At 64.0% G+C, this 228,472-nt stretch carries 197 protein-coding genes and 2 pseudogenes (2 of these 199 cut by a window edge); 128 read left to right on the forward strand and 71 right to left on the reverse strand.

The annotated features are described in order from the left end of the window. From BRSPCE3_RS19230 to BRSPCE3_RS19390, 33 genes are all read left to right on the forward strand, one after another. Nucleotides 1–528: the 3' portion of a methyltransferase domain-containing protein gene (locus BRSPCE3_RS19230; protein WP_244067640.1), read on the forward strand. The gene continues 297 nt to the left of window position 1, outside the view; the window shows 528 of its 825 coding nt (coding positions 298–825); its start codon lies off the left edge, out of view; its stop codon occupies nt 526–528. After that, nucleotides 525–1,094, forward strand: coding sequence for a DapH/DapD/GlmU-related protein (locus BRSPCE3_RS19235; protein WP_244067641.1), 570 nt, complete (start codon nt 525–527; stop codon nt 1,092–1,094). Before BRSPCE3_RS19230 ends, BRSPCE3_RS19235 begins: the two co-directional genes overlap by 4 nt. Next, the gene (locus BRSPCE3_RS19240) at nt 1,084–1,935 is read left to right on the forward strand and encodes a class I SAM-dependent methyltransferase (protein WP_244067643.1); all 852 of its coding nucleotides are present in this window, start codon (nt 1,084–1,086) and stop codon (nt 1,933–1,935) included. Before BRSPCE3_RS19235 ends, BRSPCE3_RS19240 begins: the two co-directional genes overlap by 11 nt. Nucleotides 1,936–1,938: 3 nt before the next feature. After that, the gene (locus BRSPCE3_RS19245; RefSeq protein ID WP_244067644.1) at nt 1,939–2,868 is read left to right on the forward strand and encodes an NAD(P)-dependent oxidoreductase; all 930 of its coding nucleotides are present in this window, start codon (nt 1,939–1,941) and stop codon (nt 2,866–2,868) included. Then, the gene (locus BRSPCE3_RS19250; protein ID WP_244067645.1) at nt 2,865–4,061 is read left to right on the forward strand and encodes a glycosyltransferase family 1 protein; all 1,197 of its coding nucleotides are present in this window, start codon (nt 2,865–2,867) and stop codon (nt 4,059–4,061) included. Before BRSPCE3_RS19245 ends, BRSPCE3_RS19250 begins: the two co-directional genes overlap by 4 nt. Nucleotides 4,062–4,224: 163 nt before the next feature. After that, a complete protein-coding gene (gene asnB / locus BRSPCE3_RS19255; protein WP_244067646.1) occupies nt 4,225–6,039 on the forward strand; it encodes an asparagine synthase (glutamine-hydrolyzing) in 1,815 nt (604 codons plus the stop codon). Further along, on the forward strand, nt 6,036–7,139 hold the full coding sequence (locus BRSPCE3_RS19260; RefSeq protein ID WP_244067647.1) for a glycosyltransferase family 4 protein: 1,104 nt from the start codon (nt 6,036–6,038) through the stop codon (nt 7,137–7,139). The genes asnB (BRSPCE3_RS19255) and BRSPCE3_RS19260 overlap by 4 nt, the downstream gene beginning before the upstream one ends. Next, the gene (locus BRSPCE3_RS19265) at nt 7,136–8,353 is read left to right on the forward strand and encodes a glycosyltransferase family 4 protein (RefSeq protein WP_244067648.1); all 1,218 of its coding nucleotides are present in this window, start codon (nt 7,136–7,138) and stop codon (nt 8,351–8,353) included. Before BRSPCE3_RS19260 ends, BRSPCE3_RS19265 begins: the two co-directional genes overlap by 4 nt. Nucleotides 8,354–8,490: 137 nt before the next feature. Beyond that, on the forward strand, nt 8,491–9,129 hold the full coding sequence (locus tag BRSPCE3_RS19270; RefSeq protein ID WP_244067649.1) for a winged helix-turn-helix transcriptional regulator: 639 nt from the start codon (nt 8,491–8,493) through the stop codon (nt 9,127–9,129). Then, nucleotides 9,129–9,644, forward strand: a complete 516-nt coding sequence (locus BRSPCE3_RS19275; protein WP_244067651.1) for a transcription termination/antitermination protein NusG — start codon at nt 9,129–9,131, stop codon at nt 9,642–9,644. Before BRSPCE3_RS19270 ends, BRSPCE3_RS19275 begins: the two co-directional genes overlap by 1 nt. Nucleotides 9,645–9,778: 134 nt before the next feature. After that, nucleotides 9,779–10,717 (forward strand): Gfo/Idh/MocA family protein, encoded by a 939-nt coding sequence (locus tag BRSPCE3_RS19280; protein ID WP_244067654.1) that lies wholly within the window; start codon nt 9,779–9,781, stop codon nt 10,715–10,717. Next, complete coding sequence (locus tag BRSPCE3_RS19285; RefSeq protein ID WP_244067656.1) at nt 10,714–11,310, forward strand: acyltransferase; 597 nt, start codon at nt 10,714–10,716, stop codon at nt 11,308–11,310. Before BRSPCE3_RS19280 ends, BRSPCE3_RS19285 begins: the two co-directional genes overlap by 4 nt. A 39-nt stretch (nt 11,311–11,349) precedes the next feature. Continuing rightward, nucleotides 11,350–12,795, forward strand: a complete 1,446-nt coding sequence (locus BRSPCE3_RS19290) for a hypothetical protein (protein ID WP_244067657.1) — start codon at nt 11,350–11,352, stop codon at nt 12,793–12,795. 44 nt (nt 12,796–12,839) lie between these two features. Further along, nucleotides 12,840–14,168, forward strand: coding sequence for a hypothetical protein (locus BRSPCE3_RS19295; RefSeq protein ID WP_244067659.1), 1,329 nt, complete (start codon nt 12,840–12,842; stop codon nt 14,166–14,168). 47 nt (nt 14,169–14,215) lie between these two features. Further along, entirely contained in the window at nt 14,216–16,132 is a 1,917-nt protein-coding gene (asnB, locus tag BRSPCE3_RS19300) for an asparagine synthase (glutamine-hydrolyzing) (RefSeq protein ID WP_244067661.1), read from the forward strand. Nucleotides 16,133–16,155: 23 nt separating this feature from the next. Then, entirely contained in the window at nt 16,156–17,103 is a 948-nt protein-coding gene (locus BRSPCE3_RS19305) for an NAD-dependent epimerase/dehydratase family protein (RefSeq protein ID WP_244067662.1), read from the forward strand. 13 nt (nt 17,104–17,116) lie between these two features. Then, complete coding sequence (locus BRSPCE3_RS19310) at nt 17,117–18,049, forward strand: NAD-dependent epimerase/dehydratase family protein (protein ID WP_244067664.1); 933 nt, start codon at nt 17,117–17,119, stop codon at nt 18,047–18,049. Nucleotides 18,050–18,051: 2 nt separating this feature from the next. After that, nucleotides 18,052–19,110, forward strand: coding sequence for an NAD-dependent epimerase/dehydratase family protein (locus BRSPCE3_RS19315; protein ID WP_244067666.1), 1,059 nt, complete (start codon nt 18,052–18,054; stop codon nt 19,108–19,110). Continuing rightward, nucleotides 19,110–20,171 (forward strand): non-hydrolyzing UDP-N-acetylglucosamine 2-epimerase, encoded by a 1,062-nt coding sequence (gene wecB, locus BRSPCE3_RS19320; RefSeq protein WP_283843142.1) that lies wholly within the window; start codon nt 19,110–19,112, stop codon nt 20,169–20,171. The genes BRSPCE3_RS19315 and wecB overlap by 1 nt, the downstream gene beginning before the upstream one ends. 134 nt (nt 20,172–20,305) lie before the next feature. Then, nucleotides 20,306–21,304, forward strand: a complete 999-nt coding sequence (locus BRSPCE3_RS19325) for an NAD-dependent epimerase/dehydratase family protein (protein ID WP_244067667.1) — start codon at nt 20,306–20,308, stop codon at nt 21,302–21,304. Nucleotides 21,305–21,337: 33 nt separating this feature from the next. Further along, complete coding sequence (gene asnB / locus BRSPCE3_RS19330) at nt 21,338–23,230, forward strand: asparagine synthase (glutamine-hydrolyzing) (protein ID WP_244067668.1); 1,893 nt, start codon at nt 21,338–21,340, stop codon at nt 23,228–23,230. Nucleotides 23,231–23,503: 273 nt separating this feature from the next. Further along, a complete protein-coding gene (locus BRSPCE3_RS19335; RefSeq protein ID WP_244067670.1) occupies nt 23,504–25,414 on the forward strand; it encodes a hypothetical protein in 1,911 nt (636 codons plus the stop codon). Nucleotides 25,415–25,420: 6 nt separating this feature from the next. After that, nucleotides 25,421–26,350 (forward strand): NAD(P)-dependent oxidoreductase, encoded by a 930-nt coding sequence (locus BRSPCE3_RS19340; protein WP_244067671.1) that lies wholly within the window; start codon nt 25,421–25,423, stop codon nt 26,348–26,350. Nucleotides 26,351–26,356: 6 nt separating this feature from the next. Next, a complete protein-coding gene (locus tag BRSPCE3_RS19345) occupies nt 26,357–27,220 on the forward strand; it encodes a class I SAM-dependent methyltransferase (protein ID WP_244067673.1) in 864 nt (287 codons plus the stop codon). A gap of 45 nt (nt 27,221–27,265) precedes the next feature. Continuing rightward, nucleotides 27,266–28,018 carry a hypothetical protein gene (locus BRSPCE3_RS19350; protein WP_244067674.1) on the forward strand — a complete coding sequence of 251 codons (753 nt, stop codon included), beginning with the start codon at nt 27,266–27,268 and terminating at the stop codon, nt 28,016–28,018. Then, on the forward strand, nt 28,015–28,959 hold the full coding sequence (locus tag BRSPCE3_RS19355; protein ID WP_244067675.1) for a methionyl-tRNA formyltransferase: 945 nt from the start codon (nt 28,015–28,017) through the stop codon (nt 28,957–28,959). Before BRSPCE3_RS19350 ends, BRSPCE3_RS19355 begins: the two co-directional genes overlap by 4 nt. A gap of 21 nt (nt 28,960–28,980) precedes the next feature. Then, the gene (locus BRSPCE3_RS19360) at nt 28,981–29,736 is read left to right on the forward strand and encodes a hypothetical protein (protein ID WP_244067677.1); all 756 of its coding nucleotides are present in this window, start codon (nt 28,981–28,983) and stop codon (nt 29,734–29,736) included. Nucleotides 29,737–29,776: 40 nt separating this feature from the next. Next, nucleotides 29,777–30,466, forward strand: a complete 690-nt coding sequence (locus BRSPCE3_RS19365) for a formyltransferase family protein (RefSeq protein ID WP_244067678.1) — start codon at nt 29,777–29,779, stop codon at nt 30,464–30,466. 242 nt (nt 30,467–30,708) lie between these two features. After that, a complete protein-coding gene (locus BRSPCE3_RS19370; RefSeq protein ID WP_244067680.1) occupies nt 30,709–31,869 on the forward strand; it encodes an ABC transporter ATP-binding protein in 1,161 nt (386 codons plus the stop codon). Then, entirely contained in the window at nt 31,869–33,086 is a 1,218-nt protein-coding gene (locus tag BRSPCE3_RS19375) for an ABC transporter ATP-binding protein (RefSeq protein WP_244067682.1), read from the forward strand. Before BRSPCE3_RS19370 ends, BRSPCE3_RS19375 begins: the two co-directional genes overlap by 1 nt. Then, the gene (locus BRSPCE3_RS19380) at nt 33,083–33,874 is read left to right on the forward strand and encodes an ABC transporter permease (RefSeq protein ID WP_244067683.1); all 792 of its coding nucleotides are present in this window, start codon (nt 33,083–33,085) and stop codon (nt 33,872–33,874) included. The genes BRSPCE3_RS19375 and BRSPCE3_RS19380 overlap by 4 nt, the downstream gene beginning before the upstream one ends. 13 nt (nt 33,875–33,887) lie before the next feature. Beyond that, the gene (locus tag BRSPCE3_RS19385) at nt 33,888–34,586 is read left to right on the forward strand and encodes a WbqC family protein (RefSeq protein ID WP_244067684.1); all 699 of its coding nucleotides are present in this window, start codon (nt 33,888–33,890) and stop codon (nt 34,584–34,586) included. Between the two features lie 157 nt (nt 34,587–34,743). Further along, nucleotides 34,744–36,048, forward strand: coding sequence for a nucleotide sugar dehydrogenase (locus BRSPCE3_RS19390; RefSeq protein WP_244067686.1), 1,305 nt, complete (start codon nt 34,744–34,746; stop codon nt 36,046–36,048). Nucleotides 36,049–36,126: 78 nt separating this feature from the next. Here BRSPCE3_RS19390 and BRSPCE3_RS19395 read toward each other — a convergent pair whose 3' ends face one another. Continuing rightward, nucleotides 36,127–37,488 (reverse strand): hypothetical protein, encoded by a 1,362-nt coding sequence (locus BRSPCE3_RS19395; RefSeq protein ID WP_244067687.1) that lies wholly within the window; start codon nt 37,486–37,488, stop codon nt 36,127–36,129. A 291-nt stretch (nt 37,489–37,779) separates the two neighbouring features. Here BRSPCE3_RS19395 and rfbA point away from each other — a divergent pair, with 291 nt between their 5' ends. The 6 genes from rfbA to BRSPCE3_RS19425 all read left to right on the forward strand — a co-directional run bounded on the left by rfbA (nt 37,780) and on the right by BRSPCE3_RS19425 (nt 43,542). Then, a complete protein-coding gene (gene rfbA, locus BRSPCE3_RS19400) occupies nt 37,780–38,670 on the forward strand; it encodes a glucose-1-phosphate thymidylyltransferase RfbA (protein WP_244067688.1) in 891 nt (296 codons plus the stop codon). Nucleotides 38,671–38,681: 11 nt separating this feature from the next. Then, a complete protein-coding gene (gene rfbB / locus BRSPCE3_RS19405) occupies nt 38,682–39,740 on the forward strand; it encodes a dTDP-glucose 4,6-dehydratase (protein ID WP_375709929.1) in 1,059 nt (352 codons plus the stop codon). Nucleotides 39,741–39,767: 27 nt separating this feature from the next. Then, the gene (locus BRSPCE3_RS19410; protein ID WP_244067690.1) at nt 39,768–40,685 is read left to right on the forward strand and encodes a class I SAM-dependent methyltransferase; all 918 of its coding nucleotides are present in this window, start codon (nt 39,768–39,770) and stop codon (nt 40,683–40,685) included. A gap of 223 nt (nt 40,686–40,908) precedes the next feature. Further along, the gene (locus BRSPCE3_RS19415) at nt 40,909–41,970 is read left to right on the forward strand and encodes a Gfo/Idh/MocA family protein (RefSeq protein WP_244067691.1); all 1,062 of its coding nucleotides are present in this window, start codon (nt 40,909–40,911) and stop codon (nt 41,968–41,970) included. After that, nucleotides 41,967–42,434: an acyltransferase gene (locus BRSPCE3_RS19420; protein ID WP_244067692.1), complete on the forward strand. Its 468-nt coding sequence runs from the start codon at nt 41,967–41,969 to the stop codon at nt 42,432–42,434. Before BRSPCE3_RS19415 ends, BRSPCE3_RS19420 begins: the two co-directional genes overlap by 4 nt. Before the next feature lie 10 nt (nt 42,435–42,444). Beyond that, nucleotides 42,445–43,542 carry a DegT/DnrJ/EryC1/StrS aminotransferase family protein gene (locus BRSPCE3_RS19425; protein WP_244067693.1) on the forward strand — a complete coding sequence of 366 codons (1,098 nt, stop codon included), beginning with the start codon at nt 42,445–42,447 and terminating at the stop codon, nt 43,540–43,542. A 32-nt stretch (nt 43,543–43,574) separates the two neighbouring features. On the opposite strand, the gene BRSPCE3_RS19430 is transcribed toward BRSPCE3_RS19425, so the two are convergent. Together BRSPCE3_RS19430 and BRSPCE3_RS19435 are read right to left on the reverse strand one after the other, a co-directional pair. Next, entirely contained in the window at nt 43,575–44,147 is a 573-nt protein-coding gene (locus BRSPCE3_RS19430) for an HAD family hydrolase (RefSeq protein ID WP_375709936.1), read from the reverse strand. Between the two features lie 53 nt (nt 44,148–44,200). Beyond that, nucleotides 44,201–45,424, reverse strand: coding sequence for a phenylacetate--CoA ligase family protein (locus BRSPCE3_RS19435; protein ID WP_244067695.1), 1,224 nt, complete (start codon nt 45,422–45,424; stop codon nt 44,201–44,203). A gap of 106 nt (nt 45,425–45,530) precedes the next feature. Between BRSPCE3_RS19435 and BRSPCE3_RS19440 the strand changes: the two genes are divergently transcribed. Continuing rightward, nucleotides 45,531–46,682: an AGE family epimerase/isomerase gene (locus BRSPCE3_RS19440; protein WP_244067700.1), complete on the forward strand. Its 1,152-nt coding sequence runs from the start codon at nt 45,531–45,533 to the stop codon at nt 46,680–46,682. Between the two features lie 64 nt (nt 46,683–46,746). On the opposite strand, the gene BRSPCE3_RS19445 is transcribed toward BRSPCE3_RS19440, so the two are convergent. The 6 genes from BRSPCE3_RS19445 to BRSPCE3_RS19470 all read right to left on the reverse strand — a co-directional run bounded on the left by BRSPCE3_RS19445 (nt 46,747) and on the right by BRSPCE3_RS19470 (nt 54,005). Beyond that, a complete protein-coding gene (locus BRSPCE3_RS19445) occupies nt 46,747–47,586 on the reverse strand; it encodes an ABC transporter ATP-binding protein (protein WP_244067701.1) in 840 nt (279 codons plus the stop codon). A 161-nt stretch (nt 47,587–47,747) separates the two neighbouring features. After that, nucleotides 47,748–49,031, reverse strand: coding sequence for an ABC transporter substrate-binding protein (locus tag BRSPCE3_RS19450; protein ID WP_244067702.1), 1,284 nt, complete (start codon nt 49,029–49,031; stop codon nt 47,748–47,750). A gap of 51 nt (nt 49,032–49,082) precedes the next feature. Further along, the gene (locus BRSPCE3_RS19455; RefSeq protein WP_244067703.1) at nt 49,083–50,156 is read right to left on the reverse strand and encodes a branched-chain amino acid ABC transporter permease; all 1,074 of its coding nucleotides are present in this window, start codon (nt 50,154–50,156) and stop codon (nt 49,083–49,085) included. A gap of 3 nt (nt 50,157–50,159) precedes the next feature. After that, a complete protein-coding gene (locus tag BRSPCE3_RS19460) occupies nt 50,160–51,053 on the reverse strand; it encodes a branched-chain amino acid ABC transporter permease (RefSeq protein WP_244067704.1) in 894 nt (297 codons plus the stop codon). A gap of 205 nt (nt 51,054–51,258) precedes the next feature. Continuing rightward, nucleotides 51,259–53,187 (reverse strand): long-chain fatty acid--CoA ligase, encoded by a 1,929-nt coding sequence (locus BRSPCE3_RS19465; RefSeq protein WP_244067705.1) that lies wholly within the window; start codon nt 53,185–53,187, stop codon nt 51,259–51,261. Continuing rightward, complete coding sequence (locus BRSPCE3_RS19470; protein ID WP_244067706.1) at nt 53,184–54,005, reverse strand: ABC transporter ATP-binding protein; 822 nt, start codon at nt 54,003–54,005, stop codon at nt 53,184–53,186. The genes BRSPCE3_RS19465 and BRSPCE3_RS19470 overlap by 4 nt, the downstream gene beginning before the upstream one ends. 405 nt (nt 54,006–54,410) lie before the next feature. On the opposite strand from BRSPCE3_RS19470, the gene BRSPCE3_RS19475 reads away from it, so the two are divergent. From BRSPCE3_RS19475 to BRSPCE3_RS19485, 3 genes are all read left to right on the forward strand, one after another. Next, nucleotides 54,411–55,085, forward strand: a complete 675-nt coding sequence (locus BRSPCE3_RS19475; protein WP_021080507.1) for a Crp/Fnr family transcriptional regulator — start codon at nt 54,411–54,413, stop codon at nt 55,083–55,085. Between the two features lie 142 nt (nt 55,086–55,227). Next, the gene (gmd, locus tag BRSPCE3_RS19480) at nt 55,228–56,328 is read left to right on the forward strand and encodes a GDP-mannose 4,6-dehydratase (protein ID WP_244067707.1); all 1,101 of its coding nucleotides are present in this window, start codon (nt 55,228–55,230) and stop codon (nt 56,326–56,328) included. After that, on the forward strand, nt 56,309–57,265 hold the full coding sequence (locus BRSPCE3_RS19485) for a GDP-L-fucose synthase (protein WP_283843143.1): 957 nt from the start codon (nt 56,309–56,311) through the stop codon (nt 57,263–57,265). Before gmd ends, BRSPCE3_RS19485 begins: the two co-directional genes overlap by 20 nt. A 10-nt stretch (nt 57,266–57,275) precedes the next feature. On the opposite strand, the gene BRSPCE3_RS19490 is transcribed toward BRSPCE3_RS19485, so the two are convergent. Further along, a complete protein-coding gene (locus BRSPCE3_RS19490; RefSeq protein ID WP_244067708.1) occupies nt 57,276–58,118 on the reverse strand; it encodes a uroporphyrinogen-III synthase in 843 nt (280 codons plus the stop codon). Between the two features lie 135 nt (nt 58,119–58,253). On the opposite strand from BRSPCE3_RS19490, the gene purU reads away from it, so the two are divergent. Together purU and BRSPCE3_RS19500 are read left to right on the forward strand one after the other, a co-directional pair. After that, nucleotides 58,254–59,117 (forward strand): formyltetrahydrofolate deformylase, encoded by an 864-nt coding sequence (gene purU / locus BRSPCE3_RS19495; protein ID WP_244067709.1) that lies wholly within the window; start codon nt 58,254–58,256, stop codon nt 59,115–59,117. A 449-nt stretch (nt 59,118–59,566) separates the two neighbouring features. Next, nucleotides 59,567–60,688 (forward strand): calcium-binding protein, encoded by a 1,122-nt coding sequence (locus tag BRSPCE3_RS19500; RefSeq protein WP_244067710.1) that lies wholly within the window; start codon nt 59,567–59,569, stop codon nt 60,686–60,688. Between the two features lie 267 nt (nt 60,689–60,955). Here BRSPCE3_RS19500 and BRSPCE3_RS19505 read toward each other — a convergent pair whose 3' ends face one another. Then, nucleotides 60,956–61,246 (reverse strand): hypothetical protein, encoded by a 291-nt coding sequence (locus tag BRSPCE3_RS19505; protein ID WP_244067711.1) that lies wholly within the window; start codon nt 61,244–61,246, stop codon nt 60,956–60,958. Nucleotides 61,247–61,621: 375 nt separating this feature from the next. Here BRSPCE3_RS19505 and BRSPCE3_RS19510 point away from each other — a divergent pair, with 375 nt between their 5' ends. The 7 genes from BRSPCE3_RS19510 (at nt 61,622) to BRSPCE3_RS19540 (ending at nt 69,407) form a co-directional block, all read left to right on the forward strand. Continuing rightward, nucleotides 61,622–62,803 (forward strand): ABC transporter substrate-binding protein, encoded by a 1,182-nt coding sequence (locus BRSPCE3_RS19510; protein WP_244067712.1) that lies wholly within the window; start codon nt 61,622–61,624, stop codon nt 62,801–62,803. A gap of 103 nt (nt 62,804–62,906) precedes the next feature. Next, nucleotides 62,907–63,776, forward strand: a complete 870-nt coding sequence (locus BRSPCE3_RS19515) for a branched-chain amino acid ABC transporter permease (RefSeq protein ID WP_244067713.1) — start codon at nt 62,907–62,909, stop codon at nt 63,774–63,776. A gap of 7 nt (nt 63,777–63,783) precedes the next feature. Beyond that, nucleotides 63,784–64,815 carry a branched-chain amino acid ABC transporter permease gene (locus tag BRSPCE3_RS19520; protein WP_244067714.1) on the forward strand — a complete coding sequence of 344 codons (1,032 nt, stop codon included), beginning with the start codon at nt 63,784–63,786 and terminating at the stop codon, nt 64,813–64,815. Continuing rightward, nucleotides 64,812–65,564 (forward strand): ABC transporter ATP-binding protein, encoded by a 753-nt coding sequence (locus BRSPCE3_RS19525; protein WP_244067715.1) that lies wholly within the window; start codon nt 64,812–64,814, stop codon nt 65,562–65,564. The genes BRSPCE3_RS19520 and BRSPCE3_RS19525 overlap by 4 nt, the downstream gene beginning before the upstream one ends. Then, nucleotides 65,557–66,273 (forward strand): ABC transporter ATP-binding protein, encoded by a 717-nt coding sequence (locus tag BRSPCE3_RS19530; RefSeq protein WP_244067716.1) that lies wholly within the window; start codon nt 65,557–65,559, stop codon nt 66,271–66,273. The genes BRSPCE3_RS19525 and BRSPCE3_RS19530 overlap by 8 nt, the downstream gene beginning before the upstream one ends. 19 nt (nt 66,274–66,292) lie before the next feature. Beyond that, the gene (locus BRSPCE3_RS19535) at nt 66,293–67,411 is read left to right on the forward strand and encodes a cobalamin-independent methionine synthase II family protein (RefSeq protein WP_244067717.1); all 1,119 of its coding nucleotides are present in this window, start codon (nt 66,293–66,295) and stop codon (nt 67,409–67,411) included. Between the two features lie 259 nt (nt 67,412–67,670). After that, a complete protein-coding gene (locus BRSPCE3_RS19540; protein ID WP_244067718.1) occupies nt 67,671–69,407 on the forward strand; it encodes a serine hydrolase in 1,737 nt (578 codons plus the stop codon). A 51-nt stretch (nt 69,408–69,458) separates the two neighbouring features. On the opposite strand, the gene BRSPCE3_RS19545 is transcribed toward BRSPCE3_RS19540, so the two are convergent. After that, entirely contained in the window at nt 69,459–71,186 is a 1,728-nt protein-coding gene (locus tag BRSPCE3_RS19545; RefSeq protein ID WP_244067719.1) for a caspase family protein, read from the reverse strand. Between the two features lie 200 nt (nt 71,187–71,386). Between BRSPCE3_RS19545 and BRSPCE3_RS19550 the strand changes: the two genes are divergently transcribed. From BRSPCE3_RS19550 to ahcY, 3 genes are all read left to right on the forward strand, one after another. After that, entirely contained in the window at nt 71,387–72,742 is a 1,356-nt protein-coding gene (locus BRSPCE3_RS19550) for a hypothetical protein (RefSeq protein WP_244067720.1), read from the forward strand. Between the two features lie 60 nt (nt 72,743–72,802). Continuing rightward, nucleotides 72,803–73,999, forward strand: coding sequence for a methionine adenosyltransferase (gene metK / locus BRSPCE3_RS19555; RefSeq protein WP_244067721.1), 1,197 nt, complete (start codon nt 72,803–72,805; stop codon nt 73,997–73,999). A gap of 201 nt (nt 74,000–74,200) precedes the next feature. Beyond that, complete coding sequence (gene ahcY, locus BRSPCE3_RS19560; protein ID WP_244067722.1) at nt 74,201–75,628, forward strand: adenosylhomocysteinase; 1,428 nt, start codon at nt 74,201–74,203, stop codon at nt 75,626–75,628. Between the two features lie 99 nt (nt 75,629–75,727). Here the strand turns inward: ahcY and BRSPCE3_RS36065 are convergent, their stop codons facing one another. From BRSPCE3_RS36065 to BRSPCE3_RS19590, 3 genes are all read right to left on the reverse strand, one after another. Continuing rightward, nucleotides 75,728–77,365 (reverse strand): calcium-binding protein, encoded by a 1,638-nt coding sequence (locus BRSPCE3_RS36065; protein ID WP_283843144.1) that lies wholly within the window; start codon nt 77,363–77,365, stop codon nt 75,728–75,730. 164 nt (nt 77,366–77,529) lie between these two features. Beyond that, entirely contained in the window at nt 77,530–78,843 is a 1,314-nt protein-coding gene (locus BRSPCE3_RS36070; RefSeq protein WP_283843145.1) for a calcium-binding protein, read from the reverse strand. A 422-nt stretch (nt 78,844–79,265) separates the two neighbouring features. Then, on the reverse strand, nt 79,266–81,302 hold the full coding sequence (locus BRSPCE3_RS19590) for a calcium-binding protein (protein ID WP_244067723.1): 2,037 nt from the start codon (nt 81,300–81,302) through the stop codon (nt 79,266–79,268). A gap of 175 nt (nt 81,303–81,477) precedes the next feature. Between BRSPCE3_RS19590 and BRSPCE3_RS19595 the strand changes: the two genes are divergently transcribed. The 4 genes from BRSPCE3_RS19595 to BRSPCE3_RS19615 all read left to right on the forward strand — a co-directional run bounded on the left by BRSPCE3_RS19595 (nt 81,478) and on the right by BRSPCE3_RS19615 (nt 89,350). Further along, nucleotides 81,478–81,633, forward strand: a complete 156-nt coding sequence (locus BRSPCE3_RS19595) for a hypothetical protein (protein ID WP_244067724.1) — start codon at nt 81,478–81,480, stop codon at nt 81,631–81,633. A 431-nt stretch (nt 81,634–82,064) separates the two neighbouring features. Further along, nucleotides 82,065–84,956, forward strand: coding sequence for a calcium-binding protein (locus BRSPCE3_RS19600; RefSeq protein ID WP_244067725.1), 2,892 nt, complete (start codon nt 82,065–82,067; stop codon nt 84,954–84,956). A 338-nt stretch (nt 84,957–85,294) separates the two neighbouring features. Beyond that, entirely contained in the window at nt 85,295–86,434 is a 1,140-nt protein-coding gene (locus BRSPCE3_RS19605; RefSeq protein WP_244067726.1) for a calcium-binding protein, read from the forward strand. Between the two features lie 342 nt (nt 86,435–86,776). Next, on the forward strand, nt 86,777–89,350 hold the full coding sequence (locus tag BRSPCE3_RS19615) for a calcium-binding protein (RefSeq protein ID WP_283843146.1): 2,574 nt from the start codon (nt 86,777–86,779) through the stop codon (nt 89,348–89,350). Nucleotides 89,351–89,610: 260 nt separating this feature from the next. Here the strand turns inward: BRSPCE3_RS19615 and BRSPCE3_RS19620 are convergent, their stop codons facing one another. After that, the gene (locus BRSPCE3_RS19620) at nt 89,611–89,988 is read right to left on the reverse strand and encodes a hypothetical protein (protein WP_244067727.1); all 378 of its coding nucleotides are present in this window, start codon (nt 89,986–89,988) and stop codon (nt 89,611–89,613) included. 320 nt (nt 89,989–90,308) lie between these two features. Between BRSPCE3_RS19620 and rfbC the strand changes: the two genes are divergently transcribed. After that, nucleotides 90,309–90,863 carry a dTDP-4-dehydrorhamnose 3,5-epimerase gene (rfbC, locus tag BRSPCE3_RS19625; RefSeq protein WP_244067728.1) on the forward strand — a complete coding sequence of 185 codons (555 nt, stop codon included), beginning with the start codon at nt 90,309–90,311 and terminating at the stop codon, nt 90,861–90,863. After that, nucleotides 90,863–91,813 (forward strand): dTDP-4-dehydrorhamnose reductase, encoded by a 951-nt coding sequence (gene rfbD, locus BRSPCE3_RS19630; RefSeq protein WP_244067729.1) that lies wholly within the window; start codon nt 90,863–90,865, stop codon nt 91,811–91,813. Before rfbC ends, rfbD begins: the two co-directional genes overlap by 1 nt. A gap of 91 nt (nt 91,814–91,904) precedes the next feature. Here rfbD and BRSPCE3_RS19635 read toward each other — a convergent pair whose 3' ends face one another. Then, on the reverse strand, nt 91,905–93,590 hold the full coding sequence (locus tag BRSPCE3_RS19635; protein WP_244067730.1) for a glycosyltransferase family 4 protein: 1,686 nt from the start codon (nt 93,588–93,590) through the stop codon (nt 91,905–91,907). Nucleotides 93,591–94,251: 661 nt separating this feature from the next. On the opposite strand from BRSPCE3_RS19635, the gene BRSPCE3_RS19640 reads away from it, so the two are divergent. From BRSPCE3_RS19640 to BRSPCE3_RS19660, 5 genes are all read left to right on the forward strand, one after another. After that, complete coding sequence (locus tag BRSPCE3_RS19640) at nt 94,252–95,376, forward strand: calcium-binding protein (protein WP_244067731.1); 1,125 nt, start codon at nt 94,252–94,254, stop codon at nt 95,374–95,376. 220 nt (nt 95,377–95,596) lie between these two features. Beyond that, the gene (locus BRSPCE3_RS19645) at nt 95,597–96,358 is read left to right on the forward strand and encodes a hypothetical protein (RefSeq protein WP_244067732.1); all 762 of its coding nucleotides are present in this window, start codon (nt 95,597–95,599) and stop codon (nt 96,356–96,358) included. Nucleotides 96,359–96,388: 30 nt separating this feature from the next. Continuing rightward, entirely contained in the window at nt 96,389–97,720 is a 1,332-nt protein-coding gene (locus BRSPCE3_RS19650; RefSeq protein ID WP_244067733.1) for a glycosyltransferase, read from the forward strand. Further along, a complete protein-coding gene (locus BRSPCE3_RS19655) occupies nt 97,692–99,866 on the forward strand; it encodes a type I secretion system permease/ATPase (protein WP_244067734.1) in 2,175 nt (724 codons plus the stop codon). Before BRSPCE3_RS19650 ends, BRSPCE3_RS19655 begins: the two co-directional genes overlap by 29 nt. After that, nucleotides 99,866–101,335 (forward strand): HlyD family type I secretion periplasmic adaptor subunit, encoded by a 1,470-nt coding sequence (locus BRSPCE3_RS19660; protein ID WP_244067735.1) that lies wholly within the window; start codon nt 99,866–99,868, stop codon nt 101,333–101,335. Before BRSPCE3_RS19655 ends, BRSPCE3_RS19660 begins: the two co-directional genes overlap by 1 nt. A 21-nt stretch (nt 101,336–101,356) precedes the next feature. Here BRSPCE3_RS19660 and BRSPCE3_RS19665 read toward each other — a convergent pair whose 3' ends face one another. From BRSPCE3_RS19665 to BRSPCE3_RS19675, 3 genes are all read right to left on the reverse strand, one after another. Continuing rightward, nucleotides 101,357–102,184, reverse strand: a complete 828-nt coding sequence (locus tag BRSPCE3_RS19665) for an IclR family transcriptional regulator (RefSeq protein ID WP_244067736.1) — start codon at nt 102,182–102,184, stop codon at nt 101,357–101,359. Nucleotides 102,185–102,398: 214 nt separating this feature from the next. Further along, nucleotides 102,399–104,117 (reverse strand): FAD-dependent oxidoreductase, encoded by a 1,719-nt coding sequence (locus BRSPCE3_RS19670; RefSeq protein WP_244067737.1) that lies wholly within the window; start codon nt 104,115–104,117, stop codon nt 102,399–102,401. A 10-nt stretch (nt 104,118–104,127) separates the two neighbouring features. Beyond that, nucleotides 104,128–105,330, reverse strand: a complete 1,203-nt coding sequence (locus BRSPCE3_RS19675) for an ABC transporter substrate-binding protein (protein ID WP_375709930.1) — start codon at nt 105,328–105,330, stop codon at nt 104,128–104,130. Nucleotides 105,331–105,683: 353 nt separating this feature from the next. Between BRSPCE3_RS19675 and BRSPCE3_RS19680 the strand changes: the two genes are divergently transcribed. Further along, the gene (locus BRSPCE3_RS19680) at nt 105,684–106,613 is read left to right on the forward strand and encodes an aspartyl/asparaginyl beta-hydroxylase domain-containing protein (protein ID WP_244067739.1); all 930 of its coding nucleotides are present in this window, start codon (nt 105,684–105,686) and stop codon (nt 106,611–106,613) included. Nucleotides 106,614–106,701: 88 nt separating this feature from the next. Here the strand turns inward: BRSPCE3_RS19680 and BRSPCE3_RS19685 are convergent, their stop codons facing one another. Next, the gene (locus BRSPCE3_RS19685; RefSeq protein ID WP_167350189.1) at nt 106,702–106,857 is read right to left on the reverse strand and encodes a hypothetical protein; all 156 of its coding nucleotides are present in this window, start codon (nt 106,855–106,857) and stop codon (nt 106,702–106,704) included. 253 nt (nt 106,858–107,110) lie between these two features. After that, complete coding sequence (locus BRSPCE3_RS19690; protein WP_244067740.1) at nt 107,111–108,448, reverse strand: MFS transporter; 1,338 nt, start codon at nt 108,446–108,448, stop codon at nt 107,111–107,113. Nucleotides 108,449–108,876: 428 nt separating this feature from the next. Between BRSPCE3_RS19690 and BRSPCE3_RS19695 the strand changes: the two genes are divergently transcribed. Continuing rightward, nucleotides 108,877–110,637 carry an NAD-dependent malic enzyme gene (locus tag BRSPCE3_RS19695; RefSeq protein WP_244067741.1) on the forward strand — a complete coding sequence of 587 codons (1,761 nt, stop codon included), beginning with the start codon at nt 108,877–108,879 and terminating at the stop codon, nt 110,635–110,637. Here BRSPCE3_RS19695 and BRSPCE3_RS19700 read toward each other — a convergent pair. Next, on the reverse strand, nt 110,612–110,884 hold the full coding sequence (locus BRSPCE3_RS19700; RefSeq protein ID WP_244067742.1) for a hypothetical protein: 273 nt from the start codon (nt 110,882–110,884) through the stop codon (nt 110,612–110,614). The genes BRSPCE3_RS19695 and BRSPCE3_RS19700 overlap by 26 nt on opposite strands. Before the next feature lie 207 nt (nt 110,885–111,091). Between BRSPCE3_RS19700 and BRSPCE3_RS19705 the strand changes: the two genes are divergently transcribed. After that, a complete protein-coding gene (locus BRSPCE3_RS19705; RefSeq protein ID WP_244067743.1) occupies nt 111,092–111,325 on the forward strand; it encodes a hypothetical protein in 234 nt (77 codons plus the stop codon). Between the two features lie 180 nt (nt 111,326–111,505). Further along, nucleotides 111,506–111,772 carry a hypothetical protein gene (locus BRSPCE3_RS19710; protein WP_244067744.1) on the forward strand — a complete coding sequence of 89 codons (267 nt, stop codon included), beginning with the start codon at nt 111,506–111,508 and terminating at the stop codon, nt 111,770–111,772. A gap of 60 nt (nt 111,773–111,832) precedes the next feature. Here BRSPCE3_RS19710 and BRSPCE3_RS19715 read toward each other — a convergent pair whose 3' ends face one another. Further along, entirely contained in the window at nt 111,833–112,534 is a 702-nt protein-coding gene (locus BRSPCE3_RS19715; protein WP_244067745.1) for a fumarylacetoacetate hydrolase family protein, read from the reverse strand. A gap of 153 nt (nt 112,535–112,687) precedes the next feature. Here BRSPCE3_RS19715 and BRSPCE3_RS19720 point away from each other — a divergent pair, with 153 nt between their 5' ends. Further along, the gene (locus tag BRSPCE3_RS19720; protein WP_244067746.1) at nt 112,688–113,866 is read left to right on the forward strand and encodes a dipeptidase; all 1,179 of its coding nucleotides are present in this window, start codon (nt 112,688–112,690) and stop codon (nt 113,864–113,866) included. 28 nt (nt 113,867–113,894) lie between these two features. Here BRSPCE3_RS19720 and BRSPCE3_RS19725 read toward each other — a convergent pair whose 3' ends face one another. Both BRSPCE3_RS19725 and galE read right to left on the reverse strand, forming a co-directional pair. Beyond that, the gene (locus BRSPCE3_RS19725) at nt 113,895–115,703 is read right to left on the reverse strand and encodes an ABC transporter ATP-binding protein (protein ID WP_244067747.1); all 1,809 of its coding nucleotides are present in this window, start codon (nt 115,701–115,703) and stop codon (nt 113,895–113,897) included. Between the two features lie 108 nt (nt 115,704–115,811). Then, a complete protein-coding gene (gene galE / locus BRSPCE3_RS19730; RefSeq protein ID WP_244067748.1) occupies nt 115,812–116,825 on the reverse strand; it encodes a UDP-glucose 4-epimerase GalE in 1,014 nt (337 codons plus the stop codon). 137 nt (nt 116,826–116,962) lie between these two features. Here galE and BRSPCE3_RS19735 point away from each other — a divergent pair, with 137 nt between their 5' ends. After that, entirely contained in the window at nt 116,963–118,003 is a 1,041-nt protein-coding gene (locus BRSPCE3_RS19735; protein WP_244067944.1) for a glycosyltransferase family 4 protein, read from the forward strand. Here the strand turns inward: BRSPCE3_RS19735 and waaF are convergent. Beyond that, complete coding sequence (waaF, locus tag BRSPCE3_RS19740) at nt 117,985–119,049, reverse strand: lipopolysaccharide heptosyltransferase II (protein ID WP_244067749.1); 1,065 nt, start codon at nt 119,047–119,049, stop codon at nt 117,985–117,987. The genes BRSPCE3_RS19735 and waaF overlap by 19 nt on opposite strands. A gap of 136 nt (nt 119,050–119,185) precedes the next feature. Here waaF and rfaD point away from each other — a divergent pair, with 136 nt between their 5' ends. The 6 genes from rfaD to BRSPCE3_RS19770 all read left to right on the forward strand — a co-directional run bounded on the left by rfaD (nt 119,186) and on the right by BRSPCE3_RS19770 (nt 127,161). Continuing rightward, complete coding sequence (gene rfaD, locus BRSPCE3_RS19745) at nt 119,186–120,166, forward strand: ADP-glyceromanno-heptose 6-epimerase (RefSeq protein ID WP_244067750.1); 981 nt, start codon at nt 119,186–119,188, stop codon at nt 120,164–120,166. A gap of 18 nt (nt 120,167–120,184) precedes the next feature. Continuing rightward, nucleotides 120,185–121,657: a D-glycero-beta-D-manno-heptose-7-phosphate kinase gene (gene rfaE1 / locus BRSPCE3_RS19750; RefSeq protein ID WP_244067751.1), complete on the forward strand. Its 1,473-nt coding sequence runs from the start codon at nt 120,185–120,187 to the stop codon at nt 121,655–121,657. Between the two features lie 8 nt (nt 121,658–121,665). After that, entirely contained in the window at nt 121,666–122,946 is a 1,281-nt protein-coding gene (locus BRSPCE3_RS19755) for an O-antigen ligase (RefSeq protein WP_244067752.1), read from the forward strand. A gap of 99 nt (nt 122,947–123,045) precedes the next feature. Beyond that, nucleotides 123,046–124,959 (forward strand): nucleoside-diphosphate sugar epimerase/dehydratase, encoded by a 1,914-nt coding sequence (locus BRSPCE3_RS19760; protein ID WP_244067753.1) that lies wholly within the window; start codon nt 123,046–123,048, stop codon nt 124,957–124,959. A 49-nt stretch (nt 124,960–125,008) separates the two neighbouring features. Further along, nucleotides 125,009–126,223 carry a glycosyltransferase family 4 protein gene (locus tag BRSPCE3_RS19765; RefSeq protein ID WP_244067754.1) on the forward strand — a complete coding sequence of 405 codons (1,215 nt, stop codon included), beginning with the start codon at nt 125,009–125,011 and terminating at the stop codon, nt 126,221–126,223. After that, nucleotides 126,220–127,161: an NAD-dependent epimerase/dehydratase family protein gene (locus BRSPCE3_RS19770; RefSeq protein ID WP_244067755.1), complete on the forward strand. Its 942-nt coding sequence runs from the start codon at nt 126,220–126,222 to the stop codon at nt 127,159–127,161. Before BRSPCE3_RS19765 ends, BRSPCE3_RS19770 begins: the two co-directional genes overlap by 4 nt. 10 nt (nt 127,162–127,171) lie before the next feature. Here BRSPCE3_RS19770 and BRSPCE3_RS19775 read toward each other — a convergent pair whose 3' ends face one another. Next, complete coding sequence (locus BRSPCE3_RS19775) at nt 127,172–128,182, reverse strand: glycosyl transferase (RefSeq protein WP_244067756.1); 1,011 nt, start codon at nt 128,180–128,182, stop codon at nt 127,172–127,174. A 28-nt stretch (nt 128,183–128,210) separates the two neighbouring features. Continuing rightward, nucleotides 128,211–129,179 carry a lysylphosphatidylglycerol synthase transmembrane domain-containing protein gene (locus BRSPCE3_RS19780; RefSeq protein WP_244067757.1) on the reverse strand — a complete coding sequence of 323 codons (969 nt, stop codon included), beginning with the start codon at nt 129,177–129,179 and terminating at the stop codon, nt 128,211–128,213. Nucleotides 129,180–129,523: 344 nt separating this feature from the next. On the opposite strand from BRSPCE3_RS19780, the gene BRSPCE3_RS19785 reads away from it, so the two are divergent. From BRSPCE3_RS19785 to BRSPCE3_RS19810, 6 genes are all read left to right on the forward strand, one after another. Continuing rightward, nucleotides 129,524–130,936 carry a mannose-1-phosphate guanylyltransferase/mannose-6-phosphate isomerase gene (locus BRSPCE3_RS19785; protein ID WP_244067758.1) on the forward strand — a complete coding sequence of 471 codons (1,413 nt, stop codon included), beginning with the start codon at nt 129,524–129,526 and terminating at the stop codon, nt 130,934–130,936. Nucleotides 130,937–131,184: 248 nt separating this feature from the next. Further along, on the forward strand, nt 131,185–132,201 hold the full coding sequence (locus BRSPCE3_RS19790) for a Gfo/Idh/MocA family protein (RefSeq protein WP_244067759.1): 1,017 nt from the start codon (nt 131,185–131,187) through the stop codon (nt 132,199–132,201). 51 nt (nt 132,202–132,252) lie between these two features. Continuing rightward, nucleotides 132,253–133,404, forward strand: a complete 1,152-nt coding sequence (locus tag BRSPCE3_RS19795) for a DegT/DnrJ/EryC1/StrS aminotransferase family protein (RefSeq protein WP_244067760.1) — start codon at nt 132,253–132,255, stop codon at nt 133,402–133,404. A 42-nt stretch (nt 133,405–133,446) separates the two neighbouring features. Further along, on the forward strand, nt 133,447–134,976 hold the full coding sequence (gene murJ / locus BRSPCE3_RS19800) for a murein biosynthesis integral membrane protein MurJ (RefSeq protein WP_244067761.1): 1,530 nt from the start codon (nt 133,447–133,449) through the stop codon (nt 134,974–134,976). Nucleotides 134,977–135,104: 128 nt separating this feature from the next. Next, nucleotides 135,105–137,414 carry a xanthine dehydrogenase family protein molybdopterin-binding subunit gene (locus BRSPCE3_RS19805; RefSeq protein ID WP_244067762.1) on the forward strand — a complete coding sequence of 770 codons (2,310 nt, stop codon included), beginning with the start codon at nt 135,105–135,107 and terminating at the stop codon, nt 137,412–137,414. 103 nt (nt 137,415–137,517) lie between these two features. Continuing rightward, on the forward strand, nt 137,518–137,964 hold the full coding sequence (locus tag BRSPCE3_RS19810) for a cytochrome c (RefSeq protein WP_244067763.1): 447 nt from the start codon (nt 137,518–137,520) through the stop codon (nt 137,962–137,964). A gap of 83 nt (nt 137,965–138,047) precedes the next feature. Here the strand turns inward: BRSPCE3_RS19810 and BRSPCE3_RS19815 are convergent, their stop codons facing one another. Then, entirely contained in the window at nt 138,048–138,470 is a 423-nt protein-coding gene (locus BRSPCE3_RS19815; protein ID WP_244067764.1) for a CHRD domain-containing protein, read from the reverse strand. 165 nt (nt 138,471–138,635) lie between these two features. Between BRSPCE3_RS19815 and BRSPCE3_RS19820 the strand changes: the two genes are divergently transcribed. Continuing rightward, the gene (locus BRSPCE3_RS19820; protein ID WP_244067765.1) at nt 138,636–139,568 is read left to right on the forward strand and encodes a cytochrome c; all 933 of its coding nucleotides are present in this window, start codon (nt 138,636–138,638) and stop codon (nt 139,566–139,568) included. Between the two features lie 83 nt (nt 139,569–139,651). Here the strand turns inward: BRSPCE3_RS19820 and BRSPCE3_RS19825 are convergent, their stop codons facing one another. Beyond that, a complete protein-coding gene (locus BRSPCE3_RS19825; protein WP_016845986.1) occupies nt 139,652–139,897 on the reverse strand; it encodes an Lrp/AsnC ligand binding domain-containing protein in 246 nt (81 codons plus the stop codon). Nucleotides 139,898–140,090: 193 nt separating this feature from the next. On the opposite strand from BRSPCE3_RS19825, the gene thiD reads away from it, so the two are divergent. From thiD to BRSPCE3_RS19845, 4 genes are all read left to right on the forward strand, one after another. Beyond that, on the forward strand, nt 140,091–140,888 hold the full coding sequence (gene thiD, locus BRSPCE3_RS19830; protein ID WP_244067766.1) for a bifunctional hydroxymethylpyrimidine kinase/phosphomethylpyrimidine kinase: 798 nt from the start codon (nt 140,091–140,093) through the stop codon (nt 140,886–140,888). Between the two features lie 319 nt (nt 140,889–141,207). Continuing rightward, nucleotides 141,208–142,020, forward strand: a complete 813-nt coding sequence (locus BRSPCE3_RS19835; protein ID WP_021078021.1) for a UDP-2,3-diacylglucosamine diphosphatase — start codon at nt 141,208–141,210, stop codon at nt 142,018–142,020. Continuing rightward, nucleotides 142,017–143,108: a glycosyltransferase family 1 protein gene (locus tag BRSPCE3_RS19840; protein WP_244067767.1), complete on the forward strand. Its 1,092-nt coding sequence runs from the start codon at nt 142,017–142,019 to the stop codon at nt 143,106–143,108. The genes BRSPCE3_RS19835 and BRSPCE3_RS19840 overlap by 4 nt, the downstream gene beginning before the upstream one ends. A 41-nt stretch (nt 143,109–143,149) precedes the next feature. Then, entirely contained in the window at nt 143,150–144,139 is a 990-nt protein-coding gene (locus BRSPCE3_RS19845; protein ID WP_244067768.1) for a threonine/serine dehydratase, read from the forward strand. 73 nt (nt 144,140–144,212) lie between these two features. On the opposite strand, the gene BRSPCE3_RS19850 is transcribed toward BRSPCE3_RS19845, so the two are convergent. Beyond that, complete coding sequence (locus BRSPCE3_RS19850; protein WP_244067769.1) at nt 144,213–145,772, reverse strand: caspase family protein; 1,560 nt, start codon at nt 145,770–145,772, stop codon at nt 144,213–144,215. Nucleotides 145,773–145,911: 139 nt separating this feature from the next. Continuing rightward, nucleotides 145,912–147,201, reverse strand: a complete 1,290-nt coding sequence (locus BRSPCE3_RS19855; RefSeq protein WP_244067770.1) for a hypothetical protein — start codon at nt 147,199–147,201, stop codon at nt 145,912–145,914. Between the two features lie 75 nt (nt 147,202–147,276). Here BRSPCE3_RS19855 and BRSPCE3_RS19860 point away from each other — a divergent pair, with 75 nt between their 5' ends. Further along, a complete protein-coding gene (locus BRSPCE3_RS19860; protein ID WP_244067771.1) occupies nt 147,277–148,476 on the forward strand; it encodes an MFS transporter in 1,200 nt (399 codons plus the stop codon). On the opposite strand, the gene dgcA is transcribed toward BRSPCE3_RS19860, so the two are convergent. Then, entirely contained in the window at nt 148,446–149,447 is a 1,002-nt protein-coding gene (gene dgcA, locus BRSPCE3_RS19865) for an N-acetyl-D-Glu racemase DgcA (protein ID WP_244067772.1), read from the reverse strand. The two genes, BRSPCE3_RS19860 and dgcA, sit on opposite strands and share 31 nt — an antisense overlap. A 143-nt stretch (nt 149,448–149,590) precedes the next feature. Here dgcA and BRSPCE3_RS19870 point away from each other — a divergent pair, with 143 nt between their 5' ends. From BRSPCE3_RS19870 to BRSPCE3_RS19880, 3 genes are all read left to right on the forward strand, one after another. After that, entirely contained in the window at nt 149,591–150,724 is a 1,134-nt protein-coding gene (locus BRSPCE3_RS19870) for an ABC transporter permease (protein WP_244067773.1), read from the forward strand. A gap of 2 nt (nt 150,725–150,726) precedes the next feature. Further along, on the forward strand, nt 150,727–151,494 hold the full coding sequence (locus tag BRSPCE3_RS19875; protein ID WP_244067774.1) for an ABC transporter ATP-binding protein: 768 nt from the start codon (nt 150,727–150,729) through the stop codon (nt 151,492–151,494). A 119-nt stretch (nt 151,495–151,613) separates the two neighbouring features. Beyond that, entirely contained in the window at nt 151,614–152,486 is an 873-nt protein-coding gene (locus BRSPCE3_RS19880) for an MlaD family protein (protein WP_244067775.1), read from the forward strand. A 238-nt stretch (nt 152,487–152,724) separates the two neighbouring features. Here the strand turns inward: BRSPCE3_RS19880 and BRSPCE3_RS19885 are convergent, their stop codons facing one another. Then, nucleotides 152,725–158,655 carry a negative regulator of septation ring formation gene (locus BRSPCE3_RS19885; protein ID WP_244067776.1) on the reverse strand — a complete coding sequence of 1,977 codons (5,931 nt, stop codon included), beginning with the start codon at nt 158,653–158,655 and terminating at the stop codon, nt 152,725–152,727. A 378-nt stretch (nt 158,656–159,033) separates the two neighbouring features. Here BRSPCE3_RS19885 and BRSPCE3_RS19890 point away from each other — a divergent pair, with 378 nt between their 5' ends. Continuing rightward, the gene (locus BRSPCE3_RS19890) at nt 159,034–159,411 is read left to right on the forward strand and encodes an Hpt domain-containing protein (RefSeq protein WP_244067777.1); all 378 of its coding nucleotides are present in this window, start codon (nt 159,034–159,036) and stop codon (nt 159,409–159,411) included. Between the two features lie 174 nt (nt 159,412–159,585). Beyond that, on the forward strand, nt 159,586–159,906 hold the full coding sequence (locus BRSPCE3_RS19895; RefSeq protein ID WP_029085343.1) for a 2Fe-2S iron-sulfur cluster-binding protein: 321 nt from the start codon (nt 159,586–159,588) through the stop codon (nt 159,904–159,906). Nucleotides 159,907–159,999: 93 nt separating this feature from the next. Here BRSPCE3_RS19895 and BRSPCE3_RS19900 read toward each other — a convergent pair whose 3' ends face one another. After that, nucleotides 160,000–160,461 carry a thioesterase family protein gene (locus tag BRSPCE3_RS19900; protein WP_244067778.1) on the reverse strand — a complete coding sequence of 154 codons (462 nt, stop codon included), beginning with the start codon at nt 160,459–160,461 and terminating at the stop codon, nt 160,000–160,002. A gap of 159 nt (nt 160,462–160,620) precedes the next feature. Here BRSPCE3_RS19900 and BRSPCE3_RS19905 point away from each other — a divergent pair, with 159 nt between their 5' ends. Both BRSPCE3_RS19905 and BRSPCE3_RS19910 read left to right on the forward strand, forming a co-directional pair. Beyond that, nucleotides 160,621–161,649: an NAD(P)/FAD-dependent oxidoreductase gene (locus tag BRSPCE3_RS19905; protein WP_244067779.1), complete on the forward strand. Its 1,029-nt coding sequence runs from the start codon at nt 160,621–160,623 to the stop codon at nt 161,647–161,649. A 138-nt stretch (nt 161,650–161,787) separates the two neighbouring features. Next, nucleotides 161,788–162,369, forward strand: coding sequence for a DUF2147 domain-containing protein (locus BRSPCE3_RS19910; RefSeq protein WP_244067780.1), 582 nt, complete (start codon nt 161,788–161,790; stop codon nt 162,367–162,369). 154 nt (nt 162,370–162,523) lie between these two features. On the opposite strand, the gene BRSPCE3_RS19915 is transcribed toward BRSPCE3_RS19910, so the two are convergent. Together BRSPCE3_RS19915 and BRSPCE3_RS19920 are read right to left on the reverse strand one after the other, a co-directional pair. After that, nucleotides 162,524–164,371, reverse strand: a complete 1,848-nt coding sequence (locus BRSPCE3_RS19915; protein ID WP_244067945.1) for a hypothetical protein — start codon at nt 164,369–164,371, stop codon at nt 162,524–162,526. Between the two features lie 229 nt (nt 164,372–164,600). Next, the gene (locus tag BRSPCE3_RS19920; protein ID WP_244067781.1) at nt 164,601–165,677 is read right to left on the reverse strand and encodes a YbhN family protein; all 1,077 of its coding nucleotides are present in this window, start codon (nt 165,675–165,677) and stop codon (nt 164,601–164,603) included. A 629-nt stretch (nt 165,678–166,306) separates the two neighbouring features. Between BRSPCE3_RS19920 and BRSPCE3_RS19925 the strand changes: the two are divergent. The 3 genes and pseudogenes from BRSPCE3_RS19925 (at nt 166,307) to BRSPCE3_RS19935 (ending at nt 172,323) form a co-directional block, all read left to right on the forward strand. After that, nucleotides 166,307–167,687 (forward strand): annotated as a pseudogene (locus BRSPCE3_RS19925) (MFS transporter). Between the two features lie 79 nt (nt 167,688–167,766). Continuing rightward, the gene (locus BRSPCE3_RS19930) at nt 167,767–169,773 is read left to right on the forward strand and encodes a S9 family peptidase (RefSeq protein ID WP_244067782.1); all 2,007 of its coding nucleotides are present in this window, start codon (nt 167,767–167,769) and stop codon (nt 169,771–169,773) included. 147 nt (nt 169,774–169,920) lie between these two features. Beyond that, complete coding sequence (locus tag BRSPCE3_RS19935; RefSeq protein ID WP_244067783.1) at nt 169,921–172,323, forward strand: EAL domain-containing protein; 2,403 nt, start codon at nt 169,921–169,923, stop codon at nt 172,321–172,323. Between the two features lies 1 nt (nt 172,324). Here the strand turns inward: BRSPCE3_RS19935 and BRSPCE3_RS19940 are convergent, their stop codons facing one another. Further along, complete coding sequence (locus tag BRSPCE3_RS19940) at nt 172,325–172,759, reverse strand: hypothetical protein (protein WP_244067784.1); 435 nt, start codon at nt 172,757–172,759, stop codon at nt 172,325–172,327. 71 nt (nt 172,760–172,830) lie between these two features. On the opposite strand from BRSPCE3_RS19940, the gene BRSPCE3_RS19945 reads away from it, so the two are divergent. Beyond that, nucleotides 172,831–173,451: a hypothetical protein gene (locus BRSPCE3_RS19945; protein ID WP_244067785.1), complete on the forward strand. Its 621-nt coding sequence runs from the start codon at nt 172,831–172,833 to the stop codon at nt 173,449–173,451. Between the two features lie 78 nt (nt 173,452–173,529). Next, on the forward strand, nt 173,530–173,886 hold the full coding sequence (locus BRSPCE3_RS19950) for a hypothetical protein (protein ID WP_244067786.1): 357 nt from the start codon (nt 173,530–173,532) through the stop codon (nt 173,884–173,886). A gap of 23 nt (nt 173,887–173,909) precedes the next feature. Here the strand turns inward: BRSPCE3_RS19950 and BRSPCE3_RS19955 are convergent, their stop codons facing one another. Further along, the gene (locus BRSPCE3_RS19955) at nt 173,910–175,253 is read right to left on the reverse strand and encodes a PLP-dependent aminotransferase family protein (protein WP_244067787.1); all 1,344 of its coding nucleotides are present in this window, start codon (nt 175,251–175,253) and stop codon (nt 173,910–173,912) included. A 182-nt stretch (nt 175,254–175,435) separates the two neighbouring features. Between BRSPCE3_RS19955 and BRSPCE3_RS19960 the strand changes: the two genes are divergently transcribed. The 6 genes from BRSPCE3_RS19960 to BRSPCE3_RS19985 all read left to right on the forward strand — a co-directional run bounded on the left by BRSPCE3_RS19960 (nt 175,436) and on the right by BRSPCE3_RS19985 (nt 182,741). Beyond that, complete coding sequence (locus tag BRSPCE3_RS19960; RefSeq protein ID WP_244067788.1) at nt 175,436–175,672, forward strand: DUF1127 domain-containing protein; 237 nt, start codon at nt 175,436–175,438, stop codon at nt 175,670–175,672. A 338-nt stretch (nt 175,673–176,010) separates the two neighbouring features. Further along, a complete protein-coding gene (locus tag BRSPCE3_RS19965; RefSeq protein ID WP_244067789.1) occupies nt 176,011–178,452 on the forward strand; it encodes a bifunctional diguanylate cyclase/phosphodiesterase in 2,442 nt (813 codons plus the stop codon). Nucleotides 178,453–178,490: 38 nt separating this feature from the next. Further along, nucleotides 178,491–178,760 (forward strand): hypothetical protein, encoded by a 270-nt coding sequence (locus BRSPCE3_RS19970; protein WP_244067790.1) that lies wholly within the window; start codon nt 178,491–178,493, stop codon nt 178,758–178,760. Nucleotides 178,761–179,092: 332 nt separating this feature from the next. Then, complete coding sequence (locus tag BRSPCE3_RS19975) at nt 179,093–180,013, forward strand: hypothetical protein (RefSeq protein WP_244067791.1); 921 nt, start codon at nt 179,093–179,095, stop codon at nt 180,011–180,013. A 456-nt stretch (nt 180,014–180,469) separates the two neighbouring features. Next, the gene (locus BRSPCE3_RS19980) at nt 180,470–181,561 is read left to right on the forward strand and encodes an AraC family transcriptional regulator (protein ID WP_244067792.1); all 1,092 of its coding nucleotides are present in this window, start codon (nt 180,470–180,472) and stop codon (nt 181,559–181,561) included. A gap of 34 nt (nt 181,562–181,595) precedes the next feature. Further along, the gene (locus BRSPCE3_RS19985; protein WP_244067793.1) at nt 181,596–182,741 is read left to right on the forward strand and encodes an acyltransferase; all 1,146 of its coding nucleotides are present in this window, start codon (nt 181,596–181,598) and stop codon (nt 182,739–182,741) included. Nucleotides 182,742–182,851: 110 nt separating this feature from the next. Here the strand turns inward: BRSPCE3_RS19985 and BRSPCE3_RS19990 are convergent, their stop codons facing one another. The 4 genes and pseudogenes from BRSPCE3_RS19990 to BRSPCE3_RS20000 all read right to left on the reverse strand — a co-directional run bounded on the left by BRSPCE3_RS19990 (nt 182,852) and on the right by BRSPCE3_RS20000 (nt 185,024). After that, entirely contained in the window at nt 182,852–183,484 is a 633-nt protein-coding gene (locus BRSPCE3_RS19990) for a glutathione S-transferase family protein (protein ID WP_244067794.1), read from the reverse strand. A gap of 16 nt (nt 183,485–183,500) precedes the next feature. Further along, complete coding sequence (locus BRSPCE3_RS19995; RefSeq protein ID WP_283843149.1) at nt 183,501–184,115, reverse strand: SDR family NAD(P)-dependent oxidoreductase; 615 nt, start codon at nt 184,113–184,115, stop codon at nt 183,501–183,503. A 37-nt stretch (nt 184,116–184,152) separates the two neighbouring features. After that, nucleotides 184,153–184,242 (reverse strand): annotated as a pseudogene (locus tag BRSPCE3_RS36075) (oxidoreductase); the annotation flags it as partial. 35 nt (nt 184,243–184,277) lie between these two features. Further along, nucleotides 184,278–185,024, reverse strand: a complete 747-nt coding sequence (locus BRSPCE3_RS20000; RefSeq protein ID WP_244067795.1) for an SDR family NAD(P)-dependent oxidoreductase — start codon at nt 185,022–185,024, stop codon at nt 184,278–184,280. 176 nt (nt 185,025–185,200) lie between these two features. On the opposite strand from BRSPCE3_RS20000, the gene BRSPCE3_RS20005 reads away from it, so the two are divergent. Next, nucleotides 185,201–186,106: a LysR family transcriptional regulator gene (locus tag BRSPCE3_RS20005; RefSeq protein ID WP_244067796.1), complete on the forward strand. Its 906-nt coding sequence runs from the start codon at nt 185,201–185,203 to the stop codon at nt 186,104–186,106. Between the two features lie 827 nt (nt 186,107–186,933). Here BRSPCE3_RS20005 and BRSPCE3_RS20010 read toward each other — a convergent pair. The 12 genes from BRSPCE3_RS20010 to BRSPCE3_RS20065 all read right to left on the reverse strand — a co-directional run bounded on the left by BRSPCE3_RS20010 (nt 186,934) and on the right by BRSPCE3_RS20065 (nt 199,610). Beyond that, nucleotides 186,934–187,539: a CarD family transcriptional regulator gene (locus tag BRSPCE3_RS20010; protein ID WP_309296319.1), complete on the reverse strand. Its 606-nt coding sequence runs from the start codon at nt 187,537–187,539 to the stop codon at nt 186,934–186,936. A gap of 1,096 nt (nt 187,540–188,635) precedes the next feature. Further along, entirely contained in the window at nt 188,636–189,064 is a 429-nt protein-coding gene (locus BRSPCE3_RS20015) for a VOC family protein (protein ID WP_244067797.1), read from the reverse strand. A 113-nt stretch (nt 189,065–189,177) separates the two neighbouring features. Beyond that, a complete protein-coding gene (locus BRSPCE3_RS20020; RefSeq protein WP_244067798.1) occupies nt 189,178–189,504 on the reverse strand; it encodes a hypothetical protein in 327 nt (108 codons plus the stop codon). Further along, nucleotides 189,494–189,691 carry a hypothetical protein gene (locus BRSPCE3_RS20025; protein ID WP_244067799.1) on the reverse strand — a complete coding sequence of 66 codons (198 nt, stop codon included), beginning with the start codon at nt 189,689–189,691 and terminating at the stop codon, nt 189,494–189,496. Before BRSPCE3_RS20025 ends, BRSPCE3_RS20020 begins: the two co-directional genes overlap by 11 nt. Continuing rightward, nucleotides 189,688–191,478 (reverse strand): alpha-keto acid decarboxylase family protein, encoded by a 1,791-nt coding sequence (locus tag BRSPCE3_RS20030; RefSeq protein ID WP_244067800.1) that lies wholly within the window; start codon nt 191,476–191,478, stop codon nt 189,688–189,690. Before BRSPCE3_RS20030 ends, BRSPCE3_RS20025 begins: the two co-directional genes overlap by 4 nt. A 35-nt stretch (nt 191,479–191,513) precedes the next feature. After that, complete coding sequence (locus BRSPCE3_RS20035; protein WP_375709931.1) at nt 191,514–192,689, reverse strand: HlyD family secretion protein; 1,176 nt, start codon at nt 192,687–192,689, stop codon at nt 191,514–191,516. Nucleotides 192,690–192,700: 11 nt separating this feature from the next. Beyond that, entirely contained in the window at nt 192,701–192,904 is a 204-nt protein-coding gene (locus BRSPCE3_RS20040; RefSeq protein WP_223975764.1) for a DUF1656 domain-containing protein, read from the reverse strand. Then, nucleotides 192,904–194,724: an FUSC family protein gene (locus BRSPCE3_RS20045; protein WP_244067801.1), complete on the reverse strand. Its 1,821-nt coding sequence runs from the start codon at nt 194,722–194,724 to the stop codon at nt 192,904–192,906. Before BRSPCE3_RS20045 ends, BRSPCE3_RS20040 begins: the two co-directional genes overlap by 1 nt. Before the next feature lie 149 nt (nt 194,725–194,873). Then, nucleotides 194,874–195,107, reverse strand: coding sequence for a DUF6894 family protein (locus BRSPCE3_RS20050; protein WP_244067802.1), 234 nt, complete (start codon nt 195,105–195,107; stop codon nt 194,874–194,876). Between the two features lie 228 nt (nt 195,108–195,335). Continuing rightward, complete coding sequence (locus tag BRSPCE3_RS20055) at nt 195,336–198,137, reverse strand: LuxR family transcriptional regulator (protein ID WP_244067803.1); 2,802 nt, start codon at nt 198,135–198,137, stop codon at nt 195,336–195,338. Between the two features lie 346 nt (nt 198,138–198,483). After that, nucleotides 198,484–198,909, reverse strand: coding sequence for a universal stress protein (locus tag BRSPCE3_RS20060; RefSeq protein ID WP_244067804.1), 426 nt, complete (start codon nt 198,907–198,909; stop codon nt 198,484–198,486). Between the two features lie 158 nt (nt 198,910–199,067). After that, nucleotides 199,068–199,610: a histidine phosphatase family protein gene (locus BRSPCE3_RS20065; protein ID WP_244067805.1), complete on the reverse strand. Its 543-nt coding sequence runs from the start codon at nt 199,608–199,610 to the stop codon at nt 199,068–199,070. Nucleotides 199,611–199,704: 94 nt separating this feature from the next. Between BRSPCE3_RS20065 and BRSPCE3_RS20070 the strand changes: the two genes are divergently transcribed. The 5 genes from BRSPCE3_RS20070 to BRSPCE3_RS20090 all read left to right on the forward strand — a co-directional run bounded on the left by BRSPCE3_RS20070 (nt 199,705) and on the right by BRSPCE3_RS20090 (nt 207,605). Further along, the gene (locus BRSPCE3_RS20070) at nt 199,705–201,189 is read left to right on the forward strand and encodes an FAD-binding oxidoreductase (protein WP_244067806.1); all 1,485 of its coding nucleotides are present in this window, start codon (nt 199,705–199,707) and stop codon (nt 201,187–201,189) included. A 74-nt stretch (nt 201,190–201,263) separates the two neighbouring features. Continuing rightward, nucleotides 201,264–201,779: a peptide-methionine (R)-S-oxide reductase MsrB gene (gene msrB, locus BRSPCE3_RS20075; protein ID WP_244067807.1), complete on the forward strand. Its 516-nt coding sequence runs from the start codon at nt 201,264–201,266 to the stop codon at nt 201,777–201,779. A gap of 182 nt (nt 201,780–201,961) precedes the next feature. Further along, on the forward strand, nt 201,962–203,797 hold the full coding sequence (locus BRSPCE3_RS20080; RefSeq protein ID WP_244067808.1) for a flagellar hook-basal body complex protein: 1,836 nt from the start codon (nt 201,962–201,964) through the stop codon (nt 203,795–203,797). Between the two features lie 42 nt (nt 203,798–203,839). Continuing rightward, complete coding sequence (gene flgK / locus BRSPCE3_RS20085; protein ID WP_244067809.1) at nt 203,840–205,717, forward strand: flagellar hook-associated protein FlgK; 1,878 nt, start codon at nt 203,840–203,842, stop codon at nt 205,715–205,717. A 7-nt stretch (nt 205,718–205,724) separates the two neighbouring features. Continuing rightward, nucleotides 205,725–207,605, forward strand: coding sequence for a flagellar protein (locus BRSPCE3_RS20090; RefSeq protein WP_244067810.1), 1,881 nt, complete (start codon nt 205,725–205,727; stop codon nt 207,603–207,605). 97 nt (nt 207,606–207,702) lie between these two features. Here the strand turns inward: BRSPCE3_RS20090 and flbT are convergent, their stop codons facing one another. Next, nucleotides 207,703–208,134 carry a flagellar biosynthesis repressor FlbT gene (gene flbT, locus BRSPCE3_RS20095; RefSeq protein WP_244067811.1) on the reverse strand — a complete coding sequence of 144 codons (432 nt, stop codon included), beginning with the start codon at nt 208,132–208,134 and terminating at the stop codon, nt 207,703–207,705. A 364-nt stretch (nt 208,135–208,498) separates the two neighbouring features. On the opposite strand from flbT, the gene BRSPCE3_RS20100 reads away from it, so the two are divergent. The 3 genes from BRSPCE3_RS20100 (at nt 208,499) to BRSPCE3_RS20110 (ending at nt 210,631) form a co-directional block, all read left to right on the forward strand. After that, on the forward strand, nt 208,499–209,668 hold the full coding sequence (locus tag BRSPCE3_RS20100) for a flagellin (RefSeq protein WP_244067812.1): 1,170 nt from the start codon (nt 208,499–208,501) through the stop codon (nt 209,666–209,668). 206 nt (nt 209,669–209,874) lie between these two features. Next, nucleotides 209,875–210,240: a flagellar biosynthesis regulator FlaF gene (flaF, locus tag BRSPCE3_RS20105; protein WP_244067813.1), complete on the forward strand. Its 366-nt coding sequence runs from the start codon at nt 209,875–209,877 to the stop codon at nt 210,238–210,240. A 28-nt stretch (nt 210,241–210,268) separates the two neighbouring features. Next, entirely contained in the window at nt 210,269–210,631 is a 363-nt protein-coding gene (locus tag BRSPCE3_RS20110; protein ID WP_244067814.1) for a hypothetical protein, read from the forward strand. Between the two features lie 17 nt (nt 210,632–210,648). Here the strand turns inward: BRSPCE3_RS20110 and BRSPCE3_RS20115 are convergent, their stop codons facing one another. From BRSPCE3_RS20115 to BRSPCE3_RS20130, 4 genes are all read right to left on the reverse strand, one after another. Continuing rightward, nucleotides 210,649–211,026, reverse strand: a complete 378-nt coding sequence (locus tag BRSPCE3_RS20115) for a hypothetical protein (RefSeq protein WP_244067815.1) — start codon at nt 211,024–211,026, stop codon at nt 210,649–210,651. A 162-nt stretch (nt 211,027–211,188) separates the two neighbouring features. Next, entirely contained in the window at nt 211,189–211,686 is a 498-nt protein-coding gene (locus BRSPCE3_RS20120) for a hypothetical protein (RefSeq protein WP_244067816.1), read from the reverse strand. 22 nt (nt 211,687–211,708) lie between these two features. Beyond that, nucleotides 211,709–212,065, reverse strand: a complete 357-nt coding sequence (gene flgJ / locus BRSPCE3_RS20125; protein WP_375709932.1) for a flagellar assembly peptidoglycan hydrolase FlgJ — start codon at nt 212,063–212,065, stop codon at nt 211,709–211,711. After that, on the reverse strand, nt 212,065–213,189 hold the full coding sequence (locus BRSPCE3_RS20130; protein ID WP_244067817.1) for a flagellar basal body P-ring protein FlgI: 1,125 nt from the start codon (nt 213,187–213,189) through the stop codon (nt 212,065–212,067). Before BRSPCE3_RS20130 ends, flgJ begins: the two co-directional genes overlap by 1 nt. A gap of 264 nt (nt 213,190–213,453) precedes the next feature. On the opposite strand from BRSPCE3_RS20130, the gene BRSPCE3_RS20135 reads away from it, so the two are divergent. Next, nucleotides 213,454–213,867, forward strand: a complete 414-nt coding sequence (locus BRSPCE3_RS20135) for a flagellar assembly protein FliX (protein WP_028337694.1) — start codon at nt 213,454–213,456, stop codon at nt 213,865–213,867. A gap of 41 nt (nt 213,868–213,908) precedes the next feature. Here BRSPCE3_RS20135 and BRSPCE3_RS20140 read toward each other — a convergent pair whose 3' ends face one another. After that, a complete protein-coding gene (locus BRSPCE3_RS20140) occupies nt 213,909–214,295 on the reverse strand; it encodes a helix-turn-helix domain-containing protein (protein ID WP_244067818.1) in 387 nt (128 codons plus the stop codon). Nucleotides 214,296–214,398: 103 nt separating this feature from the next. On the opposite strand from BRSPCE3_RS20140, the gene BRSPCE3_RS20145 reads away from it, so the two are divergent. Both BRSPCE3_RS20145 and dksA read left to right on the forward strand, forming a co-directional pair. Then, nucleotides 214,399–215,010, forward strand: coding sequence for an NAD(P)-dependent oxidoreductase (locus BRSPCE3_RS20145; RefSeq protein WP_244067819.1), 612 nt, complete (start codon nt 214,399–214,401; stop codon nt 215,008–215,010). A gap of 222 nt (nt 215,011–215,232) precedes the next feature. After that, the gene (dksA, locus tag BRSPCE3_RS20150; RefSeq protein WP_021077973.1) at nt 215,233–215,598 is read left to right on the forward strand and encodes an RNA polymerase-binding protein DksA; all 366 of its coding nucleotides are present in this window, start codon (nt 215,233–215,235) and stop codon (nt 215,596–215,598) included. 263 nt (nt 215,599–215,861) lie between these two features. Here the strand turns inward: dksA and BRSPCE3_RS20155 are convergent, their stop codons facing one another. Next, nucleotides 215,862–216,272 carry a helix-turn-helix domain-containing protein gene (locus tag BRSPCE3_RS20155; protein WP_244067820.1) on the reverse strand — a complete coding sequence of 137 codons (411 nt, stop codon included), beginning with the start codon at nt 216,270–216,272 and terminating at the stop codon, nt 215,862–215,864. A gap of 113 nt (nt 216,273–216,385) precedes the next feature. Here BRSPCE3_RS20155 and BRSPCE3_RS20160 point away from each other — a divergent pair, with 113 nt between their 5' ends. Then, nucleotides 216,386–217,414, forward strand: coding sequence for an aldehyde reductase (locus BRSPCE3_RS20160; protein WP_244067821.1), 1,029 nt, complete (start codon nt 216,386–216,388; stop codon nt 217,412–217,414). A 108-nt stretch (nt 217,415–217,522) separates the two neighbouring features. After that, a complete protein-coding gene (locus BRSPCE3_RS20165; RefSeq protein WP_244067822.1) occupies nt 217,523–218,308 on the forward strand; it encodes a 2-keto-4-pentenoate hydratase in 786 nt (261 codons plus the stop codon). Nucleotides 218,309–218,491: 183 nt separating this feature from the next. Here BRSPCE3_RS20165 and BRSPCE3_RS20170 read toward each other — a convergent pair whose 3' ends face one another. After that, nucleotides 218,492–219,244, reverse strand: a complete 753-nt coding sequence (locus BRSPCE3_RS20170) for a carbonic anhydrase (RefSeq protein ID WP_244067823.1) — start codon at nt 219,242–219,244, stop codon at nt 218,492–218,494. A gap of 495 nt (nt 219,245–219,739) precedes the next feature. On the opposite strand from BRSPCE3_RS20170, the gene BRSPCE3_RS20175 reads away from it, so the two are divergent. The 6 genes from BRSPCE3_RS20175 (at nt 219,740) to BRSPCE3_RS20200 (ending at nt 223,286) form a co-directional block, all read left to right on the forward strand. Beyond that, nucleotides 219,740–220,063, forward strand: a complete 324-nt coding sequence (locus BRSPCE3_RS20175; protein ID WP_244067824.1) for a helix-turn-helix transcriptional regulator — start codon at nt 219,740–219,742, stop codon at nt 220,061–220,063. Further along, entirely contained in the window at nt 220,060–220,491 is a 432-nt protein-coding gene (locus BRSPCE3_RS20180; protein WP_244067825.1) for an SRPBCC domain-containing protein, read from the forward strand. Before BRSPCE3_RS20175 ends, BRSPCE3_RS20180 begins: the two co-directional genes overlap by 4 nt. 173 nt (nt 220,492–220,664) lie before the next feature. Further along, nucleotides 220,665–220,892, forward strand: a complete 228-nt coding sequence (locus tag BRSPCE3_RS20185) for a hypothetical protein (protein WP_244067826.1) — start codon at nt 220,665–220,667, stop codon at nt 220,890–220,892. A gap of 36 nt (nt 220,893–220,928) precedes the next feature. Then, the gene (locus tag BRSPCE3_RS20190) at nt 220,929–221,423 is read left to right on the forward strand and encodes a DUF1801 domain-containing protein (RefSeq protein ID WP_244067827.1); all 495 of its coding nucleotides are present in this window, start codon (nt 220,929–220,931) and stop codon (nt 221,421–221,423) included. A 28-nt stretch (nt 221,424–221,451) separates the two neighbouring features. Continuing rightward, on the forward strand, nt 221,452–221,955 hold the full coding sequence (locus BRSPCE3_RS20195) for a GNAT family N-acetyltransferase (protein WP_244067828.1): 504 nt from the start codon (nt 221,452–221,454) through the stop codon (nt 221,953–221,955). A 416-nt stretch (nt 221,956–222,371) separates the two neighbouring features. Further along, entirely contained in the window at nt 222,372–223,286 is a 915-nt protein-coding gene (locus BRSPCE3_RS20200; RefSeq protein ID WP_244067829.1) for a phosphatase PAP2 family protein, read from the forward strand. Nucleotides 223,287–223,359: 73 nt separating this feature from the next. On the opposite strand, the gene BRSPCE3_RS20205 is transcribed toward BRSPCE3_RS20200, so the two are convergent. From BRSPCE3_RS20205 to flgF, 7 genes are all read right to left on the reverse strand, one after another. Next, nucleotides 223,360–223,698, reverse strand: a complete 339-nt coding sequence (locus BRSPCE3_RS20205; RefSeq protein WP_244067830.1) for a hypothetical protein — start codon at nt 223,696–223,698, stop codon at nt 223,360–223,362. 249 nt (nt 223,699–223,947) lie between these two features. Next, complete coding sequence (locus BRSPCE3_RS20210) at nt 223,948–224,241, reverse strand: antibiotic biosynthesis monooxygenase (protein WP_244067831.1); 294 nt, start codon at nt 224,239–224,241, stop codon at nt 223,948–223,950. Between the two features lie 96 nt (nt 224,242–224,337). Continuing rightward, nucleotides 224,338–224,772 carry a hypothetical protein gene (locus BRSPCE3_RS20215; protein ID WP_244067832.1) on the reverse strand — a complete coding sequence of 145 codons (435 nt, stop codon included), beginning with the start codon at nt 224,770–224,772 and terminating at the stop codon, nt 224,338–224,340. 335 nt (nt 224,773–225,107) lie between these two features. Next, nucleotides 225,108–225,860: a flagellar basal body L-ring protein FlgH gene (gene flgH, locus BRSPCE3_RS20220; RefSeq protein WP_244067833.1), complete on the reverse strand. Its 753-nt coding sequence runs from the start codon at nt 225,858–225,860 to the stop codon at nt 225,108–225,110. 5 nt (nt 225,861–225,865) lie between these two features. After that, nucleotides 225,866–226,921 carry a flagellar basal body P-ring formation chaperone FlgA gene (gene flgA, locus BRSPCE3_RS20225; protein ID WP_375709933.1) on the reverse strand — a complete coding sequence of 352 codons (1,056 nt, stop codon included), beginning with the start codon at nt 226,919–226,921 and terminating at the stop codon, nt 225,866–225,868. A gap of 2 nt (nt 226,922–226,923) precedes the next feature. Next, on the reverse strand, nt 226,924–227,712 hold the full coding sequence (gene flgG / locus BRSPCE3_RS20230) for a flagellar basal-body rod protein FlgG (RefSeq protein WP_244067835.1): 789 nt from the start codon (nt 227,710–227,712) through the stop codon (nt 226,924–226,926). 16 nt (nt 227,713–227,728) lie between these two features. Further along, nucleotides 227,729–228,472, reverse strand: the 3' portion of a protein-coding gene (gene flgF / locus BRSPCE3_RS20235) for a flagellar basal-body rod protein FlgF (RefSeq protein ID WP_244067836.1). Its footprint extends 21 nt past the window's final position; 744 of the gene's 765 nt are visible here — the last part of the coding sequence; its start codon lies beyond the right edge, outside the window; its stop codon occupies nt 227,729–227,731.

A 228,472-nucleotide genomic window follows, 5' to 3' on the forward strand; every position in this document is an offset into this window, starting at 1 on the left:
GCCGATCTCACCATCATGACGCTGGCGCCGGAGAAGCGGTGCTATTGGCACGATGGCTACTCCTACGTGTTCGGCGACCTCCGCAAGACGATGTTCGGCGATCAGGTGTTCGACACCGTCGCCAGCATTTCGACGATCGAGCATATCGGCCTCGACAATCAGTTGCTGTACACGGGCGATCCGCGCGACGCCGAGACCGATCGGGACGGCTTCGTTCCGGCGGTGAAGGAATTCAAGCGCATCCTCAAGCCGGGCGGGACCTGCCTGATCTCCGTGCCGTTCGGCAAGCGCGACAATCTCGGCTGGTATCAGGTGTTCGACCTCGCCATGATCGAGCGGATCATCGAGGCATTCGGCGCGGTATCCCACCAGGTCGACTATTTCGGCTATTCGCGGCAGGGCTGGTCGCGCCAGAGCGCCGAAGCGCTCGCCGACGCCACCGTCTTCGACGTTCACACCGGCAAGGGGCAGGGCGATGATCTTGCGGCGTCGTCGCGCGCCGTGGCTTGCCTGCAGTTGACCGCATGAATGTCGATTACCTGATCCAGCGCCTGATCGGCCGCGCGACGTGCCGCTTGCAGCCGGACGCGGCGCTCGGCCGCGCTGCCAGGATCAGAAACATTCGCGGCGATTCCGACAAGATCGTCGTCGGCCGTAACAGCCGCATCCTGGGCGAGCTCCTGACCTTCGCGCATGGTGGCGAGATCAAAATCGGCGAGTGGTGCTACATCGGAGAGGGAACCAGGATCTGGTCGGCGACCTCGATCGAGATCGGCAATCGCGTGCTGATCTCGCATTCGGCGAATGTCTTCGACAATCTGACGCACCCGCTGCGGGCGGCGGAGCGCCACCGTCAGGTCCAGCAGATCTTCACGCGCGGACATCCGAAAGATATCTCGCTCGACGAGAGCCCGGTCAGGATCTGCGATGACGCCTGGGTCGGTGCGGGCGCAATGGTCTTGCGCGGCGTGACTGTCGGGCAGGGCGCCATCGTCGCGGCCGGCGCGGTCGTGACCAAGGATGTTGCGCCGTTTTCGATCGTGGCGGGCAATCCGGCCGTGATGGTGAGGGAGCTTGGCCCCGATGAGCGGTGAGCGCAAGTTTACCACCTGGGAGGATGCGGTGGTCTGGCTGCGCAACCAGCCCGACCAGCACCAGCTCGTGCTCGACGCATTCTACGACGATCCCCTCGCGGACGCTGCCGAGCGCTATTTCCAGAGCTCGGAGTGGCAGGCCGTCGCCTCGCTGCTGGCGGGCCGATCCGGCACCGCGCTCGATGTCGGCGCCGGTCGTGGAATTGCGAGCTATGCGCTCGCCCGAAGCGGCTTCGAGGTGACGGCGCTCGAGCCGGATCCCAGCGCGATCGTGGGCGCGGCGGCGATCCGGGGGCTGGCGCAGCAGGCGCAATTGCCGATCCAGGTGGTCGAGGAGTTTTCCGAGCGGCTGCCGTTCGCCGATGCGACATTCGCTGTCGTCTTTGCCCGCGCCGTGCTGCACCACACGCGCGATCTCGAGGGGGCATGCCGGGAGATGTTCCGCGTGCTGCGGCCCGGTGGCATGCTGATCGCGGCGCGCGAGCATGTCATCAGCAAGGAGGCGGATCTTCCGCAGTTCCTCGCGCAGCACCCGTTGCACCATCTTTACGGGGGCGAGCATGCCTTCCTGCTCGATCGTTACACCGGCGCGTTGACCAGCGCGGGGTTTTCGAAGATCGACACGCTGGCGCCGCTGCAAAGCCCGATCAACCTGTTTCCCTACACGCAGGAAACCCTGAAGGCTGCGATCGTGACCAAGTTGGCGCAAAAGATTCCGGTGGCGCCGCTGTGGCGAACCGCGCTCGGATCGCGCCGCCTGTTCGTCTCGCTGCTGTCGATGGCCGAACGTTTCGACAATCGGCCGGGCCGGCTCTACTCCTTCGTCTGTCACAAGGCCTGAGCGATGATCGTCTGGGTTACAGGCGCGAACGGGTTCATCGGACGCCATCTCGTGCACGAGCTGGCGGGCGCGGGCCATGCGGTGCACGGCGTCGGACACGGGGCGCTTGACGCAACGGAAACCCGGCGGCTTGGTCTGCAGAGCTGGATCAACGGCGAGATCGAGCCGGCCAATCTCGATGCGCTCGCGGCTGCGCAGGGGCTGCCGACGCATCTGTTTCATCTGGCCGGTGGATCGTCCGTCGGCGTCTCGATCGAGCGGCCGTTCGAGGATTTCTCGCGGACCGTCGCGAGCACCGCGCGGCTGCTCGAATGGCTGCGCGGATCGGCGCCGGACTGTGCAGTGATCGCGGCGTCGAGCGCGGCCGTTTACGGGGCCGATCACCTCGGCCCGATCGCTGAAACTGCCGTCGCAACGCCGATGTCGCCCTATGGGCAGCACAAGCTGATGATGGAGCAATTGTGCCGGAGCTACGCGCAGTCGTTCGGCATCCGTTGCACGATCGTTCGGCTGTTCTCGGTCTACGGCCCGAATTTGCGCAAGCAACTGCTCTGGGACATCTGCTCGCGGCTGCAGGCCAGGGAGCAGGTGCTCACGCTTGGCGGGACTGGCAACGAAATCCGCGACTGGACCGACGTTCGCGATGTCGCAAGGCTGCTTGCGGGTGTCGCGGAACCGGCGCCGCAGGAGACCTTCCGGGTCATCAATGGCGGTTCGGGCCGAGGCACGAGCGTTGGCGATATTGCAGCCGGCCTGATCCGGCAGTGGGGCAGCAACACGGCGGTACGACACTCCGGAGTAAGCCGGCCCGGCGATCCCGTCAGCCTGTTGGCCGACGATGCCATGCTGCGCCGGATCGGGTTCGATTGGCGCATTCCGCTCGATCCGGGCCTTGCCGACTATGTGGCCTGGTTCAAGGGGCAGGCTTCGTGACGTCCCGCCCATTGCGGTTCGCGTTCAGTCACATCTCGCGACGGCTTTGGGCCGGCGGCTACAATTATCAGCGCAACCTGTTCGCGGCGCTCGACCGGTTTTTGCCCGGCGAACTAACTCCGGTCATCTTTGCGGGGACGGGAGCTGACGAGAATGAACTCGCGGTGCTTGCCTCAGTACCCGGCGTCGAGGTCGTCAGGTCCGAAGCATTCGACGGACAGCCGGGTCTCGCTGCCGCGCTCGGGCTTGGTCTGGACAGCGGAGCTGCGGCGGCGTTTCGCTCCGCGCGCGTCGATGTCGTCGTTGAGGCCGCGCGCTTCTTCGGCTGGCGGCTGGCGATCCCGACGGTGGCGTGGATTCCCGATCTGCAGCACCGCTCGCTGCCTCAGCTGTTTCCGAGAACGGCACGCTGGCGTCGCGAGATCGGCTTTCGCGTCCAGATCGCATCAGGGCGGACCATCATGCTGAGCAGCGAGAGCGCGTTCCGCGATTTCAGGGCTTGCTATCCGCGCGCCACAAATCGGGTCAGCGTCGTTCGCTTTGCGACCCAGCCGCCGGACGCGTTCCTGAATACGGACCCGTCGGAAGTCATCGCGTCCTATCACCTGCCGCAGAACTATTTCTACCTGCCCAATCAGTTCTATCGCCACAAGAACCATCAGCTCGTCGTCGACGCCTTGACGATCCTGAAGCGACGTGGGGTCGACGTGGTTGTCTGTGCGTCCGGCAGTACGGAAGATCGACGCGAGCCGGGCTATTATGATCTGGTCAATTCCGAGATCAAAAGCCGCGGGCTCGAAGCGAACTTTCGGCACCTCGGCGTGATTCCGTTGCCGCATGTCTACGCGCTGCTGCGGGCGTCGACGGCGCTGCTCAATCCATCGCGCTTCGAGGGATGGAGCACGACCGTCGAGGAGGCGAAATCGTTCGGCGTTCCGATGATCCTGTCCGACATCGACGTGCACCGGGAGCAGACTGCGGGTGCCGCCCGCTATTTCGGCGTCGATGATCCGGCCGCGCTGGCGGACCAGCTGATGCGGGCCTCACAGCAGGCGCGCGGGCTCGTCGTGCGAAATGTCGTGCCGCACCAGGATGACAATGTCAGGGCATTCGCGGCAACCTTCGCGGCGACGATGCGCCAGGCGGCCGGTCAGGATGCCGGCGAACCCGCCGACGTTGGAAGCCGGCGTTGAGCACAGCAGATCACGCCGCCGCTCATCCCACCCGGCGTGGTTGACGTTCATCGCGTGAACGGGGTACAGGAGAGCTCAGGCGCCGGGCCGGATGTGCCGCAGCCGCCAGACCCTGCATGCCGTCGAATTGTCCACGAAACCCAGACGAACAGGTTAGTCCCACGTGTGCGGCATATTCGGCCTCATCGCCAAGAACGGGCTCGTTGATGCTGATCAAGTCGATCGCCTGACCGATCTGGTCGCGCACCGTGGGCCGGATGGGCGCGGGGTGAGGGTCAATGGCAATGTCGGGTTGGGACACCGGCGCCTCGCCATCATCGATCTGACCGACGACGGTGCCCAGCCGATGCGCGACAGGCTGCTTCCGATCTGGATCACCTACAACGGTGAAATCTACAACTACCTCGAGCTCCGCGCGGAACTCGAGGCGCTCGGGCATGTCTTCCACACCGCTTCGGACACCGAGGTCCTGCTGGCCGCCTATGTCCACTGGGGCGAAAGTTGCCTCGATCGCTTCAACGGCATGTGGGCGTTCGCAATCCATGACGAACGCGACAATACGCTGTTCTGCGCGCGCGACCGCTTCGGTGTGAAGCCATTCTACTATGCCGACACGGCGACGCAGTTCGCATTCGGTTCAGAGATTCGCCAGTTGTTGCCGTTGATCGGGCGCTCCGTCGCCGACGACGAACTTGTCAGGGATTTTCTGGTCTGCGGCCTGAGCGACCATACCAATCGCACTTTCTTCAAGGGCATCGACAAGCTCGCCCCCGGACACAAGATGCGCGTCGACGTGGCGACCGGCCGGATCAAGACGGAGCGCTATTATGCGCTGGCGCCTCGTCCGGACGTGGCTGACGGGCAGGATGCAGCCAAATTGCTGCGCGAGCTGCTCGACGACGCGACGCGTCTGCGCCTGCGCTCGGACGTTCGCGTCGGAACCTGCCTGTCGGGAGGGTTGGACAGTTCGAGCGTCGCGACGCTGGCTGCAAGGCGCTATGCGACGACCTCCAACGATCGCTTCTTTGCCATCACCGCGGTCAGCGAGCAGAAAACCAACAATGAGGAAGCCTACGCGGCCGAAATCGTGGCAAGCGCCGAGCTGAACTGGTTGCGCACCAAGCCGGGCTATGAGGAATTCGCGTCGACGGCGGAGACCCTGCTCGAGGTTCAGGAAGAGCCATTCGGAGGCCCCTCGATCATGATGCAATATGAGGTGATGAAGACGGCGCGCGCGAACGGTGTGATTGTGCTGCTCGACGGTCAGGGCGGCGATGAAACGCTGCTGGGCTATCATCGCTATTATGCGGCCTGGCTCCGCGACCACTTTCATCGCTCGGGTGTGCGCGGATTTTTCTCCGCCTTCGGCGCGGCGAGGAAGGCAGGCGTTTCGGCCAGTCGCCTGCTGATGTATCTGTTCGGGGCCAGCGTGGCGGGATTGCGAGCAGCCGTCTATCGTTGGCGCTATGCATTCCTGAAGGATCCTGCGCTGCCGGAATCGCTTCGCCGCTTTGCGCGAAACACCAACGATGCACGGGAGATGCAGGTTCTGGAGATCACCGAAACCAACCTGCCGATGCTGCTGCGTTTCGAGGACAAGAATTCGATGCGGTTCGGCATCGAAACACGATTGCCGTTTCTAGACTACCGCTTTGTCGAATTCTCCCTGGGCTTGCCGACCCGGATCAAGGTCAATCACGGCTGGACGAAATGGCCGCTTCGCGCTGCCATGCAGGATGTCCTTCCGGCGAACATCTGCTGGCGCACGGACAAGATCGGCTTTGCCGCTCCCGATCAGCTCTGGCTCAACCGACACTCGCCGGCGATGTATGACAAGGTGATCGGCAGCGCGCTGCTTGCCCGCTACGTCGACATGGCTGCAGTGAAGAGGAAATTCCACCGGCTCGACCTCGGAATGCGCTGGCGGCTCTATTGCGTGGCGCTGTGGGGCGAACGCTTCCGGGTTGGAGCCCCATGAAGATCTGCATGCTGTCGAGTGTCCATTCGGCCAACGACATCAGAATTGTTGAGAAGGAAGCGCGAAGCCTGTCCGAGGCAGGTCACGAGGTGACCGTCGTGGCGCGGCCGCCGCGCCCAGGCGACAGCGGGCGCATCGCGTTCAAGCTGATCGAGCAGCCTTCGGTCGCCCGATGGAAGCGTCCGTGGGTTGCGGGGAGGGCGGCGATCGCGCTTGCCCGCGCATCCGGCGCCGATGTGGTGCAATTCCACGATCCCGAGCTGATCCCGTTTGCGCTCTTGCTTAGGCGCCAGCGTTGCAAGGTGGTCTATGACGTGCACGAGGACGTGCCGTCGGACATTCATTCCAAGCGCTGGATCTGGCCGTGGATGCGGCCTTTTGTGGCGCGCGCGATGGAGCTGGTGGAGCGGAGCGCCGCGCGGCGCTTTGATGCAGTCGTGGCGGCGACTCCGGCGATCGCGGATCGCTTTCAAGGCTATGGCGCCGACGTCACGCTGGTCAGGAACACCGTACGGCTCGACGAATTCATCGCGCCGACGCCGATCACGAAGCGGCTCCGCCAGGCGGTGTATGTTGGCCGCACCAGCTTCGATCGCGGGCTGGTCGAAATGGTGGAAGCCTGCGCCGCGGTGGGCCTGCCGCTCGTGCTGGCCGGGACCATTGGCCGCGAAGAACAGGCCTGGCTTGAGAAATCATCCGCCGACGTGTCATACAGGGGCACGCTGGGACGCAGTGAGATCGCGACGCTGCTGAATGAAAGTCTCATCGGACTCAATTTGCTGTTGCCCGAACCGAATTACTTGCTGTCACTTCCAACCAAGCTTTTTGAATACATGGCTGCTGGGCTACCCGTCATTTCGAGTGATTTGCCGAAATCCAAGGAGATCGTCGAGGCCGCCGGCTGCGGCATCGTCGTGTCGCTCAGAGATCGCACGGCGCTTCTGGAGGGCCTGTCCAGGCTCGCGGACGACCCTCAACTGGCGATCGGATTGGGGCTGGCGGGGCGGGCGGCGGTTGCCCGGAACTTTAATTGGCAGCACGATGCCGCGGAACTCGACAGCCTCTACCGGCGATTTGCCTCGTCTGAGGCTGCGGCATGAACATCTGGCTGGTGCATCCCTTTGCCGGCGGACCCGGCCTGGGGCGTCACTATCGTCCGTTCTGGCTGGCGGACGCCTGGGGCAAGATGGGGCACCGGGTGGTGGTGGTCAGTGCCGCCTTCCATCATCTGCACAGGCAGCCGCGCGTTCCCGGGCCGCAGCGGATCAACGACATCGACTTCTGGTTTCTCGATACACCGCGCTATGGCAGCGGCAGCCTGGGGCGGCTCCGCAACAATTTGAGCTTCGGGCCGGCCTTCGGCTCGGCGGCGGCTGCAATTGCCGCAGAGTTCGGCAAACCGGATCTGATGATCGCGTCGAGCCCGCATCTGTTCTTCGTCTCAGCATCGCATCAGGTCGCGCGGCGTTTCGATGCGAGGTTCTGGCTGGAGGTCCGCGACCTCTGGCCGGAGAGCATCATCGCGCTCGGAATGACCCCGGCATGGCATCCGTTGATGAAGGTGCTCGGCTGGAAGGAGCGCTCCGCGTATCGTGCGGCAGACCGCGTGATCTGTCTGCTGGCCGGAGCAGAACCCCATATGCGGGCGCGCGGCTTGCCGGCCGGCAGGTTTCAGTGGATTCCGAATGGGGTTTCCGACGGCGAGATCCAGAGCGCGCTGACGATCGAGGGGCTTCGCCACCCCCTGATCGATCGCATCAATCTGCTGAGGCAGCAGGGTAGGCGGGTGGTGCTCTATGCCGGCGGCATGGGTCCTCCGAACGCCGTGGAGGCGATTCTCGATGCGGCTGCCATCCTCGGCACGTCGAATCCCGAGATTCGTTTCGTGATGATCGGTTCAGGCACCTCGCGGGGCGCGCTCGAACAGCGGGCGGCGGCGCTTGGCAATGCGGAGTTTCACAACGAGGTCGATCGGTCGGTCGTGCACGGCATGCTGCACGCCTCCGATTGCGCGGTGGTTGCCTTCCACAAGAACGCGCTCTATCACCATGGCATCAGCCCCAACAAGCTGTTCGACTACTGCCTGTTCGCGCCGCGCAGCGTCATTGCCTGCGAGGAGCGGGCGCTGGCCGGTCTCGCGGATCTGGTGACCGCGCGATGCGCTCCTGACGATGCCGATGCGCTTGCGGCATCCCTGCGCGCCGCTCTCGACGGTCCGGCGCGTCCGCGAAGCGATCGTGTCGCCGCCGCGCAGCGCTACAGCTATTCGACGCTTGCTGCGCAGTATCTGGCCAAACCCGGTGATCCGGCCTGAAGTGTGGCCGTTGCAACACAGCTCTTCGAGGGAATTTCTTTTATAATCAAATAGTTGACGTGTTCATGGTGTGAACGAATTTGCTTGACGTTCATCGTGTGAACGAGGTATCAGCCTGCCCAGTGGGGATAGGCGTGATGGCAGGCACTCTACCGACGGATGAGAATGACAGCGACCGGCTCGTGCTCGGGCTGCTCACCTCTCTTGAGGCGGATGGCGCGCAATCGCAGCGGCGGATCGCGGCCGAACTGGGCGTCGCGCTCGGCCTGGTCAACGCCTACCTGAAGCGGACGATCAAGAAGGGCTTCGTCAAGGTCGGGTCGGCGCCGGCACGGCGATATGCCTACTACCTGACGCCGCAGGGCTTCTCCGAGAAATCGCGGCTCACCGTCCAGTTCCTGTCCGACTCCTTTTCGCTCTTCCGCAAGGCGAAAGAGGAATATGGCAAGCTGTTCGAACGCGCGCAGGCGCGTGGCTTCCGGCGGGTGGTGCTTGCCGGGCAGTCGGACCTTTGCGAAATCGCGATCCTGTGCGCGGTCGACGGGCCGATCTCGGTCCTAGCGATCGTTGATCCCGATGCAACCGTGACCCGGTTTATCGGCGTCAAGGTGGTTTCCTCCTACGCGTTGGTGGACGAACCGTTTGATGCTGTCGTCGTGACCCATTTGACCGGCGCGCGAAATGTATTCGACCAGGCGGTCAGCGAGTTCGGGGCGGAGAAGGTGCTCGCTCCGGACCTGCTGGGCTTGCGTCCAAAGCAGCCGCAGGGGGCGTGATGGCGATGCAGCCCGGTTCGCGCTGGTACGTTGTGCAGACGCAGGTCAATGCCGAAGCGAAGGCGGCGGCAGGCCTCGTGCGACAGGGATTTGCCACCTACCTTCCGCGCTATCAGCGCCGCCGCAGTCATGCGCGGAAGGTGGAATTGGTGCCGCGGCCGCTGTTCCCGCGCTACCTCTTCGTCGCCATCGACGTTGCGGCCCAGCGCTGGCGCGCCATTCAATCGACGCTTGGCGTTTCGCACCTCGTGTGCGTGGGAGACCGGCCGGCTGAGGTGGAAAGTGGTGTCATCGACACGCTGAAATCGCGCGAGGACGAAGCCGGATTCATCCAGCTCGTGCGCCGGCCGGCTTTCTCGCCCGGTGACACCGTGCGAATTGTCCAGGGTGCATTCGTCGACAGTCTTGCGCTTGTCGAAGATGCCAGCGATCACCATCGCGTGGCGGTTCTCTTGAACCTGCTGGGCCGCAAGGTTCGCGTTCTTGTCGGGGCGGATCTGATCGCCGCGGCTTGAGTGCGTCTGCCGCCTGGCGGGCGTGATGGATATTTTTTGGCTTGGGTGTGAGCTCGATTCACCCTGAGTGCGGTAGCTTGCCTGAAGCAAACAGCTTGCCTAAACAAAATAGAGAGTTCGAAGAGAGGAAATTCATGACGATCTACGCGCTGATCGGTGCCGCCGGCTACATTGCGCCACGGCACATGCGGGCGATGGCCGATACCGGCGGGAAGCTCGCGGTGGCCTACGATCCCAACGATTCCGTGGGAATCATGGACAGCCATTTTCCCGACGCCGAGTTCTTCACCGAATTCGAGTTGTTTGATCGGCACGTCGGGGCGTTGCAGCGCGACGGCAAGAAGCTCGACTACATGACGATCTGCTCGCCGAACTACCTTCACGACGCGCACTGTCGGTTTGCGCTTCGCTCCGGGGTCGATGCGATCTGCGAAAAGCCGCTGGTGCTCAATCCCGGCGACATCGACGGTCTGGCGGCCATTGAGCGCGACACCGGCCGGCGGATCTCCACCATCCTGCAATTGCGCCTGCATCCGGCGATCATCGCGCTTCGGGATCGTTTCGCGAATTCGAACAAGCGCCACAAGGTCGAGCTCACCTACATCACGTCGCGCGGGCGCTGGTATCACACCTCCTGGAAAGGCGCAGAAGACCGGTCCGGTGGCGTCGCGACCAATATCGGGGTGCACTTCTTCGACATGCTGAGCTTCGTGTTCGGACCCGCCAGCCGCAATGAGGCGCATCTGCGCGAGCCGGAGCGGGCTGCGGGCTCGCTGGAATGCGAGCGCGCCGACGTGAGCTGGTTCCTGTCGCTGGACCGCAACGATCTCCCGGACGGCGTGAAGGGCAAGAAGACGACCTTTCGCTCCATCACCGTCGACGGCGAAGAGGTCGAGTTCTCCGAAGGATTCACCGATCTCCACACCAGGAGTTATGAGGAGATCGTCGCCGGCCGCGGCTTCCGCCTTGACGAAGTCCGCCCCTCGATCGATATCGTCTCCACGTTCCGCACGGCGCCGATCGTTCGCAGCAATGGCGTTCACGCCTTTGCCCAGAAGGCGATGCACAAATGAGCGAGATGCGCGAGGATCCGCGCTTCCCGGGCGTCCTGATCCATCAGTCGAGTTACGTCGACGACGGTGCGGTGCTCGGGCGCGGCACCAAGGTCTGGCACTTTTGCCATATCCTGTCGCGCACGGTGATCGGCGAGAATTGCTCGATCGGCCAGAACGTGATGATCGGTCCCAATGTCAGGATCGGAAACGGCTGCAAGATCCAGAACAACGTCTCGATCTACGACGGCGTCGAGCTTGCGGACGACGTGTTTTGCGGTCCGAGCTGTGTCTTCACCAATGTCAATAACCCGCGCGCCGATGTTTCGCGGAAAGACGAGTTTCGCAAGACCCCGATCGGACGCGGTGTGAGCATCGGTGCCAATGCGACCATCGTCTGCGGGCATTCGCTGGGCGAATATTGCTTCATCGGGGCCGGTTCGGTGATTACGAAGGACGTTCCTGCGTTTGCATTGATGGCAGGAAATCCCGCAAGACGGATCGGCTGGATGAGCCGGGCCGGCGAGCGGCTCGGCGCCGACCTGAAGTGTCCGCGGTCCGGCGAAGCTTACGTTGAAATTGATGGCCGCTGCCTTCTCAAAGAGAAGCACTAGACCAGCGTTTTTTTTCAAACCAACCTTCAGTTAACCCAGATGATTCCAGTCACCCATCCGGTCTCTCCGCTCACTGCGGTCAACGCGCCCAATATTCGGCGTCTGAATTTTCTGCTGCTCTGCGATTTCATGCCGGGCAGCGCCTCCACGATCATCGACCACGTCATGGGCCTGAAGGAGTTCTCCAGGCACTCGATCCAGATCTTCAACTCGAGGGGGGACGTCTCCGATGTGCTTGAGCTCGAGCGGTTTGACGGTGTCATCATCCACTATTCCCTCGTCGCCTGCATGGACACCTATATTGGCCCCAATCTGCGGGCCGCCATCTGCAGGTTCAGGGGGCTGAAGGCGGCCTTCATCCAGGACGAGTATCGCTGGATCAACGACACGATGGCCGCGTTCCGGCAGCTCGGCGTCCACATCCTGTTCAGCGTCGTCCCGCAGGAGATCATGGACGACTACTATCCGCAGGATCGGCTGCCGAATGTGGTCCGGGAAACCGTGCTCACCGGCTACGTTCCGGGCGATTTGCTCGATCGGAAGGTGCCGCGTCTCGAGGATCGATCCATCGATGTCGGTTACCGCGCGAGAAAGGTTCCTGACTGGCTCGGAAGCTTTGCCCAGGAGAAGTGGCTGATTGCCGGTCGGTTCGAAGCGGATGCCGCCCCGTACGGACTGACCTGCGACATGTCCACGCGCGAGGAAGACCGCATCTACGGCGAGAACTGGATCAAGTTCCTTGCCAACTGCAAGGCCGTGCTCGGCACCGAGAGTGGTGCCAGCGTTTGCGATTTCACCGGCGAGATTCAGCGCAACGTGGATCAGCATCTGGCGCGCGACCCGTCGGCGAGCTTCGAAACGCTGCGCGATCTTTATTTCAAGGATGAGGACAATCGGGTCATCCTTGCCGTCATCTCGCCGCGATGCTTCGAGGCGGCCGCGCTGCGAACATTGATGATCCTGTACGAGGGCACCTATTCCGGAAGGCTTGAGCCCTGGCAGCATTATGTGCCGCTGAAAAAGGATCATTCCAACATGGCCGAGGTCATGGAGGTGCTGCACGATCCGGTGCGGGCGCAGGAGATCGTCGATCGGGCCTATCGTGAGGTTGCGCTCAATCCCGACAACAGCTTCGAGGCAATGGTCCGGCAGGTCGACCTCGCCATCGACCGTCGATATCAGCCTGACATGGCGGCAACGAAACGGTGTTATGCCGAAGGCGAGATCGTCGCGTTGCTCGAGCGCGAAAAGCGCCGCATGCGGCGGCGGGAGCTGGTCCAGAAGGTGATACGGAAGGCGAAGCAGAAGGCGAAGCAGATGGCGAACCAGACGGTGCGCCGCCGTCTGGTCGTCATCGTGAAGATCGTTGCAGCGAAGAGCGTCGTCCATGTGGCGCGCCTGACGCCGGGTCCGCTTCGTCGTTGGGCGAAACGGATCGTTTTGCGGCACACGAGGATTCGTCGCCTGATCGGGATCGATGCGTGACTTTTGCCGTCCCACGCTGCCGGATGCAGGGTTAATCTTCGATCGTGCGCATCCTGATCCTGCACGAACTCGACGATCTTGGCTCGGCGCGGCGTACGTCGATCAATCACGCGTTCGCACTCGTCAAATATGCGCCTCAGCACGAATATACGCTGCACAGCGCGCGCCAACCCGTCACTGCGCGCCTCCGTGAACAGGTCTTCGACGCGATCATTCTCGACACCACGTTTCTGTGCTGGAGATGGGCGAGGCCGAAATCGCTGTGGCTGGATCGGATCCTCGATGCCTACGACTTCGTCGCGAAATCGGATGCGGTCAAGGTGGCGCTGCCGCAGGACGAATACGACCATGCCGAAATACTCGACGACTGGCTGTCGGGCTGGAACGTCGATCTCATCTATTCCGTCTGCTACGATCAGCATGCGGAGTTCTATCCTCGCGCGCGGAAGCATGCCCGGGTACTCGAGGCGCTTACCGGATACGTTGACGACGCCGACGTCGGCCTGATGCAGCGCTTTGCCGTCCCGTTCAAGAACCGGGAGATCGACGTCGGTTACAGGGCCAGGGCGCTGCCGGCGTATTATGGCAGGATTGGTCAGTTGAAGACCGAGTTGGGCGATCGCTTCCGCTCCAGCATGGCCGATCGCCAGCTGAAGCTGGATATCTCAACGCAGGCGCGCGACGCCCTCGTTGGCGACGCCTGGCTCCAGTTTCTCGGCAACAGCAAGTTCACCCTGGGCTGCGAGAGCGGAAGTTCGCTGCTGGACGCCAGAGGGGAAATCCGGGAATGCGTCGAGCGGCGGCTGCAGCGCAACCCGGCGGCCAGCTTCGAGGAATTGGAGCAGGCCTGCTTTGCCGGTCAGGATATGAGGAGCGCCTACACTGCAGCGGGTCCGCGTCTGTTCGAAGCGGCGATCGCGCGGTCCTGTCAGATCCTGACGCCCGGCAAATACGCCGGAGCCCTGCAGGCGGGTGAGCACTACATCGCGCTCGCGCCGGATTGCTCGAATGCCGAAGATGTCTACGAGCAGATGCAGGACGAGGACGCCAACCAGGCGCGGATCGAGGCCTGTTACCGTGCCTTGGTCGAGGATCCGAAGTTCCGCTATAGGAATTTCGTGGCAGGTCTGCTAGCGGAAGTTCGTGATGCCGCGGTCAGGAAGGGCCGGCGACTCCCTGATTGCGATAGCTCAACCGGTACGGTAACAGACGAGCTTGCCTTACGGGAATCGTTTACCCGCGCCGTTCTTCGGGCGCATCAGCATCACATCGAGGATGTGAAGGAAATCAGGTTGCTACCCAATTTCCTTCACACAATTATCGTTACGCTTGTCCGCCAGATGCTGTCACTCGCGCGCAGAATTCGCGGATAGCTTTAGTGTCTTTGCAGCGATCTTGAATATCGAGGTTCTCTGAATTCATGTGTGGCATTGCAGGATTTGCATCTCTGTCCGGTCATCCCGTCGCAAGGCGCGTCGCGTCGCTCAACGCGATGAGCAGCCTGATTGCGCATCGCGGGCCCGATGGCTCGGGGCAATGGAGCGATGACGCCGGAAGCGTCGGGCTGGTCCACCGCCGGCTTGCGATCATCGATTTGTCGCCTGCCGGCGCCCAGCCGATGAAGGGTGCCAACGGCACCGTGATTTCCTACAACGGAGAAATCTACAACTTCATCGAGCTTCGCGAGCAGCTCGCGGACAGCTGGACGTTCCAGTCCCATTCGGACACCGAGGTGATCCTCGCCGCCTACGCCAAATGGGGCGAGCGCTGCGTCGATCATCTGCGCGGGATGTTCGCCTTTGCGATCTGGGACGAGCGAAACAAGAAGCTGTTTGCCGCTCGAGATCGCTTCGGGATCAAGCCGTTCTACTACACGGTGCAACAGGGGGTGTTCTACTTCGCCTCCGAGGCCAAGGCGCTGCTGCCGTTCCTGAGCGACATCGAAACCGACGCCGATGCGCTGAGCGAGTATCTCACGTTTCAGTACACGATCGGCAAGAAGACCCTGTTCAAGGGGATTTCGGCCCTGCTGCCCGGCCATCTGCTTCGGCTCGCGGGCGGCGACGTCATGACATCCCGGTACTGGGACGTGCAATACGATGTCGATTTCGATCGCAGTCCCGCCTATTTCGAGCGGCGCTTCACCGAGCTGCTGTCCGACTCGATGCAGGTGCATTTGCGCTCCGACGTCCCGGTCGGCGGTTACGTGTCGGGTGGCCTCGACTCCAGCCTTGTCGCGCTGATGGCTTCCAAGCTGGATCACCGCAGCCGCGACGCTTTCCATGGCCGCTTCCTCGAATTTCCCGGCTATGACGAGAGCGGCTACGCCAAGACCGTGACGGATCTGGCTGACATGTCGCTTCACATGGTCGACATCACTGCCGCCGATTTCCGCAACAGCATCGGCGACGTGATCTACCATCTGGACTTCCCGGTCGCCGGTCCCGGATCGTTTCCGCAATACATGGTGTCCGCGCTCGCGGCGAAGAACGTCAAGGTCGTGCTCGGCGGGCAGGGCGGCGACGAACTGCTCGGCGGCTATGCGCGCTACCTGGTCGCCTATTTCGAGCAATGCATCAAGGCGGCGGTCGACGGCACCTACCAGAGCGGACACTATGTGGTCACGATCGAGTCCATCGTGCCCAATCTCGGTCTGCTGCGTGAATACAAGCCGATGATCAAGGAGTTCTGGCGCGACGGCCTGTTCGAGGATCTCGATCGCAGGTACTTCCGCCTGGTCGATCGTTCGACCGACATGGTCGGTGAGGTCGATTGGAGCGCGCTGAACAAGGAGGCTGTGTTCGATTCTTTCCGCGCCATTTTCAACAACCAGGACAATGTGCGGAAGGAAGCCTATTTCGACAAGATGACGCACTTCGACTTCAAGTGCCTGTTGCCGGCGCTGCTTCAGGTCGAGGACCGCATGAGCATGGCGCACGGCCTGGAGAGCCGCGTGCCGTTGCTGGATCATCCGCTGGTGGAGTTTCTCGCCACCGTGCCGGCCGACGTCAAGTTCATGGGCGGGCAGATGAAGCAGCTCATGAAGACGGCGTATCGCGACACCTTGCCGAAAGCGCTGTTGCAGCGGCGCGACAAGATGGGCTTCCCGGTGCCGCTGAAGGAATGGTTCGATGGCGAGCTGAAGGACTTTGTGCTCGACATCTTCGGCGAACAGCGCTCGAAGCATCGCCCGTTCTTCAACAGCGATGTCGTGCTTTCCAGCTTCGGCGGGCAATCCCGCTTCTCTCGAAAGACCTGGGGTCTTCTCAGTCTGGAACTCTGGCACCAACGGTTTCATGACCGGGCGGCCGAGTTCCGCGCGATGGTCAGTGCTTAAACTTCTCAATCTGGATGGTGGCTATGAAAGTATTTGTAACCGGCGGAGCCGGGCAGGTCGGATCGACTGTCATTGACATGCTGCTGTCGCGCGGCGACACGGTGGTTGCGATCGACAATTACGCGACCGGCCGGGCCGACAACCTCACCAAGCATGCAAATCTGACCCTGGTCGAGGACACGATCGCGAATGCGGCCGTGGTCGATCAGCTGTTCTCCGACTTCCGGCCGGAAGTCGTGATCCATACCGCGGCGTCCTACAAGGATCCGGAGGACTGGAGCAGCGATGCGTTGGTGAACGCGGTCGGCACCGCCAACATCGCGAAGGCGTGCAAGACCTTCGGCGTGTCCCGCCTGATCTACTTCCAGACCGCGCTCTGCTACGGCACCAAGCCGCTGCAGTCGCCGATCCCGCTCGACCATCCGATCAACCCGGTCAATTCCAGCTACGCGATCTCGAAGACCGCCGGCGAGCACTACGTGCAGTTCTCCGGGGTTGAATGGGTGACGTTCCGCCTCGCCAACGTGATCGGGCCGCGCAACGTGTCGGGGCCGCTGCCGATCTTCTACGGTCGGCTGGCCAAGGGACAGAAGTGCTTCGTCACCCCGGCGCGTCGCGACTTCTGCTACGCCGGTGATCTTGCCCGCGTCGTCGTCAAGGCCGCCGACGGTGTCGGCCGCGGCACCTATCACTTCTCTTCGGGCAAGGACGTCGCGATCAAGGAGCTGTACGACTCCGTGGTGCGCGCGATGAAGATCAACGACTATCCGGAGCCGGAAGTGAAGCCGCTCGGGCCGGACGATGCGCCTTCGATCCTGCTCGACCCGTCGCGGACGTTCAAGGATTTCGGCGCCGTCGAGTTCACCTCGCTCGACGAGATCGCCCGCCTGTCGGTCGAACGCTGGGAAAAGGAAGGCGTCGTCGGCGGCTATACGCACCTGAAGGAAGCGCGTGCGGAAATCCGCACCTGATCGGAACCACGAGATGCGCATCATCATCACCGGCGGCGCAGGCTGCCTCGGCTCGAACCTGATCGAGCACTGGCTGCCGCAGGGCCACGAGATCCTCGTGATCGACAATTTCGCCACCGGCAAGCGTGAGGTTGTGCCGGCGCTTCCCGGCCTGAGCTTGATTGAAGGTTCGATCGCCGACCGGAATCTCGTTGCCTCGGCATTCGAGAAATTCCGGCCGACACATGTCGTGCATTCGGCGGCGTCCTACAAGGATCCGGCTAATTGGCGGGAAGACGTCGTCACCAACGTCGATGGCACCGTGAACGTGATCGATGCGGCACGTGCCGCCGGCGCGCGCCGGATCCTGAACTTCCAGACCGTGCTGTGCTATGGCCGGCCGGAAACCACACCGATACCGGTCGAGCACCCGCTGCGGCCGTTCACCAGCTACGGAATCTCGAAGGTTGCCGGCGAGCAATATCTGGCGATGAGCGGCCTGCCCTACATGTCGCTGCGACTCGCCAATGTGACCGGTCCCCGTCTGGCGATCGGTCCGATCCCGACCTTCTACAAGCGCCTGAAGGCCGGGCAGGGGTGCTTCTGCAGCGACGCGCAGCGCGACTTCCTCGATATGTCCGACTTCCTGGCGGCGGTCGATCTTGCGATGGCCGAGCAGGCGCCGACCGGCGTCTTCAACGTGTCGAGCGGGATCGGTCACTCGATCAAGGAGATTTACGACCTCGTGCGTGCCCACCTTGGACTGCCGGCCGATCCCGACGTGAAGGTGGTGCCGGTTGGCGACGACGACGTGCCGTCCGTCGTTCCGGATCCAAGCCGGACCCGCGAACGCCTCGGATGGCAGGCCAAAGTGCCGTTCGATGAAACCATTCGACGTCTGCTTGCGTGGTACGACGCCCACGGCGTGAGCGACGTTTACAGTCACCTCGCGGCACCCAAGAGCTGATCATGACGTCATTTAACGGATCGACCATTCTCGTCGTCGGCGGAGCCGGATTCGTCGGCTCAAACCTGGTGCGGCTGTTGCTCGAGCAAGCACCGGCCAAGGTCATTGTCGTCGACAATCTGCTGTCGGCCGACGCCTCGAACGTGCCGGATGATCCCCGGATCCAGTTCGTATCGCGTCCGATCACCGATGATGCCGTGCTCGCCGCACTGCCCGATGACCTCGACTTCGCCTTTCATCTGGCGTGCTTCCACGGCAACCAGTCGTCGATCGCTGATCCGATGGCGGATCACGACAACAACACGCTGACCAGCCTGAAGCTGTTCGAACGGCTCAAGGGCATCCGCTCGCTGCAGAAGGTGGTGTATGCCGCGGCGGGTTGCGCGGTGGCCGAGAAGACCTTCGACGGCGCTTCGGCGACGAAGGAAGACGCTGCGGTTTCGCTGTACCACGACAGTCCCTATTCGATCTCCAAGCTGATCGGGGAGATGTACGGCAACTACTATTTCACCCGGTACAAGCTGCCGTTCGTGAAGGCGCGGTTCCAGAATGTCTACGGGCCGGGCGAAATCCTGGGGGCCGGCCGCTGGCGCGGCACCGTTCACACGGTTTGGCGCAATGTCACCCCGACCTTCATCTGGAAGGCGCTCCATGGCGAAGCCCTTCCGGTCGAGAACGGCGGCATCGCGTCGCGCGACTTCATCTTCGTAGAAGACATGGCACGGGGATTGATGGCCTGTGCGCTCGGCGGTGATCCCGGCGAAATCTACAATCTCGCCTCGGGCGTCGAGACCAGCATCCTCGATCTTGCGACGCGGGTGAATGCGATCGCCGGCAACCAGACCCCGATCGCCCTCACGCCAGCGCGTGACTGGGACCGGTCGGGTCAGCGCTTCGGCGATCCGGCGAAGGCGCGCGAAAAGCTCGGCTTCGTTGCCAGCGTCGCCCATGAGGATGGCCTCAGGCGCACCATCGCCTGGACGAAGGAAAACCGCGGCCGCATTCTTGGCTGCATGCGCAATCACATTGCGCATGTGCCCGACGTCGCGAAGTATTCCTGATGTCGATCAAGATCCTCACTGTGGTCGGCGCGCGACCGCAGTTCATCAAGGCCGCAGCGGTCAGCCGGGCCATCCGCGAAACGGATGGACTGACGGAAGTGATGATTCACACCGGTCAGCATTTCGACGCCAACATGTCCGACCTGTTCTTCGAGGAATTGGCGATCCCGAAGCCGAAGCATCATCTGGACATCAATGGCGGCGGTCACGGCGACATGACCGGGCGGATGTTGATGGAAATCGAGCCGATCCTGCTTGCCGAAAAGCCGGATTGGGTCGTGGTCTACGGCGACACCAACTCGACGCTGGCCGGTTCGCTCGCCGCGGCCAAGATCCACATTCCCGTTGCCCATGTCGAAGCCGGGCTGCGTTCCTTCAACCGGCGGATGCCGGAAGAGCTGAACCGGATCGTGACGGATCATCTCTCGACGCTTCACCTCTGTCCCACCGCAACCGCGATCGCGAACCTTGCGGCGGAGGGCGTGGTCAAGGGCGTGCATCACGTCGGCGACGTGATGTACGACGCCACGCTGTTCGCGCTGGAGAAGGCCGAGGCCGGCTCCGCGATCCTGACCGAGTTGCAGCTGCAACCCAAGCAGTATGCGCTCGCAACCGTGCACCGCGCCGAGAATACCGACGATCCGGAGCGGCTCCGTGAGGTCGTTCAGTTCCTGCTGGAGCAGTCGCGCGGACGCACCGTGGTGCTGCCGCTGCACCCCCGCACCAGGGGCGCCGCCTCGCGGCTGGGCGTCAGCCTGGAAGGACTGCGGATCATCGACCCGGTCGGCTATCTCGATATGGCCAAGCTGCTGCACCACGCCACTGACGTGTATACGGACTCCGGAGGCCTGCAGAAGGAAGCCTATTTTCATCGCGTGCCGTGCGTGACGCTGCGTGACGAAACCGAGTGGACCGAGACGGTCGAGAACGGCTGGAACCGGCTCTGGAAAGGTCCGGCGCATCTGGCGCGGAACGACATCACCGACTACGGGCAGGGACGGGCAGCGTTCGAGATCGCGGAACTGCTGCGGGCCCAGGCCCCGTTGCGTGCAGCAGGCTGAGGCTACAACCGACGGGATTTGCACCCGTTGGCCCCACGACATTCGTCCGGCGTCCCAACAATCACCGTAACCCTGCCGCGAGCTCGATGTAGTCCGCTCGCGGTAAAGCGTAAACTCAATCCAAGAGGTCAGCCTTGGAAGTCAACGGCAAGAAGTTCCTCGTCATCGGCGGAGCTGGATTGATCGGCTCGCATGCGGTCGAGCAGCTCGCGAAGCACGACGTCGGCGAGATCGTGATCTTCGACAATTTCGCACGCGGTTCCCTCGAGAACCTCGATCGGATCCTCAGCGACCCACGAGTCAAGATATTCGAGGCGGGCGGCGATGTCTGCCAACCCGACATCCTTGACGCAGCGATGAAGGGCAAGGATGGCGTGTTCCACTTTGCCGCGCTGTGGCTGCTGCAATGTCATGAATTTCCGCGAGCGGCCTTCGACACCAACATCCGCGGCACGTTCAACGTGCTCGAAGCCTGCGTCGCGAACCGGATCAAGCGTCTCGTCTATTCGTCGTCGGCTTCGGTGTACGGCGATGCCGTGGAAGAGCCGATGACCGAGGATCATCCGTTCAACAACAAGAATTTCTACGGGGCGACCAAGATCGCCGGCGAGGCGATGGCGACGGCATTCTGTCACCGCTACGGCCTGCCAGCGGTCGGCCTGCGCTACATGAACGTCTACGGGCCGCGTCAGGACTATCAGGGCGCCTACATCGCGGTGATCATGAAGATGCTCGATGCGATCGACCGCGGCGAAGGGCCGACCATCCTGGGAGATGGCTCGGAAGCGTTCGACTTCGTGTCGGTGCTTGATTGCGCGCGTGCAAACATCTGCGCGATGTCGGCTGATACGGTCGCCCGCTATTACAATGTCGGAACGGGCGAGCGCACGTCGCTCAAGGAACTCGCGGAAATGCTGCTGCAGCTGACCGGGTCGAACCAGCCGATCCAGTATGCGCCGCGGAGCAATGCGACGTTCGTGCGCAATCGGGTCGGCTCCACCAGGCGTGCGGCCGAAGAAATCGGCTTCACCGCCGAGGTCGATTTGCGCGAAGGCCTGCAGATGCTGATCGAATGGCGGTCGAAGCATCGCGCCGGCGTCGAGCGGCGTCGCGCCAAGGCCGGCATTGAGTAAGTCCCTGCGGTCCGGGATCGAGCGGATTTAGACATGTGCGGCGTCGCGGGCATTCTTAACCTCGATGGGCGGCCGGTGGCCGCGGATGTGCTGCGTGCGATGACGCAGGCGATCGCGCATCGAGGTCCTGACGGCGAAGGCCATTGGATCGATGGTTCGATCGGTCTCGGGCATCGCCGGCTGGCGATCATCGATCTGAGCCCGACCGGCGCGCAGCCGATGCAAACCGCCGACGGCCGGTTTGTGATTTCGTACAATGGCGAGATCTACAATTATCGGGAGTTGCGCGCCGAGCTCGAAGCGCAGGGGCATGTCTTCAGGTCGACCAGCGATACTGAAGTCCTGCTGCAGGCGATCGCGACGTGGGGGCTTGGTGCCCTGCAGCGCTTCAACGGCATGTTCGCCTTTGCGCTGTGGGACCGGAAGGAACGAAGGCTTACGCTCGCGCGGGATCGCTACGGGATCAAGCCGCTGTATTATTGGTTCGGCGGCAACCAGTTGCTGTTTGCGTCGGAATCGAAGGCGTTTCGTGCCGCTCCAAACTTCGACGCGCGGCTCGATTCCGAGGGCTTGCTCGAATACTTCACGTTCCAGAATTTCTTCACGGATCGCACCCTGCTCAAGGGTGTCCGCATCCTTCCGGCCGGCTGCTATCTGAGCATGTCGCCCGAGGATGCGTCCGGAACGCAGCCGCGACTGACGCGATATTGGGATTACAACTTTCAGGAGCCGGAAACCGCCCGGTCGGAGGCGGACTATCAGGACGAGCTCGACCATCTGATTCAACAGGCGGTGAAACGCCAGCTCGTGTCGGACGTGGATATCGGCGCCTATCTGTCGGGCGGAATGGACTCCGGCACGATTACCGCGATCGCGGCGCAGTCGCTGAACTACATGCGCACGTTCACCTGCGGCTTCGACCTGAGCTCGGTATCAGGCATCGAACTTTACTACGACGAGCGCGCCGCGTCGGAGCGGATGTCGTATCTGTTTCGAACCGAGCACTACGAAATGGTGCTCAAATCGGGAGACATGGAGCGCGTTCTGCCCAAGCTGGCGTGGCATCTGGAAGAGCCGCGCGTCGGGCAGAGCTATCCGAATTATTACGTCGCCCAACTCGCAAGCAAGTTCAACAAGGTCGTCCTTGCGGGAACCGGCGGCGACGAGATCTTCGGCGGCTACCCCTGGCGCTACTACCGCGCGGTCGTGAACCAGAGCTTCGAGGAGTATATCGACAAGTACTACGAGTACTGGCAACGGCTGATGCCCAATAACGTGCTGAAGCGCGTCTTCGCTCCGGTCTGGAGCGACGTGCAGGGCGTGTCGACCCGCGATATCTTCAGGGACATGTTCAATCAGCACGCCGAGCGGCTGACCCGCCCGGAGGATTACGTCAATCATTCGCTCTATCTGGAAGCCAAGACGTTTCTCCATGGCTTGTTGACAATGGAAGACAAGCTGTCGATGGCGCATTCGCTCGAGACACGTGTCCCGTTTCTCGATAACGATCTGGTCGACTTTGCCATGAAGCTGCCGGTCCGAATGAAGCTCGGCAAGCTCGATGAAGTCGTGGCCCTGGACGAAAACGAACTGGGCAGGAAAACGGCCCGGTACTTCCAGAAGGCCCGTGATGGCAAGATGCTGCTGCGAAACGTGATGCAGCAACACATCCCCCAGGAAGTCGTGGAACGCGAAAAGCAGGGCTTCTCCGGTCCTGACGCAAGCTGGTTCAAGGGTCAAAGCATCGACTTCGTCCGTAACGTCCTGTTCGATGATCAGGCGAAGATCTATCGCTATCTCGATCCCAAGCCGATCAGGGAGCTGGTCGACGATCATCTCAAGGGTCGGGAAAATCGCAGGCTGCTGATATGGTCGCTGATCAACGTCGAATACGCGTTGCGTGCGCATGTTGAGGACTGCGGATGATATCCCGGCGGGGCAGCCGGCAATTTCCTGCGCGATCTCAACAAAGACAAAGTGTTGGCCCGATGTGTGCAGAGTTGAGTCGCCGCCAACGCCCGGATGCTGTACGCCGATGCCGAGTTGATCTTCCGATGTTGGAGCCGGGCAACTTGTCTCACTTAAAGTACCGGCCGAGCACATCAGCTACTTGATCCGGAGTAGCTGGCTGACCAGCTGTAATCCAAACGTTCGCGCGGTCGCTCGACCCCACGAAAGGTCGCCAGTTTGAAGTCGTTGATGACTACCATTCCGTACAACGTGGTACGCCGCGCGAAGAAGTGGAAGGATGCCCTACGGACCGGGCTTTCGCAGCCGAAGGTGGAGGCTGACGCATCGCGCGTCTTTCGCGCCAAAGAGCCAGTGATCGCGAGTATGAAGCCGTTCGGTCGGACCTACGCTTCCGTCTTATTCCGAATGGTGGGCACCAGGTCTCGACGCTTGCGTCTATTGCCGATCCGCGCGGCGGCGTCGGTTACTCTGCTTCAGGTTAGAGCGGATCTTCCGGCAGATCTGGTCGCACTCCTACCGAGCAAGACTGAATTGCGGGCGTGGGCCCGTGATCCGGCCGTCGAGTGGAAACTGGCCGAGTGCTTATCCGCCGATCCCCAGTCTCCCGACGATTGTTGGTCGGAGAAGAGTTGCTCCGCTGTGCGCACGTTGATCGCATCGTCGACACGCGACAACGAGCTGGTGTGGAGGACCTTGATCACGTCGGATCAAGCGACTGGCGGTGCACAGCGGGGAACGACCTGGCCTCTCGGATTCCGGCCGGAACGGGCCGATCCTGACGTTCGCCGCCGTCGGCTGATGATCGCGCTTGGTCTTGCTTTCCCTAAAAGCTTGATGACGCTGCATCATATCGAAGCCGCGGAGCAGCCGCCTACGCTCAATCCGCCTTATGGCGAGGAGCCGATTCGAGACGTTCCCCGGCCTGAAAGGGATCCTGCCGTGCCCCGCCGCCGGTCGGTTCTTTTCGTCAATCCGAGCTATTACAATTTTCATTTTCTGGCCGGCTCGTTGCGCAAGCGCGGCTGGGATGCGGTGTCGATGGCAATCGTTGACCCGAACTCCGATTACGCCCAGCATTTCCACGGGCATGATTGGAACCTGTTCGAAGCGGACGCCAATAAGCAGCAACAGATCTTGCGTGAGCGCTTCCAGGAAGCGGCCGAGCGATTTGACATGTTTCATTTCGCCGGCGTGGGAACCCTTTCGTTCTTTCCCTACAACTACGACGACATCTCGAAAAATCACGATAGCATCCCTTGGGATGTGCTGGAACTGAAGCGGCGCGGTGCGAAGATCGGCTACAGCATCACCGGATGCCATGACTTGATCACCCAAACGGGCTTCGAGGCATGGAGCCCCGGAATGTGCCCAAAATGCGCCTGGCGCGAGCGGCCCGAGATCTGTTCCGATCATCGCATGTCTGCCTGGGGCTGGAAGGTCCGGCAATTGGCCGATCTGATCTGCATCGAGACCGATCCTCCGCTCGATTTTCGGGATGCGGCCACGGTTTTCCGAGAGCCGCTCACCTTTGCTATCGATCCCGAGTTCTGGCGTCCGGAACTGGGGCGGACAATTCCGGTGCCGGAGTCGTTGCGTGAGGCCAAGGTTGACGGTGAAATCCTGATCTATCACTCGGTCGGCAATTATGAGATGCGCACCCGCCAGGGCGTCAACGTCAAGGGGACCGGCGCGGTCATTGCTGCGATCGATCGGCTGAAGGCAGAGGGGCATGCGGTCCGGTTGCTATTCCGCAAGGACGTTCCGAGCGTCGACAATCGCTGGATGCTCGCGCAAGCCGACATCATCGTCGATCAGCTCAACTATGGCCGCTATGGCGCCACCGCGCGGGAGGGCATGATGCTCGGGCGTCCCGTCGTTGGTCGGGTCAACAAGGTCGAGGCTCGCGGTCTGCCCGCCGTCCAGGCCATTGCCGAGTGTCCGATCGTCGACGCATCGGAGGAAACCGTCTACGAGGTGCTGCGGGATTTGGTGACCGATCCGGACGAACGCGCCCGCATCGGCGACACGAGCCGCGCGCACGCGGAGCGCTGGTGGTCCAGGGATGTGTTGGCCGAACGTTATGAACGAGTCTACGACCACCTGCATCGGCACGGCCGGCCGCCCGCGACACTTGAGTAAGAGCGAATGTCTTCGCAGAACATTGGGCGTTCCGGATTGGATCTGGCAGATCGGCACGTTTTGCTGACGGGCGCGACCGGCTTCCTTGGCTCACGCCTGCTGAGCCTGCTGCAAAGCAGGGGTGCGTCTGTAACGGCGTTGATCCGGCCGGGAACGCAGATAGCGGGTTTCAGCAATGTGCGCACTGTGGAAGCAGATCTGTCGGGTAATTTTTCATCGGACCTGCAACACGTCGGCCGTATCGATGCAATCATTCACCTCGCGCAAGCAGGCGGCTGGAAGGAGTTTCCCCGACAGTCCGGTGCGATAGCAGCAGTCTCGATCGCCGCTGCGGCACGTTTGGCGGAATACGGGGTCGGCCACGGCGCGCGCCAATTCGTCCTGGCCTCGTCCGGTGGAATATATGGACCTTCCGCGCAGCCATTGGACGAGGATGCGCCCATTCGGCCGAGCACTGAGCTAGGCTTCTACCTTCAGGCGAAGGTGTCCGCTGAAATACTGCTGCAGTGTTTCGAGCCGCATCTTGTGGTCTCGCGCCTCAGATATTTCTTTGTCTACGGGCCTGGGCAGAGTGGGGAATTTCTCATCGCGCGGATTAGGGGCGCCATTGCGCGCGGAGAGCCGATTCGCCTTGCCGAGTCTTGCGGCCCACGCCTCAACCCGATCTTTCTCGACGATGCCGCACAGGCGACGATCGCGGCGTTGGAACTCAAGCAGTCTCATGCCATCAATGTCGCCGGGCCCGAGGTCGCGTCTCTTCAGGAAATTGCAGAGATGATCGCGAGCGCATCGAATCATCGTCTCACGATCGAAACCGTCGACAAACAGCCCGAACATTATGTCGGCGCGATCGACCGAATGGTGCAATTGCTGGGGCCGCCAGCGACTGGACTCAGAGACGGGTTATCGCGCGCGGGCCATTTCGAGAAAGCTTGAACACTCATGGATTGGCTGAGAACGCCTTGGCGCGATATCGACATCGACGAAAATGAAGATGTTTTCGATCCCGCATTTGATTACCCCGAGGGGCACGCCACTGCCGTCGAATTCGGTCGAATCAACGGAATGCTTGTTTCGCCCGACTCCGGCCTGCCACTTCGTTTCAGTGGAGCCGATCTTTCGACGGGGGCAGGCGAGTCGTTTCCGATCGAGAACAAGTTGCCGGTTCTCTTGCCGCGGGCTGCGCGACACTTCTCCGACCTGCCGATCGAGACGCTGTCGATCGGTTCGATAAAGAACGCGTTTGATCAATACCTGTATCTGTGTGCCGTCAAGAACGCCGTCGGCGAACCGAATACGCCGTTGCAAGACCACTGGTACAGGCGTCACTTGTTTCGCTCCCGGACCTTGGTTGGCACAGCCCGCGGGCTCGTACTCGACATCGGTTGTGACAACCCGGATTTGAGCCGTCGCTTGTTTCCGTCGGGTTGCGAATATCTCGGGATCGAACCGTCGCTCGGCAGAAGCGAGCACTTTCGCGTCGTCGGCATGGCCGAATTCCTTCCGTTCGCCAGGGAAACTTTCGACTGTGTCTCGTTCCTGACCAGTCTCGATCACGTTCTCGACCACCACACGGCAATCACTGAGGCGGCGCGCGTGCTGAGGCCGGGCGGTAAGCTCTATCTGGCAACCCTGATCTGGACGGAAAGCGCCGAGCTCTATCGAGACTCGATCCATTTCCATCACTTCCGCGACTATGAGATTCAGGGCGCCCTGAGAGGATTTTCAGTCGCTCGCATCAAGAGATATGGCTGGAAGGGCGATCCGCATCGCTTCGGCGTCTATCTCGAAGCGACCAAACATTAGACCTGCGGCGACATGCAAGGCTGTTCGATGCTTCCAGAGTCTCCGATGGTTCTGACATTCGATATCGACTGGGCGCCGGACTGGATGATCGACGACATCGCTGAGCGCGTGATCGAAGCGAATGTCCGCGCAACCTGGTTTGCAACACATCAGAGCGCGGCGGTTACCCGACTGCTGGACAATCCTTTGTTTGAGGTCGGCGTGCATCCGAATTTTCTTGCCGGCAGCACGCAGGGCACAACCCCGGATCAAGTACTTCAGACGGTGCGGGAATGGTTCGGCGCTGCAACCGTGGTCCGCACGCATTCGCTGCATCAATCGGAGCGGCTGCTTCAACTGATGGCTGATACCTATGGCTTCAAAGTGGACTGTTCGATCTACCTGCCTCTGGCGCGCGATGTAAGGCCGCACAAGCTTCGCTACAGCCCCGGGGGAGCCGAACTCGTCCGCATCCCACACGTCTTTCAAGACAACATGTTCATGATCGCCGGACACAAGTGGTTGGCGGAGCCCGGATGGCTGCGTTTGCCGGGTCTCAAGGTCCTGAATTTCCATCCGGTGCACGCGTGGTTGAACTCAGACGGTGTGGCGGCCTATGAGGCGCTCAAGTCCAGCAGGCCGCTTCCGCAGTGGCGGCGAAGCGATCTGAGCCCAGCTGACAGGACGCAACCCGGAACCGGTTGGTTCCTCGACCAGTGCCTCGCCCGCCTGCGTGGCGCGCAGTCGTTCACGATTTCGGAAGTTGTCGCCCGGTGGGATCAATCGTCCGGCGAGGCCGAGATCGAAGGTGCGTCGTGAGCCGCAAGCTTCGAGTGGCCGTGATCGGCCGGACCGAAATGCTGTTCGAAGCGGCGCAGCGGATTCATGGCGCCGGGCATGAAATTCCGATCGTCGCCACCTGCCGGGCATCCGGCCACGAGTTGAAGAAGGAGGCCGACTACGAGAGTTGGGCCGCGCACATCGGTGCCCGTTTCCTGCTGGGTTCGCGACTTGACCAGCCAGACACGGTTACGGCGCTGCGGGAAGCGCGCTGCGATGCCGCGATTTCGATGAATTGGGTCGGTCTGATATCGCCGGTTGTCCGAGCCCTGTTCACCCATGGAATCTTCAATTCTCATCCGGGCGACCTGCCTCGTTTCAAAGGCAATGCGTGTCCCAATTGGGCGATATTGCTCGGTGAGGAACGTATCGGTTTGACGATCCACCAAATGTCGGACGGGCTGGATGCCGGACCGGTCGCTGCAAAGTCCTATTTTCCGATCGGTGCCGAGACGACGATTGCCGATGTCTACGACTGGCTGCGACTTGAAGTGCCGGTTCAATTCTCGAACCTGATCGAGACCATTGCACAGGGTAATCTCAGCCTCGCACCGCAGCCGACCGGCCCGGAACTTGGTCTGCGATGTTATCCGAGGCGCGCGTCGGACGGACGAATCGATTGGACGCAGTCCGCCGAGACGATCTCTCGGCTTGTCAGAGCTTCCGGACGGCCATTCGAGGGCGCCTTCACCATGCTCGAAGGCGGTACGAGAGTCCTCGTCTGGGGCGCGCGCGTGGAGCCGCATCGCGAGCCCTTTGTTGCGGTCCCCGGACAGGTCGTCCATGCCGCGGCCGGCGATCCTGTCATTGCGACCGGCGACGGGCTGTTGAGGCTGACCGAACTGGAACTGGACGGCGCCGTCACAACGAAGAGCGCAAAGGAGTTCGTTTTGAGTTCCCTTCGCAACCGGCTGATCTGAACCAGAGTGGATTGACTACCGATGTCGTCAGATCGTCAGCACGAACTGGAATTCGGGGACTTCACCGAAGCAAGCTATCGGGATTTGCTCCGGCTCGCCAAGGCCTCCTATCAGGTCGTTGATTTTTCGTCGGCCGGTGCCAGCCGCACGATCCTCTGGCGCCACGATTGCGATGCCTCGATGCATCGTGCCTTGAAGCTTGCGGAGATCGAAGCGGAGGAGGGCGTCAAGGCGACATATTTCCTGTTTCCGAGATGTCTCTACTACAATCTGATGTCGGCCGACGTGGCTCAGTGCGTGCGCAGGATAAAGTCGCTGGGCCACGACATCGCCCTGCATTTCGATCCGACATATTACGGAGAGGCGCTCCGAGGGCAGGCGTTGCTGCAGGCAATCACCCGTGAGCGCGATTTGATCGCCAACGAATTTGGTTCGCCGCCGACATCGATCAGTTTCCATCTGTTCGGGATTCTTGATCCGTCCGAACTCGAGGACGATATCGTCGCCGGCATGGTCAACGCGTATGGTCGCTCGCTTAGGGCAAGCTATGGTTATGTGTCGGATAGCAATGGCGTGTGGCGCCACCGGCGCCTCAAGACCGTGCTCGAGCAGGCGACGGATGAGCGGTTGCAGGTGCTTACGCATCCGGAGTGGTGGACCCCCGAAGTCATGCCGCCGCGGGCGAGGCTGCAGAGAGCCATTGACGGATACGCGAGCGCGATGGGCCGCTGGTACGACGAGATAACAGCCACACATGATCGCCCGAACATCCGATGAGTGACCGGGCTGGACGAACATCTATCGTGTCGCTTGCTAGTTGAATAAGGATTTTTCGGTGCTGCACCGGGTTGTTCTGCTGACCGTTTTCGAGGGAGACGATCTTGCACGCCTGAATGCGATACTGGCCGAGGCGGGCTGCGAGGTCGTCGTGGCTCGCGCCTTGGCTGATCTTGAAAGAGTGGAGTTCGATCAACGAACCACGCTGCTGGCGTTCGGCACCGGCGTGATCGTTCCGGCGGCGCTGCTGAAATCCATGTCGCGACCGGCGTATAATCTCCACGCGGCATCGCCAGCGTTTCCCGGACGGGATCCTCACCATTTTGCGGTCTACGCCGGTGCCACTCGCTACGGTGCGACGCTGCATGTGATGACAGCGAGCGTCGATGCGGGTCCGATCGTTGCGACGGAGCTGTTCGATGTACCGGAGGCCATCAAGCCTGGTGAGCTGCTCCAGCTGGCAAACGCCGCGGGAGTTCGGCTGATCGGGGCGAACGCACGTTTGATTTGTACCGGGCAACCGATGCCGTCGTTGACCGACGTGGCCTGGGGGCAGCCGAAACATACCCGCGCCGATTTCCTGGCCGCGTGTCGCATTGCAGCCGATGTCTCAGAGGCCGAGTTCGCACGTCGGTTCCGGGCGTTCGACGGCGAGATGTATGACAATCTAACCGTGGAAATTCACGGTTGGAGCTTTCGCATCGACAAGGCAAAGGGCCGCAATAGCTGAGCAGTGGGGGGTATCCCGACCGGATATCCCGACCTGCGCAATAGCCGTTGGATTCGGTTGCGCCTTGAGCTAGACGGACAAGCCGGCCATTCGGCGTCCTCGATGGACTTGTGTCGGACCGCAAATCGACGGGCGGTCTGCACCGTACAGAAATGAATGCGTACCTTGATCTCGAAAATGTTTGAACAGCCGTTCACTGAGTCTGCAGCTGATTGCCGGCACCAGCGGTGCACGAAGGCATGATGTCGCGAGCCGTTGCGATCACCTGTCAGGGTGTCTCGAAGAGCTTTGCACTTGTCGACGGCGGCAGCGCTTGGCGGCTTGCGTTGGGGCGGGGAGGCGACGTTCCCCATTTCACGGCGCTCGACGGCGTCAGCTTCGATGTGCCCAAGGGGCAGTTCCTCGGCGTGCTCGGCCGCAACGGGGCCGGCAAGTCCACGCTGCTTCGGGTTATCGGCGGCGTTTACGCGCCGGATGCCGGCAAGGTGGCGGTGCATGGAGCGATGTCGGGCCTCTATGAACTCGGCCTCGTTGGCAACCCGCAGCTCACGGGACGACAATATGCCGATCGGCTGTTGACCGTGCACGGGTTTTCGCCCGCCGAGCGCGCGACGATGATCTCGGATATCCACGACTTCTCCGAACTTGGAGACCGTTTCGAGGATCCGGTGCTCACATATTCGGCGGGGATGGGTGCGCGGCTCTATTTCTCGACCGCGACCGCCGGGCAATACGAGGTCTATCTGCTCGACGAGGTGCTTGCGGTCGGTGATCAGCATTTTCAGTCGAAATGCTGGCGGCGGTTGCGCGAACGGGTCTCGGGCGGGGCATCGGGTGTCCTCGTGACGCACGATTGGTCAGCGATCGTGCGCCTGTGTGAAACAGCGCACGTGCTGGATCATGGCAAGATGGTCTTTTCCGGGCCGGCAGAGCGTGCCGTGCGGCGCTACCTCTACGGCGAGCAGGCAAAATCGACCTACCGTGACGGCATCGCGCGCTTCGCCGGTACGCCCGTCTATCCGCGCAAGATTATGACAGGAACGGATTTCAGTCTTGAGGCCGAGGTCGAGATCCTCGCCCGGGCGGAGGTCGGTGTCGTCCTTGCGGTCGAGCGCCTGCAGCCGGCCTATGGCTGGGAGACCGGGCTGATGTCGCGCCGGACCACGCCTGTCGGCGAAGAGCCGGGGCGCTATGCGTTCAATGTCGATATCCCGGCAATGCCGCTGCCGCCGGGCAGCTACCAGATCAGCATGCACCTCGTCATGCCGGAGCCGCACAGTTCGGCGGTCAAGATTGTTCTCGATGGATTCAGCTGGCTCGACGGCAACGGGCTGGAACTCGGCGTCGAGGGGGTGGACGGCCGCGGTTTCAGCCTGCCGGCCGAGTGGAGAGTGACCGGTTGATGCGCGCGGCAATTCGGGTGAGGAATGTCAGCAAGGTGTTTGCGCTTGCCGACCATGGCGGCGGACCCGTGTCGCTGTTCGAGGCGCTGCGCACCGGCAAGCGCGAAATCACGACGCGTCATGTGCAGGCGCTCGACCAGATCAGCTTTGCGGTGGCTGAGGGCGAACGTGTCGGCATCATAGGCCGCAATGGTGCCGGCAAGACGACGCTGCTTTCAATCATTGCGGGGCTTACGGAGCCGACCTCGGGCTCCGTGGAGGTCGACGGCGACCTGCACGCGATGCTTACCGTGGGCGCGGTGCTGCGCGAGGACATGACCGGCCGTGACAATATCTTCCTCGACGCTGCCGTACACGGCCGCAGCCGGCAGCAGATCGATCAAGTCGCCGATGAAATCATCGCGTTCGCCGAACTCGGTGAGTTCATCGATCGCCCGGTGCGAACCTATTCATCGGGGATGAAGGCCCGTCTCGCGTTCTCGATGGGCGCGTTCATCAATCCCGACATTCTCGTCATCGACGAGACGCTCTCGGTCGGCGACGCCTTCTTTGCGGTCAAGGCGACGCAGCGTATGCGGGAAGTTGCGGCCAGTGGCCGTATTGTCATCGTCGTGAGTCATGGCCTGGGTTCGATCGTGGAAATGTGCTCACGATGCCTCTGGATGGACGACGGCCGGCTCGTTATGGACGGTTCGCCGCAGGTCGTCACCAAGGCCTATGAGGCCGCCGTGCGCGAGGCGGACGAGGCGGAGCTGATGCGCAAGTTTGAAGGGCGCGTGGTGAATCGGGCCGCACCGCTTCAACTCGATACGGTCGAAATCATCCAACGCGGAGACGCATGCAAGGCGACCGCGCTTGCGATGGTGCCCTTGGCGATCGTGGTGCGGGGGCGGATCGACCCGGCCCGGCCGGCGCATGATCTCGAGCTTGTTCTGACGCGAGTCGACGGACGGCTGGTCTGGCGACGGCGTGTTGGGGAGGTGGGCGAAGCGTTGCCGGCGTCGGGGCCTTTTACAGTCACCATCAATATGGATCCCTTCGTGCTGGGAGCCGATCTGTATCGCTTCGATGTTGCGCTCCACGGCGAGGGATGCGACGGGGAAGCCATGTCACGCGTGCTGGAGGTTATCGACGAGGAAGGGCAAGTCGGTGGGCGTCCGCTGATCTTCTACCCCCCGCGGATCGCAGCGCGGCGCCTTGAGGATGTCAAAACATGATGCTGGCGGGTTTTGATCGGCGAGACCTCGGCATGCTGAACAACCTGTTCCGCATGACGCTGGGCGACCGCTATCTGGGGTCGGCGCTGGGACTGATATGGGCGGTGCTGTCGCCGCTGATGCTGATGTGCATTTTCACGTTCGTGTTCACCGTCGTTTTTCCGGCGCGGTTGCCGGGACGTACGGGGGCGTTGCCGTATGTGATCTGGCTGCTGAGCGGCTACGGGCCGTGGCTCGCCATCAGTGAAGGCTTGTCGGCGGCAACGACGTCCGTGGTCGGAAATGCCGGTGTCGTGAAGAATATCGCTTTCAAATCGGAGTTGTTGCCGATGGTGGGCGCGCTGATGGGGATCGTGCCGCTCGTCGTCGCGTTCGCCATCATTTTCATATTGCAGGTCGTTTCAGGCGAGATGCCGGGTCCGGGTTATCTCGCGCTGCCGCTGATCGTGGCCCTGCACATCCTGTTCGTGTCGGGACTGGGACTGTTCCTCGGGGCGCTCAACGTCTTCGTGCGAGATACCGCGCTGGCGCTGCCGAATGTGCTCACCGTGCTGCTGTTCGCTTCTCCGATCTTCTATCCGCTTTCGTCCTATCCGAATTTCATTAGACCTGTTCTGCAGTTCAACCCGTTCTATGTCATCGCGGAGTGCTACCGCATGGCAGTCGTGGACGGAGCGATGCCGAGCCTCTGGATGATCTGTTATCTGGCGGTGGTTGGAGCAGCCGTCTTCTGGGCTGGGCTGTGGTGGTTCCGCCGGCTCAAATCGTTCTTCGATACGCGGCTGTAGCGAGTGGCATGCGATGGGGTGCCTCGTTGCGATCCATCAACCCAATTTCTTTCCGTGGCTCGGGTACTTTGACAAGATCCGGCGTGCGGACGTGTTCGTGCTGCTCGATGCCGTCGATTATCCACGCTCGGGATCGGGCGGCATGGGTTCGTGGTCGAACAGGGTACGGATTGCGATCCAGGGCGAGGCGCGTTGGGCCACGTGTCCGGTCCGTCGGCTGCCGTTGGGGGCACCTATCAATGCCGCGGAGATCGACGATGGCCGGCCCTGGCGTCGCAAGATGATTGCGACGCTGCAGGCAAGCTACGGCAAGACACCCCACTTCGGCGAGGCGATGGCGCTGCTGCAGCCCCTGATCGAGCAGCATGAGACGAACCTTGCAGCGTTCAATATCGCGGCCATCAAGGCGATCGCGAAGCACTTCGGCCTTGCGACGCGATTTCAGCGGCAGTCTGAGCTGCCGCATGCAGGCAAGGCGACGGAGCTGCTCATATCGCTGATCAAGGCGGTCGGCGGGGATGCCTACCTTGCCGGCGGCGGCGCCGGAGGCTATCAGCAGGACGAACTGTTCCAGGAACATGGCATCCGTCTGGTGAACCAGGGTTTCGTGCCCGAGCCTTATGGCCCGGACGAGGCGTTCATTCCGGGCCTTTCCGTGATCGACTATCTGATGTGGCGCGGTTGGCCGGCGACGGACGGTGGACGGGCCTGAGAGCCGCTCCTGCCAGGGGGAAGAGCCACGGCTGGCCCCGCTTTTGGGCTTGTCGGAGGGGGGCGGGGCGTCTATGCAACCGTCGCCAAAGGCGCTCTACCTCGCGGATTTTTCGGCACGCTGATTTGAACACACAACACACCTGTGAGCGTTGGACATGAATACCGAACTGATCGACAAGCTGGACCGCAAGACCGCCAGGATTGGCATCGTGGGCTTGGGCTATGTCGGCCTGCCGCTCATGCTTCGCTACAGCGAAGTTGGTTACAAGGTTATCGGCTTTGATATCGACCAGACCAAGGTCGATGCGCTTCGGGCCGGGCGTTCCTACATCGAACATATTTCGAGCGAGAGCATCAGGGGAGCAACCGAGCTCGGCTTCGAGCCGACGACGGATTTCTCGCGTGCGAAGGAGGTCGACGCGCTGATCCTCTGCGTCCCGACCCCGCTCAACAAATATCGCGAGCCGGATCTCAGCTTCGTGCTCAACACGACGGAGTCGCTGCTGCCATATCTCCATCGGGGGATGGTGCTGTCGCTCGAGAGCACGACCTATCCTGGCACGACCGAGGAGGAGCTGAAGCCGCGTATCGAAAAATGCGGCTTCACCGTCGGCAGTGACATCTTTCTGGTCTTCTCGCCGGAACGGGAAGATCCCGGCAACCAGAATTTTTCGACCCGCTCGATTCCGAAGGTCTGCGGCGGTTGCACCCCCGCATGCCTCGAGGCCGGCATCGCCCTCTATCGCCAGGTGATCGACAAGGTCGTTCCCGTCAGCTCGACGCAGGCCGCCGAGTTGACCAAGCTGCTGGAGAACATCCATCGGTCGGTGAATATCGGCCTCGTCAACGAAATGAAGATGGTCGCCGACAAGATGGGGATCGACATTCACGAGGTGATCCGCGCCGCGGCGACCAAGCCGTTCGGGTTTGTTCCGTACTACCCCGGTCCCGGCATCGGCGGTCACTGCATTCCGATCGACCCGTTCTACCTGACCTGGAAGGCGCGGGAATACGGCATGCATACGCGTTTCATCGAGCTCGCCGGCGAGATCAATTCCTCGATGCCGGACTACGTCGTATCCAAGATCTCGCTGGCCCTCAATCAGCGGCACAAGTCGATCAGCGGCAGCTCGATCCTGGTTCTCGGCATTGCCTACAAGAAGAACGTCGATGACGTCCGCGAATCGCCGTCGGTCCTCTTGATGGAGAAGCTTCGCGATCTCGGCGCCAAGGTCGCCTACAGCGATCCGCATGTTCCCGCATTCCCGAAAATGCGAGCGCATTCGTTCGACCTGTCGAGTGTCGCGCTCACCGCGGACAATCTGCGGCGCTTCGATTGTGTCTTGCTTGCCACCGATCACGACAAGTTCGACTATCAAATGCTCGGCGCGCATGCTCCGCTGCTGGTCGATTGCCGCGGCAAGTTTCCTCAGCCTGCAGACAACATCATTCGCGCGTAGGTGATCTCGCAGGCGTTTTGGGTCATCCTTCCGACCGGGATGACCTGTTGGAGATCGACGGCTGGCGCGCTCGGAGCGCTAGCCGGCGTGGGCCTCCTGCAAATGCTCGCTCACGGCGACTGTTGATGCGGCTTTCCGGTCGAACGCCGACCGCGGTGCAACGTACCAGAGCAGGAAAAGCAGCGCGGTGCCGTTGGTCAGCAGCGCCGTCGAAAGCGGTACGTTGAGGAGAACCTGCGGCAGGAGCCCGGCGGATAGCAGCACGAATTGGGGCGGCAAGCCGGACGACAGGCGATTTCCGAGTGCGATGATCAGGCCGCAGCCCAGCGCGGACAGTGGGGCAAGCACAAGGCCGACCGATGCTATTCCTTCGGTGGCGAACAGCGAAGCATTGAAGGAGCCGAGATCGTAGGCTTTGGCCATGACGGCCCATATCGGCTCGTCGTAGGCGCACGGGACCACGAGCTTGACCACGTTGATCTGGCAGAAATGGGTCAGCGGGTGCGCCGAGAAGTAGTTGTTGTAGACCTCGAGGGCGAGCGACGGGATCGCGATCATCCTGTTGTTGACGGTGCCGAAATAGACCAGTCCGGGCTTAAACGGAAACAGGCCGATCTTGACCAGCACGAACAGGATCGCGCCAATCAGGACAGGCAGGAAGAACGAAAGGATCGTAGCGATCCTGGCCTCGGCAAGCTTGCAGATGAGCGCGAGGAACAACAACCAGACCGGAGCGAACAGCGCCATCTTGGTCAACATGATCGGGTAGAACAGAACCATCAGAAGCAGCGCGATCCCTGCCTGCCAGAACCGCTTGCTGGCGACAAAGCAGGCAAAGGCGAGCGGCAGCAGGGCATTTGAGGCGATCCAGGTCGCGTATCGCAAGGCACCCGGGAGCGCGACCTCCGCGCGGTATTTGTACATCTCCGAGAGGTCGACCAGCTTGAGATTGTACAGCGAGCCAATGCCGATGATGGCCGCTGAGACGAGCAGGATGGCGGACGGCATCATGTGAAAGGCGCGTTCCGGTATCACGACGACCTGCCGCACAGGCGCGGTGATGAGCAGCGCAGGGGTGAGGAACGCAAGTGCCGACAGCACGATCGAGATGAGCGCCAGGCGGTGATCGTAATCAAGCAGCGAAAATTCGATCAGCCAGAGATATCCGAGCACCATGATATAGAAGTAGAAGCCGACGAGGTATCCGAAGCTGAAGCGAGCGATTGCGAACACGATCAGGATCGGACTGAACGCCAGGACGTTCACGATCGCAGCTGCAAGATGCGACTTTTCGAAACCGATGATGCCTGGAAAGGCTTCGGTGACCGTGATCCAATACAGAGAAATACAGCACACCGCGACGTGGGCATAGGCGAGCAGGGCAAGTCTGGCCTGGCGCCAACCGAAACCAGGGGCCAGCTGAATTGCGTGATCGTTCATTCTCATCTACCGCCGTGTCGGGCTGTGCGTTTGGATTGGCTCTCTGACGGTTTTCGTGCTCGGCGGACAACCCCACGCGATCGCCAACCGATGCCGCCTCTTGGATCAGGGACATGGCACGACACGGGTAGAACGACAAGAATTATGCTTGTATTTCATTCTATTATTCCTGCCCAAGAACGCAATTGCGGCTTGCGCCTTCGGCGTGACCACGTGCCGGTTGCCAGACAGCGCGTTTGCCGAACCACCGACCTCTGATAGGCTGTCCGGACAATTACGCAGGCGGATTGGATGAAGGGCATCATTCTTGCTGGTGGTACCGGGTCGCGCCTCTACCCGGTGACAACCGTGGTTTCGAAGCAACTCCTGCCGATATTCGACAAGCCGATGATCTACTATCCGCTGTCGACCTTGATGCTGAGTGGCATCCGGGAAATTCTGATTATCTCAACGCCCCAGGATCAGCCGTTGTTTCGCCGGTTGTTGGGCGATGGCTCGGACTTCGGCCTCAAGTTGGAATATGCCGGCCAGGATCATCCCCGGGGGCTCGCCGATGCCTTCATTATCGGGCGCGATTTCGTCGCTGACGACGACGTCGCCCTGATCCTCGGCGACAATCTCTTCTTCGGTCACGGGCTCCCCGAAATGCTGGCGCGCGCCGCCGCGAGAGCTTCGGGAGCTACGATTTTCGGCTATGTCGCCAAGCGGGCTCAGGACTACGGTGTCGTCGAGCTCGACGCGGACGGAAGGGCGATCTCGATCGAGGAGAAGCCGCACCGGCCAAAATCCAATCTCGCGGTGACGGGCCTGTACTTCTACGACAACGACGTCCTGAAGATTGCGTCCACGATCAGGCCCTCGCCCAGAGGCGAACTCGAAATCACGGACGTCAATCGCGCCTACATGAAGCGCGGCGATCTGCATGTCGAGATTTTGGGGCGCGGCTTCGCGTGGCTGGACACCGGCACGCACGCCTCGCTGGTCGAGGCCAGTCATTTCGTCCAGATTCTCGAGCAGCGCCAGGGCCTGCGGATTGCGTGTCCGGAAGAGATCGCGCTGAGGCTCGGCTACATCTCGCTTGAAGCCTTTCGTAGCGCCGCACTACGCAATGCGAAGAGCAGCTATGGCGAGTATCTTCTGTCGATCTATGATCTGTTTGCCAATTCCAAGCCGTCGAACTGAGGTCGGGGCCAGTGCTGCCTAGCAAAGCAACGATCTTTGTCACCGGAGGAGCCGGTTTCATTGGCTCTGCCGTCATACGGCGTTTGCTGGACTGCACCGACGCTTCGATTGTCAATGTCGACAAGATGACCTACGCGTCCAGCCTTCACTCGATACCGTCGGCAGCCGGCAGCGAGCGCTACGTTCTCTCGAGAACGGATATCTGCAACAGCCCGGACTTGCGCAGGCTGTTCGATCATTACCGGCCTCAGGCGGTCATCCATCTTGCCGCGGAAAGTCATGTCGATCGCTCGATCGACGCTCCCGGCGATTTCATTCAGACCAATGTCGTGGGCACCTTCACGCTGCTGCAGGAGGCCCTCCGCTACTGGCGCGCGTCCGAGCCTGCCGAGCGCGACGCATTCCGGCTCGTTCATGTCTCGACGGACGAGGTGTTCGGCACCCTGGGGATCGATGGCCATTTCGTGGAGACGAGCCCCTACGCGCCGAATTCGCCTTATTCGGCCAGCAAGGCCGGCTCCGATCACCTCGTACGTGCGTGGTACGAGACTTACGAGCTGCCGACGCTGGTGACAAATTGCTCCAACAATTATGGACCGTATCAGTTTCCCGAGAAGCTGATCCCTCACATGATCATCCGGGGATTGGCCGATGAGGCGCTGCCTGTTTACGGCGATGGTCAGCACGTCCGTGACTGGCTGTATGTCGAGGATCATGCGGACGCGCTGATCCGCGTTGTTCAGCACGGGAGAGTGGGGGACACCTACAATATCGGCGGCAGGAGCGAACGAACCAATCTCGAGGTCGTAGAGTTGCTTTGTGCACTGCTCGATCAGGCGACGGGAGCCGAGGCGGGCGCGCACCAGCGCCTGATCTCGTTCGTCAGGGACCGTCCGGGTCATGATCGCCGTTATGCCATCGACCCGTCCAAGATCGAGCGGGACCTCGGCTGGAACCCGCAGGAGAGTTTCGAGACTGGCATCAGGAAGACGGTATATTGGTACCTCAATAACAAGCCCTGGTGGGACGAGATTCTGCGGCGAGGCTACCGGGCCCAGCGGTTGGGATAGCAGGCGCGCTCCGGGCCCCGCGGGGCTTTGGTTGTTGGCAGAACGAGCAATACCGGATATTCGGCGTCGGATGCGTCGAGACACATTTCTTGGCTAAAGCAGGTAGGGGCCGCAATGACTGGAACTCAACAGGCGATCGACGCCGCCAATGCGGCGTTCTGGGACGAGTTGTGCGGCTCGGCGGCCGCGCGGTCATGGGGGATCACCGATTCTTCAATGGAGTCGCTGCGCCGCTACGACGAGAATTATTTCCAGTTCTATCCGTATCTCGAGAAATACATCGACTGGAAGTCGATGCGCGGCAAGCGCGTGCTCGAGATCGGACTTGGTTACGGCAGCGTCTCGCAGAAGATCGCGGAGAGCGGCGCGGACTTCACCGGCCTCGATATCGCTGCGAATCCGTGCACGATGGTCAATCACCGGATCGCGCAGAGCGGGCTGAAGGGCAGGGCCATTCAAGGCAGCATTCTCAGCAACTCGCTTCCAGACAATTCGTTTGATGCGGTTGTCGCGATCGGCTGCCTGCATCATACCGGCAACCTCGCTGCCGCGATCGCGGCCTGCCGCCGGCTGCTGGTGCCGGGTGGACGCCTCATCGGCATGGTCTATTACGCCTATTCCTATCGGCAGTTCGTGCTCGAGCCGAAGCGCGCGCTTCGCTATATGATGCGTGAAATCGGAGGCTATCGCGGGACCTTCCGCGACGGCGAAACGGGCGCCTACGATAAAACGCAGGACGGTTCGCTGGCGCCGGCGACCGAGTTCATCTCGGCCAAGTCTCTGCGGACAATCTGTTCGGGATTTTCGAATTTTCAGGCTACTCCTGAGAACGCCGATCAGGAGCGGCCATTCCAACGATGGAAACGACCTCAACTCCTTGCCTCGCCAGTTCCGCGGTACTGCGGACTGGACATCTATTGGAGCTGCAACAAGTCGGGCGCCTGAGCCAAATGTGCTGGTTTGAGGCCGCAGATTTCGGGACTGGCCGGTTTGCGCAGGCTCGGACGCCATGACGCCGCGAGCCGTGCGGCGAGCTTGGCGCATGGCCTTGCCTAATCCCGAGTTTTCCGGGTAATGGACGTTACCGCGCGGCCCCCCAAGGCCGCTTGTTCCCTCGGCTCCTCGGCTGGTTGCAATGGCCGGCCACGAGACAAGACAGGGCCTTTGCATGATCAGATTTGGACTGCTCGGGTGCGGGCGTATCGCCAAGCGTCATTCCGATCTCCTGGGTGGCAATCACATCGCGGGAGCGAGCCTGGTTGCGGTCTGCGATCCGATCCGCGCGCGCGCTGACGCGGTTGCCGGGAAGTTCGGCGTCCCGGCCCATTACGACATGGACGAGTTCTTGGGCCGCAAGGATATCGACGCGGTGGCCGTGCTGACGCCGAGCGGGCTGCATCCCGCGCATGTGATCGCCTGTGCGAGGGCCGGCAAGCACGTCGTGGTCGAGAAGCCGATGGCGCTGCGTCTGCAGGACGCCGACGACATGATCCGGGCCTGCGACGAGGCCGGCGTCAAGATGTTCATCGTCAAGCAGAACCGCTTCAACGTGCCGGTGGTCAAGGCGCGCGAGGCGCTCGATGCCGGCCGCTTCGGCAAGCTCATCCTTGGGACGGTGCGGGTGCGCTGGTGCCGCGACCAGGCCTATTACGACCAGGACGATTGGCGCGGCACCTGGGCCTATGACGGCGGCGTGCTGACCAACCAGGCCAGCCACCATGTCGACATGCTGGAGTGGTTCTTCGGCGACGTCGTCAGCGTGCATGCGCGCGCGGCGACGGCGCTGGCCAACATCGAAACCGAGGACACGGCTGTCGCAACGCTCAAGTTCCGCAACGGCGCGCTCGGGATCATCGAGGCGACCACCGCGGCGCGTCCGACCGACCTCGAGGGCTCGCTGTCGATCCTCGGCGAAAAGGGCACGGTCGAGATTTCCGGCTTCGCGGTCAACCAGATCCGGCACTGGCGCTTCGTCGACGAACTGCCGTCGGACAAGGATGTCGTGGAGAAGTTCTCGGTCAACCCGCCCAACGTCTACGGCTTCGGCCACCAGGCCTATTACCATCACGTGGTCGATTGCCTGGAGAACCAGCGCGCCGCGCTGGTCGACGGGCTCGAGGGCCGCAAGAGCCTGGAGCTGATCTCGGCCCTCTATGAGTCGATCGAGACCGGCGAGGAAGTTGCGCTCCGCTTCACGCCGCGGCGAAGTCGGTTGGGTGTCGTTTCGTGAATCGGCCGGAAGTGCATCAGGCCAGTGTGCGTGATGTCGCGTTCGGCGAACGCGTCAAGCTCGTCGAGCCCTGCAATCTCTACGGCTGCACGCTCGGCGACGATTGTTTCGTCGGACCGTTCACCGAGATCCAGAAGGGCGTGGTCGTCGGGGCGCGCACCCGGGTGCAGTCGCATGCCTTCGTCTGCGAGCTCGTCACCATCGGCGAGGACTGCTTCATCGGACACGGTGTGATGTTCGTCAACGACACGTTTTCGACCGGCGGTCCGGCGCGCGGCCGCAAGGAGCTGTGGCGCGAGACTGTCATCGGCAACCGGGTGTCGATCGGGTCCAACGCCACGATCATGCCGGTCAGGATCGCCGACGACGTCGTCATCGGCGCGGGATCGGTGGTGACCAAGGACATCACGACGCCCGGTACCTACGCCGGCAATCCGGCGCGCCGGCTGCTGGCGAGCCAATAGGGGAATATCGATGGCTGTGCCGTATGCCGACCTGCAACTGCAATACCAGTCGATCAAGGGCGAGATCGATGCCGCGATCGCCGGTGTGATCCGCGACAACGCCTTCATCCGCGGCGGTTATGTCGACGCCTTCGAGCGCGAATTCGCCGCGGCTGCGGAGGTCGCGCATTGCGTATCCTGCGCCAACGGCACCGACGCGCTCCACCTCGCGATGCGGGCGCTGAAGGTGCAGCCGGGCGACGAGGTGATCACGACGGCGCATTCCTGGATCTCGACCGCGGCGATGATCACCCATTCCGGCGCCACCGTCGTGTTCTGCGACACCGATGACGCGACGTTCACGATCGATCCGGCGGCGATCGAGGCGGCGATCACGCCGCGCACGGTCGGCATCATCCCGGTGCATCTGTACGGCCAGCCCGCGGACATGGACGCGATCATGGCGATCGCGCAAAAGCACAAGCTCTGGGTAATCGAGGACTGCGCGCAGGCCCATCTCGCGCGCTACAAGGGCCGCATGGTCGGCACGTTCGGCGAGGCCGCGACCTATTCATTCTATCCCGGCAAGAATCTCGGCGCGATGGGCGACGCCGGCGCGGTCGTCACCAACGATGCGGCGCTCGCGAAGCAGATGGCGATGCTGGCGCGCCACGGCGGGCTGGTGAAGCACCAGCACCATATCGAGGGCATCAACAGCCGGCTCGACGGCATGCAGGCCGCGATCCTCTCCGCCAAGCTGCCGCATCTCGCCGCCTGGACCGAAGCCCGGCAGGCCGCGGCCGAGGTCTATGATGCCGGCCTCAACCAGATCGAGGATGTGGTGGTGCCCGCGGTCGCGCCGGCGCGCAGCCACGTCTATCACCTCTATACGATCAGGCATCCGCGCCGCGATGAGCTCGCCGCCCATCTCAACACCAACGGCGTGCAGACCGCGATCAACTATCCCACCGCGCTGCCGTTGCTGCCGGCCTATGCCCGGTTCAACCACCGGCCGGAGCAGTTTCCCAACGCCCATCGCGATCAGGGCCGGATTCTCTCAATCCCGATGTTTGCGGAGATCACACGCGAGCAGCAGGACGAGGTGATCGAGCTGGTTCGAAAATTCTGATCGCGATCGTGGCTTCGCGCTGAGCTTGCGGCTCAGCTTCGCTGCAGCAGTGGCCTCAGAAATAGCTCCAGATTGGGGCCTGAGAACAAGTGGCCCGTCAACCCCGCCGCGCGCGCAGCCTCGAGATCGGTCGGCTGGTCGCCGATCAGAAAGCTCCGTTCGACGTCGACCGGAAAGCGCGCCAGCAGGTCATTAATCATGCCCGGTGACGGTTTGCGGCGGTGGCTGACCTGCCGATACTGCTCCACGGTCCCTTCAGGGTGGAACGGGCAATACTCGAAGGCGTCGATATGCGCGCCGATCTTGCCGAGCTCGTCCGCCATCCAGTCGTGCAGCTGCCGGACGTGGGTCTCCTCGTAGAGCCCTCGTGCAACGCCCGACTGGTTGGTCACGACGAACGCAAAATAGCCGATGTCGTTGACGGCCTTCACCGCCTCGCGCGCGCCGTCGATCCAGATCAGTTTGTGGCTTTCGAACAGGTAGCCGATATCCCGGTTCAGGACGCCGTCGCGGTCGAAGAAAACCGCCGGCCGTCGCGGCTGAGCTCCTGAAACATTGCTCATGAGGTGATGATCCCGTCTCCACGCGGCATGAGCCCGCTCAATAGTTCACAATGCCGCGCGCGACAATGTGGACTCGGCCGCGCGGGGGCGTGGGATCACCGCTCGTCGACAATCACCTTGCCGTCGTTCGGCAGCGCGCCGGCGCCGACCAGCTCGACCGCACCGCCGAGCTTGGTCACGGCACGCAGCGAGGCCGCGACCTCGTCCTGCAGGGAGCTGGCGGGCGAGGCACATTCGGCTTTCAGCGTCATCGCGTCGGCCTCGCCGGCGCGCGTGACCACGAGACGCAGCCGTCCAAGCGCGGGATGGCGTTTGCCGATTTCCGCGATCTGCTCGGGGCGCACGAACATGCCCTTCACCTTGGTGGTCTGGTCGGCGCGGCCCATCCAGCCCTTGATTCGCATATTGGTGCGTCCGCACGGGCTCGCACCGGGCAGGGCGGCGGTCAGGTCGCCGAGCGCGAGGCGGATCCAGGGATGATGCGGATCGAGCGAGGTCACCACGATCTCGCCGACGTCGCCCGGCGCAACGGGATCGCCGGTGCCGGGCTTGACGATCTCCAGGATCAAATCCTCATTGACCGTCATGCCCTCGCGCGCCGGCGTCTCGAATGCGATCAGGCCGAGATCGGCGGTGCCGAACGCCTGATAGGCCTCGACGCCGCGCGACTTCATCTCCTCCTGCAGCGATTTCGGAAATGCGGCGCCCGACACCAGCGCGCGCTTGATCGAGGACACGTCGCGGCCGGCGCTGGCCGCGGCATCGAGCAGGATCTTCAGGAAATCGGGTGTGCCGCTATAGCCGACCGGGCGATAGGCCTCGATCAGCTCGAATTGCTGCTCGGTATTGCCGGGGCCGGCCGGGATCACGGCGCAGCCGAGCGCCCGCGCCGAGGCGTCGAAGATGAAGCCGCCGGGTGTGAGGTGATAGCTGAAGGTGTTCAGCACGACGTCGCCCTCGCGAAAGCCGGCCGCAAACAGCGCCCGCGCGCCGCGCCAGGCGTCCGCCTGGCGGCCCTCCGGCTCGAAGATCGGTCCGGGCGAGGTGAACAGGCGGGCAAACGTGCCGGGCTTGTCGGCCACGAAGCCGCCGAACGGCGGGGCGGCCTTGTGCAGGGCCGGCAGTTCCGACTTGCGCAGCACCGGCAGCCCCGCCAGCGCCTCCCGGCCAGTGATGGAGGCGGGATCGATGCCCCGCAGCAGGTTGGCGTAGGCAGGCGCCGCCATCGCCTTGCGCAGCACCTCCGGCAGCGTGGCGAACAAGGCGGCTTCGCGCTCGGCCGGATCGCGCGTTTCAAGGGCGTCGTAATGGTCGGTCATAGCGGGTCCTTGGCGGGTCCTTGAGAGGATTTGCGCAGGTTGCGTGCCGGTCTGCCCGTGCTATCAGACGGTGACCGCTGACAGTGGGACGGTTCCAGGAAGCACGATGGCTGAGGCAGAAAGCGTTGCGGCGGACGGGGCCGCCGATGTCGTCGCGCGGTTGAAGCGCCGCATCGTCGACCAGGCGCTGCCGCTGTGGTCGACCACAGGTTGGGACAGCGCGGCCGGCGGCTTTGTCGAGCGGTTGCACCAGGATGGGACAGCCGATCACGCCGCGCCGCGGCGGATCATGGTCCAGGCGCGCCAGATCTATTGCTACGCCAAGGCAGCGCAGCTGGGCTGGTATCCCGAAGGCCGCGCGATCGCGCTGAAGGGGCTCGACTACCTGCTGGCCAAGGCCAAGGCGCCGGATGGCCGGCCGGGCTTCGTCTACAGCCTGACGGCCGAAGGCGGCGTGCTTGACCCGCTGCGCGACACCTATGGCCATGCCTTCGTGCTGCTCGCGCTGGCGACTGTCTACGGCCTCGATCAGGACGCCCAGATCCGCGCCGAGATCGACACGCTGCTGTCGTTCCTCGACACCCAGCTGCGCTCGCCTCATGGCGGTTTCCACGAAGGCCTGCCGCCGTCGATGCCGCGCCGGCAGAACCCGCAGATGCATCTGTTCGAGGCGATGATCGCCTGCTTCGACGCGACGCATGATTTGTCGTTCCAGAACCGCGCCGGCGATTTCTTCGCGCTGTTCCTGGCCAACCTCTACGACAAGCAGGCGCGGGTGCTCGGCGAATATTTCGAGGAGGACTGGTCGAAGATCCCGCCGGTCAGCGTCGAGCCTGGGCACCTTGCGGAATGGGTCTGGCTGCTGAAGGGATTTGAACGGATCACCGGCTGTCCCACCGGGCGCCCGCGCGGCGAGCTCTTGGCCTCTGCGCTGCGCTATCGCGACGCCGCCACCGGCTGCCTGATCGACGAGGGCGACGCCGAGGGGAACATCCGCCGCCACACCAGGCGGCTGTGGCCGCAGAGCGAGCTGGCGAAGGCCTGGACCGCGCAAGCCGAATCGGGCGAAGCCGGCGCGGCGGACGAGGCGCGCGCGGCGCTCGTGCTGCTGGAGCGGCATTATCTCAGCCATCCCGTGCGAGGGGGCTGGTACGACCAGTTCGACCGCGACGGCACGTCGCTGGTCGCCACGATCCCGGCATCGTCGTTCTACCATGTGCTCTGCGCGGTCACTGAAGCCGAGCAGGTGCTCGGATAGAACCGCCTTCCTGGTCTGACGCGTTTTCTGCACACGCAACTCCGCCCGAAAACGCCCGATATCCTCACAGCCAGCGCTTGCGCCGCTTGAAGCTCTTCAGGTTCTTGAAGCTCTTGCGCTGGTCGCCGGCGCCGCCGAGGTAGAACTCCTTCACATCCTCGTTGTCGCGCAGCTCGTCGGCGGAGCCGTCGAGCACCACCTTGCCCTGTTCCATGATGTAGCCATGGCTCGCGACCGACAGCGCGGCACGGGCATTCTGTTCGACCAGCAGGATCGTGACGCCGAGATCGCGGTTGATCTCCTTGATGATCGCGAACACCTCCTTGACCAGCAGCGGCGACAGCCCCATCGACGGCTCGTCCATCAGGATCATCTTCGGACGCGCCATCAGCGCGCGGCCGATTGCGAGCATCTGCTGCTCGCCGCCGGAGAGATAGCCGGCGAGGCCGGTGCGCTCCTTCAGCCGCGGGAAATATTTGAACACCATGTCGATGTCGGCGGAGACCTCGCCGTCACGGCGGGTGAAGGCGCCGAGCCGCAGATTTTCCAGCGACGTCATGTCGGCGACGATGCGGCGGCCTTCCATCACCTGGAAGATGCCGCGGCGGACGATCTTGTCCGGATCGATGCCGTTGATGCGCTGGCCCTCGAACAGGATCTCGCCGCGGGTGACTTCGCCGTCCTCGGTCTTGAGCAGGCCGGAGATCGCCTTCAGCGTGGTCGACTTGCCGGCGCCATTGGCGCCGAGCAGCGCCACGATCGCGCCCTTCGGCACTTCCAGGCTAAGCCCGCGCAGCACCAGGATGACGTCGTCATAGACGACCTCGATGTTGTTGACGCTGAGCAGCGGCGGCGGCGGGACGGCCGTCGGCACCGGGCGGGTGGCTGTTGCGGTTTCAGTCATATGCTTCGATCACCTTCAACTGTGGCCACCCGCGTTTCGTGCGCAACTGCGCACTCGGGCGGGTGACCCAGTATTCCAGAGGCGCCAGAGACCAAACGAGAGGCCGCGGCGTACTGGATCCCCCGCTTTCGCGGGGAATGACGACTTCCTGAGTTACGACCTCACCAGCCGAACCATTCCGGCTTGCGCGGCAGTTCGACGGTCTTCACCTTCTCGAGCTTGATCGTGCCCTTGCCCATCAGGTCGTTGATGTCGCCATCGGTCGCGCCGGACACCTTGGCGCGATAGAGATCGACCTTGGTCGTCGGGCGATGATCCTTCTCGGTCCAGCTCGAGGGATTGCAGACGCCCTCCATGCCCGCCGGCACCCAGTCCTTCTTCTGGTAGAAGCCCTTGGCGACGTTCTCGCCGGTGGCACCGCCATTCTTGGCGGCCCAATCCAGCGCTTCCTTCATGTAGAGCGCGCTGCAGACCGCGGCGATGTAATGCACCGGGCGATAGACCTTGCCTGACGGGTCGGACATCTTCGAGATCTCCATCACCGTCTTCATGCCGGGCGCGTTGCCGCCCCACCCGACCGCCGTGCGCAGCGGGAAGATCACGCCGTCGGCGGCATCGCCCGCGGTCTTGGCGGCGTTCTCATCCATACCCCAGACGTTGCTGAGGAACTGAACCTCGACGCCGGCGGTCTTGCAGGCCTTCATCACCGAGATGTTGGAGGCCGCGGTGTTGCCGAGATAGGCGTAGTTGGCGCCGGAGCTCTTCAGGCTCAGGCACTGCGCCGAGTAGTCGCCGGGCGACAGCGCGAACACCAGCGGCGGCAGCACCTCGAAGCCGAGCTCGGTGGCGAGCGCTTCGCCTGCGGCCTTCGGCGCGTTCGGATAGGGATGGTTGGCGCCCATGTGGACGAATTTCGGCTTGCCGGGCTTGCCCTTCGCCTTCCAGTCCTCGGCCGCCCAGGTCAGCTCGGCGCGCAGCGCGTCCGAGTAGCTCGGGCCGTAGAAGAAGTTGTACGGCGCGGGCTTGGCCTTGCCGCTGGTGCCCTCGGGATCCGTCAGCGCGGCAGCATAGGAGCCCGACATGTCGGGGATCTTGTCCTGGGCGAGGAAGCCGGTCAGCGCCTCGGTGTCCGCCGTGCCCCAGCCCATGATCGCCGCGACCTTGGCGTCGGACGCCGACCACTTCTTGTACAGCGCGATCGCGCGCGGCACCTGATAGCCATAGTCGTTGCTGTCGACACTGAGCTGCTTGCCGCCGACGCCGCCGTTCTTGTTGACCCAGGCGAAGGTATCGGCGACGCCCTGGCCGTAGGGCGTGCCGACGTCGGAAGTGCCGCCCGAGAGGTCCTGCAGATGGCCGATGGCGATCTGCGCCTGCGCGGTGGCGGCCGCGCTGCTGATCAGCAGCGCAAGGGAGACCGAGCTCAAAAGGGATCTAACCGACATTTTTGTTTCCTCCTGCTTATTCGTTGAACCGAATTTGAGTTGTGCCACGCGTCAATGCGAGAACGGGTAAAGCTTCCAGTAGGCCTTGATCTGCCGCCAGCGATGCGCGAGGCCGTCAGGCTCGAACATCAGGAAGCCGATGATGATCAGGCCGATCGCGATCTCGCGCAGGAAGGTGATGTTGTTGTTGAGCTGCAGCGCCTTGTCGATCGCGCTGCCCTTCAGCCAGGCGCTCAGCCATTCCATCGATTCCGGCAGCAGCACCACGAAGGCCGTGCCCATCAGCGTGCCCATCACCGAGCCGGTGCCGCCGATGATCACCATCGCGAGGAACAGCACCGATCGCTCGATGCCGAAGCCTTCCTGCGAGACCACCAGCTGATAATGCGCGTAAAGCGCGCCGGCGATGCCGGCGAAGAACGCGGCAAGCCCGAACGACAGCGTCCGGTACTTGGTCAGGTTGATGCCCATGATCTCGGCGGAGAGATAGTGGTCGCGGATCGCGACCAGCGCGCGGCCATCGCGGGTGCGCATCAAATTGGTGACCAGCAGGTAGCTGATCACCATGTAGGCGAGCACGACGTAGAAATACTGCCGGTCGCCGCGCAGCGTGTAGCCGAAGATCGAGAACGGATTGGCGCTGGCCGGCACCGAGCCGCCGGAGAACCAGTCGGCACGCGAGAAGAAGTCGAGCAGGATGTACTGCGCGGCGAGCGTCGCGATGACGAGATAGAGCCCCTTCAGACGCGCCGCCGGCACGCCGAAGACCAGGCCGACCAGCGCCGTGATCACGCCGGCGAGGGGGATCGCGAAGAACACCGGGATCGGCGCGTTGTTGGAGATGTAGGCCGAGGTGAAGGCGCCGAACAGGAAGAACGCGGCGTGGCCGATCGAGATCTGGCCGGTGAAGCCGACCAGGACGTTGAGGCCGAGGGCCGCGATCGCGAAGATGCCGATCTGGATCGCGATCGAGAGCAGGTAATTCGACAGCAGCATCGGCGCGAAGCAGGCGAGCGCGATGCCGGCAATCGCGAAGTTGCGGCTGGTCGCGGTCGGGAAGATCGTGGTGTCGGCCGCGTAGCTGGTGCGGAAATCGCCCGACGGGATAAGGGTGCTCGTTGCCATTGATCAGACCCGCTCGATGTCCTTGGTGCCGAACAGCCCGTACGGCTTGATCATCAGGATGATGATCAGGACGTAGAACGGCGCGATCTCGTAGAGATTGCCCCAGTGCAGATACTCGCTGTCGACGTACTGGGCGACGTTTTCCAACAGCCCGATGATGATGCCGCCGAGCACGGCGCCGCCGACCGAGTCGAGCCCGCCGAGGATTGCCGCCGGAAACACCTTGATGCCGTAGGCCGAGAGGCCGGACGACACGCCGTTGACCACGGCGACCACGACGCCGGCAACCGCCGAAACGGTGGCCGAGATCGCCCAGGCCATCGCGAACACGCTCTTCACGGAGATGCCGAGCGACTGCGCGACCTGCTGGTTGAAGGCGGTGGCGCGCATCGCGAGGCCGTATTTGGAGGCGCGGAAGAACCAGGCCATGCCGACCATCATGGCGAGCGAGACCACGAGGCTCATGACATAGACGGTCTGGATCTGCAGCCCGAACAGGCTGACCGACTGGCTCTGGAACACGCGCGGGAACGGCTGCGGGTTGACGCCGAAGATCCACTTCAGCGCCGCCTGGAACACGGTCGACAGGCCGATCGTCACCATTATGACGGAGATGATCGGCTCGCCGATCATCGGCCGCAGGATCACGACCTGGATCGCGATGCCGAAGATGAACATGAACACCAGCGTGATCGGCATCCCGACCCAGAACGGCACCTGGTACTTCGTCAGCAGCGCCCAGCATACCCAGGCGCCGACCAGCAGCAATTCGCCCTGCGCGAAGTTCACGACCTGCGTCGCCTTGTAGATCAGCACAAACGACATCGCGACCACGCCATAGAGCGTGCCGACCACGAGGCCGTTGACGATCAGCTGGATCAGGAACTGGGTGTTCATGGGGTGCGGTCGCTCCCAGTACCCTCTCCCCCTGTGGGAGAGGGTGGCTGCGCGAAGCGCAGCCGGGTGAGGGGTTGTCTCGGCATCGGGAACGTGGAGAGAGGACCCCTCACCGAAGCGAGTTCGTGTCGACCAGCGGTGTAGCCCTCTCCCACAAGGGGAGAGGGCACATCCATGCGCACCGCGCTCTGCTCTCGCAACGCGGTCATTCCGCGGCCTCCGCGATGGCGGCGCGGCCGAGGTCGACGACTTCGAGCGTGGTGCGGACGCGTTGCGTGGTGCCGTCCTGGAAGCGGATCACGGTGTCGACCGGGATGCTGGCCTTGCCGCGGTAGATCGCATCGATGATGTCGGCGTATTTCTCGTTGATCACGCCGCGGCGGACCTTGCGGGTTCGTGTCAGCTCGCCGTCGTCGGCATCGAGCTCCTTGTACAGCAGCAGGAAGCGCGAGATGCGCTGCGCCGGCGGCAGGGTGGCGTTGACCGTCTCGACCTCCTTCTTCAGCAGCGCATAGACCTCGGGACGCGACGACAGGTCGGTATAGGTCGTGAACGAGAGCCGGTTCTTCTCCGCCCATTTCGAGATGATCGAGTAGCGGATGCAGATCATCGCGGCGAGCGCGTCGCGGCCGGCGCCGAGCACGACCGCCTCGGCGACATAGGGCGAGAACTTCAGCTTGTTCTCGATAAATTGCGGCGAGAAGCGTTCGCCGCGCGAGGTCTCGGCGAGATCCTTGATGCGGTCGATCACGACGAGCTGCCGGTCGTCGTTGTAGTAGCCGGCGTCGCCCGAATGCATCCAGCCGTCCTTGATGTCGGCGACCGAGGCTTCCGGGTTCTTGTAGTAGCCGTGGAACATGTTGGGATGCCGTACCACGATCTCGCCGACGCCGTTGACGTCGGCATTGTCGATCCGGATCTCGATGTCGTCGGCCATCGGCACGCCGGTCGTGTCGGGGTCGACCCTGCCTTCCGGGTGCAGCGTGTAGGCGCCGAGCAGCTCGGTCTGGCCGTAGAGCGTGCGCAGCGGCACGCCCATCGCCTGGAAGAACTTGAAAGTATCCGGCCCGAGCGCCGCGCCGCCGGTCGCCGCCGAGCGCAGCCGGGTGAAGCCGAGCCGGTCGCGCAGCGCGCGGAACAGAAGCTGGTCGGCGAACACAGAGCGCTTGCCCTCGGCGAGCGCCGCGAGCCCGGTCTTCATGCCGAGCTCGTAGAGCTGCTGCTTGAACGGCGAGGCGTCCATCACGCCGGCGCGGACGTCGGCCGCGATCGATTCCCACACCCGCGGCGCGAACAGCACGAAGGTCGGCGCGATCTCGCGGAAATCGTGCATCATGGTATCGGGCTCTTCGACGAAGTTGACCTTCATCCGGGAGAGCAGCGCTTTGCCGAGCGCGTAGATCTGTTCCATGATCCAGGGCAGCGGCAGCACCGAGACATATTCGTCGTCCGGCCCCTTCGGATCGAAGGCCAGATAGGTCGCGCAGTGCCGCAGCACGCGCCCGGCCGAGAGCATCGCAAGCTTCGGGTTGGCCGTCGTGCCCGAGGTCGTGCAGAGGATCGCGACGTCCTCGCCCTTTGTCGCGTCGACCAGCCGGTCGTACAGCCCTGGCTCGCGCGCGGCGCGGTCGCGGCCGAGCACGACGAGCTTGCTCGCCTCCATCAGCCGCGGATCGTCGTATTTGCGCATCCCGCGTGGGTCTGAATAGACGATGTGCTTGAGATTGGGCACCCGGTCGGCAAGGCCGAGCAGCTTGTCGACTTGTTCCTCGTCCTCGGCGAACACCAGCTTGGCCTCGCCATAGGTCAAGAGATAGGCGGCCTCCTCGTCCAGCACGTCGCGGTAGAGGCCGAGGCTCATCGCGCCGATGGCGTGGGCCGCGATCTCGGCAGCGACCCAGTCCGGCCGGTTGTCGCCGATGATGCCGATCACGTCGCCGCGGCCAAGGCCGAGCTCGATCATGCCGAGCGCGAAATCATGGGTGCGGGTCTGGTAGTCGTTCCAGCTGAATTCGCGCCACAGCCCGAGATCCTTCTCGCGCAGCGCGATCTCGCCGCCGTGCTCCCTGGCGTTGAGGCGCAGCATCTTGGGGAAGGTGTCGGCCTGCGCGGCGCGACCGGCATAGTCCATCATGCCGCGCTCTCCCGCACCGCCGGCTTGTCGTCGGGATCGACCAGCGCCTCGTCCTCTTCGCCGAGATAGGCGCGCTTGACGTGGGGATCTGCCAACACGGCCGCCGGATCGCCCTCGGCGATCTTGCGGCCGAAATCCAGCACCATGACGCGGTGGGAAATGTCCATCACGACGCCCATGTCGTGCTCGATCATCATCACGGTCATGCCGAACTCTTCGTTGAGGTCGACGATGTAGCGCGCCATGTCTTCCTTCTCTTCGAAGTTCATGCCGGCCATCGGCTCGTCGAGCAGGATCAGCTGCGGCTCGAGCGCCATCGCGCGGGCGAGCTCGACGCGCTTGCGCAAGCCGTAGGGCAGGGTGCCGGCGGTCGCCTTGCGCACCGACTGCAGATCGAGGAAGTCGATGATCTCCTCGACCTTGCGGCGATGCTCCAGCTCCTCGCGGCGCGCGCCGGTCAGCCAGTACAGCGAGCCCGTGATGAAGTTGTTCTTCAGGAGGTGATGGCGGCCGACCATGATGTTGTCGAGCACGCTCATATGGTGGAACAGCGCGAGATTCTGGAACGTCCGGCCGATGCCGAGGCGGGGCCGCGCGTTCGGGGTCAGACCGGTGATGTCCTGGCCGCGATAGAACAGCTGGCCTTCGGTCGGCCGGTAACGGCCGGAGATGCAGTTGACGATCGAGGTCTTGCCGGCGCCGTTCGGGCCGATGATCGAGAACAGCTCGCCCTCGTTGACGGCGAAGCTCACCTCGGTCAGCGCACGGACGCCGCCAAAGCGCAATGAGACTCCGCGCACCTCGAGACTGTTGGCCACCCTGTTCCCTCCAGATACGGGCGCTTTGGCGCGCTCTTTATCTTCGCTTCGATCTTGTTTCGATCTTATACGGGCTGCCGAAGGGAGACCATCCGACTAACGATGCCGGCGGTCGGGAGCATCGCTCGTCCCGATCGCCTGCGTCATGCGCGGTAACGCCGCACCCTGCCTGCAAGCCCGTCGCCCGCGGCTTACGCCGGTCCGCGATCCATCGAGGAGCGGCGCGCGGCGTTAGGCGAGGTGGCTCTAAATACGAGAAAGCGATAGGCTGAATTGTCATGTGCCCGACAATTGGTCAGGAATTTTCGCTGGCATTCCAGGTGGCGGGCTCCTGGCTTTGCGCGCACGGCGTTGCTGCGGTGCAATATCGTGTCTGTATCTTTGGGGTGGGATGCCGTCGCTAGAATGATCGCTGCTGATTACCTGAAGCGCATCGCGGCCTGGTCGCGCGAACTGACCGAGCAAGAAATCGAGATCGCGCGCGCCGGCATTTCCGAGAAGTCTTACCGCGCCAACGAATTCATCTTCATGCGCGGCGACAATTTCCAGTACTGGACCGGCATCGTCACCGGGCTGGCGCGCATGGGCATCGTCTCGCGCGGCGGCAAGGCGGCGAGCTTCGCAGGCCTCACCGCCGGCGCGTGGTTCGGCGAGGGCACCGTGCTCAAGAACGAGCTGCGGCGCTACGACGTGGTCGCGCTGCGCGATACGCGCCTGGCAATGATGGATCGCCGGACTTTCGTCTGGCTGTTCGAGAACAGTGTCGGGTTCAACCGCTTCCTGGTGGGGCAGCTCAACGAGCGGCTTGGCCAGTTCATCGCGCTGCTCGAATATGGCCGGACGCTGGATGCCACCGCGCGGCTGGCGCGCTCGATCGCCTCGTTGTTCAATCCGATTCTCTACCCCGAGCTCACCCTGCACCTGGAGATCACCCAGGAGGAGATCGGGGCGCTGTCGGGAATCTCCCGGCAGAACGCCAACCAGTGCCTGAAACGGCTCGAGCGCGAGGGGCTGCTGAGGCTCGAATATGGCGGGGTCACGATCATCGAGCTCGACCGGTTGCGCCACTACGGGGAGTGACCGCCCCGGGACCGCATTTGGCCGTTTTTGTCGAACCTAAAGTCCTGATTTCAAACGATTATGCCATTAGACTTGGAGGAGGCCGGATGCTACAGACCGGCCTCGTCGGGACCGCGCGGTTTTCGCGCTTTCTGGAGATGACATGGCGGTTAAGGATTCGGCGGCTCAGGACTCAAGGCGGCGCGTTGCGCTGATCACCGGCATCACCGGGCAGGACGGCGCGTATCTCGCCGAATATCTGCTCGCTCTCGGCTATACCGTGCACGGGATCAAGCGCCGGTCGTCCTCGTTCAACACCGCGCGCGTCGACCATCTTTACCAGGACCCGCATGCCGGCAACGTGCCGTTCCTGATGCACTATGGCGACATGACGGATTCGACCAACCTGATCCGGCTGATGCAGCAGATCCGGCCGACCGAGATCTACAACCTCGCCGCCCAGAGCCACGTCCAGGTCAGCTTCGAGAGCCCGGAATACACCGCCAATGCCGATGCGATCGGCGTGCTGCGCCTGCTCGAGGCGATCCGCATCCTCGGCATGGAAAAGGAGACGCGGTTCTATCAGGCCTCGACCTCGGAGCTGTACGGGCTCGTCCAGGAGGTGCCGCAGAAGGAGACCACGCCGTTCTACCCGCGCTCGCCCTATGGCGTCGCCAAGCTCTACGGCTACTGGATCACGGTGAACTACCGTGAGGCTTACGGCATGTTCGCCAGCAACGGCATCCTGTTCAACCATGAGAGCCCGATCCGCGGCGAGACCTTCGTGACGCGCAAGATCACCCGCGCCGTTGCCCGCATCGAGGTAGGGCTCGAGAACAAGCTCTACCTCGGCAATCTCGATGCCAAGCGCGACTGGGGCCACGCCCGCGACTATGTCGAGGGCATGCACAAGATCCTGCAGGCGGATGAGCCCGGCGACTTCGTGCTCGCGACCGGTGAGACGCGGTCGGTCCGCGAATTCGTCGAGCTGGCGTTTGCCGAGGTCGGCCGCAGCATCGAGTGGCGCGGCAAGGGCGTCGAGGAGACCGGCGTCGACAAGGCATCCGGCAAGACGCTGGTGCAGATCGATCCGACCTATTTCCGCCCGACCGAGGTCGACCTCCTGATCGGCGATGCCAGCAAGGCGCGCGCCAAGCTCGGCTGGGCACCGAAGACGCCGTTCGCGCAACTGGTGAAGGAAATGGTCGCCAGCGATCTCGTCGAGGCCAGACAGGATGCGGCCAATGGCAAGCACGGCGTTTGAACTGAAGGGCAAGACGGTTTTCGTTGCCGGCCATCGCGGCATGGTCGGCTCGGCGCTGATGCGCCGGCTGGCGCGCGAAGGGGCCGATCTCTTGACGGTGTCGCGGGGCGAAGTCGACCTGCGCGAGCAGGCTGCGGTCAACGCCTGGTTTGCCGCGAAGCGGCCGCAGGCGGTGTTCCTCGCCGCTGCCAAGGTTGGCGGCATCGTCGCCAACAACACGTTGCGGGCCGAGTTCCTCTACGACAACCTGGCGATTGCAACCAATGTGATCCAGGCGGCCCACGCCAATGGCTGCGAGAAGCTGATGTTCTTCGGCTCGTCCTGCATCTATCCGCGCCTGGCGCCGCAGCCGCTGCGCGAGGATTCGATGCTGACCGGGCCGCTGGAGCCGACCAACGAGCCCTATGCCATCGCCAAGATTGCCGGCATCAAGATGGCCGAGGCCTATCGCAGCCAGTATGGCGCCGATTTCATCAGCGTGATGCCGACCAACCTCTACGGCCCCGGCGACAATTATCATCCCGAATATAGCCACGTCGTCGCCGCGCTGATCCGCCGCTTCCATGAGGCCAAGGTTTCCGGCGCTGCTAACGTCGTGGTGTGGGGCACCGGTACGCCGCGCCGCGAATTCCTCTATGTCGACGACCTCGCCGACGCCTGCATCCACCTGATGAAGACCTATTCCTCGCCGGAGCTGGTCAATATCGGCACTGGCGAGGACATCACCATCGCCGAATTCGCCCGCGTGGTTGCCGCCACCGTCGGCTATCGCGGTGAGATCAGCTTCGACACCTCGCGCCCCGACGGCACGCCGCGCAAGCTGCTCGACGTCAGCCGCCTGGCCAGGCTCGGTTGGCGCGCCACCACCTCGCTCGAGGATGGCATCAAGCTCGCGTACCAGGCCTATCTGAACGAGACCAGGCAGGCGGCGGAATAACGCGAGATTGTTACTTCGCCGCCGTCCGCGGCGGTGCCTTCGACAACGCCGTCGCCATCGCCGAGATCAGCGGCTTCATGAAGAACGCATCGTTCGCCGGATAGATGTCGGTAGAGAGGCCATAGGCCTTCAACTCGTCCGATACAACCGGCCCGACGGAGGCGATCGGCGTCCGTTGCAGACCGTCGCGCAGTTGCGCCTCGCATTTGTGTGCCTGTGCCACCTCGAGCAGGCGGCGAACCTGGCCCGAGCTGGTGAGCGCGATCGCATCGATCCGGCCCTGGGCCATCTCCTCGATCGCGGTGACGATGTTGGCGTCGGCGGCCTGCGCGTCATAGACATAGGGCAGCACCGTATCGACCTCGGCACCCTGTGTCTTGATCGCGCCGATCAGGGTGGCGTGGTCCTTGTCCGGATAGAGTTGCAGGCCGAGCCGATGGCCGGCGAGGTCGAGCTTCGACAGCATCTCGGCGACGCCTTCCGAGGTCGGCTTCTCGGTGGTCATTTGCGGCTCCAGGCCGATCTCGCGCAGCGCCCGGCCGGGCTTGGGGCCGCGGGCGAATTTGCGCGCCTTGCCGAGGCTCGCGACAAACTCGGCCTCGACCCCGATCCGGCGCACCACCTTCATCAGCCGGCGCAGGCCTTCGCCGGTCATCAGCACGAGGTCGTCGAGCGGCCGCTCGACGACGCGGTGAATCCAGGCCTCGATCGGCGCGGGGTCCGGCGCGTCGTGGATGGTGAACATCGGGCATTGCAGCACGTCGGCGCCCTGCTCGGCGAGCAGGCGGGAAAATTGCGCTTCTTCGCGCGTCTCCAGGATCAGGATGCGGTAGCCGTTCAGCCGGTCAGCCATGATGGTCCCTAACAAACATTGTCGTCATTTGTTCGATTTGACCCCTGCGCCGGGATTGGCGCAAGGCCGCCTGCGGTGTAGACGAGGGCCGAAAATGGCTGTTCCACGCATCTGCTCAAGCTTTGGTCAATTGGCATGCCCGACCATCAATTCGTTCTGACCCTGTCCTGCCCGGATCGCCCCGGGATCGTCTCGGCGGTTTCGACCTTCCTGGCGCATAACGGCCAGAACATCCTGGACGCCCAGCAGTTCAACGATGTCGAAACCGGCAAGTTCTTCATGCGCGTGGTGTTCACCGCGGCCGACCTCGCGGTCGAGCTCTCGGCGCTGCAGACCGGATTTGCAGCGATTGCCGAACGTTTCGGCATGGGATGGCAGATGCGCGACCGCGCCAGCCGCCGGCGCGTGATGCTGCTGGTGTCGAAGTCCGATCACTGCCTGGTCGACATCCTCTATCGCTGGCGCACCGGCGAGCTCGAGATGATCCCGACCGCCATCGTCTCCAACCATCCGCGCGAGAGCTACGGTTCGCTCGATTTCGGCGATATCCCGTTCCATCATCTGCCGGTGACGAAAGAGACCAAGCGGCAGCAGGAAGACGCGGTGTGGAAGCTCGCCCAGGACACCCAGACCGACCTCGTGGTGCTAGCCCGCTACATGCAGATCCTGTCCGACGAGATGTCGGCGCGGCTGTCGGGCCGCTGCATCAACATCCATCATTCCTTCTTGCCGGGCTTCAAGGGCGCCAAGCCCTACCACCAGGCGCATGAGCGCGGCGTCAAGCTGATCGGCGCCACCGCGCATTACGTCACCAGCGATCTCGACGAAGGCCCGATCATCGACCAGGACGTCGAACGCATCAGCCATCGCGATACGCCGGAAGATCTCGTGCGCAAGGGCCGCGACATCGAACGCCGCGTGCTGGCGCGCGCGATCCGCTACCATCTCGCCGACCGCGTCATCCTCAACGGGCGCAAGACCGTGGTGTTCATGGACTGATCGTCAGTTCGCTTGTGAAGTTCATTTGGCTGTCGCGCGCTGACGGCCATGGTGTCGGCTTGCATTTTCGAGCCTGAAAATCTTGGCCTCAGGGCGTCTTTCCCGACGCTGGGATCATTTTGTCGGCGCTTTTGCGATCAGCGTAACTTGAAAAATTGCTGCCGAGACAGGTCGCTAAGGGAAGGCGTGCCGTGAAGTCGCGCCGGAAGACGCGCCGGTGCAGCTCCTGCCGGCGCCCAGACTCTCCAGGGCGGCCGCGACATCCAAGCGGGAACCCGAACAGAGAGAGTTCGGAGTAATCCGGGAGGGCATCTGTGTTTCCATTGTTTCACGATACAGTGGCCGCGGGTGGGATAGGAGCCGCAATCGGACAGCTTCCGCGCTCCGTCATCCAAGCCCACATGGCAGAGCTCGTGAATCGCTTCGCGCGTCAGCAAGGAACCTATCCGATGCCCACATTCTATGGCGACAGCACCGACAACAGCGTCCTTGCGACTGATGGTTTCGACGCACTCTATGGCGGCCAAGGAAACGATGCGCTGGCAAGCAGCATCGCGGGTAACGACTATTGGGACGGCGGCCAGGGCGACGATTTCCTGACTGCACAATGGACCAGCGCGGCCTACGGCGAAATGTATGGCGGCGCCGGCAACGATTGGATTCAGGGCGGCAATACCGCCAGCATGTCGTACGAGTATGGGGGTAACGGCGACGACTATGTTCAGGATGGCGGGACGCTGACGACGCAGACCCACTACATCGACGGTGGTATCGGCCGTGATGCCCTGTATGGCTCGGCCGGCAATGATACGATCTATGGCGGCGACGGCAACGACAGCGGTGCGAACATCATCGTGGCCACCGGCCTCTCCGTCGCGCCGGGCCTCTATGGCGGTGGCGGCAACGACGTCCTGGCAGGCGGCTACGGCGATGACCTGCTGTTCGGCGGCGACGGCAACGATCTGCTGTTCGGTGGCAGTGGTAACGACACGTCATATGGCGGCAACGGCAACGATACGCTGGCCGGCGACGACGGTGTAGACCTTCTCGAAGGCGACGCCGGCGACGACTGGATCTACATGAGCGTCGGGGACGGCAGTATTGCTTATGGCGGCGCAGGCAACGATGTCATCATCGCCAATGGCAGGGCGATCGAGATCGGCGACGACGGCAACGACGTCATGTACGGCCAGGCCGGCAACGACTATTTCTACGGCGGCAATGGCGATGACACCATGTATGGCGGCGACGGCGTCGACGTTCTGATCGGCGGTGCCGGCAATGACTATTTCGACGGCGGCACCGGCGTGAACTACTATTTCGGCGGCACCGGCAACGATACGTTCGTCTCTCGCAGAGAGCCAAGCGTCCAGGTCGTTCAGGACTGGAGCTCTGCCGGGGATGTCGTGCAATTCAACGGTTCAGGATTCAGCTCGTTCGCCGACGTGCTGTCACACTCCTACCAGAACGGCGCCTACTTCGTGATCCAGGTCGATGCCTCCACCGCGGTCTGGCTGAACGGCGCAACTGCGGGTTCAGTGACGGCGGCGAATTTCAGCATCGTGTCGTAGTTGCGTTATGACACTATTTTGTCTCGACCAAGACACGCACTGGCCGGCTCAGCAGGACCCGAACCAGAAACCAGAGTGTTGCGGGCGGGATGACAACTCGGGTGCCGCAGTCCGTTTTTCCATCGAAGACCGTTGCTAGCGCTATCCGACAGCGCAAAAAGCTGATGCGGCCTCAATGCGGGTCGACTGGCCTATGGTCGGGGTGCCTGTCGGTTCTCCCGTAATCCGCGGCCTGGAGCGAACCGGTTGTACCGATCCGGCGCACGCTCACTGAGCCGCGTTCTGCGGTGCGGAAGCTGGCGTTGACGACTTGCCGGTGTCGTCGCCGCGCTCGGCGGCGGGCATCAGGCGCTTGCGTTCCCGCTCCTGCATGAACTTGTCGTATTCGGGGGTACCCGCCCGCGGTGGCGCGTCTGCGGGCAAACCACCGGCCCAGGCCGGAATGTAGTCGGCCATTCCGGACGAGAGCTTCTGGTTCACGGTGCTGCATCCTCCGAGCGCGCAGGCTGCGAGCGCGAGGGCAGTCAGGACAGGGATTGGACGGGTGAAGATCGGCATGGAGGCAGGATACGGCCGTGGTGTTGATGGATGATGATCGCGGGCGTGACCGTTCGGCTGCAATTGTGCTTGTTTGTTGACATCGCGGTTCTATTTGTACGATCGTACAAATAAATCGGCCCCGCGAGGCGGTGGGGGTGCGCGACCGGTTCTCCCGGAGCATTGAGTTTCGCGGAGAGATTTTGGTATCCTGATACTTGCTTCCGCGGTTGGGCCTGGTCGCGTCGCACGCAGCACACGCCCATCGTCCGATTGACAGAGGGCACGGGGAGACGCCTTGTCGCGTTGCGGCTTGGCCGCGGCATGCTTGGTTAGATAAGGCGAGGGCCGGGGGCTCGGCTCGACGCAGAAGATTGGAAGGGGGAGGGGATGTCGATGTTCAATCGTCGCAGGATGTTGCTGTGGGGGGCCGCTGCGGCCGTGCTTCCGGGAGTGTGCGCCAGCGTGCCGGCGCGGGCTGAGGATGCCGTCAAGATCGGCCTGATCCTGCCGATGACCGGCGGCCAGGCCTCGACCGGCAAGCAGATCGACAATGCCATCAAGCTCTACATGCAGCAGAAGGGCGACACCGTCGCCGGCAAAAAGATCGAGATCATCCTCAAGGACGATGCCGCGGTGCCCGACAACACCAAGCGGCTCGCGCAGGAATTGATCGTCAACGACAAGGTCAACTTCATCGCCGGCTTCGGCGTGACGCCCGCGGCGCTCGCCGCAGCGCCGCTGGCGACGCAGGCCAAGATCCCGGAAGTCGTGATGGCAGCCGGCACCTCGATCATCACCGAGCGCTCGCCCTATATCGTACGCACCAGCTTCACGCTGGCGCAGTCCTCCACCATCATCGGCGACTGGGCGGTCAAGAACGGCATCAAGAAGGTCGCGACGCTGACCTCGGACTACGCGCCCGGCAACGACGCGCTGACCTTCTTCAAGCAGCATTTCACCGCCGGCGGCGGCGAGATCGTCGAAGAGGTCAAGGTGCCGCTCGCCAATCCGGACTTCGCGCCGTTCCTGCAGCGCATGAAGGATGCCAAGCCCGACGCGATGTTCGTGTTCGTGCCGGCCGGGCAGGGCGGCAACTTCATGAAGCAATATGCCGAGCGCGGGCTCGACAAGAGCGGCATCAAGGTGATCGGACCCGGCGACGTCATGGACGACGATCTGCTCAACAACATGGGCGATGCCGCGCTCGGCGCGGTGACGGCGCATCTGTATTCTGCGGCGCATCCGTCCGCGATGAACAAGGAATTCGTCGCCGCCTACAAGAAGGCATATGGCAACCGGCCGGGCTTCATGGCGGTCAGCGGCTATGACGGCATCCATCTGATCTACGAGGCGCTGAAGAAGACGGCTGGTGCGACCGACGGCGACAAGCTGATCGAGGCGATGAAGGGCATGAAGTGGGAGAGCCCGCGCGGCCCGATCTCGATCGATCCGGAAACCCGTGACATCGTGCAGAACATCTATATCCGCAAGGTCGAGAAGGTCGACGGCGAGCTCTACAACGTCGAGTTCGCGACCTTCGAGGCCGTCAAGGACTCCGGCAAGACCAAGAAGTGACGCGCGAAAGCTCCGCTCGCTGCATGTCATGGCCGGGACGACCCCGGCCATGACGATCCTGTTGACGTGGTGTCGTTTGCGCCCTCTCGCTTAAGCTGACTTCATGGCCTCAATCCTCACCAATCTGTTCGACGGCGTCGCCTACGGCATGCTGCTGTTCGTGCTGGCCTGCGGGCTCGCGGTGACGCTGGGGTTGATGAATTTCGTCAATCTGGCGCACGGCGCCTTCGCGATGGCCGGCGGCTATATCTGCGCCGTGCTGGTCAATCAGTCCGGCTGGCCGTTCTTCCTGGCGCTGCCGCTCGCCTTTGTCGGCAGCGCCCTGATCGGCATCGCGCTGGAGCGGACGCTCTACCGGCATCTCTATGCCCGCAGCCATCTCGATCAGGTGCTGTTCTCGATCGGGCTGGTGTTCATGTCGGTCGCGGCGGTCGACTACATCATGGGATCGTCGCGGGTCTTCATCAAGCTGCCGGCGGCGCTGGAGGGGCAGATCGACCTGTTCGGCGTCGGCATCGGCCGTTACCGGCTGATGATCGTCGTGATCTGCGGCCTGCTGACGCTGGCGCTGCAGCTGATCCTGGCCAAGACACGGTTCGGCAGCCGGCTGCGCGCCGCGGTCGACGATCCGCGCGCCGCGATCGGGCTCGGCATCAACGTGCCACAGGTATTCGCCTTCACCTTCGCTTTCGGATGCGGCCTCGCCGGCCTCGGCGGCGCGCTGAGCGCGGAGATCCTCGGGCTCGATCCGTATTTCCCGCTGAAGTTCATGATCTACTTCCTGATCGTCGTCACCGTCGGCGGCTCCTCGTCGATCACCGGGCCGTTCCTCGCCTCGCTGCTGCTCGGCATCGCCGACGTCGCCGGCAAATATTACGTGCCCAAGGCCGGCCCCTTCGTGATCTACACGGTGATGATCGTGATCCTGCTCTGGCGTCCGAACGGCCTGTTCGGCCGCACCGCGGCGCGGTGAGGCGATCATGACCGCGCTGTCCGACGTCTCCACCCATGCGATGGCCAGCGCGCGCTGGCGGATCACCGAGGTCGCCTTCTGGGTGCTGGCGCTCGGCTGCGCGTTCCTGTTCCCGTCGCGCTACCTGATCATGACCGACATCGTGCGGCTCGGCCTGTTCGCGCTGTCGCTCGACCTGATCCTCGGCTACGCCGGCATCGTCTCGCTCGGTCACGCCGCATTCTTCGGCGTCGGTGCCTATTCGGCCGGCTTGCTGGCGCTGCATGGCATCATCAACGAGCCCGTCATCGCGCTGGTCGCCGCCGGTCTCGTCGCGGCGGTGCTCGGCTTCCTGACCAGCTTCCTGGTGATCCGCGGCGTCGATCTGACCCGGCTGATGGTGACGCTTGGCATCGCGCTGCTGCTGGAAGCGCTCGCCGAGCGCTTCTCTGACATCACCGGCGGCACCGACGGCCTGCAGGGTATCGAGATGCAGCCGATCCTCGGGCTGTTCGCCTTCGACATGTTCGGCAAGACCGGGTTGTTCTACTCGCTGATCGTGCTGTTCATCCTGTTCCTGCTCGCGCGGCGCATCGTGCATTCGCCGTTCGGCCTGTCGCTGCGCGCGATCAGGAACAATCCGCTGCGCGCGGCCGCAATCGGCATTCCGGTCAACCGCCGCCTGATCGCGGTCTATACGCTCGCGGCCTTCTACGCCGGGATCGCCGGCGCGCTGTTCACCCAGACCACGGCGCTCGCCTCGCTCGACGTGTTTTCCTTTGAGCGCTCCGCCGACCTGATGCTGGTGCTGGTGATCGGCGGCACCGGTTATCTCTATGGCGGCCTGATCGGCGCCGTCGTGTTCAAGATGCTGCAGGAGCTGTTCCAGAGCATCACCCCGCAATACTGGCTGTTCTGGATCGGCCTCGTGCTGGTCGTCATCGTGATGGTCGGCCGCGCGCGGATCCACCGCTGGGTGCTGTTCGTGCCGAACCTGGTCATCAGGCAGTTCGCCGGCCGCAAGGCCGTCGTCGCCGTGCCCGAGGGTGATGCGCCATGACGATCGCGCTCGAAACCCGCGGCCTCGAGAAATCCTTCGGCGGGCTTCGCGTCACCCGCGACCTCTCGCTGAAGGTGGCGCAGGGCGCCCGCCATGCGCTGATCGGACCGAACGGCGCCGGCAAGACCACTGTCATCAATCAGCTGACCGGTGTGCTGACGCCGAACAGCGGGCGCATCCTGCTCGAAGGCTATGACATCACCGGCCTCTCGGTGCACAAGCGGGTGCTGCGCGGGCTGTCGCGCACCTTCCAGATCAACCAGCTCTATGCCGACCTCACCCCGCTCGAAACCATCGGGCTCGCAGTCTCCGAACGAATGGGCCGCGGTGGCGATTGGTGGCGGCGGATGGGAACGCGCAGCGACGTCAACGCCGAGATCGCCGAGATCCTGTCGCGCTTCCATCTGCTCGATGTGATGACCGCGCTCACCTCGACATTGCCCTACGGCAAGCAGCGCCTGCTCGAGATCGCGGTCGCGATCGCCGCCAAACCGCGGGTGCTGCTGCTCGACGAGCCCGCGGCCGGCGTGCCCGAGAGCGAGCGGCACGATATCCTCGCCGCGGTCGCGGCATTGCCGCGCGACGTTACCGTGCTCTTGATCGAGCACGACATGGATCTGGTGTTCTCCTTCGCCGATCGGATCTCGGTGCTGGTCAATGGCGGCCTGCTGACCGAAGGCGCCCCCGACGAGGTCGCGCGCGATCCGCAGGTACGGGCGGTCTATCTCGGCGAGGCGGCCGATGCCTGACCTGCTCTCGATCAAGGGCCTGCGGGCCGGTTACGGCGAGGCGGTGGTGCTGCCCGACATGTCGCTGGCGCTGGCCGAGGGCCAGGTGCTCGCGCTGCTCGGCCGCAACGGCACCGGCAAGACCACGCTGATCAATTCGATCGTCGGCATCGTCAGACGCCTCAGTGGCACCGTCGCGCTCGCAGGCCAAGACATCACGGCGATGCGGCCGGATCAGCGCGCCCGCGCCGGGATCGGCTGGGTGCCGCAGGAGCGCAACATCTTCCGCTCGCTGACGGTGGAGGAGAACATGACGGCGGTGGCGCAGCCGGGTCCGTGGACCGTCGAACGGGTGTACGAGATGTTTCCGCGGCTCAAGGAGCGGCGCGGCAATTTTGGCAACCAGCTGTCCGGCGGCGAGCAGCAGATGCTGGCGATCGGCCGCGCGCTGACGCTGAACCCGAAAGTGCTGCTGCTCGACGAGCCGACCGAAGGCCTCGCGCCGATCATCGTTGAGGAATTGTTAAAGGCGATCGGAACCATCACGCGTGCCGGCGGCATCTGCTCGATCATCGTCGAGCAGAACGCGCAAAAGATTCTGGGGCTCGCCGACCGCGTTGTGATATTGGAACGCGGCACCATCGTGCACGATGCCGCAAGCAGCGCGCTGAAAGCCGATCCCTCCGTCCTTGAGCGCCATCTCGGCGTCTCCGGGGCCAAAGCACATTAGAAGCGTCCGGGAGTTGACCATGCAGCGAACCAAGCCTCCGTTCCGCGCCGACGAGGTCGGCAGCCTGTTGCGTCCGCCGAAGATCAAGGAAGCCCGCGCCAAACTGGAGAAGGGCGAGATCTCGGCTGACGAGCTGCGCAAGGTCGAGGACATGGAGATCGAGAAGGTCGTGCACAAGCAGGCCTCGGTGGGCCTGAAGCTTGCGACCGACGGCGAGTTCCGCCGCTCCTGGTGGCACTTCGATTTCCTCAGCCATCTGACCGGCTGCGAGCTGTTCCATCCCGACATGGGCATCCAGTTCGCCGGCGTGCAGACCCGGCACGACGCCATCCGGGTGATCGGCAAGCTGGACTTCTCCGATCAGCACCCGATGCTCGACCACTTCCGCTTCCTGAAGAAGTACGCCGACCAGGCGCATGTCACGCCGAAGATGACGATCCCGTCGCCGGCGGTGCTGCACTTCCGCGGCGGCCGCAAGCTGATCTCGAAGGAGGTCTATCCCGATCTCGAGGAGTTCTACCACGATCTCGGCAAGACCTATCGCAAGGCGGTGAAGGCGTTCTACGACGCTGGCTGCCGTTACCTGCAATTCGACGACACGGTGTGGGCCTATCTGTGCTCGCAGGAGGAATTGCAGAAGTCGCGCCACCGTGGCGACAATCCCGATGGCCTGCAGGAGATCTACGCGCGCGTCATCAACTACGCGATCGCCGATCGTCCGTCCGACATGGTGATCACGACCCATGTCTGCCGCGGTAATTTCCGCTCGACCTGGATTTCCTCCGGCGGCTACGAGCCGGTTGCCGAGACCATGCTCGCCGGTACCAATTACGACGGCTATTTCCTCGAATATGATTCCGACCGCGCCGGCGGCTTCGAGCCGCTGCGCTTCCTGCCCAAGGGCAACAAGGTCGTGGTGGTCGGCGTCATCACCTCGAAGTTCGGCGAGCTCGAGAAGAAGGACGACATCAAGCGCCGGCTGGACGAGGCATCCAAATTTGCTCCGATCGAGCAGCTCGCAGTGTCGCCGCAATGCGGCTTTGCCTCGACCGAGGAGGGCAACATCCTCTCCGAGGAAGAGCAGTGGGCCAAGCTGCGGCTCGCCGTCGAGGTCGCGAGCGAGGTGTGGGGGAAGTGACGCGCCAGTGTCGTTCCGGGTTCGCTTCGTCGAGCCACCCGGAATGACAGTGCATTGCCCGTCGGCTTGTGCGGCTGGACAGTCGCTCTTGCCGCATGATAGATTTGATACGTTGAGGATGATCCAACGATGTTGATCGCTTTCGAGCTTAGCCAGCACTGACGAGCGGCTGGCCGGTCGAATGACCGGGTTGCCGTAACGCCGCCGCGCCTCACTTTGGTGAGGCGTAGTCAGTTGCTGTTGAAGCCGAGAAGCCATCATGCCCCAATCATCCGACGCGCCCAGTGCGCAAATTGCATCCTATATTCCCGAGCTCGATCGTGTCGCCGCCGACGTCATGGCGGACTGGAAGGCGCCGGGCGCCGCGCTTGCCGTGGTGCAGGACGACAAGGTCGTGCTCACACGCGCCTACGGCCAGCGCGATGTCGAGGCGAATTTACCGGTCACGCCTGCGACGCAGTTCGCGATCTGCTCGATCACCAAATCCTTCACCGCGACTGCGATCGCGCTGCTGCACGATGAGGGGCGGCTCGACTGGGCCAAACCGGTGCGCGATTATATCCCCGAGTTTCGTCTGAACGATCCGGTGGCGACCGAGCGCGTCACCGTGCTCGATCTCTTGTGCCATCGTACCGGGTTGCCGCGCCACGACTGGGTGCACGAGCCCGCCGATCGCACCCCCGCCGACATGCTCGGCGTCATGCGGTATCTGGAACTGAGCCGCGATATCCGCAGCGCATTTCAATACAACAACCTCTGCTACAATGTTGCGGGCTTGCTGATCGAGCGCCTGAGCGGCCAGAGCTATGAGGCGTTCATCCGCGCGCGCCTGACCGATCGGCTCCGCATGGACGTCGGCTTCAACCTTGATGATCTCGAATGTTCGGCAGAGCCGGCGCGGCCGTACATGATGCATGAGGACACGCGGCTGCCCGCGTTCCGTCTGCCGATCACAACCATCGCGTCCGGCGCGATGACCACCTCGGTTGCGGATTTCGCGAACTGGATGCGGCTGCATCTCGGTCAGGGCACGTTCGACGGTGAGCGCATATTGCCGGCAGCGCTGATCGGTGAGCTGCATGCGCCGCGTGTCTACAAAACGCTGCCGGGCTATGCCGAATTCGGCCAGGCGCATTACGGTCTTGGCTTCCAGTGCAACAGTTACCGCGGCGACCGACTGGTCGAGCATGGCGGCGGCTGGATTGGCTGGAATACACAGATGACGCTGTTGCCGGATTTTGGCATCGGCATTGCCGTCTTCACCAACCGCAGTCCTAACCAGGTGCCGTGGACGCTGACCATGCACATCATCGACCGGCTTCGCGGCCGCGAGCCGATCGAATGGCGCGAGCGTTTCCGCAAGCGGCGGAATGAAGCTCTTGAGCAGATCCAGGCCGACAAGGTCGTGCGGGAGCAGGCCCGCCGCGCCGACACGCAGCCGGCGCACAAGCTTGCGGCTTATGCCGGCGATTATGAGCACCCGGCCTATGGCGTGATGTCGATCAGGGAGCAGGACGGCGCCCTGCACTGGTCGTGGCGCAGCCTGTTTGCTGCCTTGACGCATCGCCACTTCGAGACGTTCGAAACGCCGGAGGTAACGGATCGCTACGTGCCGGATTGCCTTCCGATCACCTTCCTGACCAATCGCGACGGCAACATTGCCAGTCTCTCCGCTCCGCTCGAACCCGCAGTTGCGGATATCGTGTTTGTGCGCCTTGCGGCCGGCGAATGCACCGACGCCGCGTTCCGTGCGCGCTGCGTCGGCAGTTTCAAATGGGGCGCGATCACGCACCGCGTCGCGCTGGATAGCGAGGGGGCGCTCGAGTTGAAGTCCGACCACCAGCCAGCCTATCGCCTCGCGCCGGAGCAGGGCAGGACGTTTCGCATTGTCGGGCAGGCCGGCCTCGTCGAATTTCGCGGTGACGGGACGATCGTGGACGAGATGATCCTTCACCAGCCGGGTGGCACGTTCGTGGCGCGGCGCGCAGACCGGTAGGTTGTCTGGTCGCCGCCGCTGCTCGATTGGTGGTTCTGGCGGGGCGTCGTCTCACTGCTCCGCCAGATAGACCTCGCCAAGCAGCGAGGAGTTCGACCACGGCACCTGCTTGCCTTTGGTCGCGGCGACGACCTCGGCGCGCACCCGGGTCAGCATCTGCTGCACCTCGAGGCCGGGTGTCCCGACATGGCGTGACAGCGCCGCCGAGAACGGGCTGTTGGCGCCTTCGCCGTCGAGCGCGACCTGGCCCGGCGCGGTCGCGAACGCGATCAGCGTGCCGGCGCCGAGCGTCGAGCCTGATCCGAGCGTGGCGGGTGCGGCGAGGCCGGGGCCGGCTTCGATGCCGCGGCTCGAGCCCGCGGAAGCCACCTGGGGCGCCATCGGATTGTTGCGGCAGGCATCGAGGATCAGGATGTTGGTGCGGATCTGATCGTCGAGCCCGGCCATGATGGTATCCATGTCGACCATCGCGTCGGTCATGCGCGCGCCCGCCTTGAATTCGATATCGACCGGCACGAGGTAGTTGCGACCTTCGACCTGCACGCCGTGGCCGGCGTAGTAGACCACGGCGATCTGCGAGCGCGCCGCCTGGCGCAGGAAGTCGTGGATCGTCCGCTGCATCGTGTCGCGATCGAGATCGAGCCCTTCCGAGACGGTGAAGCCGATGTCGCGCAGGCTCCTGGCGATGGCGCGGGCGTCGTTGGGCGGATTGGGCAACGCCTTGACATGTGCATAGGCACCGTTGCCGATCACCAGTGCGACGCGCCGGGTGGTGGCTGCGGCCTGCACAGGGGCTGCGGGCGCCGCCGGTGCCGCGGCGGGAGCAGGTGGTGCAGGAGCGGGGCTGCTTTCGGCGGCAGGCGCCGCCGCGGTCTTGCGCGGCGCTGCGTCGGTCTCCTTCAAGAGTGCGAGCCGCACCTTGGCGGTGGCCTGGTTGGCCTTGCTACCGGCGTCGGAGGCCACGCCCTCGAGCACCGAGGCGTAGTCTTCCTTGGCATGCGCGGCGTCGCCCTTGGCCTCATAGGCGAGGCCGCGCTGGGTGTAGGCCGAGATCAGCACGCTGCCAGGCGGCGTCATGATGTTGACCGGCGCCTTTGCCTTGGCGAGCCGGATCGCTTCCGTCGTGTCCGCGATCGCGCGCGCGATGTCGCCCTTGGCGCGCCAGATCACGGCGCGGCTGATCAGCGGCTGCGGCAGCGACGGGTCGATCCTGACGGCTTCGTTGATGTCGGCGAGCGCGCCGTCGAGATCGCCGAGCGCCTGCTTCGACGAGCCGCGGTTCTGATACGAGAAGGCCGATTTCGGGCCGGCCTTGATCGCGGCGTCGTAGTCGGCGATCGCCTTGGTGTAGTCGCCCTTGCTGCGATAGGCGTTGCCGCGGTTGTGAAAGATGATGCCGCTCGGCGGCCCCATGCGCAGCGCGTCGTTGAAGTCGGCGATCGCGATGTCGTACTCGCCTTTGTCGAAATAAGCCGAGCCGCGCAGATTGTAGACGGCGGTGCTGGGCTTCAGGTGCAGCGCTTCGGTGGCGTCGGCGATCACCTGCGGGTAGTTGCCCTTCTTGTTCCAGCCGACCGCGCGCCAGAAATAGATGGTCGCGAGCTTCTCGCCGGAAAACACCTTCAGCGCGATGATCTTGTTGCAGGCGTCGATCATCTGGTCGGCCGGCGTGGTCTCGGTCGTGCAGAGCGGGCCGAGCTGGGCACGGGTCTGGGCGAAGCAGGGCGCCGACCACAGCATGGCAGCAAGCAGGCAGGGGATCAGGAGCAAGCGGCGCATCGGTCATCCAGGGGGCGGTGAGCCGTCATGATGGTCGGCGACGGCGAGGTGGTCGAAGGGGCGGTCCAAGGGGTGGTCCATGACTGTTTGGTGATCGGGCCGCAGAGGGGGTTCAACTGGTGGGAAAATGGTGATAAGACGTCGCCGCACACAATTTCTGCCCACTTTTGTCCCACTCGCCGCTGCCCACTCCAGGCGCCATGAAGAACGACGAAATCCTCAGCCAGATCACGGATTTCTGCCGGCGCTCCGACATGGCGGAGACGACGTTCGGCCGCCGTGCGGTCAACGACGGCAAGCTGGTGCATCGGCTGCGCGAGGGCAAGCGCATCACCATCGACACGCTCGACCGCATCAACGGCTTCATCGCGACCTCGACGCCGGGCGGCGTGGCGCCGCCCCGCGGCCTGGTCGTTCCGCCGGAAAAGCGCGATCCGCGGGGCAATTTCCGCTTTTTCGAGAACCGCCAGCGCTATCTGCTGTTCGTCCACACCTGCAGCGAGAAGCGGGTGATTGGTGACCGGGTCGCGCTGGAACTGGCCGCGATCCATCCGCGACCGCCGGCGCTGCGGGTGTTCGATGCCGGGATGGGCGACGGCACCGTGCTGGCGCGGGTCCTGCGTGCTATGCATGGCCGCTTCCCACATATGCCGTTCTATGTCGCCGGCAAAGAACTCAGCCTCGAGGACGTCCGCCTCACCCTCGACAAGGTCCCCGACCGCCTGTTCGAGCACCCGGCCAGCGTCTTCGTCTTCACCAACATGTATTACGCCGAGGCGCCCTGGCTGACGCCGAAGAACTCCGCGGCCGCCGCCAGCATGATTTGGCACGAGGTGGCTTTGCGGGGGGCCTCCTCGGGTGACTTCGAGGCCCAGATCGCGGAACTCGGTCCGTTCCTGGAGCAGAACTGGCGGGCGAACCTGAGCCCCGGCAATGCGATGCCGATCTATGAGCGGCCGGTGGCGCTGGTGCTGTATCGCGACGACCACCGCTTCCTGCTCGATTCCATCATTCCGCGGGCCGGCCGGACCGAGGCCAATTTCGATCTCGTGATCGCCTCGCAGCCCTATCGCGCCAAATCCTCGGTGAACTTCCGCGCCAAGCGGATCATCGCGCCACTGGCCCGCGCGCTGCGCGGCGGTGGACGGTTGATAGGAATCCACTCCCACGGCGGCGATCCCGGACTTGAAATGATTCAAGCCGTCTGGCCCGGAGAAAATCCTTTCGCCGTCAGCCGCCATGAGATACTGCGCGCGGTGAAGTACGAGTTGGGCGCGGCCGGCCGCGAGCTGAACTTCAACGCCTACGCCGATAACCGATCGATCTTTCGATATGATATGGAAGCGCTGCCTAATGAGGTGACCGGCTCGATCGGAACCTCGACGGCCTTCGCCGCGTGGAACGCAGCCGTGTATGTCGCGCAGATCGAAGATGAGCGGTTGACCGAAACGACCGAAAACGGACGAGCTCTCGAGGCCACACGCGAGGTTCTCCGCAAACACAACGGGCTGTGGTTCTACGACGAATCCTACGTCATCTCGCGGCGACGAGACTGACATTCCGGGGACATATTCACCAACCAACGTCGGAGTTCGACGAAACAAGGGGTTTAGTTGATGCGCGCGTCTTATCTCTTCACCAGCGAGTCGGTTTCCGAAGGCCATCCGGACAAGGTCTGTGATCGCATTTCGGATGAGATCGTGGACCTGTTCTACCGCGAGGGACCGAAAGCGGGCATCGACCCGTGGCAGATCCGTGCGGCGTGCGAAACGCTCGCGACCACCAACAAGGTGGTGATCGCCGGCGAGACGCGCGGCCCGGCCTCGGTCACCAACGACCAGATCGAGAGCGTCGTACGCGGTGCCATCAAGGACATCGGCTACGAGCAGGACGGCTTCCACTGGAAGACCTGCGACATCGAGATCCTGCTGCATCCGCAGTCGGCCGATATCGCGCAGGGCGTCGACGCGCTGCAGCCCGGCGAGGTCAAGGAAGAGGGTGCCGGCGACCAGGGCATCATGTTCGGCTACGCGACCAACGAGACGCCGGACCTGATGCCGGCGCCGATCTTCTACGCCCACAAGATCCTGCGCCTGATCTCCGAAGCGCGCCACTCCGGCAAGGAGAAGGTGCTCGGTCCGGACTCCAAGAGCCAGGTCACCGTGCAGTACGAGAACGGCAAGCCGGTCGGCGTGCGCGAGATCGTGGTGTCGCATCAGCATCTGGTCGAGGACCTCTCGTCCAGCCAGATCCGCGACATCGTCGAGCCGTATGTCCGCGAGGCGCTGCCGAAGGAATGGATCAACGGCAAGACGATCTGGCACATCAATCCGACCGGCAAGTTCTTCATCGGCGGTCCCGACGGCGACTCCGGCCTGACCGGCCGCAAGATCATCGTTGACACCTATGGCGGCGCGGCCCCGCATGGCGGCGGCGCGTTCTCCGGCAAGGATCCGACCAAGGTCGACCGCTCGGCGGCCTATGCCGCGCGCTACGTCGCCAAGAACATCGTCGCGGCCGGTCTTGCCGATCGCTGCACGCTGCAGCTCGCTTACGCGATCGGCGTGGCGCGCCCGCTGTCGATCTACATCGACACCCACGGCACCGGTAAGGTATCGGAGGATGAACTCGAGAAGGCGGCAGCCAAGGCGATGGATCTGACGCCGCGCGGCATCCGCAGCCATCTCGATCTCAACCGCCCGATCTATGCGCGTACCTCGGCCTACGGCCATTTCGGCCGCACGCCGGACAATGAGGGCGGCTTCTCCTGGGAGAAGACCGATCTCGTCGAGCCGCTGAAGCGCGCGCTCTAAACCTCTTACCTCGCCCCGCTTGCGGGGAGAGGTCGCCACGAAGTGGCGGGTGAGGGGGACTCTCCGCGAATTCAGTGCGCGGATGGAGCCCCTCACCCCGACCCTCTCCCCGTAAGAACGGGGCGAGGGGGAAGGCCGCGCCGCAGGGCGTTCGGCTCGCTTTGTTACTGACACGCTGGATTCACCGATTAGGAAACAGACATGAACGCCCCCACGAAGCCCGGCTTCACCGACTACATCGTCAAGGACATTGCGCTCGCCGATTTCGGCCGCAAGGAAATCTCGCTCGCCGAGAGCGAGATGCCCGGCCTGATGGCGACCCGCGAGGAATACGGCCCCAACCAGCCGCTGAAGGGCGCCCGCATCGCGGGCTCGCTGCACATGACGATCCAGACCGCGGTGCTGATCGAGACGCTGGCCGCGCTCGGCGCCGACATCCGCTGGGTCTCCTGCAACATCTATTCGACCCAGGATCACGCCGCCGCCGCGATCGCCGCGGCCGGCATTCCGGTGTTTGCGATCAAGGGCGAGACCCTGACCGAGTATTGGGACTACACCGCAAAGCTGTTCGACTGGCACGGCGGCGGCACGCCCAACATGATCCTCGATGACGGCGGCGACGCCACCATGCTGGTGCATGCAGGCTATCGCGCCGAGCAGGGCGACACCGCCTTCCTCGACAAACCGGGCTCGGAGGAAGAGGAGATCTTCTATGCGCTGGTCAAGCGTCTGCTGAAGGAGAAGCCGAAGGGCTACTTCGCGGAGATCGCCAAGAACATCAAGGGCGTCTCGGAAGAGACCACCACGGGCGTGCATCGTCTCTATGAGATGGCCAACAAGGGCACGCTGCTGTTCCCGGCCATCAACGTCAACGACAGCGTCACCAAGTCGAAGTTCGACAACCTCTATGGCTGCCGTGAATCGCTGGTCGACGGCATCCGCCGCGGCACCGACGTGATGATGTCGGGCAAGCTCGCGATGGTCGCCGGCTTCGGCGACGTCGGCAAGGGCTCGGCGGCGTCGCTGCGTCAGGCCGGCTGCCGTGTCATGGTCTCCGAGGTCGATCCGATCTGCGCGCTGCAGGCCATGATGGAAGGCTACGAGGTCGTGACGATGGAAGATGCCGCGCCGCGCGCCGACATCTTCGTCACCGCGACCGGCAACAAGGACATCATCACCATCGAGCACATGCGCGCGATGAAGGATCGTGCCATCGTCTGCAACATCGGCCACTTCGACAACGAGATCCAGGTCGCGACCTTGAAGAACCTGAAGTGGACCAACATCAAGCCGCAGGTCGACGAGATCGAATTCCCCGACAAGCACCGCATCATCCTGCTGTCGGAAGGACGCCTCGTGAACCTCGGTAACGCGATGGGCCACCCGTCCTTCGTGATGTCGGCGTCGTTCACCAACCAGACGCTGGCGCAGATCGAGCTGTTCGCCAACAACAAGGGCGGCAAGTACGAAAAGAAGGTCTACGTGCTGCCGAAGACGCTCGACGAGAAGGTCGCCCGGCTGCACCTCGCCAAGGTCGGCGCCAAGCTGACCGAGCTGCGCAAGGACCAGGCCGACTATATCGGCGTCAAGCAGGAAGGTCCGTACAAGTCGGATCACTACCGCTACTGATCCGCGGTCATCGCGATCGATCAAGTGAAAAGCCCCGGCATCGGCCGGGGCTTTTTGCTGATAGCGCGTGTATCGCCCGCGCTGTGAAGCCAGCGCGCCTCAGCTGAACTTGAACATCCCGGCGTTCAGCTGTGCGGGCGCGTTGCCGATCAGCCACACCGCGTTGCCTGCAGCGTCGGTGATGATGGTGGTGTTGATGCCGGCCGCGTAGAATTCGGCGGCCTGGACGTCCGCGAACGAATGCAGTGAGGTGCCTGCGAAATCGACGAAGTCGTTGACCCCGCCGGCGTTGAAGTCCTCGACGACCATCACTTCGGTATCGGACGCCTTGTCGTTGAGGTTGAAGGTGTCGCTGCCGCCGCCGCCCCAGGCATAGTCGACGCCGCCACCGCCGGTGATGTCGTCCGCGCCCGAGCCCATCAGGAAGACGTCGACGCCGGTGCCGCCGGTGACGGTGTCGCCGCCGTTCGAGCCGTAGACGTAATTCTGGCCGGAGCCGCCATAGATCAGATTGCCGTCGGCCTCGCCCGACGAGATGAAGATGTTCAGTCCCGAGCCGCCGTACATCACATCGACGCCGTCGCCGCCGTAGAAGTAGTTGGTGCCGGCGCCGCCGAACAGGTAATCGGCGCCGTCGCCGCCATACATCACGTTGACGTCGCTGGCCGACGTGCCGCCCGCGCCGACCAGCGTGTCATTGCCGCTGCCGCCGAACAGATAGTTGAAGCCGGTGCCGCCGTAGATCGCGTCATCGCCGCCCTCGCCGAGCAGCACATCGTTGCCGTTGCCGCCGCTCAGGACGTCGGCGTCATCGCCGGCGTAGATGTAGTCGTTGCCGTCGCCGCCATCGATGGTGTCGAAGCCGGCACCCGCAACGATGATGTCGTTCCCTGCGCCGGTCGAGATCAGGTCGTTTGATGCCGTCCCATTGACCGAATCCGCGCCGGCCGTGCCGTACATGGTGTCGTCGGCGTAGCCGCGGACACTGTATCCGAGGTCCTTCAGCACACCGAGATCCAGCGGTGAGATGGCGTACTGGTAGTCGTCGAAGAACACGATGCCATTCATCAGATCGAGCGTCAGCGGATCTGCGACCGTCGATGGCGAGGCGGTGAAGTCGGATTGCTGATTGCCGAAGTGATAGTAGTTCTGCGTGGTGCTGTCCGTCGTCAGCGGCACCGGGCCGCCATAGGCGGCCTCTGCATGCGCACCGGTGAAATAGGCCAGCGATCCGGACTTCTGGATGTAGGTATCGAATGTCGATTCATAGGCGCCGGGAAGCTGGCCGCTCTGGCTGTACCAGCCCGTCATTCCGAGCCCGTGCATGATCTCATGCAGGAACACGTCGATGGGGTTCAGCTTGTTGTAGGGCACCGAGCTGCTCCAGCCCAGGCCGTAGGTCAGATCGAGATATTGCAGATAGGCGTTGTCGACATTGATGGTGATATCGCTCGTCGTGCCGCTGACGTGCTGTCCCGTCGTCAGTTCGTATTGGCTCGAAGGCTCATAGACGGCCAGGCCACCGTTCGTTCCGACGTAATAAGACGATGTCGGCCCGCCATCTGCGCGCCCCACGGCGGTGGTCTCGACGTTGAGATCGACAACCAGGTTTCCGATGCCGCCGACGTATTCCTGCCAGATGCTCAGCGCCTGTTGCAGGTCGTAAACCAGGGCCGAATCCGTCGCCGCTCCTGCTCCACCGGGGTCGCTGAGCTGAACAGTATAAGTCCAAGCCATTTCCTATTCCCTTTGGTCCAATCGCACGTCGCAAGATGTATTTGAGCAATCTGGCAGATTTGACGCTTGGTACCATTTTAGTTGCTCGGAGGCGAAAAAATTCTCCCGACGCGCAAGACTTTTGGGGCGTTCGGCGCGGAATACAGCCTGAAAGAAGGGTAACTTCAGCTCACGATCGAGAAGTTCGAGGCGGTTATGGTGCTCACCGTGGCGCCGTTTAGCCAGACCGCGGTGTCCGCGTCGACCTGGACCACGAGGTAAGCACCGTTCTGATATGCGTGTGAAAGCACGTCGCTGAAGGAGGCGAAGCCGGAGCCATTGAATTGCACCACGTCGCTGGTCGGATCCCAGTCCTGGATCACCTGGACACTCGGAACATCGTTGGAGACGAACGTGTCGGCGCCGCCACCGCCGAAGTAGTAGTTCACGCCGGTGCCGCCATCGAAATAGTCGTTGCCGGCTCCGCCGAGCAGGACGTCAATGCCGTCACCGCCATACATGGTGTCATCGCCATTGCCGCCGTAGAAGTAGTCGTTGCCGGTGTTGCCGTACATGACGTCGTTGCCGTCGTCGCCGTTGAAAACGACCGAGCCCTGGGTAGCGATCAGCACGTCGTTGCCGAGGCCTCCGTACAGGTTGGAGCCGTTACCTTGGCCGGCATAGAGCCAGTCATTGCCAGCATCACCTTCGAGCAGATCGATTCCCTGGTCGCCAACGAGCGTATCGTTGCCGTTGCCGCCATATAGCGTGTCATTGCCGCTGCCGCCGTAGAGCAGGTCGTCGGTCGCGCCTCCCGTGATGAGGTCATTCCCAGCATCTCCAAGCGCAACTCCGGAAGCGGTCAGGATCGTGTCGTTGCCGTTCCCCCCGCTCAGATAGTCGGTCCCGTTGCCGTTACTCCCGACGATCAAATCGTTGCCGTCGCCACCATACGCATAGTTGCCCTGGAACGAGTATCCGCCGGGAGAAACATCGATGGCGAAGATATCGCGCCCTGCATAGATCGTATCGTTGCCCGTGCCGCCGTACAGGTAGTCTGGCGTCGTATTCCAGTGGTGCACGCCCGGACCACTGCCGTTGGAGCCTTGTGTGCCGTCACCGAAAAGAACGTCATCACCTGATCCGCCCTCGATATAGTCGCCGCCCAGCCCACCGGAAATCACGTCGTTCTGGTCGCCTCCATAGAGCGAGTCGCTACCGTTGCTGCCGGTTATGGTATCGTTACCCGAACCGCCGTAGAGCTCATTGTTCCCATCGGCATAGAGGTCAGAATTGTCGTCACTTCCCGGATAGGTACTGATGACATCGTTTCCTGCACCGCCCTCGACATACTTATTGAACGCCGTTGGATAGAGTGAAAACGAGCCGAAGCTGCCAAGGGTTATGGTGTCGTTGCCATCAAGGGCGTAGACCGTCGTGTCCGCGCTCGGTGTATCTGAGTACGTGTCGTCTGAATTGGTAAGAACAATGGTGCTCATTATTAACTCCGGTCGTGAAATGCCGGGACGAGTGGGCGCAAAATCCCTGGCGGAAAACTAAAAGCTTCACTGGCGACAAGGACCATCGGCCTCGCGTCAGACTCCGTCGGAAGCCCTGGGGCACACCTACGGCACCTAGCGCGATTGTAGGCGTTCATAAATATTCAGCAACGATGTAGATACATTGGCTCACAATGCTGAAGGCCTCGGCCGAGGCCGTGCTCGCAGCGGTTGCTGTCGTAACATGGATCAGGGCAAGCCGCATCGCAGCCATGGCGAAATCATCATGGAGGGGACCATGTGCCCAGAGGCGCGATCACCGCCACAAGCCTTGCGAGCTGATCAGAAGCCTTCGCGTGTTGGCGAGGGTGCAGAACGCAGAGGGCGATGCCGCGTCGATGCCTGGTCCGGACCCCAAGCGCTCAGCTGAACTGGAACATGCTCGCGTCCAAGTGTCCCGGTGCCACACCGGTGAGCCAGACCGCATTGCCCGCAGCGTCGGTGATGATGGTGGTGTTGGTGCCGGCCACGTAGAATGAGGCTGCCTGGACGTCCGCGAAGGAATGCAGCGAGGTCCCGGCGAAATTGATCAGGTCGTTGACGCCGCCGGCATTGAAGTCCTGGATCACCATCACTTCGGGCGTCGAGTCGTTGATGGTGAAGGTATCGCGACCGCCGCCGCCCCAGGCATAGTCGACGCCGCCGCCGCCGGTGATGCTGTCGTTGCCGCTCCCCATCAGGAAGACGTCGACACCCGTGCCGCCGGTGACGGTGTCGCCGCCGTTCGATCCATAGACATAGTTCTGGCCCGAGCCGCCGTAGATCACGTTGCCGTCGCTCTCGCCCGACGAGATGAAGATGTTGAGGCCGGAGCCGCCATACATGGTGTCGACGCCGGCCCCGCCGTAGAAATAGTTGGTGCCGGCGCCGCCGTAGAGCAGGTCGGCGCCAGCGTCGCCGTACATCACGTTGACGTCGCTGGGACCAGCGCCGCCCGAGCCGACCACAATATCGTTGCCGTTGCCGCCAAACAGGTAGTTGAAGCCGGTGCCGCCGTAGAGGACGTCGTTGCCGTCTTCGCCCAGCAGCACGTCGAGGCCGGCATCGCCGTACAAAATGTCGTTGCCGGCGCCGGCATAGATATAATCATTGCCGTCGCCGCCATAGCCGACATCGTCACCGCCTTGGGCAACGAGAACATCATTGCCGGTGTAGCCATATAGCGTGTCCGCGCCGGCATAGCCGTAGATCAGGTCGTTCGAGATGCTGCCGACTGCGGTCGGCTGCGTGGCGGTGGCGAAAAACGTCGTGGTGTTGCGATCGTCGTAGATCGATTCCTGCAACGTATCGGCAAAGCCGGGCTGGTGCTGTTCCCAGATGATCTGCTCGCGGCCGTCACCATAGACGCCGATCGCGCCGGCGCCGATTGTGGACGTGCCGATCGAGCTGGTCGTCACCGTGCTGGCGTCGCCGAGCGATCCGTTGCTCGCGATGTGGTAGCGGCTGATCGACGTGACGCCGACGATCGCATCATTGGCACTGTACGTCACGGTCACGCCGCCGTCGGTGGTCGCGGCGGCATCAATCGAGGTGATGAAATAGCCGGTGCCGACACCGTCGATCTGCAGCGCCGGTGCGACCGCCACGCCCGCGGCGTTAAAGATCTGGACGTCGACCACGGGATTGAGGGCGGCGATGATCGTATTGGTGTAGTCCCGCACCAGCGCGAAGCCGCCGCCGGAGAGCGCGACGACCTTGTCGTAACCGACCGATGCGCTAGGCCCGGGCGCGGTCGATAGCGTGATCTCCGACCCGACGGCGGCGCCCGCCGGGGTGTAGATCTGCGCTTCGACATTGGCGCCGCTGATCCAGCTGACCAGGATGTTGCCATTGGCGAGCGTGGTCGCCGAAGGGTTGGTCTGGCTCCCGGCGGTCAGCGTGTTGACGGTGAATTGGCTGCCGACCTTGTTGCCGGCGGCATCGAACAGCTGGGCGCTGATGCCCGAGCCGGCGCCATCGCCGCCGACATTGCCTGGGCCGGAGAAAATGTTGTCCTGCCAGACGGCGAGGAAGCCGCCGCCCGCAACTGCCGCGATCTTTGCGTTGGTTTCGTTGCCCGCGATGGTATTGAGCTTGATCTCCGCCCCTACGGTTCCGTCGGGCGCGACAATCCTCGCGAACACATCGGTCCGCAACGTGCCCGCGTTATAGGATCCGAATGTGTAGGAAACGGCGACCGATCCATTGGAAAGTGCGGTCACGCCGGGCGACGAGACGATCGAACCGATCTGGGTCGGGCTGACAGCACTGCTGGCGATAGTGATCGGGCTCCCGCTCGTATTGCCAAGCGGATCGACGCGTTGCAGCACGACGGATTGGTAGCCGAGGTCCGGAAAGTTGGCGTAGCCACCTTGAGTGTACACCATCGCCATCTGGTCGTTGCCTATGACGGCCAGCACGGGCGTACCAAGGGCATTTGTGCCGTTATCGGTTCCATTGATAGGAGCGTTGGGCTGCACGCTCGCGATCAGTACTGGGTTTCGCCAAACGCTTCCCATTGCTCGATCCTCAACCGGTCTGATGCGGTCGGCCGACACCGCGCTAACTCGCCAGAAAGACCAAGAATATGCTTCAATGAAGTTTGAAACCGAACACGCATTCTCCAGTGATTTTCGGCTTCGGCAAGTGCCGCTGCCGCAGATTGCAGCTAAGGCGCCTGCGACCTATCGTCGTCGGGCTGAACGCGACTTTTTTATTCGTGCGGGCGCTGGAATGATGTTGCGGCCGTGAGGGCGCCGCAGCGCATAATCGCAAGCTGGCGGCCGGCGAGACGACCCGCCTAAGGCGCCGCCGTGAACCGTCCAAGGATCGACGGCGCGATTTCCTCAACTATCATCTTATAGACGACCGTTGACTCGCTCAAACGCTCTCGCTTAGATTGTTTCAATATTGATTATTTCGCTAGTGTATTTTTTTGCATGAGGGGGAGGTTTGAGCTCATTGCCGCTCCAGTCCGCCTGAACGACTGGACTTCCGTCAATCCGATCAAATCGACGCGTTGGCTGGTTTCAGTGGCCCTTTCGCTGGGGCACGCCAGGCTTTTTTGCTCGCCGCTCCGTTCAACCGATCGGCGACTCGTACTCCGTCTGTCCTGCCGACCTCCGGATTCTGCGGACTATTCGCATTGCACAACAATTTTTTGACCACACAAGGGGATTATAATGGCGACATTTACAGGCACATCAGGCAACGACACCGTAACCGGAACACCCAACGGCTCGAATACGAATGATACGTTGCTCGGACTTGCCGGGAATGACACGCTGATCGGCGGCGATGGCGCCGACTCCCTGGACGGCGGTACCGGGACAGACTTCGCATCCTACATCGACTCGGGCGTGGGCATTGAAGCCAGCTTGGCAAATCCAGGCGTCAATACGGGCTTTGCGGCCGGTGACACCTATACGTCGATCGAAGGACTGATCGGCAGCAACTTCAACGACACCCTTATCGGCAATGGCAACGGCGTCTTCCTGCAGGGCGGACTGGGTGCCGACTCGATCGTCGGCGGCTCCGCCAACGACTACGCCGACTACGCCAATGCAACCAGCGGACTTGAAGTCGACCTCGCCGATCCCACCCAGAACACCGGCGAAGCGGCCGGCGACACATATAGCAACATCTCCAAGATCAGGGGCTCGGCGTTCAACGACACGCTGATCGGCGACTCCAACAACAATACGTTGCGCGGCGGCGCTGGGGCCGACGTGCTCAACGGCGGTGCCGGCTTCGACTTCGCTTCCTATTCCGACTCGGGCGTCGGCATCACGGCAGACCTGGCAGACCCGACCCAGAATACGGGCGAAGCTGCCGGCGACACCTATATCTCGATCGAAGGATTGCGCGGCAGCGACTTCAACGATCATCTGATCGGTGATAGCGGAATCAACCTCCTGCAGGGCGGTCTCGGTGCCGATACGCTGGATGGCGGTGCGGGCTTTGACTATGCCGACTATTTCAATGCAACAACCGGGCTCGTTGCCGATTTGGCGAACTCCGCGCTGAACACGGGAGAAGCTGCCGGAGACGTCTACATCTCGATCGAAGCGATCAGAGGCACTGCATTCAACGACACGCTGATCGGAGACGCCAACAACAACTTCCTGCGCGGCGGCACCGGCGCGGACTCGCTCGACGGTGGAGCAGGGTACGACTACGCCGATTATAACAATGCGACCACGGGCGTTGTGGCCGACCTCGCCGATCCCACCCAGAACACCGGCGAAGCCGCGGGCGACACGTACACCTCGATCGAAGGCATTCAGGGAGGTAACTTCAACGACACCCTGATCGGCGACGGAGGCAACAACAACCTGAGAGGCGGCCTCGGCGCCGACTCGCTTGTCGGCGGTGCCGGCATCGACTACGCGGACTACGGTAACGCAGCGACGGCGGTGGTCGTAAGTCTTGCAAATCCGGCCAGCAACACCGGCGAGGCCGCGGGCGATACGTATAGCTCGATCGAAGGCATCATCGGTTCGTCCTTCAACGACACGCTGACCGGAGACGGCGGCGACAACAATCTGCGCGGTGGCGCGGGTGCCGACGCGCTCGACGGCGGAGCCGGCAACGACGTTGCGGAGTATGTCAACGCCGCCGCCGGCGTGCTTGCCAGCCTGGCCAATCCGGCTTCGAACACCGGTGACGCCGCCGGCGATACCTACACCTCGATCGAAGGACTGAGAGGATCGAACTTCAACGATACCTTGATCGGTGACAGCGGCGACAACCTGCTCGACGGTATCGGCGGCGCAGATTCGCTCGTCGGCGGTGCCGGGAATGATACCTACATTCTCGACAATGCCGGCGATACCATCACCGAGAATATGGGTGAAGGCACCGACACGGCAGTGATCGTCGGCAACTTCAACTACACACTCGCTGCCAACGTTGAGAACCTCGCGATTGCGACGTCCAACAATACCTCGGGTACCGGCAACGCGCTCGCCAATTTCATCACGGGCGGTGCAGGCAACAACACGCTGGACGGCGGGATCGGTGCGGACACGATGGTCGGTGGGCTGGGCAACGACACCTATTTTGTCGACGATCCCGGCGACGTGGTGGTCGAAAACACCGGTGAAGGCACCGACACCGTCCACACCACGATCAACTACAGCCTGACCGCGAATGTCGAGAATCTGATCCTCGATGGTTCGGGCAATCTCTTTGGCACCGGCAACGCCCTGAACAACGTCCTGACGGGCAATGCCGGCAACAACTCCCTTTACGGCGGCGACGGCAACGATACGGGTTACGGAGGTGCCGGAGCCGACGTTCTGGTGCTCGGCAACGGCGACGACTATGGCGATGCTGGCGACGGCAACGACTACATCTATGCTGGTGCCGGCAATGACGTCCTGATCGGCGGTGCCGGGCTCGACGTTCTGCTGGGAGAAGACGGCAACGACGTGGAATATGGCGGATCGGGCTTCAATTATCTGTTTGGCGGAAACGGCACCGATACCTTGATCGGCTCGGGAGGCACCTCCGGTAGCGACGTCAACGTGATGTACGGCGAAGCTGGTGCCGACTATCTCTATGGCGGGCAAGGCACCAACTACTTCTACGGCGGCGCTGGCGTCGACACCATGTACGGCGGCTCGGGCCTGAACATCTTCATCTCGTCGGGCGAGACCGACGGCAACGTCATCTACGGCGGTTCGGGCCAGAATTACGTCTATGGCTCGAACGGCGGCGATACGGTGACCGGTGGCAGCGGCGTCGACGTGTTCCTGATGGGCACCGGGGCCGACCAGATCAGCGGCGGCGGCGGGGTTGATTACGCCTGGGGTGGCGGTGGCGCCGATACATTCAATATCAGCGATACCAGCCAGGAGATCATGGTCGTCCAGGATTTCAATACGGGCGGCGTAAATGATTTCGTGAACTTTGCAGGTACATCGCTGCATTCGTTCGCCGATGTTCAGGCTGCGGAGTTCTACAACGCCGGGATCAATACCACGATCATCACTGACGCAGCCGGCAGTGCGGTTTGGCTGATCGGTATCGCGCCGGGACAGCTGGACGCAAGCATGTTCAAGTTCAGCTGAGAATTCGGGCCCTGATCTCCAGAGCCTTGAATGCCAGACACGCCAAGGAGGGCCGCCGTTGAGGCGGCCTTCTCATTATTCAATCGCGCTCCCGCTCTCGTAGCGCCGCGCGAGCGCTACCGCGATCGAGGCCGCAGCTCTAGCGGGGGCTCGTGGCAGAGTGTCTAAATCCGGCATCGCGGCTTAGAGAGCGTGTGCTTGCTGCGTCGTCAAATCAAGCTGTCTATAGACCGAACGTCTAATGAAATGCGGGGCTTTTCACGAGCGCAACCGTTGGTTACCGTTCAGCCGACATCCTCAACTGCAAGTGAGCGGTTAGCAATCAGGGAGCATCCGCGATGACAACCTATGTCGGTACGCTGGGCAACGACGTATATAACGCCGACTATAGCGCGACCGATGACGTCGTGTATGGCTTGGACGGGGACGACACGCTGTACGGCACCCAGGCAACGATGGAGGGCGGAGACGGGAACGACGAGATTGTGAATGCTGGCATTTCCTATGGCGGCAACGGCAACGATTTTCTCCATATGACCGCGAGTAATGTCCTCCCAATACAAGCAGGTTACGGCGGCGCAGGTGACGACGTATTGTCTGCCGATAGTTATGTGGCTCCCACTCTGCTGTTGTCTGCCGATGGCGGCAACGACACGATTTACGCCGACAATCAGCAGAACGGCTCTTATTTCGGCGGCACCGGAGACGATTACATCTATGCGAACCCGACCAATGGCGGTGGGTCAAACCAAACCCTGATCATATCCGGCGATGCCGGCGACGACCGCATTTTCGGCGGGCTTACCTCGTCGCTGGCGGTTCTGCAAGGCGGAGAGGGCAACGACCTCATCATGGCGTCTGGAGCCAGTGCAATTTACGGCGGGTTGGGCAATGACGCCCTCTACGGCAGTGCCCGGGCTGATACGATCGTTGGAGACCAAGGCGTTGATCTTCTCGAAGGAAACGCGGGCGACGATTATCTATACATGCCGTCTGGCGGCGGCACGGCCTATGGAGGGGATGGCAACGACGTAGCCGTGGGCTCCAGTGTCTATGACGTTCTGATTGGCGATGCGGGCGACGATACTGCTTACGGTTACGGAGGTAACGACTACCTCTACGGCGGGGCTGGCAACGACGTGATGTTCGGCGGCGATGGCATCGATGTGCTGTTGGGCGACGCCGGAAACGACTATTTCGACGGCGGCGCTGGCGTGAACTACTATTTCGGCGGCGGTGGCAACAACACCTTCGTCTCAAACGACGTACCCAGCGTCCAGGTGGTGCAGGACTTTAACGCGGCCACCGATGTCGTTCAGCTGGACGGGTCTGGCTTTACCTCCTTTGCCGATGTTCTGTCGCACTCCTATCAGAACGGGGCATACTTCGTCGTTCAGGTCGATGGCGATACTGCAGTCTGGTTAAACGGCGCGACTGCAGGCACGGTTACGGCAGCGAATTTCTCAATCGTGAGCTGACGCGGTACGATCGTCGCGCGACGAGCACGCCTTCGGCCTGATGTGCATTCACTACGATCAGTCGGCAGGGGCACCACCGCCACGCGAGCGCTACCGCGATCGGCGCGGTAGTTCGGGGAGCGGATCATGGCAAAGTGTCTAGGCGTGTGGGGGCGTGGCCGTTCGCTGCATACGCATCAATCGCATTCGCGCACAGATGGTGGCCTACCGCGACACCTGGGCATATCCAATATTGCCCACTGGACATCGCCGCGACAATCTGACACGGTAAGCCATATTATTGAAAAGTATTAACTATTTCGAGCATTCGCGTATTGCGGGTTCCCCGTCAGTGAGAATTTCATGACCACGTATACTTACGTTGCCCTGACCGGCACGGATGCGTCTGAAAACCTGACCGCCAATGTTAGTTACGATCCGGTCGCCGACACCTACGACGTTGTAAGCGTTATCAACGGTGCTGGAGGGAACGACGTCCTGACGGCCCTTTCGATGCCAATCACAGTCAACGGCCAGGTGCTCGATTTTGGTTCGAACCTGGATGGCGGCGACGGCAACGATGTGTTGTACGGCGGGAACCGTAACGACACTCTCAGCGGCGAAACGGGATCGGACACGCTTTATGGGGGCGATGGCAACGACCGGCTTGACGGCAGCATCGGCAATGACGCGCTTTACGGCGGCAACGGCGATGACGTTATGTCATTCAGCGGCGCCGGCTTCGATACGTTCGATGGGGGCGCCGGCAACGATACGCTGAGCGTCGTGAACGCCGATCTCAGCAACAGCACGTTCACCAGCGTCGAACATCTATTCCTGGACAATCTCGATCCTTATGTCAGCGCTACGGCGGCGCAGCTCAACTCCTTTAGCTCGGTCGGCAGCTGGACCAGTTTTCACTTGACGTTGACCTCCCCGGGCAGCATTGGCTCGAACTTCACCGCGCTCAACTACACCCTCACTCCATATCAAACCAGTTCGATCACGGGATCGTCTGGAGCAGACACGATCGACATGTCGCAGGCGAGCGGGGGATTTGGATGGGACTTGTTTGCTGGCGACAACCTCGGCGGGAACCTGCTCATCGGCGGGTCGGGTAATGACTACCTTTGGGGCGGTAGTGGCGGCGACACGCTCGTGGGGAATGGCGGCGTCGACTGGCTAACCGGCGGCAGCGGCAACGATGGGCTTTATGGTGGCACCGGGGATGATCATCTTTTCGGCGGTTTAGGCAGCGACACGTTCGATGGTGGCGACGGAAACGACGTTATTTCAGGCGACGGCAGTCATGGAGTCTATTACGGCGGTGCAGGTGATGACATCATATATACGGGCGTCGGCTTTGATACGATCGACGGCGGTTCGGGTAACGATTCGCTCTATCTCTCGAATCTCAATACAGACCTAAGTCACGATACCATCACCAGCGTAGAAACGCTCAACCCCTACACTTTTCCTTTCAGCGCGACGGCGGCACAGATCAACTCATTCACCACCGTTGGCGGTAGGAACTATAACGCTTGGACGCTGACACTAACGACGCCAGGTTCGATCGGATCGAATTTCGACTATCCCGACGATTTCAATTCAACGATAGTTGGCTCGTCAGGAGCAGACACCATCGATGTGTCGCAGTCTTCAGTCGGATCCAGATGGACTTTATCCGCGGGCGATAACCTCGGTGGAAACATTCTTAGTGGCGGCGCCGGCGCGGACGTGCTCAACGCAGGCAACGGCGGCGATGCACTCAACGGCAACGCTGGCAACGACACCCTGAACGGCGGTGCCGGCAACGACTATCTCAGCGGCGGCATCGGCAATGATGTTCTCTATGGCGGTGGTGGCAACGACACGATCGATGCAGGCACCGGCACCAACACGATTGACGGCGGAGCCGGCACTGACACGGTGAACTATACCGGTTTCGCGCGCTCGAGCTTCACCATTACCGATCTCGGTAGCGGGCACTATCACGTCGCGGGCAACGGGCACGACGACACGCTGTCAAATGTCGAGGCATTGAAGTTTGCCGATCAGACCGTCTCCATCGGCACGCCTGGCCCGATCAACGGGACCGGTGGTAGCGATCAGCTTTACGGCACTGCCGGCAACGACACGTTCTACGGCGGCGCGGGCAACGACATCCTTGTGGGGCTTGCCGGCGACGACCTCGGCTACGGCGGTGACGGCAATGACTATTTCTATGCCGGCGCAGGCAACGACACGCTGGTCGGCGACGCCGGCCTCGATGTGCTGTTGGGCGAAGACGGCAACGACGTCCTCTATGGCGGAACCGGCTTCAACTATCTGTTTGGCGGTGCAGGCACCGATACGCTGATTGGTTCTGGCGGCGTTGCTGGCGACGTCAACGTCATGTTCGGTGGCGACGGTCCTGATTATCTCTTCGGCGGCCTTGGCACCAACTACTTCTACGGTGGCGCTGGCGTCGACACCATGTACGGCGGCTCGGGCCTGAACATCTTCATCTCGTCGGGCGAGACCGACGGCAACGTCATCTACGGCGGTTCGGGCCAGAATTACGTCTATGGCTCGAACGGCGGCGATACGGTGACCGGTGGCAGCGGCGTCGACGTGTTCCTGATGGGCACCGGGGCCGACCAGATCAGCGGCGGCGGCGGGGTTGATTACGCCTGGGGTGGCGGTGGCGCCGATACATTCAATATCAGCGATACCAGCCAGGAGATCATGGTCGTCCAGGATTTCAATACGGGCGGCGTAAATGATTTCGTGAACTTTGCAGGTACATCGCTGCATTCGTTCGCCGATGTTCAGGCTGCGGAGTTCTACAACGCCGGGATCAATACCACGATCATCACTGACGCAGCCGGCAGTGCGGTTTGGCTGATCGGTATCGCGCCGGGACAGCTGGACGCAAGCATGTTCAAGTTCAGCTGAGAATTCGGGCCCTGATCTCCAGAGCCTTGAATGCCAGACACGCCAAGGAGGGCCGCCGTTGAGGCGGCCTTCTCATTTTCAATCGCATTCCCGCTTTCGTAGCGCCGCGCAAAAGCTAGTGCCGTCGCGGAGTTCGCCGCAGGGATCGTGCTGGAGGTTGCGCCGTTCAGCCAAACGCTGGTCTCGGCCGCCGCTATCGTAGCCAAAATGGAGGCCACTTAGGAGGCGCATGAATTGCGGCCGCTCTTTCTAAGCGTTCGTCATTCGAGGTGATACTTTCCGCCGTTCGTGTTTGGATCGGTATTGTCGCTCGTAGAGAACATTAGGGCAGGCCCGAAATAGTTCCATGTATCTCGGTAAAGCCAAAAACGGCCTCCTCCCTGATCTATGATCTCTTGCTGATGGGGGCTTGCCGGACCAAGAAGCTTGTCATCCTCATACAGCTGAGCCGCCTCAAGCGGGCGATCGAAGTATTTGACGGGTATTAGGTAAGCATAGCCGCGGTAATGCTGCATCTTGCCGCGCAGGAGATGTCGATCGATCTGGCTAGCCGGAAGCAGGAAAAGGCAAATACTCGACGTAAGCGCAAATAGCGTCGATCCGATCGCGATGCGACTGCTTGCAGAAAGCCTAATCAACAATCTTCTCGGGCTCTAGCTCGGCAATTGAAGGGGGCTTCTCACGGTAGATGCGAATAGGAATCTTAGTTTGCTCGCGCCCATCGCAAAATCCGCGCCCCTACGGTTTCTCAATTGAGTACTCCTTTTTGGATGAGCAATCCATGCCTGACCCCGATTTCGAACCCTCTGGGATGGTCGATTTAGAACCATCACACATCTTGTTCTGGTTGCGGTTGACTTTTAGATTCAGGAGCGTGGCCCGATCGCCGCCGTGTGCGGCAGAAGTGCGCAGTGCCAAGCTAACATTTCGAGCCTGCTCCAAAGCCGGACCTTCGTTAATGAACGTCATCAAGACCGAGCTTCCTGAAGTCCTGATCGTCGAGCCGAAGCTGTTCGGCGACCAGCGCGGCTTCTTCCTCGAGATTTACCAGTCGCCCCGTTATGTCGAGCACGGCATCGCGCGCCCGTTCGTGCAGGACAACATGTCCCGCTCGGCCTATGGCGTGCTGCGCGGGCTGCATCTGCAGAACCCGCTCACCCAGGGCAAGCTCGTGACCGTGCTGCGCGGCAAGGTGCTGGACGTCGCCGTCGACGTGCGCGTCGGCAGCCCGAATTTCGGCAAGCATGTCGCGGTCGAATTGAGCGAGGACAATCGCCGGCAATTGTGGGTGCCGCGCGGCTTCGCCCACGGCTTCGTGGTGCTCTCCGAGACCGCCGACTTCTTCTACAAATGCGACGACTTCTACAGCCCCAAGGACGAGCTCTCGATCCGGTGGAATGATCCGGCGATCGGGATCAAATGGGGGGTCGATAAGCCGCAACTGTCGGGCAAGGACGCGGACGCGCCGCTGCTCGCCGACGCCCGCAATCTTCCGACCTATGGACAAATCTGATGCGGATCCTGTTGACGGGTACACGCGGCCAGGTCGGCAATGCGCTGAAGCCGCTGCTGGACGGCCACGGCACCATCATCGCGCCGCCCACGGCGGAGTTCGATCTGTCGAAGCCGGAGCTGCTGACGGGCCAGCTCGAAAGCCTGAAGCCCGATCTGATCATCAATCCGGCGGCCTATACCGCGGTCGATCGCGCCGAGGACGAGCGCGAGCTGGCGTTCCTGGTCAACGCGAAGGGACCGGAAGCGATCGCCAAATGGGCGGCTGCGAACCGCGTGCCGCTGGTGCATTTCTCCACCGACTACGTCTTCAATGGCTCGGGCGACCGGCTGTGGCGCGAGGACAGCCCGACCGAACCGTTGTCGGCCTACGGCGCCAGCAAGCTTGCCGGTGATCTTGCGATCCAGGCGGCGGGCGGGGCGCATCTGATCGTGCGCACCTCATGGGTCTATGCGGCCAAGGGCACCAATTTCCTGCGCACCATCGCGCGGCTCGCCGGCGAGCGGAAGGAGCTGCGCATCGTCGCCGATCAGATCGGTGCGCCGACCACGGCGCAGGCGATCGCCAGCGCGGTCGCGGGCATCGTTCTGCCCAACCTCACCACGCTGCACGACCAGCTCGCGCGCAGGGGCGGGGTCGTCAATCTCGTCTGTGCCGGCGAAACCAGCTGGCACGGCTTCGCAACGGCGATTGTCGGCGGGCTGCGCTCGCGCGGCGTCACGCTGGCGGTCGAGAACATCGTTCCGATCGCCACCGCCGACTTCCCGACCAAGGCGGTGCGTCCCGGCAATTCGCGGCTCGATCTGTCGCGGCTGAAGGCACAGTTCGGTGTGGCGATGCCGACCTGGCAGGAAGCGCTGGCGCACGAGCTGGATGCGTACGTCCAGCTCGGCACGCCGGCGCATGCCGAGCAGCAAGCGCAATTGTCCTTGTCCGGCAGCATCTTATAGACAGGGCCGATATCGGCGACGGTTGGGCCGGGTCTGCGCCGAAATGTGAGCGGGGCGGTGAAGCTGCGAGCAGGGGCAGCCAGTTGCCGGATTACGGGCTGCTCGCGGAAGGCGTCGCGTGCGGTTTGGTCAGGAGCCTGAGAACGCCACACTTGGCGAGAATCATCACCGTTCTGTCCACGACCTCGCGGGGTATGTCGGGTGTGTGATTGATCAGCTCCGACATCGACAATGATGGACCATGCTTTTCAAATGCGCTGACGATGCCGTCCACGGCCTGCGGCTTGGTCAGCGTCTGTGCGGCACGACCAATACTTTCGGCTGAAAGCCTGCGTTGCACTTCCTTGCGGTCCACGCCCTCGCCGAGCGCGAACACACATGCACCTTCGAGCGTTCGCGTCGGATAGGCCTTGAACATGGTGTACGGATTAAGCCGGTCCGGACGAACCATTCCGGCCGGAACCGTGCCTTCGACTTTGCTTCGCCTGCGGGCGGCGAGTTCGGTCCACAGCTGGCCATACAGCTTCATGATCTGCGACCAGTCATAGTGATCGCGCGCGCGCGTCTGCCCGGCGGCGCCCATCTGCCGGCGCAGATCAGGATTGGCAAAAAGCGCGGCATAGGCTGCCGCGGCGGCGGGAATGTCGACGGCGATCATTGCGCTCGTCAGTGCCGTGTAGGTATCGTAATTGTCGAAGCCGAAGTCTGCCCTCTCGACCAGGAATTCGGCCGAACCGGGCGGCATGGTGAACGTTGGCACCCGGAAGCCATCGGTGCCGTGACGAATGGTCTCCTTGTAGCCGTTCCAGTCCGACACCACGACCGGCAGGCCGGCGGCCATTGCCTCGACCGGCGTAAGCCCGAATGTTTCCTGAAAATTGTCGGCAAGCGACGTGAAAATGTCGCCCGCCGCCCATGCGGCCTTGAGGTCCTTGGGCTTGCGTCCGTCGACAAAGATTCGTCGCAGCGATGGGCCGAATTCCGAGCACTCGCGAACAAAGAGCTGCTCGGTGGCGTCCTTGCCGAACCAACCCGCCAGCACCAGCACGACCTTATGTCCCTTGCTCGCCTGTTCCGCAGCCAGCAGCATCGGAATATGGTGGGCCTTGGCGTGGAAGGACAGCCGTCCGACGTAGAGCAGGACGATCTCATCGTCGTCGATTCCCAGCATCTGTCTGGCGCGCTCCCTTTCGCCTGCGCGAAAGGTGAAGTCTGCGCAATTCACCCCGAGCGGGATAACTGGAAGCTGCGGTATGGGCATTCGCCGGGCACCGAGCCTCGCTTTCAGGAATGCAGCCTGTGCCGAGAGCAACTGGTCGACGCTCTTGTGTACCGCGAGCGAGGTGCAAATCACGGCATCCCAATGCTCGAGCGGGCTGAGGGGCATCGACGACAGCATGCCCATCGCAACATGTGTCATAGTCGTGTGCGTGATGCCGCACAGGCTGTAGGCGCGGGGCGAATGCCGCGCCCGTCGCCAGGCATACTGGCTGAGTCCGGGGTCCGGCAAATACAGCAATCCCGGCTCGCCAAGACGTCGGTGCGCCGGCGGCGGCAGCCATTCGATGGTGGTGGTATCCGATCCGGAACGCCGGATGTCGGTCGCGAACTGATCGACGAATTCCCGCTTCGGCGTGTAGCAGAACAGCCGTTCCGGTTTCTCGCGCGCGAGCGCCTTGAGAAATCCAGCACCGGCGGCCTGGCGTCCCATGATGCGCTTGTCGCCAAGCGAGTAAGCCTCGGGAAGATAGTGAATCGCGGCAGTCGGAAACGACATCTGATTATCCAAAAGCAATTAAACCGGAGATTGATATTGAGCAAGATATTGGAACCCGGTTCCTCTTTGCAATCTTATTGATCGTGCAACCTGAGAGCGATGGCGTGCTTGGCCAAGACCGTGTTAGCGTAGCGGTCTATTACAGGTCAGGCCTTCGCGGCCGTTTTTATCGGGGTGACGTAGATTCTGCGTTACCGAACATTTTAGCCGGCTCGACCAAGAGCCTGGATATTGACGGAGATGTTCCATGGTGCGTAGCGACATGGCGTTCTGGCCGGTCGACCCAAGTGTGAGCGCGACCACATTAACCGGCGGCGACTTCCTCTATTGTTAGCGGGCGAGACGGGGTCCGAGACTTGTTTGCGAGCCTCGTGCAACGTTCCGAGCCGGATCGCACATCTTCGTAACTCCGGCACTTGGTGCCAACGCCGGTCGTCAAGTTCCGCCGCCGGCTTTGGAAGTTAAGGCAAGTGTTTTTTTGTTTCCATTGAACCTCGCAGCCAGCGCCGATACCAAAACAGTTGGATGCTAGGTTAACGGCTTGTTTTTAAGCCCGGTCCCCCGAGGCCGGTTCGTCAGGGCAGCTCCCAATTTCATTCTGCTGCTGCCTTCAGGTTTTTTGGCTGGCTCGACCAAGAGCCCATATTGACGGAGATATTCTATGCCCGTGTTTTACGGCGACAGCACCGACAACAGCGTTGCTCCTTCGGCTAACTTCGATTCACTCTATGGCGGTCAGGGAAACGATACGCTGGGCAGCAGCATCGTCGGTTTCGACTACTGGGAGGGCGGCCAGGGCAACGACTACCTGTATGCGTTGTGGAGCAGCACGGCCTTTGGCAACTTCTACGGAGGCGATGGCAACGATTTCATCCAGGGCGGCAATAGCGCCGCCGTTCAGCAGGAATATGGTGGCGCCGGCGACGACTTTATTCAGGACGACTCGAGCGGTCTGGCCACGCAAGCGCATATCCTCGACGGCGGCGCCGGCCGGGACGCGCTGTACGGTTCGAACGGCAACGACACGATCTACGGCGGCGACGGCAATGACAGCGGAGCCAGCATCTCCGCCGCTGGGTTCACGGCGACGCCGGGTCTGTACGGCGGCGCCGGCAACGACGTGATTGCAGGCGGCGGCGGCGACGACCTCATCTTCGGCGGCGATGGCAACGACCAGACGTATGGCGGCGACGGTAATGACACGACGTATGGCGGCAACGGCAACGATACGATGGTCGGCAATGACGGCGTCGACTTGATCGAGGGCGATGCCGGCGACGATTGGATCTACATGAGTTCCGGCAATCTCAGCAACGGTTATGGCGGCACGGGCAACGACGTCCTGATCGCCACCCAGGGCTCGGTGGTCGAGAACGGCGACGACGGCAACGACGTCTTGTTCGGCGCCAAGGGCAACGACTATCTCTACGGTGGCAATGGTGACGACACCATGTACGGCGGTGAGGGCGTCGATGTGCTGCTTGGCGGTGCCGGCAACGACTATTTCGATGGCGGCCAGGGCGTGAACTACTATTTCGGCGGCGGCGGCAACAACACCTTCGTCTCCAACGACGTGCCGAGCGTCCAGGTGGTTCAGGACTTCAACGCAGCCACCGATACCGTGCAGTTCAACGGCTCCGGCTTCACCTCGTTCGCCGATGTGCTGTCGCACTCCTTCCAGAACGGCGCCTACTTCGTCATCCAGGTCGACAGCGACACGTCGGTCTGGCTGAACGGCGCCACCGCATCGACGGTCACGGCGTCGAATTTCTCGATTGTCAGTTAACGCGAAGGGCCCGGGAGTTCTCTCCCGGGCCCTTTCCGCGGCCGCCAACCGGAGCTGGAAGGTCCAAGACCCCCGGTTTTCAGATCGAAAGCGCCCGTCTGCTCTCGTAGCGGCCGGGCGCGGAGTGTTTCTTACCGTGTTTTTGCGGAGGTCGCTGCGGTGGGGTGTAATTGCAGGAGCCGGCCCAGGCAATCTATGATGGCCGGCAGAGGTTCAGGGGATGTTTGATTTTTTGAAGAAGAAGGTATCTCTCAGCCGGGCCGTCGAGGTCGGCTGGACGCTTGATACCACCAAGGCCACCTTCATCTGGGATGCCCCGAGCCGGCTCACCCGGGAAGAGAAGCGCACCTCGCACGCCAAGAGCGTGTCGTTCTGCCCCGCGGTGATCGATCACGAGGCCCGGATCTTCCAGGTCAATTGCCCGGTCGACATTCAGATCCGTATCGAAATCGATCCGAAGACCAATGAGCCGCGGCTCCGCAGCACGGCGGGCGACATGGCCTCGATCCGGCCGAAGGCGCTCGCGGAGCTGGTCCGGCTCAATTCCCCCAAGGAATGGCGGCATCCGAAGCGGCCGATTTTGCAGATTGCGAGCCCCTACATCTTCCTGGCCGATGAACTCGCCTACATGATGCAGTTGCCCGCTTTCAATCACTACTATTCGACGCCGCTGCCGGGCGTCATGATCGGCGGCCGGCTGCCGATCCATATCTGGCCGCGTCCAATGATGTGGGCGTTCGAATGGCACGATATCAGCAAGGAGCTGGTGCTGAAGCGCGGTGACCCCTGGTTCTACGTCCGCTTCGAATTCCAGGATCCGACCCGGCCGGTTCGTCTGGTCGAGGCGGACATGACGCCGCAGCTGCGCGAGTACATGCAGGGGGTATCGTCCGTGACCAACTATGTCAGCCGGACCTATTCATTGTTCGAGACCGCCAGATCGCGGCGGCCGAAGACATTGCTTATTGAGAAGCAGCGCTAGGAACTCATTTCAAACCGAACATCGGATGCCATGCGCGTTCTTTTCATTCACCAGAACTTTCCGGCGCAATTCAGACACATTGCGCAGCTCTTGAAGAAGTCCGGCGACGAGGTCCTGGCGCTCTGCGACAGTCGCAACACCAGGCCGGAGATCGTGCCGGTCCGGCGCTACCGCTTCAATGAAGCGAATGTCGGCAAGCCGTCTCCGCTGGCGGCTTCCTTTTCGCAGCACGTGGTGCGAGGACGGCATGCCGCCGACGAAATGCTGAAGTTGAGGGATCAGGGGTATGTTCCCGATCTCGTCTTCGGCCATGTCGGGTGGGGCGAAGCGCTCGCGGTGCGCGACGTCTGGCCGTCGGCAAAGCTCGCGGTCCACGCCGAGTTCTATTATTCGGCCGACGGGGCCAATATCGGTTTCGATCCCGAGTTCCGTGCGACGTTGACCTTCAATGAACGCTATGCCGCACGCCTGAACAACGCACCGATCCTGCTCTCGATGGCCGACGCCGACGCCGCGGTCGCTCCGACGCAGTGGCAAAAGGCGCGATACCCCTCGCATCTGCAATCCAAGATTCAGGTGCTGCACGAAGGGATCGACACCGACGTGGTGGCACCCGATCCGGCAGCGACCTTCGTCCTGCCGAACGGCCGGACACTCGGCGTCAAGGATGAAGTCATCACCTTCGTCAATCGCAATCTCGAGCCCTACCGGGGCTATCATATCTTCATGCGATCACTGCCGGCGATCCTCGCGGAACGAAAAAACGCCCAGGTGGTGATCGTGGGAGGCGATGGCGCGTCCTATGGACCGAGGCCGAGGGACGGCCGCAGCTGGAAGGACATCTTCCTGCAGGAGGTGCGGGATGCGCTGCCGCTCGATCGCGTGCATTTCGTTGGATCGATCCCGTATGACAGATTCGTCGCGCTGATGCAGATATCGAGCGCGCACCTCTATCTGACCTATCCGTTCGTGCTGTCCTGGTCGATGTTGGAAGCGATGAGTGCCGGCGCGCTGGTGATCGCCTCGAAGACGGCGCCGGTGGAGGAAGTGATCGTCGACGGCGAGAACGGATTGCTGGTCAATTTCTTCGACGCCGAACGGCTCGCCGAACTCACGATCGAGGCGCTGGCGGCGCCGTCTCAATTTCAGGACCTGCGGAAAGCCGCGCGCCGCGCCATCGTCGATCGGTATGATCTGAAGCGGCGCTGCCTGCCGGAATGGATGGAATTTGTTCGACAGTTTGATCCGGCCAGGCTCGGCAAACCGGCAAGAGCAAGCGTCGGACGGGTACTTGGTGTCGAAAGCGGCATTGCGGTTGTAGCAAGGGATAGTCATGACGTTGCAATCAGCAATCCGCGATGACGACGCGCCGGCGTCGGTCGAAAAGGTCGACACGGGCCTGTATTCCGTAGCGCTGGTGGCGGGCTATTTCCGCATCGCCGCCGATCCCCGGCAGCTCGGCCACGAACTGGGGCTGGCTGGACGGATGGCCGAGTCCGCGGACCTCGTTGCGGCCGCAAAGCGTCTGGAGTTGAAGGCGCGCTGGATCAACAACGCCACGGCGAAGCGCCTGACAAGGTGTCCGTTGCCGGCCATCATCGGGCTCAAGGAAGGCGGGTTCCTGGTGCTCGCGCCGGGCGCCAAGAGTGGCCACTTCCGTCTGGCCGACCCGGTGCGCCGCGCCACTGCCGAAGTCGATCTCGAGCAATTGTCCCAGCAATGGAACGGCGAGATCGTGCTGGTCACGCGGCGGGCCGGCGGCGCCGGCATCGATCCGAAGACGTTCGGGTTCAGCTGGTTCCTGCCGTCGATCTGGCGTTACCGGCGCGTGCTCTCGCACGTCTTGCTGGCCTCGTTCTTCGTACAGATCTTCGGGCTGATCACGCCGCTGTTCTTCCAGCTCGTGGTCGACAAGGTGCTCGTCCACAAGGCGATGTCGACGCTGATCGTGCTGGTCGTAGGCATGGTGTCGCTTGGCCTGTTCGAGGCGACGCTGCAATATCTGCGGACCTATGCCCTGAGCCATACCACCAACCGTATCGATGTCGAGCTCGGGCGGCGGCTGTTTCATCATCTGTTCCGGCTTCCGATCGCCTATTTCGAGACCCGTGCAACAGGCCAGACGATCGCGCGCGTGCGCGAGCTCGAGACCATCAGGAACTTCCTCACCGGCCAGGGACTGACGTCGCTCCTCGACCTGTTCTTCACTTTTGTCTTCGTCGGTGTGCTGTTCCTCTATTCCGTGCCCTTGACGCTCGTCGTGCTGGCGACGCTGCCGCTCTACATCCTCATCGCGAGCCTGATCCGCCCGTTCCTGCGCGAGAAGATCCGGGAGAAGTTCAATCGCGGCGCGCGAAGCCAGCAATTCCTGGTCGAGTCGATCGTCGGCGCGCTGACGCTCAAGGCGGCCAGTGTCGAGCCGATCATGCAGGCGGAGTGGGAGGACCGGTTGGCCGCCTATGTACGCACCTCCTTCGAAGCGTCGATGTTGGGCTCGCTCGGGCAGAACCTGATCCAGTATGTCGGCAGACTCACCACGGCGATGATCCTGCTGTTCGGCGCGCAGGCGGTGATCTCGGGGTCGATGACGGTCGGAGAATTGATCGCCTTCAACATGATCTCGGGCCAGGTCCTGCAGCCGATTCTGCGGCTGTCGCAACTGTGGCAGGATCTGCAGCAGGTTCAGGTATCGGTCGAGCGGCTGGGCGACATTCTCAACACGCCGGTCGAGCCGATCCCGGCGAGCCTGCCGACGCTGCCGCCACCGAAAGGCGATATCGAGTTGCGCGAGGTCTCGTTCCGCTATCAGCCCGGCCGCCCCGAGGTTTTGCGCAACGTCTCGTTGCGGTTGAAGGCCGGCGAAGTGATCGGGATCGTCGGGCCATCAGGCTCGGGCAAGTCGACGTTGACCAAGCTTATTCAGCGGCTCTATCTGCCGGAGCGTGGGCAGGTTCTGCTCGATGGCGTGGATGTGGCGCAGCTCGACCCGAGCTGGCTGCGCCGGCAGATCGGAGTCGTGCTCCAGGAAAACCTGCTGTTCAACCGGACGATTCACGAGAATATCGCGCTGGCCAACCCCGCCATGACGCGTGCGCAGGTGATGCACGTCGCGCGTCTGGGCGGTGCCGACGAGTTTATCGGGGCCTTGCCGCAGGGCTATGACACGATGATCGAGGAGCGCGGCAGCAATCTCTCGGGTGGGCAGCGTCAACGCATCGCCATCGCACGCGCGCTTGCGACCAATCCGCGGATCCTGATCCTCGACGAAGCGACCAGCGCGCTCGATTACGAGAGCGAGCGCATCATTCAGAACAACATGCGCGCCATCACCAAGGGCCGCACCGTCATCATCATCGCGCACCGACTCGCCGCTGTACGACCATGCAACCGGATCATCGGCATGTCCGACGGGAAGATCGTCGAGCAGGGAAATCACGACCAGCTGATTGCAAACAGCGGCAGCCTCTACGCGCGTCTGTGGTCGCTGCAGAACGATTGGACAAAGTGATGGGCAAGGAAGTCACGCCGGCTCGCCAGGCTCTATTCCCGTTCAAGTCGGACGTTCGCGGCGCCGACCGCGAGTTCTTGCCGTCCGCGCTCGAGATTCTGGAAACACCCGCATCGCCGGTCAAGGTGGCGCTGATGCTCACGATCTGCGCGTTCGTGGCGGCCGCGCTTGCCTGGTCGGTGTTCGGCAAGCTGGACGTGCATGCCGTGGCACTCGGCAAGATCGTTCCATCCGGGCAAACCAAGTTCATCCAGCCTTTCGATCCGGGTACCGTGGTCTCGCTATCGGTGACCAACGGAATGCATGTCGAGGCCGGACAGGAGCTGATGGCATTCGATGCCGCCGAGGCCGAGGCTGAGGCCAGGCGGCAAAGCGAGGCGGCGAGCGCGCTTCGCGCGGAGGTCGCGCGGCGAAAAGTGGCGATCGATCAGGCCAAGGCCTGGCCGCTCAAGCCGCTGGTCCCGGTCGCCGAGATCGAATGGCAGGGCGATGTGCCGCCCGGGTTCCGTGGCCGTGAGACACGTGTCCTGGCGGCGGACGTGTCCCAGCTTGCCGAGACCATCGGGACGCTGGAGAAGCAAATCGCACAGAAGCACGCGACCCGTGAACGCTTGAACATGAGCATCGCCTATCAGACTGAGCTGATCAAAACGCTGCAGGACCGCGTGGCGGTGCGCGAGGCATCGCTCAAGCTCGAGGTCGGCACCAAGATCAACCTGTTTGATGCGCTGGAGTCGCTGGACAAGTCACGATCGTCGCTCGCCAGCGACAAGGGTCAGCTGCTCGAGACCGAGGCTGCGATTGCCGAACTCGGCGCCGAGAAGGACAAGGATCTCGCAACGTTCATCGCCGATAACAGCACCAAGCTTGCCGACGCCGAGAAGAAGCTCGATGACGCCGTGCAGCAATATGCCAAGGCCAATACCAAGCTGGCCCGTACCAAGTTGCTTGCCCCGACCTCCGGAACCGTACAGGGGCTTGCCGTCACCACGCTTGGCCAGGTCGTCACCACCGGCCAGCAGCTCCTCAGTATAGTCCCGGACGGCGGGAAACTGCAGGCCGACGTCTACGTCTCGAACACCGATATCGGGTTCGTCAAGGTTGGTCAGGACGTCGTGGTCAAGGTCGATACCTTCCCGTTCACCCGTTTCGGCTCGCTGCACGGCAAGGTCATCAACGTGGCCAATGATGCGATCGATGAACAAACCGCTCGACGTCAGCAGGCCAATCCGACCAGCACCGTGAATGCGATGGCAAACCAGCCGGGCGCACCGGGGCAGCCACAGAATTTCGTCTTCCTCGTCACGGTGGCGCTGGAGGAGACGGCGATGAAGATCGATGATGCCATCATCCCGCTCACGCCGGGTATGACCCTGACCGCGGAAGTCAAGACCGACAACCGCCGCATCATCAGCTACCTGCTCTCGCCGCTTACAAGAGTTGCATCCGAGGCCTTCAGGGAGCGTTGAGATATTCACTCGGCACGCGGCTCACCTCTCACCGGCCGGCGTGATCATCTTACCATCGCCCGATGCGGGCGCCGTGCCGTGTCCGAGCTGCCGCGAGATGTCGCCCGCACAGTTGCGCAGCGCAGTTGCGATCGCGCTGTCCCACCCGGCGTCGAAGGTGCCCTCGGGGCCCATCGCGGTGATGACCAGCGCAACGTGGCCGGCATGGTCGAACACCGGCGCGGCGAAGGCGTTGACGCCGGGCAGGGGATCGCCGATCGCCCGTGCCAGCCCGCGGCTACGCACCTCGGCAAGCAGCTCCACGGTCTTGGCGTCCGCCGGCGCACGCTTCGGGTTGTAGCCGACGCCGAGGCGATCGAGGCCGCTGTCGAGCGCCGTCCTGATCGCGTTCGGCGGCATGAAGGCGGCGAAGGCGCGGCCGGTCGCGGTCTCGAGCAGCGCCACCACCGACCCGACGCGCATCGCGATATGCACGGGATGGCTCGGCTCCTCGAGCCGCACCACGGTCGCGCCGTGGGTGCCCCACACCGACAGCGACACCGCATGATTGATGCTGTCGGCGAGGCTGGCGATGCGCGGCGTTGCGATCCGCACCGCGGACTGCCGCCGCAGGCTGATCAGGCCGAGCTCGAGCGCGAGCGCGCCGATCTCGTAGCGGCCGGTGGTCTCGTCCTGCTCGATCAGGCCGATGCGGGAAAAGCTCACCAGATAGGGGTGCGCCTTGGCCGGCGGCATGCCGGCCTCACGGGCGAGATCGCGCAGCATCATCGGCTCGCCGCTGCGGGCGAGCGCGCGGAGCAACTCTCCGCCGACCTCGATCGACTGTATGCCGCGGCTTGCTCTCGTCATGTGGCCCTGTTCGCTTTCCGGATTCGGAGTTAGCAGGAAACCTTGCCGTCCGCGACACGTCGACGTGCGGGACGCCGTCGCGCGTGTCGGATCCTCGCCCGTCATCCTGAGGAGCCCGCGAAGCGGGCGTCTCGAAGGATGCACGGCCCGGCTGGTGGCCGTCGACCCTTCGAGACGGCCGCGTTGCGGCCTCCTCAGGGTGACGGGACTTGGTTCATGCCGCGCTTCCTTCTCCCGCCGCGCTTGCGAGGTGCTTGCCCGCGATGTAGCCGAAGGTCAGCGCGGGGCCGAGCGTGATGCCGGCGCCGGGATAGTTGCCGCCCATGATGCTCGCCATGTCGTTGCCGGCGGCATAGAGGCCCGCAATCGGCTGGCCGTCGGCGTCGAGCGCGCGGGCATTGGCGTCGGTCCGAATGCCGGCATAGGTGCCGAGGTCGCCGATCACCATCTTGATGGCGTAGAACGGCCCGTGCTGGATCGGCGCGATGCAGGGATTGGGCCCGTGCAGCGCATCGCCCTGGTAACGGTTATAGGCGCGCGAGCCCTTGCCGAAAGCGGGATCGCGCCCCTCGGCTGCAGTCGTGTTGAACGCCGCGACGGTCGCCTCCAGCGCTTTCGCATCGATGCCGGCCTGCGCGGCAAGCTCCGCGAGCGTCGCGCCGCGCTTGAGATAGCCGGTCTTCAGATGATGGCCCAGCGGCATCGGCCGCGGCGGCACGCAGCCGAGGCCGTATTTGCGCAGCGTCTCGTGATCGCACAGCAGGAAGGCCGCGATCTCCTCGCCCGGCTTCGCCGCCTTGATCATCGCCTGCACGAAGTCGTGGTAGGAATTGCCTTCATTGGCAAAGCGCTTGCCGTCGCGCATGACAGCGATCACGCCGGGTTTGGCACGATCGATGAAATGCGGCATCACGCCCTTCGAGCCGTCCTTGCGCGTGGTGACCGAGACCGGCACCCAGGCCGCCGCATTCGGCAGCGAGTCCTCGACACGGCCGCCGGCGGATTCCGCCAGCCGCAGGCCGTCGCCGGTGTTGCCGACAGGCCCCGGCGAATAGTGCTCCTTGCCTGTCGGGGCATGCGGAAACATCTTCTGCCGCCGCGCGACGTCATGCGGGAAGCCGCCGCAGGCGAGCACGACGCCGCGCTTGGCGTTGACGCGAATGATGCGGCCTTCGCGCATCACGATTGCGCCGCGCACCACGCCGTTCTCGACGATCAATTCGCGCACCGGCGAGTTGAGCCAGAGCGGAATCTTGAGGTCGAAGGCCGATTTCGCCAGCCGGCCGGCCAGTGCATTGCCATTGGTCAAGGTCATGCCGCGGCCGTTGCGCATCACGTCAACAGCATGTTTCGACAACCGCCTGGCGACATAGGCCGCCGAGGTCAGCGACCGCGTCGCGCGCATGAAATGCACGATCTCCTTGCCGGAGCCGAGCATCATGCCGAACACCGTGAGCTCGGGCAGGGGACTGCCGAGATCCTTGAGAGCGTCGCCGAGCTCGTGGGCATCGAACGGCCGCGTCACCATCGAGCGGCCGCCCTGCGCACCGCCGGGCGCCTCGGCGTGATAGTCCGGGAAGGTCAGCGGCATGTCGAAACGAACGGCGGTCTTCGTCGTGAAGAAGTCGACCGCCTTCGGTCCTTCGGTCAGGAACGCATCGACGCGCGCGGCGTCAAAGCTGTTGCCGGCCTCATGGCGCAGATAGGTCTTGGCCTGGTCGGGGCTCTCCGCGATGCCCCAGGCCTTGGCTAGCGAGGTGCCGGGGATCCAAAGCCAGCCGCCGGAACGCGCGGTGGTGCCGCCGAAGCGCGGCTCCTTCTCGACGACGAGGACCTTCAGGCCTTGATGGCCGGCGGTGACCGCCGCCGACAGCCCGGCGCAGCCGGAGCCGACGACCAGCGCGTCGCAATCGTACGTTTCTTCGTTGGCCACGCGATCGATCCTATTTCTTGAGCAGCGGGCACTTCGACTCGGAGACCGGACGATAGGCGTCCTCGCCCTTCACCGTCTTGATGATGTCGAGATAGTCCCACGGCTCCTTGGATTCCGAAGGCTTCTTCACCTTGGCCAGATACATGTCGCGGATCACGCGGCCGTCCTCGCGCAGTCTGCCGCCGTGCACGAAGGTGTCCTCGATCGGCAGCTCGCGCATCTTGGCCATCACAGCTTTCGTATCGTCGGTGCCGGCGGCCTGGATCGCCTTCAGGTAATGCAGCACCGAGCCGTAGACGCCGGTCTGGATCATGGTCGGCATCACGTTGGTGCGGGCGTAGAATTTCTTCGACCAGGCGCGGGTCTTCTCGTCCATGTTCCAGTACGACGCCGTGGTCATGTAGGTGCCCTGCGCGGCGTTGAGCCCGATCGCATGCACGTCGGTGTCGAACATCAGCAGGCCGACCAGCTTCTGGCCGCCCTGCACGAGGCCGAACTCGCCGGACTGCTTGATCGAGTTGTCGGTGTCCTGGCCGGCATTGGCGAATGCCACCACGTCCGCTTTCGAGCTCTGTGCCTGCAGCGCAAAGGAGGAGAAGTCCGCCGTGTTGGTCGGATGCTTGACGCCGCCGAGTACCTTGCCGCCCATCTCGTTGATGAAGCGGGTTGCGTCCTTTTCGAGCTGCTGGCCGAAGGCGTAGTCCGCGGTGATGAAGTACCAGGACTTGCCGCCCTCCGCGATCACGGCCGAGGCCGTAACCTTCGACAGCGCGTAGGTGTCGTAGGTGAAGTGCACGGTGTTCGGGCTGCACAGCTCGTCGGTCAGCGAGCTCGCGCCGGGGCCGGACAGCAGCGCGATCTTGTTGCGTTCGCGCACCATGTTGTGCACGGCGATCGCGATGCCGGAGTTGGGAATGTCGACGACGGCGTCGACCTTGTTGTTGTCGAACCAGCCGCGCACGATCTGCACGCCGACATCGGTCTTCATCTGGTGGTCGGCCGAGATGATCTCGATCGGCTTGCCGAGCACGGTGGGGCCGAATTCCTCGACCGCCATCTTGGCGGCTTCGACCGAGCCCGGACCGGAATTGTCGCGCCCCCAGCTCGACAGGTCGGTGAGCACGCCGATGCGCACGACGTCATCGGAAACCTGGGCGTGAGCGGCCGTCGTCATCGCCGCAAGAATGGCCGCCGCCAAAAACTGTCTCATCATTCCTCCCTTGGGATGACCGCATTCTTCGGCGGTTCGCGTTGATTAGTAATTATCTAATCAATTTGTCAATGGCGAATGACGGGTGTGTGAATGCTGCCACACGGCGGCCTCCTCGAATGAGGCGGTGCTTCACATTTGGTGAGCATACGCTTACATGGCTCATCCGGGATGGCACGGCAGCAGGGCTTCGGCCCACGCCAGAGCTTGCGGCAATGCCAAGTCACTATGAAACAGGGGAATTTTCGCGGACGGCGTTGCGCTTCGCCGCCCGGGGCTAAGCCGCCCATCGAGGGTTCAGGCTGCTACGGGGCGGTGCATGGAGAGCATCGGCGAGCCGCGATCATAGACGGATCATGTTGAGACAGCTTTTCGCGCCGCAGCTCGTCATTCTTTACGTGCTGGCGGCCTCCACACTCTACGTTCACTTCCGCGGCAAGCAGCGGTTGCGCTTCGCGCGCCAGCTCGGCGATCACTCGACCTACCTCGCGCCCTACAATGTGCTGATGTATGCGGGCTCCGCGGTGCCCAACACGCCGGTGATCCCGGTCGATCAGTTTCCCGAGCTGAACAAGCTCTCCGACAATTGGGAGACGATCCGCGACGAGGCCACGCGGCTGTTCGACGAGGGCTTCATCCGCGCCGCGGCCAAGAACAACGACTGGGGCTTCTATTCGTTCTTCAAGAGCGGCTGGAAACGCTTCTATCTGAAATGGTACGACGACTTCCTGCCGTCGGCGCGCACGCTGTGCCCGAAGACGGTGGAGCTGCTCAACTCGATCCCGAACGTGCACGGCGCGATGTTCGCGATGCTGCCGCCCGGCGGCAAGCTCGGGGCGCATCGCGATCCCTTCGCCGGCTCGCTGCGCTATCATCTCGGCCTGGTGACGCCGAACTCGAATGAGTGCCGCATCCTGGTCGATGGCGTCGAATGCGTCTGGCGCGACGGCGAGGCCTTCATGTTCGACGAGACCTTCATCCATAGCGCCGAGAACAAGACCGACGTCAACCGCATCATCCTGTTCTGCGACGTCGAGCGCCCGATGAAGTACGGCTTCATGACCAAGGTGAACCGGTGGGTGAGCCACAACATCGTCAAGGCGTCGGCCACCCAGAACGTCGACGGCGAGCATGTCGGCGCGCTGAACAAGGTGTTCGGCAAGCTCTACGAGATCCACCTCGCCAGCCGCAAGGTCAAGGAATGGAACCGGAACGTGTATTACACGCTGAAATATTCCGCGACCGCGCTAATCCTCGGCCTGATCGTGATGTCGGCGCTGCGGTGATTGCAGCGGCCGCGCCGTGTTGAACGCAAAAGCCCCGGAGCGATCCGGGGCTTTTCGTCTGGGACGTGAACCGCGAGGCGCAACCGCGTCAGTCGCGCTCGAAAACCTTGGCGCCGGGGTAGACGCGCCTGGCATAGGCGACCACCCACTCCCGGTCCTGCGTCTCCAGGAACGGGGTTCGGATCTTGCAGGACCCGACGATGAGGTGCCACAGGCCATCCAGCTTCTGAATGTTGACGATCATGTGAGTGTTCCTCGAACCCGCGTTCCAGTTGGCATAGCGTCTCGCGACTCACGCTTCGGAGCAGTGATCCCGATCACGGAACTTCAGTGCATCCGTTGCAGTAGCCGCGAGTTTAAGAATCGCTCGCCACCATTCAACTGTACGCGCGTCAGCACGGCGCATCACAAGGAATGACCACAGCATACCAAGGTATGTTGTGGACGCGCTGAGCCTCAGCTTGATCGTATGCCGGCGCCGCTGTCTCGCTTGCGGATTACGGCTCTCGATTGGCACCGACGCCGAGCGAATCGATGGCGTCGGAAGCGGCATCCATGTCGGCTGCCGTGATCGGCTGGTCGACGATGAACAGATAGCACGCCGCCGAGACGGCGCCGATCAAGGCTCCGACGACGAGCGCCGGCACGAACGAACCGGTCTTCTGCACGATCAGGCCGGTCACGGTCGGCGCCAGCGCGCCGCCGAGATAGCCGCCGAAATTCTGCACCGAGCCGATCGAGGCGGTGCAATTGGTCGGGACCGCCACCGAGCTCAAGGCCCAGGCGCAAGTACTGGTCACATAGACCAGAAACAGCGAGATCGAGATGAAGGCGATTGCCAGCGCGTTGCTCTCGACATAAGCGGCGGCCACGGTGCAGGCGGCGGTTCCAAGCAGGGCGATCGCGGCCGGGTAGCGTCGGCTCCTGAGCGGCTCGACGCCGCGGCGCACCAGGATGTCGGCGATGTAACCGCCGATGACGCCGCCGACGACACCACAGGCGAACGGCACCGCCGCGGCCCATCCGGTGTATTTCACGCTCATGTGGCGCTCGATCTCGAGATAACCCGGCAGCCAGGCGGTGTAGATCCAGGTCAGGTAGATGCAGCCGAAATAGCCGAAGATCATGCCCCAGGTGGTTCGGAAGCGGAACAGCAGCGACCAGTCGCGGAACGTGACCTTGGTGCGCTGGCCCGGGGGATCGCCTTGTGTCCGGTAGGCGTTCTCGTGCGCGGTGAGCGCAACCTGCTCGGGGTTGCGGTAGAGCGCATACCAGCAGGCGGCGACGACGAGGCCGGCGATGCCCATGATCACGAACATCGCGCGCCAGCCGAAGGTCAGCATGAGATAGGTCAGCAGCGGCACGGCGATGGCCGTGCCGAGCGATGACGCGCAATTGAACACGCCGGTCGCAAGCCCGCGGTCGCGCTGATTGAACCAGTCGCGAACCACGCGCGCACCGGTCGGAAATTGCGGGGCCTCGCCTATTCCGAGCAGGACGCGGGCTCCGAAGAATTGGCCGAAATTCTGCACCAGCCCGCCGATGAGCTGCGCGAACGACCACAGGCTGAGGCCCATGGCGAGAAGAAGGCGGGGGCCCAACCGGTCGACCATGGCGCCGGTGGGGAGCTGCAAAAACGCGTAGGCCCAGAGGAACGCGGACAGCAGATAGCCCATATCCGCGATCGACAATCCGAGTTCCTCCCGGATCAGCGGATTGGCGACTGCAAGCGTCGCGCGATCGATGTAATTGACGACCCCTGCAACGACCAGCAGAGCCAGCGCGACGCGCTGAATCGATTTCAGACGTGGCGTCGCAAGCTCGATTCCCGACATGATTCGCTTTTCCTCACCTGTGATTTTGCCGGACAGTATCGGCGTGTGTGGTGTCGAACCAGAACGGAAGTTGCCCGGCCTGCGTTGCGATTTCGACATGGACCGGGCGTCGGTTCCTGAGCGCTGCTGCGCGTCGAAGATGAACATGAGGCATGAATCGCGGGGGGCCGAGCGTCGCCTTGTCTTCGATCGATCACGCTCTCGCGATGTGATCGACTCTGCTGTGACGATCCACAGCGGCTGCGCGGCCGTTGCACGCAATCCGGGCATCGGCACCGGCGTCATCGCGCTGTCACCAACGGCTGCGAGGCCATCGATCCGGCCTCAAAGCCCGATAAGAACTTGGCGAGAACGGCGGGTTCGGGTTCCGGTCGCTCGCGTCGAGGTGCTACAGTCTTGACCCGGATCCCGTATCGAAAGGCCGTCCCATGTCCGAGCCCACTGCAGATTTCGCCACCACCGCACTCAGCGGCTACGAACTGTTGGCCGATCCGCAGCTCAACAAGGGCACGGCGTTCTCCGAGGCCGAGCGCGAGGCGTTCGACCTGCATGGCCTGCTGCCGCCCAATATCCTGACGCTGGACGAGCAGGTCTCGCGCCGCCTCGAGGCGCTGCGCGGCTATGAGACCGACATCGAGCGCTATGCCTTTCTGCGCGAGTTGCAGGACACCAACGAGACGCTGTTCTACGCGCTGCTCGTCGGCAATCTCGAAGAGCTGCTGCCGATCGTCTACACGCCGACCGTGGGCGAAGGCTGCCAAAAATTCAGCCGGCTGTTTCGCAAGCCGCGCGGACTGTTCCTCAGCATCCCGCACCAGCACCGCATCGACCGGATTTTCGCCCATCCGCGCTTCGATCACGTCGAGGCGATCGTGGTCACCGATGGCGAGCGCATCCTCGGCCTCGGCGACCAGGGCGCCGGCGGCATGGGCATCCCGATCGGCAAGCTTTCGCTCTACACCGGCTGCGGCGGCCTGCGTCCGGCCACGACCCTGCCGATCATGCTCGATGTCGGCACCGACAATCCGGATTGCCTGGCCGATCCGCTCTATATCGGCTGGCGCAACGAGCGCGTCCGCGGCCAGGCCTATGACGATTTCATCGAGGCGTTCGTGTCGGCGGTGGTGAAGCGCTGGCCGCGCGTGCTGCTGCAATGGGAAGATTTTGCCAAGAACAATGCGACGCGCCTGCTCGAGCGCTATCGCGACCGGCTCTTGACCTTCAACGACGACATCCAGGGCACCGCGGCGGTCGCGACCGGCGCCTTGCTCTCCGCCATCAATGTGACAGGCGTGCCGCTGACCGAGCAGCGCGTCGCGGTGCTCGGCGCGGGCTCCGCCGGCTGCGGCATCGCCAGCCTGATCCGCGCCGCGATGGTCGATGCCGGCCTGTCGGAGAGCGAGGCGGCGAAGCGCTTCTTCATGGTCGACCGCGACGGGCTGCTGCTCGAGGGCATGGGCGGGCTCGCGCCGTTCCAGCTGCCGTTCGTGCAGAGCAAGCAGGCGATCGCGGGCTGGCAGCTCAGCCATCCCGACAAGGTCGCGTTGCTCGACGTCGTGCGCAACGCCAGGCCGACCGTGCTGATCGGCGTCTCCGGCCAGGCGGGTGCGTTTTCCGAGCTGATCGTCCGCGCGATGGCCGACTGCAACAAGCGGCCGGTGATCTTCCCGCTGTCGAATCCGACCTCGCGCGAGGAGGCGACGCCTTCCGATATCGAGGCGTGGACCGAGGGGCGGGCGCTGATCGGCGTCGGCAGCCCGTTCCCGCCGATCACGCGCGACGGCGCGCGCTTCAAGGTCGACCAGACCAACAACTCCTACATCTTCCCGGGCGTCGGCGTCGGCGCACTCGCGGTCGGCGCCAGCCGGGTCAGCGACGGCATGTTCATGGCCGCCGCCAAGGCGCTGGCCAGCGTCTCGCCGGCGCGCAACAACCCGAAGCACAATCTGCTGCCGCCGGTCAGCGCGTTGCGCGAGGTCGCGCAGACCGTGGCGCTGGCGGTCGCACTGCAGGCGCACAAGGAGGGGCTGGCCGCTGATATCCCGATCGACCAGGTCGAGGCGCGCATCCAGGCCAAGATCTGGACGCCGCGCTACGTGCCGGCGCAGCGATCGAGCCTAGTCCTGATCGCGCGCGTCGGCCGCGTCCCGTGGTATTGCCCGCCTAGCAGCCGCGGCAAATACCTCTGATCTTGCGATCGACGATCGCATCCTCCTGATCGATGATCTGCTGCGACGTCGATGTCGCAGCGGGAATGTCGGCGGCGCGCGGTTGGCGGTGGCCGACCGGTGCCGACCACGGCCGCGTCGCGGTTTCGTTCGAGGCAAATACGCCGGGCTCCTGAAGCGCCGACTGCGCGAAGGAGGAGCTCGCCATTGCCGCTGACAGAATTGCGGCCAAGCCAAGTTGTTTGCCGGATCGTCGCAGATCGATCATGAGAATCTCCATGCCGTCGCCGTCGCGCTTGTGCGCGGCCTTGATGACATGGAGCGTCCCTGTCGTTGCGATATTCCCGGTCCGCCAAACGTGATCAGGCGCTCGCGGTTCGGTGATCGCGCGTGAGGAAATAAATCGTCGCCTTCACAGTCATTGGTCACAGGAGCCGAGCTTGGTCGGCTTCATCCATCGTGCGGAGAAACCCCAATGACCAAATTGACCTTCGTGACGCTTGCCGTGGTTGCGGCAGCTGCGTACTCGGCGCAGGCGTCCGCTGCCAGCAACAATGCTGCGGTGCGGCGCGCCCATGCTTCGATGACCACCACGACGACGACACCGGTCAGCAGCAGGACGACCGATTGCGTGCGCGCGCCGAACGTCGGATCGTTCGCGACCGCGCCCTTCACCGAGCCGCCCTGCATGCCCGGCACGATGCGCTGACCACGCGCAGAGCGGAAAGCCCCGGACCTCCGGTCCGGGGTTTCCCGGGCAATGCCTGGTCACCGGGAAGCGACGAGGATCGAGCGTGACCCACCTCACAGGCAAGCGATGCGATAGCGCGAACAGTGCGGCGTCGGAGCTGGCGCATGGTGCCCCGGCCCGAGTTCAAGGAGACGACGCATGACACGCAATTCGATTCTTGCTTTCGCTGCCATTGTCGCGTTCGGCGTGACCGCGCTGAGCTCCGCGCAGGCGGGCAGACTTCCCATGGCGCCGCCGAAGAACGTCGGCGCGAAATTGCCTCCGGGCGGTTCGGGCGGCCCGCATCGTCAGCCGGTCGATCCGCCGCCCTATCTCGGAACTGGTTACAGCGGTGACAGTGCGGGTGGCAGCGGAGGTGGCGGATATTTCGGCGACCCCAATCACCCCGGCCACGAGCAATTCTGAAAAAGCGACGGCCCCGAATTTGGTTCGGGGCCGCGGTCTTCTGTGGATTGGATCCGGAGACTACTCCGGCTTGCCGATCGAGACCTTCAGCGTGCCGACGCCGTCGACGCCGCATTCGAGCTTGTCGCCCACCTGGAGTTGCGAGACGCCGGCCGGCGTGCCGGTCATGATGATGTCGCCGGCAGCGAGCTTCACCTGCTGCGAGAGCTGCCAGATGATCTCAGGCACATTCCAGATCAGCTCGGTGAGGTCGCCCTTCTGCGCTTCCTTGCCGTTGACGGTGAGCCAGATCTTGCCCGCGGTCGGGTGACCGATCTTCGAGGAGGGCTGGATCGCGGAGCAGGGCGCGGAATAGTCGAACGACTTGCCGATCTCCCAGGGCCGCTCCTTCTTGCGCGAGGCGATCTGCAGATCGCGGCGGGTCAGGTCGATGCCGACCGCGTAGCCGTAGACATGCTCGAGCGCCTTGTCGGCGGGAATGTTCAGCCCGCCGCTCTTCATCGCCACCACCAGCTCGACCTCGTGATGCAGGTCCTTGGTCAGCGGCGGATAGGGGATGGTGGCGCCATCGGGCACCAGCATGTCGGCATGCTTGCCGAAGAAGAACGGCGGCGCGCGCTCGTCATTGCCCATCTCCCTGATATGCTCGAGATAGTTGCGGCCGACGCACCAGATACGGCGGACCGGATAGGTGCCGGATTCGCCGACGACGGGGAGCGAGGGCTGCGGGGGAAGCGGAATGACGGTGGAGGCAGCGTTCATGAACGGGTCCCGGAGGGTTGAAGGAGGGAGCGCGGGCGGTATTTACGCGCTTACGCCGCTCAGGGCTAGTGGCTGTGGCTGCATCCGGCGCAGAGGTGACGCCAGCTTTCCGCCGAGCGTAGGCGCTTTTGGCCCGCGGGAGCGGTGACGCCGATGCGGAAATGGCTCTCGCTCGGCCTCGCACTGGTCGCAGTGGTGCTGGTCGCCGCTGCCGTCCGCTTCTTTGTGATCACCCCGGAACGGATCGACCGCGGGCAGAACAAGGTCCAGCGCGTGGCCGTGGATATCACGCCCGCCGCGCAGGCCTTGCAGGCGACGCTCGACGTGGCGGACATGCATGCCGACAGCCTGTTGTGGAAGCGCGACCTGATCGTGCGATCGGATCGTGGCCATATCGACCTGCCGCGCCTGATCGAGGGACACTACGCGCTGCAGGTGTTCTCCTCGGTCACCAAGTCGCCCAAGGGTCAGAACTATGATGCCAACGGCGCCGACACCGACACCATCACGAACCTCGCGATCATCGATCTGCAACCGCCGCGGACGTGGTTTTCGCTGCTGCAGCGCTCGCTGTGGCATGCCGAGAAATTGCATGGCTTCGCCGAGCAGTCCGGCGGACGGCTGCGCGTGATCACGACACCATCAGACATCGACCGCCTGCTTGCCGACCGCAAGAGCGGTGCGACGGTGGTTGGCGGCATGCTGTCGATCGAAGGCCTGCAGAACATCGAGGGCAATATCGGCAATCTCGACGTGCTCTATGCCGCCGGCTTCAGGATGGCCGGTCTCGCGCACTTCTTCGACAATGACGTGGCCGGCTCGATGCACGGCGTGGCCAAGGGTGGACTTACGCCGCTCGGCCGCCAGGTGGTGCAGCGGATGGAAGCGAAGGGGATGATCGTCGATCTCGCCCATGCGAGCCACGCAACGGTCGCCGAGGTGCTGGCAATGGCGACACGTCCAGTGGTGTCGAGCCATGGCGGCGTTCAGGCGACTTGCAAGGTCAACCGCAACCTCACCGACGATGAAGTCAGGGGTGTCGCGCGGACCGGCGGCGTGGTCGGGATCGGTTTCTGGCAAGGCGCGGTCTGCTCGCTCGATCCGAGGAATGTGGCGCGGGCGATTGCCCATGTTCGCGACCTGGTCGGGATCGACCATGTCGGCCTCGGCTCGGATTTCGACGGCTCGACCACCACGGGCTTCGATGCGAGCGAGATCGCCGCGGTGACCCAGGCGCTGCTGTCGAGCGGGTTCTCCGAGGACGATATCCGCAAGATCATGGGCGGCAACGTCCTGCGCGTGCTGCGCGCAGGCATTGCCGCCAAGGGATGAGAAGGGCTGAGAAAGGCTGAGAAAGGCCTCAGCCGGCGGCGCTGATCGGCGCCAGCGCCAGCGGCGACGGGTCGCGATGCTGCAGGCGGAAGAACGAGGCGTAGCGGCCGCCGCGCCGCAGCAGCTCTTCGTGGCGCCCGCGCTCGACGATCTCGCCGCTCTCGACCACCAGGATCGCGTCGGCATGCATGATGGTGTGCAAGCGGTGCGCGATCACGATCGTGGTACGGCCCTGGCAGAGATGCTCGATCGCCTCCTGCACCTGCTTCTCGGATTCCGAGTCGAGCGCGGCGGTGGCCTCGTCGAGCAGGATGATCGGCGCGTTCTTGATCAGCGCGCGGGCGACCGCGATGCGCTGGCGCTGGCCGCCGGACAGTTGCGTGCCGTGCTCGCCGACCGGCGTGTCGTAGCCGAGCGGGAAGCTCATGATGAAGTCGTGCGCGCAGGCAGCCTTGGCGGCGTCGGTGATCTCGGCCTCAGTGGCATCAGGCCTGCCGAAGGCAATGTTGGCGCGGATGGTGTCGCGGAACAGGTAGACGTCCTGGCCGACATAGGCGGTCTGCTGGCGCAGCGACTTGCGCGACACCTGGGAGATCGACTGTCCGTCGATCAGGATGTCGCCCTCGCGCGTCTCGTAGAAGCGCAGCAGCAGAGCGAGCACGGTCGATTTGCCGCCGCCGGAGGGGCCGACCAGCGCGGTGACCTTGCCGGGCTCGGCGACGAAGCTCATGCGGTTCAGCACCGGCTCGCCGGGCCGATAGGCGAAGCTGACGTCGCGCAGCTCGATGCGCGCGTCGGACAGCTTCAGCGCCGGCTTGTCGTCGTCGGTCTGCTCGCTCGCCGGGCTGTCGACGACCTCGAGCAGCATCCGCGCGCCGACCAGCTGGCTGTTGAGGTCGATGTTGAGCCGCGCCAGCCGCTTGGCCGGCTCGGTCGCCATCAGGAAGGCGGTCAGGAAGGTGAAGAACTGGCCCGGCGTGGAGCCGAGTGCCACCACGCTGTAGCCGCCATACATCAGGCAGCCGGCGACCGCGAAGCCGCCGAGCATCTCCATCAGCGGGTTGGAGCGGTTGGCCACGCGCGCCATCTTGTTGGCGTTGCGCTCGACGATCGCGATGTTTTCGTCGATCCGCTGCTGCATGGTGTCTTCCAGCGTGAACGCCTTCACGGTGCGGATGCCCTGCAGCGACTCCTGCATCGTCTCCATGATGTCGGCGGTGCCGGTGAACTGGTTGTAGGCGAGCCCCTTGATCCGCTTCACCAGCCTGCGCAGCATCAGCATCGCCGGCGGCACCGCCACGAGGCCGATGAACGACATCAGCGGGTCCTGCCAGACCATGACGGCGAGCATGCTGATCAGCATCAGGAAGTCGCGGCCGATCGCATTGACCAGCATGTTGAGCACGTCGGTGATCGACTTGGCGCCGGCGGTGAGCCGCGCCAGGAATTCCGACGAGTGCCGTTGCGAGAAGAAGCCGATGCTTTCGCTCATCAGCTTGGCGAACAATTGCCGCTGGTTCCGCGCCAGGATCGCGTTGCTGATCTTCGACAGGATCACCATGTGGCCGTAGGTCGCGACGCCCTTGATGAAGAGCAGCACCACGGTAATCCCGGCGAACATCGCGATGCCGGGGATGTTCTTGTCGACATAGGCCTGGTTGATCACCTGGCCGAGCACGTAAGTGGCGCCGGCCGTCGAGCCGGCCGCAACGGCCATCAGGGCAAACGCCGTCAGATAGCGCCGCCAATAGGTAATCCCTTGTTCCGTGACCAGGCGGCGAATCAGGATCGCCGCGCCGTAGGGATCGTCGGTAATTTTCTTTGGAAACTGAGCCATCCGCGTTCCATTGACGGCGGGCAGCGCCGGCCGTCAGGGTTGCGGACCTCCTTGCCCGCTTGGCGGGGCTTTTTCAAGTATAATAACAGCGTGATAACGGCTTGATTTTTAGGCCGATTCTGCCTGTCGCGCGGAGCCCCCGCGATCCCGGAACAGTTTCTCCTCCCAGGCCAGCGCGTGGCTCGCGATGGTCTCGAGATCGTCATAGCGCGGGGTCCAGTCGAGAGCTGAGCGGATCCGCGTGGTGTCGGCCACCATGGTCATGATGTCGCCGGGCCGGCGCGCGGCATAGGCGACCGCAAAATTGCGCATCGAGACCCGGCGCACCGCCTCGATCGTCTCGAGCACGGAATAGCCGCGGCCGTAGCCGCAGTTCATCGTCACCGATTGTCCGCCGCCGCGCAGATAGGACAGCGCCGCGCGATGCGCCTCGACGAGGTCGCTGACATGGATGAAGTCGCGGATGCAGCTGCCGTCCTGGGTCGGATAGTCGGTGCCGAACACGTCGATCTTGGCGCGCTGGCCGGTCGCGGCCTCGACCGCGATCTTGAGCAGATGGGTTGCGCCGATGGTGGCAAGACCGACCCGGCCCTTCGGGTCGGCGCCGGCGACGTTGAAGTAGCGCAGCACGACGTAGTTCATGCCGTGGGCGGAGGCGACATCGTGCAGCATGATCTCGGTCATCAGCTTCGACGAGCCATAGGGCGACAGCGGCCGCGTCGGCGCGATCTCCGGCACAGGCACCTGGTCCGGATTGCCGTAGACGGCCGCGGTCGAGGAGAAGATGAAGCGGCTGATGCCGCCCTTCACCGCTGCATTGAGCAGGCTGCGCGTCGTCATGGTGTTGTTGCGGTAATAGCCGAGCGGATCGCGCATCGAGTCCGGCACCACGACGGAACCTGCGAAATGGATGATGCTGTCGATGCCATGCTGGGCGATCACGCCCTCGACGAGGTTCTCGTCTCCGGCGTCACCGATGAACAGCGGAACACCTTCGGGCAGGAACGCGGAGAAGCCGGTGGAGAGATTGTCGATCACGACGACGCTCTCGCCGGCATCGACCAGCGCATGAACCATGTGACTTCCGATATAGCCGGCACCGCCGGTCACGAGCACGGTCATGGATACAGCTCTCCCGATATCTTTAACGGGCGATGCTAGCGGGAGTGCGGTGAAGAGGGGGTTTCGCCGCGGCCGAACTGGCCACTATGCTTAATGTTGCGTATAGGAACTGGCACGAAACGGAGACTTGCGTGCCGATCGAGAACATACCTGCCGGCGAGCTTGAGCTCATCGTGCCCAACCTGCACCGGCGCTATTCCGGTGTCACCGCGACCAACCGCATGGTCGCGCCGAAGCTTGCAAAGATGTTTCGTGCGGCGTGGCTCGGCTCGCATCGACCGGACGGCATCGACGCGATCGGATTTGCCGATCTGATGCGGCTTTGGCGCCGCAAGACGCCGCTGATCTGGCACGCACGCCGCAACGACGAGATGATCGCAGGCCTTCTGCTGCGCGCGCTCGGCTGGCCGTTCAAATTGCTGTTCACCTCGGCCGCGCAGCGTCATCACACCTGGCTGACGCGCTGGCTGATCCGCAACCAGGATGCGATCATCGCGACCAGCCCGCTGTCGGCCTCTTATCTGAAGCGCGAGGCCACCGTGGTGATGCATGGCATCGACACCGACCGTTATGCGCCGCCGGCCGATCGCGCGGCGGCCTTCGCCGAAAGCGGATTGCCGGGGCGCTATGCGATCGGCTGTTTCGGCCGGGTGCGCGCGCAGAAGGGCAGTGATGTCTTCGTCGAGGCGATGTGCAGGCTGCTGCCGCGCTATCGCGATTTCACCGCCGTCATGGTCGGCGCCGTGGTGCCGGAGCAGCTGGCCTTTGCCAACGAGCTGAAGCGCAAGATCGAGGCGGCCGGCCTGCAATCGCGCATCGTCATCACGGGCGAATTGCCGATCGAGGATGTCGTGCGCTGGTACCAGCGGCTGACGATCTACGCCTTCACCTCGCGCAATGAAGGTTTTGGCCTGACCCTGATCGAGGCGATGTCGGCGGGCGCGGCGCTGGTGGCGGCGCGCGCCGGCGCGGCCGAGTTCGTCGTCGAGGACGGTGCCACCGGCGTGCTGACGCCGCCCGGCGATGCCGACGTGCTGGCGGCGGCGCTCGAGCCCTTGATGCGCGATCCGGCAGCGGCCGCGGCGATGGGGGCGCGGGCGCGCCAACGAGTTGTGGATAAGTTCAGCCTCGATGCCGAGGCGGCCGCGATCGCCAAGGTCTATCGCACGCTGATCTGAGCCAGCACGCGCTGCGCAAGCGCAACGACCTCTTCGGGGGCGATGTCGCGCATGCAGCGATGGTCGTTCATGGTGCAGACCGTGCGCTGGCACGGCTGGCATGGCAGCTTGCTCCTGGTCTGCACGACCGTTTCGGCGAGGCCGTTGAGGGGCGCCCAGAGATAGGGATCGGTCGGGCCGAAGATGCCCATGGTCGGGGTGCCGATCGCGGCCGCGATGTGCATCAACCCGGAGTCGTTGGTGATGGCGACACTGGCCGCGGCCATCGCCAGCGCGCCGTTGCGCAGATCGGTGCCGGTGAGATCCCGGACCCGCGCACCGCCGACGGCTGTGATCTCCTGCGCCAGCGCCTTCTCGCCGGGGCCGCCGACCACCCAGACGTCGAAGCCGTGCTCGGCGAACAGCCGCGCGGCTTCAGGATAATAGGTCCAGCGTTTGGAGACGCCGACCGAACCCGGTCCGAGTGCGATCGCGGGACCGGTGCCGAGACCATTGGCCTGGCGCCACCGGCTGACCTCGTCTGCGGGAACCCGGAGCTGGGGCACCGGCCATTCCGGCGGGCGGGCGGTGCCGTCGGGCAGCGCCAGGATAGCGTTCTTGTCGATGAAGCGCGGCTGCTGCTTTTCGCGCCACCGCATCGCGTTGATCAGGCCGAACCGCGCCTCGCCAAAGAAGCCGACCCGTTCCGGGATGCCGGCCAGTGCCGGCGCAAGGGCTGCCTTCCAGGTCCGTGGCAGCACCAGCGCGGTGGCATAGTTCCGTTTGCGAAGCTCGGAGGCCAACGCGTGCTGTTGGGCCAGCGCCAGCCGGCTGCGCGGCAGGTCGAATACGATGCCGGCGCGGACGCCGGGCATGTAATCGACCAGGGGGGCGCAGAGCCGGGTGGTCAAAAGGTCGACCGGCCGATTGGGCCAGCGCTTGCGGAGCACCCTGACCACGGTGTGGCCGCGCACGAAATCGCCGATCCAAACATAGGGCACGACGAGGATAGGTCTGGTATCCTCGTCGTCCTGCGTTTCGATATCAGGTATTGAATCAATATTCATTTCTAAATAGGCCAAAGCCGGATCGGGCGCGGCCAAGTCGGTAACCGGTTCGCGATGTGAGGTAAAGCCGTCGTTGCCTGTGGCGCGGGAGTGGGGCAAAGCTGGCGGCTGCAAAGGAATCTGGCGGGATTTCATCATGTTTCTGGTAACCGGGGGTGCCGGTTTTATCGGATCGAACGTCGTGGCCGCGTTGAACGACGCCGGCCGCAGCGACGTGGCGGTCTGCGATAGCCTTGGGCAGGACGGCAAGTGGCGGAACCTGGCCAAGCGTCAGCTCGTCGACGTCGTCCCTCCGGGCGAGCTCGGCGACTGGCTGAAGGGGCGGCGGCTGACTGCCGTGATCCATCTCGGTGCCATTTCCGAGACCACCGCGACTGACGGCGATCTGGTGATCGAGACCAATTTCCGCCTCTCGATGCGGCTGCTCGATTGGTGCACCGCCAGTGCCACGCCGTTCATCTATGCTTCGTCGGCGGCGACCTATGGCGATGGCGAACAGGGGTTCGACGACGACGCCTCGGTCGAGGCACTGAAGCGGCTGCGGCCGATGAACCTGTACGGCTGGAGCAAGAACCTGTTCGATCTCGCCGTCGCCGAGCGCGTCGCGAAAGGCGGAGCTCTGCCGCCGCAGTGGGCGGGACTGAAATTCTTCAACGTGTTCGGCCCCAACGAATATCACAAGGGCCCGATGATGAGCGTGCTGGCGCGCCGGTTCGACGACATCAGGGCGGGTCGCGTCGTGCAACTGTTCAAGTCGCATCGCGAGGGCATCGCCGACGGCGATCAGCGCCGCGACTTCATCTATGTCGACGACGTCGTGCGGGTGATGATGTGGCTGATCGCGACGCCGCGGGTGTCCGGCCTGTTCAACGTCGGCACCGGCAAGGCGCGCAGCTTCAAGGACCTGATCGTCTCGGCCTATGGCGCGCTCGGCCTGCAGCCGAACATCCAGTATGTCGAGATGCCCGAGCAGATTCGCGGCAGCTATCAATACTTCACCGAGAGCGTTGTCGATCGTCTCGCGCGCGCCGGATACAATGGCGGCTTTACCCGCCTGGAAGACGCAGTCGGGGCCTATGTGAAAGGTTTTCTCGATCGCGCGGATCGCTATCGCTAGAGCGGATGACGGTGACTGATGTTCGATTTTGAAGCGATCTCGCGTGCAATGTCCGGCCAGACCGTGCTCTGTGTCGGCGATCTCATGCTCGACGAGTTCGTCTATGGCGAAGTGTCGCGGATCTCGCCGGAGGCGCCGGCGCCGGTGATCGCGGTCCGGCGCAGCGAGACCAATATCGGCGGCGCCGGCAACGTCGCGCGCAACATCGCCTCGCTCGGCGGACGCTGCATCTTCGTCGGCCTGATCGGCGAGGACGCCGCCGGCATTGCATTGGGCGAGGCGCTGGCGAAAGAGGCCGGCATCGAGACCGTGCTGGTGCGCGACGCCGCGCGTCCGACCACGCGCAAGGTGCGCTTCGTCTCCGAGCAGTTCTCGACCCACATGCTGCGTTCCGATTGGGAGCTCGCCGCGCCGGTCGGACCCGCCATCGAGCAGCATCTGATCGATGCGATCCTGCCGCGGCTGGCGCGCGCCGACATCGTGCTGCTGTCCGACTATGCCAAGGGCGTGCTCACCGCGCGGGTGATCCGCAACGTGATCGACGCCGCGCGCCAGGCCGGCAAGCGCGTGATCGTCGATCCCAAGAGCGCCAACCTGGCGATCTATCGCGGCGCGACGGTGTTGACGCCGAACCGGAAGGAATTCGCCGAGGCGACGCGCAGCCGCGCCGACAGCCAGGACAGCATCGCGCAGGCCGCGCCCGATGCGATGGTTCTCGCGGATTGCGAGGCGATGCTGGTGACGCAGGGCGAGCGCGGCATGACACTGGTGACGCGGGACGGCGGCTCGATCCACGTGCCGGCGCTGCCGGTCAAGGTGCGCGACGTCTCGGGCGCCGGCGATACGGTTGCCGCGGCGCTGGCACTGGCGCTGGCGGGCGGTGCCGACTGGGAGGGCGCGCTGCGGATCGCGAGCGCCGCGGCGGCAGTGGCGGTCGGCAAGACCGGCACCGCGATCGTCAAGTCCGCAGAATTGCGGCGCAAGATCCTGCCGCATGCGTCGCTGGCCGCCGAAGAGAAGATCGTCCCGGCCGGCGGCGATATCGACGCGCATCTGGCGGAATGGCGCAGGCAGGATCTGCGCATCGGCTTCACCAATGGCTGCTTCGACATCCTGCACCCTGGCCACGTCAAGGTGCTGACCGCGGCGCGCGGCGCCTGTGACCGGCTGATCGTCGGCTTGAACAGCGACGCCTCGGTGAAGCGGCTGAAGGGCGAGGGGCGTCCGGTGCAGAACGAGCGCGCCCGCGCCGAGGTGCTGGCGGCGCTGGAAGCCGTCGATCTCGTCGCGATCTTCGCGGAGGACACGCCGATCGAGCTGATCACGAAGGTGCGGCCCAGCGTGCTGGTCAAGGGCGGCGACTATACCCGCGAGCAGGTGGTCGGCCACGAGATCGTCGAGGCCGCCGGCGGCGAGGTGGTGCTGGTCGAGATCCTGCAGGGCCACAGCACGACGTCGCTGGTCGCCCGGGCCCGCGAGGGCAAGGCGTGAGCGCGAGCATGGCATCCCCGGCAGGCGCCGCGGCGTGCCCGGCCTGGCGCGATCCGGCGCGCTGGCACACCACGACCGACGTGGTCGCGGTGCTGATTGCGCTGTCGCTGCCATGGTCGACCTCGCTGGTCGGCATCTTCGGCGTGGTGCTGCTGATCGCGATCGCGCCGACGGTCGATCTGAAGGCGTTCTGGGCGCTGCTGAAGCGGCCGATCTGCGTGGCGCCGATCGCGCTGTTCTGCCTCGCGCTCGTCGGCACGCTGTGGTCGGACGCCGCATGGGGCGCGCGCCTCTACGCGGTGGGGCCGACCGCAAAGCTCCTGGTGCTTCCGGTCCTGCTCTATCATTTTCAGCGCTCGTCCCGCGGGACCTGGGTGTTCGTCGCCTTCCTGGTGTCGTGCACGCTGCTGATGCTGATGTCGTGGCTGGTGCTGGCCTATCCCCACCTCGCGCTGCGGGCGCCCGCCCCGGGCGAGCAGGGCGTCTTCGTCAAGAACTACATCGACCAGAGCCAGGAATTCACCTTGTGCGCGGTCGCGCTGGCCTATCCGATCGTGATGCTGCTGCGGGCCAAACGCATTTGGTCAGCTCTTCTGCTGATCGCGGTTGCGCTCAGCCTGTTCGCCAACATGGCGCTGGTGGTGGTGTCGCGGACTGCGCTGGTGACGGTTCCGATTATGTTCGCGGTGTTTGCGCTGCTGCATCTGCGCTGGCGCAGCATCGTGCTGATCCTGTGCGCGACCGCCGCGTTCTCCGTGGTGGCGTGGTATGGATCGTCGCCACTGCGCCGGACCGCCGAGTCGTTCCAGCGCGACTACCAGCTCTATATGGAGCGCAACGAGCCGACCTCGCTCGGCTTACGGCTCGAATTCTGGCGAAAGTCGCTCGGCTTCTTTGCCGAGGCCCCGGTGATCGGCCATGGCACCGGCGCGACGCGCGGCCTGTTCGAGCGCGTCGCAACCGGCGGAATGACCCAGGCCTCCGGCGAGGTGATCGGAAACCCGCACAATCAAACGTTGAACGTCGCCGTGCAGTGGGGCATTGTGGGTGTGGCGATCCTGTACGCGATGTGGTTATTGCACCTCTTGCTGTTCCGCGGCGACGGTCTCGTCAACTGGATCGGACTTCTCGTCGTGGTACAGAATATTACGAGTTCGTTATTTAATTCACACATCTTCGACTTTCACGAAGGCTGGATGTATGTGCTGGGTGTCGGGGTCGCGGGGGGCATGGTTCTGAAGGAGCGATCCGGGGTTGATATGGAACCCGAACCGCCCGTCCGTCCATGATCGCTGGCAAGGCCACTGCAGATACGCTATCAGCCTGCCATGTCTCATCACGAACATGTCTCATCGCGAACACCCAGTTGCCGGCAACCTGTCCGTTAGATGACGCGTCTTTCACAATTCACCCTGCGCAACTTCCTGATTCTGCTGCATGACGCGCTGGCGACGACGTTTGCGTTGCTGGCGAGCTTCTATCTGCGCTTCGAGGGCAGCCTGCTCACCGACCGGCTGCCGCATTTGCTGCGCATCCTGCCCTGGTTCGTGCTGTTCAGCGTCGTCGTCAGCTACCTCTCCAATCTGACCACGGCGAAGTGGCGCTTCACCTCTCTGCCCGATGCCGTGAACATCTTGCGGGTCTCGGCAGTGCTGACGCTGGCACTCGTCGTGCTGGACTATGTCTACTTCTTCACCGGGGCGAATTCGCTGAGTCCGGTGTTCCTCGGCCGGGTCACCATCATCCTGTTCTTCTTCCTCGAGGTGTTCGCGCTGAGCGCGTTGCGGCTCGGCTATCGCTATTTCCGTTATTCGCGCACGCGCCTCCATGCCCGGTCCGACAATGCCGCGCCCGCGCTGCTGGTCGGACGCACGGCCGACGCCGAAGTGGTGCTGCGCGGCATCGAGAACGGCGCCATCAAGCGGCTGTGGCCGGTCGGTGTGCTCTCGCCGTCGGATGCGGATCGCGGCCAGATGATCCGCAACATTCCGGTGGTCGGCGGGGTCGACGATATCGAGACGGTGATTCGTGATTTCGAAAGCCGGCAGAAGCCGATCAAGCGCGTGGTGATGATGCCGTCGGCGTTCGAGCCGGAGGCGCATCCGGAGAGCGTGCTGATGCGCGCCAAGCGGCTCGGGTTGATCGTCAGCCGGCTGCCATCGCTGGAGGGCGGCGATGCGCCACGGCTCACCAATGTCGCGGTCGAGGACCTGCTGCTGCGCCCGAGCCAGAAGATCGACTACGCGCGGCTCGAGGCGCTGGTAAAAGGCAAGTCGGTGATCGTGACCGGCGGCGGCGGCTCGATCGGCGCGGAAATCTGCGACCGGGTCGCGACCTTCGGCGCGGCACGCCTGCTGGTCGTGGAGAATTCGGAGCCGGCGCTCTATGCGGTCACCGAGGCGCTGTCGGCGCGCGACACCGGCGCCGAGATCGAGGGCCGGATCGCCGACATCAGGGATCGCGAGCGCATCACGCGCCTGATGAGCGAGTTCAAGCCCGACATCGTGTTCCATGCCGCGGCGCTCAAGCATGTGCCGATCCTGGAGCGTGACTGGAGCGAGGGCGTCAAGACCAACATCTTTGGTTCGGTGAACGTCGCCGACGCCGCGCGCGCCGCGGGCGCCAGCGCCATGGTGATGATCTCGACCGACAAGGCGATCGAGCCGGTGTCGATGCTCGGCCTGACCAAGCGCTTCGCCGAGATGTACTGCCAGGCACTGGACCACGACCTGATGACCGAGGCCAGGGGCAGGCCGCATATGCGGTTGATCTCGGTGCGCTTCGGCAACGTATTGGCGTCCAACGGATCGGTGGTGCCGAAGTTCAAGGCCCAGATCGAGGCCGGTGGACCGATCACGGTGACCCATCCGGACATGGTTCGCTACTTCATGACGATCCGCGAAGCCTGCGATCTCGTGATCACCGCGGCGACGCACGCGATGACGCCGGCGCGGCCCGACGTCTCGGTCTACGTGCTGAACATGGGCCAGCCGGTGAAGATCGTCGATCTCGCCGAGCGGATGATCCGCCTGTCGGGCCTGCAACCCGGCGCCGACGTCGAGATCGTGTTCAGCGGCATCCGCCCCGGCGAGCGGCTCAACGAGATCCTGTTCGCGAGCCAGGAGCCGACGCTCGAGATCGGCGTCGCCGGCGTCATGGCGGCCAAGCCGAACCAGCCCCCGATGTCGACGCTGCGCAAGTGGCTTGCGGCGCTGGAGGATGCGATCGAGAGAGATGACCGCGTGACGATCCGCGCCGTGCTTCAGGACGCCGTGCCCGAGTTCGGGTCGAATGCCGCCTGACTCGCGCCGTCCTGCGGACGATGCGGCAGGGCCGCTTCGAAAGCCATTGATGCCTCGTTCCCGAAAAGTCGTGGTCGTCAGCCAGCACTATCCGCCGGACCACAGCACGACCGCCGCGATCATGTCCGCGATCGCCGAACGGATCGCGCAGGAGGCGGAGGTGGTGGTGGTCTCCGGCATGCCGGGCTCGGCGCGGGCGCCCGCGGCCGGGCGACCGGCCGTCGTCGAGATCAGGAACTGGCTGCCGGGCAAGGCGGCGCTGATCAAGCGCGCGCTGGCGGAAGCGCTGTTCACCGCTCGGATCTTCTTTGCGCTGCTGTCGCGGCTGCAACGGGGCGACGTGGCGCTGACGGTGACCGCGCCGTTCGCGCTGCCTTATGCGGTCGCCGCCGCGGCACGCTTGAAGGGGGCGAAGTCGGCGCTGATCCTGCACGATTTGTTTCCCGACGTGCTGGTCATGGCCGGACTGCTGCGGCCAGGCTCGCTGGTCACGCGGGCGATGCGCGCGATCAACGCGCTGATGTTCCGCGCCCTGAACGCCGTCATCGTGATCGGCCGCGATGCCGAGAAGCTGCTGCTGCGCTATGGCGGCATGACCCAGGACAAGATCAGGTTCATTCCGAACTGGGCCACGCTCAGCCCTGGCAATCGTCCGGTCAGCCCCGACAATCCGTTTCGCAAGGCGATCGCCGCCCGCTTCGTCGTCGGCCTGTCCGGCAATCTCGGCTTCACCCACGATCCGGACATCGTGTTCCAGGCCGCGCGGCTGTTGCGCGACGAGCGCGATATCCATTTCCTGCTGTCGGGGTGGGGCATGGGCTTCGCGCGGCTGAAGGAGATGCAGGCCACGGCGCAGCTCGCCAACGTCACGCTGGTCGACCGCGTCGCCGACGGCGAGCTGGACGCGCTGCTGTCCAGCGCCGACGTCTGGCTCATTCCCTACCGCAAGGACGTCGCCGGCGTGTCGGTGCCGAGCCGGTTCTACAATCTGCTGGCGGCAGGCCGGCCCGTCATCCTGGTTTCCGAGCCCGAGGCTGAGGCCGCGCTCACCGTCAGCGAGAACCGGCTGGGCTGGGTCGTCACGCCGGGAAGGCCCGATCAACTCGCCGACGCGATCCGGCTGGCGTCGCGCGCGCCGGACGCTGCGATGGCCGAACGCGCCGTTGCGACCGCGCGAACCTTCAGTCCCGAGCGGGCGCTTTCGAGCTATGCCGCGCTGGTCCGGGAGCTGCTATCCAATCGCGATGTGGAGCGGACCGCATGACTGATGGCCGCCGGACGGTTCTGGTGACGGGTGCCAGCGGCTTTGTCGGCCGTCATGTGGTGCCGGAGCTTGCGCGCAACGGCTGGGTGGTCCGACGCGCGGTGCGAACCCCACCGCGGGACGCGAACGACGTGATGATCGATTCGCTCAGTCCCGCCACTAATTGGCGTGCCGCGCTCGACGGCGTGGATGCGGTCGTTCACCTCGCGGCCCGCGTTCACCAGCAGTCCGACGAAGACGCGATCGAGCTCTACCGCAACGTCAATATCGAGGGCACGCTGCATCTGGCGCGGTCCGCGGCCGCCGCGGGCATCCGGGATTTCATCTTCGTCAGCACGATCCTGGTGCACGGGCGCAGCAATTACGGGCGTCCGCCGTTTCGCGAGGACGATGTTCTGACCCCTCGCGGGCTCTATGGAAACTCCAAGGCGGCCGCCGAGGTCGGCTTGAAGGAAATCGTGCCGGGCAGCGGCATGCGGGTGACCATCGTCAGGCCGCCGCTGATCTACGGCGCCGGTGCCAAGGGCAACTTCGCCTTGCTCAAGCGTGCGGTGATCAAGCGCCTGCCGCTTCCGCTCGCCCATGTGAAGAATCGCCGCGCCTTCCTGTCGGCGGAAAACCTTGCGTCGTTCATCCTGCACCGGCTGTCGAAACCGGGAGATGATTTCGACGTGTTTCTGGTGGCCGACCGCGAGCAGGTCTCGACGCGGGAATTCGTCGAGCGCCTTGCCCGCGCCGCCGAAACCTCGCCGCGCCTGTTCTGGCTGCCGCCATCGCTGCTGAAGCTGTCGCTCACGATGGGCGGCCGCAAGGAAGCCTATGACAGCCTGTTCGCTTCCCTCGAACTTGATCTTTCCAAGGTCGCAAGCACAGGATGGCAGCAGCCGATCAGCCTCGATGAAGGGCTGCGGCGCGCGCTCAGCCGAGCTGATGTCTGACGGGACCTGATCAGAGCGGCCGCGAGAACCGCCGCAGCTGCCAGGTGACGGCGAGCGCGCCGGCCAGCAGCAGGCTAATGTCCGCGGTGAGGGAATTGAGCGCGACCGAGGCGAATGCGAGCAGCGCCAGCACCAGGTTCAGCGCAAACACCTCGCCGACGACGCGCCATACCGAAAAGCCGTTGTCGGTCGCGCGCTGATAGAAGTGCGAGCGATGCGCGGCCCAGAACGGCTCGCGCCGGGCCATGCGGCGAAACAGCGTGACCGTTGCATCCGTCAGATAGTACAGCGGCAGCAGCAGCGCGGCAGCGAACTGCTGGTGCAAAGCGAGCTCGAGCAGGCACCAGCCGAGCAGTAGCCCGATCGGCAGGCTGCCGACATCGCCCAAGAATATCTTCGCAACCGGCCGGTTGAACGGCGCGAAGCCGAGCAAGGCTCCGCACAGCGCCGCCGCGACCAGCGCGGCCGCAGCCGGAACATGGCCGAAACAGCCAAGCAGGGCGACCGCCACCGTGATCGGCACGGCCTCGGCCGCCGTCATCAGGTCGAGCCCATCCATGAAGTTGACGAGGTTCACGAACCAGAGGCCGGCAAACAGCAACAGGCCGCGTTCGAGCCAGACCGGGCAGGCCGGCACCAGCCTGAGATCACCAGGTGCCGCGAACACGACAGCCGCAACGGCGGCACCTTGCAGCAGCAGCCGCGGGACGACGGGCAGGGAACGGATGTCGTCGGCAAAGCCCACCACCGCGATGAACAGGCAGGCCGCGAACACGACGAAGGGGATGGTCAGGTCCGGCGAGCCGGCCAGCACGATGACGAGCCCGCCGGCGAGCAGCGTGGCTGCGATGACCGCGATGCCGGCGCCCTGCGGCGTCGGAATGCGGTGTGACGAGCGCGCATTCGGCTTCGCCAGCGCCACACGCAGCAGCAATGGCCGCGTCAGCTGGATCAGGACAGCCGAGATGGATGCGGCCAGAACCGCTGCGATCAACGACAGGAGGATCTCGAAAGCGTTCATTCTGGTGCGGCTACTGCGATCCCGGGACTCACGACTGTGATCCCGGGACTTCGATCGGCGCGGCGCCCTTGGCGGCCTTTTCCGGGCTCAGGATCCAGACCAGGCCGCCAAACACGCCCACCACGAACGACACCGCGCCGAACAACAGCGAGATGTTGACGCCCTCATTCGCGATCAATCCGGCATAGCCGAAGGCCAGCGCCATCGTGGCTTCGCGCACGCCCCAGCCTGCGATCGAGATCGGCATCATCGTGATCAGCATCACCGGCGGCAGCAACTGGAAGATCTCGCCGAAGGTGACCGGGGCGGTGATCGACTTCACCACGCACCAGGCGATCACGACGGTCACCACGTGAATGGCGATCGAAAGCGTCGCGACCCGCAATCCGCGCTCGCGGCTGAACAGCACCCGGTTCGCGATCACAGCACAGGCATGGATGTGATGCGTCGCCCACCATTGCTTCAGCCACGGCCATGGCAGCACGCCGATCAGCAGGAAGCCGAATCCGGCGCCGAGCGCGGCGAGGTCGAGCAGCAGCAATGCCGTCCAGCCGTGGGAATCGGAAATCAGTCGGTAGCTCCAGGGCAGGGTGGCGGCGATCACGACGGCCAACGCGATCAGTCCGACCGCGCGGTCGACGAAGATCGAATAGGTGGCCGCGCGCCAGCCCGCGCCGGCGCGGGCGACCAGCCAGAGCCGCACCGCGTCGCCGCCGATCGAGGACGGCAGTGTCTGGTTGAAGAAGGTGCCGATGACGTTGAAGCGCATCGCCTGCCGGGTCTCCAGCGGCGCGCCGCACTCCACGCTGATCTCGCGCCAGCGCAGCACCCCGAGGAAGATCTGCAGGAACGTGACCGCGATCGCGAGGCCGAGCCAGCCCAGGCTCCCGATCTGGATGCGGGCGGCAAGGTCGTACAGATTGACCTTGCGCAGCGACAGATAGAGCAGCGCAGCCGAGATCAGGATCTTGACGGTCGAAAGCAGGATTTGACGCATTTCCGTTCGCGCTGCCAGGTTTTCAGAATGTGTCAAAAACAGCGCAAAACGCTCTCGCGCGCCCAAATTCGCCGCCTTGGTATGGTTTCCGCACCAATCTGGCAATACCCGTACTGGTCCCTATTGCGGCAGGTGCGAAGGGATGGCTAAAGAGGCCGGAACCGGGGGCAGTGAGCCACTCATTGGGGGTTTACGATACCGGTAAAATCCGACCAGCCGCGTGGGGGCGCGTGATACTGCTTGGATAGTGCTTCCCAGGTAACAGGGCTGCCGGCAGCGGCAGCCCCGACCAATTGGTGTGCCGTCCGATACGACCGGACTGCGCGACAGGACTTGAGGCATCGATGGATCGACGAATTATTCCCCTGATCATGTGCGGTGGCGCGGGCACGCGGCTTTGGCCGGCGTCACGCGAGGTGCATCCGAAGCAATTCCTGTCGCTGTTCGGGGCGCGCTCGACCTTCCAGGAGACATTGCTGCGGGTTTCGGACCCGGCCTTGTTCGAGCGTCCCATCGTGATCACCAACGAGGCCTATCGCTTCATGGTGCTGGAGCAGCTCGCCGAGATCGGCCGCGAAGCCGATGTGCTGCTGGAGCCGATGCGCCGCGACTCAGGGCCCGCGATCGCGGCCGGAGCGGCATTCGCGCAGACCCGGGACAGCGAAGCGATCTTGCTGGCGCTCGCCGCCGACCATCTGGTGCGCGATACGCCGGCCTTTGTTGCCGCATGTCGCGGCGGACTGGTGGCCGCCGAAGCCGGCCGCATCGTGACGTTCGGCGTCAAGCCGGAGCGGCCCGCCACCGAATATGGCTACATCAACCTGGGTGAGGTGGTCGCCGGCGAGGTGCGCGCGGTGGCCAAGTTCGTCGAGAAGCCGGACGCCGCGACGGCAGCAGGCTATATCGACGCGGGTTATCTCTGGAACAGCGGCAACTTCATGTTCCGCGCCAGCGTGCTGCTCGACGAATATCGCAATGTCGATGCCGACAGCGTTGCCTCGGTGGAGCAGTCGGTTGCGTCGGCAGCGCACGATCTCGGCTTCGTCAAGCTCGATGCCGCGGCGTTCGGCGCGGCACAGGCGATCTCGATCGATTATGCGGTCATGGAGAAGACGTCCCGTGCGGCGGTGGTGCCGGTGGCCTGCGGCTGGTCCGACATCGGCTCGTGGCGCCAGGTCTGGGAGCTCTCCGACAAGGACAGCCTCGGCAACGCGGCGCGCGGCACCGCGGTGTTCGAGGACTCCCGCAACTGCAACGTCTCGTCCGACCGGGCGCTGGTTGCGCTCGAAGGCGTCGACGACCTCGTCGTGGTCGCGACCCAGGACGCCGTGCTGGTGTCACGCCAGAAGGACGCCAACGGGCTGAAACGGCTGGTCGCGAAATTGAAGGTGGCGGCGCCCGAGGTGACCGAGAACCACATCAAGGTGCATCGTCCCTGGGGCTCCTACCAGTCGGTCGACAATGGCGACCGTCACCAGGTCAAGCGCATCATCGTCAAGCCGGGCGGGCGGCTGTCGTTGCAGAAGCACCATCACCGCTCCGAGCACTGGATCGTGGTGCGCGGGACCGCGCAGGTCACCGTCAACGAGCTGGTCAAGACGGTGCACGAGAACGAATCGATCTACATCCCGATCGGCGCGGTGCACCGGCTGGAGAATCCCGGCAAGATTCAGCTCGAGCTGATCGAGGTGCAGACTGGCAGCTATCTCGGCGAGGACGACATCATTCGCATCGAGGACGACTATCAGCGCACCTGAGGCGAACCGGTTCCCGCGCTCAAAATCGAGTCGCGGGCGATGTAACTCTTTGAATCAAAACGTGTCCGGATTTCGTGGTTGGCATTCGCCACATTTGTGACGCCGTGCTATAGCGGCTGCCAACGAAGCGGGGTGATTTGCGCCAAAGGCGCGGATCGGGACGAGGGGTCTTGGTACTGATTGCCTCGGAGCCGGGTGGCTTCAGAGCAGCCGGGACAACCGCCAGAACGTTACTTGGGGTCTACGATATGAATGCAAAAGTGTCCGCAGCCGGCGCGAAGGCCGATATCGGCCGCGCATTGCGCGTCGGCGTGATCGGCGCCGGCGTGATGGGCAGCAACCATGCCCGCGTGCTGGCTGGATTGCCCGGCGTGGTGTTGATCGGCATCGTCGATCCGCTGCCGGAGCACCGCACGCGCGCGATCGACCTGGTCGGTTGCCGCGCCTTCGAGAGCCTCGATCAGCTGCTGGCCGAGGGTGTCGATGCGGTGACGATCGCAGCTCCCACCCACCTGCATCACGAGATCGCGCTCGCCTGCATCGCGCGCAACATCCACATCCTGGTCGAGAAGCCGGTTGCATCCACGGTCGAAGAGGGCCGCGAGATCGTCGCCGCCGCCGAGCGGGCCGGCGTCACGCTGATGGTCGGCCATGTCGAACGTTTCAATCCGGCGGTCGCCGCGATCAAGCAGGCGATCTCGGGTGAGGACATCCTGTCGATCGGCATCACCCGGGTCGGCCCGTTCCCGCCGCGGATGTCCAATGTCGGCGTCGTGATCGATCTCGCCGTGCACGACATCGACCTGATCCGCTGGTTCACCGAGTCCGATATCGTCGAGGTGCAGCCGCAGCTCTCGAGCGCGGTCGCCGAGCGCGAGGACATCGCGCTGCTCCAGTTCCGCACTGCGTCCGGGGTGCTCGCCCACATCAACACCAACTGGCTGACGCCGTTCAAGGCGCGCAACGTCACGGTCGCGACCCGCGGCAAATACGTGATGGGCGACCTGCTGACGCGCCAGGTCACCGAATGCTTCGGCTTCAAGCCGGACGGCAGCTACTCGATGCGTCATCTGCCGGTCGGCCACGACGAGCCGCTGCGCGCTGAACTGATCGCGTTCCTCGATGCCGTACGCAGCGGCAAGCTGCCGGCGGTGTCCGGCGACGAAGGCGTGGCCAGCCTCGAGATCGCGATCCGCTGCCTGGAATCGCCGGCCAGGCCCGCCGCCTCGACGATGCGCAAGGGACCGCGGCGCGTCGCAGGCTGATTGCCATTCACTGGCTGATTGTCATTCATTCAACATCTGCAAAGAGCTTCCATGAACCAGCATATGCAGCTTGAGCCCATTCCCTTCATCGATATCGCCGCGCAGCGCCGGCGGCTCGGCAAGTCGGTCGATGACGCGGTCGCGCGTGTGCTCGACCATTGCCAGTTCATCAACGGCCCCGAAGTCATCGCGCTGGAGAAGGCGCTGGCGGACTACACCGGCGCCAAGCATGTGGTGAGCTGCGCCAGCGGCACCGACGCGCTGCTGATGGTCCTGATGGCGAAGAATGTCGGGCCGGGCGATGCGGTGCTGTGCCCGACCTTCACCTTCTGCGCGACCGGCGAGGTCGTGACGCTGACCGGCGCGACGCCGGTGTTCGTCGACGTCGACGAGGAGACCTTCAACATCGACGTCAATTCGCTGAAGCGCGGCATTGCGACGGCGCGCGCGCGCGGGCTGAAGCCGGTCGCCGTGATCCCGGTCGATCTGTTCGGCCAGAGCGCCGATCATGACGCGATCACCGCGGTCGCCGACGCCGAGGGCCTGTTCGTGCTCGATGACGCCGCGCAGGGCTTCGGCGCAACCTACAAGAACCGCAGGCTCGGCACCTTCGGGCTCGCCACCGGGACCAGCTTCTTCCCGGCCAAGCCGCTCGGCTGTTTCGGCGACGGCGGCGCGATCTTCACCGACGACGAGGAGCTGGCGCGCACGCTGCGCAGCATCCGCGTGCACGGCCAGGGCTCGGACAAGTACGATAACGTGCGGCTCGGCCTCACGGCGCGGCTCGACACCATGCAGGCGGCGATCCTGCTCGAGAAACTGAAGATCTTCGACGACGAGATCGCCGCGCGCAACAAGGTGGCGGAACGTTACTCGCGCGCGCTGGGCAACCTCGTCGCGGTGCCGCGCGTCGCTCCCGGCTGCACCTCGGTGTGGGCGCAGTACACCATCCGTCTATCCGAGGGCATCGATCGCGATGCCTTTGCGGCAGCCCTGAAGGCGCAGGGCGTTCCGACCATGATCTACTATCCCAAGTCGGTGCACCAGCAGACGGCCTACAGCCACTATCCGGTTGCCGATGGCGGCCTGCCGGTCAGCGAGCGGCTGTCGAAGGACGTCATCGCCCTGCCGATGCACCCTTATTTGGATGAGGCGGCGCAGGACCGCGTCATCACGGCTGTGCGCAGCGCTCTTTCGGCCTGACACGCCATTTTGATGTAGGGTGATGATGCGCTAGAAGCAGCCATGCTTGGGCGCATCTTCACCGTCGGCGGCTATACCCTGCTATCGCGGGGCACCGGGTTCGCGCGCGACATCATGCTCGCGGCGATCCTCGGTGCCGGGCCGGTCGCCGACGCCTTCTTCGTGGCGCTGCGGCTGCCCAATCATTTCCGCGCGATCTTTGCCGAAGGCGCCTTCAACGCCGCCTTCGTCCCGGCCTATGCCCATGTCCATGGCGAGCGCGGCGAGGCGTCGGCGCGGCTGTTCGCCGACCGCATCTTCACGCTGCTGTTCGCCTCGCAGGTGATCCTGCTGGTGGTGGCGATGGCGTTCATGCCGCAGGCCATGAGCATCCTCGCGCCGGGCTTCACCGAGGACGCCGCGCAGCGCAAGCTCGCGATCGAGCTGACCCGGATCACCTTTCCCTATCTGCTGCTGATCACGCTGGTGACGCTCTATGGCGGCATGCTCAACGTGATGCATCGCTTCGCCAGTGCCGCCGCGGCGCCGATCTTCCTCAACCTCGCGATGATGATGACGCTGGCGCTCGCGGCGTTCTTCCCGAGCGCCGGCCACGCCGCGGCCTGGGGCGTCCTGATCTCGGGCTTCCTGCAGTTCTTCCTGCTCGCCGGCGACCTCGCGCGCCACGGCGGCCTGCCGCGATTCGCGCCGTTGAAGCTCGACGAGGATGTCCGCGTCTTCTTCCGCGCGCTGGGGCCGGCGACGCTGGGCTCGATGGGGACGCAGGTCGCGCTGTTCGCCGACACCATCATCGCGACCTTCCTTCCCGCCGGCGCGTTGTCGGCGCTGTATTATGCCGACCGGCTCAATCAGCTGCCGATCGGCGTGATCGGGATCGCGATCGGCACCGTGCTGCTGCCGGAGATGTCGCGGCGCCTGTCCGCCGACGATCACACCGGCGCGATGGCTGCGCAGCGCCGCGCCTTCGATTTCACGCTGCTGTTCTCGGTGCCGTTCGTGGCGGCGTTCCTGACCGTCGCCGATCCGATCATGCGCGCGATGTTTGCCCGCGGCGCGTTCTCGAAGGCCGATGCCGCCAGCGCCGGCGCCACGCTTGCGGCCTATGCCGTGGGCCTCATCCCCTTCGTGATGATCCGCAGCGCGGTCGCGACCTTCTACGCCCGCAAGGACACCGCAACGCCGGTGAAGGCGGCGTTGACCGGGGTTGCGGTCAATGTCGCGCTGAAGATCGCGCTGGTCGGCACGCTGGCGCAGGTGGGCCTGGCGCTCGCCACCGCGGTCGGTGCCTGGGTCAATCTGCTGCTGGTGCTGCTGTTTGCCGTCCGCCGCGGCTATCTCGTACTCGACCGCGCCCTGATTCGCTCGTTCGGCACCTTCGCGCTGTGCGGGGTGCTGCTCGCGCTCGCGCTGTGGCTGACCTCGCATTTCGCTTACGTGTGGTTCGCCCCGATGCAGCACTTCCGCGACGAGATGATCCTGCTGCTGCTGATTGCGGTCGGCGTCTTCGTCTACGCCTTGCTGATCCTGACGCTGTTCGGCCGCGGCTGGCTGTTCGCGCTGCGCCGCGTATAGTTTTACCTGTCAAATCAAATGCATAGGAGCGAGTCGTGTGATCGCGCCGCGGGCTGCGTAAAGCGGTTTGCGCTTCGCCGACAACCACGCCAATATGCGCAAAACACACCAAGGCAATTGGAGAGACGATGGCAGCTCCCATCAAGTTCGGCGTCGGACAAAGTGTACGGCGCAAGGAGGATGACGCTCTGATTCGCGGCAAGGGCCGCTATACCGACGACGTCGCACCGTCTCCCGCATTGCACGCGTTGATGCTGCGTTCGCCGCATGCGCACGCGACCTACACGATCGATGCCGGCAAGGCCCGCGGCATGCCCGGCGTGGCGCTGATCCTGACCGCGGCCGATGTCGCCGAGCTCGGCGGCCTGCCGTGCCTGTTCAACCTCGAAACCGATCCGTTCATCGCGCCGCCTTATCCGATCCTCGCCAAGGATGAGGTGCGCCATGTCGGCGACGCCGTGGCTTTCGTGGTCGCCGATACCGTCGATCATGCCCGCGACGCGATCGAGGCGATCGACGTCAAGTGGACGCCGCTCCCGGCAGTGGCCGGCCTGATCAATGCGGTGAAGAAAGACGCGCCGCAGGTGTGGCCGGACAAGCCCGGCAATCTGCTGTTCGACGTCTCGATCGGCGACAAGGGCGCCGCCGAGGCCGCGTTCGCCAAGGCGCATGCGGTGGCCGAGATCACCATCGTCAATCCGCGCGTCATCACCAATTTCATGGAGACGCGGGCCGCGGTCGCCGAATACGACGCCAAGAAGGATCATCTGACGCTGACGATCGGCAGCCAGGGCAGCCACCGCCTGCGCGAGATCCTCTGCGACATGATCCTGAAGATGCCGAAGGAGAACATGCGGGTGATCTGCCCGGATGTCGGCGGCGGCTTCGGCACAAAACTGTTTCCGTATCGCGAGTATGCGCTGATCGCGGTCGCCGCGCGCAAGCTCAAGAAGTCAGTCAAATGGACCGCCGAGCGCTCCGACCATTTCATGGGCGATGCGCAGGGCCGCGACAATCTCACCACCGCCAAGATGGCGCTCGCCGAGGATGGCAAATTCCTCGGCATGGATGTCGACCTGATGGGCGACATGGGCGCCTATCTCTCGACCTTCGCGCCCTATATCCCGCATGGCGGCGCCGGCATGCTGCCGGGCCTCTATGACATCCAGGCCTTCCATTGCCGGGTCCGCACCGTGTTCACCAACACGGTGCCGGTCGATGCCTATCGCGGCGCGGGCCGCCCGGAGGCCGCCTATGTGATCGAGCGCCTCGTCGACGCCGCCGCGCGAAAGCTCGGCATGACGCCGGATGCGATCCGGCGGAAGAACTTCATCCCGCCGAAGTCGCTGCCCTACACGACCGCGACCGGAAAGGTCTACGACTCCGGTGACTTCGTCGCGCATATGAAGCGCGCGATGGAGATCGCCAACTGGAAGGAGTTTTCCAAGCGCGCCAAGGCGGCCAAGAAGGACGGCCTGGTGCGGGGCATCGGCATGGCGAGCTATGTCGAGGTCTGCGGCACCATGGGCGAAGAGACTGCCAATGTGGCGCTCGATGCCAATGGCGACATCTCGATCCTGATCGGCACGCAGTCGAGCGGGCAGGGCCACCAGACCGCCTATGCCCAGATCGTCGCCGAGCAGTTCGGCGTGCCGCCGGAGCGCGTCCATGTGCTGCAGGGCGACACCGACAAGATCGCGACCGGGCTCGGCACCGGCGGTTCAGCATCGATTCCGTCCGGCGGCGTCAGCGTGCAGCGGGCGACGCACGAGCTCGGCAACAAGCTGAAGGAGCTTGCGGCGCAGGCGCTGGAAGCCGGCACCGGCGACCTCGAAATCGCAGACGGCCGCATCCGGATCGCCGGCACCGACCGCTCGGTCAGCTTTGCCGATCTCGCCAAGCGTCCCGGCGGCGATACGTCGAAGATGAATGCGAGCGCGACCTTCGCCAGTGCCGACGGCACCTATCCGAACGGCACCCATCTCGCCGAGGTCGAGATCGATCCCGCCACCGGCATCATCAAGATCGTCAGCTACGTCATCGTCGACGATTTCGGCGTCACGCTCAATCCGCTGATGCTCGCGGGCCAGGTGCATGGCGGCGCGATGCAGGGCATCGGGCAGGCGCTGATGGAGCAGGCGGTGTACAGCCCGACAGATGGTCAGCTCGTCACCGGCACCTTCATGGATTATGCGATGCCGCGCGCGGCCGACGGGCCGTCCTTCGTGTTCGAGACCCACAACGTGCCGTGCACGACCAACCCGCTCGGCGTGAAAGGCGCGGGCGAGGCCGGCGCGATCGGCTCGTGTCCGGCGGTCGTCAACGCGATCGTCGAGGGGCTGCATCGCGAATACGGCATCGACCACGTCGACATGCCGGCCACGCCGGAGCGGGTCTGGGTCGCGATCCGCGAGGCGCAGCGACGCCATAATCTCTGATAAATTGTCGCAGGCGGAATGAAGATTCCGCCTGCGGTGTTTGCAAACCAGGCCGGCCGCGTGCCTGCGGACCGGAACAGAGCAGGATTGAGGGGTTTTGCCGATGAAGCGGATTGTCGTCGTTGCAGCGATGCTTGCGTTGAGCGCAGGTGCGGTCGTGGCCGACCAGGAACAGGTCAAGGTGACCCAGGCCCAGATGAAGGAAACCGGCAAGAACGCCGGGGCGCTCGGCGCCATCATCAAGGGCGAGAAGCCCTACGACCAGGCGACGGTCGACACCGCGCTGGCGAAGTTCGAGGACACCGCCAAGAAGCTGCCGACGCTTTTTCCTGAAAGCAGCAAGGGCCTCAAGACGGACGGCGACTACTCCGCCGGCCCGAAGATCTGGGAAGACAAGGCGGGCTTCGAGCAGCACATCGCGAGCTTTGCCAAGTCGGTCACCGACGCCAAGGGCAAGATCAAGGATGTCGACACGCTGAAGGCCGAGTTGACCGTGATCGGCAAGCAGTGCGGCGGCTGCCACGAGACCTATCGCCTCAAGAAGGGTTGATCGCCCTTCGGCCGATAACAATAAAGAGGGCGGACGCCGCGAGGCGCCCGCCCTCTTTGTGTCGGCCGCTTCTTGTTGAGACTTTATTTCGTCACCTGGCCGCGGATCTCGCCGCCCGGGTTGGCCGCGGTGTGGACGTTGACATAGTACTTGCCGGCGAGCAGATCGGCGGCCTGCGCGTCGGTCAATGTTGCGCTGCCCTCGACCGGGCTCGACGTCGCGTTCGGGATCGCGACTGCGACGCCGGAATTCTTGCCGGCTTCGGCGGGGCCGTGGAAATGCGCGGCGGTGGCCGGACCCGACAGGCCGGAATAGGTCAGCTTCCAGCTCAACTTCTTGCTGGCGGCGTCGTAGTCGATGTCGGCAGTGCCGGTGCCGGCGCTGGTGTTGGCAGGCACTTCGGACTTGCCGTCCAGCTTGGCCTGCAGCTTCTCGGCAAGGGCCGGACCGGCGAGGGCGATCGCGGCGCCCAGTGTCAGCGTGGCAAGCAAGGTCTTGTTTGGCATGGTTCTCTCCCCTTTGACGTCACACGATGGTTGCAACCTTCAAACCGCAGCGCTCCGGATTTATTCCAAAAATCATCGTGAGTGCGGCAAATTTGATGCGAGCTTGTGCGACCGGTTGCCATCATACTGGTTGATGAACTGACGCGACCAATGACGGATCGGTGAATGTTGCGACGAATTCTCCTCCTGGCCGGCCTCGCCGGCCTGATCGGCTTCGGCGTGTTCTGGTGGCTGACGATCCCCGCGACCGTCGCCGCGAGCGCGCTGCCCGCCTACCAACCCAACCTGGCCAACGGGCTCACAACGTTCAATGCGGGAGGATGTTCCTCCTGCCATGCGGTGCCGAAGCAGGACGACCGCACCAGGCTCGGCGGCGGGCTCGCGATACCGTCGCCGTTCGGCACCTTCTATGCGCCGAACATCTCGCCCGACCCGAACGACGGCATCGGCCGCTGGAGCGAGGCCGATTTCGTCACCGCGGTGATGAAGGGCACCTCGCCGTCGGGGACGCACTATTTCCCGGCGTTTCCCTACACGTCCTATCAGCACGCCAGGGTCAATGACGTGCGCGACCTGTTTGCCTATCTGAAGACCTTGCCGCCGGTCGCCGGCAAGGTGCGCGATCACGACGTGCCGTTTCCCTTCGACATCAGGCGCAATGTCGGAGTCTGGAAATTCCTGTTCATGGACGGCAAGCCGTTCGTCGCGGATGCGAGCCGCTCGGCGCATTGGTATCGCGGCGCCTATCTCGTCAACAGCTTCGGGCATTGCGCTGAGTGTCACAGCCCGCGCAATTTCCTCGGCGGCATCATCAGCTCGCAGCGCTTCGCCGGTGGCCCGAATCCGGAGGGTGAGGGCTGGGTACCCAACATCACGCCACGGGGGATCGCGGACTGGAGCGCGAAGGACATCGCCTATTTCCTCGAGAGCGGCCAGACGCCCGACGGCGACAGCGCCGGCGGATCGATGGTGCGCGTGATCCGCAACACCTCGCAGCTCTCGCCTTCCGATCGCGACGCGATCGCCGACTACATCAAGTCGCTGCCGCCGGTCGAAGGACCGCCGAAGCCGCTGAAGAAGGAGAAGAACAACTCCTGAGGGCTTTCATCAAGATGCGGCCAAAGCAAGCAGTGAAGCTTTGCCCGGTCATGCCCGGCCATGACGAACAGTGAGCTCGAAGTCTACTTCGCGCCGAACGCCTTGAAGGTGATGATGGTGAGGGTGTCCTGGATGCCCGGGATCACCTGAACCTTCTCGTTGATGAAATGGCCGATATCGGTGTCGTGGTCGACGTAGAACTTGACCAGGAGGTCGTAATTGCCCGCGGTGGAGTAGATCTCTGACGCAATCTCGGCTTCCGCCAGCGCGTTGGCGACGGTGTAGGACTGGCCGAGCTTGCATTTGATCTGGACGAAGAAAGGAACCATCAAAGTCGTCTCCGGGGATTTCCGCGACTATAGGCCAAAAACCGGCGGTCAAGGCAAGGGGGCAAGCAAGGGTCAAGGCAAGGCCAAGGCGCGGGAAAATCAGGCAAACTTGCTGCCGATCGGCGGCCGGGCTAGGACAGGGCATGGTCTCGTTTTTGATCGTCTCATTCGTATCAATCGCTGGCGCTGCAAGATGACGCCGGTCGCGCTCACCATTGCCGGCTCGGATTCCTCGGGCGGGGCGGGCATCCAGGCCGACCTCAAGAGCTTTGCCGCGCTCGGGGTTTATGGTGCCTCCGCGATCACGGCGCTGACCGCGCAGAACACGACGGGGGTCAGCGGCATCCATCCGGTGCCGGCTTCGTTCGTCACGGCGCAGATCGATGCGGTGTTCTCCGACCTCAATGTCGGCGCGGTGAAGATCGGCATGGTGGCGCAGGCCGAGACCATCGCGGCGATTGCCGATGGGCTGAAGCGCTGGGCGCCGCGCCACATCGTACTGGATCCGGTGATGGTCGCAACATCGGGCGATCGGCTGCTGGCGGCCGAGGCCGTCGATGCGCTGAAGACCATGCTGTTTCCGCTGGCCTCGCTGATCACGCCGAACCTGCCGGAAGCCGCCGCACTGCTCAACGAGCCGGTCGCCTCGAGCGAGGCCGATGTCGCGCGACAGGGCGCGCGATTGCTGGCGATGGGATGCCGCGCGGTGCTGGTCAAGGGCGGCCATGGGGATGGTGCCGAGAGCATCGACCATCTGATCGATGGTGCGCGCAGCATCGCACTCGCGGCGCCGCGGATTGCCACTGCGAACACGCATGGCACAGGTTGCTCGCTGTCGTCGGCGATCGCGGCGGGACTCGCCAAAGGCGAGGCGCTGGAGACCGCCGTGCGCAACGCCAAGGCCTGGATCACGGAAGCGATCGCCGCGGCCGATCGCTTCGCCGTCGGACACGGCCACGGGCCGGTGCATCACTTCCACAAATACTATTGAGGCCCTCGTAGCCCGGATGAAGCGCAGCGAAATCCGGGGCTGACCTACCCGCGGACGCAGAACCCCGGATTGCGCTTCGCTTCATCCGGGCTACGTATTTAACGCTCCGCGCATCCAACCGCTTCGTCGTTCCCCCGCGACATGCCGGCAACACAACCCCCGTTCCGCACAACCGCGACCGCCGATGTCGCCAGATTGTCGCACGCCCCTGTTATCCGCATTGGAGGGGCGTGCTGCTGATTCTCGTTAACGGTTTGTGAGGCCTAGGGTCGCGGGGATCGTCATCGCCTTGTCACAGAAATCTGTTAGGTGCACAGGCATGGGAAGTGACTCCTTGAGTGAAGAAAGCCCTGAGCGGCGCTTTCGCACTTTGTTTATCTCCGATGTCCATCTCGGAGCCCGCGGTTCGCAAGCCGACCGCCTGCTGGACTTCCTCCGCTCTCACGATGCCGACACGATCTACCTCGTTGGTGATATCGTCGACGGCTGGGCGTTGAAGTCGAACTGGTACTGGCCGCAGACCCACAACGATTTCGTGCAGAAGATGCTGCGCAAGGCGCGCAAGGGCGCCAAGGTGATCTACGTCCCGGGCAACCACGACGAGTTCCTGCGCAAATATTACGGCACCCATTTCGGCGGCATCGATGTGGTGGAGAACACCGTCCACACCGGCGCCGACGGCAAGCGCTACCTCGTGATCCACGGCGACATCTTCGATCTCGTGGTGCAGAACGCGCGCTGGCTCGCCCATCTCGGCGACAAGGCCTACGACTTCGCGATCCAGATGAATCGCTTCGTCAACTTCTTCCGCAAGATGTTCGGCGTGCCGTACTGGTCGCTGTCGCAATGGGCCAAGCTGAAGGTCAAGAAGGCGGTGAACTACATCGGCGCCTTCGAGGCGACGCTGGCCGGCGAGGCGCGGCGTCACGGCTGCGACGGCGTGATCTGCGGCCATATCCACTACGCGACGATTCATGACGAGCACGGCATCCGCTACATGAATTGCGGCGACTGGGTCGAGAGCTGCACGGCGCTCGCCGAGCATGAGGACGGCAGCTTCGAAATCATCACCTGGACCGACCCGGTGCGCCGGATCGCGCCAGTTCCGCGAGTGACGGCACGCGCTGCATGACGCATATCCTGGTCGCGACCGATGCGTGGCATCCCCAGGTCAACGGGGTTGTCCGCACGCTGACCATGATGGCACAGGCGGCGAAATCGCTCGGCGTCGAGGTGAGCTTCCTGACGCCGGACGAGTTTCGCACCTTCGCGATGCCGAGCTATCGCGATCTCCGGCTGGCGCTGCCGTACCAGGCCAAGGTCGCGAGCCTGATCGAGGCCGCCAAGCCCGACAGCATCCATATCGCGACCGAAGGCCCGATCGGGCTTTCGGTGCGCCGTTATTGCCGCAAGCACGGCCTGCCGTTCACGACGAGCTTCCATACCCGCTTCCCCGAATATGTGTCGGCACGGACGCCGGTTCCGGAAGCCTGGGTCTGGCGCGCGCTGCGCTGGTTCCACAAGCCGAGCCGGGCCGTGATGGCCGCCACCCCGGCGCTGGCCGCCGAGCTGCGTCAGCGCGGCTTCCGCAATGTGGTGCTGTGGTCGCGCGGCGTCGATACCGCGCTGTTCCATCCGCGCGATGTCGATCTCTGCCTGCCGCAGCCGGTATATCTCAGCGTCGGCCGGGTCGCGGTGGAGAAGAACCTCGAGGCGTTCCTTGATCTCGATCTGCCGGGCACCAAGGTCGTGGTCGGCGACGGCCCGGCGCGGGCGGCGCTGGAGCGGAGATATCCCGAGGCCGTGTTCCTCGGCGCCCGCCACGGGGAAGAATTGGCCGAAATCTATGCTGCGGCCGATGTGTTCGTTTTCCCCAGCCGCACCGATACGTTCGGTCTGGTGCTGCTCGAGGCGCTGGCCAGCGGCCTGCCGGTTGCCGCCTTTCCGGTCACCGGTCCCCGCGACGTGATCGGCGCTGCCCCCGTCGGCGTGCTCGACGACGATCTGCACCACGCCTGCCTGGAGGCGCTTGGCATTCCCCGGCAGGCCTGCGTCAATTTCGCTGCGCTCCACACCTGGCAGGCGTCAGCCCGGGTGTTCATCGATCGCTGCATGAATGTCCGCCCCGCTCCGCCGGATGGCGAGGGGGAGGTGTTCGAATTCGGTGCCGAAGAGCATCATTTTGCCGTCTTGCCGGCACCTCAGCCAAACTCACGCTAAAGCGTCTTGCCGGGCCGCGTCCCGCCGCGATACAATTGGGGATGACGGACACCCCTCTCAATCCACCCGTCGCTGTCGCGGACATTGATGCCGCCGCGAGGGTGGTCGCGCCGTTCGCGGTGCGCACGCCGCTCCTGACCTTCCCCGTTCTCAACGAACGCGTCGGCAGCCGGGTTTTCCTCAAGCCCGAGATGCTGCAGCGGACCGGATCGTTCAAGTTCCGCGGCGCCTTCAACAAGCTCGCCTCAATACCGCAGGACAAGCGCAGCGGCGGCGTTGTCGCGTTCTCCTCGGGCAACCACGCCCAGGGCGTCGCCGCCGCGGCCAAGATCCTCAACATGCAGGCGACCATCGTGATGCCTGCGGACTCCCCGCTCACCAAGCGCGAGCGGACCAAGTCCTATGGCGCCGAGGTGGTGCTGTACGACCGCGATCGCGACGACCGTGCGGCGATCGCGAGCGGCATCGCCAGCAAGCGTGGCGCGACGTTGGTGCCTCCCTATGACGATCCCCTGGTGATAGCAGGCCAGGGCACCGCCGGCCGCGAGATCGCCGAGGACATGGCGGCGCTCGGGCTCGTGCCCGATATCGTCGTGGCGCCGGCTTCCGGCGGCGGCCTGATCGCGGGCGTCGCCACCGCGGTGAAGGCAAAATATCCGCAGGCCCAGGTGATCGTCGCCGAGCCCGCCGGCTATGACGATCACGCTTTGTCGCTCAAGGTCGGCCATCGAGAAGCGCATGCGGTTGCGCCGCGCACCATCTGCGATGCGCTGATGGCGATGATGCCGGGTGAGCTCACCTTTGCCATCAACAGCAAGCTGCTCGCGAACGGCGTCAGCGCCACCGATGACGAGGTCGGTGCAGCCGTTGCCTTTGCCTATCGCGAACTGAAGCTCGTGGTCGAGCCGGGCGGCGCAATCGGTCTTGCCGCGCTGCTGGCGGGTCGGATCGACGCCAAAGGCAAGAACGTCGTCATCGTGCTCTCGGGCGGCAATGTCGACGCCGACCTGTTCGCGAAGCTCGTCGCCTGAGGTCGGGGTTTTGAAACGAAACGGGGCAGGGCGGCGATCGCTCTGCCCGTTTTCGTTGTGTGGCGTGGGCCGGTCAGTGCCTGAAGCCGCCATGATGGCCGCCGCTTATTCCACCGAAATGCGAAACTGATGGAGTTGAGTGGAAGGCGGTGTGGCTGCCGCCAAATCTTGTCCGGTTGACTTGTGTGCTCTGCCGCTCGGCGCGGACATGCCGCCGGCCGTTGTCTTTCATGATCGGGCCTGAAGCGTTCTTGCCGGCATTCGCCGCAGGAAGGCTCGCAACCTTGCCGTTGCCAACAGAGTTCGGCATGCCGACCGGCTTCGCTCCGGGCGCCGGCATGGTCACGATCTTGCCGACGGAGCCCTGCACGGCGGCATTGATCGGGCGGAAGGGCTGACGAATTGACAGCCGCGTGAACTGCATCAGCGGGATTGCTTTCGGCTGCACCTGCAGTCTCAACGCCTGTTGCGCGTAAGGGCTGCTGCCGAAATTGTCGTGGAAGGTCTTGTAGGCGAACGGCGTGTTGGCCAGCACCGCTCTGTGCCAGGCCGCGACCTGCAGCCAGTTGGTCAGCAAGAAGCGAATGCGGTCGCACAGCGGATCACGCGGGTAGAGCCGGATGAATTCCTCATAATAATCCGGCCGCCCCTCGGACAGCACGAAGTCATAGGCCTGGCGCACCGAGCGGTTCGGCAGGTTCGACGCCATCTGCACCACCCGGCCATCTGCCGGCGCACGGGTCGAAGCGACGGCGGTGTCGCCGAAGAAATAGAAATCGGAGGTCAGCGACGAGCTTTCCCACGGCGTCTGCCGGCCGTCGGTCGTCGAGTTGACCTCGAGGCGAACGCGCTTGAACAGCTGCTCGATCGGCAGATTGGGCTCGCGCGCCAGGCGCAGGAAGGCGTTGGTGTAGGGGCTGTGGCCGTTGCTGCCATCCTGCGCCTCCATGCCGGGTGCGGTCGAATAGCCGACGATCGAGCCGCTCGGCGCGTCGACCACGGCAAGGCCGCGGCCGGCGTCGTTGACGTTCGGAAACGGGTTGTTGCGGCAGGCATCGAGCACCACGATGCGCATCCGGCTCGGGATGGTCTCGAGCGTGCCCATCACGTCGACGAGGCGCACCGCATTGCCGTCGAGATCGGCGGGCGTCGCGATCCTGGCGTCGACCGGGATCAGATAATTCTCACCGGCGAGCTGCACGCCATGGCCGGCGTAGTAAATCATCGCGACCGTGCCGGGGCCGCGCGCCGCAACCTTGTCGGAGAAGTCCTGCAGCACCTTGACCATGTCGATTTGCCTGAGGTCGGTCGCGGAAATCACCTCGAAGCCGGCCGCGTTCAGCAGCTCGGCCATCGACTGCGCGTCATTGCCGGGATTGGCGAGTTTTGGTGCGCTCTGATAGTTGGCATTGCCGATCACCAGCGCAACGCGCTGCTCGGGACCGCGGAGCGTGCCTGGCGTCGTGGCAGCTGATGTCGCCGGTGAAGCGGATTGATTGATGGACGGCGTCGTCGTTGGCATTGCATTGCCGACTGTGATGTCGCTGGTCTCGGCAAATCCGGGGCTGGGCGCACCGAGGCCAAACAGTGCAAGCAATGCGGCCGATATCATCATGGATGTCAGGCGGACCATCGCGCGCTCCCAAAGGTTGGTCCCGGTGCGGGACCGGTCGCGGGGAGGCTAGGCGCAGATGGCGGCGCGGTACGTGAGTTGAGTCACATTGCGCCGGTGGTCAATGCGAGACGCATACGGAGCGCACGCACGATCGCCGTTACGAGAAGAATGCGATTCTCTCGGCCTGGCTCATGCGGCGGATCGGCGCGAGCGGATCGTTGGCCGCGGCACTCGGCTTCTTCAGAAGGCCACTGGCGATGATGGTCGAGCCGAGCGAGATCTCAGCTGCAGGCGTAGCAGCCTCAGCGGCGGGCGGCAGAGGTGCCGGCACGGCTGCCGGCGCGACGTCAATCAGCGCTGCAGCCATCGGCTGGGGCTCGACCTTGACCTCGACCGTCGGTGCGGGCTCGGGCTGAATGGCCGGCGCATCCATCTCCGGCTCGGCCGCCATCGCCTCGGCAACCCGCAGCTCCTCGGCGGCGCGCATTTCCTCGGCGATCGCCTCGTCGTCGACCGGATCGGGCGCGCCCATCTCCATCGCGATGAGGTCGAGCACCGCCTCGTCCTGGGCGTCAGCGGCGGCCTCGGTGACGCGGGCGAGCTCGGCTGCCTCGGCTTCGGCCAGCGCGGCCTCCGCCTTGAGCCATGCATCGTTCGGCTCCGGCATGGTGGCTGTGGCAGCCTCAATGCTCGGCGTTGGGGCAGGCATCGCGGCTTCTTCGGAGGGCGGCGTTGCAACGGCCTCCTGAGGCGGCGCCGGCGGCGTGGCGGCGATCGTCGCGTCGGACGGTGCGCGCTCGGCGGCAGCGCTCTCGGCCACCGGCGGCGGCGAGGGGGCAGCAGCGGCCGGCTCCGCGACCGGCGCTTCAGCCACGGCCGGTTCGGCCGCGGCCGCCCTGTCGGGATCGAATTCGCTGAGCCGGCGAGCCAGCGCGGCGAAGGCGTTATCCAGCACGACCTTGGCGTCGTCCACCGAGACCTCGGCGGCCCCGGCCTCGATCGCGCTGGCCTGCGAATCGATGATGTCGCAGATCCGGCCGTCATTGCCGATCTCGCGCAGCCGCCAGGAGATTTCCCGGATCACCCGCACGCCCTTGCGCACCGGCGCGAGGCTCTGCTCGAAGCTGACGCCGTCGAGCGCCGCGATGGCGGAGGCCTGGGCGGCCTCGATCGCGCCGCGCAGGGCGGCCAGCGCCTGCGCCAGCTGCTCGTCCCGGATCGCGTCTGCGGCAGCCTGCCGCTGCGCGCTGAGGCTTTCCTCGATCCGCGCCACCGCATCGAGCACCATGCGCGTATCGGCATTGCGGTTGCGCTTGGCGTACTCGCCGAGGAACCAGCGGCCCCGCGAGGTCTCCATGAAGGCCGCGCTGATCGCGGCATAGTCCTCCTCGCTCGGCAGGGCCGCGCGGGCGGATATCGGCGACAGGGCGAATGCTTCTTCGGCCATCACAATCTCTCCGCGCAAATCACTGCGCGTTACGCTAACGATCAACACGATATCGCGCGAATCGCAATTGAATTGATGTCTTCCGAATCACAAATCCCCATTGCAGCAAAAGTTGCAGCGCGGCGATTCGCGCGCAGCCTTGCGGCATTCTATGCCACGACGTTCGGCATGACCGGGGTCCATCTGCCGTTCTTCACGGTCTGGCTGAAGGCGATCGGGATCGATGCCACCTGGATCGGCATCATTACCGCGGTGCCGCCGGTGACGCGCTTCACCGTGCTGCCGCTGGTCACGGCTGCGGCGGAACGGCGGCAGATGCTGCGCGGCGCGATCATCGCCACCGGCTTCGCCACGGCACTCGGTTTTGCCGTGATCGGCACCCAGCACCAGCCGTTCGTGCTGCTTATCGTCTATGCGCTGACCTGCTGCGTCTGGACGCCGATGGTGCCGCTCACCGACGCCTATGCGCTGCGCGGCGTCAGGCAATTCGGCCTCAACTACGGACCGCTGCGGCTGTGGGGCTCGGCGGCCTTTGCGGTCTGCGCACTCGTGAGCGGGTTCCTGCTGCGCTATGTCGCGGAGGTCGATCTGATCTGGATCATCACGGCCGTGACCGTGCTCGGCGCGCTGGTCGGACTGACCTTGCGGCCGCTGGGCCGCCCGACGGCCGCGCACGCGCCGACCGCCGGCGCGCCCAAACTGCTGCGCAATCCGACCTTCCTCGCCATCATCGTATCCTCGGCGCTGATCCAGGGCAGCCACGGCGCCTACTACATCTTCGCATCGATCGCCTGGCAGCAGGCCGGCTTCAGCGGCCTGACCATCGCGGTGCTCTGGGTGCTCGGCGTGATCGCCGAGATCGTGTTGTTTGCGGCCTCGCCGCGCTTCACGCTGCCGTCGGCGGTGCTGGTGATGATCGCGGCTGCCAGCGCCGTGGCGCGGTGGGCGATCACCGCGCTGGAGCCGCCGCTTGCGGTGCTCGCCGTGGTCCAGCTCGGACATGGCTTGAGCTTCGGCCTGACGCAGGTCGGCATCATGGGCCTGATGGTGCAGCACGTCCCGGTTCACGTGATGGCACGCGCGCAGGGCTATCTCACCGCCTGCGGCGGCATCGTCGCGAGCACCACGGCGATCGTCAGCGGCATGGTCTATGCGCGCTTCGGGCTCGGCGTCTACGACATGATGGCCGCGATGGCGGCGACCGGCGGGCTGGTGATGTGGCTGTCGCGCAAGCGACTAACGCTTCATCCCCAGAGCGCGGCATCCGGTGGATAGACCAGACTGCCCTCGTAGCGCAGGCCGTGGTCGCGATCCTTCGCGAGCAGCAGCGGGCCGTCGAGATCGACGAAGCGCGCGGCTTGCGCAATCAGCATCGCCGGCGCCATCGCAAGCGAGGTCGCGACCATGCAGCCGATCATGATGTCGAAGCCGTGCGCGCGGGCGGCATCCGCCATCGCCAGCGCTTCGGTCAGTCCGCCGGTCTTGTCGAGCTTGATGTTGACGGCGTCGTAGCGGCCGCGCAGGCCGGCAAGCGAGGCGCGGTCATGCACGCTCTCGTCGGCGCAGACCGCGACCGGCCGCTTGATCCGCGCCAGCGCCTCGTCCTTGCCGGCCGGCAGCGGCTGCTCGATCAGCGTGACGCCGGCATCGGCGCAGGCCGCGAGATTGGCGGCGAGGTTGGTCTCGGTCCAGGCCTCGTTGGCATCGACGATCAGCTCGGAGGTCGGCGCCGCGTTGCGGACGGCGGCGATCCGCGCGGCGTCGCCATCGCCGCCGAGCTTGATCTTGAGCAGTGCGCGATGCGCGGCCCTGGCGGTCGCTTCCGCCATCGCCTCTGGTGTTCCCAGCGAGATCGTGTAGGCGGTGGTGCGTGGTTCCGGAGCGGGCCGGCCGAGCAGGTTCCAGATGCGCTGACCGGCGCGTTTGGCCTCGAGGTCCGCCAGCGCGCAATCCAGCGCGTTGCGGGCGGCGCCGGCGCGCATCCGGTGCTGCAGGGCGAGGCGGTCGATGCCGGCGGCCAGCGGCTCCTGCATGGCCTGGATCGCCTGCAGCGTCGCCTCGGGCGTTTCGCCGTAGCGCGGGTAGGGCACGCATTCGCCGCGGCCGATCAGGCCGCCCGCGCTCACCTCGGCCACCACGACGACCGCCTCGGTCTTGGCGCCGCGGCTGATCGTGAAGGTCCCTGCGATCGGCCAGCGCTCGATCCGCACAGTCAGGGAAATCGCTCCGGATGGGCTGGAAGTCATTTTAAAGTCTACTATTTCCTGAACCGTAGCTTGCGACGCGCAACCAACTATGGCTGGTTAGCGACAGATTCGACAAGCCGATCCGGCGAGCCGCCGGAGACATGCATCAGCGGCGGCCAGCCGGCTTGAGGGGTAGGCAAAAGGTGAGCGGCGACCCGACACTGGAGCGGATAGCCCAAGGCGAAGGACTGGCGTTGTGCGCGGCGGGCAACTGGACCGCCCGCTTTGCGCCCGCGCTCGAGCGCATCGTCTCCGAGGCCGAGAAGCTGCGCGGCAGCCGCCCGCACATCTTCATCGACGTGTCGCAGGTCGCAAGCCTCGACACCTTCGGCGCCTGGCTGATCGAGCGGTTGCGCCGCAGCCTCAGCGATGCCAGCGCGGAGGCCGAGATCGCAGGCCTCTCGGCCAATTATTCCAGCCTGGTCGACGAGGTCCGCCGGGTCGGCCCAGCGCCGAGGGTCGCAAGCGACCGGCTGTCGATCGCAGGCATGCTCGAACAAATCGGGCGCACCGTGGCCGGGATCGGCGGCACCATCATCGGCCTCGTCGACATGCTCGGCGCGGTGCTGGCCGCCGCCGGCAAGGTGCTGATCCATCCGCGCAGCTTCCGCCTGACCTCGACGGTGCATCACCTCGAGCAGGTGTGCTGGCGCGCGGTGCCGATCGTGGTGCTGATCACCTTCCTGATCGGCTGCATCATCTCGCAGCAGGGCATCTTCCATTTCCGCAGGTTCGGCGCCGACATCTTCGTGGTCGACATGCTGGGCGTCTTGGTGTTGCGCGAGATCGGCGTGCTGCTGGTCGCGATCATGGTCGCAGGCCGCTCCGGCTCGGCCTATACCGCCGAGCTCGGCTCGATGAAGATGCGCGAGGAGATCGACGCGCTGCGCACCATGGGCTTCGATCCGATCGAGGTGTTGATCCTGCCGCGCATGCTGGCGCTGGTGCTGGCGCTGCCGATCCTGGCCTTCCTCGGCGCGATGGCCGCGCTCTATGGCGGCGGCCTGGTGGCCTGGCTCTATGGCGGCGTCGATCCGGAGGCGTTCCTGCTCCGCCTTCGTGATGCCATATCGATCGACCATTTCATCGTCGGCATGGTCAAGGCGCCTGTGATGGCCGCGGTGATCGGCATCGTCGCCTGCGTCGAAGGGCTGGCGGTCCAGGGTTCGGCGGAGTCGCTCGGACAGCACACCACTGCCTCGGTGGTGAAAGGGATCTTCTTCGTGATCGTGATGGACGGCGTGTTCGCGATCTTCTTCGCCTCGATCGGGATGTGATCATGGCCGAGCAGGACGACGCCATCATCCGGGTCCGCGACGTCACCGTTCAATTCGGCAGCACGCGCGTGCTCGACGGCCTCGACCTCGACGTCAAGCGCGGCGAGATCCTCGGCTTCGTCGGCCCGTCGGGCGCCGGCAAGTCGGTGCTGACGCGCACCATCATCGGCCTGGTGCCGAAGCTCTCCGGCCGCATCGAGGTGTTCGGCGTCGATCTCGATGCCGCGAGCTCGTCGCAGCGCCGCGCCGTCGAGCGGCGCTGGGGCATCCTGTTCCAGCAAGGCGCGCTGTTCTCCTCGCTCACGGTGCGCCAGAACATCCAGTTTCCGGCGCGCGAATATCTGCGCGTCTCGCAGCGGCTGCTCGACGAGATCATGGTGGCGAAACTGGTGATGGTCGGGCTGAAGCCCGAGGTCGCCGATCGCTATCCGTCGGAACTGTCCGGCGGCATGATCAAGCGCGTCGCACTGGCGCGCGCACTCGCGCTCGATCCGGAGCTGGTGTTTCTCGACGAGCCGACCTCGGGCCTCGATCCGATCGGCGCCGGCGAGTTCGACGAGCTGGTGCGCACCCTGCAGCGCACTTTGGGACTGACCGTTTTCATGGTAACCCACGATCTCGACAGTCTTTACACCGCGTGCGACCGTATCGCCGTTTTAGGGAACGGTAAGATCATTGCTGCAGGATCGATCGCCGATATGAAGGCATCGCAGCATCCATGGCTGCAGCAATATTTCAACGGCAAGCGCGCCCGAGCCGTTGTGGCCTAGCCCATGATCCCGAAACCTGGAGCCGATTTTCGGACGAGATCATGCGCCAACAGCGAATTCGACGGGCCCCGGCGCAGGCTGACTGCGCGAGGCCCAACAGTGATGAACGCGAGTAAGTGATGGAAACGCGGGCGAACTACGTCTTGATCGGAGCTTTCACGCTGGCGGTGATCGCCGCGGCGTTCGGCTTCGTGCTGTGGTTCCAGAGCCTGCACACCACCAAGCAGCGCAGCCCCCTGCGGGTGATCTTCGAGGGCCCGGCGTCAGGCCTGCGCAATGGCGGCAACGTCAATTTCAACGGTATCCGGATAGGGGAGGTGGTCTCGGTCAAGCTCGACAACCCCAGGCGCGTGGTCGCGCTGGCGATGATCGAGAACAACGCACCGCTGCGCAAGGACACCCTGGTCGGCCTCGAATTCCAGGGCCTCACCGGCGTCGCCGCGATCTCGCTGAAGGGCGGCGAGGAGGCCGCCCCGCCGGTGCCGCTCGACGAGGACGGCATTCCGGTGCTGACCGCCGACCCGAACGCGCTGCAGGACGTCACCGAGGCGATCCGCGCCACCCTGCAGAACGTCAACCGCATCGTCGCCGACAACCAGCAGTCGGTGAAGAATTCGCTGAAGAATCTCGAAGTGTTCACCGAGGCGCTGGCGCGCAATTCCGAGAAGATCGACGGCGTGATGCTCAAGGTCGACGGCGTGATGGGCAAGGCCGACAATCTGATGCTGGGCCTCAACGCGATCGCCGGCGGCAACAATGGCAGCGAGCTGAACCTGATGGTGAAGTCGATCCGCGAACTCGCCGACAATGTCGACAAGCGCACCAATCTCCTGATCAACGACGGCCGCCGCACGCTTGCCGACATCAGCCGCGCCGTGAACAATTTCGACCGCAATCCGAGCCGGGTGATCTTCGGCGGCAGCAACAACGCCGCACCCGAGCCTGCGCCGGCGCCCGCCGCAGCACCGGCCGGGCCGCGGCGGCGGCAGTGACGTTCGCTACCGAGCGGATCCGTCATTGCGAGCGAAGCAACGCGTAGCCCGGATGGAGCGAAGCGTAATCCGGGCCCAACTCCGCTGAGGCACTGCCCCGGATTTCGCTGCGCTCCATCCGGGCTACGTGACCCCGGCGGAGCCGCGCGGCCTGCGAATCCAATTCGGAGCCCAAACAAAAACGGAGACCTTTCGGTCTCCGTTTTCCATTCGCTATTCGCTGTCGGCTACTCGCCACTCACCCCAGCCGTCCTGCGGCATGCGCCAGCAGGGTGTAGACCAGCCCGGTCTCCGAGGTCAGGTGGCCAGCCAGCTCCTGCTGGCCGCGGCCGTCGCGGGCGACTTCGTCGAGCAGGCGTTCGAACTCCGCGATGTAGCGGTCGACGGTCTGCTTGAAGCCGCGGTCGGCGCGATACTTGCGGGCCACCTCATCGAAGGCCTTCTGGCCGGCCGGCGTGTAGAGGCGCTTGCTGAACGCCTTGTTCTCGCCGCGCTGGTAGCGGTCCCACATCTCGGCCGCCAGCGTGCGGTCCATCAGCCGGCCGATGTCGAGCGACAGCGACTCCAGCGGATTGGCGGCCGGCTGCTGCGGCTGCGGCTGACGCGGGCGCTGCTGGGCGTCGCGGCCCTGCGGGGCAGGCGGCGGCGCGTCGCTGCGGTTGAGCAGGTCCGACAGCCAGCCATCGCCATTGTTGGGGCCGGCCGGGCTGACCGACGGGGCCTCGGTGCGGCGCGAGGTTGCCATGCCGAGATCCGGCGGCGGCAGCGTCGCGGCGCTGTTGCCGCTATCCCGCACGCTGTCCCGCATCCGCGCGTCGGCGCGGCCGCCCGCGGCAGCCATCAGCGGCTCCTCGTGGCGGACGCTGGCGCGGTTGGTCGAGACCACGTCGAGCCCGCGGCCGTGATGGGCGACGATGCGGTTCAGTTCCGCGAGCGCCTCGATCTGGTCGACGATCACCTTGCGCATCTGCGCGGTGTTCTCGGCCGCCTCCTGCGGCATTTCCAGCACGCCGCGGCGCAGCTCGTTGCGGGTGGCCTCGAGCTCGCTGTGCATCTCGCTCGCCATCTGCTTCATCGCCGTGACCATCGCGGAGAACTTCTCCGTCGATTCCTTGAACATCGCATCGGTCTCGGCGTTGCTCTGCTGGTAGAGGTCGTTCATGGCGTCGACGGTCTGCTGACGCTCGTTCTCGGCCGCCTGGCGCACCGCCTCGAACTGTCGGCTGATCGCCGCCGAGCCTGCGCCTGCGGTCTCCGCCACCACGCGCGCGATGTCGCGGGCGCGCTCCTCGGCCGCACCGAGCGATTCATCGAGCAGCCCGGTGAAGCGCGATAGCCGCTGGTCGAGATCGGTGGTGCGCAGGTCGATGGTGGTGACCAGCGCCTCCAGCGCCGACTTGCGCTCGCTGACCGAAGCCGTCGTCGAGCGATTGGCCTGCTCGACCACGGCAGCCGCATCGATCAGCGCCTTGCCGTGGGTCTCGAACTGGCTCGACAGTGCGCCGAGATCTTCCAGCGCCTTGCCGGTCTTGTTGTTGAACACCGAGAGCTGGTCCTCCAGCGTCTGGGTCGCGACGCCGTTGCGCGAGGTGACGTCGTTCATGGCGGACACGAAGTCGGCCACGCGGGTCACCAGCGCGCGCTCCAGCGAGTTGAGGTTGTCGTGGGCGCCGGTCAACACTTCCTGCAGCAGGATGTTGCCCTCGCGCAGCCGCTCGAACAGCGCGACCGTATCGGTGCGCAGGATCTTACTGGTCTCCTGCATCTCCGTGACGGCCGAGATCGAGACCTGGCGCGACTGGTCGATCGCCGCGCGCGAGGCCTGCTCGAGCTCCTTGAGCGACTTCGACACCGCGCCGGTCGCCTGATCGCCGGCCGAGGTGATGTTGCGCGCGACGTCGCCGCCGTGCGCCGCCATCGACTGCGAGAAGGCGAGGCCGCGGGTTTCGATCGCCTTGAGCGCGTCCGCGGTGGCGCGATCCATGTCGTTCGACAGCTGCGTGGTCTTGGCGGTCAGCGCCTCGACCAGCGAGCCGCGGCGGCCGTCGACCATCTGCGACAGACGTTCGGTCTGCTGCTGCACATAGGTGACGATCTCATCGGTCTTGCCGGTCATCGCCGAGCCGAATGCGCTGGACGCAGACAGCACCGAACGCTCGATGTCGGCGGAGGTCGTCTTGACCTTGGTCGAGACCTCGTTGGACATGGTGATCAGTGCGGCCTGGGCGTTCTGCGCCGAGGTCTGGATGTTGTCGGTGGTCTTGGCCGTGACCGAACCCAGCGCGCGCTCGATGTCGGTCGAGAGCGTGCGGATCTGGGCGGCGGCATCGGCGGAGGTCGCCGCGAACGAGCTCTGGGCCTCCCGGGCGCTGCCCAGGATGGTCTGCGCGGTCTCGGCGCTGGCCGCAGTCAGCGAGCGCTCGATCTCGACGGAGATCGCGCGCATCTGGCTTGCCGCCTCGCTGGAGGTTGCCACGAACGAGGTCTGGGCATCGCGGGCGCTGCCGATGATGGTCTGGGCGGTGTTGGTGCCGACCGACGTCAGGGTGCGCTCGACATCGGCTGCCAGCGACTTGACGTGGTTGGCGGCCTCCGTGGATGCGGTGACGAGGGTGTTCTGCGCCTCGCGGGCGCCGGCTGTCAGCACCTCGACGGTGCCGGAGCCGGCCATCGAGAGCGCGCGCTGGATGTCGGAGGCAAGCGCCGACACCTTGCTGGCGGCGTCGGTCGACGCATTGACCAGCGTGCTCTGGGCTTCGCGTGCACCCGATGTGATCGATTCCGCGGTGGCGGAGCCGGCCATCGAGAGCGAGCGCTCCATGTCGGCGGCAAGCGTGCGGACCAGATCGGTGGCCTCGGTGGATGCGCCGGCCAGTGTGCTCTGGGCCTCGCGGGCGGCGGCGACGACGGCTTCCGCGGTGGCGGAGCCGGCCATCGAGAGCGAGCGTTCGATATCGGCCGACAGCGTCCGCACCAGGTTGGTGGCGTCGGTCGACGCGCCGGCCAGCGTGCTCTGGGCTTCGCGGGCGGAGGCGACGACGGCTTCCGCGGTCGCGGTGCCGGCGGTCGAGAGCGAGTGCTGCATGTCGGCCGCGAGCGCGCGCACCAGATTGGTGGCTTCGGTCGATGCGCCGGCAAGCGTGCTCTGGGCCTCGCGGGCGGAGGCGACGACGGCTTCTGCGGTCGCGCTGCCGGCCATCGAGAGCGAGCGCTCGACGTCGCTGGCGAGCGACTTGACCTGGCCGGTGACGTCGGCCGACGTCGCGATCAGCGTGGTCTGCGCCTCCCGGGCGCCGGTCATGATCGCTTCGGCGGCCGCGGAGCCGGACATCGACAGTGACTGCTCGACATCGGAAGCCAGCGACTTGACCTGGCTTGCCGCCTCGATCGAGGCGGAGACCAGCGTGGTCTGCGCGTCGCGGGCGCCCGACAGCACGGAGGCTGCGGTGGCGCTGCCGGCCGCCTGCAGGGTGCGCTCGACATCCTCCGACAGCGACTTGATCTGCGAGGCGACGTCGCCGGAGGCGGAGACCAGCGACACCTGGGCGTCGCGGGCGCTGGTGAGGATCGAGTTGGCGGCGCTGGTGCCGACCGCGGTCAGCACGCCCTCGACCTCGGCCGAGCTCTGCTTGAGCTGATTGCCGACGTCGGCGGACACGCTGAGCAGCGCCTGCTGCGCGGTGCGCGCGCCGGTCTGGATGGTTTCGCTGGTGTTGACCACGAGGTTGGTCAGCGAGCGCTCGGCGTCCTCGACATGGGACTTGATGCTCGACGACAGCAGCTCGGCGCGGGACATCAGGTCCTCGCTGGCCTGGCGGCCGCTGCTCTCGATGCGGCCGGCGACGGCCTCGACGCGCGAGCCGAGCAGGTCCTCGAACTGCGCGACGCGGGTGTCGATGTCGCCGGCGATGACGCCGACGCGGCTCTCGATGCCCTGCTGGATGTCGGCGAAGCGCGCCGAGATCGTGTCGGTCAGGTTCGAGCTGTGACCGCTGATGGTCTCGACGAGGCGGCTGTTGTGACCGTTGATGGTGTCGGAGAGGCGGGTGCTGTGCCCGTTGATGGTGTCGACGAGGCGGATGCTGTGGCCGTCGATGGTCTCGGTGACGCCGTTGATGCGGTGATCGACCGCGGCGATCGCCTGCACGGTGCCCTCGGTCAGGGTCGTGGTGAGCAGGCCGAGGCGCGAGTCGATCGAGTGGATCGCCTGGGTGGCGCCTTCGGTGAGCTGCGTCGCGAGCGTGCCGAGATGGCCGTCGATGGTGTCGGTGACCGACCTGGCGCGGCTCTCGAAGGTGACTTCGAGCGTCTTCATGCGGCCGTCGATCGCGTCGTCGAGCGACTGCAGGCGGCCGTCGAACGAGCCGATCTTGCTGGCGAGCGATGAGTCGAACGACGACAGCTTGTCGGTCAGCGAGGCGTCGAGATTGGTGACGCGGCTGCCGAGCGTGGTCTCGAACTGCAGCAGGCGCTGGTCGAGCGAGGCGGTGATCTCGCCGCTATTGGAGGTGACACGATGGTCGAAGGTGTCGACATAGGTCTTCAGGCTGTCGGCAATGTCCTGGGTCCGCTGGCCCATGCGCTCGACGATGTCGCCGCCGAAGGTCTTCACCGTGCGGTCGAATTCGGAGATGTGGCGGGTGATCAGCGCGCCGAGCGTGCCGGAGTCGCGGGCGAATTTCTCGGCCAGCTCGCTGCCGTGGTTCTTCACCAGGTCGTCGAACGCGCTCATCTGCAGCGACAGCGAGTCGTGCGCGGTCTCGGTCTGGCCCACCACCTTGGCGACCAGCGAATTGACGGTGACGTCGAGCGCTTCGCTCGCCTTGTCGCCGGAGGTCATGATCTGGCCGGCGAGGCGGTTGCCGGCGTCGTCGATCTTGCTGACGAGGTCGTTGCTGCGCAGCTCGAGCTCGAGCAGCAGCGAGTCCGCGGAGTTCTTCAGGGAGTCGTGGACCTCCTCGGTGCGGTCGGAAATGCCGTCGACGATCGCAGACGAACGCTGCTCGAACTCGCCGGTGATGCGGTCGATGCGCTCGTTGAGCATCTCGTGGACGCGATCGGCCAGATCGACGAACTCGTCATGGACATGGCCGGTCTTGAAGTTGAGGCTGGTGGTCAGCCGCTCGGAGGCATCCATCACCGCGCGCGTGGTCTCGGCGCTGGCTTCCTCGAGGCGATCGAGCAGGTCGCCGCCGCGCTCGCCGAGCGCGAGGATCATGTTGTCGCCGGCATGGCTCAGCGCGGTCGTGATGTGCTGGCCGCGCTCTTCCAGCGCGCCGGTGATGCTCTTGGCGACCTCGTCGACGCGCGAGGCGATCGCATCCGAGATCAGCGCGATGTCGTGGCGCAGGTCGATCTGCACGCCGGAGATCGCGCTGCGCACCTGCTCGGCCTGGCCGACCAGATTGTCGCGCTGGTGGGCGATGTCCTGCAGCAGCGCGCGGATACGCACTTCATTGTCGGAATAGGCGCGTTCCAGCGCCGCAACCTCGTTGGCAACCAGCGTCTCGAGTTCGCCGGCGCGCGCGATCGCGCGCTCGACGCCGTCGCCCATCGCCGCGACCTCGCGGCGGATCGCCTGGCCGACCGTCACCATGGAATCGGCGGCGGCGTTCTCCGGCTCGGAGAATCGCATCGCGACCTGCGCCATCGATTGCGCGATCATCTGCATGCGCTGACCGTGCGCGGCGAGGCTGGCGAGATAGTAGAACAGCAGGATCGGCACGGCGAACAGCGCGGCGAGGCCGGCAAGCACCAGCACGCCGGTACCCTGGGCCATCGACGCCTGCAGGGCCGGCCAGAACGCGACGGTGAGAATCACGCCGCCGAGCAGCCAGGCGCCGGAGCAGACGAAGAACAGCGTGAAGGCGTTGCGGGCGCGGCCTCCCTGCAACGTCTGCAGCATCTGGCCGATGGTTTCGCGATCATCGTTGGCGGCGCGGCGCGGGGCGCGCGGTTCCTCGATCGGCTCGAACGCCGAACGATTACTACGGGACTCGAACGATGCGGCTGAAAAATCCGGAGTTGACGGCGGCAGGCTCGGCGGCGCGGCGCCGTCGTTGAGGGGGCTGCGGTTCTCCGCGCCTTGTTCGCTGATGTTGAGGGCTTCCTGGATGGCAGAAAGCGCGACTTCGGTGGGATCTTTGACCTTCTTGGGAGTGTTCGCCATGTTCAGTCTAAGCCCTCTCACTAATTACGCGTCGGCGAGCCTGCGATCGTCCCCACGCAAGCTCGAAGCCGGTGCCCACAAGCGGAGCGCAAGCGGCCCCCTCGGCGGCTTGTCCGCTACATCCGCAAACATCCTATTGGGAGAGCGATGCGAATGAAATGCTTGCGATTAATACTTTCTTAATCATCGTTAACAGCTTTGCTCCATAAGGCCTTATGGGTACTCGAAATTCCTGCCGTAGGGCGCCGATTGTGTCCGGAAATTGTCCAGAATCGGGCGGTTTTGCCGATCATCCCGACAACAATCCGTTAACCAGTTTCGTGATTGGCTGAGCCAACGATCCGCCGGCCGGCCCGGCGGAGACGACAGGGACAGGCCATGCCGCTTCATCTTGAACGGGTTGAATGGACGCAGTCGCCGCCGCTTGCGCCCGGCGACGGCCCGATCGACGTCGAGCACCTGCAGCGCATGACGCTGGGCGACCCGGATCTCGAGCGGGAGGTGCTGGCGATGTTCTCGACCCAGACGGCCCGGATCCTCGGTGAGCTGGCCGCCCTGCCGCCGGAGGCTGCGACCCACGCCCACACCCTGAAAGGATCGGCGCGGGCGATTGGCGCCTTCGGGGTCGCCGAGGCTGCCGCCCAGCTTGAAACGGCGCTGACCGGCGGTTCCGATCCGGCCCAGCCGCTGGCTGCGCTGGGCGCAGCGATTGCCGAGGCGCGCACGGCGATCGAGCTGATTCTGGGCCGCTCCTAGGCTCCCAGACCGCCTCCACGGCTCGCCGCGGCGACTTGGGCTCCGCTGGGCGGCCGTCCAGGCCGGCCGGCAGGTTTTCGGTCCTCCGCGCTAGCGCTGTGCGGATCGACCCGTTATACGACTGCCGGGACCTTTCCATCCATCGTCCGGCGTATTCCGGCAGCACGAGCAATCATGGCCAAAATCCACTTTATCGACCATTCCGGCGAGAAGCGCTCCATTGATATCGAGAACGGCGCCACGGTGATGGAAGGCGCGATCCGCAACGCCATTCCCGGCATTGAAGCCGAATGCGGCGGCGCCTGCGCCTGTGCGACCTGCCATGTCTATGTCGATGAAGCGTGGCGCGAGAAGGTCGGCGCGCCGTCGCCGATGGAAGAGGACATGCTGGATTTCGGCTTCGACGTGCGTCCGAATTCGCGGCTGTCCTGCCAGATCAAGGTGACCGACGATCTCGACGGATTGGTCGTGTCGACGCCGGAGCGGCAGGCCTAGAGCGCTTCGCTCCGATTGAAACTGGATTTTTGTTTCAGCGCGTTTTCGTCACGCGAACCGGCATCCACTTCGCTCGAAACGCTCTGTCGTCTCCTATTCGCCGTCCGGATTGATCCCGCGACGGACCCAGCGGCGGAAGTTCTCCTTGACCTCCGCCGGCAGCGGCGTCGGCCTCCGCGTCGCCTCGTCGATCATCACGGTGATCGCCTTCGCCGACGCCACGCATCTGCCTTCCGAAAACACCACCTGATCGAAGGTGGTCGATGTCCGTCCGAACTTGACGAGACCGAGTCCGAGCTCGATCTGCCCCGGCCAGTGCAGCTCGGCGCGGAAATGGATGTCGAGCCGCACCATGATCCAGCTCAGTCCCGGCGGCATCAGCCCCATGCCGCGGTCCTTCACCAGCGTGACGCGGCCGGTCTCGAAATAGCTCGCATAGACCGCGTTGTTGACGTGCCCGTTGGGGTCGAGATCGGCAAAGCGCACATTGTCGGACAGGCGATAGGGAAAGTCTTCGAGGCGCGGCGCATCGTCGGCACGGACAGGGGCATTCACGAGGGGTATCTCCGTCGGTTTCCTGCCCATACAGCCGAGTTGCGCAAGCTCGGCAAGGGGTTGCCGCGCCAGCCGCTGTCCCTATTATGCATGTCCCGATCCGGCCCTGGCTGGACAGGCGAAAGCCGTCCAGTCGATCTCAACTGAAAAGAAGCGGACATGAGCGAAGCGATCAAGACCGATGTGCTGATTATTGGCGCGGGCCCCTGCGGACTGTTCGCCGTGTTTGAACTGGGCCTGCTCGACATGAAGGTGCATCTGGTCGACATCCTCGACAAGATCGGCGGGCAGTGCGCCGAGCTCTATCCGGAGAAGCCGATCTACGACATTCCCGGCATTCCGCTGGTCACCGGCCAGGGGCTCACCGAACAGCTGCTGGAGCAGATCAAGCCGTTCGGCCCGACCTTCCATCTCAACGAGATGGTGGAGACGATCGAGAAGATCGGCGATCCGCTGTTCCGCGTGAAGACCGACGCCGGCAAGGAGTTCGAGTGCAAGGTCGTGGTGATCTCCGCTGGCGGCGGCTCGTTCCAGCCGAAGCGGCCGCCGGTGCCGGGCATCGAGGCCTATGAAGGCACGTCGGTGTTCTATGCCGTGCGCAAGATGGAGCAGTTCCGCGACAAGAGCATCCTGATCGTCGGCGGCGGCGATTCCGCGCTCGACTGGACGCTCAATCTGCATCCGATCGCCAAGCGCGTCACGCTTTTGCATCGGCGCGACGATTTCCGCGCGGCGCCGCACAGCGTCGAGCAGATGCGCGCGCTGGTCTCAGGCGGCAAGATGGATCTCAAGATCGGTCAGGTCACCGAGCTCGAAGGTGCGGGCGGCCAGGTCTCCGGCGCTCACGTCAAAGGCAATGACAATGCGATGAGCAAGGTCGACTGCGATACGATCCTGCCGTTCTTCGGGCTCACCATGAAGCTCGGCCCGGTCGCGAACTGGGGCGTCGCGCTGGAGAACAATCTGGTGCCGGTCGACACCGCGGCGTTCGAGACCAACGTTTCCGGCATCTTCGCGATCGGCGACATCAACACCTATCCGGGCAAGCTGAAGCTCATTCTCTCCGGCTTCCACGAGGGCGCGCTGATGGCGCAGAAGGCGCACCGCTACGTGTATCCGGACAAGCGGCTGGTGTTCCAGTACACAACCTCGTCATCAAGTTTGCAGAAGAAGCTTGGCGTGAACTGATTCCGCGCCGGCAGCGACCAATGCCGAGGGGGAATGGGTCTGCATGGGCCAGTTCCTGCGCGGCGCGGGTACTAGAACACTGCGTGAAATGGCCGTAGTCTGCTGCTATTCGAGTTTGTCGGTGATCAGGTGGTGATGATGCGGAACACGCTGTCCAGACTTCGGCTGATCTTCGCGATCGCCACGGCCTTTGCGCTGGCCGCTCCGCTCGCGGCTTCGGCGGCCGAGCTATCGGCGGCCGGCCTCTGGCAGAAGATCGAAGACGGCAAGCCGGAAGGCTGGTTCCTGGTGATCGACCACAACGGCATCTTCGAGGGCGTGATCGCCAAGATGTTTTCCGATCCCGACGATCCGCCGAATCCGGTCTGTTCGAAATGCACCGATGATCGCAAGAACGCGCCGTGGCTCGGTCTGTCGTTCATCCGCGACATGAAGCGCGATGGCCTGAAATACGAGAACGGCAACGTGCTCGATCCGCGCGACGGCAAGATCTACAAGGCCAAGATGACGTTGAGCTCCGACGGACAGAAGCTGACCATGCGCGGCTATCTCGGCATCTCGCTGTTCGGCAAGGATGAAGTCTGGACCCGGCTGCCGGACACGGCGGTGGCTCAGCTCGATCCCGCGATCGTCGCCAAATATCTGCCGGCACAGGCCGCGGCGGCGAAGCCGGCAGCGCCGGCGCCGGCGGCGCCCTTGCCGGCGACCAAGCGGCACTAGGCCGATCACGCTCTGATCCGGATCACGCCCGCACGCGCATGGCGCGCGCGTTCCAGAGCGTGATCCCGAAAAACGTGTCGCGGTTTTCCGCAAAGATCATGCTTAACGCAAAGCGATAGAGCGGGATGAATCCTCGACGAAGAGAAATCCCGCGCTAGCGTTGCACCGGCGCGGTCGGCAGCGGCGCCACCGGCTCGGAAATCACCTCGGGCACGGTGGTGTCCAGCTGCAACACGGTGGCGGCCGCGGGCACCGCGGCATCGGCCATCGCCGCGTGGCCTTCGGCGCTGGGATGCACCGCGCCGCCATACACCGCCGACAGGATGCCCCATGTCGCATCGTGGATGTCGGTCGGCTGCATCGAGGCCGGCAGCCCCTGCGGGTAGGTCATCGCCGCGAAATAGCTGTCATTGGCATCGCGGATCCAGCGCGCACGCGGCAGATAGGCGCGGTATTCGCCGGCGCTGCGGCCGCATTTGAGCGGCTGGTTGGCGGCAGCGACAATGTCGGAGACGAAGCTGCCGCCATTGGCGGCGAAGCAGTCGCGGTCGAACTCCGGATCGGTCGAGGCGCGCGCGCAGAAGCCGTGGCTGGCGAACGCATCCTGATGCGCATCGACGAAGGTCATGCGGTCGGCCTGCGGATTGCGGCAGATGATGCCGGACTGGCACTGCGCGAGCGCCTTGAGCTGGGGCAGGAATTCGTTCTGCACGAAGCCCGAGACTTCCGCGAGCCGCTTCGGATCCGCGTTGAATGAGGGATGGATATCGAAGCCGGCGCGGCCGCCGGGGCAGGGCGCGCCGCCATTGGCCAGCGCGGGATTGGCGTAGGCCGTGTAGATCACGCGCGAGAGGTCGCCGCCGACCAGGGGCTTCAGCGCATCGCGCAGCTTGGCAAAGCCGGCCGGCAGGTCGCGTGCCAGCGCCTGGCGGGCATCGTCGACGCTGGCCAGCGAGCCGCCTTGGCTGAACAGCGTGCGCTCGGTCGGGGTGTCGACGATCACGTTGGCGACGAGGCCGGAGAAGTAGATGTCGTTGGCGCCGATCGACAGCAGCACGAGATCGAGCGTGCGGTCGGGCTGCCGGCGCTTGGCGGCGGCGAGCGCCGTGCGCAGCTCGGCGATCTGGCCGTTGACGGTGCCCGAGCAGGTGTTGGCGGTTTTGGTCGGCAGACATTCCCGCGCCTGCTGCGAGCCGAGCATGCCGTCGGCGATCGAGGCGCCGGTGCAGGCAAGCGGCAGGTAGGTCACCGCGATGTGCGGATATTGCACGGCGAGCGCGAGCGCGGTGCGGGTCTGGTAGCTGTACAGCGAGCGGTGACACGCCGAGTTGAGCCACAGCGCGCTCTGGCGCTGCCAGTTGGTCAGGGTATCGGGCGCCTCGCAGGCGCGGCCGCCTTTGTAGCCGGCCCGGCTCGGCCGGTAATATTGCGCGCCGCCGAGGTAGGAACGGAAGCAGAACCCCTCGTCGGAAAGCGCGATCGCGCGGTCGGGATTGCCTTCGCCGGATGCGATGCTGTCGCCGAGGCCCGCGATCAAGAGATCACGCACCGCGATCTGCGTCGTCACGCGCTGGTTGGCGTCCGAGCCGCTGGCGACGTCGACGGTCGCGACCGTGGTGCGGCCGTAGCGGACGCGCAGGTTGACCGGTTCGGCGCAGTCGAATGTCTGGGATTGCGGCCCGTCGCCGTCGTCGAACGACCAGGCGCAGGTCGCGCCAACCGGAACCGGTCCGGTGAGCCGCACGACGATCGGGTGATCGATCGGCGTCAGGTAGCTTTCCTTGACGTTGTCGCGGGTGCAGGGCTCGCTGACGCGGCCCTGCAGGTCGATGCAGAGCCGGTTCACCGTGTTGCGTGCCCAGCCGCGGCCGTCGCTCTGCAGCTCCAGCGCCTGTTCCGAGGCCAGCACGCTGCGGCCGAGCCCGCTCTCGACATGCAGGCGGAAGTCGCGTTCCTCGCGGAACAGACGGAAGCGGTTGCGGACCTCCCAGGAGATCTGCATCTGGCTGTCGTCCTGCGCCTGCGCCGCCGACGCGAATACCCCCGCCAGCGCGCTGCCGAGCAGCACGCCGCAGACCGTCACACGAAACGAAAATCGAACCAAAAAGCCAATCATGGCGCGGTTTGACGCGAGTGGTACGGCGAAAATAAGAGAAACGGCTGCGGGGATCGAAAATCCGGCACCGAAAGACCGGAGCCAAAAGCGGGATCTGAGGCCGATGCGTGGCCTGTTACCGTTTCAGCTGCCTGATCCGCTGCTGCCGGCTTTCGATCGGCTGCCGCACGGTCGCCGAGGCCGTGCAGGCCTGGCTTAATCGCTTTCGTTCCTGCCACGGCTGCACCACATTGAGCCACAGCTCCCGCATGCCCATGATCGAGATCGAGATCCCGAACGGGATCAGGAAATACAGGATACGGAACACGACCAGCGTCGCCAGCAATTGTTCCTTGCTGAACTCCGGCAGCGCCACCAGCATCGCAGCATCGAACACGCCGATCGAGCCGGGGGCGTGGCTGGCGAAGCCGAGCAGCGTCGCCAGGATGAACACGACCGCCAGCGAGACAAAGTCGATATGCGGCTCGGTCGGCATCAACAGGTACATCGCGAGCGCACAGAAGCCGAGATCGACCACGCCGATCATGATCTGGAGCAGCGTCAGCTTGGCGGAAGGCAGCACCACCTTCCAGCCGTTCTGCCCGAGCTCGCGCCGCTTCTCGCCGGTCAGGAGCCAGACGAAATAGGCGCCGATGCCGGCAAGGCAGCCGAGCGCGATCAGCCGGTTCATCGCCGGCGGCAGCAGGTCCATCGCCGACGCTGCGGCGGGGTGCCAGGCCATGCCGAAGCCGAGCACGAACAGATTGCCGAGCCAGAAGGTCAGGCCGGACAGAAAGCAGATCTTGGCGACGTCGATCGCGGAGAGGCCGTAGTCGGAATAGATCCGGAAGCGGATCGCGCCGCCGGTAAAGACGGTGGCGCCGATATTGTGCCCGATCGTGTAGCTGGTGAAGCTCGACAGCGCTGCGATGCGGTAGGGGACGTGAGTCTTGCCGATCGTGCGCAGCGCGAAGAAGTCATAGAAGGTCAGCGTGCAGAATGCTCCGACCACGCAGAGCGCCGCCAGCGCGATCCGGTGCGGCGCAATGTCGGTCAACGCGGTGAGGATGACACCGGTATCGACGCCCTTCAGCGTGTGGACGAGCGACGTGATTGCCAGCGCGATGATCAACACACTCGCGGCAATCCCGAGCCGTTTCCAGCCGATCTTTTCCTTGAAACCACGCCCAAGCGTGGTCAGCAGCCGAAGCATTCATCCTCCCGGCGGACGGCAATTTCAGTGGGACCCGGTCACGGACGGCGACGGGTGACGGGCAAACGCACCGTACGTGACGACCCATAAGGCAAAACCGATGCGTTGTGCAGCCCTTGACAAGCCAAGCTTCGACCCTCGTCCGGCGTCATTGTCATATTGGCTACATATGTTCTCGCTCTGCGGAATGTGAGTCGCAGGCATGTCGCCCGCCGCGACGGGGCCGCTGCATGTTCCAGCGTTCCATGCGATTTCATCGGTATTTTTGCCGATTTTGTGATCGTCCCGGCGCTGCCGCCGGCGGCTCGCACAAGACGAATGGACGATATGCATCAACATGGGGACATCGGAGCCGGCCGCGGCGTTTACCAAAGTGTGAAGTCGACGCGCGGATGCGCATGATCCGGCTGTGGATCGCGGTTCGGGCGGCAATAAGGCGGCCGGCGGCGGGTCCGTAGGTCTATTGAGGCAAAACGCCGCGCGAGGTCGCTGCGGCCAGCTGGCCCGGCCGGCAATGCCACACTTCGACCGGCGGCGAAATGTCCTGGAGAAACGAACGCCTATGTCTCGCATTGGTTAGCCATAGCGAGGACGAGACCATGCAGCAGACATCCCCGAACGTCGGACGTATGCCGGACCAGCGCGCGGCGGCGCATCAACCGTCGACCGGGCTTGCGGCGACGCTGACACTTGCCGCGATGAGCCTCGGCTACGGCGTCGTGCAACTCGACGTCACCATCGTCAACACGGCGCTCAATGCCATCGGCGGCTCGCTCGGCGGCGGCGTTGCCGAGCTGCAATGGGTGGTCAGCGCCTACACCATCGCCTTTGCCGCCTTCATCCTGACCGCGGGCGCGCTCGGCGACCGGATCGGCGCCAAGCGCGTCTTCATGGCGGGCTTTGCGATCTTCACCGCGGCATCGGTTGGCTGCGCGGTGGCGCCCGACGCCGTGACGCTGATCGCGGCGCGCTGCGTGCAGGGGCTGGCCGCGGCCATCCTGGTGCCGAACTCGCTCGCGCTGCTGCGCCACGCCTATGCGGACGACAGGGCGCGCGGTCGGCGTCTGGGCCGCGGGCGCGAGCCTTGCGTTGACCGCAGGCCCGTTCGTCGGCGGCGGACTGATCACGCTGGTCGGCTGGCGCGCGATCTTCCTCGTCAACCTGCCGATCGGCCTCGCCGGCCTGTGGCTCGCCTGGCGCTTCGCGGGCGAAACCACGCGCCACCGGCAGCACCGGCTCGATCTGCCGGGCCAGCTCGCCGCGATCGCCGCGCTGGGCACCTTGGCCGGCGCGCTGATCGAAGGTGGTGTGCTCGGCTGGGACAGTCCGTTCGTGATCGCCGGCTTCGTTCTCGCCGCCGTTTTCTCGGTGCTGTTCGTCTGGCATGAGGCGCGCACGCCGCAGCCCATGCTGCCGCTCACATTGTTCAGCCACCGGATGTTTGCCCTGACGTCGCTGGTCGGGCTGCTGGTCAACGTGGCGTTCTACGGACTGATCTTCGTGCTCAGCCTCTACTTCCAGCAGGTCAACGGGCTGTCGGCGTTTGCCACCGGTCTGGCGTTCGTGCCGATGCTCGGCGCGGTGCTGCCCGCCAATCTGATCGCGCCGCATGTCGCGGAGCGGATCGGCGCGCCGGCGGCGATCGCACTCGGCGCCGCGCTCTCGGCGGTTGGATGCCTGGCGCTGCTGTTCATCGGCCCCGCCACGAGCTATCTCGCGATCTGCCTGCAACTGCTTGCGATCAGCGGCGGCCTCGGCCTGCTGGTGCCGCCTCTGACATCGACGCTGCTCGGCAGCGCCGATGCGCAGCATGCCGGGATCGCGGCCGGGGTGCTGAATGCGACCCGGCAGACCGGCAGCGTGCTCGGTGTCGCGCTGTTCGGCTCGATGGTCGGCCGCTCGGCGGCATTCATGGCCGGCCTGCATGCGGCACTGATAATTTCCGCCGGCGTATTGCTTGCCGCCGCCGCGCTGATCTGGATCGGCGCATCATCACAAGCGCGGCAATGAGCAAGCCCATCGTTGCGCGGTCGCGGCGCGGCATCTAGGCTTGTACTGTCGGGGACTGTCGCCGACGGGGGCCGACCGGATGCCTGCGCCAATCGACCGTCGCCTGTTGTTGCGCCACGCCGCCGTGCTCGGCGCTTCGCTGCCATTTGCCGGCCTGATCGGTTCGGCCCGCGCAGAGGCGCCGGCTCTGATCGCGCGAAAGGTGTTCTTCGACAATCCCGATTACATCAATGTCCGCCTCAGCCCGGACGGCACGCAACTGTCCTGGGTCGCGCCGCTCGACGGCGTGAACAATCTCTGGGTCGCCTCGCTGTCCGACCTCAAGGCGGCGCGGCCGGTGACCCGCGTCACCGATCGCAACATCTCGAACGTCTATCGCTGGGCCCATACCAACCGCCATGTGGTGTTCTTCCGCGAGCGCGACGGCGACGAGAACTGGCGTGCCGCCAGCGTCGACATCACCGACGGCAAGATCGTGCCGCTGACGCCGGAGACCGGCGTCAGATCCTTCCTGCAGGAGTCCGATCGCAAATTCCCCGAGGAGATGCTGCTGCGGCACAATCAGCGCGACAAGCGCTACTTCGACATGTACCGCGTCAACGTCGCGACCGGCGCCAGCGAGCTCGTCTACGAGAACCACGACTATGTCGCGCTGATCACCGACAGCACGTTCCAGCTGCGGCTGGCATCGCGCCTGATCGCCGACGGCTCCGCCGAGGTGTTCGAGCGCAGCCCTGACGGCAGCTGGGCTCCGTTCATGACGGTGCCGATCGCCGAGACCGACACGACCCAGCTGCTGGATTTCAGCACCGACGGCAAGACGCTGTACCTGATCGATTCACGCGGCCGCGACAAGGCGGCGTTGTTCGCGCTCGACATGGCGACGCGCCAGACCACGCTGCTTGCCGCCGATGACGATGCCGACATCGTGCGGGCGATCTTCGACGAGAACCGCCGGCCATTGGCGGCGCTGGCGATCAAGGACCGGATGCGCTGGCACGCCGTCGATCAAAGCGTCGCCAACGACCTCGCCGATCTCAGCCGCTATGGCGCCGGCGACATCAGCTTCGTCAGCAACAGCGACGATCTCCGGCTCGGCACGGTCCATTTCGAGCGCGACACCGAGAGCGCCGAATTCGCGCTGTTCGATCGCAAGACGCGCGAGGTACGCAAGCTGTTCACCCAGCGCCGCGCGCTCGACGGTCTCGCATTGCGCAGGCTGGAGCCGGTGGTGATCCCCTCGCGCGATGGCCTGCACCTCAACTGCTATTTGACCCGGCCGGTCGAAGCCCCAGCCGGCCCGGTGCCGCTGGTGCTGGTCATTCATGGCGGGCCGTATTACCGCGACACCTGGGGCTTCAGCCCGATCCATCAATGGCTCGCCAACCGCGGCTATGCGGTGCTTGCCGTCAACTACCGCGGCTCGACCGGCTTCGGCAAAGCCTTCATCACGGCCGCCGACCACGAATGGGGCGGCAAGATGCATGACGACCTGATCGATGCGGTCGATTGGGCGATCGCGCAAGGCATCGCCGATCCGAAGCGCGTCGGCTTCTTCGGCGGCAGCTATGGCGGCTATTCGGCGCTGGTCGCCGCGACCAAGACGCCCGACGTGTTTGCCTGCATCGTCGATCTGTTCGGCATCTCCAATCTCGTGACCTTCATGGCGAGCATTCCGCCCTATTGGGGCCCGTGGATCAGTGTCTGGAAAAACCGGCTCGGCGATCCCGGCACCGAGACCGGCCGCGCATTCCTGGTCGAACGTTCGCCGCTGACCCACATCGACCGTGCAGTGAAGCCGATCCTGATCGCGCAGGGCATGCGCGACGTGAGGGTTGTGGCTGCCGAGTCCGAGCAGATGGTCAACGCGCTCAAGCAGCGTGGCGTGCCCGTGACCTACATCACATTTGCCGACGAGGGGCACGGCTTTGTACGGCCGCAAAACCAGCTCGCCTTCTATGGCGTCACCGAAGCGTTCCTCGCCAAGCATCTCGGCGGCAATTGCCAGCCGATCGGAAGCGATTTCGCCGGCTCGTCGCTCAAGGTCGAGACCGGCGCCGAACTGGTGCCCGGACTGCGCGGCTGAGACGAGTAGCACCGCCGGATTGCGGTTTTCCCGGACTGTATCGGGTGCATTCAAGGCTTTTTCACCATGCGTGGAACCTTGCTGCGGTGCGGTTACCGTTCGTATACGAATGCACTTGTTTTTATAGGTCCATAAATGGGGCCTATAATGTATCGCGTTTTGACCTGTCTCACTTTGGAGCATGATTGGCGGCTGGTCGTCCTTGGCGGAGTGATCTGCCTGCTCGCCAGCGCGGTTGCGATCAGCCTGTTTCACCGGGCCCGCGCCGCACAGGGCCGCGCCCGCGAGATCTGGATCGGACTTGATGCGGCGGTCGGCGGTTGCGGCATCTGGGCCACCCATTTCGTCGCCATGCTGGCCTACGATCCCGGCATCGACGCCGGATACAGCATTCCCATTACGCTGCTGTCGCTGGTGCTCGCGGTCGCGATCCTGGCGGTCGGATTGGCGGTCGCGACGCTCGACGAACGCTGGTGGACGGTTGCGGCCGGCGGCGCGATCGTCGGCGCCGGCGTCGCGGCGATGCATTACACCGGCATGCTGGGGCTGGAGCTGCCTGCGCGTATCATCTGGTCGCCGGGCATCGTGACCGCGTCGATCGTGTTCGGAAGCCTCTTTGGCGCGCTCGCGCTGGTCGTTGCGGCGCGCGGCGAACGTTTCGGCACCACCGCTGCCGCGACCGGCCTGCTGACGGTTGCGATCGTCTCGCATCATTTCACGGCGATGGGCGCGGTGACGTTGGTCCCGGATCCGACCATCGTTCCCGACGGACTTACGGTCTCGCCGCGCGTGCTCTCGTTCATGACCGCGGTGGCGGCATTCGCGATCCTCGGTCTCTCGCTGATCGCCTCCATCCTCGACCGTCGCGCCAAGACCGAGCTGCACAAGCAGAAGATGGTGCTGGACACCGCGCTCGAGAACATGTCGCAGGGGCTGTGCATGTTCGACGCCGATGGCCGCATCATGCTGTTCAACGAGCGTTACAGCGAGCTGATGGGGCGCAATCGCGTGCCGCTGCACGGACGCCTGCTGATCGACGTTCTCCAGGACCTCCACAGCATCGGTGAGTGGGACGGCGATCCCGAGGAGTTCTGCAATGCGCTGGTTGCCGAGGCGAAGGCCGGCCACAGCGCGACGCGCATCGTCAGCCGCAACGAGCGTGCGATCAGGGTCATCGATCAGCCGATGAAGGGCGGCGGCTGGGTCGCGACCTTCGAGGACATCACCGAGTGGCAGCAGGCCCAGGAACAGATTTCACATATGGCGCGGCATGACGCGCTGACCAATCTGCCGAACCGGACGCTGTTCCGCGAGCAGCTGGAGAAGGCCTCCCGGCTCGCCAAGCGCTCCGACCAGCTGGCGGTACTCTGTCTCGACCTCGATCATTTCAAGGAGATCAACGACACGCTCGGGCATCCGATCGGCGACGCGCTGCTGCGCGAGGTCGCGCGGCGGCTCGGCGAATGCGTGACCGAGCACGATACCGTGGCGCGGCTCGGCGGCGACGAATTCGCCATCGTGCAGTTCTGCAGCAATTGCGAACCCTCCGTGGTGTCGTCGCTGGCTAGTCTGCTGGTCGAGCGGATCGCGGCACCCTACGAGATCGGCGGCCACCAGCTCGTGATCGGCGTCAGCATCGGCATCTCGCTCGCGCCCGAGGACGGCAAGGACCCGGACGAGCTTTTGCAAAAGGCCGATCTCGCGCTGTACCGCGCCAAGGCCGACGGCCGCGGCACCTATCGGTTCTTCGAGACCGGCATGGATGCCCGCGCGCAGGCCCGCCGCCTGCTGGAGCGCGACCTGCGGCTCGCGCTCGAGCACGACGAGTTCGAGGTCTACTACCAGCCGATCCGCGATGTCGTGGGCGATCGGGTGGTCGCCTTCGAGGCGCTGGCGCGCTGGAACCACTCGCTGCGTGGCCTGATCGCGCCGAACAATTTCATTCCCGTCGCCGAGGAGACCGGGCTGATCGTCCCGCTCGGCGAGATCGTGCTGCGCAAGGCCTGTTCCGATGCTGCGGGCTGGCCCGGGGACATCGCGGTCGCCGTCAACCTGTCACCGGTGCAGTTCAAGAATCCCAATCTGGTGTCGTCGGTGAAGGCGGCGCTGGAAGCGTCCGGCCTGACGGCGGACCGGCTCGAGCTCGAGATCACCGAATCGGTGCTGCTGCAGAACAGTGAGGCGACGCTCGCGGTGCTGCATGAGCTGCGCGGCTTCGGCGTGCGGATCTCGCTCGACGATTTCGGCACCGGCTATTCCTCGCTGAGCTATCTGCGCAGCTTCCCGTTCGACAAGATCAAGATCGACCGCTCCTTCGTCACCGACCTTGCGACGCGTGAGGATTCGATGGCGATCGTGCGTGCGGTCACCGGTCTCGGCAAGAGCCTCGGCATCGTCACCACCGCCGAGGGCGTCGAGACCGATACCCAGTTCGACCTGCTGCGTCAGGAAGGCTGCACGCAGGCGCAGGGCTATCTGTTCAGCCCGCCGCGGCCGGCGGCCGAGGTCTTCAAGATGCTGCACCGGAGGCCGGAACGATCGGTGGCGTGAACTAGCTCTTGCGCAGCGCAAAATAGGCGCCGCAGAACGCCATCACGGCGCCGAGGCAAAGCGCGGCGAGGCCGGCGAGCACGGCGGAGATGGTCGAGACCGTGCTCGGCGCCGACGCGGCCTGGCCGGCACCGGCCAGCATCAGCACGCCGACCACGATCAGGAACTGCCGCATCCGCTGCGGGATCTGGCCGGCCACCGCGCTGTGCATCAGGTTGGCGGTGAAATAGCCGCCCGAAAACCCGACGCTCGCGATCAGCCACCAGGCGATCGCGGCGCCCGCCGGCATGAATTCGTGGCTGTCGGAACGCCACAGGCCGCCGAGATCGAGCCCGTAACGCGCGCCGAGCATATGCACGGCAAGCGCCAGCAGCACGCCTGAAATCATCGCGCCGCCGAGGATGAGGTAACGCGGAAAATAGATCGTCTCGGGCATGGCTCGCTTGTAGGATAGGCGCGACATCCCATGCAAGCGCGCGCTTGGGTCCGGACAGGTGGAACGGCGGATTGCCAACAAAATTGCAGGACCGGTCGGAGGCGGGTGAGGGCACCGCGGTGCGCTACGCCTACAAGGCCTCGTTGATCGGCTCGGCGCACCAGTTCGAGCTCACCGACGACGGGCTGTCGTGGCGGATCGCCGGCCGGTCGGGCGTGTGGGACTACGCCGACATCTCCACGGTGAAACTGTCCTATCGTCCGGTGTCGATGCAGCAGCAGCGGTTTCGTGCCGATATCGACAACGCCAAGGGCGGCCGGATCGCGATCCTGTCGACCACCTGGCAGACCGCGACGCTGGTGGCGCCGCAGGGACATCTCTACCGCGACTTCATCGTCGAGCTGCATCGCCGGATGCAGGCGGCGGGCAGCACGGCGAGGCTGGTCGGCGGCCTCGGACCGAAGACCTACACCGCCGCGCTGGCGCTGCTGGCGTGCCTTGCGGTGGCAATGATCGGATTGCTGCTGATGGCACTGTTTGCGGCCAACTGGACGGGCGCGCTGTTTCTGGTCGGTTTCGCCGCGCTGTTCGCCTGGCAGGTCGGCGGCTTCGTCACCCGCAACCGGCCGCGGCACTACAGCTTCGATCAATTGCCGGACGCGCTGCTGCCGAAAGTCGCCCGCAATCAGTGAGGCGGGCCGGACTGTCAGCGGGCTGTAAGCAACACGCTGTAACATTGTCGCCTGATTTGCTTTTGGCTGGAGTGTCCGATGATGATCCGGACTCCCTTTCTGGCTCTATGCCTCGCGCTGCTGAGCATTCCCCCGGCGCTGTCCAAGGGCAGCGTGGGCAACAAGCACGATCCGCTCGATCACAATCACGTCGACAATCTGCCGCCCGATGTGCGGCAGTACATCGCCGGGATCTGCAAGGGAACGCCGGTCGCGCAGCACGACTTTGCGACCTACTCGCCGCAGGAGAAGCGCTGGCGGATCAACCTCGAATATCTGCAGTGCGGCGTGATCGGGGAATATCGCCGAGGCAACCAGTGCCTGGATGTCGATTTCGTCGCCGAGGGCGCGCATTTTCGCCTCGCGCGAAAGACTTATGCGGCCTGCGGCTTTTGATATGCTGCGCTCACATGTCGGTGTCACTCCGTCGAGTCAAAATCCTCCTCGGTCGCGCTCAGCATTCCCGCGAGGGTCCGCAAGCCGAGCTCGAGCTGCTCCATCGGCGGCGCAGCCAGCGCGAGCCGCACCGCATTGGGGGCGTGCCCCGGCGTGGCGGCGAAGGTCGTCGACGGCGTCAGCGCGATGTCGCGGCGTGCCGCGGCCGCGACCAGCGTCTGCGAGCGCCAGTGCGGCGGCAGCGTAAGCCACAGATGATAGGATTTCGGATTGGTCTGGATCTCGAAATCGGCCAGATGCTTCGCCGCCAGCAGCTGCCGCCGGCCGGCGTCGATCCGCTTCAGCCGTGACAATTCGGCGGCGGTGCCGTCGGCCATCAGCCGCTGTCCTGCGGCGAACGCGTAGCCCGACGCGGTCCAGCCGCCCGAGCGCACCGCGGCCATGATGCTTTCGCGCAGCCGCGGCGGCGACACGATGAAGCCGAGCGCGAGGCCCGGTGCGACCTTCTTCGACAGGCTGTCGAGCACGATGCAGCTGTCGGGCGCGAGCGCGGCCAGCGGCACCTGGTCGTCGAGGAATCCGTAGACGCCGTCCTCGATGACGACGAGGCCGAGCTTCTCCGTCACGCGCAGCAGCTCGGCGCGGCGCTCGGCCGGCATCGTGATGCTGAGCGGGTTCTGGATCGTGGGCTGGACGTAGATCGCGGACAGATGGGCCTCGCGATGCGCCTTCTGCACCGCGTCAGGGCGGACGCCGTGTTCGTCCATCGCGAGCGGCACCAGCGAGACGCCGAGCCGCGCGGCGATGCCCTTCACGAAGGGATAGGTCAAGGCTTCGACGCCGCAGCGTCCGCCGGGCGGCACCACAGCGGCGAGCGCGGCGGCGATGCATTGCCGGCCGTTGGCGGTGAACACGATCTGGTCGGGGTTCGGCATCCAGCCCTTGCGCGCCAGGAATTCGGCCGAGATCGTTCGTGCCGCGCGTGTGCCAAAACTGGTCGCCGGCCGCAGCGCGCCCTCGAGCACCTCGGGCCGCTCCAGCCCTTCGAGGCTCTTGGCGATCATCGTCGCCTGATGCGGCAGCAGCGGATAGTTGAATTCGAGGTCGATGCGGGCGCCACGCGGCTCGGTCGGCGCGGCGATGCCGCGCCGTGCCTCGCCGGACACGAAGGTGCCGCGGCCGACTTCACCGACCACCAGCCCGCGCCGCAGCAGCTCGGTATAGACCCGGCTCGCGGTCGAGACCGCGATGTTGCGGTCATAGGCGAAATGGCGCTGCGGCGGCAGGCGGTCGCCTGCCTTCAGCGCGCCGCTGGCGATCTCGGCGGCCACCGCATCCGCCAGCTTCAGATATTCGAACCTCGACATTATTGCACCGAGAGCAATGTTTTACTTGCTCCGAGCAATGTACCGGATCATTTAAGACGGAACAAGCCCATGATTGTACCGAGGAGCGCGCAAGCGATCCGAGGTGATGAAGATGCAGATGCCGAAACGGCATTTGTGTCAACGGCATAACTTTGCCGTATGGGCCATCGCAGGAGATGACAATGACCACGATAACCTCAGCCTCCGCACCGCCCGCGCGGCCCAGCATGCTGGGCGGATTGCTCCGATTGCTCCGAGTGTGGGGCGATGCACTCGCGACCCATTGGGTGCGCCGGGAGGCGATCAAGACGCTGCACCAGCTCGATGACCGGACGCTGCGCGATATCGGGATCTCACGCTGCCAGATCGAACCCGCCGTCACCGGCGATCTCGATTTGGAACTGGTGCGGATCCGCTGAGCTGCTGCGTTGGCGCATGGTCCGGAAAACTACGCATCGGTTTTCCCGCGCGACAAACGCGACGCGTTTGCGCGGAGATCATGCTCAAACAACGAGCTCGGCGGCGGTTTGCAGAATTCACCGAAACTACACCAAACAAGCGGAAGAGCCCCGGTTTGTGATCTGCGTCGCTCCAAGGTTGTGACGCTCTATGCTAGCGTGTTCGTCGCGTACGCTAGCGTGGTAGTTGGGGACCGATGGCCGCTCGCAAATTGTCGCAAGGGCAGGCCCCGACCCGGGAAGCGCGTCGCCGCTGGCACGAGGAGCGGTCGCTGCGTTGCGCCATCAGGTTGGCCCGCATGGGCTACTGGGAAGCGCAGAGTGCCACCGCGACCGAATTCTGGATATCGCCCGAGCTAGCCGCCTTCTATGAATTCGAGACGGTCGACGGCTTTGTCTCGATCGCCAGGGTGCGCGAGCGCTATCTGCCCGAAAGCCGCAAGGTTCTCGAGCAGCATTACGCGGCCTGCTGGGCGGAGGGGCGGCCCTATGCCGTGCAGACAAGGCTCCGCGGCTCCGACGGCAGCGTGCTCGACTGCGTGGTGCATGGCGAGCCGGAATTCGACGCGCGCGGTCAGGTGCGCCGCGTGTCGGGCATTGTCCGCGACGTCACCGAGGAGACCACCGCGCTGCGGCGTCTCGCGGAGAGCGAGCAGCGGCTGGCCGATTTTGTCTCGACCGCCTCGGACTGGTGCTGGGAGAGCGACGCCGCCCATCGGCTGCTGCCCTATCCGAAATCGCTTGCCGGCAACGCGGCCTTCCAGACGGTGGCCGCCGGCAGAAAGGCGCGCTGGGAACTGGCGTATGCGCCCGAGGATGCGGAGGCCATGGCGCGGCACCGGGCCGACATGGAGGCCCGGCGCCCCTTTCGCGACTTCGTCTATACGCTGATCGGCCAGGACGGCTCGCGCGTCAGCATCTGCACCAGCGGCAAGCCGATCTTCGCCGACGATGGCGGCTTTCTCGGCTATCGCGGCACGTCCAGCGACATCACCCAGCTCAGGGCGGCCAAGGCGCTGCTCGACCAGCGCACGCGAGCGCTGGAGGAAGCCCACCGCCTCGGCAAGATCGGCACCTGGAGCTACCGGCTGGACACCGGCCGCACGGTCTGGGCGGTCGAGCTCTACCAGCTGCTCGGCTTCGACCCCGACACTTTCGAACCGACCGATGAGACCATCAGGCCCCGTTTCCTCGGCAACGACGCCGATCGCTTCCGCGACGTGCAGAAGAGGGTGCTCCGCACCCGCAGGACCGAGGCCACCGACCTGCGCATCCTGCATGCCGACGGCACCGCCCGCGATCTGGCTGTGATCTGCAAGGCGGAGGTCGCCCACGACAAGGTCATCGGCATCATCGGTACCGTGCAGGACGTCACCGAGCGCAAGGAGGCCGAGCGCCAGCTCGAGCAGCTCGCCTACAGCGACCCTCTGACCGGGCTCGCCAACCGCGCGCTGTTCACGCGCGAGCTCGCCGCCCTGATCGAGGGCTGTGCGATGCAAGGCCGCGGCGCCGCGCTGCTGCTGATCGACCTCGATCGCTTCAAGGAGGTCAATGACTCCCTCGGCCATGCCGCCGGCGACAAATTGCTGGTCCAGGTGGCGGCCGCGCTGCGGCAGGATCTCGGGCCGCGCGCCTTCATCGCCCGGCTTGGTGGCGACGAATTCGCGGTGCTGGCGGACGGCTACGGCATGTCCGACGCCGCGCTGACCGGGCTTGCCGATCGGCTGATCGGCAAGCTCTCCGGCCCCGTCGATCTCTCCGAAGGCGAGGCCTCGGTCGGCGCCACCATCGGCATCGCCCGCCTGCCGGAGCATGGGACGACGGCGGAAACCGCCATGCGCAACGCGGATTTGGCGCTCTACATGGCCAAGGAGGCCGGGCGCGGCCGGGCGCAATTGTTCGAGCCGGTCTACGCCCAGGCGGTCGATGAACGGCTCGATCTCGGCCGGCATCTGCGCCACGCCGTGGAGGCCGGCGCGCTCGAGGCGCATTACCAGCCGCAGCTGGACCTGAAGACCGGCCGCGTCACCGGCTTCGAGGCGCTGTTGCGCTGGACCCATCCCGAGCGCGGGCCGATCTCGCCTGTGGAGTTCATCCCGATCGCCGAAAGCTCCGGGCTGATCGTCGATCTCGGCCTGTGGGTGCTGCGCGAGTCCTGCCGACAGGGCCGCGCCTGGCTCGATGCCGGTTTGCCGCCGCGCTCCGTCTCGGTCAACGTCTCGCCGGCGCAGATCTGGAACGTGGACTTCGAGGCGGCCGTTGCAGCGGTGCTGGCGGAGACCGGCTTCCCGGCCAAGCTGCTGTGCCTGGAGCTGACCGAAAACCTGTTCGTCGATCATACCGAGCAGCGGATCAGCCGCACGCTGACGGCGCTCTCCGGCCTCGGCGCCAGGCTGGCGCTCGACGATTTCGGATCGGGCTATTCCTCGCTCGGCTATCTGACGCGGCTGCCGTTCGACTGCCTGAAGGTGGACCGCGCCTTCGTGGATGGCATTTCCACCGCGCCGGAGAAGCGCAAGCTGCTCGGCGGCATCATCGCGCTATCGCACGGGCTCGGCATGACCGTGGTGGCGGAGGGCGCCGAATTGGCGGCCGAAGTGGACGTGCTCGGCAGCCTCGATTGCGACCTGGTGCAGGGCTTCGTGTTCTCGCCGCCGGTCGCAGCCGACCAGGCGCCGCTGGTGGCCGCCAGCATCGAGCGCGAGGCGCGCAGGATCGAGCCGAAACGGAATCGCCTCTAGAAGCGATAGCGCTTTTCGCTTGTTGCCTGGATTGGGGCGTGTCGAAGATTCTTCCTCAACCCGTAGATGTTGTAAATTTCTCAACCGCATCCAGGGAGCCGAATGTCCAGATGGGAGCCTCGATCGGCGGCACTGCCGCCACAATCCTGTTGATCACGCTCTTTGTTCTGGGGTTCGTCGCAACGACCCTGTGGGGAGAGTCCTTCGAGCGGCTCGGCGACGACGTTGAGGCCCCGTATATCTTCAAGGTGGTCGGCATCGGGCTGATCGTGTTCTTCTTGATCGCAATCACCTTCAGGCTCATCTGAACTCGACGTAAGCACCATGCGTCCGCTTTCGGGTGCATAGCGACCAATCGCGTCGTCCTCAACGACATCGATCTGGTTGGCGGACGTCTCGGCCACCAGCCAACTGCTCCTGCACTGAGCCGGCGATCGGGAAGCAGCAATTTCTGTTTCTCCATCGCTTGGCGAGTGGCCTCGGGCACCCATTCGACCGCCTGGCTCCAAGGCGACGTTGCTACGGGGCAACACTGGCCGGAAATCCAGCAACTGCCAATTCTTGGTAAGGTTCGGAATTGCAATCGTCGCGAGGCGCAACGAGGATTTGGTTGGAACGGTCGACCGTCACAGGTGGTCAAATGAGCAACCGTCTTATTTCCATTGTCTGCGGGAGTGGTTTAATCGTCGCGACAAGCGGGACTGTCTTTGCCGCTGACATGGCCGTCAAAGCTCTTCCGCCAGCGCCGCCGCCTGCTACGTGGGATTGGTCCGGGTTCTATATCGGTGCCGGCGGCAGTTATAACTGGACCCATTTCGACCAATCGCTGCAGGGCGTGTCCGGCCTCATCAGTGTATTTGATGCGGGGGTGCTAACCGCCCAAGGGCAAGAGGGTGGTCCCTTTTTCGACTTCAGTCGAAACAAATCCCGTTTCGCCCCCGATGTTCAGTTCGGCTATATGCATCCGTTTGCCGGGGGCGACTGGCTGGCTGGGCTCAAGTTCAATTATAAATACGCAAACATCGACTCGAAGCAGAACGTGATCATTCCGCAGAATGGGACCGGCACCGTCGTAAGCGGACCGAACGCCGGAATCTCCGGACCTATCACTGGGTTCTTGGCGATCAGCCCGGCGGAAATCAATCTCAGGCATCAGCTTTCGCTTATCGGCACCATCGGCCGGTCCTTCGGCAATGTTACGGTATACGCCGGTGGCGGTCCGGCCCTGTTCGGCGTGGATTCCAATTTTATCAATGGGATTCCCTTTGCCACCCAGTCGTTGAGAGGAACGTTCGCCACCAGCCTGCCGATCACCGTTTTCAATCAGAATTGGGTGTGGGGCGGCGCGGCGCAAATTGGTACTACCTATTCCTTTGCCGGCGGCTGGTTCTTGGATTTTGCCTACACCTATGCGCGTTCCGCGAACTTCACCATCTCCGACACGGTCACTGTATTCAACCAGAATGGGACGTTGTCGACCTCTGGGTCTGCTGTCTTGAACGCCCAAGAGCGGGTCACCAACCAGTCCGTGACGCTAACCCTCAATTATCAATTCCATTGATCTGATTGACCGGCGGTACGACTTGGGTGGCGCGAGAGTGTCCTTCGACGACGGCCTGATTTGCTGAGGTGCGCGTGCTCGCCTGGTGTGAAGCTCGGCTCAAGTCGTCATTCGGTCCTGCATGCAGGTCGCTTCGGGTCAAAGCTGAAGAACTCGATGTGAGCACAGTGCGCCCACTTTCAGGTGCATAGCAACCAATCGCCGGTCGTCGCCGGCCACGCACCGCTGGTGGCCGCCGGAAGCGCCTCTAGCCGAACACCGCTTTGGCGGCATTCTTTGCCGGGGGCCTTGCCTCGATGATGGCCGCTGACCAAATCGGCTAGGGGCGCGTTCTCACGAATCGGAGTTGCATGAGGAAGGTGAGGCGCACATCGATGCAGCGATCAGCCTTTCGCAGTGTCTTGAGGCCTTGCATCCGGCTATTGTCCAAGTCCGACAGGCTTTGAAGGTTCGCCGATGCTGCTCGAAACGGGTCTCCGAGGTGCCGCACTGGCGCTGCTCGGCTTACTTGCGATCATTGGTCTTCCAGGCACGCTCCGATCGCCGATCGGCCGCGCCACACTGCTGTTCGACCTCTGCGTCATCGCGTTCCTCATCGAGACGGCTCCCGGACTTCACGAAGGGCTCGCCTGGTGGATCATTCCACTGCGGATTCTCAGCAATTCGATCGCAGGCATTTTCGTTGTGTGGGCCGAGACGGTCTTCAGTGATGCATCCGAAGCGACGCCATGGCGGTGGGCGGTCTTCGTTGCCGTCGTGCCGCTCGCAGCCGTGGCAACCTTGTCCGGCTCGAGCTTGGCGTGGGATGCGACGCATGCCGTGACGCTCATCGCGGTCGTCATCGAAACCGCTCGGGTCCTTGCAGGACGCAAGGCAGACCTGGTCGAGGGGCGACGGCGCTTTCGGATCATTTTCGCCTGTGCGGTGGGGCTGGTCATTCTGGCAACGACGGTGCTCGACGCTGCCGGCGTCCGCTGGCTCCCCGGGCTTTCGGCCGTGCTCGGTCTGGCCATCGTCGCCGCCATGACGCGTCTGCGTGCCGTCATGCCTGAGCCAACGCTTGAACCGGCGCCGGCTGCGCGCGGCGGCGCTACGATCCCCATCGCGGCAACGGACATGAGCGCCGAGGAGCGCCAGCTGGCGGAACGGCTGCGGCGGGCGATGGAGCAAGACCGTGCCTACCGCGACCCGGACCTCTCGGTGGATCGACTGGCCGAGCGGCTGGGGGTGCCTGAATATCGTCTCAGGCGAACGATCAACCAGCGGCTCGGCTATCGGAACTTCACCGATTTCGTCAACGAGCACAGGTTGAAGGAGGCGCGGGAGGCGTTGTCTGACCCTGCGCAATCGCGCGTCCCGGTCCTCACCATCGCCCTCGATGCCGGTTGGGGATCGATCGGTCCGTTCAATCGCGCCTTCAAGGGGCAAACCGGCCACACGCCCACTGAATTCCGCCGCCGCGCACTGGCCGATTTCGCAATCGGCGATATTTTGCCGGTATCGGCCAGGTCCGACGCGACTTCCGGCAAGACCCCGACCTCGGCTTGAGGCCTGATCCCGGCGCAAAACCGGAGGACAGGTCATGCCTGGAGAGAGGCCGAGCCATCGCCTGCTGTATATCGACAACCTGCGTTGGTCGGCGATCAGCATGGTCGTCGTCATGCACGCGGCCGTGACCTACTCGCCGTTTGGCGAGTGGTACTACCGTGAGCATCCGGAACTGGGTATCGGAGCGAAGCTTGGCTTCGCTGCCTATCAATCCTTCCAGCACGCGGTGGCAATGGGTTTGCTGTTCGGCCTGGCAGGCTTCTTTTCAGCCGGCGCCGTTGCACGCAATGGCGTCCGCAGCTTCATCCGCGAGCGGCTGCAAAGACTTGGCCTGCCATTGCTGCTCTATGTGACCTTGATCGGCCCGCTGACCGAATACTTCGTCGCAGGGTCGTGGCGGTCGAACCCGCCGCGAACGTTCATCCAGGACTGGTGGCTGCACCTTCGTTCGGGGGAACTGCTCGATGGCTCGGGACCGCTATGGTTCTGCCTGGTCCTTCTCCTGTTCTCGGCCGCCTACGCAGTGGTCTGCCAGATACGCCCGATACGGTTCGCTCCGCGTGATCCGCCTTCGGCACGGGCCGTGTTGGGTTATGCGGCCCTGATTGCCATCGTGACCTTTGTCGTCGGCGCCACCTTTCCGAACGCGACGACTGTTCTCAACATCGATGTGCACGACTTTCCGCAATACCCCTTCATGTACGTTGCCGGAATTGCCGCATGGAAAGGCGACTGGTTGCGCCAGATACCGTCACGCGTCGGACGGCGTTGGTTGTGGAATGGCATTTGGATCGGTGGTGGGCTGTGGATCATCCTCGTCGCCGCGGGCGGCGCCATGCGCGGCGACGTGTCCCCCTATGGCGGGGGCTGGCACTGGCAGGCTGCCGGCATCGACGCCTGGCGCTCGTTCACCTGTCTTGCTCTCTCGCTCGGCGCAATCGTCCTCTACCGAGACCGCTTCGACGGCCAAGGACCCATCGCTCGCTTCCTCACGCGCAATGCGTTTGGCGTCTACGTCCTGCACGCGCCGATCCTGGTCGCGGTTACGCGTTTGCTGCACTTTCTACCTGCTTCGATTGCCCTCAAATTCACGCTCGCCAGTCTGGGCGGCATCCTGGCAAGCTTTCTCATTGTCGGCTTCGTGGCCCGGCGAACGCCCGGTTTGCGCGCGGTGCTCTGAAGGTCTGCGTTGGGGCAAAGCCGCTCAGTGAGGCCAAACCGAGCAGCGTCCGCTCTGCCCAAACGAGCGGACGTGCCGACGAACGAGTGGACCTTCGGCCAGGGGCGTCTTTATGAGCTCATGCTTGGACGCAATATCACAGAGTCGTACCAACGCCTCGATGCGGCACTCTCCGCCGGAATCGATAGATTCAAGGCCTTTGTCGCGAAGTCGATGGTGACAACCGCCGTGATATCGGCGACGCTGAATTGGTCTCCGGCAAGGAATCGCACTTCCACCAAGCGGTTCTCGAGATCGCCGTAGAAGTCGGCGATGCGACGCCGGCCGCGCTCGACCAACTCCGGAATTTGGTCGTAGCCATGGGGTCCCGCGATTGCGCGCCCCTTGAGGCCAGCGGCCCCGTTGCGCACGGTTTCCATCACGGCGGCAAAGCCCTCCAACTCCATCCGGCGCTCCCACATGGTGACGGTCGCTTTCTCCTTGGGAGAACTGCCGAGTAACGGCGGGTTCGGATATGCTTCTTCGAGATAGCGAATGATCGCCGGCACTTCCGCAATGGCCGTCCCGTCGTCAAGAACGAGGGTGGGCACGACGCGTCGCGGGTTGATCGCCGCGTACGCGTCCGAGAACTGTTCGCGTGCGCCGAGGTCAACCGGCACGAGGGGCATCGTTATGCCCTTCTCCGCAAGGTAGATCCTGACGCGTCGCGAGTTAGGCGAGCCGGAGGACTGGTAGAGCTTCATGACCGATCTCCCGAAGTCAAAGCTTTGAGCCACCGCCGACCTGGATGGTGTCGCCGGTCACCCAGCGGGCGGAATTCGAAGCGAGAAAGGTCACGGCGTCGGCGACGTCGTCGGCATGACCGATCCGTTGCAGGGCTTGCATCTTGAGCGCGTAGTCGCGGCCTTCATCCGTCTTGGTGAATTGCGACATGTCGGTGTCGATGATGCCCGGTGCCACGGCATTGACGCGGATGCCACGCGGTCCGAGCAACGAGGCGAAGTGCCTCACCATCGTGTCGATCGCGCCCTTGGTGGCGGAATACGCCGACAACTGTCCGACAGCGGCCCGCGCCGCCAGTGACGACGTCATCACGATGCTGGAGCCGTCCCCCATCAGAGGGAGCAACTGCTGCACCAGGAAGAACGGTGCGCGGACGTTGACCGCGAACATGCGATCGAAATCCTCGACGGTCTGCGCTTCGATGGTGGCGGGCACCGCAACTCCTGCGTTGGCGACCAGAATGTCGAGTTGGCCGACAACGAGCTTGCGCACCTCGGTGGCGAGCCGCTGCGCGCCGTCGGATGCAGACAGATCGGCGCCGACGGCATCCGCCTGCCCACCGGCTTCGCGCCGCGACCAGGGAATGGGCATCCTCGGCGGAACTTCCGTAGTGGACGATGACGCGGGCGCCGGCGAGAGCGAGCGCGCGGGCGGTGGCGCGGCCGATGCCTCGGGAGGCGCCAGTGACGAGAGCGGTTCGGCTGATGAGGTCGGTCATGGTTGTTCTCCTGGTTGAATTGCTATCGGGAATATTCACGCGGCGGTCTTGCCGCCGTTGACGCTGATGATCTGGCCGGTGATGAACGACGCCTTGCTCGAAGCCGCGAACAGGATGGCGTCCGCGAGCTCCTCGGGGCGCCCCGCACGCTTCAGCGGAATTCCCGCGACCATCCCGGCCTTGCGATCGGCCGAGCCCGTGAACCGGTCGAGCATTGCGGTCTCGATCGGGCCGGGTGCGATCGCATTGACGCGAACGCCGAAGGCGGCCGCCTCCAGAGCGGCGGATTTGGTCAAGCCTTCGACGGCATGTTTGCTGGCGACGTAGAGCGAAGCATTCGGCGCGCCGCGGCTGCCCATGGTCGACGAGATGTTCACGATGCTGCCGAAGCCTTGCGGCTGCATGATCCGGAGCTCGTGCTTCATCGACAGGAGGACGCCGAGCACGTTTGTGTCGAACGTCGCTGCGTAGCTCTCTGCAGTTTGCTCGGTCACCGGACCGGGCGCGCCTTCCGTGCCGGCGTTGTTGACTGCCACGTCGAGCCGGCCGAACCGCTTGATCGTCCGCTCGACCAGCGCCGAAACGTCGCTCTCGCGACGGACGTCGGCGCGGACGAATTCGGCTTCGACGCCGTGCGAACGGAGTTCATCGGCCAGCGCGCGGCCGGCATCGTCGTGGCGACCGGAAACCACCAGGCTGGCGCCATCGCGGGCGAAGGCGAGCGCCGTGGCGCGGCCGATGCCGGTCAGGGCACCTGTAATCAGGACAACGGGATGGGTCATGTCACTCTCCAGCAGGTGTGGCCGATATGCTTGATCGGCCTGGTTCGCCAAACCGTCCGCCGTGGAGCCTCGGAGGCTTTTTGCGTCGGTGCGGCTTCATGACTGGAGATTTAGGAGGGGCTGGCTTCTTTTAGAAAGACTTCGTAGGGTTCGAGCTATACTTTTGAGGGATATCTATGGAGCTGCGACACCTTCGTTACTTCGTCGCCGTGGCCGAAGAGGGCAGCTTCTCGGTTGCGGCCGAAAAGCGCCTGCACACCGCGCAGCCATCACTGAGCCGTCAGATCCACGATCTCGAACTGGAGCTCGGCGTGCAGCTGTTCGTGCGCGGACCGCGCGGCGTCGAACTGACTCCATCCGGGCGCGTGTTCCTTGACCATGCCCGAGTGGCCCTGCTGCAAGTCGAGGCCGCGGCGGAAGCCGCGCGACGCGCTGCTCGACCGGAGAAATCGGCCATCACGATCGGATTTCTCACTGGCTACGAAATGGATTGGCTTCCGGCCGTGATGGGTATCCTGCGCAGCAAGCTGCAAAGCACCGAGATCACGATTCGTAGCGAAGACTCGCCCGACCTGGCCGCCGGACTGGTGCGCGGCACGATCGACCTGGCGTTCCTGCGTCCGGAGAAGCACGCAACAGGCTTGCAGTTCAAGTTGCTAAGACAGGATCCGGTGCTGGCTTTCATGCCTCGCGACCATCGACTCGCCGAGCGCAGCTCGATCAGGCCCCAGGATTTGGCGAATGAAGTGTATGTCGGCGTGTCCCCGGTGCGGGCGCTGGTCTTGCGAACCGCGATAGAGGCGTTCTTCAAGCGCCACGGACTGACGATCAAACCTGCGCATCAGGCAGAAAATCTGGCAATGGCGGTCTCACTGATCGCCTCGACTGGCGGCATCAGCCTGCTTCCGCTCTATGCGCAAAATCTGCTGCCGAAAACCATCGTCAGCCGCCCGATACAGGGAGCACCGATGGTCGATCTGGTGATCGGTTACAACGAGGCTAACGGCTCACTGATGCTGAAGTTTCTGCTCTCAAAGCTGGATGAGATCAAGTTTCAGGTCTCTAGTCGCGATGGCAGATGATCGCCGGATCCCAGTAACCCAGGTCAAATCATCAGGATTCGGCCTCGCTGATGATCGGGAGAGACGAATGGTGGCTCAGAAATCTGCTTTGGGCCAGAAGCTGAAGAATTCGACGTGAGCACAATGCGTCCGCTTTTCGGTCCATAGCGACCAATCGCCGCCGGCCAGCGCCTCATTGAGCCTGACCGCGCTGGTCGCGGCTACCCCTTCTTGGGTAAGAAACGTTTGCGGGGCAACGGAGTTTTCTATTCGTCAGGATTTTGCACTTTACATCCTGGGGCTAGAGCCAACGCTGCCCGCGTGCATTTTAAGCGGGCGGCGTTGTGCCCTGGTCGTAACCGGCGCGCGGCCAGGGCAGTGATGCTCATGATGGCAATCGTGAGAAATACATCGCTCGTCGAAAGACGCTCATGATGCGCCTCGCGTCTGCGGAGCGGCAATAACAATGCACCTACGTCGAAAACGTTTGGTTCCGTCGGTGACGAGCGGCTTCGCTACTGTTCCACTCGAGATGCGTCGCCGATGGCTGCGAGACTGCGGGGGTTGCTGAACAGACTTGTCGAACTCGATGGCGCCAGCGGGTCTAGGGCAGGAGAGAGGCGAGTTCGGTGCGATGCACAGGCGGAATGGCCCGGATACCGGAACCAACCCCGCTTTGACGAATTACAACAGCAGAACCGGCCGTCCTCCGGCAGAGAACCGCTGGCTCTAGCTCGCGGCCGGTCGCCCAGCTCTCAACCTGAGACTCGCAAACGGGCGACCGGCGCGGGTCCCCTCCGGACTGTTACGCATAGTGTTAGGCTGCCTGCCGATCTCCGTAGACTGCTCTAGGCGCTTCGTCTTGCCCCGGTCATCATCAGACTTTCAAGCTCTCGGACGGCCGCTTCTTCGGTGACGCCGTCGACAACGGCAACCTCTCCCGACAGCCGCTCGAGTGCGGCCGCATAAAGCTGTCGTTCGCTGTAGCTTTGACCGGAATTGAACTCCGGCCGATAGAGATCGCGCATCGCTTCTGCGATGGCGAGAATATCTCCCGACTTGATCTTGCTCTCATACTCCTGAGCAAGCCGGGGCCAATTGCCACGCGCTCTGCGAGGCGCTTGACTGAGGATGCTTCGTGCGTGCTGGACGGCAGCTGGATCGGAAAGCGCACGCATCCCGACGCTCGCCGCTTTTCTTGTAGGAACTCGTAGCGTCATTTTGCTTTTCGCAAAGTAGACGACAAAGAACTCAAGCTGGGCTCCTGCCACTGCCTGTTCCTCGATCGCGACAATCTGGCCGACGCCGTGAGCCGGGTACACGATCAGATCAGTTGCCTTGAAGCCAAAGCGCGTCTCGATGCTACCGCTCCGACTCGTTTGATCGTCGGAAGCCACCGGTATGGAATGCGCAGGATTCGAACGATTAGATTGCGATTGACTGCTAAAATTCATTTGGTGATTTGCCCCGCGGCTCGAGGGAATTGGCTCCATTGCCATTCCCGCTGTAATCAATCCGCACGCCAGAACGAAAATGCTGAACTCAAAATCATTGATTTACAGCCCTTACCAATAGGCCGCGAGCGCGAGCGCCGCCACGAGAAATGCGATCGGCTGACATTCCCTTCGATCGCTGTGGTTTCTTGGCAACTTGTTCCCTATCGAGGAATCAGCGGAGCACATTTGGCTTGAAAGGCGACGCCCGGTGGTCGCTTCAGAATCCGCTCAGCGCGATAACTCCTGCGCCGGAAAATCTCCAGAGAAATGAAGCGCCAATCCAGACGGCCGGCCGGAGTGGCACCTGTTACTTGCAGCCGCGGCAAATCGTGAGCTTGCCGTTCAGCTTGTCGTCGTCCCCGGGATCGACCGATTGGTGCCCAGGGACACGATCTGCTTCTTGATCGAGCTTGGGCTGCTTTGCCCGGTGCGATCGGACGGGGCGCGTCGTCCGGCTTGACGTGTCGTCGTCGATGTCGACGCTAAAACCATCGTAATCGGGGGCCGGTTTAGCCGACGCCCGCGACCTGTCGATTACTTGTGCCTGCGAAACACTGTCGGACTCCGACGGCCTATGTTCGACAGGTGCAGATCGTCGGACAGTGGAGCGTGGCGGCAAATCTTCAGCGGCTCGAGGCAGTACCGAGCTCTTGGCGGTCGCGGTCGGCGGCCACGCGCTGTTGGTTGCGGCCGGAGATGCCGATCCCTCATTCGACGGCGATGGCGCAAGCGAAAGCGGAGGATGAAGCGAGGTCTGACATCTCGCGCTGTCTTGCGACCAAACTCCCGCGGCCAATAAACCAAGGGCAAACAGTGCGGTGTTATTCATTGCTCGTCCTGCAATCACTTGGAATGAAGCATTGATCGCGTGACTTCCATGCAGAGCAAACACCGGCGGCGAGCAAAACGGAACCCGTTCGTCGCGGGGCCATCCGAGGGGCGTCTGCACAATTTCGGAATATTAGAAGAATATCCCTGAGTTGCCCGACGTGTCAAGCCGCCTGGTCGAACGCCGGCCGCCGCCAGGAGGCGCTCCCGTAAACCCGTTGCGATGCTATGTGCGCCGCTGGGGGTTCCACGCCTTATGCACGAACTCGAGGCGGTTGCCGTCAAAGTCCGCGACATTGGCGGCGTAGTAGCCGGAGGCGAAGTAGGTGCGATCCGCCGGTTTGCCCTCGTCGGTGCCTCCAGCTTTGATTGTCGCTGCATAAGCTGCGTCGACCAGTTCATTTGTGTCGCAGACAATCCCGAGATACAGCCCGGTCTCGCCGGGCTTGCGTTGACGTAGCCAGATGCTTGATCCGACCGCCTTTCCGCTGCCGTAGACGTCGTCTCCGATTCCGTAGAGATCAGGGACGCCCTCGGGGCCCGAAGCTGAGTCGTAGTTACCGAAGATCCTCCAGCCGAGCGGCTTCAGGGCTTCAGAGTAAAAGGCCAATGACTCGTCGATGTTGGTGACGGATATGTAAACGTGGTCAATCATCCGGTCCTCTTGTAGCTCTTGTTGGTGGCAAGCTGCGTGTGGGTGAGCTTCGGTGATCTTGTTGACGGGGCCGTGAGGGCGTGAGCCATATTATTCGCGATCACACCAGCGATCTAGGCGCCGCGATCTGCCGCATCTACATCGATCGCCGAAGATCCTTCAATCAAGACTGCCGGCTCATCATACCCTTTGCGACTGCTGTAAAAAAGAAGCGCCATCAATCCGATGCCGACAAGCAAGGAGAAAATGACGCCGAACCCCATCGCGACATAACCCGAAGTTGGCACGTCGGCATCTCCGAGGGACCAACCGAGATAGGCGACGACGCCAGTCGCGACCAAGAGCAACGACAACACCGTGAGCACAATCCATGTACCAATGCTGTTCCGATGTACAGTTGGTGGTTCGCTTGATAGCTCGTCGGCGGCCTTATCGCTCATAGGAGGTCCTCCCCAATATGGGCGCGGGTTTACCGCCGCCGACCGTTGCCCGGGCGGTCTCAGCGTTCTGCGCGCCGTTGCTTTCGACCGCATGGAGTCCCCTGGCGGCGAACAGCGAGATCCGGATCGCCCCGGTGACACCGGTACCGATGACGGCGATGCGGCGACTGGGCTTGGTGTCGGTCATGAAAGTTCTCCGATGCGTTCTTCAGATTTTGGCATCGGTACCGCCGGAGTGTTTCCTTCACTGGGTCGGCCAGCGTCGAGTGTAGCCGGCCGAAGCTGCAAGTTGTCGCGCCGCTGCGGGCCGCGAGGGCCGTAGTCGAGGTCGGCCCCCTTGTTGCTGCTGACGATGACCGCAGCAGGAGCGTCGTGGGGATCCATGATCGACTCGACGAAGATCATCGCGTCATTCGGTGCGTTGAGGACATTTTGGAGATCCCCGGTAGTCTTAACGACGAACGAGCGTGCCGACGTGTCGGGACGGAGCACTTTCGGCAGATCGGCATAGGACCAGTTGGCGATGTCGTTGTAGGGCTCGTCTTGGCCGATATAGCCTCGTTCGATCGTGTATCCGCCGTTGTTGATCAGGAAGATCACCGGCTTGTGGTCGTGTCGCAGAATGGTCGACAGCTCCTGCGCAGTGACCTGGAACGAGCCATCGCCGACGAACAGCAGGTGACGACGGTGCGGCGCCGCGGTCATTGCACCAAGCAAGGCTCCGACCGAGTAACCGATCGATCCCCAGTTGATTGACCCGATGAAGGTGCAATCTCTCGGAAGTTTCAGGCCCAGGAGAACGAATGACGTGCCATTGTCGACATACAGGACGTCCCCGGGTCGAACATAGCTCTGGATGGCTCGCCAATAGGCAGCCTGGGTCAGTTTGGCGGACCCGTTGGCCTGAGTGCCTGCTACGGCAGGCGCGACATGATGCCCGGCGCGGCCTTTGACGGGTTGGATCGTGTCGATCACGCCGCGGAGGACCTCCTTGAGCGTCACCGCCTGATAGTTCTCATCACCCACGTCCACCGAATGGCCACGCGCGTGGATCGTGTCGGCCGGCAATGAAGCCGTGAAATCGCCGGTGGTCACCTCGATCGGCCGGTAACCGATCGAGAGCAGGCAGTCGCTGCTCTCGATCGCCTCGCGTACGCCTGGCTCGCTTGCCTTGCCGCCGTAGATGCCGAGGTAATGCGGGAACGTCTCGTCGATCACGGCCTTGGCTGCATTGATGACCGCCACTGGAGCCTGCATCTTCGCGGCCAGGTCCATGAGTTCAGACGCGACGCCAAAGCGGTCCGCGTCCGCATCAACGAGGATCGCCGGCGACGTAGCGGCGGACAGTCGCGCCGCGATAGCGGCAATGCACGAACGCAGCCGTTCCGGATCGCTCGGCGGTTCGGCGAGCACGAGCGGTTCTGCCGGAACCTCGATCTCGAGGTACGCGATGTCGGACGGCAGTTCCATGTACACGGGAAGCTTTTCCCGCCACGCGGTCAGGATCAGCCGATCGATCTCGGTGGCGGCGTTGCGCGGAGTGATCCTGGCCCGCGCGACGGTGACTTGCGCGTAGGCGTCAAGAAAGTGATCAAAAGTCCCATCGGCCATCGTGTGGTGCATTCCCAAACCACGGTCAATGGACCTGAGCGGTATCGATCCGCAGATGCAGATGACCGGGACATGCTCGCTGTATGAGCCGCCGACACCATTGATCGCGCTCAGGGCGCCGACGCCGTTCGTCACGAGGAGTGCGCCGAGGCCGTTCAGCCGCGCATAGCCGTCTGCCGCGTAGGACGCGGTCAGCTCTCCGGTCGTGCCGATCCATTTCAGTGTGCCGGTGTCCTGAAGCTGCTGCAACAGCGTCAGATTGTAGTCGCCGGGAACGCCGAACAAATGTTGGATTCCGGCCTCCTCGAGACGGCGAAGCAGGAAGTCACCGATCGTCATTCGCTGAGTGGGGCTATTGGACATGAGTCTGTCTCCTCAGATTGTTGAGTCAGTGGAAGTCACGATGGGGTAGGAATGCAGCCTGGGCGCGCCGGATCTCCGCCGAGTAATCCAGCAAAGCTCCGCTCCAGGTCGGCGCGTACCCTCTGAAGCAGCGTTTTGCCCTCGTCGTCCTTGCCGTCACGGATCGTGACAGTCGCAGTCAGGCCGGACACCAGCGGCACCCCCGATGGCACCTTGTCGATCGCAATGCGGACCGGCACGCGTTGTGCCAAGCGTACCCAGGTGTAAACCGGATCGACGTTGGGCAAGCCCTGCGTGGCAGCCGCCGCATTGGATACGCTGACCCCACGCGTCACCGTTGCGACGTGGCCAATGATCGGCGCCGGGTAGCCCATCAGCTTGGCCTCGGCGCGGTCACCCACGCAGAATCGGGCCAGCTTGGTCTCCTCGAAATAGCCGTCGATCCAAAAACTGTCGGTGTCGACGATCGAGATGTTGCTGGTCCCTTGTACCGCGTAGTTTCCCACTCGGAGCAGGAGATTGGTGACGAACCCGTTCACCGGACTGCGCACCTCGGTACGCCGCAGGTTGATCTCCGCCTGCTTCACCTGTTCTTGAGCCGTGTCCACGACGGCTGCCGCCTGAACAGCATTTCCCTGGTAGGTCTGCTTCTCTTCGGTGCTCACCGCGAGATCAGACAAGCGCTGCCGTCGTTCGGCCTGCAAATCCTTGACGTCCCTGTCAGCGATTTTTTGCTGTAGCGACGCCCTGTACGCGCGTAGCGCGATCTCAAAATCGAAGGGCTCGATGACATACAGGATGTCGCCCTTGTGAACGAATTGATTGTCGACGACCCGCAGCTCCTTGATCTGCCCCGAAATCTGCGGCGCCACGTTGGCAACTTGAACTCGCACGCTCCCATCGCGCGTCCAGGGGGCGGCATTATACCGATCCCAAGCCACGAGGGCGCTCAGCACCGCAACGATCGCGATGCAGGCTGTAGCCAGTCCGCGCACCAAAAGTCGCAGCGTTCGTGCGGCGTCGCCTTGCCGCCGTGACATAGGCCGTTCCGGGGGTGAGGACCTCTGTTCGTCGTCTGCATAGTCTTCCGAGATCCGTCGTGCGATCTCGTCGAACACGACCGTTTCACGAGGCGATGCGGGCGAAAACTGCGCTACGCTTGCCTGCGTCGCGTCCTGCTGAATAGCTTCCTCACGAACAATCGCATTCATGGCTATCTCCTTTAGAAAAACAGCATCAACAGGCACAGAATCGTCACAAAGAGACTGAGCTGTGCGACTGCGGCGTGACTGAATAGCTTCGCAAACCCTGCAACATGCAGGAGCGGCCGAAGCACGATGACGACAGCAAGCGCTGCCAACAGGTAGGTCACAAAAGGCGCTACCAGCACGCCTCCGACGACCAACTCACCAAAGGTATGTGCCATCAGGTTGCCTCCCGAGATGAATTCGGCCCGCTGTTCCGGTCGATCATGTCGCTTGTCAGGACAAGGCACTCCGCAGTTTCCGCCTCGATCGCGTCCTTGTGGGACGCGTTCGCGCGGAGCACGCGGGCGACGGCGCGGAGCGCGGCTGTGTCTCGCGTGCCGATCGCTTCGCGCGCTTGACGTGCCAGTGGAGCGAGCGGCCCATCGGCGAACTGCGTCAGTTTCGTGCTGCAAAGCCGGATCATCGCCGACCGATCGAAGCAGGAGAGCAGTTCCGCGACGGCACGATTGTCCTGCGCACCATCGGCAGAAAGGAATTGTCCGATGCGCGACGCGTCGCGGAACGTTGCTTCCTCCGGAGTTTCGCTATTCTTGTTGTCCGGCCCCAACTCGCCGCGAACCTCCGCAAGCAGCTGACTCCTCTGTTTCTCGTTGGAGACAGGCGGAATAAGCATTTGCGCCGCCAGCAAGACCGCTGGAGCCGCGACAATGAAGAGAGACGTGAAGAGGAATGCCTCGGGGTTGTAGGACTGAGGATTGCTCGGCGCCAGGATTGTCGGGATGGCGATAAGATTGATCCGGCCGAGTCCCGACCACACGGGATTTTGCGACGGCAGGAGCAATGCCGCGCCGATTGCAAAAGGAGCCAGGGCGATCGCCAGTGTAGGAAAGGCGTCAGCGCCATCGAGCACGACGAACTCGAGTATGCCGGCCAACAGGACCGCGACCGGCGCACCAACAAGGGCTATCGCGGCAAAATCTCGCGGGTTGGGCGTTGTGACTCCCAATGCAGCAACCGTCGCGACAAGATACAGTGAAGCGCTTGCCGCAGACCACCCGGCCCAGACGAATAGCGTCGATGCTATCGCGAACCAAAGAGCGGCGCGTACAGCGGTGTCAGCCGCGATTCGAAACGAGCGGTATAAGGGGGCTCGCTGCGATCGAGAGGGCCATTTGACTGACCTCAGAGCCAATAAATCCTGGCAGACGTGGTCGTCCCGCCGAAGCAACTCTCGCATTTTCCATGCGGAAGCGTCGGGCTCCAGATCGGTATGACTTGCAGTCAAGGCCCTGGCCGCCTGCAATTCAGCGATGAGGCTGACCGTAGCGCTGCGGGCGGCGGCACTTACGACGGTGCCACTGCTCGACTCGAGAGCAACGCTTGCCACGTCAGGACGGAGTCCAACGATATCCCGTACGAGCGCCAGGAAGGTCGCCGAATCCCCTTCACCACGGTAGGCGACGCTTGCATAGTCGCGCACGCGCCGATGGATTGTCGCCAGTTGGACGGCAAGTCGTGACTGACGATCGGGAGCAGACAGCAACACATTGACGACCGCTATCGAGATGATGCCGACGGCGATCGCCGCGCCGCGCTCCACGCTGGCGTCAAACACGTTCTGCGGATTGTCGATCTGCTGTATCGCGATGTTTGCAACGGTGTAGCCAGACAGGACGGCCGCATAGGCGCGATTACCGTCCAACAGTTTTGACGCAAAGACGCAAAGACCAAGCCACACCGCAGATGCCGCCAGAATCAAATCTCTTGTCTGAGAAAACAACCCGGTGATTGCGATCGAGGCTGCTACACCCACAATGGTGCCAGTTAGTCTAAAGGCAGCCTTGTCCAGCGCCTGACCGCGGGTCGGCTCAGCAAGAATCGCGACGGTGACCGCCGCCGTGAACGGCGCCTCGAGTTGGAGCCAAAAGCTCACAAACAACGCCAGGATGGTGGCCAGCCAAACGCGGACGGCGAATGTCCACGAGCCGGCGGGAATCCTGGCTGTCGTGAACGGCTGCTGAGCTGTTGTAGCGACCAAAGCAATCCCTCATCAACTTGTCAGTGTTTCGGCATTCGCGCTCAGATATCGGCCACCGAGGCAGGTGCCATCTGTCAGATGACCGGTCCGGTGACAGGGCGGGTCGGCTCGTCGGGTTGGTGGTGGAGAGGACGGGCCTCAGGTTGCTCTCAATTCGGTTTGCCGAGGACGAAAGCAAACGGAAGCACGAAGAGCTCTGCGCCAACGTCGTCTTCGACGTGCAAGATCCAGCCACGCCAATCTTCGAGACTTCGTGCCGTCGTCAGGGAGCGAGCGACGGAGGTGGCACGATCACGGGCTTCCGTGAGGTCGTCTACCGTGGCGCCGCACCGATCGATCAGAACTTCGTCTGCGTGGAAGCAGTGGAAATAAACCTGTGTCACCTCAGCTTCCTTCAAAGAGACGGTTAGCGACGAGGCGGCAGCGTCTCAGGTGTCTTCGAGCGGCGGCCAGGACCCGCGGCAGTGGGAATATCCGTAACCAGGTCCAGGCCGCTATTAAGAAGAAGACTATCTGCACGCCTACAGTCCCTCGTGGATTTCACACGCAGAGAATGCAGGCGGCCGGCGACATACGCATCTGTCAGATGACCAGTCCGGTGACAGACCGGATCAGGTTGCCGGGCTGTTTGCTTTGGAGATGACGGCTCCCAGGCCGGATCGGGAGGTGATCCCGGTTTTCGAAAAGACGTGGTGCAGGTGGTAGCCGACCGTTCGGTGTGACAGGTACAGTCTGGCTCCGATCACCTTGTTCGAAAGCCCTTGAGCGGCGAGTTGCGCGATGTGCAACTCTTGTGGCGTGAGCGTCTCCCAGATCTGCTCGGTTCGGCGGAGACTGGCTTCGCCGGCTGCTCGCAATTCCTCTCGCGCGCGGTCGCTCCAGGGTGAAGCGCCGAGCGCGTCGAAAATGTCGCGGGCCTCGCGCAGCGGTGCCCGTGCATCGGCAGGCCTGCGCTGTCGTCGCAGCCAAAGGCCATAACCAAGCAGGAGACGCCCGCGCAGAAAAGGCCAGCTCTTTGCAGCCGGCCCAAGTCCCTGCAGGAACAAACGTTCCGCCTCTTCATCGCTCGCGAGCAGCGCCTTGCCGAAGGATAGCATTGTCTCGACCCACGGCACTAGGCTCGGAGCCGAGGCGCGCTCGATCTCTTCGATCAAGCAGCGCGCAGCTTGCGATCGACCGCAATAGACCGCCGCTTCGACGAAGTCCGCAAGCGCAAAATACTGCAGACCGTAGCTAAAGGCGGAATCGGCTGGGGCAAAGAGGCGCTGCAAGTGCTCAAAGGCCTCCAAATGCCGACCGGCGCCGATGGCACCTATGCCTCGCGCCAACTGCAGAAGCGCCGGCAGGAAGCTGACGCCAGTAGATATAAAACGGCGCTCCACTTCAGCAGCATGCGCTTCACACTGCTCCAGATCGCCTTGCATGGCCGCGAGGTTCGCCTTCACGGTCATGGCCGCGCCGGCCCATAAGGCGGCTCCGGTCTCCTCGCCCAAACGGACCGCTTCTTCGGCTTCTCTGGCTGCCCCCACCCAATCGCCGACCTCCATCTCGGACCAGGCTTGAACGAAAAGCACACGCGGGAGGTTGCCTATCAGGGCTTGTTTGCGCAGCTCTGCATTGGATTCGGCCAGAAATCTGACGCCAAGATCGAACGCGCCGATGATGTTCGCGGCACTTCCCAGCAGGCGTCCGATATTTGCATTGCCGATGCTCCTTGCAGAGAGCGCCTTCAGCTTCGTGTACACTTCGCCGCCTTGTCGTAGCGGTTCGACATAGGCCAAAATCGCGATCAAGCGTGCGTCGAGTTCCGGAAAGTCCAGTCGGCTTGCTGTGGCGAGAACGCTTGCGCGGACGTCACTGCTCGCGTTGCTCCACAAGCAGCGTTGCGCCGCGCGCACGAGAAGGTTGCTTGCGAGATCCTTCGCGCCAGCTGCATGCGCTTGATCGACAAAGTCCATCAGAGCTAAGATCTTCCCGGGATCATGGACTGCCACATGCTGGCTTATCTCGCGACACCACGCGACCCGAGCGGCGCTCAGTCTATCCGATCCATCCACCTCGGCCCCCCGCAACAGATGCTCGAGCAGGTCGGGACGCCCAAGATCAACTGCTGCAAATTCGGCGGCCTGCAAAAGCCGCTCCCTTCTCGCCTTTGTCGTGCTGCTCAGCCTTGCTGCGACCTGCAGAATCTGAACGACCATGGCGATAGAACCGCGCCGATGAGCACGGGTAGCCATCAGATCGTGTTCAGCAGCCAGTTCATCGTCCGGGCCGATCGTCGCTGCCGCACGATGCCAAAGTCGACGATTCTGATCTTCGATGATCGTCGCCAACGCGGCATGAACCTTTTGGCGTGTGACAACGTCGGCTGCCTGAAAGATCGCGGATCGTACAAGCGGATGCCGAAACCGTACTTCGCTTGCATCGAACTCGATCAGCTTGGCCGAGACGGCGGGCGCGTAGGCATCAACTCCGACACTCCCATCGAGCACCACTTCGCAGGCGCGCATGATTTCGTAAGGCGACGTGCCGTCGTTCGCCGCGGCTACGCATAGGAGCATCCGCGTTGCATTGGGAAGTTCTGAGACACGGCTGCAAAAGACGCGTTCAAGACGTTCGGTCAACGGGAGCCATCGGGCATCACCATCATATGCCGCTTGGATTGCACGCGGCAGCTCCAGCAGGGCCAATGGATTGCCGGCGGCTTCCTTCAAAAATCGGCTTCGCAACTCGCTGGAAAGCTCGGGCGCCTGGACGTCGAGCAAGCGCGCTGCGTCGGCATCGCCGAGAGCCGGAACGACGTGCCGCAAGGTATCGGCGTCTCCAAACGGAAAATCGAAACCCTCGCGTACAGCCAACAGCATTACGATGGGATCTGAACGCAGTCTCCTGGAAACAAAGGACAACACGTCGCGTGTTGCTTCATCGAACCACTGGGCGTCGTCAGCGAGGAGCAGAATTGGCTTGTGATCCGCACCTCCGGTCAGAAGGGTAAGCGTCGCCAGAGCGACCAACCGGATATCTGGAATCGCAGCGGCATCATCGCTCACGCCAAAAGCGCTCAGCAGAGCAGACCGCTGGCGAGGAGCCAGAGACTTTGCCTGCTTCATGAGCGGGCGTAGTGCCTGCTCAAGTCCAGCAAACGCGATATGCACTTCAGCCTGGACACCCGTCATGCTGAGCACGGTGATGCCGCTTTCGCGTGCCCGGCTTTTGGCCTCTTCGAGCAGCGTCGATTTTCCAATCCCGGCCGCCCCGCTGATAACGAGCGCCGAACCACCTAGATCGATCCGGCTGAGAAGCCGATCGATCAGAGCGAGTTCTGTCTCTCGTCCCTGCAAAGATGTCGATCGCGAGACACCCTCGCGCTGCCGGGGCAGCGGCGGGTCAGTCTTTTTCAGCCGTTTCGCCACCTTCGGCCTCGGCGCTTCGCTGCGATGAAACTCTGAGCAGATCCTATCATGCACGGGCGACGGGGGGCAGACACGCTTGGCGCGCCCCTCAAGGATAGTTAGGTCCGTTTGTGGGCGTCAAAGGGTGAAGAACTCAACGTGCCGACGATGAATGGACCGCCATCGAGCCGTTGCGGTCCTCCACGCCATCTTCGTCCGCGATTTCGGAATATTAGAAGAGTATCCCTGAGTTGCCCGACGTGTCAAGCCGCCTGGTCGAACGCCGGCCGCCGCCGGCTACTGTGCATGGGGTTGTTTTCGATATTTTGGCGGCGCCGCCTGCGACGGCCCCAGAACTCATCCCGCTTTAGTGCCGCACCACCAGCACCGAGCATTTGGCGTAGCGCACCACGTGGCCGGCATTGGAGCCGAGGAAATAGGTGCGCATCGCCGGCCGGTGCGAGGTCATCACGATCAGGTCGGCCTTCATGGTCGCGGCCTCCTCGAGGATCTCGTGATAGATGCCGCCCTGACGGACCACGCCCGAGATGCGGGAGGGCGCGATGCCGGATTCGCGTGCGACGATCGCAAGCGCTTCCTCCGACGTTTCACGTTGCTGGCTGTCGAAGTCCGCCGGGACATATTCGGCGAGCATCACCGGCGTCATCGGCAGCACGTTGAGCAGACGCACCGTTCCGCTCCATGTCTGCGACAGCGTCGCAGCGGTTGCGATCGCCGGCTTCGCCAGATCGGTATCGGCGAGGTCGATCGGCACGAGAATGGACTTGTACATCAGCGCCTCCTGTCCGCGATTGGTCTGGAGCCGTTTGGTCCCTGTGGCGGGACGCGCGCCTTCTTGTTCTTGAACTAGCCTGTGGTGTCGTCGCGAACCGGTCCCCCTGTCGCGCCGGCATCAATATAGCATGGCGGAGCGGCGCTGTCCGGCTCGCGTCAGCTGCGCGAGGCCTGCTTCAACAGCTTAGGGCTGACGAACAGCATCAGCTTGCCACGCCGGAACGAGACGTCGTTCCAGTCGTCGGTCGCGAAGTCGAACACGGCGAGCCCCGAGGTCGGCAGATTGTCGCCGAGCGCGCGCTTGGCGGCCTCGTCGCCGCTGCCGGTCAGCGTCAGCGCGAGCTCATGCATGCCGGGATTATGCCCGATCAGCAGCAGCCGCTTCGGGTCGGTGACCGAGGCCATCCGGATCGCGGTCAGCAGTTGCGCCGGATCGGCGCCGTAGAGTTCCGGCACGAATTCGGCCTTCGGCGCGCGTCCGGCGCCCTTCAGCGCCTCGCGCACGATCTCCCAGGTCTGCGTGGTGCGGACCGCCGGCGACACCAGCGCCAGATCGGGCAAAGGCGGGTGGCGGGCGATCCAGCCGCCGATCGCCGCCGCGTCGCGGTGGCCGCGCTCGTCGAGACGGCGGTCCTGATCCTGCCCCGAAGGCGCGTCGGTTTCGGTCTTGGCGTGACGCAACAGCAGCAAACGGCGCATGGACTTCCATCTCGATTCGGTCTGGTCGAATTAATTCTACAGGCTCATGCCCTGGACAAGGTGACAAGCGCCGCAGCGGTTCGTAAGAAACGACATGAGCGAGACTTCCACAAGTGCGGCAGACGGCCCCGATGCGGCGGGCTCGGCGTTCCGCGACCGTCTGGCGTTCGACCTCGACGTCGACATTTGCGTGGTCGGGGCCGGCCTGGCCGGCCTGACGGTAGCCCGCGAGGCGGCGCGGCTCGGTGCGAGCGTCGCCGTGCTCGAGGGCCGCCAGATCGGCTGGAACGCCTCCGGCCACCATCTCGGCACCGTGATGCCGGGCTTCGGGCTGCCGATATCGGACGTGATCGAGCGCGTCGGCCTCGACGATGCCCGCGAATTGTGGGCGCTGTCGAAGGAGGGCGCGGAGTATGTCCGCGCCACTGCCACCGAGGATTTGATCCCGGGCATCAACCCGAGCGACGGTGCGCTGGAAGTCTCCAACGTCGACGCCGGCGAGGCGCTGATCAGCCGCCTGCAGACGCTGGGCGAGGAATTTGCCACCGAGGTCGAGGGCTGGCAGGTCGATCGCGTGCGCAGCGTGCTGCGGACCGGCCGTTATTTCCACGGCATCTATTACCCGAAGGCGCTCCAGGTCGACGGCCGCAAATATGTGCATGGGCTGGCCGCGCTGGCGATGCGGGCGGGGGTGCGGATCTTCGAGGAGACGCCGGTCGTCAGCATCGATTTTTCCGGCATCCGCAAGCGCATCGTGACGCCGACGGCGCGGCTGCGTGCCAACCATATTGTGCTTGCCGGCAACATCCATCTCGGCGCGCCGCTGAAGCGCCTGTCCGATACGCTGCTGCCGGTGTGGCGCTACGCGGCGTTGACCGAGCCGCTCGGGGAACGGCTGGCGGAGACGATCGCCTTTTCCGGCTCGGTCGTCGACAGCGACGGCATCGACCATTTCCGCGTCGTCGATGGCGATCGCCTGTTGTGGGCCAGTCCCGAAACCACCTGGGACGCTCGCCCGAAGCGGCTCGGCACCGCGGTGCAGCGCCGCATCGCCACGGTGTTTCCACAGCTCGGCAAGGTTCCGATCGCCGACACGTTCGGTGGCGCGGTCGGCGTCACCGTGCACGGCATGCCGCAGATCGGGCAGTTGCGCAGGGGCCTGTGGGTGGCGAGCGGCTTCGGCCGGCAGGGGCTCGGCACCTCGGCCCTCGCCGGACAGTTGATCGCCCGCAGCATCCTGTGGGGCGACGATCGCTGGCGGCTGTTTTCGCCGTTCGAGCTGGTCTGGGCAGGCGGCACCACCGGCCGGGTCGCCGGTCATTTCGTCAGCCTGTGGACGAGGGGCTCCTCGTCCGTGGCCGGCGTGTTGGCACGCTACCGCGAGGGGGCCCGGGCCAGGGAGCAGGCCCGCGAGGCGCGGCTGGCCGAGGCCAATCTCAAGGCGGGAACCCGGGGGCCGGCGCCGCGCCGCCCACCGCCGGCCACCGTGCGGCCGGCTCCGCCGCCGGCTGGGGATGGCGAGGAGCGGTATCCGCACGCCTCGCAAGAAAGTGAGCGGATCTCGGACGGGCGGATGTAACGTCCGCCGGCGGGGTTCGTATTTGTTGACGAACCCGTTCGGCCTGCATTGGCCGTCCGCATCGGAGATGACTGATGTTCGATCGCCGTATCCTGCTTGCTTCCGCCGCCAGCCTGCTCGGCTTCGCCGCCTTCCGCTGGCTGCGCGCGTCGCCGGCCAAGGCCTCTGACAACAAGGCCGCCGAGAAATTCGAGATCGAGAAGACCGACGCCGAATGGCGCGCGCAGCTGACCCCGCAGCAATACGAGATCCTGCGCAAGGAGGGCACCGAGCGGCCGGGATCGAGCCCGCTGCTCAAGGAGCACCGCAAGGGCACCTTCGCCTGCGCCGGTTGCGACCTGCCGCTGTTCTCGTCCGAGACCAAGTATGAGAGCGGCACCGGCTGGCCGAGCTTCTGGAAGCCGCTGGACAACGCGGTCGGCACCACGTCGGACCGCACCTTCGGCATGCTGCGCACCGAGGTGCATTGCCGCCGCTGCGGCGGCCATCTCGGCCACGTCTTCGACGACGGCCCGAAGCCGACCGGGCTGCGCTACTGCATGGATGGTTTTGCGCTGGTGTTTCACCCGGCCGCGCCATCGGCGACTTGACGTCTTATTCCCGGCAATTGTTGCCTGCCCGGCAATTGTGCCCCGGTTAAACGGCCGGGGCTTTTTTTCAAGCGCATGATTTTGTTACGTTTCGTTTCGTGGCACGACCTTTGCGACATGCTCCGCCGATGCGGCCGTTCCTGTGATTGCCAGCCGCCGGGAATCGAATTGGAGAACATGTCATGGGTATCTTCGGCGCTCTTACGACGGCGGTCGGTGGCTTGCGCGCAGGGTCGTACGCGCTCGAGAACATCTCCGGCAACATCGCCAACTCGCAGACCACGGCCTTCAAGCGCATCGATACCTCCTTCCTCGACCTCGTTCCGCAGACCGCGCTGACGGCGCAGCTCGCCGGCGGCGTCACGGCGCAGTCGCGCTCGACCAACTCGGTGCAGGGCGACGTGCAGTCGGCGTCGGTCGCGACCTTCATGGCGATCAACGGCAACGGCTTCTTCGCGGTGCAAAAGCCCGGCGGCTTCACCGACGGCTCGCCGGTGTTCGACGGCGTCGACCGCTACACCCGCCGCGGCGATTTCCAGCTCAACAAGGACGGCTACCTCGTCAACGGCGCCGGCTATTATCTCGAGGGCGTGCCGATCGACCCGACCACCGGCAACCCCTCCGGCTCGTCGCCGCAAACGCTGCGGTTCAAGAACGACTTCCTGCCGGCGCAGCAGACCACCAAGATCGACTATCGTGCCAACCTCGCGTCCTACCCCTTGACCACGGCGCACGACACCTCGGTTCCGGGCTCCGAGCTGATCCGCCCGGGCGCGTTCAGCGCCGGACATAACCCGCTGGTGCTCGGCACGCCGGCCGCGCCGTATACCGATTCCTCCGTCACCGGCACCGCGCAAAACAACAAGGCGACGCCGTCGGTCGCCAATACCGCCGCGACCCTGCTTTCGGGCGCTGCGGGCAGCGACTCTATCAATGCCAGCTTCAGCGCCGGCTCTGCCGGCCCGCCGGTCGTGCCGGCCGATACGATCACGGTCAACGGCACCGTCATCACCTTCGTGGCGTCGGGCGCGACCGGCAACCAGCTCAACGTCACCGACAGCATCGGAACGCTGCTCGCCAAGATCGACGCGATCACCGGTACCGCGACGCCATCGACCATTAGCGGCGGCAAGATCACGCTGCATTCCGGCACCTCCGCCGACCTCAACGTGACCAGCTCGAACTCGACGGCGCTTGCGGCGCTCGGCTTCACCGGCTCGGCGGTTGCGACCCGCGGCGGCGGCGGCACGGTCGGCACCGGGCAGGTGGTCGGCAACGACAACTCGACCTTCCTGAACCAATCCGTCTCGGGCGGCGCCGTCACGGCCTACGACGTCTCGGGTGCGCCGGTGAACCTGCAATTCCGCTGGGCCAAGACCGACAGCTCTTCGCTGGGCACCGGACATACCGATAGCTGGAACCTGTTCTATCAGGTCAATCCCAATGCAACGGGTACGCAGGTCTCCTGGCAGAACGCCAACATCAACTTCACCTTCGCCTCGAACGGCCAGATGTCGCCGGCGATCTCCTCGGTGGCGCTCAACAACGCCGTCGTCAACGGCGTGTCGCTCGGCAGTCCCGTGATCAATTTCGGCTCCGGCGGCGTGACCCAGTTCGCCGACGCCAACGGCAACGTCCAGGTCAACCAGATCCAGCAGGACGGTTTCCCGGCCGGCCAGCTGCAGTCGGTCAGCGTTTCCACCAACGGCCGCATCGTCGGCAACTACACCAACGGCCGCAACATCGACCTCGCGGAAATCTCGGTGGCGACCTTCAACGGCACCAACTTCCTCAAGCGCATCGACGGCGGCGCGTTCGAGGCGACCGACGAGTCCGGTGGCGCGTTGTTCGGCAAGGGCGGTAGCACCATCGTCGGTTCATCGCTCGAGAGCTCGAACACCGATATCGCCGACGAGTTCACCAAGCTGATCGTGACCCAGCAGGCCTATTCGGCCAACACCAAGGTGATCACGACGACCAACTCGATGGTGCAGGATCTCCTGAACGTGGTGCGCTGATCGCATGATGCACGCGTGAAGCAGTAAAGGCGAGTACACAGCATGGGTTTGAGCCAAGCCCTTTCCACCGCGATGTCGGGCCTGCGCGCCACGCAGGCCTCGCTCTCGCTCGTGTCGTCGAACGTCGCCAACGCGGAGACGCCCGGCTACGTCAGGAAGACGCTGAACCAGGATACCGGCACCACCGGCCAGTTCGGATCGAGCGTCCTCATCACCGGCGTCAACCGCCAGCTCGACGAATTCCTGCAGACCCAGCTTCGCACCGAGACGTCGGGCGCGTCCTACGCCGACGTCCGCTCGAGCTTCCTGGCCAATCTGCAGGGCGTCTACGGCAATCCCGACTCCACCGGCACGATCGAGGACGCCTACAACAAGTTCCTGACCGCGCTGCAGGGGCTGTCGACCAGCCCGGACTCGCAATCGGCCCGGATCGGCGTCGTCAATGCCGCGCAATCCATGGCGCAGCAGCTCAACGCGACCTCGCAGGGGATCCAGACGCTGCGTGCCAACGCCGAGGCCGGCATCAGCGACTCCGTCAATACGGCCAACAATGCGATGCAGCAGATCGCGCGCCTCAATGTGCAGCTGCAGGCCAATGGCGGCACGCAGGACGCCTCGACCGCGGCACTGCTCGATCAGCGCGATCGCTACGTCACCCAGCTTTCGCAGCTGATGGACATCCGCACCGTCACCAACAGCCAGAACCAGGTGACCGTGTTCACCAATTCCGGTGTGCAGCTGGTCGGCACCGAAGCGGCGACGCTCAGCTTCAATGCCCAGGGCACGATGACGCCCAACACGCAGTACAATACCGACCCGACCAAGAGCACCGTCGGCACCATCACCATCAATTTCCCGCATGGCGGCACCTATGACATGGTGTCGACCAACTCGATCCGCTCGGGCAAGATCGCGGCCTATCTCGAGCTCCGCGACAACACGCTGGCGCAGGCCCAGACGCAGATCGACCAGTTCGCCGCCGCGATGTCGAGCGCGCTGTCGGACAAGACCACGGCGGGCACCGCGGCGACGGCAGGCGCGCAGTCCGGCTTCGACCTCGATCTTTCGGGGCTGCAGAGCGGCAACACCATCCACGTCTCCTACAAGGACAACACCACCGGCATCACGCACAATCTGTCGATCGTCCGCGTCGACGATCCGAGCGTGCTGCCGCTGAGCAACACCGCGACCGTCGATCCGAACGACGAGGTGCTGGGGGTGGATTTCTCCGGCGGCATGAGCTCGGTGCTGTCGCAGCTCAACGGCGCGCTCGGCGGAACCGGCCTGCAATTCTCCAATCCGTCCGGATCGACGCTGCGCGTGCTCGACGACGGCGCCGTCAACAAGGCCGACGTGACCGCAGCCTCGGTCACGTCAACGGTCTCGTCGCTGACGTCGGACGATCCGCAGCTTCCGCTGTTCACCGACAATGGCGGGCTCTACACCGGGGCGATCACCGCGAACGGCTCGCAGACCACCGGCCTTGCCGCGCGCATCAGCGTCAACACCGCCCTGGTCGGCGATCCCTCGCGCATGGTTGTGTACTCGACCAATCCGCAGACCCCGGCCGGCGACACCACGCGCGCCAACCTGATCCTGAACCAGCTGTCGAACGCGTCGTACAGCTATTCGCCGAAGACCGGCCTCGGCACGTCGGGCGCGCCGTTCACCGGCACGCTGCTGAACTTTGCCAAGCAGTTCATCAGCCAGCAGGGCGAGTCGGCGACCGCGGCCAAGCAATTGGCCGACGGTCAGGACGTCGTGCTGAACACGCTGCAGACCAAGATGGACTCGACCTCCGGCGTCAACATGGACGAGGAGATGGCGCATCTGCTTTCGCTCCAGAACGCCTATTCCGCCAACGCGCGCGTGATGTCGTCGATCAAGCAGATGTACGACGCGCTGCTGCAGCTCACGTGAGGGTAACATGTCGATCGACGGCGTAAGCGGCAGAACTTCCTATATCGGCACCACGATCCTCAACCTGCGCAATCAGCTCAATGACCTGACGACGCAGCTGGCGACGGGCAAGGTATCGACGACCTATGCCGGGCAGGGGCTTGATCGCGGCTTTGCGCTCAGCCTGCGTGCGCAGATCAGCGGCATCAACGCGTTCTCCGACACCGCGACCAATCTCAACACGCGCCTCAACGTCGCCAACCTCACTTTGCAGGGGCTGTCCGACGTCGGCACCCAGGTGAAGAACGCCGCGACCACGGCGACGCTGACGCTCAACGACAGCGGGCAGACTTCGGGCCAGATCACGGCGCAGGCGGCCTTCGCCAACGCGGTTGCGATGTTGAACAGCCAGTCGGGCGACCGCTATCTGTTCTCCGGCCGTGCGATGGATACGCCCGCCACGGTGTCCGCCGACACCATGCTCAAGGGCACGGCAACCCAGGCCGGCCTCACCCAGCTCATCAATGAGCGCAAGCAGGCCGATCAGGGCGCCGGCATGATGGGGCGCCTGAGCGTCTCGTCGCCGCCGGCGACCACGACCGTGACCAGCGTTGCCGAGGACGGCTCGCCGTTCGGGCTGAAGCTGTTGTCGGTGCAGTCGTCCTTGACCGGCGCCACCGTGACCCAGCCGGCCGGCACGCCGAAATCGACCTCGGTCGATCTTGGCGCGGTCAATCCGAAGGACGGCGACAAGATCAAGTTCAACTTCACGCTGCCCGACGGCACCACCGATGCGATCGAGCTCACGGCGACCACGACGAACCCGCCGCCGGCCGGCTCGTTCCTGATCGGCGCCGACACCGCGGCGACGACCGGCAACCTGCAGTCGACGCTGACCTCGTCGATCAAGACCTTGAGCGACACGTCGCTGGTGGCGGCCTCGGCGGTCGCGGCATCCAACAATTTCTTCAATCCGGTCGCGACCGTCGCGGGCGCAGCCGTCAACAACCAGAACACGCCGCCGGCGCCGATCAGCGGCGCCACGGCGCTTTCCGGCGCGGCGGGCACCAACTCGCTGTCGACGAGCTTCGCGGCCGGCGACACCATCACGGTGAACGGGACCCCGATCACGTTCGTGGCCTCGGGCGCCACCGGCAACCAGGTCAACATCACCGACAGCGTGCAGACGCTGATGGCGAAGATCGACCAGATCAGCGGCACCAAGAACCCGTCGACCATCAGCAATGGCGCGATCACGCTGCACGGCGCCGACGGCCAGAGCCTCTCGATCTCGAGCTCCAACACCGGCGCACTCGGCGCGCTCGGCATCGCCAACAACACCACCGCGGCCCCGGCACCGCTCAGGGTAGGGGGGCCGCCGTTCGATACCGCGACCAACCTGGTCGCCGGCACCCCGGCCAACACCGTGTACTGGTACACCGGCGAGAACGGTCCGGGATCGGCCCGCGGCACCGCCCTCGCGCAGGTCGACCAGTCGATCACCGTGCAGTATGGCGCGCGCGCCAACGAGCAGGCCTTCCGCTATCTGCTGCAGAACGTCGCGGTGTACGCGGCGGTGACCACCAACGCCAGCAACCCGAACGCCAGCGCGCAGGTGACGGCGCTCGCCCAGCGCGTCAGCGGCAACCTCGCTCCGCAGAACGGTCAGCAGCAGATCCAGGACGTGCAGGCCGAGTTCGCCGGCGCCCAGAGCGCGACCAAGGCCGCCACCGACCGCCAGACCCAGCTCAAGGGCATGGCCGAGACGATGCTGGACTCGGTCGAGGGCGTCAATCAGGACGAGGTCGCGACCAAGATCCTGGCGTTGCAGACCAGCCTGCAGGCGTCGTACCAGACCACGTCGATGCTGTATCAGACCACGCTGTTGAAATATCTGCCGATCAGCTGATTGCCCGCTCTCATCTCCAGCCAGCAAAAAGGCCTCCTCGCGGAGGCCTTTTTCGTTCAGGCGAGGGCGTGAAGAAAGCGCGTCAAAGCAAGACGCTCTACGCGCTCTTGCGGCTGTCGTCGCGGTCGGCGTTCTGCTGGCCGCGCGCGGTTTCCAGCAGCTTCTCCTCGTGCGCGATCAACTTCTTGGACTCCTTCAGCGCGTGATAGAGGTCGCCGTTGAGGATGAAGTTGTTGACGCTTTCGATGAACGGCCAGGCGCTCGGCATCGCAGTAATGATGTCGCGCACCAGGCTGAAATAGGTCGGGTGGTGCGCCATCGGGTCCGGCGACAGATACATCAGCTGCACCGCGAGATAGATCAGCTTCGCCGGCGTGTCCGCGGTCTCCGGCGTCAGGATGTCCTTCTCGCGCAGGATCGGGATGCGGTCGCCGTCGATCAGGAGGCGCGCACGCTGGTCGGTGTTGGTGATCACGCAATTGCCGACGATGATGCGCTCGTTCGGCTTGAGTTCGACCTTCAGGGCCATGACCGTTCTCCTTTGCCGGCAATCGCGCGATGTCGTCGCCAGCGGAACATGTTCGGCGCTGCTTAGCAGCCGCCGTTGAGGCGTGGGGCCGATGCGACAGCGATCCTTTCCCATGATGGTTAATGCTTGGTGAACGAGCGGCGGCCGCAGGTGCCGGCGTTCGGGCGGAATCGGCAGTCGTGTCAGTAGTTTTCGCGGCGAACCTCGCCCAATGGCGACAATTTTATTCTTCGGCATTTGTCTCAAATGCCGTGCCGGAGATTTCTTTTTCCTTCGCGGGCTCGACCGCAGGATCGGCCCATCCGCCCGGTCAGAAAGGATTGGCGCGGTTTTTTCCTCAGTTTCACACCAGAAAGGTATGAAAATGTCCGATATCATTCTCTCCTCCTCCGTTCGTCAGAACCTCCTCTCCCTCCAGTCCACCGCCGATCTGCTCTCCACCACGCAGAACCGCCTTGCCACCGGCAAGAAGGTCAATACGGCGCTCGACAACCCGACCAACTTCTTCACCGCGCAGTCGCTCGACAACCGCGCCAGCGACATCAACAACCTGCTCGACGGCATCGGCAACGGTGTGCAGGTGCTGCAGGCTGCCAACACCGGCATCACTTCGCTGCAGAAGCTGGTCGATACCGCGAAGTCGATCGCCAACCAGGTGCTGCAGAGCCCGACCGGCTACACCACCAGGTCGCAGGTGACTTCGACCGCGGCGCTCGGCGGCACGGCGGCCAACCTGGTCGACGGCACCACGATCAAGAGCGGCGACGTTCTCGCGATCGCGGCCTCGGCCGGCCAGCCAGCGTTCAGCTTCACGTTCGGCGCCAACAGCTCGCTGGCGCAGCTCAACACCGCGCTGTCGGCAAGCAACCTGACGGCGAGCCTCGACAGCTCCAACAAGCTCGTCATCACCACGACCAACGACGCTGCGTCCTCGACGATTGGTGCGGTGACCTTCACCAACACCGGCGGCGGCACCGCGACGTTCAGCGCGGCCGGCACGGCTCCGGTCGCCGATCAGGCGTCGCAGTCGGCGCGTGCGGCCTTGGTGACCCAGTACAACAACACCATCTCGCAGATCACGACCACGGCGCAGGATGCATCGTTCAACGGCATCAACCTGTTGACCGGCGACAGCCTCAAGCTGACCTTCAACGAAACCGGCAAGTCCACGCTCAGCATCACCGGCGTCAAATTCGATGCCGCAGGCCTCGGTCTGAAATCGCTGGCGGCGGGCACTGACTTCCTCGACAACAACTCGGCGAACAGCGTGATCTCGTCGCTGAGCTCGGCGAGCTCCTCGCTGCGCAGCGAAGCCTCGACGCTGGGCTCCAACCTCTCGATCGTGCAGATCCGTCAGGACTTCTCGAAGAACCTGATCAACGTGCTGCAGACCGGTTCGTCCAACCTGACGCTGGCCGACACCAACGAAGAAGCGGCCAACAGCCAGGCGCTGTCGACCCGCCAGTCGATCGCGGTCTCCGCGCTCGCGCTCGCCAACCAGAGCCAGCAGAGCGTGCTGCAGCTGCTCCGCTAAGCGCGCGACAAGCACTTCCAAAACGGCGGGGGAAACCCCGCCGTTTTCCTTTGTCTCCGGGATATTACGGTACCTTTCCGTGCCGTCAGAACGACGCATTTCGTAACGGCTGCTAACCATATTTAAAGGCGGCGGATGCATAAATATCGGGCGCTAGAATTGCGTCTTCCGCGGCTCGAGAAATCCGCATCCCATCGAGGTCATTAATGTCGAATGCAGCCCAGGCCTACGCTCGTACGTCAACGACGACGGCGTCTCCACGCGAAATCGAGGCGCAGGCGCTCCTGAAGGCAGCTCGTCAGCTGCAGGAAGTCCAGTCGAACTGGAACGGTGCCGACAAGGCGCTCGATCATGCGCTGCTGTTCAACCGCCGGCTGTGGTCGATCTTCCTCAGTGCCGCGCAGGGCGACGACAATCCGCAGCCGCTCGAGGTGCGACAGAACATCGCCAATATCGGTGTGTTCGTGATGAAGCAGACCGTCGACATCCAGATGAATCCGGACCCGGCGAAGCTGAAGTCGCTGATCGACATCAATTGCAATCTCGCCGCCGGCCTCGCGGGCCGCGCCTGATCGACCGTTTCGCGCGGGAGGCCACGGCATGGCCGACGTACTGAGCATCCTGTCAGCCAACTACAAGGCCGCCGGTCTGACCGTCCCGTCGAAGACGCCCTATGTGGCGGTCGATCCCAAGCTCTATGAGGGCAGCTGGAGCGGCAAATACGCCAACAACAAGTCGTTCAACATCTCGGTGTCGAACGTCGATGGCTTCCGCGCCAAGGTCCACTATCAGAGCGACGGCACCAACAAGTATCAGGACGTCCTGATCAAGGACGGCGCGTTCCGGATCGGCGATACCAAGTTTTCGCTGGTGCAGCAGGGGACGGCATTGATCGCCAATGTCGTCACCGATCCGGCCACCGGCTCGACCTATCTCGACAAGGCCTACGCCACACAGAAGTGAGGGGCCGCTCGATCGCGTTATGCGCGGCGGTCGGTTGCGCGCGCCCGCGTCGGCGCGTCCTTGCTGAGATCGAGGGCGTGGAAATAGGCGCGACGGCGCAATACCGCTTCTTCCGGAAACTGCCTCACCACCAAATTGGTGCGATTGTCGACCACCTGATAGACCACGGCGCGCGCGTCGCGGTCGATGATGACCTGGTCGGTGACCGATGCTGAGAGCGAAGCGTTGACGGCGTTGGGGTCGATCGTGACGCGCACGCTCGGCTCCGGAGCGGTGACGCTCTGGCTCGCCGGCAGTTCGGTCTTCACTGCCTTCTGCGCCGTATCGCTCGATGGAGTGATGATCGGCGCCGCGACCGGTGCCCCCACCGGCTTGATGTTGAAATCTGTACTCATGGCAGCCTCGTAGTGCACAGGCACTAGTTTGCTTGAGTCAAATCCCAACCCATCACGATCCGCAACTCTACGGGGAACCTCTCAACAGGCTGTTAGAAAACACGCTGAATGCCGCGCTGCGAGGGGCGCGTCGAATTGAACTAAATTGTCGGTGTATGCGCGTCAGAGCGTGCGGCTGACGGAGATCGGCGTCATGTTGCGCGGACCCGGGGCGGCGCGCTGTCCGCTCGCGGTATAGGTGTTCGGGATGTTGCGCCGCTGCACCTCGGCGTTGACGCCGCGCACGATGCCTTCGGAGACCGCGTGCGCGGTCGCAAGCACCGTCAGGTTGACCTGCAGCATGGCGCGGAACGTCTCGTGATGACGGCGCAGCGTCGCGAGCAGTTCGGGATCGGTCTGCGACAGCATCTTCTGCATCGACTTCAGGTGCTCCACCGCGAGCATGTAGCGCCGCGACAGCTCCGACTTCTGCGGCTCCAGCCGCATGCCTTCGCGGATCTTGCCGGCGCGGACGAACTCGGTTTCCCGCTCGATCACGGCGAGCAGTCCGCTCATCACTTCGGTCAGTTCGTTGGCGAGGCGCGCGACGTCGGGCGGCGTCGTCGCCGGCCGCGCGGCGGGGGCGGATGCGGGCCGCTGCTGCTGTGGACGCTGGTTCATCGCGCTGCTCCTTGAAACAGAATTAGCCCTTGTTCGCCTGCTGCAGGATCAGCGAGCGGAACACTTCGTTGGAAATGCCGACGCCGCCGGCCTTGGCGAAGTTCTTCGAATATTCGTCGGTCAGCATCGACCGCCACGCACCGGTGCCGACCGTGTCGCCGTAGGGGCCGTCGCCCTTCAGGCCGGTGGTCATCTGCGAGAACATCGAGTTCAGGAACATCGATTCGAAATCGGTCGCGGTCGCCTTGGCCTTGGTGATCTGCTGCGGCGAGACCTTCTTCATCGCGTCCTGCAGGACGGGATCGGGGCGGCCGTTGAACATCGGCATCAACGCCTTGTTCGGCATGCTGCCCGTGGTGCTGTTGATCAGGCTTGCCATCACATCAACTCGATATCTGCTTCGATCGCGCCGGCGGCCTTGATCGCCTGCAGGATGCTGATGAGGTCGCGTGGGCCGATGCCGAGGCCGTTCAGCCCGTCGACCAGCTGCTGCAGCGAGACGCCGTCCCGGACCACCGCGAATTTCTTGCCGTCCTCGCTGACGCCGACGCTGGTGCGCGGCGTCACCACGGTTCGGCCGCGCGACAATGGATTGGGCTGGCTGACTTGCGGGCTCTCGGAGATCGAGACGGTGAGATTGCCCTGCGCCACCGCGACGGTGGCGACCCGCACGTCGCGGCCCATCACGATGATGCCGGAGCGTTCGTCGATCACGATCTTCGCCGCCAGATCGGGATCGACCTGCAACTGCTCGATCTCGGTCAGGAAGGCGACGACATTGCCCTTGAACTCCGGCGGGATCGCGAGCTGCACGGTGGAGGGATCGATCGGTTCGGCGGTCTTGACGCCGAGATAGTCGTTGACCGCGGCGGCAATCCGCTTGGCGGTGGTGAAGTCGGCGTTGCGCAGCGCGAGCCGCACATTGGGCAGGCGATTGAGCGCGAACTCGATCTCGCGCTCGATGATGGCGCCGTTGGCGATGCGGCCGACAGTCGGGACGCCACGGACGACGCTGGCGGCGGCGCCTTCGGCCGCGAAGCCGGCGACCGCGACCGATCCCTGCGCCACCGCATAGACATTGCCGTCGGCGCCGAGCAGGGGGGTGACGAGCAGGGTGCCGCCCTGCAGGTTCTTGGCGTCGCCGAGCGCGGAGACGGTGACGTCCATCCGCGTGCCCTGGGTGCCGAAGGCCGGCAGGTTGCCGGTCACCATCACGGCGGCGACGTTGCCGGTGCGGATGGTGGCGCCGCGGATGTTGACGCCCATGCGCTCGAGCATCGCCTGCAGCGATTGTTTGGTGAAGGGGATGTTGTTGAGCGTATCGCCGGTGCCGTTGAGGCCGACCACGAGGCCGTAGCCGATCAACTGGTTCTGGCGCACGCCCTCGATATTGGCGAGATCCTTGATCCGCGACGTCGCGGCCGCCGGCATGACGGAGGCCGCCAGCGCCAGCAGCGCGGCGCAGGCCACTCCGAATAATCTTGCGGTGCGGATGCCGGGCATCCCGATGCTCCCCTCGAACTGAACTCGTGGATCACGCGACACTCCCATGACGGCGATCCGCCATTAACCATGCGAGCCGCGTGCCACTCTGTTTCGGTCCGGCAATGTGTTGATATATTTATCGAAATTGTCGGAGCGACATTTTCTTCCGGTTGCCCAGGGAGCGCGAAACTGCCGTGCGGCGGCAGAAATTGCCGGGTCGTTTACGCGTCGTTAACCATAAAACGGCGATGCTCAGCCCATTCAGGCCTGCGGGATCACCAGATGCGCATCTACGGACCGAACGGCACCACGCTTGGCACGTCCACGAGCTCGACCCGGCGCACCTCGTCGAGCGGCTTCTCGCTGCCCGATGCGACGACCGCGCAGGAAGAGGTCCGCTCCACCGCCGCGCCGAAGGCCGCCGCCAGCCTCGATGCGCTGCTCGCGCTGCAGGGTGTCGAAGACCCGACCGAACGCCGCAAGCGCTCGGTGGCCCGCGGCAAGGGTGCGCTCGACGTGCTCGATGCGCTCAAGCTCGGACTGCTGTCCGGCAATTTCGATTCCTCGACCGTGAACCGGCTGCGTGACGCCGCGGCGAGCCTGAAGGAATCCTCCGGCGACCCCGGCCTCGATGCCGTGCTCGGCGAGATCGAGCTGCGCGTCGAAGTCGAGCTCGCCAAGGCCGGGCAATATTAGGCTCCTCTCGATCGGCTAATCCCTCTCACGCGCTCAGCGTCTCACGCCGCCAGCGCCTTGCGCTGCGCGTCGTAGCGGCGCTGCGCGGCCAGCACTTCCTTCAGATTCTGTTCGGCCCAGTCGCGCAGCGGATCGACCGCTTCGGCGAGCGTCGAACCGAGCGGGGTGATCGAATACTCCACCGTGACCGGAACGGTTGCGATGGCGCGGCGTTTGAGCAGCCCGTCGCGCTCGAGGCTCTTGAGCACCTGAGACAGCATTTTCTGCGAGATGCCCTCGATGGCGCGGCGAAGCTGGTTGAAGCGCATCGGCTCGCTGCGCAGCAGCAGCAGGATCAGCACCGCCCATTTGTCGCCGACCCGGTCGAGGATCTGGCGCGTCGGGCAATCGGCGGCATAGGCGTCCGGCTTCAGGCTGGTGGCTTTCATCGGGTTACTCCGGCGTAATCAGGTGAGACAAGAGTGCCTTCTTCACACCTACATCCATTTCGCTATCTAGTCACCATTGGAAACCATCAATCGGAGACTAGAGATGAAGATCGCCATCGCCGGCGCATCGGGCCAGGCCGGCTCGCGCCTCACCGCGGAACTCGCCCGCCGCGGCCATGCCGTCACCGCCATCGCCCGCAACCCGGAGAAGATCGCAACCTTGCCTGGTGTCACCGCCGTGAAGGGCGATGTGAACGACCAGGCCGCCCTGGCCGCACTGTGGGCCGGCCACGATGCCGCGATCAGTTCCGTCCATTTCACCGTCAGCGACCCGCTCAAGCTGATCGGGGCGGCCAAGGCGTCCGGCGTCGGCCGCTACCTCGTGGTCGGCGGCGCCGGCAGCCTCGAAGTGGCGCCGGGCGTCCGCCTGGTCACCACCCCGAACTTCCCGGCCCAATACAAGGCCGAGGCCACCAAGGGGGCCGAGTTCCTCGACCTGCTGCGCCAGGAGAAGGACTTGAACTGGAGCTTTTTGTCGCCCTCGGCACTGTTCGTGGCGGGTGAGCGGACCGGCAAGTTCCGCCTCGGGACCGACCAGCTGCTGACCGCCGCGGACGGCAAAAGCTCGATCTCGTTCGAGGATTTCGCAGTTGCACTCGCCGACGAAATCGAGCGCCCGGTCCATATCCGCCAGCGCTTCACGGTCGGCTATTGAGGCGCCGGGAGCAGGGATAATACGGCCCCCGAGCAGGGCGGATAAGTTTGCCTGTGCAAGGCCTTGGGGGCGGCCCGCCTTTCGCGGTGGCAGATATTGTCTGTCACATGACGTGGCTATATAAGGCGCCGCGCGGAGGGATTTTGTTCCCTCCGCCAGACAGGGACATGGCTGCCTTTGGAAAAGCTGAAGAACTACCGGCCGACTGAAAAAGAGCCTTTCATGAATGAGCGGCAGCGCGATTATTTCCGCGCCAAGCTGCTGGCCTGGAAGGATGAGATCCTCCGCGAATCGAAGGTCACGCTGCAGACGTTGCAGGAAGAGAACGTCAACCACCCCGACCTCGCGGACCGAGCTTCCTCGGAAACCGACCGCGCGATCGAACTCCGTGCCCGGGACCGTCAGCGCAAGCTGATCTCCAAGATCGACGCGGCGCTCCAGCGCATCGAAGACAACACCTACGGCTATTGCGAAGAGACCGGTGACCCGATCTCGCTGAAGCGGCTCGAAGCCCGCCCGATCGCGACGCTGTCGGTGGAGGCGCAGGAACGCCACGAGAAGCGCGAGAAGGTCTATCGCGACGAATAGTGGCGGCGGGCCGCCCCCACTGACTGCTTCCGGCGTGCACCGGTTGTGGGTTCGCGCCGTCATGATGACCAGTGTACTCAACATCGCCCCGGTGTTCTTCCCGGGCTGATCTCCTTGCCGCGAGGCAACACGGTGCCATGAGGAAGCGCCGAGCGTTCCGGCAAGCTTCGACTGGCCGGGTTCCAGCGAACCGAATGAGCCGGTCAGGTTCCGCACAGCGCAGCGATGGCTGGAGCGCCAATCCCCTCTCATCCAGACGACGTTCAGGCCAGTCCGGCCTCGAGAGTCGATGCGCTTGCCTCCGCGTGACGGCGCGGACCGAACGCCTTCGACCACGCCAGCAATTCGCGGAAGGCCGGCGTCAGGCCCCAGGCTGAATCCGTCAGCTCGTATTCGACCTGCAGCGGCCTCTCCGCGAGCACCTTGCGCGCCACCAGCCCGTCGCGCTCGAGCTCGCGTAGCTGCGCGGTCAGCATGTGCTGGGTGATCGGCACCAGCGCGCGGCGCAGCGCGCCGAACCGCACGCCGCCATTCATCAGCGTGAACAGGATCTCGAGTTTCCATTTTCCGCCGAGCGCGTCGATCGCATGCTTGAAATCGATCAGCAGGCTCGGGTCGCTCGGGCAGTTCTCGCATTCACTGCCGTCACACGCATCGCTGGTATTGTTTTCCATACCGGTCTCGAATTCCATTCTACTTGTCGAACGTCAGATAGTGACCAGATGCGGCCTGTGCAGGGTGGGCGGCGCGATGTCCGACCCCGTCGAACCATGGAAAGGGCAGCGGCATGAGCACGGTTTTGGTCACGGGCGGATCGGGCTTCATCGGCGTCCATACGATTCTGCAGCTGCTGGCCGACGGGCATGCGGTGCGAACCACGCTGCGCAACCCGGATCGCAGCAAGGACGTGATTGCGATGTTGCGCGAGGGTGGCGCTGACGGGCCCGAGCAGGTCGGCTTCGTCACCGCCGACCTCACGCGCGACGACGGCTGGCGCGAGGCGGCCGCAGGGTGCGACTACGTGCTGCATGTCGCCTCGCCGCTCGGCGCGCATGTGCCGGAGGACGAGAACGAGCTGATCGTTCCGGCGCGGGAAGGCACGCTGCGGGTGTTGCGCGCGGCGCGCGACGCCGGCGTCAAACGCGTCGTCATCACCTCGTCGTTTGCCGCGATCGGCTATGGCCATCCGCCGCAGGCCAGGCCATTCGATGAGACCGCGTGGTCCAATCTCGATGGCCCCGATGTGCAGGCCTATCCGAAATCCAAGACGCTGGCCGAGCGTGCCGCCTGGGATTTCGTCGCGCGCGAAGGCAACGGCCTCGAGCTTGCCGTGGTCAATCCGACCGCCGTGTTCGGCCCGGCGCTCGGCGCTGATTTTTCCGAGTCGATCGGCATCATCAAGGCGCTGCTCGACGGAGCGATGCCGGCGGTGCCGCGGATCCATTTCGGCCTCGTCGACGTGCGTGACGTCGCCGACCTGCATCTGCGCGCCATGACGTCGCCCAAGGCCAAAGGCGAGCGGTTCCTGGCGGTCGCCGGCGAGACCCTGTCGGTGCTGCAGGTCGCCCGTGTGCTGCGCAGAAAGCTCGGCAGCAAGGCGCGGCATGTGCCCCGGTTCCAGGCGCCGGACTGGATGATGCGGCTTGCCGCGCGGCGCAACCCGATGGCCCGCGCCGCGCTGCCGCTGCTCGGCAAGGTGCGCCGCTCGACCAGCGCCAAGGCGAAGAGCCTGCTCGGCTGGCGTCCGCGCGGCAATGAGGAGATGCTGGTCGCGACCGCCGAGAGCCTGATCAGGCTCGGCCTGGTCAAGACCTGACGGCGGCTCCTGTCCGGCGTGCTTGCCAGATGCATCGGCGGGTGCTGAATTGGCGTGAGCAGACGGCGGCGCCACCGCGCCGCCGAGAACATCAGGGAGGCTGCGCAGATGGAACGGGTCCTCGCGGCCGCAAAGGCGATTGCCAGCGCGCGCCGCAGCCGCGCGCCGCTCAAGGCGCTCGCCAAAGACATCGTGCCGCGCGACGAGGCCGAAGGCTACCAGGTGCAGTACGCGCTGCACGATTTGTTGCAGCCGCAGGTCGGCAGCCTCGTCGGCTACAAGATCGGCTGCACCAGCGCGGTGATGCAGGAATATATCAACATCCCGCACCCCTGCGGCGGCGGCATATTCGAGAAGGTCGTCCATGACAGCGGCGTGCGGCTGGCGGCGGCGGACTTCGTCCATGTCGGCGTCGAGTGCGAGATCGCGGTGCGGCTGGCGCGCAGTCTCGCTCCCGGCGAAGCGCCGTTCACCGCCGAATGGGTCGCGGAAGCGATCGAGGCCTACCATCCGGCGATCGAGATCGTCGATGACCGCTACGTCAAATGGGAGACGCTCGGCGCGCCGACGCTGATCGCGGACGACTTCTTCGCCGCCGGTTGCGTGCTCGGCGAAGCGGTGCCGCGCATCACCGCGCCCGATCTGCGCGAGGTCGCGGGACGCGCGATCGTCAACGGCAAGGAAGAAGGGCGCGGCACCGGCGCCGACGTGCTCGGCCATCCCCACAACGCGCTCGCCTGGCTCGCCAACCATCTCGCCGCCGAGGGGCGTGGCCTGCATGCCGGCCAGATCGTGATGACCGGCAGCCTGGTCAAGACGGTGTGGCTGAAGGCGGGCGACACGGTCGTGATGGAGCTCGATGGGCTCGGCAAGGTGGAAGCGGCGTTCACCTGAGGTGACGTTGGGTTGACGAGCTTGTCTCCGCATAGAAGGTGTCGTCCCTGCGAAAGCAGGGACCCATAACCACGAATGCTGATTGTTGCGCGTCGCCGGAGCGACGAGCGCAGTTCACGGCAGCCGCCGCGGAGTATGGGTCCCTGCTTTCGCAGGGACGACACTGAGTATGCGGATCGGGGTTCAAGTCGCCGGCCGCTTGGCGTCCGCGACCAGTTCGACCTTGCCGTCGGTCAGCCGATAGACCGCGCCGACAATCCGAAGCTTGCCCTGATCGACCGCGGCGCTGAGGATTGGTGTTGCCGCCTTGAGCTTCGCGACATTGTCGATGACGTTCTGCCGGATGGCGTTGGCGAGCCGGTCGCCCGGCTTGTCTTCGGTCGCCTTCACCGCCGGCGCGATCGCCGTGACCAGCGAGGGCAGATGGCCGGGCAGGGTGGTGTTGTCCTTCAGCGACTTGATCGCGGCGTCGACCGCCCCGCAGCTGTCATGGCCAAGCACCATGAACAGCGGCACGTTGAGCACGGCCGTCGCATATTCCAGGCTTGCGATCATCTCGTCGCTGGCGAAATTGCCGGCGACGCGGCAGACGAACAGATCGCCGCGGCCGGTGTCGAAAGCGTATTCCGGCGCGATGCGGGAGTCCGCGCAACTCAGGATGCCGGCGAACGGATTCTGTCCGCCGGCCAGCACCGCACGCTCGTGCTTGAAATCATGCCGCCGCGAAATCCCTTCGACGTAGCGGAGATTGCCCTTCACCAGCCGGTCGAGCGCTGCGTCCGGCGGCAGCACGTTCTGCGGCTTCGGCTGCGGCTTCGTCTCCTTGGCCGTCGCAGGCGGCGCAAAGGCGAGGCTGGCCGCGGTGCACGCCGCGGCCGCGAGGAAGACGCGTCGGGAGGTCCGGCTGGAGGGAGTGATCTCGCAGTGCTGGCACATCAAGGTTCTCCGTGAACAAGGACCGCATCCGCGCGATATTTGTAGGTCAGCTGCGTTTCCTTCGCAACGAGGTGCATGCGTAGGCTCGCGGGCGCCGCATTCATCGCTGTCGTCCTGGCGAAAGCCAGGACCCATAACCACCGAATTCGATGATGAGCGGGATTGCGGCCCCAACGCTGCGCAAGAACTGAAGTTTGGGGTAATGGGTCCTGGCCTTCGCCAGGACGACACCGAATTTGTTGCGCGAGCTGTGTGTCCTACTTCCGCATTCCCGCGACATGATTTGTCCCAGCCGCATCTCGTTTCGCCCCGACGCGCAAATCAGCGATCATCACATAACCATTTAGCTATATGTTTGTCGGGGCCGATCTTGCTTCAGGTCAGCGGCAAATGGGTATCTACGCCGCCGGCCGACTTTCCTCAATTTCTTGCTTGACCAATCCATAGCTCTCTGGTTATACGTTAATCCATAACCAACGGGTTATTGATCGCAACATGCCTGACGCTCACGATTTGCTGTTTCGAACCCTCGCGGACCCGACCCGCCGGGCCATCTTCGAGCGCCTGTGCCGCGAAGGCGAGCAGACCGTCGGCGCGCTGACGGTCCGCGCAAAAATCTCGCAGCCGGCGGTGTCGAAACATCTCGGCGTGCTGAAGCAGGCCGGGCTGGTGCGCGACCGCCATGAAGGAAGGCAGACACATTACAGCGCGCAGCTCGGCGCGCTGGCGCCGCTGATCGACTGGACCAGCCAGATGGCCGGATTCTGGCAGAACCGGTTCGACCACCTCGAAGATCTCCTCAAAAGGATGGACCAATGACCAAGACCGCCACCGAGACGCGCTCCGCGATCGTCGAGCGTGAATTTCCCCATCCGCCGGAAAAGCTCTGGCGCGCGCTGACGCAACCGCATCTGATGGAGGAGTGGCTGATGAAGAACGACTTCAAGCCCGAGGTCGGGCACAGCTTCAATCTGCGCGGCGAATGGGGCGGCGTGCTGGACTGCAAGGTGCTTGCCGTCGAGCCGCACAAGACGCTGTCCTACACCTGGAATTTCGCGCATGCGGATGCCGCCTACAATCTCGAGAGCGTGGTGGTGTTCACGCTGACGCCAACGGCACGCGGCACCCATCTGCGCGTCGAGCAGTCCGGCTTCCAGCCGCATCAGAAGCAGGCCTATGGCGGCGCTCATGCCGGATGGAAGCAGTTCCTCGAGAATCTCGATCAGCTGCTGGTGCGCGAGGGCTGACCATCTCTCTCTCTCTCTCTCTCGTCATTGCGAGCGAAGCGAAGCAATCCAAGGTGCCGCACACACGGATAGATGAATTGCTTCGTCGCTCCAGCGCAAAATTGCTTTGCAATTTTGTCGCGAGCTCCTCGCAATGACCGTTTGACATACATCATATCCAACAGGAGGTCACATTGAACTGGAATAGCTGGATCCGACAATTCCACCGCTGGCTCTCGATCGCCTTCACGGTCGCCGTCATCATCAACATCGTTGCCATGATGCAGCAGCAACAGGCGGTCTGGATCGGCCTGCTGGCGCTGTTCCCGCTGATCTTGATGCTACTCAGCGGACTGTATCTGTTCGCGTTGCCCTATCTGGCGCCGCGGCGGATCGTTAGAGGCTCGACCTCGGCATCCTGAGTGTGGTTGCATGGGCGCTCACATCGCGAGGCAGCAATGACGGCATCGGAACGTATCGACCGGATGATCGAGGATCTCACCGACTGGCGGGGCGAGACGCTCGCCAGCCTGCGCAAGAGCATCCTCGCCGCCGACCCCGATATCATCGAGGAGTGGAAGTGGATGGGCAGCCCGGTGTGGTCGCGCGACGGCATCATCGCGGTCGGCAATGCCCACAAGGGTAAGGTGAAGCTGACATTCATGTATGGCGCGCAACTCGCCGATCCCGACCGGCTGTTCAACGCCGGTTTCGAGGGTAATGTGCGGCGCGCCATCGATCTGTTCGAGGGCGACAAGATCAACGACCGCGCGGTGAAAGCCCTGATCCGCGCCGCGATCGAGCTCAACCAGGCCAAGTCGAAGAAGCCGGCCGGGAAATCAGCGAAGACGCCAGCCAAGACTTCAACCAAGACTTCAACCAAGACTTCGGCGAGCAGGCCGGTGAAGAAGGCCGCGGCCGGCGTCCGCGCCGCCGTGAAGAAAAAGGCGTGAGCTCCGCCACTGATCCGGTCACGCCGAGATGATCAAGACCAGGCTCGCCGTATTGTCGGATACGGACTCCATCTCCGCGCTGCTGACGGCCAACAGCGGCGACCGCGGCGGCATGCTGCTCGGGCAATGGCCGCGCCACGCGATCGAGCGGCGCATTTCAGGCGGGCAATCGATCGTCGTCGCGACCGACGGGCAAGGCAGCTTGCTCGGCGCGCTGCTGACGTCGGAGAAGGGATTTGATCCGGCTCCGCCGGTGCAGGGCATGCTGAAGGCATGGCCGGGCGGTCCCGATGCCTATGTGTACGGTCCGGTGTGCGTCTCGCCGGAGGCACGCGGCCTCGGCGTCCTTGACGCCTTGTATGCGAAGCTCCAGGCGACGTTTCCCGGCCGCGAGGCGATCCTGTTCATCAGGGAAGACAATCCGCGCTCGCTCAGGGCGCATCTACGGCTCGGCATGCGCGAGGTCGCGCGATACGTCCTCGACGGCAAGGTGTTTGTTGTCCTCAGCGACCGGCTGGATCTCGGTCAATAGCTGGCCTTCGCGCAGGGGAACCCAGCTCCTGTTACGGAAACAGATCAAAACAAAGTATTCACCATTAGACACGAAAGACGCCTAACGCCCCCATCGTTGTAGCGGCGTACCGGTACAACTTGCCGGGCGGCTGCTAAACCTGCGGCTGTGGAATGTGCGGGCCTCGGGGCGAGGCTCCCGCTGGAATGGCAGTTGCAATGTTCAGTAAGTTGGTTGTCCCGCCAGGGATCGCATCGCCGGCCGACATTGATATTTCAGAGCAGGCCCGTCCGAGAGCGGTGCAGCTTTGCGCTCTTCAACCCCGCGGCAACGACCAGCGTCGGCCTGCAATGGTGCAGCCGGCGAACGCTCGAGCGGTTCGGCATGAGGACGCGCACGTTGCGGTTACCCGGCGACTGTTGCAGCTGAATTGGATCTTGATCGCCGCCATCCTGGTCGTCTTCCTCTGCGCGCTGCTGCTGACCGACTTTCGCCTGCGCGCCGGCGGTTATCTCATCGTCGCTGCGGTGGCTGGCCTCTACGGATCGTTCGGGTATTACAAAATGAGGTCGGCATCCAACGATCCGCGAATCTACACGACGCTGTGCGTCGTGCCGCAGATCGTCTTGGTTGCGATGTTGGTCGCGTCGCTCGGATACATTGCGGCGTCGGCGAACCTGCCGATGCAGGACGCCAATCTGCTCGCGTTCGACCGGTTGCTCGGCCTGGATTTCCGCGCCTATCTGGATTTTGTCAACGATCGGCCGGTTCTGATCGGCGTGCTCGCAAGGGCCTACAATTCCATTTGGGCTCAGCTCTTCGGGTTGCTGCTCCTGCTCAGCCTGGTCGGACAGGGTCGGCGCGCGGCGGAGCTGGTGCTCGCCGTCACGATAGGCCTGATTGTGACGACCGGTATCTCAACCCTGGTTCCGGCCACCGGCGTCTACGGGGCGCTCGGGCTTTTGCCGGCGGAGTATTCGCAGATCGAACCGACTGTCTATTACAACACCTTGAAAGAGCTGCCGCTCGTACGCGACGGCACGACGAGGCTGCTCGACGTGTATGAGCTGGGATCGGTCCTGACGTTTCCGAGCTTTCATGCCCTTTCCGCGGCGCTGTACATCTGGGCTTGCTGGCCGATCCGTTGGCTGCGAGGTGTCGGCCTGATCTGGAATACGGTGATGCTGGCTGCGACGCCGATCGGAGGCGGTCACTACTTTGCCGACGTCCTGGCCGGGTTAGCCGTCGCGGCCGTATCGATCTATGCCGTCAATCGCATTGCTGCGCGTCTTGCGCCGGCCGGGCATTCACGACCGAAGCTGCTGCTGCAGCTCTCGCCGGCAGCGACCTGAGCCGAGCGCGTTCCCAAACAGCGTTCGCTTGCGGCCGGGGCCGACGCGCGGAGTTTCCCGTCGCGCCGCCGACCTATGCCGAGATGTCGACCGCCTGGCCGACCTTGCCGGCGTTCTTCTGGAACGACTGCTCGATCAGCTCCTTGATCTTCTGCTCGACCTTGGCGCGCTGATCCGGCGTCATGGTCTTGAGGTCCTCTTCCGACAGACCCATGCCCTTGAGGATGTTCGCACGCATGCGGTCCATCGGGCTCATTTGCGCGTATTTGAGAAACTTCTGCTCGACGGTGTCGTCGAGCGCGCTGCCGCCGCTGGCTTGGGTGGAGGAATTGGCGTCGGCGGTCAGCGGCTTCTTCAAAGTGCCGGTGGTCATGCTGGCTGTGACCGGACCAAAGGCCGAGATCGACGTCATCTGCGCGCGCTGTCCCAATTGCAATGCTGCAATCGTGGAGCAAATGGCGTGCCATCCGACGCCGCAGTAATTTCAAGGAGATGGCGGTGCCGCCACGCGCATATGACGCGCAACGGGCAGCTTCTGCCGGGCGAATTCTGCCTGACGCGGATTATGCCTTTGTATGCACGATCACTGGACCCGCAACCCAGTTGCGGCCGCTAGGCCTTTGTATGCACGATCACTGGACCCGCAACCCGGTTGCGGTCGCTATGCCTTTGTATGCACGATCACTGGACCCGCAACCGCCGTCGCTTGCCCGATCAGCAAGGGGCCGAGATTGTCATCGATCCAGGCCAGCGCACGGCGGTTGGCTTCCTCGGCGCCGGCATGATTGTTGAAGACGCTGATCGCGGTGACGGTATCGTCGCCGGCATAGACCACGTAATAGGCCATGAAGCCTTCGACGTCGCTGATGATCGGGATTGCGCCTTCCTTGATCCGGCGTGCGAGTTCTTCGGCACTGCCGGTCTTCGCCTTGGCGTGACGGATGGCGGCATACATGCGTTCCTCCTTCCGGCTGTATCGATCGGGCTGCGCTTCGCGCATGCGCCATCGTACGCCTGACGGCTCGCAGATGCCATCCGCTTTGCGGATCGATTAGCTGAAACGCCGGGCGACGACCGTCGTGCGGCGGTCGGGGAGCTTCGGCAGCCGCGCCAGATCCGCGCGTGTCGTCTTGCTCCTTGGTCCGGGGGCGGGCTCCTGCTCCGGTTGCTGCAGGAACAGCGTGGCCTCGAACAGCACGCCGGGGGCCTGCTTGGCCGTGCCCGAGCACATCGCGCGATTGCCGCTGAACGTGCCGGTCAGCTGCGCCTCGACCTCGTCACATCCGAAAACGGTGGTGAACGGGCCGTCGACATAGCGGTGCGTCGTCAGTGTTGCCGTAAAGCGATCGTCGTCGAGCTGATAGGACCCGCCATAGACGAACATCGCGTCGCCGCCCGAGATCCTGCCATTTGCGAGGTGGACTATTCCGGTGCCTTCGCCGCGCGGCGTGCGGAACCACGCCGCATATTGACCGTCTCTTTGCATGATCGTCACGAACTGCAAACCCTGCGTTGTCGTCTAGCTACGTTGCAAGCGAAGGGACTGCCACATAACCTTGTCCCGACGGTTAACGAACCGAGAAGCGGATCGCGCGACTTGTGCGAAGAGGTATCGCGAGCCGGTCTCCACTTCGCCCGAGAGCGCTTTAGTGCATGCGACCGTTCACAACAAGCCACGGCCCTCGCCAGGGGAGCTAGCGAGGGCCGTGTTGATACACCGCGCCGCGCCTAGGTTCGCGACGAGATGTGGGAGCTCGTAAAAGTCTTACTCAGGCATGATCCGTTTCCGGGAGCCGGCTGCGGTGTTTCGGGATCACGCCGTTAGAAGGGCAAGAGCACGTCGAGAACCTGCTGGCCGTAGCGCGGCTGTTGCACGTCGGTGATCTGGCCGCGGCCGCCGTAGGCGATGCGGGCCTGGGCGATCTTCGAGGAGTCGATGGTGTTGTCGCTCTGGATGTCCTCCGGGCGCACGATGCCGGCCACGATCAGCTCGCGGATCTCGTAGTTGACGCGGATCTCCTGCTTGCCTTCGACCACGAGATTGCCGTTCGGCAGCAATTGGGTGACGACGGCCGCGACGCTGGTCTGCAACGCCTCCTGGCGGTTCACCGAGCCCTTGCCGTCGCTCGAGGCCGTGGATTCTGCGGTCAGGATCTTGCCGGGCAGGATCTTGTTCGCCTGCGTGATGGTCTGCGATCCCAGGAAGTTGGTGACCCCGGAATCCTCGCTGTTGCTGCGGCTGCGCTGGGTTTCGTTGGCGATCGCGGCCTTGTCGGTGAAGTTCACCGTGATGGTCAGGATGTCGCCGACCCGCGCGGCGCGCTGGTCCTTGAAGAAGGCGCGCGAGCCGCTGCGCCACAGCGAGTTGGGGCTGTAGGAGGCGACCTCGGGCTTCGGCATCGGCATCTGCACCGGCTTGTAGCCGGGTTGCGCCGTCGGATTTTCGATCTCCGTCAGCTTCGGCTTTTCGCCGATCTGGGAGAGACGGTCGATCGACGAGCAACCGCTGGCGATCGTTCCGAGTGCGACCAGCGCACCGGTCAGGATGAGGCGGTTGATACGGTACTGGGACATGAACTTTACTCGGCGTTTGGTGCGACTGAACTCAGCTTGACGGGAGCGGGCTCTGACGGGGCGGCGTCGGCGGTCGGTGCGGTGCGCGGGGTCGCGACCGAGATCGAGACCTCGCCGCGGCCGGTGACGACGCCGGAGACGGCGCGCTTGGACTGCAGATTCAACACGCTGACGACGTCGCCCTCGGCACCGCCATCCATCGCCTTGCCGCGGATGGTGAGATAGATGCCGGCGGTGCGGTAGATCAGCACGACGTTCTGGTCACGGGTGACGAGATCGGGCTTCGCCATGTCGGCGACGCGCAGCGCCTGGCCGGCGCGGATCTGTCGGCGCATCTGCATGCCGACGGTGCTGTCACGCACCGCGGCGTCGTTGCCGATCTCGGCTTTCGGGCGGCGCTCGACCACCACGTCGGAGGCTTTCAGCACGTCGCCGCGCTCGACACTGCGCGTCAGCACGGCGGCCTCGATGGTCTCGATCGCGGTGCCGGTGAGGCGCAGCTTGTACGGCGCGGCGCCGGTGTCGTTGCTGATCTCGAAGGTGACGTCGAAGCGCGTCGAGCGCGGATCGTAGCGCACGGCGACCGGCTGCATCGCGCCGGTAATGGTGGCCTCGAGCCTGATATCGCCGGGATCGCGATCGAAGGTCAGCGCGATGTTGCCGGCCCGGCTGAGCCCGTGGCGGCCCTCCAGCGCGCGCGACACCTGCTGCTCGATCTCCTTGTTGTCGATGGTGCGCGCGGGCCGCGTGACCGTGATCTCCTTCAGCTCGCGGGTGTCGACGCCGATCACCTGGTGCGAGCGCAACACGTTCAGTACCTGCGCGACCGGCAGCGTGCCTGTCGTGCCGAGGTCGGGCGCACGGTAGACCGCAATGCTGCCGGCGCTGCCGGCATTGTCGATGAGGTCGCCGACCCGCACGATGTCGTCCGCGACCGTGATACTGGCGCGCAGCGTCGGCACCGCGATGGTCTCGCTCCGGCTTTGCGCGGCGGCGGGTAGCACGGTCAGCGCGAGAAGCGCGGCTGCGGTCAGGAGGGAACGGGCGATCATCGACATCATCCTCAGCGGAACAGGTTGGAGGTCGACTGCATCATCTGGTCGGCGGCCGACACCACCTTCGAGTTCATCTCGTAGGCACGCTGGGCGGCGATCAGATCGGAGATTTCGGAGACCACCTCGACGTTGGCCTGTTCGAGGTTGCTCTGCTGCATGTCGCCATAGCCGTCGGTGTTGGCGGTGCCGTCCTGCGGCTGGCCCGAAGCCGGCGTTTCCTGGAACAGGTTGTCGCCGATCGGCATCAGCCCGGCCTTGTTGATGAAGCGGGTCAGGCCGATCGTGCCGATATTGGTCGATGCGGTCTGGCCCGGCAGCGTCACCGAGACCTGGCCCTGCGCATTGATGACGAGGCCGGAGGCGTTCTGCGGGATCGTGATCGTCGGCTGCAGCAGATTGCCCTGCGCGTTGACGATACGGCCCTGGTTGTCCATCTGGAACGAGCCGTCACGGGTGTAGGTGAAGGTGCCGTCCGGCATCAGGATCTTGAAGAAGCCTTCGCCGCGGATCGCGATGTCGAGATCGTTGCCGGTCGGCGACAGCGTGCCCTGGGTCATCATGCGCGGAGTGCCGACGGTCTTGACGCCGCCGCCGAGGTCGATGCCCATCGGCATGATGGTGTTTTGGTCGGAGGCCTGGGCGCCGACCCGGCGCACATGGTCGTAGATCAGGTCCTGGAACGCCGCGCGCTGCTTCTTGTAGCCGGTGGTGCGCAGGTTCGCGATGTTGTTGGAGATCACCTGAACGGAGAGTTCCTGTGCCGCCATTCCGGTCGCTGCAGTGTAGAGAGCGCGCATTGGTCAATCCCCCGGATCAGTTCGGCACGTCGGCGAGCTTCTCGATCGCCGATTTGTGCAGGTCGCTCTGCTGCTGCAGCAGCGAGGCGATTTGGGTGTAGGTCCGCGTGATCTCGATCATGCGGCTCATCTCGACGACGGAATTGACGTTCGACTTCTCGATGAAGCCCTGGCGGATCTGGGCCTTGGTGTCCGGCAGCGCCTGCGTGCCTTCGCCCGGCGCGTAGAGGTTGGAGCCCTCCTTGAGCAGGCGCTGGGCCTGCGCGAACGAGACCAGGCGCAGCTTGCCGCGAATCGAGTCGAGGCGGGACGTGCCCTCGAGCACGCTGATGTTGCCGTCGGTGGCAATGTTGACGTCGTGGTCGGTCTGCTGAAACGTGATCGGGCCGGAGGTGCCGAGCACCTGGTAGCCCGAGGCGGTGACCAGCTGGCCGCGACTGTTGATCGCCAGATTGCCTTCGCGGGTGTAGCGCTCGCCGCCCGGCGTCTGCACCACCAGGAAGGCGTTGCCGTCGATCGCGACGTCGAGCGGGTTCTTGGTCTCTTCGGTCGGGCCCTGCGAGAAGTCGTGGAAGGTGGCGCGGTCCTGCACGAAGGAGACGCGGCGGTCGCGGGACGCGAAATTGTCCTCATGCGCGTTCGAAGACAGATACTCCTCGAACAGCGAGCGGTCGGCCTTGTAGCCGTTGGTGTTCATATTCGCGATGTTGTTGGAAACGACATCCATCTGCCGTTCCAGCACCATCTGCTTCGATAGTCC

It is taken from the genome of Bradyrhizobium sp. Ce-3 (assembly GCF_022835695.1).
In the GTDB taxonomy this organism is placed as follows: domain Bacteria; phylum Pseudomonadota; class Alphaproteobacteria; order Rhizobiales; family Xanthobacteraceae; genus Bradyrhizobium.

Excerpts from the sequence above, each read along its gene's own strand:
- BRSPCE3_RS19235 (WP_244067641.1), top strand. The coding sequence starts at position 525 with ATGAATGTCGATTACCTGATCCAGCGCCTGATCGGCCGCGCGACGTGC.
- BRSPCE3_RS19240 (WP_244067643.1), top strand. The coding sequence starts at position 1,084 with ATGAGCGGTGAGCGCAAGTTTACCACCTGGGAGGATGCGGTGGTCTGG.
- BRSPCE3_RS19245 (WP_244067644.1), top strand. The coding sequence starts at position 1,939 with ATGATCGTCTGGGTTACAGGCGCGAACGGGTTCATCGGACGCCATCTC.
- BRSPCE3_RS19260 (WP_244067647.1), top strand. The coding sequence starts at position 6,036 with ATGAAGATCTGCATGCTGTCGAGTGTCCATTCGGCCAACGACATCAGA.
- BRSPCE3_RS19265 (WP_244067648.1), top strand. The coding sequence starts at position 7,136 with ATGAACATCTGGCTGGTGCATCCCTTTGCCGGCGGACCCGGCCTGGGG.
- BRSPCE3_RS19270 (WP_244067649.1), top strand. The coding sequence starts at position 8,491 with ATGGCAGGCACTCTACCGACGGATGAGAATGACAGCGACCGGCTCGTG.
- BRSPCE3_RS19275 (WP_244067651.1), top strand. The coding sequence starts at position 9,129 with ATGGCGATGCAGCCCGGTTCGCGCTGGTACGTTGTGCAGACGCAGGTC.
- BRSPCE3_RS19280 (WP_244067654.1), top strand. The coding sequence starts at position 9,779 with ATGACGATCTACGCGCTGATCGGTGCCGCCGGCTACATTGCGCCACGG.
- BRSPCE3_RS19285 (WP_244067656.1), top strand. The coding sequence starts at position 10,714 with ATGAGCGAGATGCGCGAGGATCCGCGCTTCCCGGGCGTCCTGATCCAT.
- BRSPCE3_RS19290 (WP_244067657.1), top strand. The coding sequence starts at position 11,350 with ATGATTCCAGTCACCCATCCGGTCTCTCCGCTCACTGCGGTCAACGCG.
- asnB (WP_244067661.1), top strand. The coding sequence starts at position 14,216 with ATGTGTGGCATTGCAGGATTTGCATCTCTGTCCGGTCATCCCGTCGCA.
- BRSPCE3_RS19305 (WP_244067662.1), top strand. The coding sequence starts at position 16,156 with ATGAAAGTATTTGTAACCGGCGGAGCCGGGCAGGTCGGATCGACTGTC.
- BRSPCE3_RS19310 (WP_244067664.1), top strand. The coding sequence starts at position 17,117 with ATGCGCATCATCATCACCGGCGGCGCAGGCTGCCTCGGCTCGAACCTG.
- BRSPCE3_RS19315 (WP_244067666.1), top strand. The coding sequence starts at position 18,052 with ATGACGTCATTTAACGGATCGACCATTCTCGTCGTCGGCGGAGCCGGA.
- wecB (WP_283843142.1), top strand. The coding sequence starts at position 19,110 with ATGTCGATCAAGATCCTCACTGTGGTCGGCGCGCGACCGCAGTTCATC.
- asnB (WP_244067668.1), top strand. The coding sequence starts at position 21,338 with ATGTGCGGCGTCGCGGGCATTCTTAACCTCGATGGGCGGCCGGTGGCC.
- BRSPCE3_RS19335 (WP_244067670.1), top strand. The coding sequence starts at position 23,504 with ATGACTACCATTCCGTACAACGTGGTACGCCGCGCGAAGAAGTGGAAG.
- BRSPCE3_RS19340 (WP_244067671.1), top strand. The coding sequence starts at position 25,421 with ATGTCTTCGCAGAACATTGGGCGTTCCGGATTGGATCTGGCAGATCGG.
- BRSPCE3_RS19345 (WP_244067673.1), top strand. The coding sequence starts at position 26,357 with ATGGATTGGCTGAGAACGCCTTGGCGCGATATCGACATCGACGAAAAT.
- BRSPCE3_RS19350 (WP_244067674.1), top strand. The coding sequence starts at position 27,266 with ATGGTTCTGACATTCGATATCGACTGGGCGCCGGACTGGATGATCGAC.
- BRSPCE3_RS19360 (WP_244067677.1), top strand. The coding sequence starts at position 28,981 with ATGTCGTCAGATCGTCAGCACGAACTGGAATTCGGGGACTTCACCGAA.
- BRSPCE3_RS19370 (WP_244067680.1), top strand. The coding sequence starts at position 30,709 with ATGTCGCGAGCCGTTGCGATCACCTGTCAGGGTGTCTCGAAGAGCTTT.
- BRSPCE3_RS19375 (WP_244067682.1), top strand. The coding sequence starts at position 31,869 with ATGCGCGCGGCAATTCGGGTGAGGAATGTCAGCAAGGTGTTTGCGCTT.
- BRSPCE3_RS19380 (WP_244067683.1), top strand. The coding sequence starts at position 33,083 with ATGATGCTGGCGGGTTTTGATCGGCGAGACCTCGGCATGCTGAACAAC.
- BRSPCE3_RS19385 (WP_244067684.1), top strand. The coding sequence starts at position 33,888 with ATGGGGTGCCTCGTTGCGATCCATCAACCCAATTTCTTTCCGTGGCTC.
- BRSPCE3_RS19390 (WP_244067686.1), top strand. The coding sequence starts at position 34,744 with ATGAATACCGAACTGATCGACAAGCTGGACCGCAAGACCGCCAGGATT.
- BRSPCE3_RS19395 (WP_244067687.1), bottom strand. The coding sequence starts at position 37,488 with ATGAACGATCACGCAATTCAGCTGGCCCCTGGTTTCGGTTGGCGCCAG.
- rfbA (WP_244067688.1), top strand. The coding sequence starts at position 37,780 with ATGAAGGGCATCATTCTTGCTGGTGGTACCGGGTCGCGCCTCTACCCG.
- BRSPCE3_RS19415 (WP_244067691.1), top strand. The coding sequence starts at position 40,909 with ATGATCAGATTTGGACTGCTCGGGTGCGGGCGTATCGCCAAGCGTCAT.
- BRSPCE3_RS19425 (WP_244067693.1), top strand. The coding sequence starts at position 42,445 with ATGGCTGTGCCGTATGCCGACCTGCAACTGCAATACCAGTCGATCAAG.
- BRSPCE3_RS19435 (WP_244067695.1), bottom strand. The coding sequence starts at position 45,424 with ATGACCGACCATTACGACGCCCTTGAAACGCGCGATCCGGCCGAGCGC.
- BRSPCE3_RS19440 (WP_244067700.1), top strand. The coding sequence starts at position 45,531 with ATGGCTGAGGCAGAAAGCGTTGCGGCGGACGGGGCCGCCGATGTCGTC.
- BRSPCE3_RS19445 (WP_244067701.1), bottom strand. The coding sequence starts at position 47,586 with ATGACTGAAACCGCAACAGCCACCCGCCCGGTGCCGACGGCCGTCCCG.
- BRSPCE3_RS19450 (WP_244067702.1), bottom strand. The coding sequence starts at position 49,031 with ATGTCGGTTAGATCCCTTTTGAGCTCGGTCTCCCTTGCGCTGCTGATC.
- BRSPCE3_RS19455 (WP_244067703.1), bottom strand. The coding sequence starts at position 50,156 with ATGGCAACGAGCACCCTTATCCCGTCGGGCGATTTCCGCACCAGCTAC.
- BRSPCE3_RS19460 (WP_244067704.1), bottom strand. The coding sequence starts at position 51,053 with ATGAACACCCAGTTCCTGATCCAGCTGATCGTCAACGGCCTCGTGGTC.
- BRSPCE3_RS19465 (WP_244067705.1), bottom strand. The coding sequence starts at position 53,187 with ATGATGGACTATGCCGGTCGCGCCGCGCAGGCCGACACCTTCCCCAAG.
- BRSPCE3_RS19475 (WP_021080507.1), top strand. The coding sequence starts at position 54,411 with ATGATCGCTGCTGATTACCTGAAGCGCATCGCGGCCTGGTCGCGCGAA.
- gmd (WP_244067707.1), top strand. The coding sequence starts at position 55,228 with ATGGCGGTTAAGGATTCGGCGGCTCAGGACTCAAGGCGGCGCGTTGCG.
- BRSPCE3_RS19485 (WP_283843143.1), top strand. The coding sequence starts at position 56,309 with ATGGCAAGCACGGCGTTTGAACTGAAGGGCAAGACGGTTTTCGTTGCC.
- BRSPCE3_RS19490 (WP_244067708.1), bottom strand. The coding sequence starts at position 58,118 with ATGGCTGACCGGCTGAACGGCTACCGCATCCTGATCCTGGAGACGCGC.
- purU (WP_244067709.1), top strand. The coding sequence starts at position 58,254 with ATGCCCGACCATCAATTCGTTCTGACCCTGTCCTGCCCGGATCGCCCC.
- BRSPCE3_RS19500 (WP_244067710.1), top strand. The coding sequence starts at position 59,567 with ATGCCCACATTCTATGGCGACAGCACCGACAACAGCGTCCTTGCGACT.
- BRSPCE3_RS19505 (WP_244067711.1), bottom strand. The coding sequence starts at position 61,246 with ATGCCGATCTTCACCCGTCCAATCCCTGTCCTGACTGCCCTCGCGCTC.
- BRSPCE3_RS19510 (WP_244067712.1), top strand. The coding sequence starts at position 61,622 with ATGTTCAATCGTCGCAGGATGTTGCTGTGGGGGGCCGCTGCGGCCGTG.
- BRSPCE3_RS19515 (WP_244067713.1), top strand. The coding sequence starts at position 62,907 with ATGGCCTCAATCCTCACCAATCTGTTCGACGGCGTCGCCTACGGCATG.
- BRSPCE3_RS19520 (WP_244067714.1), top strand. The coding sequence starts at position 63,784 with ATGACCGCGCTGTCCGACGTCTCCACCCATGCGATGGCCAGCGCGCGC.
- BRSPCE3_RS19525 (WP_244067715.1), top strand. The coding sequence starts at position 64,812 with ATGACGATCGCGCTCGAAACCCGCGGCCTCGAGAAATCCTTCGGCGGG.
- BRSPCE3_RS19530 (WP_244067716.1), top strand. The coding sequence starts at position 65,557 with ATGCCTGACCTGCTCTCGATCAAGGGCCTGCGGGCCGGTTACGGCGAG.
- BRSPCE3_RS19535 (WP_244067717.1), top strand. The coding sequence starts at position 66,293 with ATGCAGCGAACCAAGCCTCCGTTCCGCGCCGACGAGGTCGGCAGCCTG.
- BRSPCE3_RS19540 (WP_244067718.1), top strand. The coding sequence starts at position 67,671 with ATGCCCCAATCATCCGACGCGCCCAGTGCGCAAATTGCATCCTATATT.
- BRSPCE3_RS19545 (WP_244067719.1), bottom strand. The coding sequence starts at position 71,186 with ATGCGCCGCTTGCTCCTGATCCCCTGCCTGCTTGCTGCCATGCTGTGG.
- BRSPCE3_RS19550 (WP_244067720.1), top strand. The coding sequence starts at position 71,387 with ATGAAGAACGACGAAATCCTCAGCCAGATCACGGATTTCTGCCGGCGC.
- metK (WP_244067721.1), top strand. The coding sequence starts at position 72,803 with ATGCGCGCGTCTTATCTCTTCACCAGCGAGTCGGTTTCCGAAGGCCAT.
- ahcY (WP_244067722.1), top strand. The coding sequence starts at position 74,201 with ATGAACGCCCCCACGAAGCCCGGCTTCACCGACTACATCGTCAAGGAC.
- BRSPCE3_RS36065 (WP_283843144.1), bottom strand. The coding sequence starts at position 77,365 with ATGGCTTGGACTTATACTGTTCAGCTCAGCGACCCCGGTGGAGCAGGA.
- BRSPCE3_RS36070 (WP_283843145.1), bottom strand. The coding sequence starts at position 78,843 with ATGAGCACCATTGTTCTTACCAATTCAGACGACACGTACTCAGATACA.
- BRSPCE3_RS19595 (WP_244067724.1), top strand. The coding sequence starts at position 81,478 with ATGAAGTTTGAAACCGAACACGCATTCTCCAGTGATTTTCGGCTTCGG.
- BRSPCE3_RS19600 (WP_244067725.1), top strand. The coding sequence starts at position 82,065 with ATGGCGACATTTACAGGCACATCAGGCAACGACACCGTAACCGGAACA.
- BRSPCE3_RS19605 (WP_244067726.1), top strand. The coding sequence starts at position 85,295 with ATGACAACCTATGTCGGTACGCTGGGCAACGACGTATATAACGCCGAC.
- BRSPCE3_RS19615 (WP_283843146.1), top strand. The coding sequence starts at position 86,777 with ATGACCACGTATACTTACGTTGCCCTGACCGGCACGGATGCGTCTGAA.
- rfbC (WP_244067728.1), top strand. The coding sequence starts at position 90,309 with ATGAACGTCATCAAGACCGAGCTTCCTGAAGTCCTGATCGTCGAGCCG.
- rfbD (WP_244067729.1), top strand. The coding sequence starts at position 90,863 with ATGCGGATCCTGTTGACGGGTACACGCGGCCAGGTCGGCAATGCGCTG.
- BRSPCE3_RS19635 (WP_244067730.1), bottom strand. The coding sequence starts at position 93,590 with ATGTCGTTTCCGACTGCCGCGATTCACTATCTTCCCGAGGCTTACTCG.
- BRSPCE3_RS19640 (WP_244067731.1), top strand. The coding sequence starts at position 94,252 with ATGCCCGTGTTTTACGGCGACAGCACCGACAACAGCGTTGCTCCTTCG.
- BRSPCE3_RS19645 (WP_244067732.1), top strand. The coding sequence starts at position 95,597 with ATGTTTGATTTTTTGAAGAAGAAGGTATCTCTCAGCCGGGCCGTCGAG.
- BRSPCE3_RS19650 (WP_244067733.1), top strand. The coding sequence starts at position 96,389 with ATGCGCGTTCTTTTCATTCACCAGAACTTTCCGGCGCAATTCAGACAC.
- BRSPCE3_RS19655 (WP_244067734.1), top strand. The coding sequence starts at position 97,692 with ATGACGTTGCAATCAGCAATCCGCGATGACGACGCGCCGGCGTCGGTC.
- BRSPCE3_RS19660 (WP_244067735.1), top strand. The coding sequence starts at position 99,866 with ATGGGCAAGGAAGTCACGCCGGCTCGCCAGGCTCTATTCCCGTTCAAG.
- BRSPCE3_RS19665 (WP_244067736.1), bottom strand. The coding sequence starts at position 102,184 with ATGACGAGAGCAAGCCGCGGCATACAGTCGATCGAGGTCGGCGGAGAG.
- BRSPCE3_RS19675 (WP_375709930.1), bottom strand. The coding sequence starts at position 105,330 with ATGATGAGACAGTTTTTGGCGGCGGCCATTCTTGCGGCGATGACGACG.
- BRSPCE3_RS19680 (WP_244067739.1), top strand. The coding sequence starts at position 105,684 with ATGTTGAGACAGCTTTTCGCGCCGCAGCTCGTCATTCTTTACGTGCTG.
- BRSPCE3_RS19685 (WP_167350189.1), bottom strand. The coding sequence starts at position 106,857 with ATGATCGTCAACATTCAGAAGCTGGATGGCCTGTGGCACCTCATCGTC.
- BRSPCE3_RS19690 (WP_244067740.1), bottom strand. The coding sequence starts at position 108,448 with ATGTCGGGAATCGAGCTTGCGACGCCACGTCTGAAATCGATTCAGCGC.
- BRSPCE3_RS19695 (WP_244067741.1), top strand. The coding sequence starts at position 108,877 with ATGTCCGAGCCCACTGCAGATTTCGCCACCACCGCACTCAGCGGCTAC.
- BRSPCE3_RS19700 (WP_244067742.1), bottom strand. The coding sequence starts at position 110,884 with ATGATCGATCTGCGACGATCCGGCAAACAACTTGGCTTGGCCGCAATT.
- BRSPCE3_RS19705 (WP_244067743.1), top strand. The coding sequence starts at position 111,092 with ATGACCAAATTGACCTTCGTGACGCTTGCCGTGGTTGCGGCAGCTGCG.
- BRSPCE3_RS19710 (WP_244067744.1), top strand. The coding sequence starts at position 111,506 with ATGACACGCAATTCGATTCTTGCTTTCGCTGCCATTGTCGCGTTCGGC.
- BRSPCE3_RS19715 (WP_244067745.1), bottom strand. The coding sequence starts at position 112,534 with ATGAACGCTGCCTCCACCGTCATTCCGCTTCCCCCGCAGCCCTCGCTC.
- BRSPCE3_RS19720 (WP_244067746.1), top strand. The coding sequence starts at position 112,688 with ATGCGGAAATGGCTCTCGCTCGGCCTCGCACTGGTCGCAGTGGTGCTG.
- BRSPCE3_RS19725 (WP_244067747.1), bottom strand. The coding sequence starts at position 115,703 with ATGGCTCAGTTTCCAAAGAAAATTACCGACGATCCCTACGGCGCGGCG.
- galE (WP_244067748.1), bottom strand. The coding sequence starts at position 116,825 with ATGACCGTGCTCGTGACCGGCGGTGCCGGCTATATCGGAAGTCACATG.
- waaF (WP_244067749.1), bottom strand. The coding sequence starts at position 119,049 with ATGAATATTGATTCAATACCTGATATCGAAACGCAGGACGACGAGGAT.
- rfaD (WP_244067750.1), top strand. The coding sequence starts at position 119,186 with ATGTTTCTGGTAACCGGGGGTGCCGGTTTTATCGGATCGAACGTCGTG.
- rfaE1 (WP_244067751.1), top strand. The coding sequence starts at position 120,185 with ATGTTCGATTTTGAAGCGATCTCGCGTGCAATGTCCGGCCAGACCGTG.
- BRSPCE3_RS19755 (WP_244067752.1), top strand. The coding sequence starts at position 121,666 with ATGGCATCCCCGGCAGGCGCCGCGGCGTGCCCGGCCTGGCGCGATCCG.
- BRSPCE3_RS19760 (WP_244067753.1), top strand. The coding sequence starts at position 123,046 with ATGACGCGTCTTTCACAATTCACCCTGCGCAACTTCCTGATTCTGCTG.
- BRSPCE3_RS19765 (WP_244067754.1), top strand. The coding sequence starts at position 125,009 with ATGCCTCGTTCCCGAAAAGTCGTGGTCGTCAGCCAGCACTATCCGCCG.
- BRSPCE3_RS19770 (WP_244067755.1), top strand. The coding sequence starts at position 126,220 with ATGACTGATGGCCGCCGGACGGTTCTGGTGACGGGTGCCAGCGGCTTT.
- BRSPCE3_RS19775 (WP_244067756.1), bottom strand. The coding sequence starts at position 128,182 with ATGAACGCTTTCGAGATCCTCCTGTCGTTGATCGCAGCGGTTCTGGCC.
- BRSPCE3_RS19780 (WP_244067757.1), bottom strand. The coding sequence starts at position 129,179 with ATGCGTCAAATCCTGCTTTCGACCGTCAAGATCCTGATCTCGGCTGCG.
- BRSPCE3_RS19785 (WP_244067758.1), top strand. The coding sequence starts at position 129,524 with ATGGATCGACGAATTATTCCCCTGATCATGTGCGGTGGCGCGGGCACG.
- BRSPCE3_RS19790 (WP_244067759.1), top strand. The coding sequence starts at position 131,185 with ATGAATGCAAAAGTGTCCGCAGCCGGCGCGAAGGCCGATATCGGCCGC.
- BRSPCE3_RS19795 (WP_244067760.1), top strand. The coding sequence starts at position 132,253 with ATGAACCAGCATATGCAGCTTGAGCCCATTCCCTTCATCGATATCGCC.
- murJ (WP_244067761.1), top strand. The coding sequence starts at position 133,447 with ATGCTTGGGCGCATCTTCACCGTCGGCGGCTATACCCTGCTATCGCGG.
- BRSPCE3_RS19805 (WP_244067762.1), top strand. The coding sequence starts at position 135,105 with ATGGCAGCTCCCATCAAGTTCGGCGTCGGACAAAGTGTACGGCGCAAG.
- BRSPCE3_RS19810 (WP_244067763.1), top strand. The coding sequence starts at position 137,518 with ATGAAGCGGATTGTCGTCGTTGCAGCGATGCTTGCGTTGAGCGCAGGT.
- BRSPCE3_RS19815 (WP_244067764.1), bottom strand. The coding sequence starts at position 138,470 with ATGCCAAACAAGACCTTGCTTGCCACGCTGACACTGGGCGCCGCGATC.
- BRSPCE3_RS19820 (WP_244067765.1), top strand. The coding sequence starts at position 138,636 with ATGTTGCGACGAATTCTCCTCCTGGCCGGCCTCGCCGGCCTGATCGGC.
- BRSPCE3_RS19825 (WP_016845986.1), bottom strand. The coding sequence starts at position 139,897 with ATGGTTCCTTTCTTCGTCCAGATCAAATGCAAGCTCGGCCAGTCCTAC.
- thiD (WP_244067766.1), top strand. The coding sequence starts at position 140,091 with ATGACGCCGGTCGCGCTCACCATTGCCGGCTCGGATTCCTCGGGCGGG.
- BRSPCE3_RS19835 (WP_021078021.1), top strand. The coding sequence starts at position 141,208 with ATGGGAAGTGACTCCTTGAGTGAAGAAAGCCCTGAGCGGCGCTTTCGC.
- BRSPCE3_RS19840 (WP_244067767.1), top strand. The coding sequence starts at position 142,017 with ATGACGCATATCCTGGTCGCGACCGATGCGTGGCATCCCCAGGTCAAC.
- BRSPCE3_RS19845 (WP_244067768.1), top strand. The coding sequence starts at position 143,150 with ATGACGGACACCCCTCTCAATCCACCCGTCGCTGTCGCGGACATTGAT.
- BRSPCE3_RS19850 (WP_244067769.1), bottom strand. The coding sequence starts at position 145,772 with ATGGTCCGCCTGACATCCATGATGATATCGGCCGCATTGCTTGCACTG.
- BRSPCE3_RS19855 (WP_244067770.1), bottom strand. The coding sequence starts at position 147,201 with ATGGCCGAAGAAGCATTCGCCCTGTCGCCGATATCCGCCCGCGCGGCC.
- BRSPCE3_RS19860 (WP_244067771.1), top strand. The coding sequence starts at position 147,277 with ATGTCTTCCGAATCACAAATCCCCATTGCAGCAAAAGTTGCAGCGCGG.
- dgcA (WP_244067772.1), bottom strand. The coding sequence starts at position 149,447 with ATGACTTCCAGCCCATCCGGAGCGATTTCCCTGACTGTGCGGATCGAG.
- BRSPCE3_RS19875 (WP_244067774.1), top strand. The coding sequence starts at position 150,727 with ATGGCCGAGCAGGACGACGCCATCATCCGGGTCCGCGACGTCACCGTT.
- BRSPCE3_RS19880 (WP_244067775.1), top strand. The coding sequence starts at position 151,614 with ATGGAAACGCGGGCGAACTACGTCTTGATCGGAGCTTTCACGCTGGCG.
- BRSPCE3_RS19885 (WP_244067776.1), bottom strand. The coding sequence starts at position 158,655 with ATGGCGAACACTCCCAAGAAGGTCAAAGATCCCACCGAAGTCGCGCTT.
- BRSPCE3_RS19890 (WP_244067777.1), top strand. The coding sequence starts at position 159,034 with ATGCCGCTTCATCTTGAACGGGTTGAATGGACGCAGTCGCCGCCGCTT.
- BRSPCE3_RS19895 (WP_029085343.1), top strand. The coding sequence starts at position 159,586 with ATGGCCAAAATCCACTTTATCGACCATTCCGGCGAGAAGCGCTCCATT.
- BRSPCE3_RS19905 (WP_244067779.1), top strand. The coding sequence starts at position 160,621 with ATGAGCGAAGCGATCAAGACCGATGTGCTGATTATTGGCGCGGGCCCC.
- BRSPCE3_RS19910 (WP_244067780.1), top strand. The coding sequence starts at position 161,788 with ATGCGGAACACGCTGTCCAGACTTCGGCTGATCTTCGCGATCGCCACG.
- BRSPCE3_RS19915 (WP_244067945.1), bottom strand. The coding sequence starts at position 164,371 with ATGCAGATCTCCTGGGAGGTCCGCAACCGCTTCCGTCTGTTCCGCGAG.
- BRSPCE3_RS19920 (WP_244067781.1), bottom strand. The coding sequence starts at position 165,677 with ATGCTTCGGCTGCTGACCACGCTTGGGCGTGGTTTCAAGGAAAAGATC.
- BRSPCE3_RS19930 (WP_244067782.1), top strand. The coding sequence starts at position 167,767 with ATGCCTGCGCCAATCGACCGTCGCCTGTTGTTGCGCCACGCCGCCGTG.
- BRSPCE3_RS19935 (WP_244067783.1), top strand. The coding sequence starts at position 169,921 with ATGTATCGCGTTTTGACCTGTCTCACTTTGGAGCATGATTGGCGGCTG.
- BRSPCE3_RS19940 (WP_244067784.1), bottom strand. The coding sequence starts at position 172,759 with ATGCCCGAGACGATCTATTTTCCGCGTTACCTCATCCTCGGCGGCGCG.
- BRSPCE3_RS19950 (WP_244067786.1), top strand. The coding sequence starts at position 173,530 with ATGATGATCCGGACTCCCTTTCTGGCTCTATGCCTCGCGCTGCTGAGC.
- BRSPCE3_RS19955 (WP_244067787.1), bottom strand. The coding sequence starts at position 175,253 with ATGTCGAGGTTCGAATATCTGAAGCTGGCGGATGCGGTGGCCGCCGAG.
- BRSPCE3_RS19960 (WP_244067788.1), top strand. The coding sequence starts at position 175,436 with ATGACCACGATAACCTCAGCCTCCGCACCGCCCGCGCGGCCCAGCATG.
- BRSPCE3_RS19965 (WP_244067789.1), top strand. The coding sequence starts at position 176,011 with ATGGGCTACTGGGAAGCGCAGAGTGCCACCGCGACCGAATTCTGGATA.
- BRSPCE3_RS19975 (WP_244067791.1), top strand. The coding sequence starts at position 179,093 with ATGAGCAACCGTCTTATTTCCATTGTCTGCGGGAGTGGTTTAATCGTC.
- BRSPCE3_RS19980 (WP_244067792.1), top strand. The coding sequence starts at position 180,470 with ATGCTGCTCGAAACGGGTCTCCGAGGTGCCGCACTGGCGCTGCTCGGC.
- BRSPCE3_RS19985 (WP_244067793.1), top strand. The coding sequence starts at position 181,596 with ATGCCTGGAGAGAGGCCGAGCCATCGCCTGCTGTATATCGACAACCTG.
- BRSPCE3_RS19990 (WP_244067794.1), bottom strand. The coding sequence starts at position 183,484 with ATGAAGCTCTACCAGTCCTCCGGCTCGCCTAACTCGCGACGCGTCAGG.
- BRSPCE3_RS19995 (WP_283843149.1), bottom strand. The coding sequence starts at position 184,115 with ATGCCCATTCCCTGGTCGCGGCGCGAAGCCGGTGGGCAGGCGGATGCC.
- BRSPCE3_RS20000 (WP_244067795.1), bottom strand. The coding sequence starts at position 185,024 with ATGACCCATCCCGTTGTCCTGATTACAGGTGCCCTGACCGGCATCGGC.
- BRSPCE3_RS20005 (WP_244067796.1), top strand. The coding sequence starts at position 185,201 with ATGGAGCTGCGACACCTTCGTTACTTCGTCGCCGTGGCCGAAGAGGGC.
- BRSPCE3_RS20010 (WP_309296319.1), bottom strand. The coding sequence starts at position 187,539 with ATGAATTTTAGCAGTCAATCGCAATCTAATCGTTCGAATCCTGCGCAT.
- BRSPCE3_RS20015 (WP_244067797.1), bottom strand. The coding sequence starts at position 189,064 with ATGATTGACCACGTTTACATATCCGTCACCAACATCGACGAGTCATTG.
- BRSPCE3_RS20020 (WP_244067798.1), bottom strand. The coding sequence starts at position 189,504 with ATGAGCGATAAGGCCGCCGACGAGCTATCAAGCGAACCACCAACTGTA.
- BRSPCE3_RS20025 (WP_244067799.1), bottom strand. The coding sequence starts at position 189,691 with ATGACCGACACCAAGCCCAGTCGCCGCATCGCCGTCATCGGTACCGGT.
- BRSPCE3_RS20030 (WP_244067800.1), bottom strand. The coding sequence starts at position 191,478 with ATGTCCAATAGCCCCACTCAGCGAATGACGATCGGTGACTTCCTGCTT.
- BRSPCE3_RS20035 (WP_375709931.1), bottom strand. The coding sequence starts at position 192,689 with ATGAATGCGATTGTTCGTGAGGAAGCTATTCAGCAGGACGCGACGCAG.
- BRSPCE3_RS20040 (WP_223975764.1), bottom strand. The coding sequence starts at position 192,904 with ATGGCACATACCTTTGGTGAGTTGGTCGTCGGAGGCGTGCTGGTAGCG.
- BRSPCE3_RS20060 (WP_244067804.1), bottom strand. The coding sequence starts at position 198,909 with ATGTACAAGTCCATTCTCGTGCCGATCGACCTCGCCGATACCGATCTG.
- BRSPCE3_RS20065 (WP_244067805.1), bottom strand. The coding sequence starts at position 199,610 with ATGCGCCGTTTGCTGCTGTTGCGTCACGCCAAGACCGAAACCGACGCG.
- BRSPCE3_RS20070 (WP_244067806.1), top strand. The coding sequence starts at position 199,705 with ATGAGCGAGACTTCCACAAGTGCGGCAGACGGCCCCGATGCGGCGGGC.
- msrB (WP_244067807.1), top strand. The coding sequence starts at position 201,264 with ATGTTCGATCGCCGTATCCTGCTTGCTTCCGCCGCCAGCCTGCTCGGC.
- BRSPCE3_RS20080 (WP_244067808.1), top strand. The coding sequence starts at position 201,962 with ATGGGTATCTTCGGCGCTCTTACGACGGCGGTCGGTGGCTTGCGCGCA.
- flgK (WP_244067809.1), top strand. The coding sequence starts at position 203,840 with ATGGGTTTGAGCCAAGCCCTTTCCACCGCGATGTCGGGCCTGCGCGCC.
- BRSPCE3_RS20090 (WP_244067810.1), top strand. The coding sequence starts at position 205,725 with ATGTCGATCGACGGCGTAAGCGGCAGAACTTCCTATATCGGCACCACG.
- flbT (WP_244067811.1), bottom strand. The coding sequence starts at position 208,134 with ATGGCCCTGAAGGTCGAACTCAAGCCGAACGAGCGCATCATCGTCGGC.
- BRSPCE3_RS20100 (WP_244067812.1), top strand. The coding sequence starts at position 208,499 with ATGTCCGATATCATTCTCTCCTCCTCCGTTCGTCAGAACCTCCTCTCC.
- flaF (WP_244067813.1), top strand. The coding sequence starts at position 209,875 with ATGTCGAATGCAGCCCAGGCCTACGCTCGTACGTCAACGACGACGGCG.
- BRSPCE3_RS20110 (WP_244067814.1), top strand. The coding sequence starts at position 210,269 with ATGGCCGACGTACTGAGCATCCTGTCAGCCAACTACAAGGCCGCCGGT.
- BRSPCE3_RS20115 (WP_244067815.1), bottom strand. The coding sequence starts at position 211,026 with ATGAGTACAGATTTCAACATCAAGCCGGTGGGGGCACCGGTCGCGGCG.
- BRSPCE3_RS20120 (WP_244067816.1), bottom strand. The coding sequence starts at position 211,686 with ATGAACCAGCGTCCACAGCAGCAGCGGCCCGCATCCGCCCCCGCCGCG.
- flgJ (WP_375709932.1), bottom strand. The coding sequence starts at position 212,065 with ATGGCAAGCCTGATCAACAGCACCACGGGCAGCATGCCGAACAAGGCG.
- BRSPCE3_RS20130 (WP_244067817.1), bottom strand. The coding sequence starts at position 213,189 with ATGCCCGGCATCCGCACCGCAAGATTATTCGGAGTGGCCTGCGCCGCG.
- BRSPCE3_RS20135 (WP_028337694.1), top strand. The coding sequence starts at position 213,454 with ATGCGCATCTACGGACCGAACGGCACCACGCTTGGCACGTCCACGAGC.
- BRSPCE3_RS20140 (WP_244067818.1), bottom strand. The coding sequence starts at position 214,295 with ATGAAAGCCACCAGCCTGAAGCCGGACGCCTATGCCGCCGATTGCCCG.
- BRSPCE3_RS20145 (WP_244067819.1), top strand. The coding sequence starts at position 214,399 with ATGAAGATCGCCATCGCCGGCGCATCGGGCCAGGCCGGCTCGCGCCTC.
- dksA (WP_021077973.1), top strand. The coding sequence starts at position 215,233 with ATGAATGAGCGGCAGCGCGATTATTTCCGCGCCAAGCTGCTGGCCTGG.
- BRSPCE3_RS20155 (WP_244067820.1), bottom strand. The coding sequence starts at position 216,272 with ATGGAAAACAATACCAGCGATGCGTGTGACGGCAGTGAATGCGAGAAC.
- BRSPCE3_RS20160 (WP_244067821.1), top strand. The coding sequence starts at position 216,386 with ATGAGCACGGTTTTGGTCACGGGCGGATCGGGCTTCATCGGCGTCCAT.
- BRSPCE3_RS20165 (WP_244067822.1), top strand. The coding sequence starts at position 217,523 with ATGGAACGGGTCCTCGCGGCCGCAAAGGCGATTGCCAGCGCGCGCCGC.
- BRSPCE3_RS20170 (WP_244067823.1), bottom strand. The coding sequence starts at position 219,244 with ATGTGCCAGCACTGCGAGATCACTCCCTCCAGCCGGACCTCCCGACGC.
- BRSPCE3_RS20175 (WP_244067824.1), top strand. The coding sequence starts at position 219,740 with ATGCCTGACGCTCACGATTTGCTGTTTCGAACCCTCGCGGACCCGACC.
- BRSPCE3_RS20180 (WP_244067825.1), top strand. The coding sequence starts at position 220,060 with ATGACCAAGACCGCCACCGAGACGCGCTCCGCGATCGTCGAGCGTGAA.
- BRSPCE3_RS20190 (WP_244067827.1), top strand. The coding sequence starts at position 220,929 with ATGACGGCATCGGAACGTATCGACCGGATGATCGAGGATCTCACCGAC.
- BRSPCE3_RS20195 (WP_244067828.1), top strand. The coding sequence starts at position 221,452 with ATGATCAAGACCAGGCTCGCCGTATTGTCGGATACGGACTCCATCTCC.
- BRSPCE3_RS20205 (WP_244067830.1), bottom strand. The coding sequence starts at position 223,698 with ATGACGTCGATCTCGGCCTTTGGTCCGGTCACAGCCAGCATGACCACC.
- BRSPCE3_RS20210 (WP_244067831.1), bottom strand. The coding sequence starts at position 224,241 with ATGTATGCCGCCATCCGTCACGCCAAGGCGAAGACCGGCAGTGCCGAA.
- BRSPCE3_RS20215 (WP_244067832.1), bottom strand. The coding sequence starts at position 224,772 with ATGCAAAGAGACGGTCAATATGCGGCGTGGTTCCGCACGCCGCGCGGC.
- flgH (WP_244067833.1), bottom strand. The coding sequence starts at position 225,860 with ATGTCCCAGTACCGTATCAACCGCCTCATCCTGACCGGTGCGCTGGTC.
- flgA (WP_375709933.1), bottom strand. The coding sequence starts at position 226,921 with ATGATGTCGATGATCGCCCGTTCCCTCCTGACCGCAGCCGCGCTTCTC.
- flgG (WP_244067835.1), bottom strand. The coding sequence starts at position 227,712 with ATGCGCGCTCTCTACACTGCAGCGACCGGAATGGCGGCACAGGAACTC.